Genomic DNA, 230,686 nt, shown 5'->3' with positions numbered 1-230,686 from the left:
AAGCTAAAAAAGGGAGTTAGTGGGAAAAGGAGTGTAACAAAGTCACTACCATCACGTTAAATAATGTTATTTGCTATCGTTTTCTATTATTCCTGTGATTTGTGGCAGCAGTTCGCGGAATAGGTCGGCCATGATCTTGAGATTCTTTTTGGTTTTTGAGCTATCGAAATCGATATCGAGTTCTGTTTTGACATTTTGAATATGCTTACCGGTGACTTTCTGAATGAAACGGGCCCATTTCACTTTGGGTGTATTGTCGAAGGTGATGCCCAGTTCATTGAACAGGTAATAGAAGAGGAGAGTCATTTGAGCAAGCGTAAACCCTTTTGAATTGTAGTTCTCTTCATGTTCGTTGAGAACCGTCATCATGTTTCGGGTCTCCTCATCATGTTTCTCATGAAGCACCCTCAATTCTTCATTTTGTTGTGTGATGATCCGGGTGAGTCGGTCATTTTGTTCTTTCAGTTCATCCAAGGAAGTGTTCAGGTGTTCAATCATGCGTACCATGGGAAGTTGCTTTTGTGGTGGGTTGGGATTTATTGTGTTTGTGGAGGGAGCGGGTGAACCATTGCATCCCGGTGGGGGTTCATCTGACGTCAAGAGCTGCTGCAGTTGAGAGAAGCAATCGCTCAAATCATAACAGAAGAAATCGGGGTTGCGCTGTTTCTCGGAGAGGTATTTCCCCTTAATCAGGTTTAGGATTTGCAGCTGCTGATCATAAGAGAGACCGGAGTAGGTGACCCAATTTGAGATGAGGTGAACATTGAAATAGCGTGTAGCTTTCATCCAGTCCATCTTCGAAAAGTTGAGGGATTGAATTCTGTCGAGATATTTCTTCTCAATTGTCAGCGTCTGCGGGTCGCGATGTTTGCTGATGAAGAATGCCAGCAACCTGAACTTCTTCACCTGCTCCGGTGTCAGATCGTAGGAGTAGTTATCGATCAGAAGGAGCAGGAAGTCGATTATGGTATCCTCCATCAGCTTGTCGCCAAAATAGATGTTGTTGGCTATATGATGTGCTTGCGAGGGATTTGCAGCAAATGTGCGAATGCGATCGAAGATCTCATAAGCCTTGTTGAAGATAAATAGCCACCCCTCATCATCAAACCTAAGATTCAAGAATCGTTCGTTGTAGAATTTAAAATTAGCCTCAACGATCAGGTAGTCGCTCAAATTGCTCTTGGGATAGTCCTCCTTGTAGAGTGAGATCTCCTCCTCGATCTCTCTCGAGGAGGTTAGAGTTTCGGGTTTGAGTTGGAGACTCTTGCTCTTGTAAACATCGTTGTAGGGATTATGGTCCCGTTCGATGATGTTGTAGGCATAGATAAATGTTTTGTCGTCGCAGATGGCGTTTTGAATCTCCTTCCGGACCCTGTAGGAGATCAGGTGATCTATTTCATCATCGTTTTCATGGAAATTGACCGATTCATGATTGCAGTTGTTGATTTTGAAGATCTCCCGACACCGGGCATCGGCAAAGAGATGATTGTCGCAATACTCTTCTGTTTTTCGTTTGTTTGTTCTCAGGGGATAAAGATCGTAGATTGATTTTTTGACAAGCATGTAGAATTCGAATTCAGCTTTGTTGAACTCTAGCTTTTCTTTCGCTCTCATGGAAGGAATGTTAAGAATTAAATACGCACAGCAATTGATCTTAATCCAAAGATCTCATGCTTCAAAAGGAATTTTTCAGATTATTGAAAAATATCACTCATCCGATAAACGCTGTAGCAATTACACCGCTTACCAGTTAACAAACTGTGCCGAATGATCTACTTGAGAACGATAGGGCACCAATATAACAAGACAAATGCCGATGTCCCAATTTCGGTATAGTGCACCACCGAAAAATATATCTTACGTTTTGACCGACATCGCTACAAAAATAAACATAAAAAACAATAAACAGCAAATGTGTTTGATTTTGTCAGGGATAAGGGAGTGAAGGTGTGACCGGTACCGGGGGAGTTGGTAACACTTTTTGGGGGTTTCCAGGGGGTTGGGAGGAATGGCCGGGTGGTATTTTAATGGGTTGGGTAGTTCGTTGAAGCTTGTTATGTGATTGGTTCTTTGGCTGTTTTGGTGATTTTGTGAAGGAAAGCAGTTTTAGCAGGGATTGGTAACATTGTTGGTACAGGTAGTTATACTCCTAAATGTTACCAATGGGGGAATGATGGATCGTTGAGAAAAAAATGGGGGAGTTGGGGAAGATAATATCGATTAATTAGGAATAAAAAGGGTTGGAATATTTATGCTTAACGGGAATTATCTTATCGATGGAATGAGATAATTATTGATGTTTTACGGAAAATGTTTACCCATTGTTTACCCAAAAGAAAAAAGCACCTACCGGTTGATGCGGTAAGTGCCTTATAATGAAGTGACCCCGGAGGGGCTCGAACCCTCGACCCATTGATTAAGAGTCAATTGCTCTACCAACTGAGCTACGGAGTCTGAAAAACGGCACAAAGTTACAGATAATTTTTTTTATATTGACAAAAATAAGGAGCAAAGTTCAATAACTTTACTCCTTATTTAGATCGGTTAACTAAATTATCAGAGGTTGGACAGTGCTGCACCTGCTTTAAATTTAGCTGCTTTCTTGGCCGGGATGTTGATGGCTTTTTTAGTGCGCGGGTTAATCCCTTTTCTAGCACTTCTTTGAGTCAAAGAGAAAGTTCCAAAGCCAACCAGGACAACCTTACCGCCCTTTTTCACTTCACTTGAAATTGTATCAAGGGTTGCATCCAATGCTTTTTTTGCATCAACTTTGCTGAGACCCGATTTTTCAGCAATCGCACTAACTAGTTCTGATTTATTCATAAGAAAACGTTAATAAAAAATTAAACAAACATTAATGTTAAGGTTTTCACCCATTTTAGCGCCAAATATAATGTATAATTTAAAAACAATCAAGAAAAAAGATAAAAAGTATTTGATTTTTTTAAAAAAAGGGAATAATATTGCAAAATTTCCACAGTGTACAAAAATATACGTATTTTTGCTTCTCATTTCCATTAGAGTATTATGAATAATTTTCGATCGGGATATGGCACTGTTTTGCCTCCGGTGACACTGAATATAATTATAATAAATGTTATTTTGTGGCTGGCTCAGGTTGTATTTCTAAGACAGGGTATCAGTCTGGCCGAGCTGTTCGGGCTCCATTATGTCTCATCCGAAGGTTTCCGGTTCTTTCAGCCGGTAACCTACATGTTCCTTCACGACAGCGGTTCGTTTATGCATGTTTTTTCCAATATGTTTGCCGTTTTCATGTTTGGCCGGACGTTGGAAATGGTGTGGGGTTCGAAACGGTTTCTCACTTATTACCTGGTAACCGGGATTGGAGCAGGTGTGGTGCAGCTTATAGTTGCCTTCCTCCGGATCCAGTCGATAAAGAGTGGTATGTCCGTTGAGGCGATTGAGGAGGTATATTCCCATGGGTATCAGCTGTTACAGCAGAACATGAACTATGTCGATGCGGTACAGGGTGGGCTCAACATTGCCTTGAACTCGGTTACGGTGGGGGCTTCGGGAGCAGTCTTTGGAATATTGCTGGCATTCGGGATGCTCTTTCCCAATGCCGAGCTTTTCATTATCCCTTTCCCTTTCCCCATCAAGGCAAAATGGTTTGTTCTCGGATATGGTGTCTTTGAACTTATTTTCGGTATCAGCAACTTCTCATGGGACAATGTTGCCCATTTTGCACACCTAGGCGGGATGTTGTTCGGGATATTCATGATATTGTACTGGAGGAGAAAAGAGGGGAATTATGGCTACTATCGTTGAACGGCTGAAGTATAGATATAAGAACGGAGATGTGCTGGTGAAGTTCCTTTTCATCAATATAACCGTTTTCTTTATTCTCAAGGTTATTGCCATCTTTTTTCTCCTTTTCAACCTCAACAGGGTCGATCTTATCTCCTTTTTAGGCGTACCTTCCGGTCTATCCCAACTGCTGAACCGGTTTTGGACCCCGTTTACCTATATGTTCGTCCATGAACAGTTGTGGCACCTGTTGTTCAACATGCTCTGGCTCTACTGGTTTGGACGTATCTTTCTGCAATACTTCACTGGCCGGACGTTGGGCAGCCTCTATGTTTTAGGCGGTTTGGGCGGTGCAATGCTCTATGTGGTTGCCTTCAACACGGTACCCTACTTTATCGTTATGGGAGACAGCTTGATGATTGGTGCCTCTGCAGCCGTTATGGCGGTGGTGATGGGGGCGGCTTTCTATCGCCCCAATGTTCGATTGAACCTGCTGTTTATCGGTCAGGTAAGAATTGTCTACATTGCCATTGCTGTTTTTCTGATCGATCTCTTCTCTTTGGGCAGTGGTGTAAATGAAGGCGGACATGTTGCCCATATCGGCGGGGCCATGGCCGGTTATATCTTTGCGCTGCAGTACCGGAAAGGGCGTGATATTACCGGATGGGTGAGCAGCCTGATCGACGGGCTGGTCAACCTGACAAAGCCGAGGAAGAGGGTGAAGATGAAGGTGGAGTACCGCAAACGGGAGACAGACCTGGATTATAACGAGCGCAGGAACAGTCAACAGGCGGAGATTGATGCCATTCTGGACAAGCTGAAGAAGTCGGGTTACAGCAACCTCACGCCGGAAGAGAAAAAGAAGTTGTTCGATGCCAGCAAAAAGTAGAAATAGGGTTTCAAGGTTTCGGAGGATGGTCCGGAATACCATATTCGCAACAAATATTGTCGCCATCCTCTTGCTGTTCAGCTCATTCCTCTCCTGGCGTGTCTCCCCGCTAAAGACCAACCTCTTTTCCTATATCGGCATTATGTTCGGTTTGATTTTCCTGGTCAACATTATCTATCTTTTCTGGTGGGTGACGTTCAAAAAGTGGAAACTGGCGTTTGTATCGCTACTCTCCTTGCTGTTGTGTTATAAACCGGTAACCACATTCTTTCCGATGAATATCTTCCCCGAGAAGGTCCCTGAAAATTGTCTGAAGGTGCTTACCTATAATGTGGAGGGTTTTGCCAACGAAAACCGGAAAGAGGCCCGGGAGCATCCAATCCTCGATTATATTGTCGAGACGGATGCCGATATCGTCTGCCTGCAGGAGTATCTGGTAAGTAAAACAGGTCAATCGATCAGGTCGCAACGCGATGTGAACCGTATCCTCAACAAGTATCCCTATCATGCTGTTACGGCATTGGAGGCCTCGGGGAGATACCACATCTACGGACTGGCCTGTTTCTCCAAGTATCCTATTGAAATGACTAAGGAGATCGTCTTCAACTCTTCATTTAATGGTGCTGCTCTCCATATCATAAATGTCAACGGGAAAAAGCTTGCCGTTGTCAATGTTCATCTCGAGTCGAACAACATCTCTGCGGCAGACAAGAAACTTTATGGTGATTTTATCCAGAATAGCGATGAGGTCAATCTGGAGGATGTCACGGCCAATATCCGCTCCCGGCTGGGAAGAGGTTACCGTATACGTGCCGGGCAGGTAGTCAAGGTGAAAGAGGCTCTTTCGGAACTGGATGTGGATGGGTCCATAATTTGTGGTGATTTCAACGATACTCCCATTTCGTATGTTTATGCACAGATGAGGCGAGGGATGAAGGACGCGTTTGCATCCACCGGATTTGGTCCCGGCATTACCTACCACGAGGATTTCTTCTGGTTCAGGATCGACAACATCATGCACAGTCCCAACCTGAAGTCATATAGGGCGAAGGTCGACAAGGTGCCCTATTCCGATCATTATCCGCTGACAACCTTTCTCAAGGTTGAATAATAGGCGTTTTCCCGATTGTTTTTTTTAATTTCGTATTTTTAAAACTATTATGTACAAGATAAGTAAACAGTTTGCATTTTCCGCCGCTCACTCGCTCAGCGGGTTGCCCGAGGATCATCCTTGTACCCGCTTGCACGGGCACAATTATGTGGTTACGGTACACCTCAGGGCCAATGAGTTGAACAGTACGGGATTTGTAAAAGACTACAACGAGTTGAGGGTGGTGAAGCAATATATTGACGAACACTTAGACCACCGGAACCTCAACGACATCATGCATCCGCTTAACTCTTCGGCCGAGAACCTGGCCCGGCTACTCTACGATATTTTCAAACCGATACTTCCCGAATTGTATGCCGTGGAAGTAAGCGAAACACCTAAAACATCGGCAATATATGAACCTGACGGTCAATGAAATATTTTACTCGTTGCAGGGTGAGGGAGGGAGAAGCGGTGAACCGTCCCTCTTTATCCGGTTATCGAAATGCAACTTGGCGTGCAGCTTTTGCGATACCGACTTTGCATTCGGGAAGAGGATGACACTCGACGAGATCCATGACGAGATCTCTCCCTATCCCTGCCGATGGATCATCTGGACAGGCGGAGAACCTACGCTCCAGCTTCGGGAGGAGATTGTGGCCTATTTCAAGGAGCGTGGATACAGGCAGGCCATTGAGACCAACGGAACACGTCGCGTTCCTGCAGGGATCGACTACATCACCTGTAGCCCCAAGCAGCAGTTTGAAAAGATCAGGGAGTTGATCCCGGAGGTGGATGAACTCCGTTTCCCAATGGCAAAAGGCGACCCCTTGCCAGATATTTCCATTCTTCCCAGGTCGAAACGTTACCTGCTGAGCCCAATTTTCGACGGCATGAACGTTGTTCAGGAAAATGTGGATTACTGTGTGGAGCTTATCAAGCAGCATCCGCAGTGGGGCCTGAGTTTGCAGATGCATAAACTGATCGGGATCAGGTAACTGTTGCGGCATGACACGTTTTGAAATTACGATTCTCGGGTGTGGATCGGCGATGCCGACTACCCTTCACAACCCCACCTCGCAACTGGTCAATCTGAATGAGAAGCTCTTTATGATCGATTGCGGAGAGGGGACTCAGCTTCAGTTGAGGAGGTATAAAGCCCGGTTAAACAAACTGCATAGCATCTTCATCTCCCATCTGCACGGTGATCATCTCTTCGGGCTTCCCGGGCTATTGGCTACACTGGCTTTGTTGGGACGAACAGGAGACCTCCATATCTATGCCCATAAGGAGGTAGAGCTGTTTCTCAATCCGTTCCTGAAGTATTTCGGGAATCAGTTCCCGTACAAGATCATCGTTATCCACTTGGATCCCCTTCACCATCAACTGATTTTCGAAAACAACGCAATCCGTGTTTTCTCGTTTCCATTGAAACACCGGATTCCCACTAACGGCTTTCGGTTCGAGGAGAAGGAGCGTCCGCGCCATATCAAGCGGGAGATGATCGATTTTTACAACATACCCTTAAGCAAGATCAACGAGATCAAGATGGGGGCCGACTTTGAGACTTCAGACGGAAAGCTTGTCGAAAACGAAATTCTCACCACTCCCCCGGCGCCGCCGCGGTCGTATGCCTACTGTTCCGATACGGCCTATTATCCGGAGATGGTTCCCTACATCAAGGGGGCTGACCTCCTCTACCACGAGGCTACTTACGCTGAAACCGAGCATGTGCGGGCAAAGGATACCTTCCACTCAACGACCCGGCAGGCGGCCGAGATAGCCAGGATGGCCAACGTGAAGCGGCTGCTTATCGGTCACTTTTCATCACGCTACAATGAACTGGATAAGTTGCTGAATGAAGCCTGCGCTGTTTTTCCCGATACCGAACTGGCTGACGAGGGGATGAAAATTGTGCTTTGAACAAGGCGAGTCAGCCATTTTTTTCCTACATTTGTATGATATTGAACACAAACCAGTTGGTGTGGTTGTCATTTATGTATGAGGAGGCTTTACCGGACAACGTTGTCTATATTCATATCTTTATGCGGGATAGGGCTTGACGGTATCTACGCACAGGACCAGAACAGGGTGAAGGTGGTGGAAGTGAGTGTGCCCGAACCGAAAATAAAGGTGGCTGAAAACCGGCTGATTATCGAAAATCTTCCGAAGGACGGAGTATTGGAGATCTTCAGCATTGTTGGCGTGAAGGTTCTTACCCGACAGGTGAAGGCCGGAAACAACGAGTACCCTCTCGATCTTCCCAAAGGATACTACATCATACGGATAGGGGATTTGGTTAAAAAGATATTATTGAAATAAAAAAAGCATACTTGAGTACAAAATGGTATAAAAACAGTTGCTTTTTTATACCTTTGTCCCTCCATTATCAATAATCACTAAACAGTTACTAAAATGAAAATTGCAATTGTTGGAACAAGCGGTGCTGTAGGTCAGGAATTGCTCCGCGTGCTTGATGCAAGAAATTTCCCTGTGGATGAGCTGTATCTTTTCGGTTCTTCCAGAAGTGCAGGCTCTACATATACTTTTCGCGGTAAGGAGATTACCGTAAAGGAACTTAAACATAACGACGATTTTAAAGGGATCGACATTGCGTTTGTCTCCGCAGGGGCAGGAACTTCGCTGGAGTTTGCCGAAACGATTACCCGGCATGGTGCCATCATGATTGACAATTCGAGTGCCTTCCGCATGGATAAGGATGTTCCGCTGGTGGTTCCGGAGGTTAATGCCGCGGATGCACTTACCCGTCCGAAAAATATCATTGCCAATCCCAACTGCACCACCATCCAGTTGGTTGTGGCGTTGAAAGCGATAGAAGGAGTCTCTCACATCAAGCGGGCACATGTTGCGACCTATCAGGCAGCTTCAGGAGCAGGAGCTTCGGCAATGGCCGAACTGGAGCAGCAACACAGGCAACTGGTGAACAACGAATCGCCAACGGTCTCGAAGTTTGCATATCAGTTGGCTTACAACCTGATACCGCAGGTAGATGTTTTTACTGAAAACGGGTATACCAAAGAAGAGATGAAGATGTATAACGAAACACGCAAGATAATGCATAGCGACATCGAGGTGAGTGCCACCTGTATCCGTGTTCCCGTATTGAGGGCTCATTCCGAGGCAATCTGGATCGAGACGGAACAGCCTGTATCGGTAGAGCAGGCCCGTGAAGCGTTTGCGAAAGCTGAAGGTGTTGTCCTGCTCGACGACCCGGATAGAAAAATCTATCCTATGCCCTTAAATGCTGCCGGACAGGATCCTGTTTACGTTGGAAGAATCAGAAAGGATATCACCAATCCCAATGGACTCACCTTCTGGACTGCCGCCGATCAGATCTGTAAGGGAGCTGCCCTGAATGCGGTTCAGATTGCGGAATACCTGATTAAGCAGTAGGGAGCTACTCCTCCTAGTGATCGTGGTCGTGCTGTAGCAGTACCCGGTGAGGAAGGGCCCCGTGGCCGATAATCTCAATGGGGCAAGAGTCATATGCCCCCATCAGCCACTCTTGAGAGATATTGCTTCCGCTGTGGTAATGCAGGGTCTGATTGACACAGGCAATGTTTTTCACCTGCGAGATAATGGTCCCTACATCGTGAGAGACCAGTACGATCGCGATCTCCCTGTTTATCTCGTCCAACAGTTTGTAAAAGTTGTTCTCGAACCGTTTGTCCACATACGAACTCGGTTCGTCGAGAATGATAAGTCTGGGGTTGTCGATAATGGCACGTCCCAGCAGTACGCGTTGCAACTGCCCCCCCGAAAGTTCTCCGATAGCCCTGTGCAACAGGTCCTCGACACCCATTTTCACGGCAATCGGCTCAACTCTCTGTTTATCTTCAGCCCTGTATCGTTTAATGAATTTACCCCGGAGTGTCAACCCGGAGAGAATCACCTCATGGACACTGATTGGGAACTTTTTATCGATTTGGTTGATCTGAGGCAGGTACCCGATATTGATATGGTTCACCCTTCTCCCATCCTCGAAAAACGAGATTCTGCCGGAGGAGGGAGCCTGTAATCCCATGATTGCCTTCAGCAGGGTAGTCTTTCCCCCTCCATTGGGTCCGATAATGCCCAGAAAATCGTTTTCAAATACGGTGAGTGAAACCTCTTTCAGTACATCGGGCTTATTCTCGTAACCGACATGCAGCTTTTCTATTTCAATGATAGGGTTCATCTCTCCTGTTTGGCTAAAAGTCGGGCAATACGGATCAACTCTTCGTCCCATGCATAAGCCAGCGGGTTGATGGTGTGCGATTGGGCTCCGATCTCACGTGCAATGACTTCGCTGTTTTTGATGTCAAACTCCTGCTGGACAAACACGGTCTTGATATTTTCGGCCCTTGCCAGATCCACCAGCTCCCTCATCTGGGCGGGAGAGGGATTCTTCCCCTCAAACTCGATGCTGTACTGTTCCAGGTCGTAGTCACGGGCAAAATAGGCCAGTGCGGGATGGTAAACGATGAAACTGCGGGAAGGAATCTCCTTCAAGAGCCCGGTCAATACCGAGTCGGTCTCGATGATCTTCTGTGACAGTTTTTCGAAATTGTCGCGGTAATAACCGGCATTCTCACCATCAATTTCCACTACCGCATTCAGCATGTTTTGCGAAAAAATGAGCGCATTCCTAGCAGAACTCCACACATGCGGATCTACAGCCTCTGCATGGTCGTGATCGTGTTCCGCATCCCCATGCGCATGGTCATGATCATGATGGTCATGTCCGCCGTAGATCAGCTCGATTCCGGTTGAGCAATCCACGATCTTCATATCGGGGTTGTTTTCGGCAAGCCTGTTTGCCCAGGCATTCTCATATCCCAGGAAACCGACTTTGAAATATGCCCGGCTCTCTCCCAGCTTTATCATGGCGGAAGGAGAGGGTTCGAAGGTTTCGGGGCTTGAACCCGGAGGAACAAGCGTGTTTACCTGAAATTTATCGCCTACGATCCGCTCCAGGAAATAGCGTTGCGGCTCGATGGTCACTGTCAGCACGTTTGCCTTCTTCTCCCGGCCGGGATGGCAGGCAAGAAGCAACAGTGCAAAAGCGAGCGTAAAGGAGTATCTGCTCATCCGGTTCTCTTTTTGGTTGATGTATCTGTTACAAAAATAAGATAAATAGTGCAACGGGAAAGGTATAAACAAAGATTTTCTAATTTTGTTTGCAGTTAATGAACAGCATGAACATCCAATTTGAAATAACTGAAGACGGTTCGCACACCTTTTTCGTCCCCGAACTGAACGAGCATTACCACTCTACGCATGGGGCCATACAGGAGTCGATGCACGTCTATATCGATGCCGGGCTCAGCTATTGTCTGAAAAGTGAAGTGAGGCTGCTGGAGATTGGTTTCGGGACCGGATTGAATGCGTTCCTCACGTTGTGTGAGGCGGAGGAGAGATGCCGGGTGGTAGATTACACGTCGATTGAACTCTATCCCGTTGCAGCGGACGATGCAGGAAAACTGAATTATGCCGGGCTGATCGATCCCTCGCGGCAGGCTCTTTTTAACAAGTTACACACGACGGAGTGGGAGATACGGAGCCAGGTTACACAAAATTTCTCGTTGCTGAAGATACGGCTCGATTTCAGCAATCCGTCGCTATTCTATCCGGAGAACAGCTTCGATCTTATCTTCTTTGATGCTTTTGCGCCCGACAAGCAGCCTGAAATGTGGACCCGGCAGGTTTTCGACAGGCTCTACGCCGTTTCGGCTGAAGGTGGCGTGCTGACAACCTACTGTGCCAAGGGAAGCGTGAGAAGAATGCTGGCAGATGCCGGTTTCGTTGTTGAGCGACTTCCGGGTCCACCCGGAAAGAGGGAGATGTTGAGGGCGGTCAGAAAATAGGCTTGCTAGTCGCATTTCACCTGCAAAATGTCCCGTATATCTGTGGTGTAACGCCTGGAGAGGTGCTGCTGATGCATCTTGAACATGCGTGCATCCTGAGAGGCCAGCCTGACTCCCCCCGACGGTGAGGCCTGGTTGATTTCGTCCAGCACCTTCATCAGCTCCTTGTGCCTGGGGTTGCTGTTCATCTCGGGAAAAAGTGCAGGTTGGCAGAGCTCTTCATCGATAAAGTTGTAGAGTGTTACCCCGGCTCTTTTGTAACGCATGCCCCTTGTGTAGATTCTTTTCAATCCAGATATGGCGAAATCGACAATCTCCAGTGTGGAGGATGTGGAAAAGGGGAACCTCACTTCGACGCTTTGCGAGAGCGGCTCTTCCGTATCCTTGAAATAGTTGGTTTGCAGAAACAGCACTAAGCGGCTGCAGAGCGATTGCTGTTTCCGTATCTTTGCTGCAGCCATTGCGGTAAATGTGACCACCCGCTCCCGTATCTCGTCCCACGTTTCGTACTCTGTTTCAAACGTGCGGGTAACCGAGAAACTCTTGCTCTTCTCCCCTCCAACAAACCCGATGCAGCTTGTTCCGTTCAGCTCCTTCTGCAGGTTTACGCCTGTGATCGTCATGTTTTTGCGTACCCACGACTCTGACATCCCTGCAAAATCGATGGCCTTGAATACTCCAGCCAGTTGGAGCTTGGCCGCGTTGCCTCTCCCGATACCCCATACATCCTCTATCGGCAACCACTTCAATGCTTTAATCCGCTTCTCTTCCGTATCCATCACATAGCACCCTCCCGTTTGCGAAGGATATCTCTTCGCGATACGGTTAGCTATCTTCGCAAGAGCTTTGGTGGGAGCTATACCCACGCTGATGGGAATTCCGGTCCATTTACCCACATGTTCCTTCATCTGCAATCCATACTCTTTCAGGGTGGCTATTCCCGACAGGTCAAGAAAACATTCATCCACGGAGTAGACCTCTTGCCGGGGAGAGTATCCCGACAGGATGCTCATTACCCTGCGGCTCATATCGCCGTACAGGGCAAAGTTGGCCGAGTAGACTGCCACGTTGTATCTTTTGAGCAGTTCTTCTACCTTGAAGGCCGGGATTCCCATTGCGATGCCAACTGCTTTCGCTTCATTGCTTCGTGCAATGACGCACCCGTCGTTATTGGAGAGAACAACCACAGGTCTGCCGTTGAGCGAAGGGTTAAAAACCCTCTCGCACGATGCGTAAAAATTGTTGCAGTCGATCAGTGCAATCATGGATGTCTGCAGATTGAGTAGGTAATGATGCCCCACACTACAAGCGTATTCTCCGACGTAATGACAATAGGCTTATAACTCGGATTGGAGGGTATAAGCGTACAGATCCCGTTTTCGAGGTGGATCCGTTTTACGGTAAACTCTCCTTCCAGGTAACAGAGAGCGATCCTGCCATGCGACCACTCCTCGGCCCGGTCCACAACCAGCAGGTCGCCATCGCTGAAATCTCCCAACATGGAGTTCCCCCTTACACGGGCATAAAAAGTGGCCTCAGGATGCCGGATAAGCAGCTTGTTCAGGTCGATCCGTTCGCTTACAAAATCGTCCACATTGGAGAATGGACCTGCTGCCACACTGCCTGCCATGGGGATCTTCACTTCTGAAAACTCAGGTTTGAAAATCTCAATTTGTGCCGATGTAAACAGTTTTCTCATCATGCAAATGTAATGTAAAATTGAAAAAAGAGAGTGTCTCAAGATAAATTTAACCTCCTGAGGAATGAATATTGGGATACCTTCTCAGAAGGTATCCCAATAAAAAGAGGGTGAAATCACATTGTGACCCACCCTCATCTCTGCGGAAAGAAAGGGATTCGAACCCTTGGTACCCGTAAGAGTACAACGGTTTTCGAGACCGCCCCGATCGACCACTCCGGCATCTTTCCTAATCAGGTTACAAAGGTACAATAATTTTGGATATTTGCACGCTTCAGACCCTGAAAGTTATTTCTTTAAAGCTGTCAACGCCTCTTTTGTCGACTTCAGAAGCGGCTCGATGGAGATGCCGGAGCCAACCGCATTCTTCATCCACAGTTGAGGAATGATCCGGCCCTGGGTGTACATCCGGTCCATCTCGTCGGCGAGATTCTTGCCGCGAACCTGTTGACCGATCTGAAAATCAATAAGGTGGCCCATGGGATAGTTGGGCAGATAGAGCGGATAATCGATCATGTGCGAATAGATCCCGAGCAACGTCTCATCTTTCCCTCCCAGCACGTCGGCATAATAGGTATTCCATACCTCTTTTGCGGCAGTTATTACCGCCTCCTTCAACTGGGCGGGAGTGGCATCGGGATGACTGTAGAGCCATTCCCATACGCGTATATCCACCAGGGAGACTCCCATGATCTCGTAACAGGCCCAGAAGTTGTCGAGAGCCAGGTAGTGTTCATCTTCAGGATTGGGATTTTTTAGTCCCAGCAACTCGAGATCCCTTTTCTGGAATAGGAAGGCAACAGCTTCGGTAAATGCGGTGTTAGGAACGCCGTTAAGCGTGTGGAAATCTACATCGTTCATGGTTATGGTCTGCTCTACCGTGTGACCGAACTCGTGTATGGCGATATTGTAACCCTTGTAATCCATGCCGTCCGACCCGATTCGGGTACGCAGGTGGGCGAAGTCGTTGCGCATCGTTGCACCCCAGGCATGTCCTGCACCGCGGGAGGGGTCTACTACGATGAGCGATGCGATTTCCTGGGCCTTTTCAGGCTTCCAGCCGAGCCTGATCAGGATATTGGGAAGATCCTCCTCCAACGCTTTCGGGTTGGAGTATTTCCTGGAGGTGATGGCTGTAAGCTCCTCTTCCGGAATCCCCCCACGTGCCTTGAACCCGTCGTACCAGATATCGAACGGTTCCAGTTTTCGCCCCAGGCGCGATTCGATGAAGGATGCCACCTCTTTCACTTCTGGCGAGGCGAGCAACCCCTTGAAAAGGGTCTCCACATCTTCCTGCCGGATCTCCATGGTGGCGTCGAAGGCGCGGGCGAGCTGGGTGGGGTAGTGCGGATAATAGCTGTCGAGCTGACGCATGGCGTGGAAATTGTTCAGGAAGACCCGGTACCGGGTATCAGGTTCGGGAGTGGCTGCTGTTTCGGCACCGTCTGCCGACAGCTGGTTTGTAACCGGATTCCAGATGAATCTATCGCTATTGATGACCTGTTGGGGAATAGTCTGGTCGATGATCCGCTTCATCACGGTGTAGATCATCCGTTGTTTCTCCACTCCTCTTGCAGTATCGGCATAGTTCGATTTCAGCTCGTCGCGCAAACCCCAGTGCGAGATCAGCTTCATGCCGTCGGGGAAGAGCTGCTCACCGTTCTCGTTACGCAGTTTTCCCATGAAAATATTGTAGTCGGAGATGTAGGCGTCAGCTTCGGTAATAGTTCCGGAGATTTTTTGCTGAACGGCAGCCGGCACCCGTGCCGTAAAGCGGTCGCCCATCCGGGCGTAGGCCCACTCTTTTCGCGACCATTTTTCACCCATCTCCGTCTTCTCCTGCAGTGAGTAGAAGGGAAAGTTCAGCGCCGTGATAAAAGCAATCTTGTTGGCATAGAGGTCATCGTTCAGGTGTGCAGTCACATCGTAGCCACCGAAAATCATATCTACAGGGGTGATCTCACCACGTTCCAGTTGGATGGGCTCTTTCAGCAGGAGATCGATCTTGTGGAAATATCCGTCCAACACTTCAAAGTTCCGTTCGAGCGTACTGAAGAGGATCTCCAGTTGCGCATCATCGGCAATAAAATGGTTCTTGCAAAATCCGGCAAAGGCATCTGCATTTCCATCCGACTCCCGCCAGAGGGAAGCTACTTGCCGTACACCTCGTTCGATGCGGAAATAAGAGGGTTCGCCCAACGAATCTTTCAGTGCTGAGACAACTTCGTTTTGCTGCGCTTCAGTAATAAAACCGGTATCTGACATCTCATTCTGTTTTTTTGATGGGTGGGTACTACAGGAAACAACAAAAGCCAAGAGTATCGTAACAGGCAATAGGGTTCTCATCTCTTTCTGGTTTATACATTAACATTATGCCGCAAAGGTAATTAAAAAGTGAGCCCGATACCGCCGGATGCGATTTTTTTTGTAGTTTTACAGCCGAACCCTGATGATAAATTAATTATGCAGGAGGTTAAACAGTGTGAGGCTGTGATTCAGATGATCGAGAGGTGAATTTCCAAAAACCATTTCAGTTTTTATTTGGATATTTTGAATAAACTTGCTGCTTGACTCTACAGACGACTATTTCTCTGTAAGAATAATGACATTTGGGGAAACTGACACAGATAGCGATTGAGATACTGGCGTAAATCAGAAGTGTACGTATTTTATAAAGAAGATACAGATATTATTAATTACAGCATTTCAGGTGAAACTAAAAAAAGCTATTGCGGTTGATACAAAAAAAGAGTATAAGGAGATCATGCTGGGCAGGAAAAAGTCAGGGAGTTATACTTTTGAAGCTCCATATGTTTCTGATTGGGCAATTGTTGTAGAATAAAAGATCTCTTTTCTAATCAAAGAATCAGTTTTTAAATTAATGCAAAATCAAAAGTTAATCATTGCCGTCCGATAAAAACTGATTTTAATTTTGCTTGACTTCCAACCGTCATATTATCAGACATGTTTTTTTAGTTTTCTATTATTCTCAAAAGTAAGCGCCCCCCTGAAAAGGGTGAGCATCCCTAAATTCTTGTCATCCCGTTGCCAGTCTCGTTCCGGATTTTCTAAAAATCTCATCAAATGCAAGTAATTGAACAGGTGTATCCTGCAAAATGATACCAGGTTCGAGAATGCCCAGCGCCGTTTCAACCGCTTTTGAACAACCGTGAGCAAGAGGTTCACGATCAAGGCGCAATATATCTGTGTTTTTATCGCGTTCTCGTTGTCCCCGAGGAAGTACTTCAAGGGGAAGTTACCTTTTAACTGCCTGAACAGCAATTCAATTTGCCATCTAATCTTGTAAAGGGCGGCTATCATGTCGGGACGAAGGTCGAACAGGTTGGTGAGGAACTCGAACTTGCGTTTCAACACCCTGTCGTAGAACACCACCTTGCGCAACATCAGCTTGCCCTGCCCATTGTCCTCCTTGACGGTCACCTCTATGATGGTGTCCTCCAGCACGCCGCTATGAATGCATTCTTCAACGTGAAGCTCTTGTTCCACCTTGTAAACGGCGTCGTCCTTGATGCGGGTGACGAAGCCGGCCCCCTTCTTACCGAACAGCTTGAAGGCCTTGTAGTCGTTGTATCCCTTGTCGAAGACGTAAATGGTGTTGTCGTCGGGGCTGAGTTTCTTCAACAGCGCGTGGTCGTGCGTGGCGGCGGACGTGAACCATACCATCTTGGGAACGGGCTCGTCCACATTGATGACGGTGTGCACCTTGATCCCCCCTTTGCGTTTACCGTTAGAGGGTGTTCTGCCGACGCACTTCAGGATGTCCTGAAACAAGCTGATGACCGTGCTGTCGAAGATCTCGACCTGCTTGTTCAACACGGCCTTGAACCGGGTGTCCGAGATCACGTGTTGATACTCGCGGAGCAAATCGTGATACACGCCCGAGAAGAAATCAACACTCCGGCGCTTGTTGGCGTCCGACAATGTGCTCCTGTAGGGTATGTGGCCGAGTTGGAAATGCCTGGTCTTGCCTGAAAGACCGAGCATTGCGCCCGCCACCTCTCGCAGGGAGGAGCATTTGGCGAAAACACAAAATAACATGCTTATGAGGTGATCCTTGGCCATGAAACGTTTCACGTAATGATCAGCCTTGTGGCGTTTGCTGTTTCGAGCGATGATTCCTGAATCTATCATAGATATGAGCTGTCCGAAAACCGATTGTCCGAAAAAATAAGTACTTTTGTTCATTGTAGTCTTGTTTTGTGCTAAATACAAAGCTACAATTATTAGTACGATGGGCAAACTCAGATTTGCCCTCGTACTTCTTCAGAAAAAAGTTTTATCGGACAACAGTGAAAGTTAATATGCTTTTTTTACAATTATCGTTGAAGTATCTCAAATTTTCGCATTTGTGAAAAGTGGTGTTTAAAAAGTGGGCTAAATATTAATGGTTTTTTTCGAATTGACTAAAAAAATTGACTATGAAAGTAAATAAAACAGTATTATTTTTAATAATTTCAATATTCTTTGTTGGAACTGTTGAAGGACAGAGTTTAATCCTTTTCAAAAGCAGAAGACCTATTCAGCCATGGAGTAAAAATCCGTCATTCTGGGAATATAAAGGAGAACCTTTAATACTTTTGGGTGGAAGTAACGACGATAACCTGTTTCAATGGCCGGAAGAGATATTGATTCCACATCTTGATTCAATGAAACTGGTCGGTGCCAATTATGTTCGTAATACCCTGAGTGACCGCAAGGATATGGGGTTTGAGCTATATCCATTTAAGCAGTTGGAATCAGGGCGATATGATTTGAATGAATGGAATGATGAATATTGGAAACGCTTTGAAACTTTTCTTAAAGAAACAGCAAAAAGAGATATTATAGTGCAAATTGAATTGTGGGATAGATTTGATTATAGTCAGAAAAACTGGCCTCCTCATCCATATAATCCTGATAATAATATCAATTACAGTAAAGAGGAGTCAGGTTTTAGTGATAACTATCCAGATCACGCAGGATCAAATAAACAGCCTTTTTTCTTCACATCACCTTTGCAGAGGGATAATGAAAGTGTATTTAATTTCCAAAAAAAGTTTATAGATAAGGTTTTGTCGTATACTCTTAAACACAGACATGTGCTGTATTGTATTGATAATGAGACTTCGGGAGACGAAAATTGGTCCTCTTTCTGGGCTGATTATATTCAGTCGGTGGCAGATAAAAAAAACAAGAAGATCTGTGTTACAGAGATGTGGGATAACTGGGACATGCGTACCGATATTCATAGACGAACATTTGATCATCCGGAGAAATATCAATTTTGTGAAGTTTCACAAAATACTCATCAGAAGGGTGAAGCAGTATGGACAAATTTCCAATGGGTTAGGAATTATATTAGGGAAAAGCCACGACCAATAAATATTGTAAAGACCTATGGTGCAGATACCGGGAGATATGGAAACTCGAAAGATGCTGTACATCGGTGGTGGATGCATTTAATTGGTGGAGCAGCATCTACACGCTTTCACCGTCCGAATTCGGGACTTGGTTTAAATGAACTTGCAGTAACTTCAATTAGTGCTGCGCGTAAAATTGAATCAGTAGTGAAGTTTTATGTAATGGAGGCCGACAATAGTCTTTTACTGGACAGGGCTGAGCATGAGGCTTACCTTGCTTGTAAACCAGGAGAAGCATATGTTATCTTTTTCCCAAATGGAGGAGATGTAAGGTTGAATGTGGATTTAGGGAACTCTGATTTTGAGATACGGTGGATGGATATAAGCACAGGGGAGTGGCAAACTGAGCCTCAGCTTTTCAATCTGGGTAATTCAACACGCATAACTACACCTGATAAGAAGGCCTGGGTGGCGGTATTAAAGCGTGCTTAACTGGAGGTTTTTTTAAGCTGTTGGAGAAAACATGTACACTCAACTTATTTTAAGGTGAGTTATTGTAATTAAAAACAGGAAGAAAAATTTTATTGACAGATAAAAAGTATGGTATCCGCTTCAGGATGTAATTTTTTTTGTAGTTTTACGCCCAACCCCTGAAACTAAATTAATTATGCAGGAGGTTAAACAGTGTGAGGCTACGATTCGGATAATCGGGAGGTGAATTTCCAAAAACCATTTCAGAGACAGATACAGACCTAAATCTTCCGACACATGCTCGAATATTACCTATACATTCATACTATCCCTAACGATGAAAGTGCTGATCGCAATATTTATTTTACTGGTGAGTGTCACATTTAAAAAGTGTGATAATAAGACATTTATATTGAATGAAACCAAAACCTATTTTCCTTTGCCTGATTCGCTGAGGGGGTGGAGAACCTTGACCGGTCCTGAGGAGATTAAAAAAGTTGCGGGTATAGACCCGTTTAAATTAAATAGCGCTTTCGACTTTGTACGTACTACTACTGATAACGGCGGGTTGTTGGTGGTCAAAAACGGATACCTGGTCTATGAGAAATATTTTGGTAAGGGACAACGCGAAGCCACACCCAATTTGGGTTCTTGTGGAAAATCATTTACCAGTATTGCTGTAGGAATATTAATGGATGAGCGACCTGATCTTTTTCCAAAAGGCCTGAATCAAAAAATTTTCACTCCCGATTATCTTCCATTCAATGCATTTCCCTTACCCGACAGCCGGATGGCTGATATACAGCTGGGGCAGCTCTTAAGCTTTACTGCAGGCATCAGAGGGAATAATCCGGTATTTGTAAACGGTATAGCCCGAGAAATTGATCCTGTCGGCCCCGATGGATGGTATGCCCTGGTAGATACTTATGCCCTGGGAATTGAAACGGGAAGAATGGGTAAAGTCCCATTCAGCACCCAATCTCTCTGGTGCAATCCCGGAGAGGGGTATTCCTATGCCACCGCATCCATTCATATTGCATCCATCATGCTTCGGCATATTACAGGCAACGAGCTGGAAGATTATATTGATACACACCTGGCAACACCATTGGGCTGGGGACGATGGGGTTTCGGATATAAATATGCCAGACAGGTTGCACACACTCCGGGAGGGGGCGGTATTGCTTTGAGAAGTACAGATATGTTACGCTTTTGTTATCTCTTGTTAAACGAAGGGAATTGGAAGGGAGAACAGATTGTGCCAAAAGAATATGTCCGAAAAGCGACCAAGGCTTCTCCCTATAACCCACACTTCACTTACAGCCTACAGTTCAACATTAATAGCAACGGTTCAATTCCTGAGTTGCCCAGGGATGCCTACTGGAAAACTGGATCTGGCGGCCACTGTTTCTATGTAGTTCCTTCGCTGGAGTTAATTGTCTGGAAGATGGGGGGCAGAGATGGTCAGTATGGCAGTAACGATACCGGTCTTTCCGAACCCGAAATGTTATTCGAGCCACTTCAATCTCTCCCCTCTGACGACAACAATAGGGGTGATGTCTACATTAAAACATTGGAACTGATTATTAAGAGCTGTATATGAACTGAATTTTATTCCTAATTTTGGCCATATGCGTAAGGAGATAGTATTTTACAAACGTGAGTTCGGGATAACATATTATCCCCAAATGGTTAATTGACTTGACTTTTCCACTTCAAATTTGATTGAAGGCTTTTTGGGAAAGAAACAATATGCCACCAATGCAGCAATTATGTTCATGATGAAATTATGTGTGGAACGATGCCTTGAATGTTCTATCTGGCAGATATTCTTCAGTTCATCATTGATGGACTCAATTACAGATCTTTTGCGTAAGAGAATCTTGTCGCGGAATGACATCAGGGAATTTTTCATATTTGAGCGTATACCGGTCACTAAATGAACTCCCTGGTCAAACAGCATCTCGAAGAGCTTTGTGCTGATGTAACCCTTGTCTGCATATAGTTTACCGAAAAGATCTTTGGTAAGAACATTGATTACGTCAGGGTTTCTATCGTCGACATTGCCTTTTGTGAGAGAGAAATTCAGCAATTCACCCTTTTCATTACAGACCAGATGAAGCTTGAATCCAAAAAACCAGCCCATCGTACTTTTCCCTCTTTGTGCCAAATCCCTGAATACTTTATTCGAGTGGATACGCTTGTTATGACATACTTTGATTGGAGTGCTATCCACATATGTAATGCCTGTGCATTCACCAAATCCAAAGAGTTTGAGCAACAGCATGAAAGGTACAATCACCCTGGGTTGCAACTCGACAAAACGGTTGTAGGAAACGGCATTTGGAAAATAGCTCTTCATGTGCTTGCAAATATAAAACAGGTAATAATTCTTGAAATTATGAAAGGTTCCACAGTGGAAGCAGACCATCACGGCAATAATCTCGCTCTGGGACATTTGCGTTTTCCTGTTTCTCCTTTTCGTTATGTCACCTGCTTGAAGTTGGTGATTCCGGATTTCATTCTCATATTCTGCACAAAAATCGTCGGCAATACAAAATATTTCAATAACTTTGTCTGTTGTGATCATAGGGTTGATGTTTGTTATTTGTTTGATTAACAGCTATAAATATACAAATAATCTCCCTATATCACAACTTTTTTTATGATTTTCTTATCCCGAACTCACGTTACAAGCTTATTTTTTATATCGTGATGCTTTACATGTGCTCTGGCTGTACCGTCATGAAAAACGGAAAACAGATGAGAGGAATCTTTATTCGGGGAGATAAGTGGTATTATGATGGGGTTGTGATCAACAGGGGAGCTGCTGCTGAAGGATTGTTAATGAATGTGCGAATGGTCAATGCGGTTTTTGAAGATCGCAGCCGGCAAGCATTGGAAATGGAGGAGAAGTTTGATCCGGAGACCAATGCCGATGCATTTATTTCCCTGATTCCTGAATATGTTGCTTATGGCGTAAATGCGTTTACCATCTCACTCCAAGGAGGGGACCCGGGTTACGAAGGAGCCATCAATTCCGCCTTTAACGCAGATGGTACACTGCGGAAAAATTATCTTGAGAGAGTTGAAAGAATAATAAGGGCCTGCGAGAGACAAGATGTTGTAGTCAATCTCTCCTGTTTTTATCAACGGCAATACTCTCATTTTTCAGCTCTCTCAGGCAAAGAGAGCATCAAAAATGCCATAAAGAATACGGTGAAATGGATTGCCGAAAAAAGGTTCTCCAATGTTATTCTCGAAATATCTAACGAATACCAACATGGTGGATACAAAAACTGGCCTGATGGTGATTGGCTGATGAGTGAAAAAGGACAGTTGGAATTGATCAGGCTTGCAAAACAGTACAACCCCGGACTGCTAGTCAGCACCAGCGGTTTGGGTAATGGAGAGCTCCACGGTTCATTGATAGAAGCGGCTGACTTTATACTGATCCATTTCAACATCACCCCCATCGACAACTATCCATCTAAAATTGGTAAATTGAAAAAATACGGCAAACCCGTTGTTTGCAACGAAGATGACAAAAAAGGCGCATCAGGTGCCAGGGCTTTGAAACAAGCTGTTATCAATGGGTGCGGATGGGGGTATATGAACTACACGACAAATCAATCTTTCCCTTTTGTCTTTAAAGGTAGTAGCGACGATATTAAGGTTTACAGGATGTTTAGCAAGGCAACTACCCCTGGCAACCAATTCACCGAATAAATGAGTGGATTAGTCTTTTTAATTCATGTATCCGGGAAGAAAATCCGGCAATTTTCCTTAAGTTTGTGACAAATATGCTAACAATAAACAGAATCGATATGAAAGAAATCGACAAGTATGTAAAAATCCACGAAAAGCGTTTCCTTGACGAGCTGTTTGAACTGATCCGAATTCCATCCATTTCATCACTGCCGGAGCACAAAGCGGACATGTACCGCGCCGCCGAAAAATGGAAAGAAATCCTGCTCGCTGCCGGTGCCGATAAGGCGGAGGTATATGAAACCGATGGAAATCCGGTGACATATGGCGAGAAGATAATCGACCCCAAGGCACCCACCGTAATGGTTTACGCTCATATGGACGTTATGCCGGTTGATCCGGTCGGCTTATGGAAAACCGACCCCTTTGAACCGGTGGTGAAAGAGGGGAAGATCTGGGCGCGTGGCGCCGATGACGATAAAGGCCAGGGATTTATGCACGCCAAAGCGTTTGAATACCTCGTGAAGTCGGGGAAACTGAATTGTAATGTGAAATTCCTGATTGAGGGAGAAGAAGAGGTTGGGTCGCCCAGTTTGCCCAAGTTTTGCAAAAAACACAAAAAAATGCTGCAGGCCGATGTTATTCTGGTCTCAGATACCTCAATGATAGCCCCGGATGTTCCTTCCATTACCACCGGGTTGCGCGGGTTGGCATACTGGCAGGTGGAAGTTACCGGCCCGGACAAAGATCTGCATTCGGGACTTTTTGGTGGTGCCGTGGCCAACCCGATCAACGTGCTGGCCAAAATGATTGCCCAGACCACCGACGATGATGGGCGGATACTGATTCCCGGCTTTTACGACGATGTGGTGGAGGTCTCCCGCAAGGAGCGGACGATGATGGCAAAGGCCCCCTTCTCATTGGATGAGTACAAGAGATCGCTCGGCGTGAAGGAGGTTGCAGGCGAGAAGGGATACAGCACCAATGAACGTACCGGCATACGGCCCACGTTTGATGTTTGCGGCATATGGGGAGGTTATACGGGCGAAGGTGCAAAGACGGTTCTCCCTTCAAAAGCATACGCCAAGATCAGTACCCGGCTGGTGCCCAACCAGGACCACAACAAAATAGCCCAACTGTTTGTGAAATTCTTTGAAAGCATTGCTCCGAAATCGGTAAAGGTGAAAGTGGAATACCTGCACGGAGGGCCGTCGTATGTCTGCCCGATTGATTTGCCGGCATACAAGGCCGCCGAAAAAGCCTACACGGAGGTATACGGAAAAACTCCGGTTCCCGTCCGTTCGGGAGGAAGTATTCCGATTATCGCCACTTTTGAAGAAATTCTCGGTGTTAAGTCGGTCCTGATGGGCTTTGGGTTAGGATCTGATGCCATTCATTCGCCCAATGAGAATTACCCGTTGGAACAGTTTTACAACGGCATTCGTACTATTCCGCTGTTTTACCGGTATTTTGCGGAAGAGATGGGGAGGTAGCAAATACATAAGCCAGATATTGTGTTTGTTCGGAAACCGGTGTTAAAGATAAAAATCCCGAAACAATTCTCCCGTTTTCAATGATGAGGGGAAAATCCGTCGACATTCTCTGTTGGAAAGTTAATGCTTCGCCTGTTTTTTTAAAAAAATCGACCGTGAATTTTCCGGTAGATCCGGTTTTTACAAAACGGTTGTAGAAAATGTGGGCGACAATCCCCATATTCATTCGAAGGTTAATCTCGACACAAGGTTGGACCCGATAACCCGTATCGGTTTTGCAAACCATCATGTCCACTCCCAAATAGCCGGAATAGGTTGGAAATTGGCGGGAAAGTTTTTCGGCAAGCGATTTCCGGAGTTGCCGCAGTAGCTCCGGGCCGGTGTATTCACTCAACCTCTCTTCCATATCGGTTTGTGGCATCAGGAAGTTGCCCCTGTAGGCTCCCGAAGAGGTGGATTGGAACAGGGAGTACCCGATAAATTCAGCTTTATTGTCGGCAAGGTTGAATTCCATGGCAAAATCCTCGATCTTGATCAGAACAGGCTCCGCAACAAGGCCTCCCTGTTCGTGGATTACCCGCCGGCACCAATCGGTTTGTTTGTCGGTTATTTTCCCTTTGACCCAGCTCAATCCCTTACCGCTACCTGAATTGGGCATTTTCAATACGTGATCTCCGTGTCGCGAATGTAAAAAATGCAACAGATCGTCAACAGCGGAGAAAAAATAGGATTCTCCGCAAAACCCGTTATTCTCTGCCTTGAGTTCGTTCAGGATATGTATGGCGTTCTGCCTGCCTGAGTCGCTGCGAAGCTGTGCCAACGCCTCCATGGTGGGGAGCTTCTCTTTGGATACTCCGGCATCCAGCAGTTTCTTTCTCAATGCCGGGTTCCATCCCCACGGGATAATCTCTTCTTCCGGGAAGAGGGGTATGTCGAAGAGTGAAACGAGTCTATTCCGGAGGATGAATTTTTCTTGCAGCCAGGAGAGGTAAGGCCCGTCTTGAACCGTTGAGGCAATCACCTTTGCCCCGGCAGGGGCATACCATACCGGCAACAGTGCCAGATCCGCGGCAATCTTCACTGCTGAAGCCGGAGGAGTGTAGTTGGCGCTGAAGTTGGCCAGTGCCAGGTCATTCTCGGGGTTGAAGAGATACATAGCCCCGTTACACGTACTCTTTGGGTTCTATCTCTCCATTGAGGATCAAGGCTCCGTTTTCAGCCAGGGCCTTCATCTCATCCTCGCCCGGATATACATATACCGGTGCAATCTTATGGATCCGCTCGATGATCAGGTTGCAGAACCACTTGCTGTTGGCCATTCCGCCGGTGAGCAGGATCGCATCCACATCCCCCTTCAGGACGGTAGAGAAGGCTCCGATCTCCTTGGCTATCTGATAGGCCATCGCCTCCATCACTTCGTAACACCTCTTGTCGCCTGCCTGGGCCGCCTTTTCCACTTCGTAGGCATCGTTCAATCCGGTATAGGCGTATAGTCCCCCTTTACCTACCACCATCGATTTCATCTCCTCGTAGGTGTATTTACCGCTAAAAGCCATCTTGAGCAGTTCGCCCACAGGCAATGTTCCTGACCGTTCGGGTGAGATGGGGCCGTCGCCGTCAAGCGCCTGGTTTACGTCGATGACCCGGCCCTTGTGGTGTACCCCCACCGATATTCCGCCGCCCAGGTGGGCCACGATAAGATCCATGTCCTCATATCTGCGCATCAGGGATTTGGCATGGGCACGTGCGATCGCTTTCTGATTGAGCGCATGGAAAAGGGATACTCTTTCGAAAAGGGGATGTCCGGAATACCGGGCAATGGGTTCCAGTTCGTCAACAACCACGGGATCGGCAATAAATGCCTCTGCCGACGGGAGTTGCCTGGCAATGTCGTCGGCAATGAGTGCCCCCAGGTTGCTGGCGTGTTCTCCTCTTTTTGCCTCGATAAGGTCTCTCTTCATGGTTTCGTTTACCCTGTAAACGCCCGACGCGATGGGTTTCACTATTCCTCCGCGTCCGACGACGATCCGGATAAGATCCAACCTGATTTCGGCGTTCTTTAATTCATTGTAGATGATATTCTTGCGAAATTCATACTGATCGCTTATTCTTTTAAACTGGCTTAATTCCTCGACTGAGTGGCGGATAGTCTTTAAAAAAACTACATCTCCGTTTTTATAAACGGCAATTTTTGTTGATGTTGAACCTGGATTGATTACCAGGATTCGTGGAGTAGTGTCCATAGTTTTAATGTTTAATCCATTGCTGCTGCCAGCGAGATCGACAGCATCTTGCTGATTTCGGAATCGGAGCGTGATGTGAGGACGATGGGAACCGCAGCCCCCATGATTACGGCAGCACAGACGGCTCCACCCAAGAAGTTCAATGCCTTGTAGAAAATATTTCCGGCTTCGATGTCGGGCACGAGAATAATGTCGCTATCTCCGGCAACCTCACTGACGATGCCTTTGTGTGCGGCAGCCTCTTTGTCGACGGCAATATCGATGGCGAAGGGCCCGTCCACGATGCATCCCTGCAATTGTTTTTTGATGTTCATCTCTTTTAGCAGAGCAGCATGAACGGTGGCTTCCATTTTAGGGTTAACAATTTCCACGGCTGCGACAACAGCTACTTTCGGTTCAGTTATCCCGAGTTTGTGACACGCCTCTACGGCATTGTTGAGAATGTGTACTTTGGTGTCGAAATCGGGAGCGATGTTCATGGCTGCATCCGTTACACATAAGAGTTTGTGGTAGTAGGGAGATTCAAAGAAGGCTACATGACTGAGCAGGGCTGCTTTGCGCAGACCATTCGCCTTGTCGAGTACCGCCCTAAGCAGATCGCCCGTAGGAATAAGCCCCTTCATCAGAATATCGGCATCACCTCTCTTGACGAGAGATAGCGCGATCTTTGCCGATTCGACGGCACCGTCGGGATTGTGGATGATCTCAACCCGACTCAGGTCAAGGGCAGCATGTTTCGCGGTTTTTTCAATTGCGGTTTTGTCGCCCACCAGCACAGGGCTGATAACTCCTTGTTGCATGGCTGCAACGAGTGACTTTAACACCATCTCGTCCTCTGCTGCCGCTACTGCAACTCTTCGTGTGGGCTTCTGTTTGGCTTTTTCAATAAGTTCAGTTAATCTGAGAATCATATAAAGTATGGTTAAGGAGTCTGCTTGCAAAATAACAAAAAAAAAAGTAGAAAAATTTCTGAATTGTGAATTTTGTTGGAATTATGTCAGCAAACCATGAGTGTTGAAATAGTAAGGAGATTAAGATTCACCGCAGTGAACATCTGCCTGCATACTCAATCTCTCCAATATCGGCACGATATCGAAGCCTGGTGGCTACCGTTGAGGGGTTGCTGTCGGATGGCCACTCCCAACATTGTGTAGACGAAAGATCGCTCGAGAGTACATCGAGCTGCCGGAGCCACATTAAAAACTGGCTGCTCGACAGTGAAAACGGTGAGTAGTTTTGGAGCATCATGTCCGGTGGCCCGGTCAATTGAAGGGAAGAGGCTTTGACCTCATTCCTGTCACATATACGTATTAATTACAATAAGGTTATTTTTATATATGTATTTTTTACTTTATATAAATTGCTGATAATAATGTTTTAAAACATATAAAAATTTTACATGTATTGTGATTAATCTGTATAATTTTGTATTCTTATTAAGAATATGTCATGAAAAATAGCACTCATGTTTACAACCCTCACGTTTCGGTGGACTGCGTTGTTTTTGGGTTTGACGGTGAAAAACTGAAAGTATTGCTTATCGAACGGACGATAGAAGAACAAAACTTTAGCGATAAAAAATTACCGGGAAGCATTATTTTCGAAGATGAAGACCTGGATGAGGCAGCTATACGTATCCTTAACGAACTGACGGGATTAAAAAACATTTACCTGAGCCAGTTTCATAGCTTTGGCAATCCCCAAAGGACAAAGAATATGAGGGACAAAAATTGGCTGGAGAAACTGACAAACATGAAAATCGGCAGAATCGTTACAGTAGGGTATGTGGCACTGATTAAAATAAGTAGAAAAATTATTTTTGAGTCGGAGAATACTGCAGCAAACTGGTACGACGTAAGTTCATTAAAATCTTTACGGCTAGCTTTCGATCACAATGAAATTGCGGATACTGCGTTAGAGCATATACGCCACAAAGTGAAGTCGGAGCCCTCCATGTTGTTCGAGTTGCTTCCCCGAAAATTTACCATGACTCAACTCCGCAACCTCTACGACGCCATCATGGGCACAACGTCTGATGTCCGTAACTTCAAGAAAAAAATAATGCAGATTGAAGGCCTGGAACAATTGGACGAAGTGCAGAAAGATGTACCTTACAGAGCTCCCAGGCTTTACAGGTTCGATAAAAAAGTACACAAAAAAAATACACGAAAACTATATAGTTAGCCGTTCATGTTAAACTCAAAATACAGTTTGCGATGAAAAAGACTTCTGTTTCCTACCTGTTTCTTTTGTGGATCGCAGGATTTCTCTTTTTTTCCTGCAAAGAGGTGCAGCCTTATTTAAACACAAAACTCTCTTTCGAAGAAAGAGCGGACGACCTGCTCTCACGGTTGACAATCGAAGAGAAGGCTGAGCTGATGCGCTTCGATTCGCCGGCTATCGACCGGCTGGGGATTCCGGCTTACAATTGGTGGAACGAGTGCCTGCACGGTGTTGGCCGTTCCGGTCTGGCTACGGTCTTTCCACAAGCCATCGGGATGGCTGCCATGTGGGACAGTCGGCAGATGTTTGATATTGCCACGGCCATATCGGATGAGGCACGTGCCAAGCACCACCATTATGTGGCGCAAGGAAAGAGGGGAATTTACCAGGGATTGACCTTCTGGACCCCCAACATCAATATCTTCCGCGATCCGCGCTGGGGAAGAGGGATGGAGACTTACGGGGAAGATCCCTTCCTGACAGCCGAACTTGCAATCCCTTTCATCAAGGGGCTGCAGGGGGACGATCCCAGGTACCTGAAACTGGTGGCGACCGTGAAGCATTTTGCCGTCCATAGCGGTCCGGAATCTAACCGCCACTCGTTCGATGTCTATCCTTCCGATTATGACCTGGCCGAAACCTATCTGCCCCATTTCAGGCGTAGCGTCCAGGAGGCCGGTGCCTATTCGGTCATGTGTGCCTACAACCGGTTGCGTGGGGAGCCTTGCTGCGGCGACAAGTACCTGGAGGATCTCCTGCGTAACAAGTGGGGCTTTGACGGCTATATCGTTTCCGATTGCGGAGCCATCAGCGACTTCTATCGGGAGAGTGCCCACCATGTGGTCAGCAACGCTGCTGAAGCATCGGCCAAGGCGGTCAAGGCCGGAACCGACCTGAATTGCGGTGACACCTATGCCAAAGGATTGCTCGATGCACTGAAACAGAACCTGATCACTGAAGCGGAACTGGATCTTTCGGTAAGGCGGTTGCTGCTTGCCCGCTTCAGGCTGGGGATGTTTGATCCGGAGGGCAAGGTGAGTTATGCGCAGATTCCCATCGATGTTGTGGACTGTGAACAGCACCGGTTGCTGGCGCTGGAGAGTGCCCGGAAATCGATGGTGTTGTTGAAGAACGACAACAATTTGCTCCCTTTCAGCAAGGAGGTGAAAAAGGTGGCCGTCATCGGACCCAACGCTGATGATCCCGAGATCCTGCTGGGTAACTACAACGGTTACCCGTCCGACGGAATTACCCCGTTGAGGGGGATAATCGAAAAGCTGCCCCATGCCGAGGTGGCTTATGCCCAGGGGGCTCCATTGGCCGAGCAGCTTCCCGCTCTTTCCCTGATTCCGTCAGACTGTTTTTATACCGACAAATCGCTTCATACAAAGGGATTGCATGCGGAATATTTCGACAACAACAGGTTTGAGGGGGGTGCAAAACATATGCGAGTCGATCCCAATATCGACTTTGTCTGGTGGGATACAGCGCCGTTCGAAGATCTGCCTCAAGCGAGGTTTGCCATCCGTTGGAGGGGTGTTCTCGTTCCTCCGGTTACTGGTGAATATGCCCTGGGGGGTGAAGCTTTCACCGGTTTCAAATTAATGGTCGACGGCCAGGTGGTTGCAGAGGGCAGGGATCGGCACCACGCCAGGAAACAGTATGGCTACATGCAGCTCGAAGCCGGGAAACCTTACGAGATAGAGGTGGAGTATATTCAGGATGAAACCGAATATGCCCATGTGAAGATTCTTTGGGATCTACCCAATCCGAGATTGAGACAGGAGGCCGTTGATCTGGCCAGGAGTTCAGACCTGGTGATCTTTTGCATGGGGCTTAGTCCCCGTCTGGAGGGTGAGGAGATGCGAGTAGAGGTGCCCGGTTTTGCCGGAGGAGACCGTGTCGATATCAAGATACCTGCCGTACAGACCGAATTGATGAAGGAGATACTTCAACTCAACAAGCCAACGGTGCTTGTCCTGCTCAATGGCAGTGCATTGTCGATAGAGTGGGAAGCGCAGAATATTCCGGCCATCATCGAGGCGTGGTATCCGGGGCAGGCGGGAGGACAGGCCATTGCCGATCTCATTTTTGGAGATTACAACCCGGCTGGCCGCCTTCCGGTCACCTTCTACAAGGACGTGAACCAGATCCCTCCCTTCGACAGTTACGACATGAGAGGCAAGACCTACCGCTACTTTGAGGGAGAGCCTCTTTACGAGTTTGGGTTTGGATTGAGCTACACCACCTTCAAATACCGGCTCAGGTCGATCCCCGAAAAGGTGAAGAGCGGGGATGAGATAGCTGTCACTGTGGATGTTACCAATACCGGAGAGATGGATGGTGATGAGGTTGTACAGCTCTATGTCTCATTGCCCGAAAGCAACCTGCAGAAACCGGTTCGTGCCTTGCAGGGATTCCGGCGGATACATCTGAAGAGCGGGGAGACCCGGAGCGTGGAATTCAGGTTGAAACCGCATCAGATTGCTGCGAGAAACCACGAGAACGTTCCGGTTGTGGAGGCAGGCAAACTGCAGGTATCGGTGGGGGGTAAACAGCCCGATGCCGCTTCGCTGGCCACCGGAAAAGTGGTGCAGGCCCTTGTGGAGATTGAGGGTGATAACTATTTTATCAATGAATAGAGGAGGAAGATCATGTATTTGTTAGGATACGATATTGGCAGTTCATCGGTAAAGGCATGTCTGGTGAATGCCGAAACGGGAGAGATAGTGGCATCCGATTTTTTCCCGAAGAGCGAGATGCCGATCCATGCGGCAAGACCCGGCTGGGCCGAGCAGGATCCGGCGATGTGGTGGGAAAATCTGAAACTGGCCAATCGGTCTGTCATCGAGAAGTCGGGCATAGATGTAGCGGATATCAAGGGGATCGGCATATCGTGGCAGATGCACGGGCTGGTTGCGGTAGACCGGGAGGGCAAGGTGCTTCGCCCTTCCATCATCTGGTGCGACAGCAGGGCTGTTGCCTACGGTGAGAAGGCATTCCGGGCGATCGGGCCCGAAAAGGCATTGGCTTCCCTGTTGAACTCGCCGGGCAATTTCACCGCTTCGAAACTGGCCTGGGTGAAAGAGAATGAGCCTGATCTCTACGGAAAGATCGACAAGATCATGCTTCCCGGAGACTATATTGCCATGAGGCTGACCGGTGAGGTAACCGCCACCGTCGAGGGATTGTCGGAAGGCATCTTCTGGGATTTTCAGAAGAATGGGATCTCTGAAGAGGTGATGAGCTGCTTCGGATTCAGTTACGATATCATCCCCCGGCTGGTTCCGATCTTCGGTTTTCAGGGAGCGGTTTCTGCCGGAGCTGCCAGGGAGCTGGGACTGAAGGAGGGGACACCGGTAGGATACCGGGCAGGGGATCAACCCAATAATGCGGTATCACTCAATGTTTTCCATCCTGGAGAGATTGCCTCCACCGCGGGAACATCGGGCGTTGTCTATGGTGTCTTGGGGGAGGTGAACTACGATCCGCTGTCGCGGGTAAATACCTTTGCTCATGTCAACCATACCCCAGAGGAGCCGAGATTGGGCGTTCTGCTGTGCATTAACGGTACCGGCATCCTAAACTCTTGGATAAAAAAGAACATGATCCAGCAGGGTTTGGGTTATGACGACATGAACGTGCTGGCCTCGAAATCGCCAGTTGGTTCGAGGGGCATTTCAGTGATTCCCTTTGGTAATGGTGCGGAACGGGTTCTGCAGAATAGGGATCCGGGATCTTCCTTTCACGGCATCAATTTCAATATCCATACCATCTCCGATATGGTCCGTGCATCGCAGGAGGGAATTGTATTCTCTTTCCGGTACGGTATGGAGATCATGGAAGAGATGGGGATGCAGCTCAACCTTATCCGGGCAGGGAATGCCAACATGTTCCTGAGCTCCGTGTTCAGGGAGACGCTGGCCAGTGTTACCGGTGCTACCATCGAACTGTTCGATACCGATGGGGCGGCCGGTGCTGCAAAGGCGGCCGGAATCGGGGTCGGGATCTATTCGTCCAACGAAGAGGCGTTTGCCTCGTTAAGGAGGATCATGACCATTGAACCTGACGTAGCGCATCGCGACGAGTATGAAGCTGCATATCAACGATGGAAAAGATACATTACAAAATAATAAACTGATAACAGAAACAATTATGGAAACAAGAAAAGAGTTTTTTCCCGGCATCGGACAGATCCGGTTTGAAGGCAAGGAGAGCAAGAACCCGCTGGCTTTCCGTTATTACGATGCGGAGAAGGTGGTCTATGGCCGCAAGATGAAAGATTGGTTCAAGTTTTCGATGGCATACTGGCACACCCTTTGTGCTGAATCGAGCGATCCCTTTGGGGAGGAGACGAAAGATTTCGAGTGGAATAACGGCGAGGGTGCATTGGAGAGAGCCAAGAAGAAACTGGACGCAGGCTTTGAGTTCATGCAGAAGATGGGAATCGAATATTTCTGTTTTCACGATGTTGACCTGATCGATGAGGGGAACTCCATTGAGGAGTATGAGGCCAATCTGAAGTCGATCGTTGCCTATGCAAAGGAAAGAATGGCCGAGACGGGCATAAAACTGCTTTGGGGAACGGCCAACGTCTTCAGCCATAAACGTTATATGAACGGAGCGGCCACCAATCCCAACTTCGACAGTGTAGCCTATGCTGCCACGCAGATCAAGAATGCCCTGGATGCCACTATCGAGCTGGGAGGCGAGAATTATGTCTTCTGGGGTGGACGCGAAGGGTACATGAGCCTCTTGAATACCGACATGAAACGTGAGAAGGAACATCTGGCCATGATGCTGACCAAGGCCCGTGATTATGCCCGCTCGAAAGGATTCAGGGGAACCTTCCTCATTGAGCCTAAACCGATGGAACCTACCAAGCATCAGTATGACACGGATGCCGAGACGGTGATCGGCTTCTTGCGCGCACATGGCCTCGACAAGGACTTCAAGCTGAATATCGAGGTGAATCATGCCACGCTGGCCGGCCACACCTTTGAACATGATCTGCAATGCGCTGTCGATGCAGGCATGCTGGGCTCGATCGACGCCAACCGGGGAGATTACCAGAACGGTTGGGATACCGACCAGTTCCCCATCGACGTTTATGAGTTGACACAAGCCATGCTGGTTATCCTGAAGGGGGGTGGACTACAGGGCGGAGGGACCAATTTTGATGCCAAAACTAGGCGCAACTCTACCGATCTGGAAGATATCTTCATTGCTCACATTGCCGGAATGGATGCTTTTGCCCGTGCCCTGGAGGCTGCCGCCGGGATCCTTGAAGAGTCGCCCTACCTGCAGATGCTGAAGGAGAGGTATGCCTCTTTCGACAGCGGCAAAGGCAAAGAGTTCGAGGAGGGCAGACTTTCGCTTGAGGATCTGCGCCAGTATGCCATCTCGCTGGGGAAAGAGCCGGCCCAGATCAGTGGCAAGCAGGAACTTTACGAATCGATTGTGAACATGTATATTTGACGAACCTCGACGAGATTGTCCGGAACCGGAGTCCATTTCCGGATACCTGTTCCGGTTTTTGCGTCATATAGCTTGAAAGCAGATGAAATACAACAAGACCTATATTTTTGGAATTACTCTGGTAGCTACGCTGGGCGGACTCCTCTTCGGTTACGACACGGCTGTAATATCAGGTGCGGAGAAATCGATCGAGGCTTACCTCATCAGACCGTTGGGTTTGAATTCACTGATCCATGGAGCCACCGTGTCGAGTGCCCTGATAGGCTGTGTCGCAGGGGGAATGCTTTCGGGACTCTTTTCGAACCGGTTCGGCAGGAAAAAGACCCTGCTCATTTCGGCCATTCTCTTTTTTCTCTCGGCATTGGGATCGGGTTTCCCCGAAACCCTTTTCTTCACCAAGGGCGAACCCTCCATCGGACTGCTGCTGGCATTCAACCTCTACCGCATCATAGGTGGAGTGGGGGTGGGGCTGGCCTCTGCCGTTTCACCCATGTACATCAGTGAGATATCTCCTGCCGGTATCCGGGGGAGACTGGTTTCCTTCAACCAGTTTGCCATCATCTTTGGGATGTTGGTGGTCTATTTCGTAAATTGGAGCATTGCCTACGGGCAGACCATCGAGTGGATCAACGATATCGGATGGCGCTACATGTTCGCTTCGGAAGCCATTCCTGCGGCCCTCTTCGGGATCCTCCTCTTTATGGTGCCCGAGACGCCGCGTTACCTGGTGTTGTCGAATCGCGACGAGAAAGCACGTACGGTGTTAACCCGCATCAATGCCGACAGGTTACGGGCCGAGAGTATCCTTTTTGAAATAAAGCAATCCATTGGTCGTGTAACGGAGCGTTCCAGCATATATTCCTATGGTAAAGTTGTCATTTTTATCGGGATACTTCTGTCTGTATTCCAGCAGTTCGTGGGAATCAACGTGGCGCTCTATTATGCTCCACGGATCTTCGAGAGCATGGGTGCCGCAAAGGATGCCTCCATGTTGCAGACCATCATCATGGGATTTGTGAATGTTATCTTTACGGTTGTTGCCATCCTGACGGTGGACAAATGGGGTAGAAAACCGCTGCTGATTACCGGATCGATTGGCATGGCCATTGGCATGTTTGCCATTTCCTGGTTGGCTTATAACGAGATCATCGGCATAAGCACGCTGGTATTTATCATCATCTACACCGCCTCATTCATGATGTCGTGGGGACCGATCTGCTGGGTACTGATATCTGAGATCTTCCCCAACAAGATCCGTGGCCAAGCGGTTGCGATAGCTGTTACTGCGCAATGGGCCGCCAACTACCTCATCTCCTCTACCTATCCGGCAATGATGGAGTACAGCGGGGCGTTGACCTATGGTTTCTACGGATTGATGGCTCTTCTTTCTGCCCTTTTTGTATGGAAGATGGTTCCCGAAACAAAAGGGAAATCGCTGGAAGAGATAGAGAGGTTGTGGAAGAAATGAAAAAGTTATGAGGCTGATGGTCATGAGAGCTATTTTACTGTCGGCTATTGCGCCGGTTTTTACATTGGCCGCTTGTTATCGAAATATGTATACTGCCGATCCCTCCGCCCGTGTCTGGGAAGACTACAGGTTGTAGGTGTATGCTTCGCATGATATCGATCCGCCAGGGGGAGCAGGGAGGAACTGCCGTAGCCGAAGTGCTTTTTGGCCGTTACAACCCGGGTGGAAGATTGGTGTTGACTTACTACAACTCGCTCGAGGAGTTACCTCCGTTTGGGGATTATGATTTGACCAAGGGGCGGACCTACCAGTATTTCACAGGAAAGCCCCTTTATCCGTTCGGATATGGATTAGGCTATACCACATTCCGCTACGGCAAGCCGGAGATCAAGGAGTTGGATAAAGAGCTGCTCCTCCGAAGATATTCGTCTCACCAAAGAGTTCGAGCTGTAACAGAGAGTAACCTTATTATCAAATTTCTAAATATTGAAGAGTATGAAACGACGTGACTTTTTATCCAATTCAGCCATCCTGGGCGCATCGCTCCCATTGGGAATCGGCACCCCCGCATTGATCACATCCTGCTCTAAGGGAGAGAATAGAGAATCTGGCAAGCAACATACCCCCGAAGAGCTGGGTATGTTCTCCTTTGTTGAGATCGCTCCAGATGGAGAACCATTGAGGGCTGCACTCATCGGTTGCGGAGACAGGGGTACCGGTGCTGCTACCCAGTTTCTGGAGGCTGGACCCAATCTCTCCATAGTTGCCCTGGCCGATCTCTTTCCCGACAGGATGGAGAGTTGCCGGAGGCTCCTCTCTGAAAAGTACAATAACAAAGTGGACGACCGCAACTGCTTTTTGGGATTCGATGCATACAAGAAGATCTTGGAGATGGAGGATGTTGATGTGGTGCTCTTGTGTACCCCGACCCATTTCCGTCCTGAACATTTCAAGGCGGCTGTGGAGGCCGGTAAGCATCTCTTTATGGAGAAACCGTGTGCGGTAGATCCAACAGGCATCCGTACGGTCATTGCTGCATCGAAAGTGGCTACAGGAAAGGGACTTACCGTAATTACCGGAAACCAGCGCAGGCACCGTCGCGACTATTGGGAGGCATATATTCAAATAAGAAATGGAATCATTGGTGAGGTTGTCTCCTGCACATCTCATTGGAATCAGGGTGCCTGGTGGAACAAGGTCAAGCGTCCCGAGTGGAGCGATATGGAGTATTGCATCCGCAACTGGTTTAATATTAAATGGCTGAGTGGAGATCATATCCTCGATCAAGGTATTCACAATATCGATGTCGTCACCTGGTTCATGGGTGAAAAGCCCTTGAGAGCAGTCGGTTTTGGTGGACGCGCACGCAGGTTGACCGGAGACATCTTCGACTTCTTCAGTGTCGATTATTATTACAACAACAACAAACGAATGCTGCATACCGCCAGGCAGATAGATGGATGTGACGGCAATGTGTCGGAACAGATCCTGGGCGCAAAAGGGATGGCCCAGCTGAACGACGGGGGATCGATCAAGATAGTCGACTGGAGTGGAAACCTCCTGTGGAAATACGATTATGAGAAGAAGCCGGTAAAAAACCCCTACAACCAGGAACATATCCACCTGGTGGAATCGATCCGTTTGAACAAGAAAATCAACCAGGCAGAAGATCTGGCCTATTCTACACTGGTTGCCATATTGGGAAGAGAGGCAGCCTATACGGGTAAAGAGATCAGTTGGGACGAGATCATCTCTTCAACCCTCCGCTATGGACCGGAGACCTATGAGATGGGGCCGCTGCCCGATTATCATGAAGGTGTGGTACCTGTGCCTGGCAAAGATCCCGGTGCGCCCATGTAACTATCTCTGTACGAAATGCCAGGCAAACAAGGTGTCGGTGAGATTCAATTGCGACAACAAACCTGCGTTTATCGACCGGTTGATCACCTCATTCGAATAAACCAGGCCATTCAATTCCGATATTGGCCGGTCAGCTGGCAGTGCTCTCCGTTAGCAGATACTGTTTGACAGTTGAAGAGGGCTGAGATTGTCTTCTTCTCTGATAGATGATGCTCTGAAGGAGGAGAGCGGCACAAAAAAAATCGCTTGCAGGATAAACCTGTAAGCGATTGGTACTCAGAGAGCGGCAAACGAGACTCGAACTCGCGACCCCCAGCTTGGGAAGCTTTTAAACAGTTATTTCTGTATTTTTTCTCTATTTTCAAATAATTCATAAATACCTGTTTAACAGCATATATAATAAATTATTAACTCTTTCCTATTTCTTCTATTTGTATATTTTTGCTACTTTTGTTTGTTATTTGTTTGTTATGATTGTTTGTTATATATCGAATACAATCTAAAAATATACTGATATGAAATTCTACTATTCCAATAACGGTATAACCGTTAAACTTGTTCGAGATATAAGGAATAAAAATCCCGAAAATGAATGCCCACTACGGTGGCGTGTAACATATAAAAGAGATAGCGACTACTACTCTACAGGAAAAGTATTAGATCGTGAGGACTGGGAATTATTTGAAGCTTCAGAGGAAGCTGATTTTAATTTTAAGACTAAAGCGGCACATCTAAGAGAGCATAAAGACGACATACAAAAATATTTTGATGATATTCTTAAACCCGCAGTTCTCCCGACATCGCCTTCGGCTCGTCGGGAGAACGGACGGAGGATTACATCCTGCATTCTACTCCTCGCCTAACGGCGACATCGTAGAACACAGGATTTGCGAGATTACAAGGGATAGTGGATATCCCCCCCCCCCCCGCAACCTCGCAAATCCTCCGTCCGTTAAAGAGACTGCAGACAATTTCTCTTTTGCAGCACTCGATCACAAATTAGGCAAGTCGGATATCTTAACCGTAAATGATGCGTTTACGGCCAAAATAAACACTTTAAACAACACCTTCAAGGTCGGGAATGCAACAATATACAGAACCACATTAAACGCTCTTATACGTTTTCAGTATTACAGAAAAATCAAAAGTAAAATAGCCAAACAACTATTTATTGAAGAATGTGTAAGTAAAAAGCATAAGACAAAAGGTAAGGATGTTTTAAACGTCATCGCTGATATTAAATTTGACGATATCACGGTGAAATTTTTATCTGACTGCGAAGACTTTTGGAGTGCGACCGGTATAGAATACGCTACTATCGGGATTTATATGAGAACACTTAGGGCAATAATAAACAATGGAGAAGACCCTTATTTAAGCGGAACTCGCTATCCATTTGGAGAGGGCAAGAATAAATATTCTATTCCGGAAGGTGGGAGAAAATCTATCGCTTTAGACATTGAGGACATTTGGAAAATAGAGGATTTTGAGACTGACAATCAAGGATTGATGGTTGCAAGGGATATTTTCATATTCATGTTCTATTGTAACGGACTAAATTTCGGTGATCTATGCAGGTTGCAATACAAAGACATCGACGGAGCATCCCAAGAGATTGTATTTCATCGTAAGAAAACCAGAGATACAAAAAAGAAAAAAAATCCAGAGCCTATTTGCGCTCCGCTACTACCTCCAATGGTAGAAATAATTAACCGACACGGCAATAAAGAACAGAATGGATATATCTTTCCATTTCTTAACGGCATCGAACGAGTAGATCAAAACGAAAGAAAGATAAAAGACGCTATTCAACTGGCATTAAACCCAATAAATAATTCATTAAAAGTAATAGCAGCACAATTAGGGATAGACCGGAATTTATCGACCGCCTATACCCGTAACAGCTACGTAACTCATCTTACAAGCGAAATGTATATTAGTGAGATTTTCGTTAAACAAATGGTTGGCCATAGTACTGGAAAGAATGTAACCGCCGGCTATAATAATCCATCCCCCAAAAAAAGGAGAGAGGTGAATTCTAAACTATTAAACCCAAACAAAAAATATAATACGATAAGTCTATTGTCTGTAACCGGATGATCGTTTCCCGAAATATGACAGACTGTGTCTGTTAATTTCAAAGATAAGGAAACCAATTCCTGTATAACACCGAACTGGTTGTAAAATGTGATATTTTAGGCACCTTCGCTAAATGAAAACATTATCCCAACTATTTGTTTAATGAAAATATGGTATGAGCGCGTTAGAATTTAGAAAGTGTAATTACATTTATTTTTAAGTCATTAATCGTCTAAAGTCCAATTAACTTTAGACTTATCCTTTTATAAAGATTATTATTAGGAATATATGTCGATATTCTTTGTCCATCAATAATAGCTCTATTATAACCGGCATACATATCATACCAGCCATAACCAAACCCGAGGGATAGCCTTAATCCATTATTATCTCTATTTAAATATTGAACTAAGCCCATTTCTAAAAATGTACCGGGTGAAAATCCAGTAAATTGGTATTTACCTACATTCTCGGATAGTATATCATTGTTCATCCGTTTCTCTAATGATATATACTCATATGGAATTGGTTCGAATGAAACCGACCAATTCGTGTAAACACCTGTAGATTGGAAAAGTGGTCGTGAATAAAAAGTAGAAAAAAACAGATTGAAACGTTTAATATTATCTTCATCAAAATAATAGCTGCTATTTCTTGAACTATCCGACCATCCAGCAATATCCAATGGAACGGAAAGGAACATAGTTCCAGCAGAAATTCCAAAATACTGATTGAATTGAAGGCTATAAGTCAACGAAAAATGATATGCTATGTTACTGGAATTAAAGTAAAAACCGCCATCCATACCTAAAGTTTTTTGGATTTGCGCATTCAAATAAACTGAATTAAGAAAAAACATAACCAAAACCAAAGTACAAAATATTATACGTTTCATGCCGATATTTGTATCATTATTTGTTCTTCTATTTTTGCAGAAAGAAACAATTAGTAAAATAATAGTCCCTCATACTAATTATAATTGTGAAAACATTAATTTATTAGCTAAGAGACTATTTAGTATTTTGTTTGCTATAGTTAAATTTTAATTGCTTCTTCCGTAGGGCAATACATAGGCAAATTTGAGATCGAAAGCCGGATAGAATAAACCATACGGTTCATCGAGGTTGTAGCCGTATCCTGCTCCTAACGAATAACTGAAAATCCAATGTCTTCCAATATTTCGCTGTCCTCCCCAATTCAGATTTGTTAGCAATGTATTGGTCAAATAATGTATCTCATCAGTTAATGGTTTTGATACATATTTCACTTTTAAACCGATAAAGTTTCCCGAATTGAATAATTTCGGTTCACTTTTATGGTTATAAATAAACTTGCCATTTACTCCTAAATGTACGCTCGGATTCAATAATGTCCAATGCCAATCCATCCTGAACGTAAGGGCTTCACCTTCACCGAAATCATAACTTGGCCCAAGACCAATGCTCGGTTCAATGGTTATTTTTTTCGCTATGGGTAACTCAACCGCCAGATCAAGTCCATTTATTCCCAATCCTATTCTGGATACTGTTTGCAACTCTTGTGAATACAAAGTGTTTGTAATAAAAAGGGAGCAAAATAAAAAGTATCTAAAAAGTAGTTTCTTCGTTTCCATTTATATATTCGTATTATTTTGATTATTTTACTTTTAATCCGGCGCAAGCAAATAAACACTCTTTAGTACTCCCTATTCTCTGTACCGATTAAGCGGGGTTTTTAACTAAAATATTGTTCTCGAATTTTTTCACATTATCGTTTTTTTACTTGTAAACCAGCCATTCTTGAAGCAAATGAGTAAGTCAAGCTTTTTGGAAAAAATACAACTCCTTTTGAGTGGAGATTTTTCCCAAAACCCGTCAGGGATTTAGCTTGATGTCTCATTTGGTGCATGTACATTTGTTTACAAGTAAAAAATTATGCACTTAACCGGAACACGCTTTCCGGCGTTCTTCTACCCACACCCTGGTGGGTTTTCTCCTTGTTGTAATGATTCACAAACCATCGGATCCCTTTCCAGAGTGTGGTGCCGTTCTCTGCCGGAAACGGGTAAACATAATCCTGTTTCAATGTCCTCCAGAACCGTTCAATATAGATGTTGTCCGTTGCCCTGCCACGGCCATCCATGCTGATGCTGATTCCAAGTTCATTGAGCCTGTTCACCCACGCCGGGCTGGTAAACTGACTTCCCTGATCCGAGTTGATAATCCCGGGCACACCGTGCTCATCTATTGCCCCGTCAAGGACTTCAATCACGTTCTCTCCATGAAGGCTGTTATGAAGTCCCCATCCAACAATAAAACGACTGTACACGTCTATGATTGCCGTTAGATACATGAAACCCCTGTCCATGGGTATGTACGTGATGTCAATCTCCCAGACCTGGTTCGGATGGTCTACATCAAGATTACGAAGCAGATAGGGATAGATATAGTCGGATAGGCCCAATTTGCTCAAATTTCGCTTTGGATATTGAGCTATTATCTGCGCCTTGCGCATGAGTCGTCTCACTCGCTTGGGATTGACCCGTAAACCCTGTGCCAACAAGTAGTCTTGCATTTGCAGAACTCCGTAAGTGGGATGATCCTGATGGTGTTTATCCATTTTCTTCATAATCTCAAGATTCGCATCACATTCTCCTTTTGCCACATAGTAAAGACCGGATTTGCTGATCCCCAGCAGATCACATTGGCTCTGGAGGCTTATACAATCATCTTTCGATACAAGGCTTCGACGTTCAATTATTCCAAGCCCAACTGTTTCGACTTTTTTTTTAACCAGTCCCGCTGCATCTCCAATTCACCTATCTTGGCGAAGAGTTCCCGTCGCTCCTTTTCAAAGTCAGCTTCACTCCTGGGACCTTGTTTCGAGAAGATTTCTTCTGAACGTTTCAGAAACTCATTTTTCCACGTGCTGATCACTGTGGGGTGAACACCATAACGGGCACTTAACTCGGATAACGTCTCGCGTTCCTTGATCGCTGCCAATGCAACCTCTGCCTTGAAGGCGGCTGAATGTTTTCTTCTTGACTTGTTCATATCACAAATATAAGCATTTAATCTTTGCTTAGTTCGTGGTACAAATTTCGGGGAGTATTATACTCACGCCGGATATAAAATTTAAATATAATATTTTACTATGATTCTATTACTTGTCTTTTGTCTTTTTAAGAATCATACCTTTTACTTCACCGCCGGAATCAGTTGTTGTATATGCGTAAACAAATGCAGATTCCACATTAGGAGCTTTATTCTTGACATTTTTTGCTAAAGTTTTAAGGGCACTTCCAACCAGTCCTAAATTTGAATTGTATTCAACTTCAAATACAACACCACTATCAAAAACTTTCACTTGGCTTGGCCCGGGTTTCCAAATTTTATCGGAACCAATAAAAACATGCATCTGCTTTTTCTTCAAATCTATAATATGTATTGAAATACCCGGAATCGGTACTTTTTGAAAAGGATTTGTATTCCATATACTCTTGTTAATCGCCGCTTCTCTTTGCTCAAGAGCTTGAGTAAGATAGGGGTCTCCTAATTTTTTCAGATAATCTAATCCTGCTTTTGTCATTAAGTCTATACCTGCATTTGCAATATCAAGTGAATTAACTTCAATCTCTTTTCCTAAAATAATAGGTATGGTAATAATATTACCATCCGAGACTTTCTTGTCAAATTTATACAATGTAGAGACTTTAGCTAAATTTCCCATGAATTTGCCGTAGGTCATTCTCTTAGTCTGATCATGTAAATCAGGCATGTCAGGTATATCTAACTTATCATATACAAAATGAATATGTTCCCATCCCATAACTGTTCCAGGCCCCCAACTTGCTTCTTTAGTCCAGTTATGAAGCAACGATCGTCTTCTTATTACAGCCGCTTTTAATCCTGTTTCACTATAGACCAAATAATTATAACTATATAAAGAAGCACTCAATCTTCTTTTATGTTGAATATCTATTTTGTGAGCACTGTTATTTCCGAATAAACCTGCAAGTCCTTTCCCAACCAATTCATTTCCATAAAATTTTTAACCCACATTGCAGCACGATTATAAATAGAAGTTAAACTTACCCTCTATTTACGTTAAATCCGCTTGTTTTACGTCTGTTTGCTGACCATAAATTTTTGTATCAGGCTGATATTCAATGTCGGTTTATTTTAAAACACGAATGTAGTCCCCCATTTGATGTTGAAAAAAACGTATCCCTTGATTACTTTTGCGTTGTATGTTTTTCAAGACAAGCATAAAGCAAAAGGATGGGGGCCATGAGTATACCCATTACCGGTTGTGTGAGAGCTACCGGGAAGGCCGCTTCATCCGTAATCGCACGCTGCTCTCTTTGGGTGACCTGGAATCAGTTCTTCCACCTGAAAAGATTCCCTTTCTCTGTCAACGCATCAACCAGGTTTACTTCGAGGGCAAAACATTCATCATCTCATCGCTTCGTGATGACAAGGTGGAAGCCCTGTGCACGAAATACGTGGGACTACTCCATGAAGCGCAAAAGATAGAAAAGGCAAAGAAGAAGGCGGCTGGTATCGAGCAAGTGTACATTGACAGGACAACGAACAGTGATATCCGGGAGGTTGGTGGCGAATGGCTTTGTCTTCAAGCTTGCCGCCAATTGCTCCTGCCGGAGTATTTAGAGACTTTCGGCTGGGAGAAACAAGATATCGCCCTTGCTTTAACCCAGATCATCGCCCGGGCTGTTTACCCCGCATCGGAGTATAAAACCAGCCGTTGGTTGAAGGAGAACTCGGCGCTTTGTGAACTGACCGGGGTTGATCCTTCGGCCATCACCAAAGATAAGCTTTACCAGATGGCTCACCGGCTTTATGGTGAGAAGGATGGCTTGGAACGTCATTTTTCTAACCGCACGAACGATCTTTTTTCCTTGGATGACAAGATTATCATCTATGATTTAACAAATACCTATTTTGAGGGAACCATGCGAGAGAGTCGGATAGCTAAGTTCGGGCGCAGCAAGGAAAAGCGTAACGATACCAGACTGGTGGTGCTGGCTGTGGTGGTCAACCCGGAAGGTTTCCTGAAGGAGTCACAAATCTTTGAAGGCAACATGACTGATCCTGAAAGCCTGCAATATATTCTTGACAAGATGAAATCCCATAGGGGGAGATCCGATAAAAAGCAGGTGGTGGTCATGGATGCCGGCATCGCCACGAATGATAACCTGAAGATATTGAAAGAGGAATCCTTCGACTACATCTGTGTCTCACGGGGTAAACTCAAAGAATACCGTGCAACAAGCCTTTCCCCTGTGGAAATACGGGATAAATCCAACCAGCTCATCGAGATCAGTCAGGTAGAAGTGGATGGCGAAAGTGACAGCTTCTACAAGGTGAAGAGCTATAGCAAGGGTCTCAAGGAAGCGTCCATGGAAAACCGTTTCACGCGGGCCTTTGAATGTGGACTGAGCCAGGCAGCCGAAGCCCTGAAAAAGAAAGGAGGCACCAAAAAGCTTGAAAAGGTGTGGGAACGCATCGGCCGGCTAAAGGAAAAATACCCTTCGGTACACCGCCTGTATCAGATCCATGTGGAGCCCGACGAAAGGGGGATTCATGCCACATCCATATCCTGGGAGAGAATCGAGGCAAAGAGCGAATCAAGACATGGGGAATACTTCTTGCGTACTTCCCTGTCGGTACATGGAGAGGAGATCACCTGGCTGATTTACAACACTATAAGAGAAGTAGAGTCGACGTTTCGTTGCCTGAAGACTGATCTGAACCTGCGTCCCGTGTTTCATAAAACGGATGAGGCGACAATGGCTCATCTTCACCTCGGGCTGTTGGCCTACCAGCTGGTAAGCACGATCCGTTTCAAACTGAAACAATTTGGGATTACCCATGAGTGGAGAGAGATTGTCCGGATCATGAACACGCAGAAAATGGTGACAACGCACATGGTAAATACCGATGAAGAGTGTGTGTCGATTAGAAAATGTTCACTCCCTGAATCCAAAGTAAGAATCATATATAAGGTGTTGGGATACGATGAAAAACCATTTATCAGGAAAAAATCTGTAGTCCCCCAATTGAACCTTGAAAAAAATATATACGCAGGGATACAGGGAATTAGCTCCGGTTAGCTGCAATGTGGGTTAAAAGGCAGCATGCTGAAATGATAGTGCTACTATTTCAATAGACATTTGTCTTAAAAAAGAATATCGACGTTTAATCCTACGGAGGAATTGTCTTGCAACCGGCTATATTCTCATGGATGCTCCAGGTATCTATTTGTTAACCGCTGATAATGATAAGAAACAGCTAACAACGTGAGTTCGGGATAAGAAAAGCATAAAAAAAGTTGTGATATAGGGAGATTATTTGTATATTTATAGCTGTTAATCAAACAAATAACAAACATCAGCCCTATGATCACAACAGACAAAGTTATTGAAATATTTTGTATTGCCGACGATTTTTGTGCAGAATATGAGAATGAAATCCGGAATCACCAACTTCAAGCAGGTGACACAACGAAAAGGAGAAACAGGAAAACGCAAATGTCCCAGAGCGAGATTATTGCCGTGATGGTCTGCTTCCACTGTGGAACCTTTCATAATTTCAAGAATTATTACCTGTTTTATATTTGCAAGCACATGAAGAGCTATTTTCCAAATGCCGTTTCCTACAACCGTTTTGTCGAGTTGCAACCCAGGGTGATTGTACCTTTCATGCTGTTGCTCAAACTCTTTGGATTTGGTGAATGCACAGGCATTACATATGTGGATAGCACTCCAATCAAAGTATGTCATAACAAGCGTATCCACTCGAATAAAGTATTCAGGGATCTGGCACAAAGAGGGAAAAGTACGATGGGCTGGTTTTTTGGATTCAAGCTTCATCTGGTCTGTAATGAAAAGGGTGAATTGCTGAATTTCTCTCTCACAAAAGGCAATGTCGACGATAGAAACCCTGACGTAATCAATGTTCTTACCAAAGATCTTTTCGGTAAACTATATGCAGACAAGGGTTACATCAGCACAAAGCTCTTCGAGATGCTGTTTGACCAGGGAGTTCATTTAGTGACCGGTATACGCTCAAATATGAAAAATTCCCTGATGTCATTCCGCGACAAGATTCTCTTACGCAAAAGATCTGTAATTGAGTCCATCAATGATGAACTGAAGAATATCTGCCAGATAGAACATTCAAGGCATCGTTCCACACATAATTTCATCATGAACATAATTGCTGCATTGGTGGCATATTGTTTCTTTCCCAAAAAGCCTTCAATCAAATTTGAAGTGGAAAAGTCAAGTCAATTAACCATTTGGGGATAATATGTTATCCCGAACTCACGTTAACAATATACGAGCTTCTCCCGCAAGTGGATAAGAGAATCCCATGTCCTACCCGGCCTTTGACGTAAGGAGCGATCTTACCACGTGAGGAGAACGTATATTTCACATTCATATGGCTCATGCTCATCCATGCGATACAATCGCAGGAGACTAAAAAATAACACCTACATTAAATCCAATGGAAGATATGTTTTTCCTTACAGAGTTCGACATATATTTATATGTTACAGGCTGAAAAAGATAAAACACGGATACAGTTAATGCCTCTCCAAAATGATTTGAATGTTTTAAAATGCCTAAATTGATAGTAGAGTTAATCCCCCCCTTTATATCAAACGGTATAGTAACATAATCGTTTTCAATTTCATCTACATAAGAAAGTTTTTTCTTATGGGAAAAGAATGCATAGCCAATGTCAACCTTAATGAAGGGGTTTACCCGATGATTTGACGAAATACTATATTTTCCATGTAGATAAGGCTTCCACGCATTATGCCAGCCTGTTTGAAAATAATGATTATCTATTAATTCATTTTTTAAATCCGTTCTATTATTATAGTCTACAAATCCAATTCCTACTCCTAATGTGAAATTTTCTGTTAATTTATATCCTGGAGAAAACTGGAAGTTATAACTAAAAACGTCATTTATCCCCTTTGCGGAACCTGCTTCAAAAAAAAATTCCATCTTTTCTAAGTTCTGGCCGTTCATGTATGTGCATGCGAAAACAAATAACACAAATAATGATGTCCTTAAAATCGAAAACATAATCCTTTTTTTTATATTTATAATCACTGTTGTCCGATAAAACTTTTTTCTGAAGAAGTACGAGGGCAAATCTGAGTTTGCCCATCGTACTAATAATTGTAGCTTTGTATTTAGCACAAAACAAGACTACAATGAACAAAAGTACTTATTTTTTCGGACAATCGGTTTTCGGACAGCTCATATCTATGATAGATTCAGGAATCATCGCTCGAAACAGCAAACGCCACAAGGCTGATCATTACGTGAAACGTTTCATGGCCAAGGATCACCTCATAAGCATGTTATTTTGTGTTTTCGCCAAATGCTCCTCCCTGCGAGAGGTGGCGGGCGCAATGCTCGGTCTTTCAGGCAAGACCAGGCATTTCCAACTCGGCCACATACCCTACAGGAGCACATTGTCGGACGCCAACAAGCGCCGGAGTGTTGATTTCTTCTCGGGCGTGTATCACGATTTGCTCCGCGAGTATCAACACGTGATCTCGGACACCCGGTTCAAGGCCGTGTTGAACAAGCAGGTCGAGATCTTCGACAGCACGGTCATCAGCTTGTTTCAGGACATCCTGAAGTGCGTCGGCAGAACACCCTCTAACGGTAAACGCAAAGGGGGGATCAAGGTGCACACCGTCATCAATGTGGACGAGCCCGTTTCCAAGATGGTATGGTTCACGTCCGCCGCCACGCACAACCACGCGCTGTTGAAGAAACTCAGCCCCGACGACAACACCATTTACGTCTTCGACAAGGGATACAACGACTACAAGGCCTTCAAGCTGTTCGGTAAGAAGGGGGCCGGCTTCGTCACCCGCATCAAGGACGACGCCGTTTACAAGGTGGAACAAGAGCTTCACGTTGAAGAATGCATTCATAGCGGCGTGCTGGAGGACACCATCATAGAGGTGACCGTCAAGGAGGACAATGGGCAGGGCAAGCTGATGTTGCGCAAGGTGGTGTTCTACGACAGGGTGTTGAAACGCAAGTTCGAGTTCCTCACCAACCTGTTCGACCTTCGTCCCGACATGATAGCCGCCCTTTACAAGATTAGATGGCAAATTGAATTGCTGTTCAGGCAGTTAAAAGGTAACTTCCCCTTGAAGTACTTCCTCGGGGACAACGAGAACGCGATAAAAACACAGATATATTGCGCCTTGATCGTGAACCTCTTGCTCACGGTTGTTCAAAAGCGGTTGAAACGGCGCTGGGCATTCTCGAACCTGGTATCATTTTGCAGGATACACCTGTTCAATTACTTGCATTTGATGAGATTTTTAGAAAATCCGGAACGAGACTGGCAACGGGATGACAAGAATTTAGGGATGCTCACCCTTTTCAGGGGGGCTTACTTTTGAGAATAATAGAAAACTAAAAAAACATGTCTGATAATATGACGGTTGGAAGTCAAGCAAAATTAAAATCAGTTTTTATCGGACGGCAATGATTTATAATAAAATAATGGTTACTGCTACAGGTATTAACCACAGGCCCCAATTAACCAAAAAACTTGCAAGGTCTTCCCCAAAACCCGTACCGTTATCTAGTGACATTAAATGATTTATATCTACAGTATAAATTCCTGTAAAAGAGTATTTAGGATAATCTTCTCCGCATGCGAATTCCAATTTAATTTTATCAACTTCTGATGGCTTTATAGTTTGATAATACCTGGATGCAGAAACATAATATTTATGGGGGGAATATTCAAGTTCTTTTAGACCTTGACTTGTTATGGGGGTTCGAACGCCATTTGTTGAATACCAATAACCCCTTGATGTCATTTTCCCATTATACCAATGAACAGCCCCTTTCTTCCTAAAACATAAATCAACTCTTCCTAGTTTAACTTTAGACCCGTCTTTTGAATTTTTATCACTAACCTCAATTCCTCTCAAAGTAATCCAAGCTTTTCTTTTTTTATTCATATTTTCTTTATCCAAGGTAAGATACTTTATATCTGTAAATGCGCGAGTATTGGGATTTTCCTCTACATCAACATTTACATTTTCGGGCATACCTAATCCTAATTCTTGAATTTTTTCATAAGAAAAAACATCACGCATATCTATCTCTTTTCCAGCTATTATAACTTTACCTTGCTGATTTAATAGCTTTGCAATAGCCTCGTCACTTACCGGCAGGAACGCTGCATAATCTTCTTCGTATTCAGGATAATACAGATTGGGGAATTTCACCTTAAATTCTTCATATCCTCCCTCACGTTGGTAATAATCGTCTGCTTCAGTCATAGCCTGATCAAATTCTCTAAATAAAGAAATAAATTCTTCCCCGGAAGCAGAACGGGTAAAAGAGGCAGTTCCAACTTCATTATTTCTCACTTTTTCGACAGCTTCTAAAAATGCTGCTTCATTATCAAACATAAGAATTCCATCCGATTGCCTAAAAACTGTATTAGTTTCATCGGTGATCGCTACTTGTTGTTCATCCAACTCATTATTACAAGAGGATAGTAGCATGCATGTTAATGCCAGCAATGTAAAAAGAATTGTTCTCATAATTGTAATTTTTTTGTCCCCATACCGTACATATTGTATTCAAGTACTCAGGGTATGAATAAATATTTGTCAATGAACTATCTTAACAACCTTCTTTCCATATTGCGCACTATAAAAATCTGTTGATTAATTCATTTTTTTGCTTTACTGATGCAAAATTATACCCTTGTTTTTCCATTTACTATACACAAAAGTGTGTTTTTGGCATACACTATCGAAATACACACTTTTGTGTGTTTTTTCCTGATCGATTATAAAAGAAAATTCTGTAAATTTGCCATAGAGTAACAGTCCTCATATTTTAGCAATCACATGAAACGAACATCTTTTTTAATACTATCAATCTGTATTTTTGGGATTACTGTTGGTCAAACATCAACCCATTTGTTTTCATTAACGGATTCGACAGTTGGCACATCTTATGTGACAGGATCTCCTGTTACCGCAACACGTTATGTTGTTTCGGGAAAATTATCCGGATGGCATTGGGATGGGATTTCGGATAATTTACTGCTCGAATTGAAAGATCCTGACAGTAAGGAGATTTCTTTCACAAATAGAGGTACCCTTAACATGGTCGACATGGAGGCTAAGAATGTGAAATGGGCACGGGCTATAAACTATAATTCGTCGGAAGTTAAATTGCAGGGAAACTACTACTTTCTTTCTGAAAAGAAAAAAAATTATTGTATCCATCCCGAAACGGGGGATGTATTGTGGGAGAACAGAAATGAGTTTTATTTTATCGATCCGTTTTTAAATATTGGGGTTGGTTATCCGCTCCAATCGTTGTCCAATAAACTTACGGCAGTTGATTTATCGAACGGCAAAGAGTTATGGAGAAAAAAGGTTAACCGGATATGCGGATGGAATGACGCATATATGTTGGACGATACTACATTGTTAATTTCAGTTGACGGCATCAGAGCAATAAATCTAACAAATGGCAAAGGGTGGACTTATAAGGCAAGCACCTCCAATAAAGAGATTGGAAAGATGATAGGTTTTAATGCGATCAATATAATTCTTGGTTTGATTTTTGATCTATATGTCTTACAAACGGAACCTAATACTTATTCCGATATGGTATCAAATATGCTTATTGATCCCTATGAAAATACAATCCTTGCCTCTAAAGATCGAATATCGAAGATTGACAAGTCAGGGAAAATACAATGGTCAACCTCTTTACCGGAGAAAAAAACATCAAAATCTTCTTTATTCCTGATTGATACCAACATTTTTATGATTAACCGGGGATATGCCCAATATAATAGAAATTTTTCCATGGTTGGCGCACCCTATTTTGCATCATTTGATTTACAAAGTGGGAAACAATTATTTCTTACATCCATTGCTGAAAAGAAAGAGTTTATTCGTAATTTTCAGGTAGTAAATGATAGATTATTCGTGGTTTTTGAGGATAAGATAGCTGCATATTCATTAAGTGATGGCTCAATGATAACTGAAAAAGCATTAGAATTACATGATGGGGAATTCTTGGATGTTTTTGTTGTTTCCGGGATTTATTGGAAAGGGAATGAGCCTTTTTTCAAAGAACTCATATCCGATTTTTCAAATCACAATTTTATGATGACTTCCAAAGGCAGGATTTTTGTTCTGACAGATAATCTTGAAACAATATTGGTGTATGGTAAACCTGACTTGTATCATAAGATAACAGATAATAGTCAATACACATTGGTTTCGAATAATAATACAGATTTTATCTTACTTGATAATTCGTATGTTCCGGTAGGTACTATAAAAACATCCGGCGATTTATTAATAAATAAGGATAAACTTTTTTTCTTTGATAAAGATTCTTTTTGGGAGATTAATCTAACCCAATTCAACCAGCCATCTAATCTTTGGCATTCTATTTTTAAGAATCGGTATAGGCGCTTAAGTCGCTGTTAATTTAGAAATAACTGCTACCTTTGTAGCATGGGATTTAGAGAAAAGTATACGGGGGTGAATTCAATAGAATTTAATAGGTATTTTCAGAGCGACGAAGATTGTTTTCGTTATTTGTCTGCAATAAAATGGTCATCTGAAAGTCCGTACAAATGCAAGAAATGCGGTCATCTGAAGTATGGAAAAGGCAAAAAGTCATATTCACGCCGTTGCGCCAATTGTAATTACGATGAAAGTCCAACGGCAGGAACGATGTTTGACAAGATAAAATTTCCATTACTAATAGCGTTTCACATATGCTTTAAGATCAGTACAAAAAAGAAAGGAATGTCTTCCATGGAATTGTCAGAAGAGTTTGGATTGCGGCAGAAAACAGTTTGGGAATTTAAGTGGAAAATCCAACAAGCAATGACGAGCAGCCGTAAAAACCAATTATGCGGCAAAGTTCAAGTGGATGAATTTCTGATTGGCGAATACGAGGAAGGGAAAGTGGGGCGTAGTGGCGAGAGCAAAAAGAAGTTAGTTATAGTTGCACTTGAAATTCTGGAAGATAAAGGTAGTGTTGGGCGTGCTTATGCACAAGTAATTGATCGTGCTTCAAGCAAAGAATTCAGACCGTTTTTTGAGACATATATTAGCAAAGAAGCGCACGTTATTACTGACGTTTGGAAAGGATATTTGCCATTGAAAAAGGACTATCCAAACTTAGAACAAATACCTTCAGACAAGGGAAAGGGAATGCAGCAACTGCATATTCACATAATGAACATCCAGGGATGGTTGCGAGGGATACACCACCATTGCTCAAAGCAGCGGCTGCAAGGTTATCTCGATGAGTACCATTTCAGGTATAACAGGAGGTCAATGATGGGGTCAATCTTCGATTTACTCCTTAGGAAGATGGTCTTCAGTGAACCTATAAGGTTAAATAGAAGTAATATAACTACAGCGGTCTAACCGCCTATACCGATTTAAGAATATATCCCAGTATATTCCAGCTACTAAATCATAAGAATATCGGTACAATATATAAAGAGAAAGAGGATAGAAATCCACTGAAGTGATTTTAACCTCTTTCCTATTCATGAATAAACTTCGACTATTTTTTCTCACATACTAATTAATGATATAACCTATTGAAAAATAGGGTTGCCAAAAGAAATTATCTACATAGTTAAGTTTAAGTCCGGGCAGTTTAAATCCATACATAATACCTGCACCAAAAGCTAAGTTTCTCTTTAGGTTGTGATAACGATAACCGGTAGCAAGTGTTCCATACGCATTGAAATTACTTTTTTCATTGAATTTATAAGTTGAATAAAAGGGTGTAACACCTGCACCTGCTTCAAATTGACTATTACCTTTCCCAAAAAGATAATTCAATTGTAGAGGAACTGATACAATTTCATTTTTTGGAAAACTCCCCCATGAGGTATATTTAAAAGGTACAAAAGTCCAGGGAGCATTAGCATATCCAACACCAATCCCCGCTTTAAAACCAAGTCCGGAGTAATTATCCAAAAAGCGCTGATCAAAAGAAACACCTGCAAGGTTGTAAACACCCAAAATTTCAACTTGAAGCGTAGAAGTATTATTTAGTTGTGATTTAGCAACAGTGCTGAAAAACAAACCAATACATAGAAATGCAAATCCAATTTTACTATTCATAATATAAGTTATTTACTTGCAAAACTAAATTCTATTTATTTCACTATGCGCATACCAGCCCATTTATTTTGTTCTTTTCCACAGATTATAGCCTCCCCCGAATGGAGTTTAGGATACTCCTGTTTGAGTGAGCCGGTCAATGTCTTTGCCCATCCAATTATTGAGCTTGGTAAATTTAATAAATCTGCACTGAAATGAATGTTATAATTTGATGTAAATACTTTATTTAGGGTTTGCTGAATAATTGGCATTTGTGTTGTATATCAGTAAATTAGTTGGTAAAAAATTTGCATAACTGCAAGAAATTGAGTATTTTTACTTCATAAACCTTGCATTTTATGATACGATACAAGAGCTCCAGGCAGCTTTCAATTTCAGAGTTCAAGATGCCCTTTGAGGCAAAACTGGATGAGAATAACCGGTGGGTTATTCTTTCAAAAATAGTTCCCTGGGAAGAGTTCGCCCGGCTTTATTACAAGAACTTCAAAAGCAACCGGGGTGCCCCCACCAAAGATGCCAGGCTTGTGCTGGGAGTAATCATCATCAAGCACATCATGAAGAGTGACGACCGTGGAGTAATAGAGATGATACAGGAGAACCCCTACATGCAGTATTTTCTTGGTCTCGAAGCTTTCACCTATGAACAGGTGATGACACCGTCACTGCTGGTCTCCATCAGAAAGCGAATCGACCTTGATGTCTTTGAATCATTGACGGACGACTTGATAAGAAAAGGGTTGAAGCTAAAAGCCGGGGCAAATCAAGAAGTGGTTGACAAGGATGCGAAGGATGAAGAAGATGATAATGATGACGATCCCGATCCGCATCCCGGGAACAAGGGGAAGCTCCAAATGGATGCAACGGTCTGTGATGCGGATATCAAGTATCCCACCGATCTGGATCTGCTGAACGAGAGCCGCCAGAAGGCAGAAGAGCTGATCGATGAGTTGTGTTTGAAACTGGGTATTAAAGATAAACCCCGTACATACAGAAGGGTTGCACGCAAGGATTTTTTGAATGTGTCGAAAATGAAGAGAAAACCAGCCAACGTGTTACGAAAAGCGATACGCAAGCAGATCAACTACCTGAAACGGGATGTGCGGACTATCAACGGGATACTGGACACCATAAAGGATAAACCGATTCCCTTCGACCGGCGGCAACTAAAGTATTTTTTTGTCATCCAGCATCTGCTGGAACAACAGGAGACGATGTATAAGAAGAAGAGCCATCAAGTAGAAGATCGCATAGTGAACATTCATCAGCCACATGTTCGCCCCATCGTCCGTGGTAAAGCCAAGGCCAAGACGGAGTTTGGCGCCAAGATCAACATCAGCCTGCTGGATGGCTATGCCAGGGTAGATCATTTCCACTGGGATGCGTTCAATGAGGGGCAGGATCTTCAGTCACAGGTTGAACGCTTCAGGAAGCTGACAGGGAAGTATCCGGAGCTGGTTCAGGTGGACAAGATATATCTTACCCGGGAGAACAGACGGTTCTTGAAAGAGAAAAGAATCCGCTACACCGGGGAACCACTGGGACGAAAGCCGGCAAAAGAGATCAAGAGCAGATACCAAAAACGTAAAGAGCGACGAGAGACGGCGGAACGCAACCAGGTTGAAGGGAAGTTTGGACAGGGCAAGCGTGGATATGGTTTAAATGATATCCGGGCCAGACTCTCCTCGACGTCAAGGAGTTGGATAGGGGCTATCATTTTTGTGATGAATCTGATCCGGCATATGAGGGATATTCCCTTACCTTATTTTGTCTCGTTACTACAGAAGTTAATGATAGTGAGAAATATAAACATTTATCCACTCGGGCCACAAATGAAATTGTGTGCCTGATTGGGAATTAATAAGCAGACCCTATTTATTTCTTTAGCATTATACGCAATAATAAAATCATCAGGCATAACATGATATATAGTTGAGGGGCCTGCCATAACAATATTTTTACATTTTACTTCTGTAACACTATTATGTTTGCTTCTTACATGACTAAACGCCATTTGAATAGCCTGTTGTGTATATTGGTTTACTTGCTGATCAGTTAAAAGATCTGTTGGAAGTAACACGTGAACCCACTCAACTCTTGCAGTCTTATGAGGAAAAGGTTCTGCTAATACGTTAGTAAGAACTGGTTGCTGTATAACAGGTCTCTGTATTCTTGCTAATTCAGGAATTTTCACTGTCAAAACAACGGGTCTCCATCCAACTCTTATCTCTTGAGCTGGTTCTTTACTCCAACCAATCCAGTTTTTTTTCTTAACCTGACCTGTAATTCCTGCTTCCGAATAGAATGCATAATGATAGGCATATAAGCGGCCTCTTACTTTACGTTTTTTACTAATATTTTTTATTTCAACCGAATACCATTTATCATTTCCAAAAAGTCCCTGTCTTAGTTTACCTAACCATGTATGACGGTCTGCCTTGTAAGACGGAAAACTCGCGTAATTAGGTTCATTATTTGAAGACCTTGTTTCAACTTCATTCGTTTCAAAATCCAAGGAATCTAAATCGATTTCTATAAGATCTTTCAACTCTTTGAATGTATCGAATCTGTAAATGTTATCCGCTAATTCGTACAAATCTTCGGAAACTTCTGTCCCGATAGAATCCATAGCATAAATATTTCTAAATTCTTCTTCTTTTTCTTTCGGGAAATAATATGTTCCGTTTCTGTTTATAAGATAAATAGTATCATTTACCATTATTTCTCCATTCGGATTCAATAGTTTCGCAAAATCCTTATTTGGGACAAGTTCATCATATCCATTTAGTTCGTAATAACTCATTTCTTCATCATCATTAGATGCACTGCGTAAAGAAACAGGAATTTCATCCAAAAGACTAATAAACGAATTTGACGTTGTACTTCTTGTTGATTCAACCCCACTTTCCAATGCAGCATAGAAAGCATCTCTACTACTGTATTGAAGCATTGGAAAATCTGGGTTGACAAGTTGTTGTTTAGACTGTTCAGGTTGTTGTTCTGGAACAATTAATTCATCTTGTTCACAGGCGGCGAAAATCATAAATATCGCCAATAATAAATGTCTGAAATTTGTTTTCATAAATTTAATTTTTTATTTTCCCATGCCTATTGTATTCAGGCACTTGCGGAGTGAATGAATATTTGTTAGTAAATTCTCTTAACCATCTTTTCTATATTGATTGCGCACTATAAAAAAGCTGTTTGTTAATTCATTTTTTTGCTTTGCTGATGCAAAATTATACCCTTGTTTTTCCATTTACTATACACAAAAGTGTGTTTTTGGCGTACACTATCGAAATGAGGCTGTCTCAAAATAGAGGCAGTCTCTCTTTTTTTGGTATGTCGGGCATGGTATTAAGCTAACAGGATGAAAGTTCCTGTATGTGCCGAGTTGATAGGAAACATTAGTGATTGGCAAAGGTGTTGCGGGCGACCGCAAATCTGAAAGAAGCCATTAGCAAATCTGCAGTTCTGACGAACAGAAACCAGATATAAGGCTCATTTGAGCGGGCAACCGAGCCATAGATTGGGAACGCCCAAAATTCAACCGTAACTCAACGTGAGTAAATCAGGCAGAACTCAGAGAAAGTTTAGTATCTTATCCCGAGAGGTCTTGCAGAGGCGCACCAACAGTGCACGAACAACAGCGATGTTGTTTTCACCTTTCAAGAAGTCAGCAGAAGACATAGTATTCGGTGTGTGTACACCATCGAAGAAGGTCTGAATCTTTTAATTTAAGGAGCAGTTAGTTCAAAATTTCTTTTATGGCGCAACCGCAAGCGATAACGTACCAATATAACCTGTTTAGTGAGCAGCGTCAGGATGTTATCCGCCCTTTTCCCACGAGTGAAACCGTATGTGGAGCTTCGGGAACAAAGGCGTTTCAAGTAAAAGAAGCAGGCGAACAGGAACGAGCCTTAACCCCCGATTTAATGAGCTTGGTGTTGTCTCACGACAATATCAAGGCAGCCTACAAACAGGTAAAACGCAACAAAGGCGTTGCGGGTATTGACCAAATGCCGACAGGAGATTTTGCTGAATGGTATTCTCAAAATGCAGAAACGTTGCAAAGCGAACTTTACAACGGCGCTTACCAACCGCAAGGGGTAAAACAGGTCGAAATCCCGAAACCCAACGGCGGCAAACGCAAATTGGGTATCCCGACGGTAACGGACAGGATAATCCAACAAGCGATTTCCCAGGTGCTCAATCCTATTTACGAACGAAAATTTTCCGACCACAGTTATGGTTTTCGCCCCAACCGCAAAGCACACCAAGCATTAAAGAAAGGCAGCGAATACGTATCAGAGGGTAGAGTAATCGTTGTAGATATGGATTTGAAAACGTTTTTCGATGTGGTCAACCACGACCGTTTAATGTATCTGCTATCAACCACCATCAGCGATAAAACGCTTTTGTGGCTGATACGCAAATACCTTCAAAGCGGTATACTGATAGACGGGGTTGTAAGCCAACGTACCGAAGGGATGCCGCAGGGCAGTCCTCTTTCACCCTTGCTGTCCAACATCGTTTTAGACGAACTGGACAAAGAGTTGGAAAAGCGGGGACACAAATTTGTTCGCTACGCGGACGATTGCAACATCTACGTACGCAGCCAACGGGCAGGCGAGAGATTGTTGGCATCGATAAGCGTATTTATCGAAACCAAGTTGAAATTACTAGTAAACAAAGAGAAAAGCCGGGTATGTCCGGTCAATCACACCAAATTCTTGGGCTATACCATTCAAAGGGATGGCAGTCTGAGCATAGCCAACGAAAGTGTAAAACGCTTTAAGGAAAAGGTACGGAAGTTAACCAAACGCAATAGGGGCGTGAATTTTGAACAAATTATTGTGGAACTCGAACCTGTGATGCGCGGTTGGCTTAACTACTTTCGGCATGCACGCTGTAAACGCCTGTTGGAGAATATAGATTCTTGGATACGGCGAAAACTTCGGTGCTATCGCTTAAAGCAATGCAAGCGTGTAATTACGCTTCAGCAATTTTTGAAAAGCCACGGTGTGGAGACTTGGCAAAGTTGGATATTGGCTCTTTCGGGGAAAGGGCTTTGGTGTAAATCGGGATGCCCGCAAGCGCATCAAGCCTTGTCCAACCGGTGGTTCAACGATGTAGGTCTTTACAATCTCTCATTAAATTATGCAAGGTTAAACCATTAAAAGAAACCGCCGTGTGCGAGAGCATGCACGGTGGTGTGAGAGGGCGGGGGAGTAATCCCCCTACCTACTCGATTACTATGTTAAAAAGAACGGCAAGTTCTCATTTCTATCAACGATGCCTTTAAATTAGGGTCTGCTTACTAATTCCCAATCAGGCACACAATTTCATTTGTGGCCCGAGTGGATAAATGTTTATATTTCTAACTTTCATCAGTTTCGATAGAAACGAGACAAAATATGACAGGGGAATATCCCTCATGTACCTGATCAGGTTCATCACAAAAATGATAGCCCCTATCCAACTGTTTGATGTCGTGGCCAATCTGGCACGGATATCATTTAAACCATATCCACGTTTGCCCTGACCAAACTTCCCTTCAACCTGATTGCGTTCCGCCGCCTCTCGTCGCTCTTTACGTTTTTGGTATCCGCTCTTGATCTCTTTTACCGGTTTTTGTCCCAGTGGTTCCCCGGTGTAGCGGATTCTTTTCTCTTTCAAAAACCGCCTGTTCTCCCGGGTGAGATAAATCTTATCCACCTGAACCAGCTCCGGGTATTTCCCTGTCAGTTCCCTAAAGCGTTCGACCTGTGCCTGAAGATCCTGCCCCTCGTTAAAGGCATCCCAGTCAAAATGATCCACCCTGGCATATCCATCCAGCAGGCTGATGTTGATCTTGGCGCCAAACTCCGTCTTGGCCTTGGCCTTGCCACGCACGATGGGACGTACATGCGGCTGATGAATGCTCACGATGCGATCTTCTACTTGATGGCTCTTCTTCTTGTACATGCTCTCCTGTTGTTCCAGCAGATGCTGGATAACAAAAAAATATTTCAGCTTCAACCCTTTTCTTATTAAATCGTCTGTCAATGATTCAAAGACATCCAGATCAATGCGTTTCCTGATGGAAACCAGCAGCGAGGGCGTCATTACCTGTTCATAAGTGAAAGCTTCGAGTCCAAGAAAATACTGCATATAGGGATTCTCCTGGATCATCTCTATCACACCGCGATCGTCCGTCTTCATGATGTGCTTGATGATGATCACTCCCAGCACAAGCCGGGCATCCTTGGTGGGGGCACCACGGTTGCTCTTGAAGTTCTTGTAGTAAAGCCGGGCGAACTCTTCCCAGGGAACTATTTTTGAAAGAACAACCCACCGGTTATTCTCATCCAGTTTTGCCTCAAAAGGCATCTTGAACTCGGATATTGAAAGCTGTCTGGAGCTCTTGTATCGTATCATAAAATGCAAGGTTTATGAAGTAAAAATACTCAATTTCTTGCAGTTATGCAAATTTTATATCGTTTAATATACTGATTTTCAGCATAGATATCTATTATTTAGCAGACCCTAAATTAGTACAAAAATAATGTTTAAATCTTACATTACCAACGATAATCTGCTACTTCCACCAAGTTTGGGGGAAATGATCCCGCAAAACGATCCGGTACGGGTAGTTCACCGTATCATCGAGCAGATAGATTTGAAGAGTTTGTACAGAAAGTACTCTCACCTTGGCAGTCACGCCTATCATCCTCGCTTGATGCTCAAGCTGATTGTCTACGCCTACCTTCGTAATGTTTATTCCTCCCGCCGCATAGAAGAGCTATCGCGCAATGACATCCGATTCTTGTGGCTGAGCGGGATGAATGTTCCAGATCATAACACCATCAACTGGTTTCGTTCGGGACGATTGAAAGGGATGTTGAAAGAGGTTTTTGCTACGATTGTGAAGTTCCTGGAGGCAGAAGGCTTCGTTAGCCTGGAAAGAGCCTATACCGATGGCACCAAGATTGAATCTGTTGCCAACCGCTACACTTTTGTCTGGGGCAAGTCAATCCAAACAAGGACGGGAAAGATTGCCGAAGAGATCAACGAGCTGTGGGCCTACGCCGAATCGGTGACCAAGCAGGAGTTGCTCCAGGAGGCCCCTTTGCTGCCCGAAGATATCAGCAGCGAGAAGGTGCGTGAGGTGGTGGAGAAGATCGATGAGACCCTGCGGGATGTGGATTGCGATAAGAAGATCAAGCAGAAGGTGAAACGGGTGAAGAAAGCCTGGCCGGAGCAACTGGAACGATACGAGCAGCAGGAGAAAATCCTGCAGGGTCGCAACAGTTACTCCAAGACAGACCCGGATGCCACTTTCATGCGGATGAAAGAGGACTACATGCGTAATAAGCAACTCAAGCCGGCATACAATGTCCAGATCTCCACCAACGACCAGTTCATCACCAATTACAGTCTTCACCAGACCACCTCCGATACCACCACTTACATCGAACATCTTGAGCAGTATAAATCCCTTTATGGCCTCTACCCGAAAGAATCCATTGCCGATGCCGGTTATGGCAGCGAGGAGAATTATCTTTACGCACAGGAAAAAGGGATCAACACCTTTATCAAGTACAACTACTTCCACAAGGAGCAATCCGGGAAATGGATGAATGATCCTTTCCGTTCTTCCAACTTTTATTACAATGAGAAACAGGATTGCTTTTATTGCCCCATGGGACAACCCATGCGCCTGATCTATATACAAAAGCAGAAAACCAAAACCGGTTTTACACAAGAAGTACATCATTACCAGGCGGTTCGTTGCCAGGGATGTCCTTTAAGGTCTCTTTGCCACAAATCCAGGAATGACCGGGTGATACAAGTCAATCACAGGCTAAGCAAGTTAAAAGCCAAAGAGAAAGAGAAGTTGCTCTCTGAAGAAGGGTTGATGCATCGAAGTCAAAGGCCTCAGGATGTGGAGGCCACCTTCGGTAACCTGAAAAATAATAAAAACTTCAAGCGGTTCCTTTGCAGAGGCAAGGACAGGACAGAAGTGGAGTTTGGATTGCTCTCGATTGCCCATAACCTGGCAAAAGTAGCATCATAAGGCCTTAATGGGCTGTTTTTTTTCCTTTTATATGCTTTTTACCCTCCAAATAGCAGAAAGTTTAGAAACTCACATTCGAAAAACAGAAGAAATCGATTCCTGGTGAAAAAATAAGACAGAAAAAAGGCTATCTCATTTTATATTATGAGACAGCCTCTTTTTCCTTTGGGCAAAAAACATCTGGTTTTACGGAATATTTTTCAATTCTGATCCAAAAAAGCCGTCGTAATGACACTTGGTTGTTCCTTACAATTGCATTTCAAGCAACTACACTGGCTTGATTGATACCGTAGGAAGATTGGTTCTCACGAAAAAAACCAACAAGGTCATCATATGTGGAATAAACGGGGATTGTTTCCGAACCGAGGTATTCGATCCCATTGCCAAGGCTATGCACCCGAATACCCATTAGTTTCATTGTTCGCAGCAGTTTGCTATCACATTCTGCAAACACAATCCCTTTCTTTCTGTTGCAAATCGGGTACATGGCATAGAGCAACAGCGATTTGAACAGTAACAATCCATGACGGCCGATATCGGTATTGACTGCCAATCGTCCTATATGCCAAATTGCAGAACAACTATCATCGGGTGAAATATCGTTTAGGCATTGAATGCCGAATAAAGACTGTATGGGCAGTGTTTCTCTCCCATCCCACAGCATCAGGCGGATGGCTCCTATAATGTTATTCTCACTATTTTTTGCTACAAATATCCGTGAATGGTTAAAATAACGCACTTCTTCCCGATATACTGCTTCGACTTCTGCATCGAAATGAATATTGGGCCGGCTATTGGAATGATGCTTGTAGTTTTCCCGCACCACAAATCCGGCAAGTTCATGCAAACTATCCTCCGACAATTGCCAGATGGTATATTTGTCGTAAAATGTAATGAATTTATCCATTATTTAGATTTATTTTTTTATATTTACGGACACAAAAGTACAGTTGTCGGGGCAAAAGGGAATGACACAAAAGTGTGTTTCTTAAGTTCCGGATGTAAGATCCGTCTGTTTTTATTAAAAGGAGTGTTGTATGGCTAAAAAAGAGGATTTTTTCATTCAGGAGAATGAAATTCTTTTTGTCCCTGATGAGGACTATGCACCCATGGAAAGGTATATTCAGTTTTTGGATGCGTTCTCACGAACTACTTATGTAAGTATTTACGTCATTGACTATTTCAGGAAAAACTTCCTGTATGTGTCTGAAAACCCTTTATTCCTTTGTGGTATGCCTGCCGGAAAGGTCAGGGATATGGGATACGATTTTTATCTTGAACGTGTGACGGATGCAGACCTGCCACTTCTACTGGAAATCAACCGGGCAGGTTTTTTGTTCTCGGAGTCTGTTCCGCCTGTGAACCGGCTGGAATATACGCTTGGTTACGATTTCCATATGAAACAACCGTCAGGCAAGGCTATGCTTGTCCACCATGAAATCACACCGCTACATTTGACAAGGGACGGCAGGATATGGTTGGCGTTATGCTCGGTATCCCTCTCCTCACAGACGAAAGCCGGTAATATCGAGATTTCCCGTCAGGGTTGTAATTCGCGCTGGAGGTATCATCCGGAAAATAAAAAATGGGTCAAATATGCGGGTGTAGAACTGGAGGATTATGAAAAAGAGGTGCTCCGGTTATCCGCACAAGGCTGCACGATGAACGAAATTTCTGAACAGATCCATAAGTCGGTCGATACCATCAAGGGGTATAAACGGTTACTGTTTGAGAAATTAAACGTGGGTAACATAACCGAAGCCCTTGGTTTTGCCATTCACCACAGGCTGATATAGTATAATTCAAAGTGGAGCTCGAAGCTTTACAATACCTTTACTTGTCTCCCCTGTTTAATTCCTGTCATCTATAATGGATGACAGATAAAATTTTGGATAGCGTTTTGTCTTTTGCCCCGTGGCAATGCAAAACAACAGGTTGGTGCACAATCCGGCGGCTATCCACGAAGCGATAGGAAGTTGCGGTGGCGGAAGTATACTTTTTTCATTTTTGTATTGGGTGATGATTTTTTCAATCCACGGCTTGGGTTGTACCCAGAGTTTAAAGTAATTCACAATGCGCTCTATAAGCTGTACTTCAAAGTTCTCCCATTTATCGGTAAAGTCTTTCAGTTGCGGGCCTGTAGGCTCCACCACAAATGCCAATCCGCCCCAACCGAGATTATAGGGGTGTATGACCGGGACATTATACTTCTGGCACCATTCATCAAAAACAAACGGGATATCCGACTGGAAATCCAATGCGTTTATGGCAACATCTTGTTCTTTAACCAGTTCTTCCACATTGCCGGCATCGATGAATGTATTTATTGCCGTAATGTCAGCATTTGGATTGATACTCAATAAATGCTCTTTCAAAGCTTCGGCTTTGGGTTTACCTATATCCTGCATCCGGTAATTCTGGCGGTTGAGGTTTGATTCTTCCACCACGTCGCCATCCACGATGGTAATGGTTTCAAATCCGAACCGCAATGCGCACTCGGCTATAATACTGCCGATACCTGCACCACCCAGCAGGATGCGGAAATGCTTGAGGAGTTGCTGTTCTTCCGGGCGGACATAAATTCGGTTCCTACTGTATCTTTCTTCCATATTGTCTTATTTTTGCAACAAAGGTCGTGAAGAAAAATAGTGTACACAACACACAAAAGTGTGTTTTTTGATCGCTGTGAAATTTATTTTTTGTGTTTGAAATTTTCCACATCCTGTCTCAACTGCTCTGCTTCCAGTTCTTTCAGCCTTGCCCTTTCCAACCTTCTGGTTTTTTCGATAACTGCTTTTTCGTGCTGTTTCACCAGTTTACGGATCATTCTCACGCTATCCCTCCGGTTCTCGAAAATACTGTCGAGATCGTTTACACCTGCAGGGGTGATTTCTCCCTGCATCTGGACGTAACGGTACTTTAAATCGTTGTCCTTGCAGGTAGTGATTTCTTTCTGCTGGTAGAATACGATGAAAAATAAAATTAGGCACATGATACATAACCCGATCATCCCGTAAAATACCTTACTGGAAGCGATACTGAAAATATGGTGGTATTCAGTCCTAACCGGTTTGCGGATTTCTCTGATGGCTTCATCCAGTTTACCGGATAACTCGTCGATGGCCGACAAGCCGAGTATTTCGGGTTGGGTGGGAGCGCTATTACTGTTCCCTGCCTTTACAATCTCCCTGATTTCCTCGAAAAGCGTGTATATCTCGTTTACGTCTTTATTCTTCATTTCTTTAATGTGTTATTGTGTTATTACCTTGATATTTTATTGCACCCTTGCATTTATGCATTGAAGTACTATTTAATGAGATCATGATGCCATGACTTATTGAGATATTGACTGCATTATGTAGACTACATCTGCCGGCCGTACCTGCGTTTCTTCTTTTTTTTCGGTTGCTGGTACAGGTATGCCTGATCGTCATCATGCCCGCTTGCAGGCCGGATGTCGAACAGTCCTCCCAATCCCGATACAATGGATTCTGTACTGTTGTGTACCGTTGCCGATATCGATTGTGCCTGATCCTGCCGCATGGACTGTCGGACGTTCTGTTTTAATTGGTAGTCGATTTTCGAGTAACTGAACATCCTGTCCACTTTCGAGCCGTTGAACGTGTACCCTCCCTTTCTGAATTTTACTCCCTCCACGGTGGTGGTATTGCCTTTGGTCTTGAATTCCGTCCTGATTCCTGATCTTTCAAGTTCTCTTATCAATTGTTTCCAGTCCCTGCACCTCGGGACGGAAGTTTTAAGGGCTTCGTATATCTCGTATCTGGTCTTGTCCGGCTCACGCAGGCGGTGTTGCTTCACATTCTCCTTGCCCGTGGAATAGTATAATCCGTACTTGTGCGTCAATTCCTTGCAGATCTTCTCGCTCCGGTAACGGTCGTTACTGTCGGATATGGTCTTGCCGTTATTGTCAACCCGATTAAAGACAAGATGGATGTGCGGGTGTTCCTTGTCGAAATGCCTGGCAATGATGTATTGTGTACCGGTGATCCCCATCCGCTGCATGTAATCATGGGCGATTCTTACCATCACCTTGTCGGATAGCTTTTCCTTGTCCTGTGCCGAAAAATCGAGCGAGACATGCCCGACCGGTTTCGATACCCTGCCGTTCATCCCTGCCTGCGTTACAAAGCCGTCGATGACGGTATTCAGGTTTTTCAGCCGTAAGCCGTCCGAATTGAGTATCCGTGTCTCTTTCTTTTCATCGATGACGTATTTTATTACGCCCTTGAATGAACTTCCCTTTGTGATCTTAGCCATCATTGCGTAAAGTTTCTATCAGGTCATCGATCTTGACTGCCAGACGGAGATATTCCCCCCTTGCATTGGCGTACCCCTCGGCATTCGCTCTCCTTGCGATCTGGTTCAGGTTGTTCCCCATCCCCGACAGCTTGCGGATATGGCCGTTCAGTTCGGGGGTTATCCGTGGACGGATCATGCTCCCAGATATGGACTGCCGGATAAATTCACTCCTGCTGATCCCTGCACTGTTTGCCTTTGTCCTTAGCGAGATATACTCCCTCGTGTCGAGTTTCACGCTGACGGTGTACTTGCGTTTTTCTCCCAGTTTCTTGGCGGGTCTTCCTCCCTTTTTTATCGTGTTCATACTTTCGTTCTCAATGTCATTTTTCATTATGATTTCATTCCAGACCGGCGGGATTTCTTCTCCCTATTCGGGGAGCAAGCGGGTTTTGGTACTACCAAAACATAAACTTGCTACTCCCAAAAACATAAGGTATCCCATTTTTTGCCGCATTAAATTCCTAATCCCCTTTTTGGTTTTTGGACTGGCTTCTTAGGAGATCGGCTGTGTTTCAAATGTGCCCCTGCGCACAAGTATTCATTCAAGTCCTTGTACCCCGAATAATGGTGCGAGGAATTCCGCACACGGCAACCCAGTTCCTTTTGCAGTTTCCTGAAAACGGTCATCCCTGCCTTGTCATTGTCAAAGAAACAATGTATCTGTTGGTAGTCCGCTAATAGCGGTAATGCTTTCTGCTGGTTTGCCGTCGAGTTGAGAATGATATGGTCGTGCCGGTTGGAATTTGGATATTCCGGATTGAGTTGTTTGTGTATGGTAAGCAGAGAGAGATAGTCCATAAACCCCTCGAAAACGAGACAGCTTTCCTTTCCGTCCTCCTGCCGGATATGGGTGATATCCTTGGGGGCGATGCATCCCTTGAATGAGGAATTGCGCAGTTCATAGCCTCCGGCATTGTTCGCAAAGCCGATGGCATAGTAGATGTTTCCTGCTGCGCTGTAGTGTATCTCCCTGCATTGTTCCCGTGCGATGTCCGCATTGATCTTCCGGATTTTCAGGTATTCCAGCAGTCGGGGATGTTCCAGCGGTTTATCTTCGATCAGGGTGATACCGCTGTTCTTTCCGCTGTTCCGGTGAAAGGAAAAGGATCGTTGCTCCTCCATGGGTATGAGCGGCTGTTCCCTCAGATGTTCGATGGCGTCATTGAAAGTGCATCCCTCCAGTTTCATCACCAGGTCGATGATGCTTCCTCCCTCGTCGCTTCCGAAGTCGTACCACAGATTTTTGGAATAATCGATTTTGAGGCTTGGCGTGCTGTCATCCCTGAACGGGCTCCTGTACATCCCGTAGCCGGAATATTTCCTTGCAGGGTAAAATCCCCGACTTTTCAGGTAATCCCTTATCTGTATGTTTTTTATATTGTCTCTATTCATTTTTCTGTTGTTTTGTTGCGGTTTATCCAATACTTGCTGTATTACAATACATTACACTGACAACACTTCCACAACAAGTATTATTTCCGTTGCCGCCCGTTCCCGACAATCCCGGTTTTGTTGTACGGTTGTTGTGCTTTTGTTGTTATTTTTATTTCATTGATTATTAACCAATTAACGATGAAAGAAAAACATCACAACAGGATTTTATCGATCACCTCTTTCCCTACCTCCAGATACCGTCCTTTCCTGTCCAGTGGACTTATCTCCCCGTTAGGGCCTATACTGTAAAATGTATAATCGCTGTTGTGATCCGAACGGAGCTTCCAGTTATCCTTTAGAATGTTCCGGATTTGAGGAAGGTTTGCTTTCAATCCTGCATTCCGTACCACGTCAAGTAAATCTTTCGGGCAGCAATGGATTCCGGTCAGGTTGAGCCGTTCCATGACCTCGGCACAATAGGAAGCCATTTCAATCTCGACCTTGCTCGAATTGTATTTCTTTATCTTGTTCAGCGCAGGGGTTTCAAGCAGCGAGGGTTTGAACCACATGCGGGATTCGTTTTGCGTGGATAGCTTCCGGTTCTTCAGAAAATGCAGGAAAAAGGGTATTTCCTTTGTCATCAATTCCTTTAGGGAAGTTATATCCTTTTCGACCGGTTTGATTTTACGAACCCAGAAACGGATTTCTTCCCTCGGGATGATAATCGGGTTCTTTTCATTATTGGAACAGAGTACGAACTTGGCAAAGAACTCGATCTCACGACGGTCTTTCCCCTTGGCTTCAATCTTGTAGTCTCCGGCTGTTGACAGGTTCTTGATCTTCTCGGTATCCTCCATCCTGTTCAACAGCAACTCATCGACCAGGATCAACAGCCGGTTTGCCCAGTCGGCATTGAACTGGCTTTTAAAATCCTCGTTCGTGTTGAATGTGGCATTCTTCCCGAATAATGCTTTCAGGAATTTCAGGAACGTTGTCTTGCCCGTTTCTCTTTCATTGGATACAAGCAGGAGAATGGGCAGCATTTGTGTCGGACGGACATACAATAGTTGGATATAGTCAAATCCCAACTCTATCTGTTCCTCGAAAATGTGTTCCAGAAATAGCCGAATATAAGGAAAATCATCCTCGCATGGTGTATGGCCAATAGGTTCGTATTGGTTGAGGAAAGTTCCATATACCTGCCGGTAGTCTATATGACTGGGTATGATGCAAAAGCCGTCGTATTTCCCGATTTCGGGGAGACTGTTTTTCCCGTAATCCTGCCGTAGTGCTTCATAGCTCCAGACAATCTTCTCCTCGATAAAATCGCCACTGATCAGTGGTCGCCTTACATTCTTGTACAGGGTTGTCCCGACACGGATATATTCTCTTTTATTTCCCATGACCTCATTTCATTTTCCTGCGTGCGCTACGGGCAACGGTTCGGGTGATTTCACTATAGTCATGTCGGTTTCGTGTCTGGCTTGCAGCCCATTTCAGTACCTCTTTCCGTGAAAAGACAAGTTTGCCGTTATACATCCGGTGCGGGATATCTCCTGCGGAAGTGAGCTTGTACATCTTCCCTCTGGATGTGGGATAACCGTTTTCTTTCAGGAAGGCGAGTATCTCCACAAGGTTGGCGGCATCCGTATCGTTCTTTTGTTCTGCCGGTGCCGGTAGCAACCCGTGTACCGCCTCCTTTACCAGCGCTTTCAATTCGTCGGGTGTTGTGATAATAATTTTCTCCATTACGTTTTCTTTTAAATTATAAATAGAAATCCATCGCACAAAGTAAAGTCGTATATTACTGAAAATCAAATCACAAAATCGGTTTACAAATGTCTTTATTCGAAGTAACTCGATGCCATTCATAGACAAATGTAAAGTAATAATAAGGATTAAACTTTACCTTTTAACAACTATATAAGTCAATCCGGAGACAGTCGAAGCCACTCGATGCCAAACGTAAAGTGGTAATTATTTTCGGTTAAATAAATATAAATAGAAAGGGGGAGTATCTGGAAATGAGAGGTGGCAACAGTTATAAGATACTGTATAACTATAATTTATCTACCAACTTTTTCAATCCCTGCAATATGGATCGGGTAGTAAAGATATGCGGATAATACTGAATGCTGCTGAACTTGTCACTTGCAGTTTCAGGGATTTCTGCCTTGATAATCTCCGCATCGATCCACTTATCAACGGTCGGACGGGAAATGCATAATATATCGCTCATTTCACGCTTGCTCAACTCGACCGGTTCGGTGATACCGTTTCGGGAAATATATCGTTCAAGTGATACAAGGGCTCTTTTAAGGTTTTCAGGCTGTGCGGTATATGACTGCTTACGTTGCTTCAGGGTTATAACTGCGTTTTCAATATCAAGACCATCAAGTTCAGGGTTGGATTTAAGTTCCAGCCTTACATCTTCAAATCCTCTCAGATCGGAAAGGGGAAAGGTATATTTGCGGGGACGTGCCATAATCCATGATTTTGAATAGCAAACATACTATTTATTATTCGATTTCAGTAGATAACGTTGTTTTTCTTTTCATTGTTTTTCTGGGCGCATGTTTGTTATTTGTTTGTTATAAGAAAAAAGCACCTACCGGAATAAACCGATAAGTGCTTGATGATGAACGAGCGGCAAACGAGACTCGAACTCGCGACCCCCAGCTTGGGAAGCTAGTGCTCTACCAACTGAGCTATTGCCGCAAAAGTTACTGCAAATGTAACATTTTTTTTTATTGATTTCTCCTTCGAAAAAGAGTTTTTTTTCAATTTTGTTCTGACAAAAGGAAAAATATTGTACCTTTGCAGTCGAAAAGATCGGGATGTAGCACAGTTGGCTAGCGCGCCACGTTCGGGACGTGGAGGTCGGGTGTTCGAGTCACCTCATCCCGACAAAAATAGGGTAGATCTCTTGTTGAGATTTACCCCATTTTTTATCTCCGGAAATGTTAAAGTTTCAGATAACTCTTAAGCGATTCCACATAATTTTCGAACGCCTTCACGCCAACCGGAGTTATCTTGCAGACAGTACGGGTCCGTTTCCCTGCAAACCCCCTCTCCACCTCTATATACCCTGCATCGTTCAGTTTGTCGATCTGCACGCTCAGGTTGCCGGAAGTCGCCCCTGTCTGCTCTTTCAGGTAGACAAAGTCGGCTTCATCCACCGAAAGCAGGATCGACATGATGGCCAGTCGAAGTTCGGAGTGTAGCAATGGATCGAGCTCCTTAAACATGACTTTTCCGACTTTTATAGTTCAAGATATGCCCCGGGATTACCTGAACCAGCAGGAATAGTGCTGCAAAGACCAGAATCGAATCGAGCGATGTGCGGAGTATCAGACAGAGGCTCGAAAGGATCATTCCTGCAAAGCCGGAAATGATCAGGGGTGTAAACCTGATGATGAGGCCGGTCATGGCTGTACCGGCACTGATGAGCAATACCACCAGGAAGAGTATCGGGAAGCTCTCGACAACGGTTGCCGCAATGGAGGGGATCAATGCCGATACCCCCACTACAATCCAGACATAGCCGATCACCCGGTCGATATAAGTTCTGGGCAGGGTTCTACTCCTCTTCATGGTGAGCATCATTGCCGGGAATCCGATGATGGGTATGGCAAACCAGAGAAAATTCCAATAGGGATTCCCGGTATGGACAAGCAGATACCACACCGCCAATGAGACGGCAATGGTCACATAACCCCAGATCAGGAAGGGTAGCCCACTTCCCTTTTCCATTTTCTTCTGTGTATTCCGAATCATCTGAGTAATCAGTTCCAGACTCTCTTTCTCATTTAACGGTTTTTCTTCCATATTGTTTCTTTTTTTAAGGGTGAATGAAATGGGTTGTTTATAAATAAAACACGATACAAAAATAAACCAGTTTATAATATAAACAATATTGAGAGACAAAAAAGTTTGACAATTAACTTTATTTAATATTTTTAGATTACTCGCGGGGAGACTCCTTGATGATAGGTATTTCTCTTTTCACACTCTGGCTGAGCGAAATCATAGTTTCTGTAGCCACAACACCCGGGATCTCCTGGATTTTATTGTTCAACAAATCCATCAGGTGTTCGTTGTCTTTTGCATAGAGTTTGACAAGAAGTGTATAGGGGCCTGTGGTAAAATGACACTCGGTAATTTCGGGAATCTTCTCAAATTCGGGAATCACGTTCTTATACATCGACCCCTTTTCTAGTTTCACGCCGATATAGGCACTTGCGGCATATCCTAAAATTTTGGGATTTACGTGATAACCCGATCCCGTGATAACATTATTCTCTACCATCCGTTGGACACGCTGATGAATGGCGGCGCGTGAAACTCCGCATTGATCTGCTACATCCCTGAAGGGAATGCGGGCATTCTGTGAGATAATTTCGAGTATTTGCCTGTCTAGTTTGTCTATTTTTTCCATGGGAACTCGTTTTAATTCATTACACAAAGATAGAGAAAAAGCGACAATTGAGTATCATTTTGAAAAGTTTTTTTTAAAAATTTGGTGTTTTTGTTGTTAAATGGGGGCTGTATACCGATTTAATGTTTACAAAAAGTAATTCAGATGAGGTTGTTTCCGTATAAAAAATCTGCAAATGCCAAATCGATCGAAGTGGTGATTTTGATGTTTTTCTCATCACCTTCCACGAGTTTTATCGGAATGCCACTCTCCTCGGCTACCGAAGCATCATCAGTGAATCTTTCGTGAAAAGTGGTCTGGTAGGCTGCTTTCAGCAGATCGGCAGGAAAAACCTGCGGGGTTTGTACAACCCGAATTCTGCTGCGGTCTATCGCTTTGCTTGTCTCCCCGTTGAGCAGCCGGAGGCTGTTTTTTTCCCCGACTACCGGAATGACACCGCACCGCAAGTCGGAAGCTTCACCGAAGCATCTCCCGATCACTTCCGGTGATACGAATGGACGGGCCGCATCGTGGATAGCTACGATCTCATCCTCCCCGATCTTCGCCAGTCCATTTTTCACGGAGTGAAAACGTGTCTCGCCACCGTTGACGAGGATATGTGGCAGTATGAAGCGGTGCAGCCGACAGAGCTCTTCCCAGAGAGTCCGGTAGGCAGCGGGTAGCACGACTACTGTCCGCATCCTGTAATCGAAGCGGTGAAAAGCCTCTATGGTGCGCATCAGCATCGGTTTACCACCAATGGATTGAAACTGCTTGGGCACCTCTCCTCCGGCCCTTGTTCCCTTGCCACCGGCAACGATAATTACGCTAAAATGTTGTTCTGGAATCATGGCTACTGAATCATCACTGGATCTGTTCGAGAATTTTCTGCAACTCCTCGTCGGTTTTCGTCAGTTTTTCCTTGCAGAATGCGATGAGCATGGATGCGCGTCTCACCTTTTCTGTCAGCGCGTCCACATCCAGCTCCCCAGATTCAATTGCTGATACTATTGCTTCAAGCTCCTGTTTGGCTTGAGAATATGTCAGGGTCGATTCTTTCATTTATCTCTTTTTTTAAAATATCTTTTCTAATGATAAACCAGGCTATGGCAGAATAGTTCGTAAACCGAAAGAGGAGGTTGCTCAGAACCGTGGGCAGCTGGTGTACGATTAAAAGTAACCCGGTAGCGATTCAGCAAGTTGATCAATTTGAACTCCTTTACGGAGAGTAGCTCATTGTCGAACCCCTTGTCCAGCTTCAGGAGACTGATAATTGGATCGGGCTTGAAGATCAGTTGCACAAAAATAGATGCAAAGAGGAGAAGCACAACCACGGAGAGGATCAGGCTAAGTAGGGGCATGGTGTTGAACAAGACCATGATACTAGGAAGGTAGTTGAAGATTACGGTGGCCAGAAAATAGAGGCCAAAACTCCTCAGTACAATTCTGAAAAGATCTTTTGTTGCCATGATAGATTTATTTTAGGGTTACGGCAGATTCAACCTTTCCATCTGCAAACAGGGTTTCAATAATATCTCCCTCCAACAGTTCCTCTTTCGACTTGATGATCCTTCCCTGCTTCAGCGTTAGGGTATATCCCCGCTTCAGAATATTTTCAGGTGAAGCCATATGGATATACTGGCTCTTCTCCGACATGAGATGTTTTTCGTGCTGTAGCAGCTTATCGGTCTGGTGTTTAAGAAGAGCCGTCAGCTGCCGTGTTGTGGAAAGCTCATCCCTGACAAATATCTGGGAGGCGTGTATTGTACGCCGGGAGAGCTCGGCCAGCCGGATCTCTGCTGTCTGGACAGCCATGCTGCTCTTTTCCACCAGGCGTTGCTGCAACTCCAACAGTGCCGTTGCGGTCTGTGCGGTGTGTGAGACCAGGAACTCGGCTACTGCCGTAGGTGTTTTTGCCCGTGTATGGGCAACCAGGTCTACCACGGTGATGTCACGTTCATGGCCGATTCCGGTAATCACCGGGAGCGGGAACTGGGCACAGTTGGTTGCCAGCAGGTAGGAGTCGAAGCAGCTGAGATCTGATGATGAGCCACCACCTCGGATAATTGCTACAACATCGAAGTGCGCTCTATGTGCGTATATGGTATCGAGTGCGGAAATTATCGATGATTCGCTCCGTTCGCCCTGCATGATGGCCGGAAATAACCGTGGATAAAAAACAAAACCGTAAGGGTTGTTGGTCAACTGATCGCAGAAATCTTCGTAACCGGCTGCCGTGGGAGAGGAGATTACCGCAATCCTGTTGACCAGTTCGGGCAGAGTCAGCTCCTTGTTCAGCGTCATCACCCCCTCCTCTTCCAGTTTTTTGAGAACAAGCTGCCGGTTTCGGGCCATCTCGCCGATGGTGAATGAGGGGTCGATGTCCACTACCGAGAGCGAATATCCGTAAAGCCCGTGAAAATCGACAGAAACCCGTACCAGTACTGTTAATCCCGATACAAACCGCTGACCGGTTTCAGCTTCGAAGTATGAGGAGAGCATCTTATACACATCGTTCCAGATCACTCCGCGGGCTCGCGCAATAATGTTCTGTCCCTGGAGATCCTTTTCAATAAACTCCAGATAGCAGTGTCCGTTCCGGTTCAGGCGCACATCACTGGTTTCGGCGCATACCCAATAGGTATCGGGCAGGTGGTCGTGAATGGCATCACGCACCTGGCCGTTTAGTTCCGACAGTGAAAGTGATGGCCTATTCATAACCTGAACCGGATCGTCTTTTGTGTAAATGGCGACATGAAAATAAAGTGCAGGTACTTATTCTTTTGCAGTACCTCCCGTTGAACGGGAAGAGTGAGCTGCCCCTCTTCAAACCGGTATTCTGCAATCAGATTCCCCGATTCGTCTACCAGATTGATCCTGTAGGCATCTGGTGAGAGTTCTGCTTCGGTAAGCAGGACTTCGAATCTCTCTTTCGCACTGCGTGTTATGGAGAACTCCCTTTCAACAACCCTCTTCTTGTGAGGCTCCAGGCTCCCCAGCACCTCCTTCAAGGCTTTCCCGAAATCGGGTATACCGTATCCATAAACGGAATCGGGACGGTTATACCGGTCGGCCGACCGTTTCACGATATCAATTACCTCTGCACGGGACAGGTTGGGATTGGCCGACCATAACGATGCAACGAGCCCTGCCATAAAGGGAGATGAGAGTGAAGTTCCGTTTGTAAACCCGATCAGTCCGTTTTGACCAATTGTTATGGTGGCTTTGCCCACGGAGACAATGTCGGGTTTTAACCGCTTGTCGGCGGTATACCCTTTTGAGCTGAATGGAGCGATAAGGCTGTCGATTCCCACTGCCCCCACGGAGAGTGCATGCTTTGCATCGGCGGGCGGCGATACCTTCTGCCACTCTTTACTCCCCTCATTTCCTGCGCTGGTGACCAGAATCATTCCCTTTTCATATGCCTTGTCGGCAGCAAGACTCATCAAGGAGGTCTTGCCATCCAGGTCGACATGCCGGTAATTCAGTGTTGAGTCGTCGAAATCGGTGTAACCGAGAGAAGTGTTGATCAGGTCAATCCCGATGCTGTCGGCATACTCGACTGCCCTGACCCAGTAATCCTCCTCAACCGGAAATTCACTCGTCACATCTTCGGAACGTAGCAGGTGGTAGGTTGCGTGGGGAGCCGAGCCAATCATCACTCCGGGCAGGTTGGTAGCCATGGTTGAAAAGACCTTTGTGCCGTGGTCGCTCGAAGCAAATATATCGCCTTCCGGTACAAAACTTCTGAACCCGGCGATATTGACCTCGTCGAACTGCGGGATGACATCAACATTGGTAAACCCGGCATCGATAATCGCAATCTCAATTCCTCTGCCGGTGAATCCGCTCAACGCCATCTGTCGGGCATTGTGGAGAGCGAACTGTTTTGTGGTGATTCCGAAGGGAGTTACCGGGTCAGCTTCATCGGGACACTCCATACATCCCAGCCTGGGACGGACAGAATAACGATGGTTCCGTTCAATGCCCCGCCATACATACCGTGCCGAGTCCACAAACGGCAACTGTAGAACGGCATCGATCCGTGAACTGTCGTTCAACTGGATCACGATCGTATTGAACCATTTGCTATGTGAGACAGGTTTTGCACCCACACTCTTCAGCTGATTGAAGTAATCCGAAGAGATTGGAAGATCCGATTGATCGATTGGCACCTGCTGGCGTCTCTTTCGTTCAATGGCTTTGGGTGTGAGGAACTTCTCCGGTTCGGATAGCGTGACTTCAGAATTCCCCTTATCCTTCAGGTAGACCCTGAAACGGTACTGCATCTGTGTAGTTTGGGCGGATAAGGCGATACTCAGCAGTAAGAATAGGGTAGTGGCGGGTAATCTCATACTGTTTCTATAGATGATAGAGCGACAAATATACACAAAAAATCCGTTGAACAAGCAACTGTTCAACGGATTTGACAGTGGTGGAGCGGAAGATCACTTATTGAACCCTTCGGTCATCTTCTGGACATCCTGAAGGGAGAAATTACCCAGGAACTGCATGATCACATTTTCACCATCATTTCCGGCAACAATCATGATCAGTTCGTGGATTTCTTCCGGTTTGCCCTTCATATAGAAATTGACGTTATCGTTATCGTCAGATTTCACCCGCATCAACAGTTCGTACTCATTTCCCTTTACACGTTCATTGGCCAGTGCCAACATCTGAGGAGCAATCTTCTGGTCTTCAGATGTGAGGATAAGGATCGAGGAGAGCTTGTTCAGGAACTCCCCCACATTCACACCTCCATAATCCACCTTTGAATTTTTGGGTATCAGCGACAACATCGTCTTAGAAATGTAGACCGATGTTACACCGTCCATGTCGGAGAACTTTTCGAACGGATTTTTCTGTGCAAAGGCGAATGTGAAGCACGCCAGCAATAGTATGGATAAGATCGATTTTTTCATATGTAAATTGTTCGATATATAAATATCTATTAATTAATGATTTAATTCATTTTAAAAATTATATTTCTTCGTTTTGACAAAACAAAAGACAGCACTCATCTTTTGGACAAATGCACCGGTTATCGGAAAGACAAACAGGTAAGAAGGGTTTAAAATTTCATATGCGTGCTCTTGGGCAACAACCTTGGGTGCTTACCTGTTGAGGTCAGTTTCATATTCGACTTAGACGCCTTGTCGCGCCGTACGCCAGTAAAAATCGACCTTTGGTACTTGTTTCCCGTTTATGTCAGGGTTGGAGACTTTCAACTTCCGGCAGGACTGACGGGATTATGCGGGACAAGCTCGACGCAATATCCCATCTTTTCCAACTCTGCCTTCAGATACCTTTTGCGCCTTGCTTCCACCCGGCTGTTTAAATAATCGGCTCCCAGTTCATTGTAAGGGACTTCGTCTTTCAAGACATGATACACCGACTTGAGGATGGAGTGGGCCACGGCCACTATGGCCCTTTTCTTGCCGCGGCGGGCCGCCAGGCGATGGTACCGGGCATGGTAGAACGTGTCTTTTGTCCGCGATGCCGCCCACGCTGATTGGCTCAGGATGGATTTGGCCTGCTTGTTCCCGTGGGTGGTGCGTCCGTTTTTTTTTTACCGGCACTCTCGTTGTTACCCGGTGAAACGCCCACCCAACTGCTTAGATGATTCTCATTGGGGAAGACATCCATATCCAGCCCGATCTCGGCGATAAGGTCCTCCACGCTCTTGCGGTTCAATCCCGGGATCTCCCGCAGGCGTTCCAGGGCATTCTCATAAGGGGCAAGGGCCTGTTTGATCTTTTCATCCAAATCCCGTATGAGAGACTCCAGGTGGTGGTTGTCCCCCCGGATAGTGCCCAGCAGGTAGATGTGGTGGTCGGTGATGTAACCGTTACAGGCTTCAAAAAGCTCCTCTTTGGTGGCTTCTATCTTTTTGTGGTATACCTCTTCAATATCGCCCATGGTCACTTCTTTCCCCTGACACAACTTGTCGATCAGTCTGGTTGCCGTTACTCCCGAGGTATCGCTTAACACGCTCGAAAGTTTCACATTGCAGTCTTCCAGGATGCGGATGATACGGTTCTTGTTCGAGGAGATATCCTGTACCAGTTTGGTCCGGTAACGCGTCAAATCCCGTAACTCCCGTTGTTCACGAGGGGGAATATAACTGGGTTTTAGCAAGCCGGCAAGCAATAACTTGCACAGCCACCTGCTGTCCTGCTTGTCCGTCTTATGCCCCGGGACGTTCTTCACGTGGCGGGCATTGACTATCCAGACCGTCAATCCCGAGGGCTCGAGGACATGATAGACAGGCTTCCAGTAGACTCCCGTACTCTCCATTACAACGTGGGTTACCCTGTTTTCCAATAACCAGTCTTTTAATTCTGTCAAAGAGCGCGTCACGGTCCCGAATTCACGGGTTTCCGTCCTAAGTCCTTCGCCACTTATGGTGGCCACTAACATCTTCTTGTGGACGTCTATCCCGCATCCCCGGGAGACGACCTGGTTGAATGACACTTGTGATTCCATAAATTATTCCGTTCAATGAGTACGGCAAATGTACGGAAATCTTCCATTTTCATTCCCTTGGATGTTTTAAATTCTCAACATGGATGTTTCATATGTTTATCTCGTTATTTAAGTGAATGATTGATTATCTCCTGTGCCTTCTCCAGGTGCATGTTGGCCTTTTCGACCGATTCGGTCCCCATCGAGAAATTCTCCGAAAAGAGTTGCAGGGCCGCAACCGTGGCCCGGTATGCCTCGTCGGGACTATTGTATGTATCGCTAAAGAGCGCTGTCTCCCTCTGCTGCTTCTGGAACTCATTGATTCCGAAAAGGAGAGCCAGTGATGCCGCAACGCCGGCCATCCAATATCTCGCGTGGAAGAACCTGATTTTCCTGATTGACGGTTCTGCCTCGCCGAACGAGTCGATAAGCATCTCTATCGTCCTGGCAGATTCCTCAGGAACTTCCACCGACTCGGAATTGAGTGCGCAAAAGAGTCTCTTGTCGGATAGAAGCTCGTCGGGGATATCGTCCTGGAGAAAAAAAGCGGTCAGTACCTTCTCCTCTTCCAGCGATGTATCTCCTTGGTAGAATTTTTCCAGTAATTTTCTGATATCATTGCTTTCCATTTCCGTCTCTGTTTAATTTCTCCTTTATTGTCCGCCGCGCTCTCGAAAGCAATTGGCGGATGTTGGTTTCCGTCTGCCTTGTCGTTGCGGCGATCTCGCTAACCGACATCTCGGCAAAGTGCCTGAGCCTGATCGCCTCCTGCTGAGATTTTGGCAATGAACAAAGGCACTTCATCAAATTCGACAACTCGTCGCGGGCATCAATTCTCTCTTCATCCCTGCTCTCAAACCCCGGTTCTATCTTTTCAGCAGCCGATCTTCTCAAACGGCGATTTTTCCTGAGCCAGTCGATGGAGAGGTTTTTGGTCATCGTCACCACAAAGGCTTCATCGTTGCAGATATTCATTATATTTTCACGCTGTTCCCAAAGCTTTATGTAGACCTCCTGTACAACATCATTGGCATCCTCTCCGTTTTCAAGGATATGGTGCGAAATCCGGTAGATCATCGGATGAAAGGGGAGAAAACGCTTTTTGAACTCTTCATTGCCCATTGTTGTCAACGTTGACCAATTGCTGTATATGTTCGGGCTTGAATTTTCCCTTGATGCGAACCAGTACCGGTTCATCACCCAAGGAGAGAATGACCAGCTCGCGAATCTCTTCCTTCTCTATCCTGGCGAGAATCCGGGTCTTCTCGTCCTGTTCGTTCGCCTTGAGCAGCACCTCGTATTTGTCGTCGCGCAGCTTTTCAGCCATGGTGTTGAACTGCTGCTTTACCTCGTTGGAGCAGCCATCCAGTTCCAGCACATGTATGCCCGAAATGGAAAAGCCATTGCCATACTTGGCCGACAGAGGTTTGAACAGCAGTGCCTTCAATCCGCCCAGGCTAACCTTTTCTACATTCCGGGCGTTAGCAAATTTTCGGTATAACTGTTCCAGCGAGATCGAAGATTGGCTGTAGAGTGCGAATGTGAATAATCCGCACAACAATGTGATCAATAAACGTCGGTTCATAATTTTGAATGTTAGGTGAATGCAATAGGGGAATTCTCCTCCCGTTACAGAGAAGACGACGCGGTATCGGATTTGTGACAAGAAACTACTCTTTTTTGAATTTTTCCCGGTTTTTCTCTCTCAGCCTTAAAACGAAATGGAGCAGAACCGCCAGGCCAAGGCATGCACCGACGACCGTCCAGAACTCGTTGAGGTTGCCAGACTGCTTGTAGTTGGGATATCCTATCACGGCCATGACGATGGCGTAAATAGCCAAGGCCAGAGGCAGAAAGATGGGTTTTTTACTCTTCCTCGGCATGGGACGGGTTCATTTTTTTTGCAAACTGTTTGATCTTTTTCCAGGAGGAGGGCGACAACTGCGCTCCCGATCCACCGCCTGGCCGGTAGATCATCATCCTTTCCAGGATGGAGAGCCGGAAGCTGTCGAATGTTCCGTCGAAGTAGGCACTGACAACAGCGCCGTTCAACAGTTCGGCCGGGAAAGCCTGTCTCAGTTGCTTTTCGGCCTTTTCCCCAGTGTCGGGGCAGGTGATGAAGAGCCCGATCCGCTTTTGAGTGAGCAGTTCGAGATTGGCGCTACAGAAATTGGAGACTGGCTCCAGCACTTTCCCAAGATGGATGGAGCTGCCAATAATGATGGTGTCATAGGTTGAGGCATCCGGAAAAGAGACCCTGTTTCCCAGGTCACATATATCCACCTTGCCATCGATCAGGTTAAAGATTTCCCGTGCGCACTTCTTAGTTTCACCGTGCCGGGAAGCATAAACAATAAGTGTGTTGTTTTCTGCCATTTGATGATTGTTTATTTAGAAGTGCGAACGGGATAATCACCTATTTCATCTGTTCCAGGATAGCCAGCAGGTAGTCGTAAGATTTCCCCACAGCTTCAATGTGAACCGCCTCATCGGGTGAATGTGCACCTGTGATGGTGGGACCGAACGAGACAATATCGAGTTTCTGCCCTGCATTGGCCTGAATAATTCCACATTCAAGCCCGGCATGGATTACGTTTACGTTTGGACGCTTTCCATATTTCTCCATGTAGATCTTGATCATGGTTGTCAACAGCTCCGAACTGGCATCGGGTTGCCAGCCTGGATACGAGCCGTCGAACTCCACTTTTGCACCAGCAAGCATAAATACGCTCTCCACCGATGAGCAGACCCATTCTTTCCTACTCTCAGACGAGCTGCGGACCAGCAGCTTTACATCGATCTGACCTTCGGTAGAGTGTACCAGGGCAAGGTTGAGCGAACTTTCAACTACTCCGGGGAATTCAGCCAGCATGCTGATCACCCCGTTGGGACATCCTTCCACGGCATTGATCAGATCATCCTGAACTTCAATGGGAAGCAATGATTTCGGCAGATCCGTCTTTTCGGCTTTGAAAGAGATGCCATTCTCAATTCCCGAAAACTCTTCCCTGAAAAGCGACTCATATTCGCTTACTAGGTCGACCAGATCATCCGAAAGCTGTTCAGGAATGGTAATTACGGCAAACGATTCTCGCGGAATGGCATTTCGGAGCGATCCTCCCTGGATGGAGGCGAGTCGGGCCTCATAGTTTCTTACAACATCCTTCAGAAACCGGTTCATCAGCTTGTTCGCATTTGCATGGCCCAGGTGTATCTGAGTCCCGGAGTGACCGCCTTTCAGCCCGGTCAGACTTATTTTGAAGGCCACATCGCCCTTATCAATCTCTTCATCGGGTTTAAACTGGAAGGTGACATTCACGTCGGTACCCCCGGCACACCCTACACAGAGGTCTCCCTCCTCTTCGGTGTCGAGGTTCAACATGACAGTACCGCTCAGAAACCCCTTCTGCAGTCCGAAGGCTCCATCCATTCCCACCTCTTCGTTCACGGTAAAGAGCGCCTCGATGGGCGGATGTTCCAGCAAGTTATCTTCCAGTACCGCCATCATCATGGCACAGCCAATGCCGTTGTCGGCTCCCAATGTGGTGGAACGGGCCTTCACCCATTCACCATCGATATAGGGCTGGATCGGATCTTTGGTGAAATCGTGCACAACATCGGCATTTTTCTGCGGAACCATATCCAGGTGCGACTGGATAATAACGGTCTTTCCGTTTTCGTACCCTTTTGATGCAGGTTTTCTTATCAGTACATTGCCGGCGTTGTCCTGCCTGGTTTCCAGGTTAAGAGACCTGCCGAAATCGATTATAAACTTTGTTACCTCCTCCATCTGTCCAGTTGGACGCGGAATCCTGGTGAGTTCGTAGAAGTGCTTCCAGACCGCCTGGGGAGCCAGGTTTAAAATTTCTGATGTTGCCATAGTTGCTATTTATTGTTTCTGATTTCCAAGGATTGGCATGACTAGATTTTCATTCTCTCTTTTTACATGAGGAAGGGCCAGAATACCCATCACTCCAAGCAGGATAATCCAGATCGATTGAACGGTGAAGATTGCTCCGGCAAATGCACTCGCCTCCTCATATCCGATTCCGAATATAACCAGCGAAGAGATCACCATGAAGTGCCATGTCCCGACTCCCCCCTGAACGGGTACCGCCACGCCGACATTGCTCATGGCATATACGATCCAGCCGATTATCGGGCTCAACTCTTTTGTGAAATCGAAAGCATAAAAACAGATGTAAAAATAGATATAAAAACTTAACCAGGCGAGTACTGTGTAGGCAATTATTTTCCCTTTCGACTTCATTTTAGCTATCAACACCATATCGTACTTCACAACCTGCAGGAACTTGTTGACCTTCTTTACCAGGATGTTGTTCTTGAAAAAGAAGAACATTACGAAGATTGCAACTGCGATCAGTACCAGGGAGAGGTATAACCAGCCGGATGTAAACAGCTTCGTCAAGTTCTCTGCAAAGCCCGGGTTCTGATGAAAATAGGAGATGAAGAAATCGATGGAGAGCGCCATGCTGGTGATAACCAGTACGATGCCGGCCAATATGTCGAGAATTTTGTCTACAAAAAATGTTTCGAACGTTTTGGAGAACGGAATCTGGTCATATTTTGTCACTATGCCACAACGCCACAGGTCGCCGGCGCGAGGCAGCAGAAAGTTGACGGCATAATTCCCAAATGTGGCGAAGAGAATGCTCTCTCTCTTTGGGTTGTATCCCAGCGAGTTGAGAAAAAGCTCCCAACGTAATGCCCGGAAATAGTTGCCGATAAGCCCGAACACGAGAGATGAAGCGATAATGCCGAAATGGGCAGACTTGGCAATTTCCCAAACTTCCCTCAGGTTGGTTTTACGGTAGAGCAGCCAGATTATGGCAACCCCAAGTGCAAGGGATAGTGATGTCTTAAGAATATCCTGTAAGCGCTTTGAATTCATCTTGTCTGATTGGGTCTTTCTTAAAAGGGCTCGGCAAGGTGTTTAAAGGAGAGCTAAAAAGCACTAATTTAACTTATTGTTCCACCCTTTTTTAACCTCGATAGCTCAATTTTTTAAATAATTACTTACCTTTGCGACCGTAAAGATAGCTAATAATCGCTAATTGACAATGATATCGGTAAAACCAAAAAAAAACCTCGGGCAGCATTTCCTGAAAGATTCGGCTATTGCCAGTCGGATTGCCGACACGCTCGACGCATTTTCCCCCCTTCCCATTCTTGAGGTGGGGCCGGGTACCGGTATGCTTACGCAATTCCTGCTCTCAAAGGAGAGGGCTCTCACGGTTGTGGAGATCGACCGGGAGTCGGTTGCCTACCTGAAAGAGCACTTCCCCTCCTTAGACGGAAATATTCTCCAGCAAAATTTCCTGACGCTGGATCTGTCTGCACATTGCGACGGACCGTTATGCGTCATTGGTAACTATCCATATAACATATCCACGCAGATTTTCTTTAAAGTCCTCGACAACAAGGAGTTGATTCCCTGTTGTGCGGGCATGATACAAAAGGAGGTGGCTGAACGCATGATCGCTACTCCCGGAAGTAAGGCTTACGGCATTCTTTCCGTTTTGCTGCAGGCCTGGTACGATATCGAGTACCTTTTCACGGTGAGCGAACAGGCGTTTATTCCTCCGCCCAAGGTAAAATCGGCAGTCGTGAGGCTTACCCGCAACAAGCGAAAGCGGCTCGACTGCAATGAAAAACTGTTCAAATCGGTAGTGAAGACAAGTTTCAACCAGCGAAGAAAGATGTTGAGAAACTCCATCCGGTCACTACTGCCCGAAGAGACCCCTTTGCCCGACGACCCGATGCTCTCGAAACGCCCCGAGCAGTTATCGATCGAAGAATTCGAACAGCTGACGAACCTGCTCGAACCCTTAGTCGGCAAAAAATTTTCGGAAGAAAACAAGAACTGATTATTCATCGATTAAAAACCGAAACATCATGGCGGAAATCAAACTCTTTTACCACAAAGACGGCGTGGTCAGACTCAGCCGCAGCCTTGATTTTCTAAAATCAAACCCCATCGAGAGCTTTCTCTGGATTGACCTCAATGACGTTGATGAAGAGGTGGAGAACGAACTCGAGGATTTCCTGAAGATCTACATTCAGGAAGAGGAGGAGATGATCGAGATCGAGATGTCGTCGCGTTACATCGAGACGCAGGATACCCTGGTGGTCAACTCAAACTTCCTTCTCTCTAACTTCGAAAGCGACCCCGTGTCGTTTATCCTCAAGAACAATATATTGGTAACGGTACGCAGCGAAGAACTTATCTCGTTTCATGAAACGGTGAAAAAGATATCGGCAAATCCCAAAGGATACAATACCGGTGCGGATGTCCTGGTGGCACTGCTGGAGACCCGGGTTGAATTTGATGCCGACATGATCGAGAACATGACCCACAAGATTACCCAGCTCAGTAACAGCCTGAGCCTGCAGGAAGCCGACAAGGAGCTGCTGGGCGAGATCAAGAACCTGCAGGAAAAGACCATGATGTTACGAGAAAATATCATCGACAAGCAACGAACGGTCTCCAGCATGTTGCGAAGCGATTTTATCCCGAAAGAACTGCAGCCGAAACTCTCGATGATTATCCGCGACATCAACTCGTTGGTGGAGCATATCAAGTTCAGTTTCGACCGTCTGGACTATCTGCAGGACACCTTCCTCGGTTACGTCAACATCGAACAGAACAACATCATCAAGATCTTTACCATCGTTTCGGTGATCTTTATGCCGCCTACGCTCATTGCCAGCATTTACGGAATGAACTTTACACGCATGCCGGAACTTGACATGAGGTGGGGGTATCCTGTATCCCTCGGATTGATGGTGTTGTCGTCGCTTGCGATCCTGTTGTACTTTAAAAAGAAAAAGTGGCTGTAACCAGCCACTTTTTTTATTCTGCTTGATTCAACTTTTGAAGTATCGTCTCCATCGCCTTCGCCAGGCCAGCCGGATTCTTGCCTCCGGCAGTCGCGAAGTGCGGTTGACCGCCTCCACCCCCCTCAATATGGCGGGCAGCTTCCCGAACAATGGATCCGGCATTAAGCCCCCGGGCCACCAGATCATCGCTCAACATCAATGTCAGGCCAGGTTTGTTGTTATCGACCGTAACAGCTGCAAAAGCCATCTTCTCAGGAAACTCCCCCCTCAATTGAAAGGCAATATCCTTGGTTATTTCGGCAGATACTGCCAACCCTTCAAGTTTGAAGAGCGTAATGCCGTTAACAATCTCCTTTTCCTGAATAATGGTGCTCTTCAGCTGTAGTGTCCGCTCTTTCGTAAATGCTTCAATTTTTTGACGCATCTCCTCGTTTTCACTTAACAGTTTGCGCAATCCCACCATGATCTCGGGGGCATTGCCCGGCAGGGCAGCTTTTACGTTACGGAGCAGATCTTCCATCGAATAGAGATAATCTTCGCATCCTTTGGCGGTAACAGCCTCGATACGCCTGACGCCTGCAGCTATTGCACTTTCACTCACAATACGGAACGTGCCGATCCGTCCTGTGGCAGAGATGTGCGTTCCACCGCAAAGTTCGATGGACGATCCAAAGCGGACCGTACGGACATGATCGCCGTATTTTTCGCCGAAGAGCGCCATGGCTCCCGCTGCTTTCGCCTCCTCTATCGGTACGTGACGATGCTCCTCGATGGAGAAGTTGTTGCGGATCTTTTCGGTCACTCTCTCCTCCACCGCCCGGATCTCCTCCGGTGTCATTTTCTGGAAGTGGGAGAAGTCGAACCGCAACAGTTCGGGCGAGACATACGATCCCTTTTGCTCCACGTGTGTTCCCAGTACCTCACGAAGCGCTTCATGCATCAGGTGGGTTGCGGTATGGTTACATTCGGTTGCCGTACGTTTGGCCGTATCGATTTTTGCAAGGAAGGAACCTTCAATCTGTTGTGGCAGTCTGGTTGCCAGATGAACCGGGAGGTTGTTTTCGCGCTTGGTGTCGAAGATATCGGTCTTTTCACCGTTTTCGTCGATAAGCCATCCGCTGTCGCCCACCTGGCCTCCCATTTCAGCGTAAAATGGCGACTTGGAAAGTACAACCTGATAAAACTCACGGTTTTTCTGTTTCACTTTCCGGTAGCGGATAACCTGTGTTTCGCACTCGGTTTCGTCATACCCCACAAATTGGGGTTCGCCGTCGCGAATCTTGACCCAGTCGCCCGTCTCAACGGCAGCGGCATTTCGGGCACGCTCCTTCTGTTTTTGCATTTCGGCGTCAAAGCCTTTGTGATCGACGGACATGCCATGTTCGCGAAGAATGAGCTCAGTCAGGTCGAGCGGAAAACCAAAGGTGTCATACAGCTGAAAGGCAATCTCTCCCTCCAACTCCCCCCTTCCCGAACGCTTGTGTTCCACAATCTCCTTGTCGAGCAGGCGGATTCCGGTTTCAAGTGTCCGCAGGAACGCATTCTCCTCCTCTTTGATCACCTTCTCGAGCAAGCTTTTCTCTGCTTCCAGTTCCGGATAGGCATCTCCCATAACCTCAATGAGCGTGGTTACTAGCTTGTACATGAACGCTGCGTGCATGTTTAGGAAGGTGTAGCCGTAGCGGACAGCGCGACGAAGGATGCGGCGGATTACATATCCGGCTTTGGCATTTGAAGGCAACTGTCCGTCGGTGATCGAGAAAGCGATGGTGCGGATATGGTCGGCAATCACACGCATGGCGATATCTTTCCGGCTATCCTCCCCGTATTTCACGCCGGTGATCTCCCCGATCCTGGTGATAAGCGGCTGGAAGATATCGGTGTCGTAGTTTGAGGTTTTTCCCTGTACCGCCATCGCCAGTCGCTCAAATCCCATGCCGGTGTCGATCACCTTGGCTGGAAGCGGTTCCAGTGAACCGTCAGCCTTGCGATTGTATTGCATGAATACCAGGTTCCAGATCTCGATGACCTGCGGATGGCCCTGGTTGACAAGCAGGAGACCATCCACCTTGGCGCGCTCTTCTGCCGGCCGTATATCGATATGGATTTCTGAGCAGGGTCCGCACGGTCCCGTATCGCCCATCTCCCAGAAGTTATCTTTCTTGTTTCCGTTGATGATCCGCTCCTGGGGCAAGTATTGCAGCCAGTAACCGGCAGCCTCGTTGTCCCGTTCCAGATTCTCGTCTGGATTCCCTTCGAAGACGGTGGCATAGAGCCGGTCGGGATCAAGTTTCAGCACCCCTACCAGATATTCCCATGCCCAGGCGATGGCCTCTTTCTTGAAGTAGTCTCCAAACGACCAGTTTCCCAACATTTCGAACATGGTGTGGTGATAGGTGTCATGTCCCACCTCTTCCAGGTCGTTGTGCTTGCCGCTCACACGCAAACATTTTTGCGAATCGGCTACCCGCGGGTGCTTCACCGGGGCATTTCCCAGGATGATATCCTTGAACTGGTTCATCCCGGCATTGGTAAACATTAGCGTCGGGTCGTCCTTGATCACCATCGGAGCCGAAGGGACGATCTGGTGCTCCTTGGATGCAAAAAAGTCTTTAAACGATTGGCGAATTTCTTTTGAAGTCATAAATATCTTACGGGTTACGGGCTTCTAACGTGAAACCGAAGTTTTATTTTTTTAAGGTGCAAAGATACAATATTCTTGTGTCAAAACATAGGTGAAAACCGCTCTCTTTTGATTCTAATTACTATCTTTGTCGAGGTTCAAAACTTTGATAAAGAAATGGGCAAGCGCAGGAAACCGATCCAGTTCAACGATAAACGGCTCTACTATTCCATCCAGGAGGTGGCGGATCACTTTGCCGTAAACGTTTCATTGTTGAGGTTCTGGGAGAAAGAGTTCGACAACATCCGCCCAAAGAAGACTGCAGGAGGAACACGCCAATATACCCGCGAAGACATCCAGCAGGTTGAGATTGTGTATCATCTGGTCAAGGAGAAGGGGCTGACGCTGGAGGGTGCCCGTCAATCGTTAAAGTCGAAAAAGGATGATGAGGTAAAGCGGGTGGAAACGCTGGAAAAACTGAAAGAGATCAGGAGAGAGCTGCTGTTGCTTGAGGAGGAGTTTGACCGGCTACATGAGCAGCAGAAATACAGTAATAGTGAAATCGAGTAAGTGTGAAGACGAAATATCTTATAGCAACACTGATCCTTGTCTCGCTGAGCATGACGGCCCAGCCCGTCAAGGTTGGAGCCGAAAGGACCGAAAGCTATCTTCCGCTTCTCCGGGGTAAACGGGTGGCCGTGATGAGCAACCAGACCGGAAGGGTGGGAGATGAACATCTGGTAGACCTGCTTGTGAGGAACGGTGTTGAACTTGTTGGGATCTTCTCCCCGGAGCATGGATTTCGTGGAACAGCCGATGCGGGGGAGCATGTGGCCAGCTCCGTGGACGAAAAGACAGGCATTCCCGTTTGGTCGTTATACGGTAGCGGAGGTGGAAAGCCGACTGCCGATCAGATGAGACGGTTCGACCTGCTCCTTTTCGACCTGCAGGATGTGGGACTCCGGTTTTATACCTACTACATCAGCATGGCCCACTTAATGGATGCCTGTGCCGAACATGGCAAGAAGATGATCGTACTCGACAGGCCCAATCCCAACGGATTCCATGTGGATGGCCCGATATTGGACATGAAGCATAAATCGGGTGTAGGGTGGCTGCCCATTCCAGTGGTTCATGGGATGACACTGGGCGAAATCGCCCTGATGATAAACGGTGAGAAGTGGTTGCCCCAGGGAAGGCGATGCGACCTGACAGTCATCCCGTGCGAAAATTATACTCATCAGACGGAGTACCGGCTGCCCATAGCTCCGTCTCCCAACCTGCCTGACATGCAATCTGTCTACCTTTATCCCTCCATCTGTCTCTTTGAGGGTACGGTGATGAGCCTTGGACGTGGGACCCCCTTCCCGTTTCAGGTATACGGCCATCCCGACTTCAAGGGTTCCACCTTCTCCTTTACGCCAAGAAGTGTGCCGGGAGCAAAGCACCCGCCGTTTCTCAACAGGAGGTGTTACGGAGTCGATCTCCGGAACCTCTCCCAGCAGGATATCCGCGAAAACGGATTTGATCTCTCCCATGTGATTGATGCTTACTGCAACCTCAACCTGGGCGATAAGTTTTTCACTCCCTTCTTCGAGAAACTGACAGGGGTGGATTATATCCGGCAAGATATCATTGCCGGGAAATCGGCACGGGAAATCAAGGCGAAATGGTCTTGCGATGTGTTGAAATTCAGGAAGCAACGACGCCCATACCTCTTATATGAGGAATAACTGATTAAATTTCGAATAGTTTTCATACTTTTGTAAAAAAGCGACAGATATGGTTGATAAACTCTCTGATCCGATTGGCAGATTGATGGGATTACGTTACAAGTCTCACCCCTGGCACGGAATCTCCATCGGCGAAAATGCCCCTGAAGAGGTTACTGCATTTATTGAAGTGGTTCCGACCGATACAGTAAAGTATGAAATTGACAAAATAAGCGGATATCTGCGGGTAGACCGCCCGCAGAAGTTCTCTAACGTAGTGCCTGCCCTGTACGGATTTATCCCGCAAACCTATTGCGGAAAGAGAGTGGGGGACTTTTGCAACGCAAAAACCGGAAGGAGCGACATCAAGGGCGACGGGGATCCGATAGATATCTGTGTGTTGACGGAGAAGGACCTCTCGCACGGCGACCTTCTGGTGGATGCCATTCCTATCGGAGGTTTCCGGATGATCGACGGCAACCAGGCCGACGACAAGATTATTGCCATCCTGAAGAACGATACCGTTTACGGCCATTACGACAACATCGATGATGTGCCGAAGATTGTGATCCAGCGCCTGGAGCACTATTTTCTCACCTACAAGGATATGCCCGGGGAGGACCGGAACACCGAGATCACCCATGTCTACGGACGCGACGAGGCCCTTGAAGTTATCCGCTATGCCGTTCAGGACTATAATGAGCGGTTCGAAAATATCGGACTGATTCTTTCCTGACGGGGATTTTCTGGCCGGTTCCTTGCATCCGGTCCAATCGGACAAGTCGCTGCCGACCTGGGTGACCTGTCCGGATACTCATGATATTCAGCTGTTTCTTGGGGGTAATCCACATTTTCCTCTCTTTTGGCAACAGGCTGCAGCCAAGTTGCAAAGTGGCAGGAATTGATCCTTGGAGCCAGAAGTAAGAGCTTTCGAACTTTTAAATTAATATCCTATGAAATCAGTTTCAATTTCAATTTTACTGACAACCATTCTGTTGGGGTGCTGTTGGGTTTCGTGCAGCGAAACGCGACAGGATTCCGGTGTTGCTGTTGCTGAAGGTGGTGTCTCCGCCTATCTGGGACAATGGACTTTCGGTTTTGGCCAGCGTTCTGTAGGCTGGATCAATGTAAGAGCGGAAGAGGGGTATCTCGATGCCGACCTGATGTGGGGCGGTGGTGGAATCTATTATGGAGTGCCTTATCTCTATATCGCCGGAGAGAAACTCTGTCTGGGAAGGGATCCCAGGAACGTGGTGCTGAAGAGGGATGCCGATGGCAATCCGACCTTGTCGAAAAGCTATCCGGTATGGATTGAACTCACCAGGAGCGGGGAGGCTATTTCGGGATATCAATTGAGCCCGAGGAACGACGGGAGTGGTCTCGATTCGGTCTATCTGGAAGGGATGAGATCGCCCGCTATGCCGCCTGCACCCGATCTCTCGGAGGTACGTTTCGGGGAGCCGATTGCATTGATAAGGAACAGTAACGACCTTACCGGGTGGAGATTGGTAGAGGATGACCTGAAGAGTGGCTGGACCATGAGTGATGGCATACTTACCAACAACCCGGTGCAACCGGAGGATGGGAATCATGTCAGATACGGAAATCTCCGGACGGAGGAGCTGTTTGAGGACTTTAACCTTAAACTGGAGGTAAACACCCCGCCGGGAAGCAACAGCGGGGTATATCTTCGCGGCATGTATGAGATCCAGGTGGCCGACTCCTACGACCGGCCCTTGGACTGGGGAGGCAGCATGGGAGCCATTTTTACAAGAGTTACGCCAACGGTAAAGGCCGAGAAGCCGTCGGGCGAATGGCAGGAACTCGATATTACACTCTGCAGACGTCATGTCACTGTCCGGCTTAACGGTGTAACCATTATCGACAATCAACCCGTGGAGGGACCAACGGGTGGTGCAATTCAATGGGATGTGACAGCTCCTGGACCGATCTATCTTCAGGGAGACCACACGGCCATCTCTTACCGGAATATTGTACTGACGCCCATTATCAATTAACCGTTTACAAATTTATTTACCCATGAAAACAGAAAACAGGAAAAAGATCGGCCGGAGAGCCTTTATTGAAACCTCGGCGCTGGCTGTGGGGGGGTTGACCATTGTCCCGGCCCATGTTATCGCCGGACTGGGACATATCGCTCCGAGTGATAAACTGAATGTTGCCGGCATCGGTATTGGCGGAATGGGTCGCGGCGATCTGGAGGATGTAGCCCAAACAGAGAATATTGTGGCACTTTGCGATGTCGACTGGAACAGCTCGGTGGAGGCAGTGTTCAATCTCTACCCGAAAGCCAAGCGATACAAGGACTATCGTATCATGCTTGACCGGCAGAAGGATATCGATGCAGTGATCGTTGCCACGCCCGACCATACCCATGCGATTATCAGCATGGAGGCTATCAGAAGGGGCAAGCATGTCTATACCGAGAAGCCGCTTACACACACGGTATATGAGGCAAGGATGCTGACGGAAGCCGCCCGGAGATACAAGGTGGCTACCCAGATGGGAAACCAGGGGCAGGCCGGGGATTGGCCGCGAAGGTTACAGGAGATGATTCACGACGGAGCAATAGGGACAATTGAAGAGGTTCATGTCTGGACCGACCGTCCCAACCGGGGATTGGCCGATACATACTGGCCACAGGGTGTCAACCGTCCTGCCGATACCCCACCGGTACCGGATACCCTCGATTGGGATCTCTTTACAGGTCCGGCACCTATGCGCCCCTACCACCCCTCTTATCACCCTTTCAGGTGGCGGGGCTGGCTCGATTACGGTACGGGTGCGCTAGGCGATATCGGTTGCCATTCGTTCGACTCGATATTCAGGATACTGAAACTGAAATACCCCACCACCATTCAGGCCACCTCTACACTGGTCAACGGTGACTCCTTCCCGCTGGCCTCTATCGTCACCTACGATTTCCCCGCACGGGAGGGGATGCCGCCGCTGCGGCTGACATGGTATGATGGCGGGCTTCGTCCGCCACGGTTGGCTGAAATAGCTCCGGGTATTCAAATGGGCGCAGGCGGTGTTCTCTATGTCGGCAGCAAGGGGCTGATCCTTGACGACCGTCTTCTGCCCCAATCGCTGGATGACTCCTACGAGAGACCGGAGCCCTATCTCAAATCCTCTCCCGGTCACCGGCAGGAGTGGATTCTTGCCTGCAAAGGTGGCGAACCGGCCGGCTCCAACTTCGACTGGGCGGGACCGTTGACCGAAACCGTACTGTTGGGGAATATCGCGTTGCGACCGGAATTGAGGGAGAAGATGAGCTACCAGAGCCTGCAATTCGATCCTGAAAAACTCTCGTTTCCGAACATGCCTGAAGCAGACCAGTTTATCCATTACGAATACAGGAGCGGGTGGTCACTCTGAGTTCTGCCCGATTTGATTGAATAAAATCTATTGAACCGATGAAAAAAAGCCTCGTTTTTCTCTTTTCCGTCTTTATTGTCACCTTTGCCTTCGCCCAACCGGCGGGGCAACCGCTGATGATGTTCGGTGATACCTCCCGGACCGGTACCCCTTTCTCCAAAGATCCGCACGTGGTGCGGCTCAACGACCGCTACCTGCTCTACTTCTCCATTCCTCCCGCCAAAGGAGATCCAAATTCAGGATGGAATATCGGTATTGCGGAGAGCCGCGACTTGATCCACTGGAGCAAAGTGGGTGAGATCACCCCGCATCCCGATGCCCCGTATGAGGCAAAGGGGCTTTGCGCTCCTGGCGCGCTGGTCAGGGATGGAAAGGTTCACCTCTTCTATCAGACTTACGGAAATGGCAGGAACGACGCTATCTGTCACGCTGTTTCGGTCGACGGCATCCACTTCGAGCGGAACCGCACCAACCCGATCTTCCGGCCGACGGGTAAATGGAATTGCGGACGGGCTATCGATGCGGAGGTCACTCTCTTCAAGGATCAATATTATCTCTACTTTGCCACGAGGGATCCCGACTATAAAAAGCAGATGCTGGGTGTAGCGGTGACTCCGAAAAACAGTAACTTCAACCGGGAGAGCTGGCGCCAGGTGTCGGATGCTCCGATACTGACCCCGGAACTGCCATGGGAGGGTGAGTGTATCGAGGGGGCTTCGGTCGCCGTCAGGGAGGGGAGGCTCTATATGTTCTATGCGGGGGCCTACAACAATTGGCCGCAGCAGATCGGTGTGGCCGTCAGCGACGATGGTGTGAACTGGGAAAGATTGTCCGACAAGCCATTCCTTCCGAACGGCAAACCGGGAGAGTGGAACGAGAGCGAATCGGGACATCCCCACCTTTTTACCGACGAGGATGGGAGGAGCTACCTCTTCTTCCAGGGTAACAACGACAAGGGGAGGAGCTGGTATATATCCCGGCAGGAGGTGATCTGGAACGAAGGATTACCCCAGCTGGCCTCCAATGGGCTCAAGCTCTGGTACCGGCAGCCTGCGGGCGACTGGAATGAAGCGCTGCCCGTTGGTAACGGACGATTGGGCGCGATGGTATTTGGCAATCCTGTCCGGGAACGGATACAGCTGAACGAAGAGAGCCTGTGGGCCGGTTCTCCGGTCAACAACAATAATCCTGAAGCATTGGGCGCTCTTCCGGAGATACAGCGTCTGATCCTGGAGAACAGGGTGGCGGAGGCGGTTAAACTTGCCGAGAAAAGCATGGTGGGGACCCCTCCCAGGATACGCTCCTATCAGACATTGGGAGATCTGCTGCTCGACTTTGGCGAACGGAAGGTAGAGGATTACAGGCGGGAACTGGACCTGCATACCGGTATTGCGAAGAGCACCTTCATCCATGACGGGACGCGTTTTACCCAGGAGGTGCTGGCCTCGGCTCCCGATAACCTGATTGCAGTACGGCTAACCGCCTCCGGAAAAGAGAAGATCAATCTCTCGTTGAGCCTCTCCAGAGAGAAGGATGCAACGATCCGGACAGAGGGAAGCCGTATCCTGCTCGCCGGTCAGATTATTGATGAGCAGGACTCCTTGCGGGGACCTTCAGGTGCACATATGAAATTTGCCGCCGAGCTGAGGGCGGTCAACCGGGGAGGCTCAGTTACCGGTAACGGAAAAGGACTTGTGGTAACCAATGCCGACGAGCTGATGCTGTTGCTGACTGCGGCTACCGATTACAGCTTGGAGAAGATCGATTTCGACCGGAGTGTGAATCCGGTACAGATATGTACGCAACTGCTCGACAAGGTTTCCGGAAAAAGTTTTGCGAAGATCAGGGAGGAGCATCTGAAAGAGTATGGTGAGCTGTTTCATCGCGTCTCACTCGACCTGGGAGGCGAGGATCGCTCCTGTTTGCCTACCGACGAGCGGCTCCGGCAAATAAGAGAGGGAATAGAGGATCCGCAATTGACGGCGCTTTACTTCCAGTATGGACGTTACCTGCTGATGAGTAGCTCCCGCCATCCGGGCAGACTTCCGGCCAACCTTCAGGGTATCTGGTGTCAGGATTTCGATGCGCCGTGGAATTCCGACTTCCATACCAATATTAACCTGCAGATGAACTACTGGCCTGCAGAGGTGTGCAACCTGAGCGAGACGGTTGAACCGCTCTCTGGCTTTATGCGGCAGGTGGCAGGGCCGGGTGCGGTGACAGCCGCCCAGATGTATAATGCCAGGGGTTGGACTCTCCACCACCTGACGGATGTCTTTGGCCGTACCGGGGTGATGGACGGTATCTGGGGGCTCTATCCGATGGGAGGTCCCTGGATGACCTTCCCGTTGTACGAACATTATGCCTTCACCTGCGATGAGCGTTACCTCAGGGAGGTGGCCTATCCCCTGATGAAGGGGTCGGCCCGATTCGTGCTCGACTTCCTGATCAGGGATAAGCAGGGGAGGTGGGCTATTGCTCCATCCAACTCGCCGGAGAACATGTACATCTTGCCGCAGACCGGTGAGGCTCACTACATGACCTATTCGGCCACCATGGATGTGCAGATCATCACCGAACTCTTCAACTACTGTATACGTGCATCCGAGCTGCTAAGAGAGGAGAAGCAGTTTGCCGATACGCTCAGAGGGGTGCTTGCCGAGCTTCCGCCTGTAAGAATATCGCCTACCAGGGGAACTATCCTTGAATGGATAGAAGAGTATGAGGAGGCCGAACCGGGACACCGCCACATATCACACCTGCTGGGACTCCATCCAGGAACCCAGATTACCGCGGCCACGCCGGAGCTGTTTGAAGCCGCGAAGAGGACCATTGAGACCCGGTTGCGGCACGGCGGCGGCCACACCGGCTGGAGCCGGGCCTGGATCATCAATTTCTATGCCCGTCTCCTGGATGGCGACAATGCGGATCACCATATCAGGGAGCTGCTTGCCAAATCCACGCTCCCCAACCTGTTCGATAACCATCCTCCCTTTCAGATCGACGGAAACTTTGGCGGGACGGCCGGTATAGCCGAGATGCTGCTGCAGTCGCATACGGGCGAGATCGTATTGCTCCCGGCACTGCCTGCTGCCTGGGAAAATGGGAGTGTAAAGGGATTAAGGGCCCGGGGCGGGTTTGAGGTGGATATCGTCTGGGAGTCTGGCAGGGTGAAACAGGCAACATTCCGCTCACTGGCGGGTAATCCGCTACAGGTATCGGCACACGGGAAACGGATCTCACTTGCGTTGAAGGCAGACGAGAGGGTCACGCTGAACGGGAATCTGCAGGTGATGGAGTGAATCAGCTGAACGACTGGTCGAAATCGTGCAGTTTTTCCAGGAAACGGCTTCTCTCCGGTTCGGTGATGAATGAGGCCATGAAAGAGTTGCGGGCCAGCGTGAAGATGTCGTTTTTCGACAGCCCGAGCGCTTCGGCCGTCTGCAGATAGTTCTCGTTGATGTATCCACCAAAATAGGCCGGATCGTCGGAGTTGAGGGTGACACGGATGCCGTTGTCGAGAAATATCTTGACAGGCAGCTCCTCCAGTTTTTTCACCACCTTCAGTTTGAGGTTGGAGAGCGGGCATACGGTAAGCGGAATCTCCCGGTCGCACAGCTCTTCCATCAGGATCGGGTCGTCTATCGATCTGACACCATGGTCGATCCGTTCCGCTTCGAGCAGGTCGATCGCTTCCCAGACATATTCGGCCGGACCCTCCTCACCGGCGTGGGCTACTGCAAAGAAGCCCTCTTCGCGTACCCGGTTGAAGACGTTGAAGAACTTGCCCGGGGGATGACCCTTTTCTGAGGAATCCAATCCCACGGCAATGATCTTCTCCCTGTATGGCAGGGCAGATTGGAGTGTTTCAGAAGCCGACGCCTCGCTCAGGTGGCGAAGGAAGCACATGATCAGCTTCGATGATATTCCCCACTTCTTCCTGGCATCCTCCATTGCCCGGGTAATGCCATTGATCACGGTTGAGAAGCTGATCCCCCGGGCGGTATGAGTCTGCGGGTCGAAAAAGATCTCCGTATGGATCACATTGTCGGCAAGCGCCCTCCGCAGGTAACTCGCCGTCAGATCGTAAAAATCCTCTTCATGAACCAGTACGCTGGCTGCCGCGTAGTAGATATCCAGAAAATCCTGCAGGTTGTTGAACCGGTATGCGTTGCGGACTTCCTCCACAGAACCGTACCTAAGGGCAATACTGTTTCTTGTCGCCATCTCGAACATCAGTTCCGGTTCAAATGTACCTTCGATATGTACATGCAGCTCTGCCTTGGGAATTGACTCGATGTACCTTTTTAGGTTTTCGTCCATACGCTTTCCGGTTTTTATATTTTTGCAAAAATACACGAACCGTTCGGTTCCTGAAATAATTTGCAGAAGAATTTACCGCAGGTTGGGCGATAATGGCTATTTTTGCGACAATATAGATAAAAGCAAAAATTAAAACCAGATATCGTATGCGATCCGGAACAATAACTATCCTTTCGTTACTTTTTTCTTTACACCTTTTTGGCCAGGGGGTGACCGCCCATGTCAATCCCTTCATTGGAACCACCAACTACGGGACCACCCATCCCGGAGCGGTGCTTCCCAACGGCATGATGTCGGTGACACCCTTCAATGTGATGGGATCGGAAAAAAACAGGTATGACAAGGACAAACAGTGGTGGTCGACGCCCTACTCCTACGAAAACAGCTATTTCACCGGATTTGCACATCTCAACCTGAGCGGGGTGGGGTGTCCCGATTTGGGATCCCTCTTGCTGATGCCTACATCTGGAGAGCTGAATGTGAATTACGATGAGTATGGCAGCGGGTACTCCGATGAGCAGGCTTCACCCGGCTACTACTCCAACCGACTGACCCGATATGGAATCTTGACCGAAGTGACGGCTACCGAACGGACGAGCATTGCCCGTTTCACCTTTCCAGAGGGTCAGGCCAATATCCTGCTGAACCTGGGTGAGGGGCTGACCAACGAGAGCGGGGCCTGGATGCGTCGCATCAGCGATACCGAGATCGAGGGGATGAAATTGTTGGGAACCTTCTGTTACAATCCTCAGGCGGTCTTTCCCGTTTACTTCGTGATGCGGATCAACAGACAACCGTCAGCTTCCGGATATTGGAAAAGACAGCGTGAAATGGGTGTAGAGGCAGCCTGGGACAGCACGGCCGGTAAACGGAAGCTCTATACCCGGTACGGACGCGATATTGCCGGCGATGATATCGGGGCCTACTTTTCTTACCAGGTAGTGGAAGGTGAGACCATTGAGGTACAGATTGGGGTCTCGTTCGTCAGTACGGCCAATGCCCGTGAAAACCTGGAAAGTGAACAGCAGGGATTCCGGTTCGATGAGGTGAGGGCTGCCGCCAGTGAACGTTGGGAGCGGGAACTTTCCCGTGTCCGCGTGACCGGTGGGACAGACGACCAGCGGGTGGTTTTTTACACCGCACTTTACCATGCGCTGATCCATCCCAACCTGCTGAACGACGTGAATGGAGAGTATCCGGCGATGGAGAGTGACAAGGTGCTGACCGCCAACGGGAATCGCTATACGGTCTTTTCACTCTGGGACACCTATCGGAATGTCCATCAGTTGCTCACCCTGCTCTATCCGGGGAAACAGCTGGAGATGGTCCGTTCGATGGTGGGAATGTATCGGGAGAGCGGATGGTTGCCCAAGTGGGAGTTGTATGGTCGCGAAACGCTTACGATGGAGGGCGATCCGGCCATTCCGGTGATAGTGGACAGCTGGATGAAAGGGTTGCGCGATTTCGATCTGGAGACCGCCTACGAGGCGATGTACAAATCGGCTACAACCGAAGGGAAGCACAACCTCCTCCGCCCCGACATTGATGACTACTTGAAGCTGGGCTATCTGCCGCTCCGGGAGAAGTATGACAACTCCGTTTCGCACGCGCTGGAGTATTACATTGCCGACAATGCCTTGTCGAAACTGGCTGCCGCATTGGGAAAAAAGGAGGATGCCGCACTTTTCCGCAACCGGTCGCTCAACTATACCCGTTACTATTCGCCCCAATATGGGGTCTTCAGGCCGATATTGCCCGACGGAACCTTCCTGTCGCCCTTCAACCCCAAGCAGGGTGAAAACTTCGAAGAGGTTCCGGGATTTCACGAAGGGAGTTCGTGGAACTATTCGTTTATGGTACCGCACGACGTGCCGGGTCTGATCAGGATGCATGGCGGAAAAAGGAGGTTTACGGAAAAGCTTCAGGCGGTGTTTGATGAAGGTCATTATGACCCGACCAACGAGCCCAATATCGGTTATCCATTCCTGTTCAGTTATGTGAAGGGGGAGGAGTGGCGCACTCAAAAACTCACGCAGGAGCTGCTGGAAAGCTATTTCAAGAATGCTCCCGACGGACTTCCCGGCAATGACGATACGGGAACCATGTCGACCTGGGCGGTTTTTGCCATGATGGGTTTCTATCCCGACAACCCCACGGAACCATTCTACACCTTTACCTCGCCGGTTTTCGACAAGATCACGCTGCAGCTGGATCCTCTCCATTATGGAGGCAGGCAGCTGGAGATAGAGGTGGTTCGTACCGGCAAGGATGCACGGTACATCGATAAGATTGTGATCGACGGGAAACGGTTCGGTGGTTATCGCATCTCGCACGAGCAACTCACCAAAGCCGGAAAGATTGTTTTTTACCTGAAGGAGAGGTGATTGAGCCGGATCAGGCTGATCAATTTCATCCAGCTGTCGGGAAACCTCTTCGCAAACCGGTTGACACGCCACTTGCGAAGCAGTGATTTGGCCCACTTTCGCCACCAGCAGGCAAAGTAGAATGTGACAGGCATCAGCAGCAGATAGAGTAGGGCCCACCATCCGTTAGAAAAGATGGCCACTGCAAGGGTCTGGATCACAACGAATGCAGGGACGATAAAGAGTCCGGAGACAACACGGAGGGTAGGGATGAACTGATCCTCCTTAAAGAGCGTGAGCAATTTTCTATAGCAGAGGATAGGCAATATTCCGTTCAGAAACCCGAAAAGGGTCAGTGGCAGTGAAAGGGTCAGCAGCAGCAATTGCACTACGATCGAGACCGTTGATGCCGGGTTTGCAACATTGTCACGTGGCGATAACTTATGCTTGCCGAGGATATCCATTGCCATGCGGAAATCTCCAATCTGTCTGTCGAAGGTGGACCTGTCGTCATGAAACATCCTGTCCAGCGAATGCACGACCTCCTTCGAGGCCAACAGGAAGTCCTCCCTTTTTCCGGCATGCTTCTCCCTGGCCAATCGGGGAGCATTCCATTGGATGGCGCAGAGATACTCCTCGTAGAATGCGTCGTTCCATATGTTTACAATAAGTTCTTTCATGCGGCTCTCCAGTTCGTTTCGCAAAGAGTTGGCCGCCAGATTGGGATTCTCTTCGTACTGCTGCCGGAAATCGGCCACCCTGATCGGCTTTCCGAAGACCACATAGACATCGGAAAGGAATCCTAAAATATCGGGATAGTATACCCCGACGGGTATTATCTCGCAATTCAGCGTGAAATTCTCGCTCGCTTCAATGGGCAGTACGATACGGGAGATCGCTTTCTTGACGGGCAACAACGATATTTTGGGATTGTGGCTCCCTTCGGGATAGAGTGCAATCGGAATCCTCCTTTTCAGCAACTCTCCGCTCAACCGGAACGATTCGTTGTTGTTTCCCAGGTTTTCAACCCCGTCCCTGATCCTGTATACCGGCATGATATGGAGCCAACGCATGATGGCGGCCACGAAAGAGTTCTTGAATACGTCGGCACGCGCCAGAAAAACCGGCTCCTTCTTGCAAACATTCAGCAACAGGAATGGATCGACCACAGCATTGCGGTGGTTTGACGCAAATATCAGCGGATGCTCCTCGTTGATGTTTTCAGTTCCCCTGTATACAATCTTCCGGTAATGGAGGTTAAGAACAATCCGCTCGAAAAAACGGAGGAGGTCATATCCTTTGCTGTATCCGTACTTCATGATGCGACACTATTCAGTTTGGACGATTTTTTCCGCCAGTAGAAGGCGAGCACCAGACCGGCGACAATGTGCCATATTCCCCACCAGGCAGCGATGAAGGCCATCCCTCCCAGTTCAAGTTCGGACGGAAATATACGCGGGTTAAAGATCAGTGCCAGTCCCAGCCCCGAGTTCTGTATTCCCGTTTCGATTGAGATGGTTCGGCAGTTTATCTCGTTTACCTTGAGCGTCTTGGGGAGCAAGTACCCGCCCAGGAAGGCAATTCCGTTATGTAGAAGTACAATCAGGAATACCAGGTGTATATATTTCAGGAAGAGGGAGAAATTACCAGCCAGTGCGCCAACCAGAAAAGCGATAAAAAAGAGGACCGATGCAATCTGCACAGACTTTTCTACCTTTTTTACAAAGTTGGGGAACTTCATACCTACCGTCATTCCTACAATCACCGGAATTCCCAGAATGATGAAAACGGTACGGAACATCTCAACGGGGTCGATGGTTATGGGTACCAGCAGTGGGGATTTGCTGGCATAAAGCCCTCCCCAGAAGGCAAAATTGAGCGGGGTCATAAAGAGACTAAGCACGGTAGTGCCTGCCGTAAGGCTTACCGACAATGCCACGTTCGATTTCGACAGTGCCGAAATCATGTTTGAAACATTTCCACCGGGACAGGCAGCAACCAGAAGCATGCCCATGGCAACGGGAACGCTCGGCCGGATAGCAAGTACCAATAGATAGGTCAGTGCTGGCAGCAGGAGGTATTGCGAAATAATTCCGACAATTGCCGGTTTGGGGCTCATGGCGAGATCCTTGAAATGTCTGGGTCTGATGCCCAACGCCACGCCGAACATGATGAAGGCAATGGCGATATTCATTATGTTTAATGAGTTTTGGTTAAAGTTGAGTTGCACCGTATTCAGCTGTTCCAGATTGCCGAAGAGTGAGAGTAGGGGCACTTGTTGCATAGGGTGTACTTTATGATTTCCAGCCGCAAAGGTAACTTTTTTAAAAAGAAACACAAAGACAAACTCCGATAAATGTTTATCTCTTTCCGGGCAGTTGTTGAACAAGGTTGCCGCTACCTTTATTGTTAATTGTTCAGGCCGGAAGATCAAAAAAATATATATTTGTGGCGTGATCGCGAATTAATATCAACCGATCTGCCTTCCAAATGAGAACAGTTAAATATCTCCTCCTCCTGATCACCCTCATAACGGTGGTCCCGATCGACACACTTTCTGCGATCGAACCGAATCAGAACGAGACTTTGGACAAGATTGCCGTGGCATCCGAAAAGACCTCGATAAACACGCAACCCACCACCTTGGAAAGAACCGATATGGATGAGGTGGCCAATCTTCTTCTGGCAGCTTTTGCTGCTCTGGGTACGGTTCTTACCTGGCGGGCGATCCGCAGGGAGACCAAACAGCAGCAGATCAAGCGGACCTTTCAATCGAAAATTCTTTCCGACCTGATACGGCACATGTACCGGAACAAGGTTTGTGTATGTGCCGTACAGCAGAAACTCAGGGATCAGGGGTTCGACCGCTATTATCCTTCCGAAGAACATCTGCTTAAATTGAAGCTGTTGCCCGAAGATCTCCGTTTCGACCGGTTTGACAATACACCAGCCTTTTATGATATCCTGCACGAGCTGGAGTTGAAGTTCAGGAATTTCAATATCGAGGTTGATGTTTCGATTGAGCACCTCAAGCTGCAAAATATTGGTGAAGAGACAAAAATCCGTGATCTGGAGGTGCTTGAGTTCAAATCGCAATTGCTGACCATCGATATCATCAACCTGATGCATACCTTGGGGCTTCCCGTGTTGGAAGAGAGCGTACACTCCGGGTTGGAACGTTCACCGTATGTTCCGGCCATAAAGGGGGCAAAGGAAGAGAGTGAGTTGTGGAGAAAGTTCCATCCGAAGATTGAGGCTCACTACCTTGAGTCGGTACGCAAGTTTCTGGTATCCAAGTCGGAACGTTATATGAAACTGCATCCGGTCGACCACCCCATGATCTCTTTATCAACTGGATCGGGAGATGAGAGGACCCGCTATTTCGATGATCTTCTGCAACTTTCCGATCACCTTAGGCGTGACATTGCAGGAGAGTATCAGAAAATCCATCTGATCCCTTTTCAATAATGATATTCCCCTTCCCACTGATGGTGCAATTGATTTAATTGCTACTTTTGGGGGAATAATGTGTCGCTAGGGAACAAACAATTGCTTATTCCGGAAAAAAATGAAAGAAGAAAAACTGGATATTCATCCAATTGCCATTCACCTGTCGCAGACATTTGTAGCCATCATCCCCCTGCTTTCGGCCATATTGGGATATGCAGACAGACTTGTACGGTTCAAGACGATCAACACCCCGTTGTTGTTGCGGAAGATCGTGCTGAGCATTATCATCATTGTGCTTGCAATCGTTCAGGCGGCACTCTTCACGCAGGGCAGCTATCGATGGTACCTCTTGCTTCTTTCACTTGGATCGCTGGCTGTTGCCGTTCAACTGGGAATGCTTGGAAAGCAGCTTATCAACGTGATCCTTCCGGGTTCGATGGTGTTCCGTGGAGGGAAAAAGCAGGCTACACCCGGACAGAGAGGAACAACTCCGAAGATGGGTCCCGAAGAGATAGCCCGGCAGATAGCGGAAAAACAGGCTGCAAAAGCGAGGGCAGAGAGTGAGAAGTCTACCGGAGATAAATAGATACAACAAGATCATTATAAAATAGATAGATGGAAGAGAAGAGAATTTCTACAAAAAAATTATCCAGGAGAGGTTTTCTGGGAGCAGCTGCTGTAGCTGCGGCAGCTGTTGTGACACCCTTTTCCACGACGTATGGAAATACCGGATCGTCGGCCCGAAGAGAGAGGGTCCCCAGTTCCAAATTCCGGGGAGTGCAGATTGGCGCAATCACATACAGTTTCCGCGATCTGCCGGGTGGAGTTGATGCTGTTTTGAAAGCATGTGTTGATGCCGGATTGAGTTCGGTAGAACTGATGGGTACCGGCGTGGAGGAGTATCTCGGTGCACCTCTGAACCCGTTGTCGAAACGTCCTGCCGGTGCATCACGCAAACTTTCTGATGAGGAGAAGAGGGTACAGGAGCAGTACAACCGCGACCTGAAAGAGTGGAGACGGGTAGTGGGAACTCCGGAAAAGTATGCCCAGCTCAGGAAGAAATTCAACGATGCCGGTGTCAATATCCATATCTATAAATGGGTGGCCGGCAACACCGAGGAGGAGCTCGATTACTCCTTCAAGGTGGCCAAGGCGCTTGGGGCGATAGGTATTTCCGCCGAGCTGGACGATAAAAATGCCCGCCTGATGGGACCGGTTGCCGCCCGGAACGGCATGTATGCCATTTTACACAATCACTATCAGTACGGAGAGCCCGGTTTCGATCTGGACCGGTTACTGGCCTATTCGCCGGCCAATATGCTGAACTTCGATATTGGCCACTATTTGGGGTCGACCGGTTTGAATCCTGCCGATTTCATCCGGAAATACCACAAGAGGATTGCGAGTATCCACGTCAAGGACAAGACAAGTGCCAACAATCCCATACAGAAGAATACGAACCAGGTGTTCGGACAGGGCGAGACCCCCATTGCCGAGGTATTGCGGTTGATCCAGAAAGAGAGGTGGCCCATTTACTGCGATATCGAGCTGGAATACCCGGTTGCGTCCTGGTCAACTTCGGTTAAGGAGGTGAGAACCTGCATGGAGTATTGCCGACAGATCCTGATCTGATTTTTCCCTGCGGACAACTGATTTGTTCGGTTTTTTATGTACGTTTGTACAAATAAATAATCGGGGAGAGAGTATGTCCATACCATTAGCAGAAAGGTTACGCCCGCGGAACCTGGATGAGTTTATCGGCCAGACCCACCTGGTCGGTAAAGGTGCTGTGTTACGCAAGATGATCGATTCGGGCCGGATCCCCTCCATCATCTTCTGGGGCCCTCCGGGAGTTGGCAAGACAACATTGGCCAACATCATCGCCAACACGTTGCAAGCTCCATTTTATAAACTGAGCGCCATCAACTCGGGGGTCAAGGATGTGAGGGATGTGATTGAAAAGGCTAAAAACAACCGCTTTTTCGAATCTGCTGCTCCCATCCTGTTTATCGATGAGATTCACCGTTTCAGCAAGTCCCAGCAGGATTCGTTGCTGCATGCCGTTGAGACCGGAACCATCACGCTTATCGGTGCCACGACGGAGAACCCGTCGTTTGAAGTGATCCGGCCGTTGCTCTCAAGATGTCAGGTTTATCTCCTGAAGGCGATGGAGGTAAAGGATTTGGAGGAATTGATGAAACGAGCGCTGACCGAGGACGATATCCTGAGCGGAAAAGAGATCGAGGTCAAGGAGACCGGCGCTCTATTCCGTTTTTCCGGTGGCGATGCCCGCAAGCTGCTGAATATCCTGGAGCTGGTTATTGCCGCGGGCGATACCGGCGGCAAGATTGTGATTACCGACAAGAGCGTGACTGAGCGGTTGCAGGAGAATCCTGCGGCGTATGACAAGGGCGGAGAGATGCATTACGACATCATCTCGGCATTTATCAAGTCGATCCGCGGAAGCGATCCCGATGCCGCCATCTACTGGCTGGCCAGGATGGTTGCCGGAGGTGAGGATCCCAAGTTTATTGCCCGCCGTCTGGTTATCTCGGCTGCTGAGGATATCGGACTGGCCAACCCCAACGCCCTGCTACTGGCCAATGCCTGTTTCGATGCCCTCCAGAAGATCGGATGGCCCGAAGGACGTATTGTCCTGGCCGAGACCACCATCTATCTGGCCACCTCCCCAAAGAGCAATTCGGCTTACCTCGCTATCGACAGCGCACTTTCGAAAGTGGAACAGACAGGGAACCTGCCCGTTCCGCTGCACCTGCGCAATGCACCCACCTCATTGATGAAGGAGCTCGAATACGGCAAGGAGTACAAGTACTCGCACGATTACGAGAACAATTTTGTCAGGCAGGAGTATCTGCCTCCGGAGCTGAAAAGCAGCAGATTCTGGCAGGCCCAGCCCAATCCCTCGGAGGCGAAGATGAAGGAGTGGATGAAAAAACTGTGGGGAGAGAAGGGGTAACGGTCAATACCAATCCATTCCCCTGTCGTAGGGCGAGTTGCGCTGTTCATACTTGAGATCCTGCAGCATGGAGGAGTTGGCACGGATGACGAAGTTGTACGACTTGTAAGGGCCGATCGGGATAAAGTTGGCCGACATGCTCCAGCAGTGGAGGTTGCGGGTCAGCGAGCAGTTGATGCTGGTGAACTTCTTGAAATCGAAATTATAGTCGGTATTGAAGGTGAGGTTCCAGTTTTTTGTCGGCTGTAGAGAGCCGCTGATCCCCAGACTGTGTGTCAGCTTTCCCGGATACTCCATCCGCTCAAAATCGAAATTCTGCATATCATATCCATACCTTACCGAGTAGTTGAACGACAGATTCCACTGAATCGGATTTTTCAGGTAGCCATCATCGTCAAATTCACCCATGGACTGGCTACCCGTGTCGAAAACACTCCTCCTTGCGGCTGTTTCGTTGGGATTTCGTCCGATGGTGCCATCATCGGGCAGGTTGAGGTTGGCCTCCTCTGCCTCCTTATCGCCACCCTTCTCCTCTTTTCCTCCGAACAGTTTTTTAAAGGTTTCCTGGTTTACGGAGTAGGAGAAGGAGGTGCCGGTGCTTTGCAGTTTGCCGAACCCTTTTCCGTTCAGGATACGCAGCTTGTCCACCGCAACCGGTCTCCCGTTCTTGTCCAGTTCATAGATATAGGGATCCCAGGTGGCATTCAGGCTGAGGGTGTAGGATTTTGAAAACTTCAACCGGATATTGGAGTTGATTATGCTCCATTTCATGGAGTCGGCCATCATGTTGTAGCTGAAGTTGATTCCCAGGTCGTCGATCAGGCTGATCTTTTTGAAGCCGGTGGTGTCACTTTCGCTTTTCACCTTCATCTCCACGTTGTTCTTGAAATCGAATCCGACGCTTCCGCTCTCGCCGGTCGGCGCAGTTCCGAACATCATGCGCGAGTAGGGGGAGTAGCTGTACTCCACGTCATCACCAAACTCATTGCGATAGGTATATCTCTCGTAGAAGCCGTAGCGGGGATCCCCGAAGTCGGGCCGGTAACTCAGGCTGACACTGGGCGAGAAGACGTGGCGGATAGCCTGTACCTTGTTGCCGAAAATCTTCCAGGGAACAAACATCCCGTAGATCTTGGTGTTGGCGCTGATTGAGGCGCCGTAATCGTATATCCGTTTGAACCCGTTTATGGTATCCACAACCACGTTCCTTTTCTGCACAGGATCCCAGGCCTCCTTGACTCCACCGGTATACCAACGCTCGGTGTAATTGAAAGATGGCGAGATCTGGATCACATCGAGCAACGAAAAGGTGGCACTTACTGGAATGTTGTGGCGCATGCCGTTCTGCCAATCCTTGATCAGATTCGATTTAAAGAAGCGGTTCTCCTTGATTGAGTTTACCGAATTCCGGAACTCGCCCGAATAGCTCATCGAGATCTTTTCGTACCATCTTTCGGAACCAACCATCTTTTTGCGCTTGAAGGGGTAGATCCGGTTCATGGTGAAGGAGATATTGGGAAGGGTGGCCGATATGGTTGAATCGCGCGATACCTGGTTGATGTTCATCGATGCCGAGAGGCTCCAGGGGGAGTCGGGGAAACGCTGCGTGATATTGATGCTCGAGCTCTTGGTGTTGTTGGAAGATTCACGGGAGTAGAGCCTCGAGAGGTCATTCATATTGGCACGGCTGGTAGAGAAGTTCACGCTGGCGGAAAAGGTGCGGTACATGTTCGCTTTCGGATCCTGCGAGTGTGTCCAGTTGATCCTGAAATCTTTAGATACCGAATAGGCACCGGGTATATTGAGGTCCTTCAACCCCTTGTCGCCAATGACAGTATTGAGGTAATTGCCGTTCACGCTGCCGGAGAATTTGTACCGTTTCCGGTAGTTGGAGCGTGCCGAAAGCCCCCAGGTCCCTTTGGTATATATCTCGCCCGTAAGCGCCAGATCCACATAGTCGTTGATGGCAAAATAATATCCTCCATTGTGGAGGTAGAAGCCCCGCTCCATCTCGTCGCCGTACGACGGCATGATAATGCCCGAGGAGTAGGTCTTGGTGAAGGGGAAGAAGGCGAAGGGGAGGACAATCGGGAAAAGAGGGACATCGGCAACCACCAGCCAGGCCGGTCCGGTAACCACATCCTTTTCGGGTCGCACCTTGGCCTTGGAGAGGTTCAGGTAGAAGTGGGGATGGTCGTGCAGGTCGCAGGTGGTATATTTGGCATTTACCATGTAGAAGGAGTTGTCGGCATTCTTCTTCGCCGTGTTGGCGACGATATGCCCCTCTCCCTGCTGGGTGATGACGTTGGATATAAATGCCTTGCCGGTGTCGAAATTGTAGCGCACCTTTTTCATCTCATATTCGGTACCTCCCTGTGTAAACACCGGATGACCGAACTCCTTGCCTAACGAATCGAGTCCAAAAGTGGAGGAGATGATGCTGCTGTCGAGATTCATCGTAATCTGTTCACCCTTGATGGCCAGATCGCCATATTTCACGTCGGCTTCACCGTAGAGGAAACCCATGTTTCCCCTGGTAAATACCATCGAATCCTTTGCCGTGTAATATACGGGAGCGGTCAGTTTCTCCTCTTTCGGCAGGGAATCTACAGCAACGGAATCGGCGGGTTGTTGATGCAACGAATCACCCCTCAGCGTTCTTGTTTGGGAAAAAGAAAGTTGAGAATGTAGCGTGGTTACAAGTACAATATACAGAATGGTTATGAATTGTTTCATCAACGAAAAGCCCAATCCCTATTGATTTCAAGCGCAAAACTAATCAATTTAGGTTTAATACCGTTAAAAATAATCCAAAATAAAACTTAAGACAGATTTATTAACGCCTTCCGGAATGAGCCGAAATCGCTTGGAAGCTGGATGGTCTCTCTGTTTTTCTTCATGAATGTGGCCAATCCTTCAGGGATTTCAATCTCTTCCCCGATGCACCTCTCCACGCTCTCCTTGAATTTGGCCGGGTGGGCGGTTGCAAGGAAGATGCCAGTCTCCCCGGCTCTCTTGCTCTCCTTCAATGCCAGATAGGCACAGGCTCCGTGAGGATCCAGAAGATATCCCGACTCCTTATGGACCCTTTTGATGACCGATTCAATCTCCCCGTCGGAAAAGCGGTATCCGGAGATATCCGATGAAATGGCTTCATGGGAATAGCTGTAGAGGTCAAGGATACGGTCGAAGTTACTGGGAGAGCCCACATCCATGGCATTGGCGATGGTCTGCACCGAAGGTCGCGGGAGATATCTCCCGCTCTGCAGATACTCCCAGAAAACATCGTTACGGTTGTTGGCGGCAATAAACCGTTTTATCGGCAAACCCATCCGCTTGGCAAAAAGTCCTGCGGTGAGGTTTCCCAGGTTTCCGCTGGGGACCGAGATGATCACCTCCCGGCTGATTCCCAGTCTGGCCAGTTGCGCAAAGGCGTGAAAATAGTAGAACGATTGCGGCAGGAAACGGGCAACGTTGATGGAGTTGGCCGATGTCAGGTTCAGCTGCCGGTTCAACTCCTCATCCATAAAGGCCGACTTGACCAATGCCTGACAATCGTCGAAGGTGCCGTCGATCTCAACTGCAACGATGTTCCGGCCAAGTGTGGTGAACTGCGCCTCCTGGATGTCGCTCACCTTTCCCGAAGGGTAGAGCACGAACACCCGGATCCCCTCCACTCCCAGAAAACCGTTGGCCACGGCACTCCCGGTGTCGCCCGACGTGGCCACCAGGACAGTTACCCCTTCCTGTCCCTGCTGCTGTACAAAATAGGATAACATGCGTGCCATAAATCTGGCTCCCACGTCTTTAAAGGCAAAGGTGGGTCCGTGAAACAGCTCCAGTGCATAAAGGCCCTCTTCCACCCTTACAAGCGGGATCTCAAAATTGAGGGCATCGGTAACAATCCTTGCCAGTTCGTCGTGGGGAATATCGTCACCGAAGAGAGCTCGTGCTACACTCCGGGCAATATCGGTCACACCCGAATGGACAATTTCACTGAAGAACCCCGCTGGTAACAGGGGGATCTCTTCCGGCATATAGAGCCCCCTGTCGGGAGCAAGTCCTTTTACTACTGCTTCCTGCAAGGTTGCGGCAGGCGCCGATTGGTTGGTACTGTAATAGTTCATCTCGGTCAGTGTTTGATCAGTTGCTTCATGAACTCATCCCCGTGGAGAAGGCCAAAAGCACCCCTTCTTGCTGCAAACTCGTCGTAGCTGGTTACCTCGTCTGGTTCAATCCCCTTGTAATATACCAGAAAGGGAACGGCGTCACGGGAATGGGCGCGGGTTGAACATGGAGTGGGGTGGTCAGGCAGAACAGCAATGGTGACAGGTTCGCTCCAGGTTGATATCTCTTTGAAAATCGGTTTTACGATGCGGGAATCGAGATACTCGATGGTTTTCACCTTCAACTCCGCATCCCCTTCGTGGCCCGCTTCATCGCTGGCTTCAATGTGCAGGAACACGAAATCGTGCTGTTTCAATGCATCCAGTGCGGCTTGCGCCTTCCCTTCGTAGTTGGTATCGTAGAGTCCTGTGGCCCCCTCCACCTGAATAACCTCCAGTCCCGCATAGACTCCGATCCCCCTGATGAGGTCGACCGCCGATATGACTGCTCCTCTCCGGATGGGGTATTTCTCGTCGAGCCGCTGCATGGCCGGGCGATAGCCGGGCGACCAGAGCCAGATGCTGTTTGCTGGATCCTTGCCCCGGGCAACCCTTTTCCGGTTCACGGGATGGTCGGGCAATATCTCCTGCGAAGCGAGAATCAGTCTGTTGAGCTCGTCGGCGGTCTGTTGAGCCGATTTCTCCATTGCCCTTATCAGCAGTAGACGAAAGGGCTTCTCGGGAACATCGTGGGGAGGGGTGCAGGCGATCCGTTTGTCGCCCCCCTTCATTTTCAGTAAATGACGATAGGAGACACCCGGAAAGAAGCTGAACCGTTCACTACCCAGCCTGTCGTTCAGGAAATCAATAAGTTCTGCGGCTTCGGGTGTGGTGATATGTCCAGCCGAATGGTTCTTCAGCAGCCCTCCCTCGATTGTCACCAGATTACACCGCATCGCCATTTCGTCAGGGAGGATGGGCACCCCCATGGAGGCCGCCTCCAGCACGCCCCTGCCCTCGTAGACGCGGGGAACATCGTAGCCCAGTACTGAGAGGTTGGCGATCTCGCTTCCCGGGGTCATGCCTTCGGGGATAGTGTCGAGCAGGCCGCTTCTACCCCGCAGTGCCAGTTCATCCATGCAGGGTGTGTCTGCCGCCTGCAGCGGAGTCTTGTTGCCCAGTCTGCCGATGGGTTCGTCTGCCATGCCGTCGCCCAGAATGATGATATACTTCATAGCGCTTCCATTATCTGATGTTTGCAATGGAGATGATGTCGGAAAAGACTCCGGCGGCAGTAACGCTTGCTCCTGCGCCATAGCCTTTGATGACCATAGGATATTCGTTGTAACGTTCGGTTGTGATCATGATGATGTTGTTGCTCCCTTCCAGATCGTAGAAGGGATGCCCCTTTTCAACCTCCTGTAATCCAACTTCACACCGGCCGTTGTCGTATGTGGCTACAAACCGGAGTTTCTTCCCCTCCTTGTCGAGCTTCTTTCTCCGGTTCTCGAAGCTTTCGTCCACTTCGTGAATGGTTGCCCAAAACTCCTCGAGGGTGCTTTTGAAATATTTTTCTGGAATGAAGAGCCGTTTGTTGACATCCTCCTGCTCTATCTGCGCTCCGGCTTCACGTGATAGGATCACCAGTTTTCGGGTCACATCGAGTCCGCTCAGGTCGATGCGCGGATCGGGTTCGGCAAACTGGGCCTCCACCGCCATTTTTATGGCTTTGCTGAACGGGACCTTTTCGCTGATCGTGTTGAAGATAAAGTTCAGAGTACCGGAGAGTACCGCCTGAAGTTTCACGATCTTGTCGCCCGAGTTGGTAAGGGAGTTCATGGTGTTGATAATGGGTAATCCCGCTCCCACATTGGTCTCAAAAAGAAATTTGGTTCCGGTTTTCCGGGCGGTCTCCTTCAAGAGGAGGTAGTTTTTATAGTCTGACGAGGCGGCAATCTTGTTCGCCGTTACCACCGACACATTGCGGGATATGAGGCTTGCATAGAGATCGGAAATGGCCTGGCTGGCAGTACAGTCCACAAAGACAGCATTGAAGATGTTCATTTTCAGTATCTCATCCCGTATCAGTTCGGGAGAACTTTTCATCCCGTTGGTCATCAGGTTGTCGTAGTAATCCTCGAGGGGAATACCGTCGCGCGAGAAGAGAGCCTTTCGACCGTTGGCAATCCCAACTATGTTGATTTTCAACTTGTTCTGTTCTTCAAGAATATGTCTTTGCTGTCTGATCTGCGCCAGCAGTTTGCTTCCAACCGTTCCGGTTCCGATGACAAAAAGATTGAGTTCCTGGTAAGGCGAGAGGAAGAAGGAGTCGTGGATGATGTTCAGTGCCTTTTTCAGGTTCCTCTTGGCAATCACACAGGAGATGTTGGTCTCCGAGGCCCCCTGGGCCAGTGCAACAACACTGATGCCGCCCCTTCCCAGTGTGCCGAAAAACTTGCCGGCAACACCCGGTACATGTTTCATGTTCTGCCCTACCACTGCAATGGTTGCCAGGTCGTACTCGACAATGATCTCGTTGATGCTTCCCATCTCGATCTCTTTTGCAAACTCCTTGCTGAGTACCCGTTGAGAAAGCGGGGCATCCTGTGTGCGGACCCCGATGGAGGTGCTGTTCTCAGAGGATGCCTGTGACACCAGGAATACGCTGATTCCGTTATCGGCAAGGGCGGTGAAAATTCTTTTATTTACACCGATTACCCCAACCATGCCAAGTCCCTGTATGGTGATCAGGGCAGTATCGTTGATCGAGGAGATGCCTTTGATGATTTTGCCGTTTGCAGTAGGTTTGGTGTCACGGATTAGCGTTCCTTCAGCCTCCGGTTTAAAGGTGTTCTTTACCCGGATAGGGATACTTTTGTGATAGACGGGGAAAATTGTGGGAGGATAGATCACCTTTGCCCCGAAGTTGGAAAGCTCTATCGCTTCCGTAAAGGAGAGCTCCTCGATAACGTAGGCCGATTTGATGATTTTGGGATCAGCCGTCATGAAGCCATCCACGTCGGTCCAGATCTCCAGCACCGATGCGTCGAGGGCCGCTGCGATAATGGCTGCCGTGTAGTCGGATCCTCCACGTCCCAGGTTGGTAATATCGCCATCCTCCTTGCTCGAAGAGATAAATCCGGGTACAATAGCCACCTTGGGCAGCGGTTCATTCCGGAATGCCTCCCTGATCAGTTCATTGGAGTAGGCGATATCGGGAATATGGTGGTTGAACTGTTTTGTGGTCTTGATAAGCCTGGTGGAATCATAGAGCCTGGATCCTTCGATTATCTTGTTCACGATCAGCGCCGAGAAACGTTCGCCGTAACTGACGATCTTGTCGGATGTCTTTTGCGACAGGTCACCGATGAGATAAACACCCCGCAAGATGTTGCGGAGATCTTCAAACATCGGTTCGATTTTTTGTTTCAGTTCCTGTTTATCACTTGCAGAGGGCACCATCTTTTCTATCATTTCATGATGCCTGAAAATGATCTCTTCCAGTACCGATTGATAACCGGGGTTGGTGTTGAGCGCAAAATCCGCGGCCAGCAGCAGACGGTCAGTAACGCCGCCCAAGGCAGATACCACAACAATAACGGGCTCTCTCTCTTTTTCTATGATATTTTTGACCAGAAGCATACTTTCGGGAGTCCCTGAGGATGTCCCACCGAATTTCATGACTTTCATCTGTACAAATGTTTTTTTCCGTTCATAACGGTACTAAATGTAACAAAAAATGTTGGATGGCAAGTGGCAGATCGGTTGATTTGCCGGTGGCAAACAGCGTTGCCGTGTAGATGTAAAGCTTTAGATAACCCCCCAGGGGGTCATAGTCATTGTGAAAGGAGTCGTGTATGTTGAATATGAAAAAATCATTCTAACCTTTAAATGTGTTGCAAAGATAAAGGAATAATTCAATAAAATGATTAAATTGATAAAAAAAAGCTCTTTTGCAATTGTATGCCGGAAGCCTCCATCGATAATTCCCGGCTCAAGATCCTCTTGTCGGCACATCATGGTTGACGGGGATACTTGCGAAAGCAGATTAACTTTATTTTTCTATCTAAGTGAAAAGGGATATATTTGCAACATGAAGTTGTAGCGATATAATAATCAACAAATAAGAGGAAAATGATGAAGAGAAGATCAGTTACGTTTCTATTGCTGGCAGGCCTGCTGCTGTTGTCTGTCGGCTCGTGCACCCAAAACCGTCAGAAGGGGGGAGACAGGGGGGTGGCACTGGTGGATGAGAATGTCTCGTTTGCGGCCGGGCAGTATTCGCTGATGTTGGCCAAGCTTGAAGACTCCGCCAGGATATTGAACCCCAAGTCGGTTATCGACGGGAAGATGAAATATATCCCCCCCCAGGAGTGGACCTCGGGCTTCTTTCCCGGTAGCCTCTGGTATCTTTATGAGCTGACTGGGGATGAGAAGTGGATGATGGAGGCGGTAAAGTATACCGAGTCTCTCGATACGATCCAGTACTTCACTGACAACCACGATGTGGGCTTCATGATCTACTGCAGCTACGGCAACGGGCTCCGCCTGGCGGGTACGGAGGCCTACAAGGGGGTGATCGTGAATGCTGCCCGTTCGCTGTGCACCCGTTTTGTCCCGGCGGCCGGCATCATCCAGTCGTGGAACGCGAGCAAGGCGAAGGGGTGGGAGTGTCCGGTGATTATCGACAACATGATGAACCTGGAGCTGCTGTTTGCCGCGACGAAACTCACGGGCGACTCCACCTTCTACCGGATAGCGGTGAGTCATGCCGACAACACCATCAGAAACCACTACCGTCCCGACTACAGTACGTGGCACGTGATCGACTACAGTAAGGCCGACGGCAGCGTCCGTCACCGCAACACGCACCAGGGGTACTCCGACGAGAGTTCGTGGTCCAGGGGACAGTCGTGGGGAGTCTACGGTTATGTGCTCTGCTACCGCGAGACGGGCGACCAGAAATATCTGGATCAGGCGGAGAAGGCACTGGAGTTCATTGCCGGGCATCCGAACTATCCGGAAGATGGAGTGCCCTACTGGGACTTCGACTCGCCGGATATTCCGGATACCTACCGCGACGCTTCCGCGGGCGCGATCCTGGCCTCGGCCCTTTATGAACTGTCGACCTACTCGGACAGGAAGGACTACAAGGGATGGGCCGACCGCATCATGACCACGCTGTCGGGTCCGACATACCGGGCCCCGTTGGGCGAAAACGGCGACTTCCTGCTGATGCACTCGGTGGGTAGCCTTCCCCACAACTCGGAGGTGGACGTGCCGTTGAACTACGCCGACTACTATTTCCTGGAGGCGCTAAAGCGTAAGAGGGACCTGGAAAAATAAATGTGGTGCGACATACTGCCACCTGGCCCCCTCTCCCGAGGAGGGCCGATGGATACGAGAGGGGGGCTGGTGGTTGTCCTATTTGACCACAACCACATCCTTGAACATGAAGCCATTGTCGCTGATCCGTATCGGTAAACCGCTGGCAGTGGAGACGTTTTTCAAGACAACCGTTTTCGTCGTTATGAAAGGATACTTCTCCACGTACCCCTCACTGCTCTTCTCCTTATTGAAATTTGCAAAGATGGCCGGCCCCCGGTATCCTTCAGGGTGGGCAGAATCGTCGATCTGCAGGTTCTCGATGGTGATCTTCGACGGCATATAACAGGTATACCCGAAATCGTGTTGTCCGGAGTTGTAGCCGCTGATCAGACTTACGTTACCCGACTTCAGCCCTCTTGGCACGAAACGGCAGTTGCGGATGAAAAACTCGCCCTCCCACGTACTTCCGTAATCGGAACGCAGATTGACCAGGTTTGTCCCGTAGATGGTGGAATTCTCAAGGGTAAAGGTGCCGCATCCGATGGCATTGATGCCCTGGTGCCCCAGTGTAGAATTGCGAATGGTGGCATTGGCAACACCCATGTGTGCATCAAACCTGGAGAAGGTGCAGTTGTCGTAAACGATGTTCTTGCAGTAGTTCGATCCCATGATGCCCCAATAGTCGGGGTCGTTGATGTCGTTGGTCTGGCTGCAGTTTTTGAACGTGATGTTCAGCGCCCTGGTGATGCTGATATCGTAGGTGCCCATGGAGACCGGAACCCCTGCCGAACCGATGGTGCGGTAAACCTTGTGGCCGGTCATGAGCGTATTCTTCACCGTAACATGGGTAGAGTTGCTGATGCTGATAAAGCCGCCATACGGCGCACCATGTTCACCTTCACCGGTGACCCTGTGCTCCAGCCCGTCGATAATCACGTTGGACCGTCTGACATGGATACCCCGTGAATAGTAGTTGTATTTCGATTCCTCCCTGTTTGCGATGGTGATGAACCTCCCTCCGGAGATAGTGAGTATGGTCTCATCGATGGGAAGCACAGTCATATCGGTGATCTGGTCGAAATCCCAGATGATGGGAGTATTCTTGTCCACCACACCGTTCTTATCGACAATAAATATGTCTGTCTGCGACGAGCCGTTGTTTTGATTGGGCCCGAAGCGGATATAACGCTTGACGTTGGAGTTGGTAACCGTGATAAGGGAGGGGCCGGGTAGGGCAATATCTACTCTCTCCTGGCTCTTTTTCAATGGAGAACTCATTGCAGGCTTGAAGGATTGTTTGACGGAGTTGACCGAGAAAATGTCGGCCGTCCGGTCCTCCACACTGGTGTCGTCAATGATGAATGTGGCGTTGCTGAAGTCGGTGTCGGTCTGTATGTCGACGGTCATTTTTCTCCCTCCTATATAGTAGGTGGCGTTTTTGTCAGCTTTAACCTTCAGGTTGTGCTTGTTGGCAAATTCATGTGTTGCGGCAATGGCCCCGATATCGTCGCTCTTTCCATCGCCCTTCGCGCCGAATTCGCTGTAGGAAACCCATCCGCGTTGCTTCAGGATATCCGGATTGATCTGGCAGAAGAGCTGCGGGAAACTACATCCGGCTGTAACGATCAGTGCAAGGAGATATTTCTTTTTCATACAGTTGAAGATTTTCAAGATAGGCCCTGGTTATCGGGAACAAAAGATCTCCTCCGGCAGGTATTCCATTCTCCCTGCCTTGAAGAGATCTACTCTGTTTTCGACTTATTGGATAGTAACTCTCAGTGGATGATCGATCTTCTCCTTCTCGGTCTTTACAAATTGTGTCCAGTCGTCAAAGCTGTCGAAACCGGCTTTGCTCCATCCACCTCCGGCAAAATAGGTATATGCCTCTCCGGGGCGGTACCTGTTGAGACCTGCAAAATGCCCCTCCATAACCGTGACCGATTCAAAGCCTGCCGGATGGATGGCTGCGGTATAGATGGTGCCGTTGGCCTCGTTTCCCGGTGTTTCATACGCGATGATGCCTCTATCCTGGAAGGTTATCGCTGTTTTCGTCGGATCCATGACAATAGCTGTTGCCAGGGTCAGCTCCTCGCCTTCGGTTTCGAAGATATTGGTGACCTTGTTGAAGAGACTGTAGGCGTCGAGCGAGATGATGCGCTGTTCCGTCACGCTCTTCCCTCCCGCCGGATATGGTTCGTAAGTAAGCTTGAAAGTGAGGCGTAACGGTCCGTTGTCGATCACTTCGGCCGTAACGAAATTGTCGCCCAGGCATAAGGTGTCGTGATCAACAGGAGCGGTCATGCCCAGTCCGAGCGATCTGCCCACCTTGTAGAAATCGAGACCTTCGCCATGATCCTCATGGTAGGAGGCGATACCGGCCAGATCATCCCTGTACCATTTGTCAATGATCAATGCCTCGGTCCGCTTTGCCCAGAAATCCATTCCGTTGCTGATCTCGCCGGTGGCCTTCAGTGCCGGTCCGTATAGGCGGAATGCAGTACGGTTATTTTCCCAGGCGAAGTCGTCTTTCCTCTCCGGAACCAGTCGCCCGTATACTAACGGTTCAAATCTCTCCGGTTCACCCTCCTTGAAAGTGAAGGTCTGCGTTTCACCTGCTTTCAAAGATACCGGAAAGATGACCGATTTCTGGTCGGTTCCGGCGGTAACAATCTGCCAGGGCAGTTGTTTTCCTTCGCTATTTACCAGGATCACTCCCTGCTCGGTTCTCCCCAGTTTTGCTTCAATTTCGCTCCATGACACTTCGGCCATCTGGTTTTCACGGTCGGTCGACCCCGGATTCTCCACAGTCAGCACCACCTTGTTCCCCGAGGAGGCACATCCCATTAGCAGGGCGGTGAGTAGCAATGTTGCTAAAAAGTTGGTTTTCATATTGATATTTGCTTGTTACGGTTGTTTGCCGATATAAGCCAGTATACCTCCGTCCACGTACAGGATATGTCCGTTCACGAAGTTTGAGGCTTCAGAAGCCAGGAATACTGCCGGACCAGCGAGATCTTCGGGTGTTCCCCAGCGGGCGGCCGGCGTCTTGGCAATGATGAATGAATCGAACGGATGTCGCGATCCATCGGACCCTCTTTCCCGCAGGGGAGCAGTTTGGGGTGTGGCAATGTAGCCCGGGCCGATTCCGTTGCACTGGATGTTATATTGACCGTATTCGGAGCAGATATTCTTGGTCAGCATTTTCAATCCGCCTTTTGCTGCGGCGTAGGCTGAGACGGTTTCACGACCAAGTTCACTCATCATGGAGCAGACATTGATGATCTTTCCGTGACCCTTTTTGATCATGTGAGGGATGACAGCTTTTGAAACAATGAAGGGTCCGTTCAGGTCGATATCGATAACCTGGCGGAACTCGGCGGCAGACATCTCGTGCATGGGGATACGTTTAATGATTCCGGCGTTGTTTACCAGGATATCAATAACACCGATCTCCCCGGTTACCTGTGCAATAAATCTATTTACCCCCTCTTCATCGGTCACGTCGCATACGTAGCCATGGGCTTCAATCCCCTTCTCCTTGTATGCTGCAAGCCCCTTGTCCACCAGCTCCCGGTTGATGTCATTGAAGACAATGGTAGCTCCTGCCTCGGCGAAAGCGGTAGCAATGGCAAATCCTATTCCGTAAGATGCTCCCGTTACGAGAGCGATTTTACCTTCCAATGAAAAATTAACCATCTGACAACTCTTTATTTAAGTTCGACAATCTTTGAAAAGTCCTGATCGCCGTAATCGAGGTTCTCACCTGCCATGCCCCAGATAAATGTGTAGTTGCTGGTGGCGGCGGCAGAATGGATAGACCATTCGGGAGAGAGCACGGCCTGATCGCCTCTCATCCAGATGTGACGGGTTTCGTCAACCTCTCCCATAAAATGACATACAGCCTGGTCGTCAGGAACTTCGAAATAGAAGTAGGCTTCCATTCTGCGAGAATGGACATGTGCCGGCATGGTATTCCAGACACTGCCCGGAGCAAGTTCTGTCATGCCCATCTGCAGCTGGCAGGTAGGGAGTACCTGGTTCACGATCATCTTGTTGATGTTGCGTCGGTTGGAGGTTTCCAGTGAACCCATCTCGGCCACAACCGCCTCTGCCTTGGTCACCTTCTTGTCTGGATAGTTGCGGTGAGCCGTGGCCGAATTGAAATAGAACTTGGCCGGATTGCCGGCATCGTCACTTTCGAAGTATACTTCACGGTCGCCCGAACCGAGGTAGAGCGCCTCCTTATAGTCGAGAGAGAACACTGTCTCACCCACCTTTACTTTTCCCTTGCCTCCCACGTTGAAGATTCCCAGCTCGCGGTTTCGAAGGAAGATGGGTTGTTTCAAAGGGTCTATCGCCTCGAGGTGAAGTGATTCCTTCACCGGCATCGCTCCCCCCACTATCATGCGGTCATACATAGAATAGACCATGTTCACTTCGTCTTCCGAGAAGACCCTTTCAATCAGGAAATCCCTGCGCAACCGTTGCGTATCGTACGATTTCGCATCTTCCGGATGTGCAGCATAGCGCAGTTCATAATTTGTTTTCATAATTTTATTGTTATTGTTGGTGAATAGTTAGCGTTAAAAACGTAGATCTACAAATTTAGCCATTTTTTGTATCAATTCAAAATATTGCTCCTCCCTCCCGGCTATCCTCTACTCCGGTTCAACTATCTGCCTTTCACTTGTCAGTTTCTCTCTTAACAGGGTGTAATCCAGCTCCTGAACCGCCTGGTTTTGGTCGATGGCCAGGCAGGCGGCAGCCGCAGCCGACTGTCCCAGAATCATGAACACCGGCTCCATCCGGATCGAACCAAAAGCGATATGGCTCGATGAGAGACAAACGGGAACCAGCAGGTTGACACACTCCTCCTTTTTGGGAATGATCGACCTGTAAGGAATCTTGTAGGGCTTCCGCGGATGAACGCCAATGTCACCCTCGTTCTGCACGTAACCTTCCGCAGTCACATACCGCTGCACGTTGTGGGAGTCCATGGTATAGGATCCCATCCCCACCGGATCGGGAACCTCTACTTTTCCAAGGAGTTCGTTTTCGGTGGTCACATGGCTGCCGATCATCCTTCTGGCTTCGCGTATATAAAGCTGGTGCGGCCAGTTGCCGTTATCGGTAAATTCGTCGGCTGCCAGCCCCCATCTGCTCATCTCGCGCCTCACCTTTTCGGGAACCCGCTCGTCGGTCGACACGAAATAGAGCAACCCTTTCTGGTAGTTCTCGTGCTCCCTGATGATCTCTTTCCGTCTCTCGTAGGATGCTTCGGGATAATCGTAGTTCATTCCGATAAAATCGGTGCTGAAGGGACCATGGTTGTTGGTGTCCGTTTTGCGGTTCGGAATCATGTCATACTTGTCGAACCACTCGTCCCATCCCGATTCGAACACCCTTGCCAGCAGCTCATAATTCTTCGGGTCGTAGTTCTCCGGCTTTTCAAACGGTACCCGGTTGTCGGGATGGTTGCTCATGCAGAGCCTGAAACAGTAGGCCTGAATCTTGTTATCCCCCGTACAATTGGGCCGGATCGGTTCGTCTGAAACGTAGGGGAGGAGTCCGCTGCCGGGATCGTCCGGAACCACGTAGGGGCTGATGTCGGTTTTGAAGTAGTGTCGGTGGTGATATACCCCGGCCTGCACGCCGTTCCACTCTTCGTTGTAGAGCGAGCAATCCTCCCTTCCTACGGTATAGCTTACACCGGCACTGGCCATCAGGTCACCCTCGTAGGTAGCGTCGATAAAGATCTTCCCCCTGAATGTTTTGCCGGAGAGTGTGGTTATGGAGAGGATCCTTCCCCCTTCGGTCTCTACGCCCGACTCGCGGTCCAGCCATTCGTCGCGATACACCGGAATATCGTATTCGCTGATAAACGCTTCAAAAACCTTTTCAGCCACATGCGGTTCGAAGATCCACATGGTCCGGTTCTCCCCGTCGATCGCCGGGGTTCCCTGTCCCCTGTTGCCATATTCCGACTGCTTTTCCCATTTCCAGGCACTGGAGTCATTGTAGTGGAGCCATATCCTGTGATAAAACTCCCTGGAGAGTCCGCCAATCACAGCTTTGTTGCCGGTATCGGTAAATCCCAATCCTCCCGATGAGAGTCCACCCAGATGTATGTCCGGAGAGACGATGATCGCCTTTTTACCCGATTTAACCGCCTCTACCGCAGCCGTAACCGCCGCGGAAGTGCCCCCGTATACAATAACATCTGCATGGTATCTCTCCGATCTTCCACAAGCCTGCATCAAAACCAGTGCGGCTGTGATCAGTATGTATCCCGATTTTTTCATGTGTCGCTGCTACTCAGTACAACAAAATTAATATATTTCTCCAATGGTACCGTTAATTTCGCTGAAAAACCAAACCCCCTTCATCCATGTGACCCGGTATAAAGAGTCTCCTTTTTCTTCCAACCTGTTTACTAAATCTGTCGCCTATGTATAGATTAAGATGCATGAATAGAGATGTTTATCTTTAATTATATATTCTTTTTATCTACTTGAAGGCCTAATTCCGTTTTGAATGGATGGTGTAGGCTGTTAAATTTGTCTCACATAAATTTAATTAAATTTTTAATTTGTGCCACTCCTGCTTACGGGCAGTCTACCAGTTGGACAAATAGAAAAAGAGATGTATATGCCATTTAAAACGACGAAAAGATCGATATTCTTGTCTGCTCTTATTCTTGTGGCTTTCAAGAGTATCGGTACTGCATTTTCCCAAACGGCGTGGTTTGCAGACGGGTATCATGGTGGAATCTATGGTCATTATCCACTCTGGCAGGCCCGGTTCATGGTAGATCACTTGACGAAGAATCCAGACTGGGCGATCAACCTGGAGATAGAACCTGAAACCTGGGACTCGATCAGCGTTGTCGATGCAAAAAATTTCCAGGATTTCCAGGAACTGGTCAAACGCGAAGGGGTATCTGGAAGGGTGGAGTTTGTTAATCCCACCTGGTCGCAACCCTACTGTTACAACATATCGGGCGAGAGCATCATCCGTCAGTTCCTCTACGGAATGGAGAAGACCCGCGAATACTTCCCGAACGTCCCTTTTCAAACCTATGCGGTGGAGGAGCCCTGTTTCACCAGCAGTCTCCCCGGGATATTGAAAAGCCTTGGATACAAGTATGCGGTGTTGAGAAATCCCAACACCTGCTGGGGCGGTTATACCTCTCCATTCGGAAAGGATCTGGTCAACTGGATCGGGCCCGATGGCACATCGATTGTGGCAGTCCCCAGATACGGGATAGAGCAGTTATCTGACGAATCTACCTGGCAGACAGAGTCCTGGACAAACTCCATCAATTTTATCGAGAACTGTTTCGCGGCAGGCATCCGTTATCCGGTAGGAATGTGTTTCCAGGATGCAGGGTGGGATGGTGGTCCCTGGCACAACGAGTACAAACCCTCGAAGTATACCACCTGGTCTGGCTATTTCGAGATGGTTGACGGGAAAGTGGAACCTGAGGATTGGCATTTCACTCAGGAGGATGTCAGACCGGGGCTGGTCTGGGGAGCCCAGGTAGTGCAAAAGATTGCCCAAAGGGTGCGTCATGGAGAGAATCTGTTGATAACTGCCGAGAAGATAGCCGCGATAGATCATCTGACAAGCGGGACACCCTGGCCGAAGAGCGACTTTGATGAAGCATGGCGTAACCTGATGCTGGCACAGCATCACGATTGCTGGATTGTGCCCTATAACGGAAAACCGGGAGATACCTGGGCAGACAAGGTAGAGAGATGGATCATGGTGGTAGACCGGATTGCTTCCGGGAAAATCGGTTCTTCCGGTTCTCTCTCTGACCATCAGGTTATCCGCGTTTTCAACACCCTTGGTGCGCCACGTGAAGAGCTGGTTTCGGTGAACCTGCCTCAGCGGTTTGAAAAACATGGAGTATCGGTACTGGATCAAAACGGTAAACCGGTTCCAGCTCAATTATCGGTGAACGACCGCGAGGAGAGGGTGCTCCATTTCAGGGTGACCGTCCCTGCAATGGGATATAGGACCTATCGCCTGGTCGGGACCGACGAAGCGCTATCCGCAAATGATCTCCGAAGCGGAGTAAATATGCCTCTGGTGATCACTACACCCTTTTATGAAGCGAAGATCGATCCGGCTCGTGGTGGAGCCCTTGCCAGTCTGATTGACAAGAAAAATGGAGGTCGTCAGTTGGTTGAGGATGGAGCCCTTCTGAATGATCTGAGGGGATTCTTTTTCGATGAAGGGAGATTCCATAACGGATCTGACCGGATGGCGACGGTAACAGTGGTGGACAGGGGGAGCCTTTTTACCCGTGTGAAAGTGGAGAATCGGTTGGCAGGTCATCTCTACCGCCAGTGGATCACCTTCTACGAGCACGATCCCAAGATAGATTTTTCCCTGGAGATCGAGTGGGAGGGACAACCCTCCATCGGTGCGTACGACCAGCGGAAAAGCTACAAGGCAACTTCGCGTGAGAAGGCCTTTTACAACGATGCATTCAAGCTGCATGTCAGGTTACCCTTCAAGGGTGATATTGGCAGAACGCTCTACAAGAATGCTCCATTCGACGTTACCCGGAGCAGCCATGAGAATACGCTCTTCTCCAGCTGGGATAGCCTCAAGCACAATGTGATTCTGAACTGGGTTGATATTACCGGTGAGGCCGGCGATTATGGCGTAGCACTATTCTCGGACCACACCACCAGCTACTTGCAGAGTGAAGAGTTGCCGTTGGGACTCACCGTCCAGTATGCAGGGATAGGACTCTGGGGAAGAGATTACAAGGTGGATGGCCCGACACGGCTGAACTACTCGATCCTCCCGCACCGGGGCAACTGGAATGACGGAATGGTGGAGTGGAACAGCAGCTGTTGGAACGAGCCGCTTGTGGCCCGTTTCATTGCAGACGATCAGGATCCGTCTGAACTCTCGCTGTTTGAGACGGGAGATCGTCATCTTCAGGTCGTTTCGGCAATCATCCAGGGTGACGATTTGCTGGTTCGCCTCTACAACGGCTCCTCGAAAGAGAATCCTGGAATGATAAGTTGGAAAGGCAAGGCAAGGCAGGTGGAACAGGTAGAGTTGGACGGCAGGCTTCTCAAAAAAGTTTCGACAGGAAGCGGCAAAAATGGTGAATTTGTGACGGCAACGCCTCTTCCGCCATTTGGACTTGGAACGATCCGGCTAACCGGTTTCTCACAATAGTCGACAGATGAATTAATTCAATTATTATATAATGAAAATCAAACAGTTGAAGCTAATAAGGCTTGTAGTCATTTTTACCTGCTTATCGGGTTTGATGCTGATATCCTGTACCGGATCCGGCAAACCGGCCGGCGATGAGTTCTCTCCTGCCGATCTGGTAAACCCTTTTATCGGGGCAAGTACCAGCACCTCGGCTGCGGGGGTTTATCACGGTCTGGGTAAAACCTTCCCGGGTGCAACCACCCCTTACGGGATGGTGCAGGTAAGCCCGAACACCATTACCGGAGGCGACAACAGTCCTGGATATAGTTTTGAACACGAGACTATTGAGGGATTTGCCTTCACCCAGATGAGCGGAGTGGGATGGTATGGCGATCTGGGAAATTTCCTGGTGATGCCCACAACAGGTCCGCTCAAAACCATCGCCGGAAAGGAGGATGGATCCATTTCCGGATACCGTTCCCGGTACGACAAGGGTACCGAGTTGGCCAAAGCCGGTTACTACTCGGTTAAGCTGACCGATTATGGAATCAGGGTGGAGAGCAGTGCAACACCCCGTTGCGGTATACTGAAGTTTACCTTTCCGGAGAATAAACAGTCGAGGATCCAGGTCGATCTCGCACGGAGAGTAGGCGGAACATCGGTGGAGCAATATGTGAAGGTGGTTGATTCCACCACCATCCAGGGCTGGATGCGTTGTACCCCGGAAGGAGGTGGATGGGGCGATGGAGAGGGGAAGGTGAACTACACCCTCTACTTTTATGCCCGCTCAAGTAAGCCGTTCGAACAGTACGGCTTCTGGAGTGCCGATATACCGGCAGAGTGGAAACGGAAACGTGAAGATGTGACTGCTATCCCCTACCTGGAGAGGGTGGCCAGCGCACCCCTCATCACCGACGTGGATGAGCTGCACGGTAAACACCTGGGCTTTTTTGGCGAGTTCGCAACCCTTGAGAAGGAGGAGGTGACAATGAAGGTTGGCCTCTCGTTCGTCGACCTGGAAGGGGCCGAGAAAAATTTCAACCGGGAGATCGCAGATCTCGATTTTGAGGGAGTAAAAGAGCAGGCCCACCGGATGTGGAATCAGGAATTGAGCAGGATCAAAATTTCAGGTGGAAGCGAGGATGAAAAGACCATATTTTACACAGCGCTTTACCACACCATGATTGATCCCCGGATCTTTACCGATGTGGATGGACGGTATGTCGGCGGTGACGGAACGGTCCATTCCACGGGTGAACGGTTCACCAAGCGAACCATCTTCAGCGGCTGGGATGTTTTCCGGAGCCAGTTTCCCCTTCAGACGATTATCAACCCCCAGTTGGTGAACGACCAGCTAAACTCGCTGATCACCCTGGCTGAAGAGAGCGGAAGAGAGTATTTTGAACGGTGGGAGATCATGAATGCCTACTCGGGGTGCATGATCGGCAACCCGGCCATCCCCGTGCTGGCCGATGCATATGTGAAGGGAATACGGTCATACGACGTGGAAAAAGCGTTCCGATATGCCGTCAACAGCTCCCGTCGTTTCGGTAACGATTCGCTGGGATATACTCCCTCCACCCTCGGCATCTCCTATACCCTGGAGTATGCTTATGCCGACTGGTGTATTGCCCGTCTGGCCGAGGCCTTGGGCAAGAAGGAGGAGGCCGGGGAATATATGAAGAAGTCGCAGGCCTACCGCTCGATCTTCGATCCCGAAATGGGTTGGTTCCGTCCCCGGAAAGAGGATGGAAGCTGGTATCCCTGGCCCGAGACGGGACGCACTACCGAATGGTACGGCAGTATCGAGTCGAACCCCTATCAGCAGGGATGGTTTGTTCCGCACGATGTGGAGGGGATGGTAGAACTGATGGGAGGCAGGGAAAGGGTGCTCGAAGACCTGACCCGCTTCTTTGAGCTGACCCCTGCTCATTTCCTGTGGAACGACTACTATAACCATGCGAACGAGCCGGTTCACTTCGTGCCGTTCCTCTTCAACCGGTTGAACCAGCCCTGGAGCACCCAGAAATGGACGAGGAGCATATGTGCAAGGGCATACCGCAACGAAGTGGAGGGAATCGTGGGCAATGAGGATGCCGGACAGATGTCGGCATGGTACGTCCTGGCCGCCTCGGGTATCCATCCTGCTTGTCCCGGAGATACCCGCATGGAGATCACCAGTCCCGTTTTCGAGAGGGTGGAATTTCGTCTCGATCCAGCCCATGCCACGGGTGACAAGTTTACCATTATCGCTCATGATAATGGCCCTGACCGCATATATATCCAGCGGGCGTTACTGAACGGGAAAGAATACAACAAGTGCTATATAGATTTCAATGAGATTGCCCGTGGAGGAGTCTTGGAGCTTTTCATGGGCGAGCAACCCAACGAGAAGTGGGGATTGGAATAACTATAGATCGAATCATGAACCAATCACAAGTTAAATTATCACTAAGATGAAAAGAAGACAGAATGTAAATGCACCGGGCAGAATGCCCATTCTAATGAAAATGATGATGGTGCTGCTCCTGTTCCTTGGTATGGGATTGAACGTGCATGCCACGCCAAGCCCAGATTCCCAACAGACGGGGAGGAACATCACGGGAGTCGTGGTCGATGAGGAGGGTGAACCGGTTATCGGTGCAACCGTGATGATAAAGGGTACCGACAGGGGTACCACCACCGGTATCGATGGCAGTTTCACCTTGAATATCGCAGGGGGAGACAAGCTCCTCGCGATCTCGTATGTGGGCATGATCACAGCAGAGCTCGAAATCGGAAACAAGAACCATTTCGAGGTAGTTTTACGTACCGATGCGGTGCTTATGGAAGACCTGGTAGTAATCGGTTATGGAACCCGTTCCAAAAGGGATGTCTCCATCGCCGTCAGCTCGGTGAAGAGTGAAGAGTTGAACGAACGCCCCTCAGCCTTTAACATCATGGAGAGTATTGCAGGTAAAGTGGCCGGTGTGACCAATATATCCATGTCTGGAAGGCCGGGAGGATCATCTTCCCTTCGTGTGCGAGGCATGGGTTCAATCAATGCGGGGAAGGATCCCATCTATGTACTTGATGGCGTGGTAGGGGTAGACCCCGGCATCATCAACTCGGCAAACATCGAGTCGATCGATATTCTCAAGGATGCTGCGGCTACCGCCATGTATGGAGCACAAGGCTCGAACGGTGTGGTATTGATCACTACGAAAAAAGGCAAAAAGGGCAAAGGCTCCATTACCTATGACGGTAATGTCGGTTTTGGCTTCATGACCCGCGAGCTGGACGTACTGAATGCAGACGAGTACATGGAGGTACAGCGGAGGAGTTACGCATACAGCGGGCAAGTGATGCCTCATCTGCTCACACCCGATGAGCGGCTCTTCTATTATGCGAAGGATGGATCGGGAAATTACCGCTACGATGATAACGGATTGCTTATCGCCTCGCCCAAGTATGATACCAACTGGCAAAAAGAGCTGACACGGACCGCGGTCACGAACGACCATATCCTCTCTTACAGCTCGGGTTCAGATAATACCAGCATATATGCTAGTCTCGGCTACCAGAACCATGAGGGTATAGTCAAAGGGTCGGAGTATGAGCGGATATCGGGTACGGTAAACGTCAATAGCCGGATCAAGGAGTGGCTCAGGATGCAGGTCGTAGGTACGGTAGGAAGTCAAAAGGGAAACAATAACGACATGGAGAACTCTTTCGGACAGGGTGTGGTTCGCAACATGATCGAGATGCCGCCCATCGTACCTGTCAGGTATGAAGATGGAACCTGGGGCCGGAAAGGTGATTACATGTTTTCGGAGGAGGGGGAGAACCCGCTACTGCTGTTGCGTGACAGAAGGGACGAATGGAAGCAGAACTTCTCGCTCTTCAGCCTGAACACCACCATCGATCTCTCCAGCAAACTGACCTTGACGCTGCAAGGAGACCTTCAGCAGACCTACCGGAAGCGGATGAGCTACGCAAAGGCAGGATTGCAGGATGTGAGCGAGAACAACGGCGGCTATGCAGATATCTACAACTATGACAATCAGAAGATGAGTAGCGAGAACTACTTCACCTACAACGACGAATACCTTTCCGGATTGCTTCGTTCCGAATTCGTATTGGGAGCCAGTTGGTACTATAACCGTTCCGAAAGTTCGTCGTCGGGTTCCGAGCAATTCTTTGACGACTCGTTCGGCTATCACAACCTCTCGGCCGGAACCACCTGGCACGAGCCTACCTCTGGAATGGACCAGAACACCATGAACTCCTACTATTTCAGGATGAACCACAACATCAAGGATAGATACCTTCTCGGGGCTACTTTCCGTGCCGACGGGGCATCCAACTTCGGTGCAAACAACAAGTACGGTTTCTTCCCTTCAGTATCGGCCGGTTGGCATCTCTCGGAAGAGGAGTTCTTCGAGCCGTTGCGTCAAACGGTAAGCCAGGCCAAGCTAAGGACAAGTTACGGTCTTGTTGGAAATGCCTCGATTCCCAGTTACCGTACCATTTCGCAGTACGGAAACGGCACCACCATCTTCAATAAGGAACTCTCTTCATTCGTGGTGTTGAGCAATCTGGGCAACAAGGACCTGAAATGGGAGTCGTCGAGCCAGTTCAATGTGGGACTCGACCTGGGCCTCCTGAATAACCGGTTTGAACTGATTCTCGACTTCTACAGCAAGTCGACCCGCGACCTGCTCTTCCAGAAACAGGTGCCCATCACTACCGGATACTCCACCACATGGACCAACCTGGGCGAGATTCGGAACAACGGGTTTGAAGCAACATTTACATCACGAAATATCAATACCGGCGATTTTTCCTGGACAACCGACCTGGTATATGCGACGAACAAGCTGATGACGATCGACATCAACGGGGAGACCATCGAGACCGGAAACAACACCATCGCACGCGAAGGGATCGAGTGGGCCTCCTACTATGTCTACAGGCGACTGGGCACATGGAGCCTCCAAGAGGTTGAAGAGGCTGCCAAGTATGGCAAGAAGCCGGGCGATATCAAGTACGAGGATGTGAACGGTGATTACAAGATCGACGAAGCCGACCGGCAACTGATGGGTAATGGTCGTCCCAAGGGGAATTTGACCATGGTGAACAAATTCTCCTACAAGGGGTTGTCGTTACTGGTCGACCTCAACTACGTATATGGATTCAAGATCATGAGCATCACCCGTGCCATGGGAGAGAACCGTGCCCTCTACAGCAACAGCATGAAGACGATGCTGAATGCGTGGACACCGGAGAACCAGAACACGATGATCGCTGCACTGCGTCTCCCCTCCGATCCCTATTTCGGAGAAAACGAGAAGGACTCCTTCATGCTGCACAAAGGTGATTTTCTCCGTCTCCGCAACGTCTCACTGACCTATACCTTGGGAAAAGAGATGCTGAGATGGCTCAAGGAGGTGAACGGTCTTACGGTTGGCGTGTCGGCCGAGAACCTGGCGCTCTTGACCGCTTACCCGGGTTACGATACCGAGCTGGGTGCCTTCAGCACCGATAACGGGCAGAGTATCGATTTCTACTCTTATCCACGGCCAACTACCATCACTGCAAACCTGAAGATAACATTCTAAAACGAAAAGCTCTATGAAAAAGATATTATCACCACTAAACTGGTTAATTGCCGCGGCACTTACCCTGGTAGCGTGCGACTCCTTCCTGAAAGAGGACCCCAAAACCTTTCTCAACCCCGAGTCGTACTACCAGAACGAAAAACAAGCGCTCGCCGCGGTGAACGGGGTTTATACCTTCCTCGACGATATTTTCGATTCCGATGTGGAACCGGGTTCACAAAACTACATCTTCCTGGAGTTTCTGCATGGTTACGGAGAGCGGGCACGCGGTTCCGGCACGCAGGACCTTGCACAGGCGAACAGCCTGATGGTTGCCGAAAACAACGGATATGTGCAACGGTTCTGGGAATCGGCCTACCGCGCCATTGAGAACTGTAACAGTATCATTGAAGGCATTGAAGGGATGGCAGAGGGAACCATCAGCGAAGCTAAGAAGAATCAGTTCCTGGGGGAGGTCTACTTCCTGAGAGGATACTTCTACTTCAACCTGGTGAGGCTTTATGGACCGGTTCCGCTTAAACTTACTCCAACACGCGACCTGAGCGATACCGAGATTGAACTCTCGAGCATGGAGGAGGTATACAACCAGATCGATGCCGATATGGTCAAGGCTGGAGAACTGATGGAAAATCTTCCGTGGACCAGCCTGGAAGGAAGGGTTACCAAAGGGACCGTAAAGGCGATGCATGCCAAAGTTCTCCTGACAATGGGGGGCTACCCGTTGCAAAAGGGGGCGGAATATTTTGCCAAGGCTTACAACAAGGCCAAGGAGGTCTATAACAGCGGCAGTTTCTACCTCTTCGACAATTACAACCAGCTAAGGAGTGTTGAGAATTCAGGTGAGATCATCTGGTCGCTTCAGCGTGAGGCAGACAACGCAGGCAATCCTCTCCACTTCGCTCTCTTGCCATACCCGGCACCGGCAAAACCAGTTTCTGCAAGTCCCGCTTATGGAGGAGCAGTAACGGTTACCCAGCTTTTCCTTGACTCCTATCCAGAAGGAGATCGCCGGGCTGAGGAGCAGACATTCTACTACTCGGCAAAGGAGGCACTCGACGGATCGGGTGTGGTTGAATTCGACAGATCGTTTATTTACAAGTACTGGGACCAGAATGCAGCAGTTGTCGGCAAGTCGGGTGCAAACTTCACCCTCTTGCGTTATGCCGACCTCCTTCTGGTTATGGCCGAAGCGAAGGCGAGGGCTGATGGCGGTACCACGAGCGATGGCGACGCTATCAATGCATACTATGCGGTGCGAAGCAGGGCACTGCCTGGAGAGTTGAAACCCTCCTCGATCACTGCCGATCAGGTGTTGAAGGAGCGCTTCTGGGAGCTTGCATTTGAGAATCAGACCTGGTTCGACATGGTGAGAAGCCGTAAGGCGTTGCATGTGATGACGGGTGAGATGGTAGAGCTGATCGGTTACCAGACACCTGGACATACCAACCCCTTTACCCAGGAGAGTCTGTTGCTGCCTTATCCGATCAGGGAAAAAAGGCTCAATCCGAACCTGACACGGTAATAACCTGTTATAAAATAAAGTAATTCAATAGCAAAGTGAAAAGATGCGACTATGTAATAGAGTAAAACTGACCGTCTCTATCCTCTTCCTCTTCCATATCTCCTGCTCTAAAGGCGATGAAGGTATCAGGAAGAATCCCTTCGAGGAGGATGGTTCTGCCGTCCAGATCTCAATGACGAGCAGATCAAATGCCGATACGCTCTTCGTGAGCTGGGAGGTGGGCGACATTGATTCGCGGTACGACCATTTCCGGTTGGAACTTTCAAAGCCAGGCAAGGCGATCACCTTATCCAAGGGAGAGACCTCGACATTTTTTACCCGGTTGCCATACAACGAACCGGTTCAGGTGATCCTCACCCTGATGGATGGAGAAAAGGAGGTGACCAGACGGAGCCTCCAGACCAAGATCGATGGCCTTGACCGGTCGATTGCCCGGATAATCATCCCCGACAGGGGAGGCGTGACGGCAGGTGACGGCATGTACTCCATACCATTGCCCGATGGCCGGGTTATCTTCCTGATGGGGGATTCCTATATCGGTCCTGTGACAAACGGTCAACGTTCCACTTCCGACCGCATGTACCGTAATACCTATTTCCTCTACGACCGTGAGACGATGAGGGTTACTCCGATTTACGGCTTTGGTGGCAACCCGCAGGCGTCGGCGGCCGTTCCTCCGGGTTACCCCGATGAACGGAAATGGTATTGGCCCGGACATGGTTTTGTAAACGGAGAGAAGCTTTATATCTTCCAAACCTTGATGTATCAGGGAGCCGAAGGGATGTGGGGATTCATGTACGAGAGGACAGACCTGCTGGAGTACTCTCTCCCGGATCTGGAATTGATCAGGGTAACAGCTGTCCCGTATGAGGGTTCTGCCGATGTCCACTTCGGAATGGCGGCACTTCACGATGGAGACTATAACTATATCTATGCACAGGTGGATGTGCGGAACGATTTTGATCCCATCTCTGAAGTGCTGGCTGCTCGCGTACCGGAGGGAAATCCCTACGGAAGCTGGGAATATTACACCGGTTCGGGTTGGAGCGGTAATCCCGCGGATGCGGTCAAGCTGGAGGGGTTAGCTTCGGTACCGGTCTCCTCGCAATTCAATGTTTTCAAATTGAGAGACAAGTACGTGCTGCTCACGCAGAAGAAGACCTTTAATTCGGGTGAGATTTACACATTCGTCTCCGATACCCCGGTTGGACCGTGGCGGAACAAGAAGTTGATATTCAAGACGTATGAGCAGGACACCCCCAATCTTTTGACCTATAATGCAATGGCGCATCCCTGGTTCGAAAAGGAGGGAATGATCCTGGTAAGTTACAACGTCAATACCGAGGTGTTCGCGCAGCAGTTCAGCGACGTGAGCAGCTACCGGCCCCGCTTCTTCTGGGTAGATATCGACACGATACTCCATTAATGAAAAAAAAAAAGAAACGAAAAAAAACAACAGTCATGAAGATAAACAAGAGCATCATATATTTCCTGCTAACGGTATCTATCGCCTTTACCGGGTGCGAAGATGAGAACCGTACCCTGATGTCGAACGACACTCCCGGCGATTACGATATCCAGTACGGATTGTTCCATGTGTATCAGTACGATGAGGTGAATATTAACGGAATCGACATCGCCTCTAAACTCGATTTCTTCGATTCCTTCCGTTTAACGTTGCACTACACCGATAACCGGATCAGTGGCGTCACCTTCGATAACGGGGAGGTGCCTTTTCTCCCCTTCGGATATGAGATTCCGGAGGGCAGACAGGAGGCCTACCTCAATACCGACGCGGTTCCCAATGAGCTGAGACTGAAAGGGTCGGAGACGGTGGTGGCATACTTCGAAAAAGGGGAGTTTATTATTCCTTTCCAGCTCGATTGCAGCGCCCTCTCTTACAAATACACCTTTAAAAGCATTAACCAGTAAAATGATTCACCTATGAAACTTATAAGAAAATATAAATATCTCTTCTCCCTCCTGGCCATCATTTTTATGGTGACCACCTGTATGACCATCGAGGAGATCATTCATCCCGATGACGCCAAGGTAGATAGTGACATCGAGATTGCCGTCAGGATCAAGATCGTGGCGGAAACCGACGGAAACAGCAAGCTTGCGTTCGGTATATTAATGCCCAAGGCATGGAACGTGAAGGAGAATGCTACACTGACGTTGACCACGCAGGCCGACTTTGCTGGCAACAGGGTGACCGATGAGCCGATGGTGCTGATGAGCAGTTCCGACAGGAACCCGAGTGACGGACTCCCCTGGGCTGGCTCGTTCCAAAGCCGCTTCGGAGTACTCGGAAATACCGGTCCGGTAGAGTGGGTGGTATTCAAGTCGGCCACCACCTTCCAGATCCACGATCAGATCCCGAGCCAGAAGGTGGTCGAGGGTGTTGTGAAGATCAAGGTGCGTACCGGTAGCCGTGCCGTGAAGTTCAATGCCGGTTACACCTTCTGTGGCGAGGCGTTCGGATTCAATGGCGAGAAATATCCCGGTGATGATGTGCTGGAGTCGAAACTGCTGCAGGTTACCGGCGGTACTGAACCGATGATGGATTTCACTGCCGATCCGCCCCTCTCGTTTGTTCCCGCCACGTTCGGATTCGGTGATATCTTTGCCATCCGGTACAATGAACCCAATTATGTGACCGAGGGAGGTCTCAAAGGGGGTAACGTCTATCTGCAGGCGAAGGTTACCTATATGGAAAATGGGGAAGTGAAGGAGAAAACGGTGGATGAAGTCTCGGCGCGAACCCAGATGGAATCGTTAGGCAATCTGGGTACAGTGACGGCCTTTCAGCGGTATATCTATCCGAGAGAGTTTTTCGGATTGCCCAAGGAGGTGGAGATCGTGGGAATCCGCGTTCGTTTCACCAACCAGGAGAAGAGTGTTCAAATTCTGGACAGTGAGACCGGAAGCGATTTCGTGATCGAAGAGAACTGCGAATAGGAAATCTGGAGAGAGATATCAACCCCGGCACCCTTACTTGTGGTCCCGGGGTTTTTTCTTTTATCGGGGAAGTCAGTTGATACTCCCGATCTTCAACACCATCTCCTCGAACTCTTCGCCTGTCAGCTTGGCTTTCCCTTTTACCTTGCTCCGGTAGTTATATACGGTTTGAACCGAGTAGTGAAGGAAGTCGGCTATCTGTTTCATGTCGGTTATTCCCAGTTTCATCAATGCAAAGATTCTGAGTTCGTTATTGAGTTCTCCATGCTCGAGGGAGTACTCCTCCCCCGGTCTGAGCAGGGAGTTGAACTCCTCTACAAACCTGGGAAAGAGGGCCAGGAACGCCTTGTCGAAATTGGCATGTAGTTCGGAGATATCCTTTTTCAGCTCTTCCGAGGAGAATTTGAAGAGATTGGCCAGTTGACCGGTCTTCATGTTCAGCTCCACGTTTTTCCTGAACCTGTGCAGCTGGTTAATGTAAATCGAGCACTGATTCATGAAATGTCCGATATAGTGCTCCTTCACCCGGTTCGCCTCATCCAGTTTCCGGTTTAGCCGTCGCAGCTCGTCATTCATTTCACGGAGCTCCTTCCGGGCTCTGGTAACTGCCCTCACCTGGAAGAAGAGGTAGGAGAGGGTGAGAATCAGCACCAGTGCAAAGAGGCTGGTAACGATTGAAAAACGCTTCAGATTATCTTGTTGCAAGTAGATCTTTTTCAGGTAATTATCTTCGATAATGGGTTGTACCCGGGCGATAACCGCGTTCTTGAACCTGGCATTGTAGAAGAGGGCATCGTCGAGTGCCACCCGGATATATTCATAGGCCCGGTCGATATCACCCTCCTCGTGTAACAGGAGCGCCAGCGACAGAAGTGCTTCGTTCTCCTTCACCGCCAGTTTGGTGTCGGTGATTGCCGCAATCGTGAGATACTCTTTTTCAGATTGTTTGTCGCCGGTCATGCGGTGCAGTTTTGCCAGATTCATGGCTGCCATGGCATAGGCGTGCCGATCGGGTTGCTGGTCCTCGAAAATCTTTTTCAGCAGCTCTTCGGCCTCATCAAACGCCCCCTGTTGCTGAAGGGCATGCGCAAATTCCTTCCTGTATTCCTCCGACTCTTCCTGCAGGAACTCCATCGCCATCTTCCGGTAGGCTTCTTTCTGCTCCTCGTATTGATGGCCATACCGTTCGTCGGCGGTATAGAAAATCAGGTTCTCGTAATAACGGATCCGGTTCCAGCAGTACCATATCTTGTAATTGTCGGGTAACCGGTCGTAATCGAGAGAATTGAATATTTCGGTGGCCTGAAGAAACAGCCCCGACAGGGAGTAGATGTAGGATAGGCGGAGCAGTTGCTCCACCACAAGTTCGTCGTTATTCAAACGTTTAGCCAACGCCAGGTTCTCATGGATGTAATGTTCGGCAGAGTCGCATATGAAACTGTTGTACTGCTCGATGATCTCCCGGTTGACATTGATGATCGCGATGGTATCCTTTAGCCACCTCTTTCTTTGCTTGAGCATCTCTATTGTCTCCTCACGTTGCGCCATGTAATTCGACCGTTTGTTGATAACCCTGTCCAGCGTGACAATCAGGGAGTCGGCATTGTGGGCCTTGGTGTCGATTGATGCAGACAAAAGGAGCAGGAGGGCGACGATAACTGTAGCCCTACGGGTAGGAGTTGTCAAGCCGTTTTTTAGAGTCATAGCACGCAAATATACACCATATAAAGCTATTTTTCACCTTTTCCGGCGGAAACTATTCATTTGGCGTCTCGCCTGAAGGGTCACTCTCTTTTTCATCTGCGATGGATTGCCGGAATAACAGTGAGCAGGCGATAAAGATATGGGAGAGGTAATAGGTGGGCAGGATAAGTGAATTGAACCGGTGGTAACCGGTAAACTCACGGAGGGCAATGATGGTATCGGAGAATAGCAGCGATGCTATACCGAGGATGAATGCGAGCCTGGAGCGTTGATCGCCTCCTATTCCCAGGGCTGCTCCCAATGAACAGACCGAGATGAGCAGATAGCCGAGCACGGCAATCATCACCCGCCTGTCTGTAAATGCCGGATAGAGTATCAGCAGGTAGAACGGGAGATAGATGGCAAGCAGGATAAGGGTAGCTCTCCATCTCATGCTTCCCTGGTGCAGGGCATACCACAGGTACCCTGCGTGGGCAAGGAAGAAGAAGAGGATTCCGTAAAGAAACCGGAGGCTCTCACCATGCCGGTGCGAGAGAAACCAGTCTCCCACGATGGAGAGGGAGAGGGCCATTATCAGGGCGAACATCCCTGTTACAGTCTGTTTCAGTCTCATCCGTTCCAGGATGATCAGCAGCAGGATCACTATCCCGCCGGCAGCCGTACCCGACCTGAAGAGGAACCCTCCATGTTGCAAGGCCAGCAGTGCCAACACCAGCTGGATAGGGACCAGCAGGAAGAGCTTTTGTCTCTTATCTGCATTCATAGGGACCATGGATCGATTTTATGGCGTAACTCTCGGCGCTATCATCGAGGATGAAAACGGTAAAATAGTCACCACCGGGCTGAACCCGGATCACGACATGGCCTTGTCGACTCTTCATCGATTCGGTGCCTCTTCCAAGCACTGTTTTAGTCGCCTCCATGAGATTGGTGGAGAAGATATCCCGCTCTCCAGGGTATACCGACTGATCCATCATCCGCTGAAGTACCCGGTGATCGGGGTGGCTGGCAGACCAGGGTTGCATCACGATGACCCTCGGACGTACCGCTTTCAGAAATGGTTCACCCATGGCATCGTGACTGGCGTGATGGTTGGCTTTACAAACCTCAACCGGACCGGTAACCCATCCTGCCGGCGTTTCAATGTCCCTCCAACTGCCCGTTGCGCCGGCGTTGACAATATCACCGCCATGGAAATAGTCGAACTTGCCGTAGGATATGCGGATGGCTGCGCTACATTGATTCTCACCCGGCAATTCATCATGGTCAATGAGGTCCATCGGTGGGAAAAGATTGTGGCGATTATCCCCGACGCCTGTCCAGACCCAACCGTTGGCAGCAATATTCCTGATCTCGAACCCGGGATATTGCTCCGCCCGATAAAGCAGCGTAAACTGCCTGTCGGAGCCCACTTCAAACTGTTCGGCCACGGCACCGTTGGTCACCTGCCATTTTACAAACCGGATGTAATTCTGCATGTTCTGGTCGCCAGTCAACTGATGAGGCCAATTGTAGTGGGGCCAGTTGCGATCGACAATCTTTCTGAACGGAATCCGGTCACCCACCTCGGTAATTCCGGAGAGGAGGTAATCTCCCTTTTTTGACCTTTCTCGTGCCAGTTTCACATCTCCCATATGGTCGGCATGAAAGTGGGTCAGCAAGAGATAATCGATTTTTTTTTCCGGGAGTGGACGCATCATCTGTTGAAGATAGCGGGCAATCCATTCACCGGCACTTCTACTTTCGTCGGGGCGTGGCTCCGTGGTTCGGGGCGATGGAGCGATCTCACCTGCATCGATCATCAGGGTGGTTCCGTCGGGCAGGATGGCAAAGAGGCTCTCCCCCCTGCCGCTGTTGATGTGGTGGATATCCAGATAACCCTCCGACCATGCAGAGAAGGTGTCGCCCACCTTCACCTGTGCAAAGAGTGCGGTCTGGCAGACTGCTAACAGCACAAACAGTATTGTTTTGAATATTTTCATCTCTGATGATTCTGGGTTCAAGAGTGATCAATTACTTTCGTATGGTCCGTAGACCCCTTTTATGGTGTAGCTCTCCGAAGTGTCATCCAGAACGTAGATCTGGTAACTATCCCCGCCCGGTCTTACCCTGACGACAACATGTCCGCCCGTGCTTTTCAGTTGAGAGATCAGTTTCTCTCCCAGGACAGTCCTGTTGACATCAAAGAGATGGGTCAGAAAGATATCCCGATCGCCGGGGTAAATCTCCTTGGAGAGCATGTTTCGGAGTGCCGTGGCATCGGGATGGCTCAGGGCAAAACCCTGTACGACAATGACCCGGGGTTGCACTGCCTGGAGAAAACCTTTTCCCATGGCATCTTTCGCATGATGATTTGCTTCGCATACATCCACTTTGCCCAAAGCCATGCCTACCGGGGTCTCGAGGTCTTTCCAGGTTCCTGGAGCGTAGCTGTGCAGGATATCGCCTCCGTTAAAGTAGTCGAATTTGCCATACGATATCCGGATAGCCGCGCTGCAAAGGTTCTCTTCGGGATACTCCCGTTCTGTCAGCTGGTCGACAGGGGGAAAATAGTTTCGGGTATTGGTCGCTCTGCCGGTCCATACCTCGCCGTTTGCAGCAATGTTCCTGATCTCAAATTCCGGGTATCGACCAGGTTGCTTAAGAAGCCTGAACTGCCCGTTGGATCCTGCCTTGAAAGCTTCAGCCGTTGCACCGTTTTCTACATGCCAGTTGACAAAGCGGATATAATTCTGCAGGTTCGCATTGTCGGACATGAGGCGGGGATAGTTGTAGTGTGGCCAGTTGCGGTCAACTATCTTCCCGAACGGAATGAGATCCCCCAATTCGGTAATGCCGGTGAGGATATATCCTCCCTTGTCCGATCTCCTGTCACTGAGTCCGATATTTCCCATATGATCGTCGTGAAAATGGGTCAGGAGTATATAGTCGACTCTCTTCTCCGACAGGGGGCGGATCATCCTTAGAATGTAACGTGATATCCATTCTCCCGCGCCTCTGCTGGCATCCGGCCTGAAATTGCGTTTGTCTGTCCCGGTTTCACCGGCATCAATCAGCATGGTGGTGCCATCGGGGAGGATGGCAAATACCGCCTCACCCCTTCCGGTATAGATGTGGTGAATATCCAGAAATCCCTCTTCCCAATCGGGGAAATGAGTTCCCGCCTCCACCTGTGCTACCGCCATATGGAGAAGCAAAAACCACAACAACCAGGCGGCAAAGAGTATCTTTTTTGTGCTCATCTCCCTATCATTCATTAATATCTTAAACTCACCTTCCAGCCCCTCTTTTCTGCAATGCTCCGGTCACACTCCTTTTCTCCCGGGTTGCCACCAATGAAGATCTTGCCTGCCGCCTCCCGCCAGAAGGTGGAAAAGAGCCTATTCAACTCTTTGGTGGTGAGTTGGTTGTCGGAGCAGACCGCATAGTTTAGCTTTTTGTTGTTACTGAAATCGAGCGTCGAAATCTGATTTTCGTAACAGTCCATCCGGGTCAGCTCTGCATTTGAATTCAGCTCCAGGCTCTTCAGCCTGTTCCGGGAGCAGTTCACTCTTATCAGGGCCCTGTTGCTGCTTAAATCGAGTTGCGCAAGCAGATTGTCATGGCAATAGAGCTCAGTCAGCTGGCTGTTATTGGAGAGTTTTAACTCCGACAGCAGATTCCTGTTACACCAGAGTACCTTCAGTGCACCATTGCCGGACAGATCCAGACAGGGGAGCTGGTTGCCGCTGCAGTCGAGATGGCTCAATTCCGGGGCGTGGCTTGTATCGAGGTAAGTGAGACCATTGTTGTTGCACTCCAGGGCGGAGATATAGCTCCCGTTTATTGTAATGACATGGATGGATGCATCGGGGTAGGCATGCCTGATAGTTAACTCCTGCTTTTCGCTCAGATTGATCACCTCCCTTGCCGAGCCGTCACCCCAGTCGACTGTCGCTTTTCCTTTACCGGAGAGTCGAATCGTTGCGCTGTTCACCCCTCGTGAAACCATATTGATTTTCCCCGGGTTGCCCAATCTTTCCCTGAAGTGATCGGGATAGGAGACAAAAAATAGTGGTTCCATGCTGTGAGCAGGATGCCATATGTCGCGGTCCCGACTGTTCTCATAGAGTTTCAGGATCCAGGAGTCGAATCTCCGTTCTCCTTCGTGCAGCACTATGACACGTGCACCGGCTCCCAGATCGCCATAAGCTTGTCGTCCGCTGTTTTGGCCAAATGCCAGGCAGATATCGTCCAGACATCCGATATAGTTGTTGTTGTGATGGTGACCTACAAATACCCCCATGACATCTTTGCAGCTCTGCATGGCGGCAAAGAGATTCGACCTGATCCGGGGGGGTGCGGGATTGAGCTCCCACTGGACTCCCACCGTGGTGCTCTTTCCGGCTACTTCATTGAATTCAGGGAAAGGGATATGGAAAAAGGCCAGTGCCGGAATGGGGGTTCCTCCGTTCTGACTTGCATAGGCGGCACTCTCTTTTTTGTACCATTCTACCTGGCTATCATCAATCCAGGTGAAGGTGCCCGTTTGATCTTCCAACGGATAGGCCGTTTCCGAAACATCCAGAACATAACAGAGAGCGGCTGTTTTTGATGAGGTTGAGGATTGAATGGGCAGGATATAGTTGCTTAAGCCGTTTACTCCCTTTGGTCCCCTTTCAGTCAGGCTGTATGGCAGTCCCACAATGATATCCATCGTCTGCTCCTTGTCAAGTTCATATTCAGCGTCATGGTTTCCAAACATGGCTGCCCAAGGGGTTTTGGCATCGATCATTACCTGTGCGACCTTCAACCAGGCTCTCTTCCGGTTGTCAGAACCGACCACATCACCGGTTAATATCACCAGATCGGGTTTTTCTCTCTCTATCACCTTTTTCATCATCACCAGCACACTGTCGGAGCGGTAGGAGTCATATTGGAGGTGGGTGTCGGTAAACTGGACAATTTTGAACGTTGCGTCCGGTTTGAATTTCAGCAGCGGCTTCTCCTCTCCGTTGGCGATAAGAGTTGAAAGCAGCATAAGATTGAAAACAAAGAGTATCTTTTTCATATGCAGGGTGATATAATTTATTATCAGCTAATTTTCATTTTTAGAAATCAGAAACTCCACAATTTCAGAAGCGGCTCTTTTCCGCAAGTTTCCGTGTGATTCCTCGACAATTTTATAGCTCCCCTTAGGGTGAAGCTGCAGGAGATCACTCAATTGATAATAGGGCAGACTCCCCGGTACCATTAACTGAAAAGTTACCGCAAAGAACCTCATTGAAATTTTTCATCTCTCCGGAAACAGTTTCTCCATTCTCTACCGAAACATCCTTGAATGAGATTCTGTTCAACGGGGATTCTGCTAACCCTTGCAGCTGCATGACGCGTTTGGCGTAACGGCAGCTGATATCTTCAACCATCACATTCTCGATACCTCCACTCAGTTCACTGCCGAAGGCTATTCCATGCAACGCCTGCGGTATTTGGCAGTTACGGACCAGAATATTGCGGGTAGCTTTTCCTACCCTCCACCCGTCCTGGTCTCTGCCCGACTTGAAGACGATGGCATCATCACCGGTAAAAAAGGTGCAGGCCTCTATAAGACCATTCATGCTGGAATCGATATCAATTCCGTCGTTGTTGCTGTTTGTACTCCTGAATGTTGCATCACGGACCACAAAATCGCTACAGTAGACAAGGTGTAGCATCCAGAAAGGTGAGTTGGTAAGGGTGACCCCTTCAACATGAATTTGACGGCAATTGATAAACTGTATGAAAGGTGGTCTCAGGTAATCGCCTTTCCCGAATTGCCGTTTCGCTACCGGCAGCAGGGCTGCTCCCTGTTCCCTTACCCTGTTTTGCGCCGGAGATTGCCTGCTTCTGAGCTCACCCCATCCTTCAGGTCCGTTTCCGTCGATAACGCCATTGCCGGTAATGGCCACATTCTCCTGCTCCCCGGCATATATCATGGGGGAGTAGTTATAGATCTCCACACCTTCCCAGCGGGTGAAGAGCGCAGGTAGATAGTCGTCCGGGTCGGAATTGAAAAGGAGCCTGGCATTTCCTGCGATATGGAGGTTTACATTGCTCTTCAGCGAGAGGGGCCCTTTGCAAAAGAATGTACCCCCTGCCACCGATACCACACCTCCACCTCTTTTTAAACAGGTTGAGACAGCATTCATGATGGCGGCTCTACTGTCGTCCCCCCTATCGGGAATGGCTCCGAAATCGGTTATCCAGAGCGTGTCGTCAGTCCTGCACGGGTTGTGATCCTCCCTGCCTCCTCTCTCCATCTGGATCAACGGCGTGACAGAAGCGGCCGCAGATACCTGAAACAGTGAGATCCACAAAACAATCAAGTTGCCCATATTCATCTTCTTGCATCGGTTGATCATTCTTCTGAAGTGTCGATCTATTCCCTTGAGGGAGGAGGATGGCATAGAGCTATTTCGATTTGTAAGAATAGCTGCCAACGACCGGCCGCTCAGCCGAGGAGTCGTCAAGTATGAATAGATCATAACGGTCTCCTCCAGGGTAGACACGGATAACGATATGTCCCTTTTTTGATTTGTAGTGCTTCACCAGATCGCCCAGATAGCTTTCATTGACTGGGTGGAGTGCGTTTGTGAAAAGGTCGCGTTCACCGGGGTAGAGGTATGGGCTCATGATCCGTCTCAACACCTCTTCTCCAGGGTGCCGTATGGTCCAGTTCTGGCCGATCCATACCCTTGGCTGCAAGGTGCGTACATAGAATTCATTCTGTGAATTCCGGTTTCCGTGATGGTTCAACGTGGCTACATCCACATTTCCGATAACAGGAGCTGCCAGCGACTCCATGCTTTCGTTATCGGGTGCTCCGGTATGACCGATACCCGGAATATCCCCGCCGGTGTAGAAGTCGAAGGCTCCATAACTGATGCGGATACCCGATGAGAGATCATTCTCGGGTGGCAGATCCCCCTCCTTGAATTTTCTGATGGCAATGGTGCTGTCGGAAACAGCTGCAATCTCACCGTTCGAGAAGAGGTTCTTCACCACGAAATCGGGATATGCTGCATGATCTTTGACGGGTTTTATCTGGGATAGCGACCCGACCCTGAATTTTTCATACGCCATACCGTTTGTTTTCTCCTGGAAACGGATAAACTTCCTGTATTCCTCCAGTTGGCCGATAAGGTAGCTATTGCCTTTTTCACCAAGAGGCCGGAAATCACTACCGCTGTCAATCAGTTTTCTGATTGGAATGATGGAGCCTACTTCGGTGATCCCCGATAACTTATATCCGCCTTTTATATCTGTTTTGGACTGTGGGGTAAAATTCCCGATATGGTCATCATGGTAGTGAGTAACCAACACATAATCCAATGTGCCATTCTTCTTCTCTGGATGAAACTGTTGAATATAATCTGCAATCCATTGACCTGGAGTTTTTGACCGGTCGGGAACAGGAGGGGTATACCTTTCCGACTCACTGTTCAGATCACCCGCATCGATAAGCAGAGTCGTGCCATCGGGCATCAGGACAAAGGTGGAATTGCCCCTGCCTGTACTGATAAAATGGATATCGAGATCTCCTTTCTCCCATGGCGGCAACTGGTTGTCCTGGGCGCTAAGGGGAGAGAAGAGGAGGGTGAGGATGAGAATCAACGAATATCTGGTTGTATGCATAGCTAGGGTATCTATAATGTTTCACGAACTCTACGCGGGATGTCTCCCCGTAAAACAGCTGAAATATCTCGTTGTTTGTCTATCCTGTTTTACTATTTGGATATGCACAAACACTCGAATGCCGCTTGATGAATGGAAAAGAAGTCACTTTGGTTCTGCTTGATTTGCAGGTTCCAAAGTGACTTTCAATCCTGTCAATATCTTATAGGAACTGAAAATTAGGGATGAGTCGGATCAATTATCATGATAGGACTGATTCTGATCTTGTTCAACTATCGGAACCTGCCAGTAATATTCCGAATATGGAGGCATTACCGGCGAAAACTTGCCCGGGTCCCTGTCGCCAATTCCAATCGGCAACTGCAAGCCGATGAGATAATATGTCCTGTCTCCATTTTCAGTTGCCATCTCTTTGATACGTTCATTGTGAATCATATCTGCCGTCAATGCATTCGGATCGATATTGGCCAGCCCGGCCCGGTTTCGAACCACATTCAGGTCGGCAGCTGCCCCAACCTTGTCATTTTTGTTGAACAGTATGATTGAACGGGTAAGATATACCTCTGCAAGCCGGATAAGCGGTCGGTTCGATCTGCGTTGATCGGGTGCCCTGAACCATTTGTGGCTCCATACCATCGGACCTACTGTTGGGGATCTGGGATCCTCATCATAACGGAAATATATTTGCTGGTATCTCTTGTCATTTCTGGCCTCTTCGGTTTCAGACAGATCTTCATTCATCCAGCCAACCTGTTTCAATGCCCAGTGAGATAAGGGCTGGCTTGCCCAGGCTGCCATGCTGGTACTTGAGAAGTGGCTTCTTGTGTAGATTGTTTCCATACGGCCGTAAGCACCGGAAATCTCATCACAGGCAGTTTGCCAGATTACCTCTCTACCCCAGCCATCTTTCCCGTTCTTGTTGAATGCCTGGATCGGCTCTTCCGTAAGATCATACATTGGGCTGTTCAAGATATAGTTACACTCGGCCAGGGCCTTGTCATGCTCTCCTTTGATAAAGTAGAGGCGCATCAGCATGGCTGAGGCGGCATACTTATTGGCGCGGGCCCTGACATTTACATCATATACCAGTGGAGCATGATCTTCAAACAGCAGGTTTTTGGCATTTGTCCAATCCTCTTCGATGGCGTCATATACCTCTTTCACGCTTCCCAGTACCGGTTTTTTCAGCTGTTCCGATGAGGTGGTGAACTCTCTTCGGAGGGTGAAAAAGCGACCATCATTATTGCCGTTGGGGTTATAAGGTGGAGCATACATTCTTGCCAGGTACCAGTAGGCCAGTCCCCTCATGAAGAGGAGCTCTCCCTTGAACTGATTCACCTTGTCCCTGTCGGCCTGAGTCATGCTGGGGAATGGATCTTCACCGGCCTCTTCCGCATCACTGAGCATCTGTAACGGTCCGTTGCAGGCGGTGACCATCTCATACAGCTTGATAAATGTATCTAACATTTCGTAAGCAGGGATCGCTTTGCTGAACTCCCGATTGTAGTAGGCTGCAGAGGCGCTTGCTCCCACAAATTGAGGGAGGAAGAGGGCAATATCGGATTCTGTGAAATTTTTGAGAGCGATCGTTCCAAAAGCGTGACTCCAGGGATCCCTGTTCAACAGGAAATAGGGCTCCCTTACTCCCAGTTCCAATTCGTTAACATTCACCCAGGGGAATTGATTTGGTCTCTTCAATTCGAAAAATGCATCCTGATTACAGGAGATTGTAGTGAAGAGAGTGAATATCAATAATAAATATTTTATAGTCGTCTTCATTGCTGTAGTGTTTATTTAAAAATTGATATTTAGCCCAAGACTATATGTACGAGCCTGTGGCATTGAGTTGTAGCTAACAAAACTGGCTGCTGAAGCCTGGTCGAGAGGCACCTCCGGATTGTACCCCGAGAAGCTGGTCAGGGTTAAGAGGTTGGAGACACTTAAGGAGAGACGCAACGACTGCATCTTGAGCTTGGCCGCAACCGCCACCGGCAAGGTATAACCCAGACTGACATTGTTCAGTTTCAGATAATCCCCTTTTTCGAGGAACATGGAGGAGATATACTTCTCTTCGCTGCCATAAGTTACCGGTTCAGTTGTGGGATTTCCTTCATCATCGTAGAAATGTTGCACGTTCATCACTACCCTCGGCCATTTGGCAACATCTCCAGGTTTTTGCCAGGCCTCGGTAAGCAACCTGCTGGAGAGGGCCCGAACACCTCTGTTAGGAGTAAGGGTGCTTTGTAACAGTCGGTTATAGATATAGTGACCTGTGGCAAATGAGAAATTCATATTCATGTCGAAGTTCTTGTATGCAAACTGGTGGTTAAACCCTCCCACAAATCTGGGAATCGAGGTTTTTCCTTTCAGGATCATCCTGTTTGCCTCCATATTGGTGGTTGTTCCGGGAATGATTCTACCCGTATGAGATGTTGTGCCGTCGTCATTCACCTTTACCTCATAAATCATCGGGATACCCTTTTCTGGGTCAACACCTGCCGACTCGGCCATATACCAGGTACCCAGCGAGAGCCCCTTTTTGAAAATGGTGATCACCCTGTCTTCATAAGGTTCAATTTGGGTCATGCCTACATTGTTGGCATCCGATTCAGGATCCAGGGCCAGGATTTTATTGCTGTTTGTGGAGAAATTGAGAGCGACATTCCATTTGAACGGTCCGTTCAGTACGGCAGCCTCCACATTGAATTCAATGCCCCGGTTCTCCATATCACCTATGTTTTGCCAGATGACGTTTCCACCAAATATTCCGGCAGAGTAAGGGAGAGCTACCGCCAGAAGCATGTCTGAAACATTCTGTTTATAGTAGGCAAGTGAACCGTTGATCCGGTTGTTCAGCAATCCGAAGTCGAACCCGAAATCGAGCGTGCTTGTCGTCTCCCATTTGATATCAGAGTTGCCGATACTGACAATCTGCGTACTGGGGATTCCCAGGTTTGTGCCGGTTCGAACCTCATACTTGTCGGAAGTGATTCCGCTCGGGATATTGGTATTGCCGGTCTGTCCATAACTCCCCCTCAGCTTAAGCAGATTGACCACCCTCGATTGGAAGAACTCCTCTTCAGAAATGATCCATCCTGCCGAACCGGAAAGGAATGTAGCCCATCTGTTCTCGGGGGTAAACTTCGAAATTCCGTCGCGACGGATGCTTGTACCAACGATATATCTGTCCATGTATTTATAGTTGGCCCTGCCAAAGTAACCCCGCAGGTAGCTTTCTCCGCCCAGGACGCTGTAACCTTTCACCGATTCAGGTCTTCCCACTTCACGGAAATTACCTATCAGCGATTGGCTTTCCAGGTGGGTGTTGTGAGAGTGGTAACGGGTATTCTCCACGCCGGTCACAATGTTCACCCAGTGGTCTTCGCCGAAGTTCTTGTCGTAATTCAGGAACGAGTTGTAGTTGAGAACTGTGAGCTGATTTTTCTCCTCTTGAGCAATGGGTCCATCAATCCGGATACCAGCTCCACGGTATGAAAGTCCCTTGTCAAATACCAGATTGGCACCGAATTCTCCAACCAATGAGAGTCCCTCCATGATTTTCAGTGTTGCGTTCAATCCCTGCAGGATATTTGTTGTCTGCAGATTACTCTCGCTATTCAGGGGTGAGATACCAGCCAGTGCGTTTGCTCCCGACAACGGATTCCAGAAACCGTTGATGCCGTTGTCGCTATTGTCATATACTTTCATCCATGGCAGTGAATAGGCATTCACCTGTGCCCAGCCTCCTGCGCCTCCCCTTCCGTGATCGGACTTGGAACGGTTATTGTTGGAGAATGAGATGTTTCCACGGTAATTGATGTTGAGTAGATCGAGCAGGTTGTAGCTCAGGTTGGCGTTTGCCGTAAAGATCTCCAGATCATTAAATTTGAGGATGCTGTTGTCTTTCCTGTAACGCAACGAGAGGTATGAGCTTCCCTTGTCGCTTCCCTGTGTGGCAGATAGGTTTGCCTCGGTAAAAATACCTGTCCGGCTGATCACATCTCCCCAGTCGGTATTGGTTGCCATAGCCTCCTCCCTCGTGATGGTAGCGCTCACCCCATCCAGTTGGTTTAGTGAAGCCTGTGGGTCGTATAAACCACTCATGCCACTATTGGCATAAGCCCGGTCCATAATTTCAATATACTGGGCACCGGTAGCCAGACCGATGTCTCTGTTTGCCCAGTTGCTTATTCCCGACTTGAGATCCACTGACAACTTCATGGCACCCTTCTTGCCCGATTTGGTGGTCACAAGGATAACACCGTTTGATCCCCTGGAGCCGTAGATAGATGTTGCGGCAGCATCCTTCAATATCTGGATCGATTCAATATCTGCAGGATTGATCATCGACATGACGTTCTGAGACGATTCGCCGTCAAACGATGCTCCCATGTTTCCGCTTACAATGGGGATGCCATCCACGATCCATAGCGGATCGGTTCCTGAAGAGATCGAGTTGATGCCACGCACTTTGATCTGTACCGGAGAACCGGGAATACCTGATTCGTTCGACACCATCAACCCGGGAGCAAGCCCTTGCAGTGCAGCATCAAAAGAGGCGGAACCGGTTGCCTTTATCAGATCTTCGCTGTTGATTGTGGAGATAGATCCGATAACATCTCTCTTCTTTTGTGTACCATAACCTACTACCACAATCTCTTCCAGCAGTTCCACATCGGCCTCCATGACGACATCGATTGTACTTCTGCCGGAAACAGCTACCTCCTGGGGTTTCATGCCCACATATGTGATCTGTAGCACGGCATCTTCTTGAATGTTAGACAAATAGAACTTTCCATCAAAGTCGGTTACGGTGCCTTGCGACGGATTGTTTTTTATGATGATCGTTGCTCCGATCACGGGTTCCCCGTTCGTGTCCGTAACGGTTCCCCGTACTGTTCTTCCCAGTTGTTGCAGTGTTTGTGCCAAACTGGTAATTGCCCCTTCGCTTTGCGAAGACCTTTTCGAAAGTACGATATAGTTTTTCTCAAAATCGTAACCGATATCCGTACCGTTGAACATTTGATCAAGATATTCCGATACTCTGTCCGACTTTTTTTTCAAGGTTACCGTGCGTGAAGTATTCACTTCACGGTTGCTGTATACTACCAGATAGTCGGTCTGTTTTTCAATTTCACTGATCAGCTGGCTAATGCTTACAGAGTTAGATTTCAGTTCAATGACTGCATCCTGGGCCTTTGTATTTGTCGCCATCAATTGGAAAGTAAAGGCAAACAATAGGAATAAGCAGATTTTCATGATGTTAAATAGGAATTTAAAATCACTTTTTTTTAACAGAAAGTGATCCTTTGAACTCTTTATTTTCATATCTTTGTGTGTTTAAAGTAAATAACTAAGGATTGATCTCTTTGTGTTTGCTTTATTTTGGGCGATAGGTGTTGGCGCACTCATCGCCTTTTTTTATTCGCTATTCGCTCTTAATCATAGGCATATCGTTTTTAATGGTTTATCTCTTTAACGTTATCGTATTGGTTTTTCTCTCTTTTTCGATGGTGAACTTTTGTATCTTCTGTATGATCCTGAGGATCTCGTCTATTCCGTCGCGTTGACGGAACTTGCCGGTGTATCGGACGTTAAATATTTCAGGATCCTTGACAATTATCTTGACATCGTAATAGAGCTGAAGTTTTTCGATGATATCTATCAGCCGCTCATTCTCAAACGAGTAGATCCCATCTTTCCAAAGGAAGTAGTCGGGACTGTTGATCTTCCTGACATACATCTTGCCCTCTCTCATGACAACCTGTTCGTTGGGTTTCAATGTAACCCTGGTCTGGGGTGACCTTTTGCTATATACCATCAGTGAGCCTTCAACCAGATCGGTCCTGATGTAGTCGGCCTCAGGGTAGCTATAGACGTTGAACTCGGTTCCAAGTACCCTCATCTCCATCTCTTGTGTTGAGACGATAAAAGGTTTTCTTGAATTTGAAGCCACATCGAAATATGCCTCTCCTGAGACGCTTACCCGGCGTGTTTTTCCGTGAAAACGGGCGGGAAAGGTCAATGAGGATTGTGCATTCAGCCACACCAATGTACCGTCCGGCAGTGTCAGTTGAGCACGCTGACCGGCTGGAACGACCAGTCTGTTCGGCTCCATTTCACCGTCTGAGCCTACAAGAAAATAGCGGGTGGCAAAAAAGGTGGAGGCAATAAGTACCAGCGCAACTGCAGCATATTGCATGGTTCGCCAGACAACCTGCTGCCGCTCTCTTCTCTTCAGTAGCTGCATAAAGAGCTGGAAACCTCTCCTTCCTTCCTGTTCATCATTTGGCAATTGAGGCAGCTGCATGAGTGCATGGACGTTCTGCATGCCTACAAACTCCTTTTGTAAAAGTTCGTCGTTTCCCACTTCGTTGAGCAATTTGGAAATATCAGATTGTTCCAGTTCACCCGAGAAATATTTAGGGAGTTTTTCCTCCATTCTTTTTCTGCTTTATTAATTAACGATCGAACGTGAAAAAACCACCAAGAAAAAACAAAAAAAATTAAGCAAGCAAAAAAATAAGTAAAGGGATGTGATCTTTTAGTATCTCTTTTAGTTTTTTGTAGGCTATTGCCATTTGGTTTTCCACGGTATTAATAGAGATATTCAGTTCCTGTGCGATGGTTTTTTGCTTTTTCCCCTCAATTTTATTTAAAACAAAAATTTCCCGGCATTTCTCAGGCAGGCTTTCGATAGCGTTTTGAATGACCGTTTCAATATCGGGTTCAGAAAACAGCTGCTCATCGAATGCTTCCAGGGATTGAAACTTAATCTGCAGGGCTTTTGTATAGTCGTCCTGTAATTTCTGCGCAGTGTTACGCACGGTTGTCTTGTGCCGGAGAAAGTCGATACACCTGTTCTTCACGGAAGTAAACAGGTAGGCAAAGAGATTGGAGTGCGAGAGCAACTCAATGTTCTGTTCCCACAAATCGAGAAATAGATCCTGCACGATATTTTCGGCATCCTCTTCGCGGATCACATACTCCTGTGCAAACCGTTTCATCCTCGAGTAGTAGGATAGATAGATCTTTTCAAACTCGCTTTTATGTCTCGAAATCGCATCCATTCACATCTGCCGAAATGTAAGATGAAACCCAGGTATCTACGAGGAAGAAGCGGCCAGGGAGGGAGAATTATTCCGCAAAGTTCGTGACCTTGATCACCCAGGCATGTTCACAAGGCAGCTCGTCGACAGTTAGCTGGGGAAGTGTAATCGTCAACTTCCCCTGTTGGAGGGTCGACTTCAAATCCCCTTTATAACCCAGCAGTTCTGCTTTTCCAGCGCTTTTCAGTCCGGTGAGAATGATGGGATCCTTTTGCCACTTTTTCAATATGATATATAGATTTCCATCTTTCCGGGTAAAGTGCAGATTCCCCTCCTTGGGCTTGTTGGGACTTCTCCACGGCTGTGAGGAGTAGATGGCATCTCCGTTTACTTTCAGCCACTTTCCGATATCGAGCAGTCTTTCCTGCATAACTACCGGAATCATGCCGGTAGCATCCGGACCGATATTCAATAGAAAGTTTCCACCATTGGTCACCTTGTCGATAAGGATATCGATCAGCCGTTTGGAGGAGAGGTAGTGTTTTGTTGTTTCAAAACGGTTATATCCATATGAGGTGCCGATACCCCGGCTCTCCTCCCATGGGTGGTCTGCCTTGTCGCCGATTCCCTTTTGACTGTGTACCAGATCATACTCGGTGGTATAGTAGCCTCCATGTCTGCTCCGGGTCTCCTTGCCCCACCTGTCGTTCACCACAACGCTGTTTTTAACGGGAGATTCGTTGTAGAGCCAGGCCAGAAACTCTTCACTTTTCAGGGTTTTGCTGTCGTAGTCCCACTCTCCGTCCGAAAAGATGATCTCGGGTTGATAATTGTTTACCAGCTCCTTCATCTGTGGAATCATGTGTGTATCTACCCACTCTTCGATGGTGGATTTGGAGTACAACGGGTGAGCCCATTCCAGCAATGAATAGTAGAGCCCGAAACGGAGACCGGAGTTCCGGACCGAGGTGGAGAGCTCTCCGATCAGGTCGCTATGCGGTCCCGTCACCATGCTGTTCCAACGTGGGGAATGCGTGCTGGGCCACAAGCAGAACCCGTCGTGATGCTTTGAGGTGAGCACCACATATTTGGCTCCGGCCTCGCGGAAAAGTTCAGCCCACTCGTCGGGGTTGAAATATTCCGCCTTGAACATGGGTGCAAAGTCGGCATAGCTAAACTCTTCACCATAATGTTTGGTGTGAAAATCCTTGAAGAACTTGTTGCCTGACAACAGCCGGTTATAATAGTGCTCGGCATATTTCTCGTACACTCCATCCACCTCGTTCACCGGTGCGTAGGCGGGTACAGAATAGACTCCCCAATGGATAAAGATTCCGAACTTGGCATCTTTCCACCATTGAGGTATTTCCCTTTTGTCGAGCGAGTTCCAGTCGGGTTGATACTGTGCAGAGAGTGTTGTGAATGCGAGTAATGCAAGCAGCAGAGTGATTCCTTTTTTCATAGATTTTCTGATAAAGTCGTTTATTGTTGATTTTTTCATTCCAACGTTAACATCCCATCAGACACTTCTGATGGTGGAGAAGGTAGTGTTGAAAGGAGACTCCGTGGAATGGAGTCTCCAACCTTTCGATTCCAAAAATACAAATAAAAGATCTAATATCAGAAAATCTATGAAAAAAGGTAGAGGATTATGCCAGAAAACTGGCTGCACGGGAAAAGACATCGGTGAAAAAGCGGTTGACCGACGAGATATCGCTGGAATTTGCAGGAAAAGGGTTTTCATGGGAGTAGGGAAAGGGGAAATCCAGCAGTTCGATCCGCTCCTTCGCCTTCTTTTCTCCAAGTGCTTCCTCTACCCCCTGGTATGGAATTACCCTGTCCCGGGCAAGCACAATACCCTTGATTCTCTCACCCGATTGTTCAAAGAAAGCCTCGCGTTGTGCCCGGAACCTGTCGGGCGAAATCATCCGGTAAAATGCGTTGAATGCCTCGTCTCGAGACCATTTGTCGTCCGATTCCGAGCCAAAGACATGAATGTAGTAGTCGTACAGTTTTTCAAAGGCAGCCCTGTCCATGATGCTTCGGGAGATGCCATGCATCGACCGGAATATGCTTCCTCCGCAGAACATGAAGAGCCGTGTATGGGAGAACAGCTTTCCGGGGTTTGCCATAAGCGCCACCTGTGCAAGAAATGCTCCGATGGAGTAAGCAAAGATATCGATCTGGGTATCTTCCCTGAATAGGGGATGTCTGCCGCTCTTGATTGTCTCAAAGAGAGAGATCAGGTCGCTATAGGTTTGCCTTCCTGACATGTAGAAGCGCTCCGGATTCTGGCTGATCCGGTCGCTCAATGCTACGTTGGCAAAACTGATGGAGCGGTCGTCATTGTATTTTCTTCGTCTGAAGTTCAGCAGGGATGCGAGAGCCCTCGGGGTTGACCACGAAGCTGGCGACCGGTTCATATGGAATGCGATAGGAAAAAGGATGACCGGCTTTCCCGTATTGATGCACAGATATTCTGCCCAGGTAAGGTATTTGTTCCAGTTACGTTCGTTCAATCCGTGCAGCAACAGGATTGCCTCGTCGTGCTTCCGGTTGTCTGAGGCCAGGAATACCGGATATTCAAAGGAGTAGTTCTCTTCAATGGCTTTGTCGTTTGGCAGCAATGTCTCCGGTCGCAAGGCACTTCCGAAAGGAAAGAAACGGATGGCCGTTTTGGTGTCGGCCATGGAGCAATCGGTCCCCTGCCTGTAGAGGTTGATCAGTTCGGCGAATCGTTGGCAGTAGTTCATCTTTTTTTTGGTAAAGAAATCTCCTTTTGCGGGCATCTGCAAATCAATGGGAGATTGTAGGCCACGATGTGGCAGGAGTCGCTATATGGGGTAAAAACGGAGATAGAGGGGTGAAATTTTCAGCCAGATTCCCCCAATTCATTTGGTCATTCTTCAATAAAAAACTATTTTTGCATCAGGTCGTGAACCTGCAGTTTTATCATGAACGGAAAGATACCCGCATACTTGTATGAAAAAAGCAACACGGTGAAAATGATTGTATTCACTGCGGTTTTTGCCCTGCTATTCATCAATATCTTTCAGCCTTTCGGTTCAAGATCATGGTATCCGGCCATCTCCGATTTAAAGTACTTCACTTTTTCCAGCCTGATTATCCTTACCGGGATGCTGGTGGTGGTGGTCAGCCGCGTGATTCTTGCCCTCTATTCGAGGAAAAACGATCTTCTTTACTGGCAATACGCTCTCTGGATCTTGTGCGAGGTGCTGGCCATGGCGGTCTTCTATTCGCTTTTTTCCAAGTTTGTACCCAAAGAGGGTGCCGACAGGGACTTCATGGAGATCTTTCATCAGAGTGCTGTAAATACAGCGTTGGTGCTGCTGCTGCCCTATGCCATTTCGTGGCTCTACTTCTCATGGAAGGAGAAGAGCATGTTGCTGGCTACCATGGGGCAGGAGAAAAATGGTGAACTACATGCAAGGAGTGTGGTTGTGTTTCCCGACGAGAAGGGTGACCTGAAAATCTCCATCGCCCTGGAGAATCTGCTTTACATTGAATCTGCCGATAATTACACCACCATCTACTACCTGAATAAATCGAGGCAATCACGTTTTCTGCTTCGCAACTCCTTGAAATGGATGGAGGAGAACCTGACAAAAGATACACCCCTTGTGCGTTGTCACCGCTCCTATATTGTCAACATGGAGAAGGTAAAGATCCTCAAAAAGGAGAAGGGCGGGATTGTGCTGGAGCTGGATGCTGAGGATACGCCCGATCTTCCCGTATCGAAAACCTATTACGACTCTTTTATGCACAAGTTTTCCCAATATACGGTCTGACCGTGGCAAGGCGCAACCTGCAGTTGTCTGATGTCGTTTTGACAGCATTGGCATAACTCTTTAGAAGAGAAAAGTGCAAAAAAGCGCACTAAAATCGTTACTTATTACTACTTTTGCAAAAGCAGCAGGCCGGTTTGTCGCTCCGGTTCCGGCGCTTGTCGCGATTCGGGGAGGAAAGTCCGGGCAACATAGAGCACCATACTTCCTAACGGGAAGCTATCCGCGAGGGTAGAGTAGCGTAACAGAAAATAACCGCCCCGTTTTCTCGTGAGATTACGGAGTAAGGGTGAAAAGGTGAGGTAAGAGCTCACCGGGTATCGTGGCAACACGGTATGCCGTACGCCTTATGGGTTGCAAGACCATGTATATCGGATATGTAGGGTTGCTCGCCCGATGCCGAGGGGTAGGTCGCTAAAGAGCAGTGGTGACACTGTCTCGCAGATAAATGACAAACATCCCGCCTGTCGGGATACAGAACCCGGCTTATAGGCCCGCTGCTTTTTTATTTTGACGGTATGTTGAGAAGGGAAAAAAGAGTTTCGAAGCCTGAAGAGGAGGAAAAATCGGGACTGTTCGAAAGGATCAGGTTTCAGGTAAAGGAGTGGATTCACTTCCTCTCCTACGAAATCTGGCGGTTGAACCCCGAGAATTTCTCCAACAAGAAGAACGTTCTGCACAACGTCCTCAAGGTTACCATGCTTACCGTAAGAGGTGTGCAGGAGCAGAACCTTGGCGCCAGCTCCCGTTCGTTGACCTACCGTACAATCCTGTCGCTCGTTCCGATGCTGGCGGTTCTGTTTGCCATTGCACGCGGATTCGGATTCGAAAAGATTCTCGAAAGTCAGATTTTCGATTTTTTCAGCAGCGGGGAGAGTGAATCGGTAATTGCCCCGCCCGGACCGAAAACGACCACCGATACTGTTGCGATACTGACCGATTCTGTTGAAGGTGCTGCGCAGGCAATTATTGCGGAGAGCGTGCGAAGAGCCGACGCTCTGGATGTAAACGGCTCGATTTCAGGAACCACCTCTTTCACTATCGAGACAATTATCGGGCTTGTAAATAACTCGCTGGAGCATGCCCAGGGTGGCGTTTTTGCCGGTATCGGTGTTATCTTGCTGCTCTATACCGTCATTCTCCTCTTTTCGGATATCGAGAACAGTTTTAACCGTATCTGGGGAGTAAAAAAGGGACGCTCCATTCAGCGAAGAGCGGTTGACTATTTTGCACTGATCCTGCTGTTGCCGATTTTTGCAGTGCTCAATTATAGTCTTACTGCTATCATTCAGGCATCTACCGGTCCGTTTGGTGAGTTCAGCCATATCCTCGATCCGGTAGTGAGCCAGGTGTTGAATATCCTACCCTTCCTGGTAATGATCATTACCTTGACACTGCTCTACCGCTATATGCCCAATACCAAGGTGAAATGGGGCAGTGCGTTGATCGGCGGAATTGTGGGGGGTATCGCTATCCAGATTTTTCAGATGATCTACCTGAACGGACAGCTCTGGATTGCAAACTACAATGCCATATACGGAGCCTTCGCAGCCATTCCGCTATTGCTGCTCTGGGTACAGATGTCCTGGTTTATCGTGTTGATTGGTGCCGAGCTCTCCTTTTCGGCGCAAAATGTACGCAAATTCTCGTTCGACCGGGAGACGAAAAATATCAGTCGCCGTTTCAGGGATTTCTTCACCATCATGATCGCATCGGTGATTGTGCGTCGCTTTGCCCAGGGAAAATCTCCGCTTACGGCCGATCAGATCTCGATGAGATGCAAGGTTCCCATCAAATTGACCAATGACATTATTGACGAGCTTCACAAGCTTCAGGTGATTCTGCCTACACCCACGCCGGAGGATGAACGTGTCATGGCCTATCAGCCGGCTATCGATATCAATCTGCTTACCGTTAATAACCTGATAGCGAGGATAGACAAGGAGGGTTCGGAAGACTTTCTGATTGATCTGGAGGGGGATTTTGCCCGCCATTGGAATGCCTTGATGGATACACGCATGTCGGTTTACGAATCTTCCACCGATGTGTTGTTGAAGGATCTGTAGGACCAAGTCATGGCTTCAACAGCTGATAGGCGGCCGACTCGAACTTGTTGAGCGATCGGCTGATGGTTTTGGCATCCTCACCGCAAAGATGGTCGAGCAGCCTCCAGAATCTTTCGCCGTGATTCATCTCAACCGTATGGGCCAGTTCGTGCAGAACCACGTAGTCGATCTGCTTTTCAGGTAGCAGCATCGTATAAAAGGAGTAATTGATGCTCTTAAGACGGGAACAGCTCCCCCAGCGTGTTACACTTTTGTTGATCCTGATTCCGTTTACCTGCAGGTTGTGTTTTTCAGAGAAGCGGACCGTTTTCTCCGTCAAGATCCTTTTGGCCTCGTGTCGCAAAGCATGTCGGATCATCTCTTTGACCGTAAATTGAGACACCGGGTGTTCCAGTTCGAACCCGGCTGGGATGAGGAGAGTCAGCTCTCTCCCCTTCAACTGCATCTTTGCCTTTTCTACAAGATGTGTCCTGGATATTCTTGCCGTAAAAGGGTAGGTCTCCAGCAGGGTCTCTTCGGTGATCAGCTGCTCTTTGGGCGAGGAGATCTCCATCAAACGGCGACGCATCTCATTCAGAACAGATGGAAGCCCTGCAGGGGAAAACCCCGGCGGGACGGTCAGCTGGATATGATCCCCTCTTTTCCGGGCAATGATCTGCTTTGCCCGGATGTTGGATTTTACGATGATCTTTCCCAGTTCTTGGTCGTTGTATTGATACATTGGGCAAAGATAATACAATTATTTTTCCCAATTGTTTTACCCCTCAAATCATCTAAATGAAAAACATTGCCTATCTTTGTGCACGTTAATTCCCGATGTAATGAGCATTGTAAGTTCTTTAGAGAGTATCGGCGAATATGTCGAGCTCATGCGAAGAGTGATGGCTCCGCCCGACCGAGCACGAGAATTTTTCAAGGAGTTTTCGAAGGAGGTGTATAAACTGGGGGTCAACTCCATCTGGCTGGTAATGATCATCTCCTTTTTTATCGGTGCGGTTATTGTAATGCAGATTGCCATTAACGTGGCTTCGCCGTTGCTGCCCCGCTTTACGGTGGGAGTGGTCTCCCGCGAGATTATTCTGCTGGAGTTCTCTTCCACCATCATGTGTCTGATCCTCTCCGGGAAAGTGGGATCCAATATCGCTTCCGAGATAGGCACGATGCGTGTAACGGAACAGATAGATGCGCTGGATATTATGGGGGTAAATTCGGCCAATTACCTGATTATGCCCAAGGTCTCGGCGTTTGTCTTCTTCATGCCTGTACTGGTGGCATTGAGCATGTTTCTTGGCCTTTTCGGCGGGTACATCATCTGCCTTTTTACCGGAACTCCCCCTGTCTCAACGTACATATACGGAATTCAATTTTTCTTTCGGGAGAGTTTTGTCTGGACCTCCATCGTGAAATCGATGATTTACGGCTTTATCATCGCTTCGGTTTCCGCCTATTTCGGTTATCGAGTTAAAGGCGGATCACTTGAGGTGGGCAAAGCGAGTACCGACTCGGTTGTGATCAACAATATCCTGATACTGGCTGCCGATTTGGTTTTCACGCAATTGGTCATGGGTTGAAAAAGATAAGTCTTGATATATGATTCAGGTAAGAAATTTAATCAAAGAATTCGAAGGACGTCTCGTTCTCGACGATATTACGACTTCCTTTAAAAAAGGAGCCGTGAATATGATCATCGGAAAGAGCGGTTCGGGCAAAACGGTTTTTTTGAAATGTCTTATCGGCTTGATACAGCCCAGTTCTGGTGAGATCAGGTATGAAGGCCGGAATATTACCGAGATGCGTGCGAGGGAGGTGAAACGGCTGCGCCGCGACATGGGGATGCTCTTTCAGGGATCTGCCCTGTTCGATTCCAAGACGGTGCTGGAGAATGTGATGTTCCCGCTGGACATGTTTTCGCGAAAGAATCAACGAGAAAGAAAAAAACGTGCCGAATTCTGTCTGGAAAGGGTAAACCTCTCACATGCGGCAGATCTTTATCCGTCGGAGATATCGGGCGGTATGATGAAGCGGGCTGCCATTGCAAGAGCCATTGCATTGAACCCGAGGTATCTCTTCTGCGATGAACCCAACTCAGGGCTCGATCCGAAAACCTCGCAGCTTATCGATGAACTGATTTCGGACATTACGGCAGATTTCGGCATTACCTCCATCGTGGTTTCTCACGACATGAACTCGGTGATGAATATCGGAGACAACATCATCTTTCTGAACGAGGGCATACTGGAGTGGCAGGGATCACGCGACAGGATCATGGATGCCAAAAATGAGAAGCTGAACGAGTTTGTCTTTGCTTCAGAGTTGTTTAAAAAGATAAAGGTGGCCGACTACATCATCTCGGAAAGCAATGCTTCGGAACAACAAGATGGGTAGGTTAAAAACAATTGATAGAAAAAATTGTTATTCAGAAGAGACCACAAGTAAGAAAAACGGCGGTGCAATTTGTATTGTCTCCGCTTTTTAATGATTTATATATGGCTAATTTATTGAAGATAACAAATCTACATGCAGTAGTAGAAAATAAAGAGATCCTGAAGGGTATCAATCTGGAGGTAAATAAGGGCGAGATTCACGCCATCATGGGTCCCAACGGATCGGGAAAAAGTACACTGGCCTCCGTTCTTGCAGGTAATCCGAAATTCGAGGTGACTCGAGGCAGTGTTACATTCAACGGCAAGGAGCTGCTCGATATGGATCCTGCCGACCGGGCCAAGGAGGGAATCTTCCTCAGTTTCCAGTATCCGATCGAGATTCCTGGGGTAAGCATGGTCAATTTCATGCGAGCAGCGTTGAATGAGCAGCGCAAGTACAGGGGCGAGGAGCAGATCTCAGCCTCTAACTTCCTGAAACTGATGCGCGACAAGCGCGAACTGCTCGGTATCGACAGTCAGCTTGTAAGCCGTTCGGTTAATGAAGGGTTTTCGGGTGGGGAGAAGAAGCGTAACGAAATTTTCCAGATGGCGATGCTTGATCCTACCCTGGCTATCCTCGATGAGACCGATTCAGGGCTGGATATCGACGCTTTGCGGATCGTGGCTTCCGGAGTAAATGCGTTGCACCGTCCCGAGAAGGCTACGCTTGTAATTACCCACTATCAAAGGCTTCTCGACTATATTCAACCCGATGTGGTTCACGTGCTCTACAACGGAAAGATTATCAAAACCGGAGGGCCGGATCTGGCGCTTGAGCTCGAGGAGAGAGGATATGACTGGCTTGTGAATCCCTAACCTGCAAAATGATGATTGAACAACAATATATCGATTTATTCAACGATTACCGGAGTGAGATCGATGCAAATTCAGTGGCGGGATTAAACCGTCACCGTGATGCCGCTTTTGAGGCGTTCTGCAGGCTGGGATTTCCCACGTCGAAACTTGAAGATTACAAACATTCTGATCTCTCTCGCGCATTTGACGGTGATTTAGGGCTGAACCTGCGGAACATACCCATACCGGTCGATCCGTATGAAGCTTTCAAGTGCGATGTGCCCAACCTCAACACCAACGTCTATTTTCTGATAAACGACCGGTTCTATGCCAACGGTCATCAGCAGGCTCCACTTCCTGACGGTGTTTTTGTAGGCAGTCTGCAACGGTTCTCCGAAACCCATCCCGACATCTTCAACAAACATTATGCTAAAATTGGGGACTGCTCCGCGAATGGGGTGGTGGCCTACAACACGATGTTTGCACAGGATGGCTTTGTAATCTACGTTCCCGAGAATGTCACTGTCGACAAGCCTCTTCAGTTGATCAACATCCTCAGGGGCGGGGTCGATCTGAACGTGAACCGTCGCATCCTTGTCATAGCTGAGAAGAATGCCCACGTAAAACTGCTTGTCTGTGACCATACGGTTGATGAGGTGGAGTTTGTGGTGACGCAGGTTGCGGAAATTGTTGCCGGTAGGGATGCCCAGGTCGATTTTTATGAACTGGAAGAGAACTCGGTGAAGGTGAAGTTGTTGAACAACGTTTTTGCCGAACAGGCGGAAAATTCCAATGTGACGGTCTCAACGATCACGCTGCACAACGGCTTTACGCGGAACAATTACCGGTTCCGTCTGCTGGGAGAACATGCCGAGGCCCATATCGGGGGACTGGCAATTTGCGACAAGGAGCAGCATATCGACAACTACGCATTTTTGGAACATGCCGTTCCCAACTGCCACAGTAACGAGCTCTTCAAGTATGCGCTGCAGGAGAGATCGACAGGTGTCTTCTGCGGAAGAATCCTGGTGGACAAGGGGGCGCAGAAAACGCTGGCTTACCAGAACAACAAGAACCTGATCACCTCGGAAGAGGCCAGGATCTTCTCGAAGCCACAGCTCGAGATTTACGCCGACGATGTGAAGTGCTCGCACGGGTTGACAACCGGACAGATCGACCAGGATGCCCTTTTCTATCTACAGGCCCGTGGAATTCCCGAGGAGGAGGCCCGTATGCTCCTGATGGTAGCTTTTACTCAGGATGTAGTGGACCTCGTCCGTATCGAGATGCTTCAAGATAGGCTCATTCAGCTGATCAACAAGCGTTTCAGGGGTGAACTTATGCGTTGTGGCAATTGTGAGGTGTGCAAATGATCAATCTAGCTGACATACGGGCAGACTTTCCCATCCTTTCGCGTCTGGTGCACGGGAAGCCGCTTGTTTATCTCGACAACGGGGCTACTACCCAGAAGCCTGAATGTGTGATCGACAAGATCCGGGAGATCTATTGTTCCGTGAATGCCAACGTGCACCGCGGTGTACATTTTTTGAGCCAGGCCGCCACCGACGAGCACGAAGCATCGAGAAGAACGGTGCAGGAGTTTATCGGTGCCGCTTCTTCAAACGAGATTGTCTTTACACGCGGTACCACGGAAGCCATTAACCTGATTGCCTCATCTTACTGTAGGGAGTTTTGCAAACCTGGCGATGAGGTGATTATCTCTGCGATGGAACATCACTCCAATATTGTTCCCTGGCAATTGCAGGCGACGATCTCGGGGATTAAGCTACGGGTGCTGCCCATCTCGGATGAGGGCGAGCTCCTTCTGGAGGAGCTGGAGAAGATGATCTCCTCCCGCACGAAACTGATCGCGATCACGCACGTCTCAAATGTCCTCGGGACAGTCACGCCGATTGGCAAAATCATTGAAATCGCGCACCGTTACGATGTTCCGGTGCTGGTTGACGCTGCGCAATCGGTACAACATATGGCGGTTGATGTGCAACAGATCGATTGCGATTTTTTAGTCTTCTCGTCACACAAAATTTATGGTCCTACCGGCATCGGTGTGCTCTACGGTAAAGAGAAGTGGCTCGAAAAGCTTCCTCCCTATCAGGGTGGGGGGGAGATGATTGCATCAGTCTCATTCGAAAAGACCACCTTTGCCGCCTTGCCTTTCAAGTTCGAGGCAGGTACACCCGACTATGTGGGCTCTGCGGCGCTTGCCACGGCACTCGATTATCTCTCCCGGATCGGTCTGGAAAAGATTGCCCGGTACGAGCATGACCTGCTGACATATGCTACTGAGCAGTTGTCCACTATCGATAACCTCAAGATCTACGGTACTGCATCCGATAAATGCAGTGTAATCTCCTTTCTTGTGGAAGGTATTCATCATTACGACATGGGGGTGCTGCTCGATACGATGGGAATCGCTGTCAGAACCGGGCACCACTGTGCCGAACCGTTGATGCGACGCCTCGGCGTCGAGGGAACGGTCCGTGCATCCTTTGCCATCTATAACACCAGGGAGGAGATCGATCTCCTGGTGAACGGCATCCGCCGGATAGTGAAGATGTTTTGATGTTGCAACACCCTTCCAACCCTTCTATTCAGGAGATCTGGAGAGAACAATCCCCACTTCATTAACTGTTTTTCTTTTGGCAGTCAGCAGACTGATGTAGCATGAGATTATCCTGACCGCTGCACTTTGCCATGCAGCGGTTTTCAACATAGAAGGGTCTGCTGAACAATTGATATCCATACTGAAAATCAGTAAATTAATCGTTAAAATATTTGTATAACTGCAAGAAATTGAGTATTTTTATTTTATAAACCCTGCATCTTATGATGCGATAAAAGAGCTCCAGGCAGCTTTCAATTTCAGAGTTCAAGATGCCCTTTGAGGCAAAACTGGATGAGGATAACCGGTGGGTTATTCTTTCAAAAATAGTTCCATGGGAAGAGTTTGCCCGGCTCTATTACAAGAACTTCAAAAGCAACCGGGGTGCCACCACCAAAGATGCCAGGCTTGTGCTGGGAGTGATCATCATCAAACACATCATGAAGACGGACGACCGGGGAGTGATCGAGATTCCAGGAGAATCTCTACATGCAGTATTTTCTTGGTCTCGAAGCTTTCACCTATGAATATGAACAGGTGATGACACCGTCACTGCTGGTATCCATCAGAAAGCGAATCGATCTGGACGTCTTTGAATCATTGACAGATGATTTGATAAGGAAAGGGTTGAAGCTGAAATCCGGAGTACAAGATAAAGAGGTTGATGGGGATTCGAAGGATAATGATGACGACCCCGATCCGCATCCGGGTAACAAGGGTAAGCTTCAAATGGACGCAACGGTCTGTGATGCGGACATCAAGTATTCCACAGACCTGGATTTGTTGAACGAAGGCCGTCAAAAGGCAGAAGACCTGATTGATAAACTGTGTTTGAAACCGGGAGTTCAGGATAAACCCCGCACATACAGGAGAGCAGCGCGCAAGGAGTTCCTGAGTGTGTCGAAAATGAAGAGAAAACCAGCCTACGTGTTACGAAAAGCGATACGCAAGCAGATCAACTACCTGAAACGGGATGTACGGATTATTAACAAGATGCTGGACACCATAAAGGATGAACCGATTCCTTTCGAGAGGCGGCAACTGAAATATTTTTTTGTCATCCAGCATCTGCTGGAACAACAGGAGACAATGTACAAGAAGAAGAGCCATCAGGTAGAAGATCGCATCGTGAGCATTCATCAGCCGCATGTTCGCCCTATTGTCCGTGGCAAGGCCAAGGCCAAGACGGAGTTTGGAGCAAAGATCAACATCAGTCTGTTGGATGGCTATGCCAGGGTAGATCATTTCCACTGGGATGCGTTCAATGAGGGGCAGGATCTTCAGTCACAGGTTGAACGCTTCAGGAAGCTGACAGGGAAGTATCCGGAGCTGGTTCAGGTGGACAAGATATATCTTACCCGGGAGAACAGACGGTTCTTGAAAGAGAAAAGAATCCGCTACACCGGGGAACCACTGGGACGAAAGCCGGCAAAAGAGATCAAGAGCAAATACCAAAAACGTAAAGAGCGACGAGAGGCTGCAGAACGCAACCAGGTTGAAGGGAAGTTTGGTCAAGGCAAGCGTGGATATGGTTTAAATGATATCCGGGCCAGACTCTCCTCGACGTCAAGGAGTTGGATAGGGGCTATCATTTTTGTGATGAATCTGATCCGGCATATGAGGGATATTCCCTTACCTTATTTTGTCTCGTTACTACAGAAGTTAATGATAGTGAGAAATATAAACATTTATCCACTCGGGCCACAAATGAAATTGTGTGCCTGATTGGGAATTAATAAGCAGACCCTAAATACTTGATGCCATACTGGGTCTGTTGATGATGTTAATATGATATTTATGTGTTGAATTTATAAATAAAAAGTAAGATAAAATTATTTATATAGATCAAAATGATTATATTTGCGGCGTGATTATTTCATTATGTCTAATTAAACTATTTCAAGGTTATGAAAATGAAAACGGTTGTTGCAGTCACGCTGCTTTGTTCTCTCTGGAGTTCCCTGTCGGCACAGGAGGAGAAATCGAAATGGAAGGCGGGGATCGATCTGGTCAGTTCCTACGTGTGGAGAGGGCTCTACTTGTCGAATGCGGCGGTGCAGCCCTCGCTTGTTTTTGAATCGGGCGGGTTTTCGGCCGGAGCGTGGGGATCGGCCTCTTTCGACGGCGTGATGGAGGCAGACCTCTTTGTCGGGTATACTTTCGGTTTTGGGTTATCGCTGGGAGTTACCGATTACTACTTTCCCTCCCTGGAAGGCGGGAACGATTATTTCGATATCAGCAAGGAGTCAGGGTCTCATATCTTTGAGCTGAACGGCAGTTATGAAATCTCCCGGCTTCGTTTTTCCGCCAACTGGGTCCTGAACGAGTCGCGGGGTGCAGGTTCGGCAGGGGGCGACAAATACTTCGAAGTGGCCTATGCAATTGGCAACATCACCCTCTTTGCCGGAGGGGGCGACGGATTGCAGTCGCTCAGCAGAGATCTTAAACTTACCAATATAGGCATCAGTGCCACCAAGGAGCTGCAGATTACCCCTTCATTCCAGTTGCCGGTCACCTGCAGCGCCATCTTCAACCCCGACAGGGAGAGATTATATCTGGTGGCAGCACTCGCCTTTTAGTCCATTTACATCTGCTCGGGAACGTCGATGCCGAATAGTGACATTCCCTTCTTGATGGTTGTCGCAACATTTCTCGAAAGTTTCAGCCGGAACGTACGCAGCGCCTCATCCTTTTCGCGAAGGATCGGGAAATCGTGATAGAACTGGTTGAACTCCTTGGCCAGGTCATATACGTAATTTCCGATCAACGACACGTTGAATTCACTGCCTGCCTGTTTTACTACATCTGCAAATTCGGCCAGCATTTGCACCAGGCCCTCCTCTTTTTCGGAGAGCACAAGAGCTGTCTGTAGCGGTCCGTCGACCGCGATGCCCTGCTCTTCTGCCTTTCGTAGAACCGACTTGATCCGTGCGTGGGTGTATTGAATAAAGGGGCCGGTATTTCCGTTGAAATCGATCGACTCTTTTGGATTGAAGGTCATGTTCTTTTTCGGGTCGACCTTCAGGATGAAATACTTCAGTGCCCCCATCCCGATCATGGTGACGACGCGTTCCGCCTCTTCGGGAGAGACATCGTCGAGCTTGCCCAGCTCCTGCGATGTCTCGCGGGCGGTCTGGATCATCTCGGCCATCAGGTCGTCGGCATCCACCACGGTACCTTCGCGCGATTTCATCTTACCCTCGGGCAGTTCCACCATGCCATAAGAGAAATGTACCAGCCCCTTTCCAAACTCGAAACCAAGCCTGTCGAGCAGGATGGAGAGCACCTGGAAATGGTAGTTCTGTTCGTTCCCCACCACGTAGATCATCTTGTCGATGGGGTAATCGTCGAACCGGAGCTTGGCTGTACCGATGTCCTGTGTCATGTATACCGAAGTCCCGTCGGAGCGAAGGAGAATCTTTTCATCGAGCCCCTCCTGTGTCAGGTCGGCCCATACCGACCCATCTTCCCGCTGGTAGAAGATACCCTCTTTCAGTCCCCGCAACACCTCCTCTTTACCTGCCAGGTAGGTTTGCGATTCGTAGTAGATCTTGTCGAAGGTAACGCCCAGTTTTTTGTACGTTTCGTCGAAACCTGTATAGACCCAGCTGTTCATCATCTCCCACAGCTCAACCGTAGAAGCATCGCCGGCTTCCCACAGACGCAGCATCTCACGGGCCTCTTTCATCAGGACCGACTCTGCTTCAGCCTCCTCTTTGGTCAGCCCCCTGGCCTGCAGTTCGGCCAGTTCGGCCTTGTACTCCTTATCGAAAAGGACATAGTAGTCGCCAATAAGGTGGTCACCCTTTTTCCCCGACGATTCGGGAGTCTCTCCATTCCCCCACTTCTGCCATGCCAGCATCGACTTGCAGATATGGATACCCCGGTCGTTGACGATATTGGTTTTTACCACCCGCTTGCCGTTGGCTTTCAATATCTCGCAGAGTGAATGTCCCAGCAGGTTGTTCCGGATATGTCCCAGGTGCAGCGGTTTGTTGGTGTTTGGAGAAGAGTACTCCACCATAAAGAGAGGGGCATCGTCGGCAACAGGCGTGAATCCGTAACCTGGGTCGTTGTCGATCTCCCCGAGCAGGTTCAGCCATACCGTTGAAGCGACCGTCAGATTGAGGAATCCCTTTATCACGTTGAAGCCGGAGAGAAGCGGTGATTTCTCCAACAGATAGCTCCCGATCTCCTGTGCCGTCTGTTCGGGATTCTTTCTCGAAATCTTTAACAGGGGGAACGTGACGAGGGTGTAGTGCCCCTTGAACTCTTTCTTCGTTTTCTGAAGCGTGATCTGCGATGCATCCACATCGGCGTTGTAGAGCTCTTTAATTGCGCCGATGACGGCAGCCTGAAGGATATTCTCGATGTTCATAACGTGAATTTGCAATTTAAAGTTACAAAGATACAAACAATCTACGATTTACGATTTACCTTTACCGATTTTGAGGGCAGGGAGGATGCTATTCCGATGCCTGGTCTACCAGATAGACCAGCGACCTGTAGGCTATCCCGCTGTTTATCGACAGCCCTATCTCGCAGGTCCGGCTGTTGGAGTAGCCTTCGGTGGCATCTCCAATATCATGTTTAAGGGGTTTCAGAGCCGAGTTGTTGAGTTCGGGGTAGAAAAATCCTCGATCTCCTGCCCATCCGCAACAGGAGACGTTTTGGGGAGTAACCACCTTTTCGGCACATCGTAGGGCAACGGTGTACAGTTTTTCTTCAAGACCCATCTTCGCAGAGCTGCAGGTGGTGTGAATGGCTACTGTCACCGGCCGTTTACGCAAGTTGAGTCTCGCCAGCAGGAAATCGTGAATAAACTCCACCTGGTCGTACAATCTCAGCCGGCTGTCGACTGTTTCACGCATATGAAGCAGACAGGGGCTCATGTCGCATACTATCGGCAACTCCCCGTTGCGGCTTGCTTGCAATAACGCTTCGTTCAACTCTCTCGCCTTCCGGTGTGCCTGATCGCGAAACCCTTTGCTGCTGAACGCCATTCCGCAACAGAGCTTCTCCCGCCCATCGGGTATGATAACGGTATAGCCCGCTTTCCGCAAAACCGAGATCATTTTCGACGGCACATCTTCACTCCCTGTAAACCCGAAAGCAGGACCTCCCATGGAACGCGTGACGCATGAGGGGAAATAGACCACTTCGGGTGTATCGCCATGCCCGGCAGGGAAAATCGAGCGGCAGATCTTCCGGCTACCTGTGGGCGTATATCTGGTCCACAAGGGAAGGAGTCCGTCGCCGATCCGGTAGATGCCGCGGGCAACCGACTCCATCCAGCCATAGCCGGTTATGCGTGCGATGGCGTGGGGCAGCTTCATCAGGTTGCGGATCGTGGCGGTAACCAGATCCATGTGGTTGGCAATCGCCTCTGCCATGCGCTTGGCAACCTTGCCATTCTCTTTCCAGCGAAGCTCCTTCACCAGCTTGCCGGTATTGATCCCTACCGGGCAGGCAATGGCACAAAGTCCGTCAGTAGCGCAGGTTTCGTTAAAACTGTAGTTCATCTTTTCAGCCCATTGTTTGCGTCTCTTCACATCCCCCATTCCGGTCAGCCTCCGGTAGGCCACGATCCGTTGCCGAGGTGTGAGGGTCAGCTCCCTTGAAGGGCAGATCACTTCGCAAAAACCGCACTCGATGCATTTGTCAATCAACGGATGGGCATCGGGTATATTTTTCAGGTTCTTGACGAAGAGCTCCTTGTCGTCATTGATAATCACACCGGGATTCAGTATCTGCTGCGGATCGAATGCCGATTTGATCCGTTTCATCACACCATATATCTCAGCTCCCCATTCCAGTTCAACGAACGGCGCCATGTTCCGGCCTGTTCCGTGCTCGGCTTTCAGGCTACCGTTATGTTTTACCGCCACCAGTTGGGATAGGTCATGCATAAAGCGGCTATACCTGTCAACCCCTTCCGGTGAGTTGATATCCGGAAAAAGGGTGAAATGAACATTCCCATCCAGAAGATGTCCCCACATTACCGCATCTGCATATCCCGAGTGGATCAGCAATTCACGTACCTCGGCAAGCGCATCTCCCAGGATTGCCCCGTCGAAGGCGATATCCTCGATGACACAGGCCGTCTGTGGCGGGCGAGAAGCCGCAGCCGAGGTGAACAACCCGTTGCGAACACTCCAGTAAAGATTGTACAGTTGTCGGTCGGTGGTAAACCGGATGGCGGAAAGTGTGTGGATATGGTTCATGGCCGACTCGATTTCGCCTATCTGTGCCAATAGCGTTTCCTCGTCGTCAGCAGAGGTGTCGATCAAAAGTGCAGCTGCCTCCTCGGGCAGCGATTTCAGCTCGGCAGGCACCCCGGTCTGATTCTCCACCGCACGGAGGGCGTTACGATCCATCAGCTCTGCAGCGCTTACCGGAGAGCCCCGGAGCGGCAGGATGGCCTGGCAGACATCGCGAAGATTCCTGAAGTAAACCAGGGCCGTGGCTTTCAACCGGTGATCGGGAACCGTCTCGAAGGTGGCCTGCGAGATAAAGCCAAGTGTTCCTTCCGAACCGATCATCAGATGCTGCAGTATCTCGATCGGATCGGAAAAGTCGATCAGGGCATTGACACCATATCCACAGGTGTTCTTCAGCCTGAATTTTTCGGCGATCCGGTTGCGAATCGCTTCGTTTCCAGTAACCTCCCTGTGTAGCTCTACCAGGCTGGCAATCAGCTCGGGATGCGACTCTGCAAAGGCTTGTCGGCTGGCCGGGTCGGCGGTGTCGAGCAGCGTGCCGTCGGCAAAGATAATCCGCATCGACCTTACCGTGTTGTAACTGTTGTGCTGGATGCCGTAGCTCGATCCGCTGGCGTTGTTTGCCAGGATACCGCCAATCTTCGCCGCATTGATCGATGCCGGTTTCGGCCCGATCTTCCGGTGGTAACGCTGCAACATCCGGTTGGCCGCTGTTCCGGTAAGGCTTACACCGAATGTGGCGGTTTTCCCGTTGTCGGTGATGGCCGAAAAAGCAAATCCCTCACCGCTCTCCATCAGGATGGAATCGGTGATGGTCTGTCCACTCAAGCTGGTACCTGCCGCCTTGAAGGTGACTGGGATATTCTCCCTGCTGCAGAACTGCATCAGCCGGATAACCTCCGCTTCGCTGTTGACTTTGACTACAGCCCTGGGAATCAGTCGATACAATCCGGCATCGCACCCTTTGACCAGCCGGGATAGTTCGTCGGTAAAGAGCTGCTCTTTGGGAAGGAGCTTCTCAAGCTCTCTTCGCAGTTGAGAATCATTCATGATGGTTATATCTTCAGCAAAGATAGCGGAAAAATAAAAAAGCCGTCACAGGGGCGGCTTCAACACTGTCTCATCTCAGGGGGGCTCATGCCCCGGACGTCATATCAGCGAGACAAACAGCTCCTTACCCTCTTCCACCAGCGAAATTTTCCCCTCTCTGGCCAGCCAGCCGAGGGCAGCGTAGAGCTCCTTGTCTGTCAGCTTTGAAGACCGTTTCAGCTCTTTTACACTTTGTGTTCCGGCTCCGTCCAGCAATGTCCAAACCTTACCGGCATTGGTTCCAATTCTCTCTATCATCGTTTACCTGTTAAAAATTGTTCAGATTTTACATATCTCCTCCGGTGTTACCCTTTTCGGAATCTCATCTTCCTAAAAGAGTCCGGAGGATCTCATCTACCTGTTCCAGCAGAGAGTGGCGCCCATCGTTAAGGATGACGAAATCGGCCAGCTCCGCCTTTCTCTCGTCGCTCAGCTGACAGTTGGCGCGTGCCGTTATCTGATCAGGGGAGAGATTGTCCCTCTTCACAACACGCTCAATTCGCGTTTCCAGCGGTGCCACAACGGTTACGGTCCTGTCGAGCATCGACTGGAATCCGGCTTCAAACAAGAGTGCCGCGTCTATAGCTACAAGCGGATGCCCATTCCGCTCTGCTGCCCATTCCCCGAACGCCCTTGCCAGTTCTGGATGTATGATGGCGTTTGCCATGCGCAGGTTCTCTTCATTGTTAAAGATCAGTTCGGCCAGCATCTTGCGGTCGAGCCGGTCGTTTCGGTAGAGATCGGGACCAAAGCAGCCGATGAGCTTTTCCCTGATTACCGGAGAGGAATCGTTCAGATTTTTTGCCTCCCGGTCGGCATCAAAAACCGGGATGCCGTATAGCCGCAGCAGGTTGCAGACAACCGATTTCCCGCTCCCAATACCTCCGGTAACTCCCAATCGTATCGTTTTCATCTGCTTTCAAAGAGAAACTCCACCGATGAGGGTGACAGCTTGACGTTACGGACGGTCGAAGGGACTTTTGAGAGTTTCAGATCGACCCGGCCGTTTCCATTTTTGTAAAACTCCAGGTAATCGAGTTCAACTTCGAAATCCTCGGGAGCAATTTTCCTGTATTCGTCCAGTGTTACCGAGAAGGAGACCTCCACCTGCGATGGAAAGAACTTCACGTCGATATTGGAGGGTACATTCCTGGCTGTGACCGGAACCTCGAAAGTCCTTTCGGTATACTCCATTACGGGGATATAGATATCAACTTCGCCGGGGACAAACTTAACGCCGTTTACCGGCATGAGCTTCACCCTCAATTGCGATGTGGCCTTCAGGTTGTTGATCAGGGTATATTCGGTTACTGCCGACTGGATTTCCGACAACTGGTTCTGGGAACCGTATGCTGTCACTGTTGCGGGCAAAAAGGTAACACTGTCGGCCACCAGGTTGCTGCGACTGGTTGTAATGACTCCGTCGAAAACCACCTTCAGCTCCTTCTTTTGAAGTTTGGAGGTTGCCAGCGAGATATTTACCGGATAGTAGGCCTTGAGGTTCGTGCTTTGCGACAACTTCTCCCTGATAAGCTGCATCAGTTCGCTCCCCTGCAGGTTCTTGATCCGCTCCTCCTTGTATCTGGCGATGTCGATCTCGATCGAATCTTTCAGGGTAAAGGTATAGCGGAAAATTTCCGACCCCTTGTCGGCAACCCGTATCTCGATATCGTCGGGCAGCGCAACATCAAACACCTCATCATCTGGAATATGGGTGTATTTCAGTGGAATCTTGTAGGTGGCCTCGATGTCACGCTGGAAAAAGAGCATCAACCAAAAAATAAAGGAGAGGATGAGAAACAGGACAAAAAGGAATATGTTTTTCCAGTTTAATCTGGAAAAGAAGTCCCGTATCTTCTCGATCCACCTATCCTTGATTGATGCAAGGTCCATAATTGATCAGGCGATTCAGGTTTTACGGTGTAGTCACGTCGGATGAGGAGGCGAAAACCGATGTCTTTTCAAATTTCAGTTTAACCCCATCGGCAACCTCTACCAGAAACCAGCTGTCGCCCACCTCTTTGATGCGTCCGTGGATGCCTCCGGCAGTTACAACCTTGTCGCCCACCTTCATCGCTTCACGGGCCCGTTGCACCTCTTTCTGTTTTTTCTGTTGCGGACGGATCATGAAGAAGTAAAATACGGCAATGATGGCCACCATCATCAGCAGGGAGGTGCCCATTCCCGATCCTGTGCCGGCTGCTGCCTGTAATAGAATATTCATAAGAATCAAGTTTTGAGTGTTTAAAATTACTGCTTAAAAATAATATTATTTTTTCGAAGGTCGGCTACGATTGCGTCCAAAATTCCGTTGATAAATGTACCGCTCTTCGGTGTACTGTACGATTTGGCAATCTCGATATATTCGTTGAGCGATACGCTGGAGGGAATCGTCTCGAAGGTGTGGATCTCGGCCAAGGCAATCTGCATGATGATCATGTCCATAAATGCGATACGGTCGAAATCCCACTTTTCGCTGTGATGCTCGATCAGCTGCCTGTATTTCTGTTCGTTGAGGATGGTGTCGTGCAGCAGTTTCAATGCAAATTGCCGGTCCTCCTCATCTTTGAACATCGGCAGCAGGCGCTGGTTCTCCCCGTTCTCTTCCGAAAATTGCCGGATCGATTTCATCACGAAGGTTTGCACGATCTCGATATCATCGTTCCAGAAGATGCTTTCATCCTCAAGGATTTCATCCAGTTTTTCGTTGTTGTGGATAAACTGCTTGAAGATTGAACGCCAGAACTCCCGATCCTGGTTGTAATCGGCCGTTGCTTCGCCGGCATATCTTGCATATGTTTCGGAGGCGAGTATCTCCTCGAGCAGGTTTTTTACGAACGTTTCGTGTTCACTCCACGACATGGGACGCTCATTCAGGTATTGGTTGAACTGTTTATTTCTTGATAACTGCCGGATAAACCTGTTTTCAAGCAACCGTACATTGGGATTCAGATCCTCATCGGAAGGAAGGTACTTGTTGCGTTTGGCCTCGATACGCGCTTCATACGCGTTGGTCAGCTCAACCATCAACAAGAGGAGATAATAGTAGAGATCGTAGGATTTTTGTAATCCAAACAGGAGTTCTTTCTCTGCTGTACGTAAATCTTTATTCCTATTCTGATACCAGGCGTAAACAATTTGTACTATCCGGGTACGAATTAAAATTCGATTAATCATTTTTTAAATGAGCATTTTATGGGCACAAAATTAGCTATTTTTTTGGATATGCAAATGAATTGGTTTTGAAAACTCTGTCGGTTTGGTTAAATAAGCTTATATACAGTCAGATACAAACTGAGACCGAGAGATACTGTTTTTTCTGAAATCATCTTTCCATCATTCTCCAAATTTCATTATCTTTGTCGTTTATAGTGTATGGTGTAAATGGCCATCATTCGATAATATGTGAAAAATATTAGAGTATGTCAGTAGTAATCAAACAAGTAAAAGACAGTGACTCGCTGAAGAAGTTTGTCAAGTTCGGCATCGATCTTTACGAAGGAAATGAGTGTTTCGTACCTCCGCTGATCTATGATGAGCGGGCAACGCTTAACATGAGTAAGAACCCGTCGTTTGAGCATTGCGATGCATCCTATTTTCTGGCCTATCGGGGTGAGGAGATCGTTGGACGGATCGGCGTGATCATCAACCACAAATCAAACGAGAAATGGAAGCAGAAAAATGCACGCTTCGGGTTTGTAGATTTCGTTGACGACGCAGAAGTGGTTGATGCGCTCTTTGGCGCGGCCGAAAGTTGGGCCCGTTCAAGAGGAATGGAGAAGATTCACGGACCGCTCGGATTTACTGACATGGATCATGAAGGAATGCTCATCGAGGGTTTTGACCGGATGGGCACGATGGCTACGATCTATAACTACCCCTATTACCCCCAACATATGGAGCGGATGGGATATGTCAAGGAGCAGGATTGGGTAGAGTTCCTGATCCAGATTCCCAAGGAGGTTCCCGAGCGGATCGAACGGATATCGGAGGTGGTAAAGCAGCGCTTTGGCCTCGTGGAGAAACGGTTCGAGCGGAAAAGCGAAGTATATCCCTATGCACGTGAGATCTTCCATCTGATCAACAAGGCCTATAAGGACCTGTTCGGTTACGTGGAGCTCACCGAGAAGCAGATCGACTACTATGTGGAGATGTATATCCCGATGTTGCGGTTAGAATTCCTGTCGGTCGTACTGCGGCAGCACGACAACAAGATGGTGGGAGTGGGGATCGGACTGCCCAGCATGTCGGAGGCTCTCCGCAAGGCAAAGGGCAAATTTCTCCCTACCGGATGGATTCACCTCTACAAGGCATTGAAAGGTATCGGCAAGAACAGCAAGGTGCTCGACCTGTTGCTGGTTGCCATCGATCCCGAGTACCAGGGGAAAGGAGTAAACGCACTTTTGATCAAGAGGTTTATCTCCTCGGCAATTGAGCTGGGGATGGAAGTGGCCGAGAGCAACGTTGAACTGGAGACAAACAGCAAGGTGCAGTCGCTGTGGGATGGCTTCGATGTGGAGCAGCACAAGCGGAGAAGATGTTTTATCAAGGAGTTGTAACCAGGAGAAAGAGAGGAGAGAGATAAGAGGTGACTGAACTGGAAAGAGAACAAGCATTACAGAATTATAGCGAAGAGAATATTGTAACCCTGGAGTGGCGCGAGCATATCCGTCGCCGTCCGGGAATGTATATTGGAAAGTTGGGGGACGGCTCTTCCTCCGACGACGGTATCTATGTCCTGCTTAAAGAGGTGATGGACAACTCCATCGACGAGTTCCGGATGGGATTCGGAAGAAACATCGATATCACCATTGATGCCGGGAATGTGAGCGTGCGTGATTATGGACGCGGCGTCCCGTTGGGAAAGGTGCTGGATGTCTCATCCCGCATGAATACCGGTGCCAAGTATGACTCCAAGGCATTCAAGAAATCGGTTGGGTTGAACGGGGTGGGTATCAAGGCTGTGAACGCCTTGTCTTCCCGGTTCCTGATTCAGAGTTTCCGTGAGGGAGAGACCAAGTGTGTCGAATATGCACGGGGTGTGGTGGTAAATGATGCTCCACAACAGCCCGCTTCGCAAAGCAACGGTACCCTTATCGAGTTTACGCCCGACAAGGAGATCTTCGGTGATTACCTCTATCGGGAGGAGCATATCGAACCGTTGCTCAAAAATTACGTTTTCCTGAACACGGGACTGACCATCACCTTCAACGGCAAGAAGTACTACTCGAAGAACGGACTCGAGGACCTGCTTAACGACAACCTGACAACCGAGATCCTTTATCCCATTATCCACCTTCACGGTGAAGACATTGAAGTGGCGATCACCCACTCGAATCAGTATGGCGAGGAGTACTACTCTTTCGTCAACGGACAGCATACCACACAGGGTGGGACACACCTCTCGGCATTCCGCGAGGCGACAGCCCGGGTAATTAAGGAGTATTTTACCAAGAACTTCGAATATTCCGATATCCGGAACGGGATGGTGGCTGCCATCAGCGTAAAGATTGAGGAGCCGGTCTTCGAGTCGCAGACAAAAACGAAGCTCGGTTCAAAGGATATGACCCCCGACGGGGTTTCGATCAACAAATATGTAGGTGATTTCCTGAAGAGAGAGTTGGACAACTACCTGCACAAGCACCTGGAGACAGCCGATATTCTCCAGAAGAAGATCCTCGATTCGGAGAAGGAACGGAAAGCTATTGCCGGTGTCACAAAGCTGGCGCGCGAACGGGCAAAGAAGGCGAACCTGCACAACCGGAAACTGCGTGATTGCCGCATCCACTACAACGATCCGAAGGGTGATAACCTGGAGGATACCTGCATCTTCATTACCGAGGGTGACTCGGCCAGCGGTTCCATCACCAAAAGCAGGGATCCCAACTTGCAAGCGGTGTTCAGTCTTCGTGGAAAGCCGTTGAACTCGTTCGGGCTAACCAAGAAGATCGTTTACGAGAACGAGGAGTTCAACCTGCTCCAGGCGGCCCTCAATATTGAGGAGGGGATGGACGGGTTGCGTTACAACAAGGTGATTATCGCTACCGATGCCGATACCGACGGAATGCATATCCGCCTGCTGTTGCTCACTTTCTTTTTGCAGTTCTTTCCCGATCTGGTGAAAAAGGGGCATGTCTATATCCTTCAGACCCCACTCTTCCGTGTGAGAAACAAGAAGAAAACCCTCTACTGCTATACTGAGGAGGAGCGTCTTGCCGCAATCGGAGAGTTGGGATCGAATCCTGAAATCACCCGCTTCAAGGGTCTCGGCGAGATCTCTCCCGACGAGTTCAGGAATTTTATCGGAAAGGATATGAGACTCGATCGGGTCTCCATGCGCAAGGAGGATCTTATCAAGGATCTGCTTGAGTTCTACATGGGCAAGAATACACCCGACCGGCAGATGTTTATCATTGAGAACCTGGTTGTTGATGAAGATGCATAATTTACCCGAAATGGATCATGTAACCCCCTCACACCCTGCCTCCTCTTCTTGGAGGGTGGCCCTGTTCCCCGGCACCTTCGATCCCTTCACGATCGGACACGAATCGCTGGTACGGCGTGGTCTGGAACTGGTAGATGAAATTGTGATCTCCATCGGGGTGAACGAGGCAAAAAAGGCCTTGTTTGCATTGGAGAAGCGGGTGGAGATGATCTCCAGCCTGTATCGGAATGAGCCACGGGTGAAGGTGAGAAGCTATAGCTCCCTGACTGTCGATTTTGCAAGGGAGATGGGGGCAAGGTTCATATTGAGGGGAATCCGCACCGTCAGTGATTTTGAATATGAAAAGAGTATCGCCGACATGAACCGGGCGATTTCGGGGATCGAGACATTTGTACTGTTTACTGAACCTGAACTTACCCATATCAGCTCCTCGCATGTACGCGAATTGTTGCGTTACGGACACGATGTGAGCGCATTCGTGCCGAAGGGAATGATCCTTGGGTAGTCTATGGACCAATAACACCGAATAATAATGTCAAGAACAACGCTATCACTTATTGTTTCACTGTTGCTGATCTCCCAGTTCTCATCCGGGCAGTCACGTCTCTCTCCCGATGGCGTAAAGCTGGAGAGGACATTGCAGATGATAGACAGGCTATATGTCGATGACGTGGAGACATCCCGTTTGACGGAAGTTGCTATCCGCGCCATGTTGCTTGAACTCGACCCGCACTCCTCATACCTCGACAAGGAGGAGGTGAAAGCGATGAACGAACCGCTACAAGGCAATTTCGAAGGTATCGGGATCTCATTCAATATGCTTACCGACACCCTTTACGTGATGGAGGTAATCTCCGGAGGTCCGTCGCAAAAGGTGGGTCTCATGCCGGGCGATAAGATTATCTATGTAAACGATTCACTTATCGCCGGTATTAAAATGAACAACCAGGATGTGATTAAAAAGCTTCGCGGGCCCAAAGGCACAACCGTCGATGTGAAGGTGTTGCGTCGTGGGACACCGCAACTGCTAGAGTTCAGGATTGTTCGCGACAAGATTCCCATCTACAGTATCGATGCCAGTTACATGGTTGACAAGCAGACCGGATATATCCGGCTCAGCCGGTTCGGGATCAATTCGTCGGAAGAGTTTCTTGAAGCCAGGAAGGCATTGAAGGCACAGGGAATGAAGAACCTTATTCTCGATCTGACCGGCAACGGAGGAGGTATCCTTCAGACGGCATCGGATATTGCGGATCAATTTCTGGGTGCCGGAAAACTGGTGGTCTATACCGAGGGCAGGAACCAGCCCCGGCAAGAGCTGCGGACAACATCGGCGGGCAGCTTTGAAGATGGGAGGCTGGTTATCTTGGTGGACGAAGGATCTGCCTCGGCAAGCGAAATTGTAGCCGGAGCTGTGCAGGATTGGGACCGGGGCATCGTGGTTGGGCGCAGGACCTTCGGAAAAGGGCTTGTACAGCGTCAACTGCCTCTTCCCGACGGGACAATGATCCGGTTGACCGTGGCCCGTTACTATACGCCGACAGGTAGAAGCATTCAGAAACCATACCGGGAGGGACATATCGACGAATATCACCGTGATTTCTACAACCGGTTGCAGAACGGCGAGATGATGCATGCCGACAGTATCCGCTTCCCCGATTCACTGAAGTTCAGGACACTGGTCAACGGGCGGACCGTATATGGCGGTGGCGGCATCATGCCCGACTTTTTCGTGCCGATCGACACCAATGCGGTGACTGATCTGCACCGGAACCTGATTGGCCGGGGGATCGTCAACAAGCTGGCCATTGCAGAGGTGGACATGAACCGTCAGGTGATGTTGAAGTCATATCCCGACGTAAGGAGGTTCAAGTCGGATTATGCGATACCCGAATCGATGATTGACCGGATGAAGGAGATGGCCCATGCTGAGAAGCTGGAGTGGAACGACGAACAGTTCCGGAGTTCGGAGAAGCTGATCAAGCTTCAGATCAAGGCGCTGATGGCACGCGACCTGTTCGACTCCTCCGCATACTTTGTGATCATCAACGATGAAAACGACATCTTCAGGGAGGGTCTGAGAATCATTGGAAACTCTTCCCTCTACAGCAAATTGTTAAAAGGAACATCTTCGGTTGCAAGCAAGTGACTCTGACTCTTTTCGTATTACTAACGTTTATTTATAAAATCAGAAGAAATGAAATCAAGATTCCTCTTATTATCTGTAACCATGCTTACGGCAATGGTTTTTACATCTTGTAAACCCTCGGCCAGACACAATGTGCTGACGGAGGCCGAAAAAGCCGAAGGGTGGCAACTTCTTTTCGACGGAGAGACCCTGAATGGCTGGCGCGATTACAATGGCGACTCGTTAACTGCTCCCTGGTTTGTTGAAAATGGTACGATACAGGCAAAGGGTGAGGGTGCCGATGAACACGGCTACATCGTGACGGAGAGACTGTTCGAGAATTTTGAACTGGTATGGGACTGGAAAATTGCCGAAGGTGGAAACAGCGGCGTGCTCTATCACGTGGTTGAACATCCCAAATTTGCCGTTCCCTACATTACTGGTCCGGAATACCAGCTGATCGACAACTTCGGCTTTCCCGAACCGCTGGAAGAGTGGCAGAAAACGGCGGCAGATTACGCCATGCATGTTCCCGATACCTCGAAGCTTATCATCAAGCCGGCTGGTGAGTGGAACACCTCGAAGATCGTTTTCGACAACGGTCACGTTGAACATTGGTTGAACGGTGAGAAGGTAGTGGAGTTTGAGGCGTGGACCGACGATTGGTTTGCGCGCAAGAACAGCGGCAAGTGGGAAAATGCTCCAGAGTATGGCCTGGCCCGGAAGGGAGTTATCTGCTTGCAGGATCACGGATCGGCTGCCTGGTTCCGCAATATCAAGATCAGGGAGCTTCCCCGCAAAACCAGGGAGGTGAATCTCTTCAACGGAGTCGATCTTACCGGATGGGAAGCATACGGAACTGAAAAATGGTATGTACAGGACGGATTGTTGGTATGTGAAAGTGGTCCCGACAAGCAATACGGTTACCTGGCAACTCGTGAATATTACGATAATTTTGACCTCACGGTCGAGTTCAAGCAGGAGGCCGACGGCAACTCGGGGGTTTTCATCCGTTCGTTTGTCGAGCCGGGTGCTATCGTGAACGGCTGGCAGGTTGAAGTGGCCCCCAAGGGGCACGACACCGGCGGTATTTATGAATCATATGGAAGAGGCTGGCTGGCACAGATTCCGGACGAAAAGGAGGAGATACTGAAGGTGGGCGACTGGAATACCTTGCGTATTGTGGTTAACGGCGATAACGTAAAGACCTATCTCAACGGTGAGCCGATGGTGGATCTGACCGACGAGAAGATCGGCAAGGCGCAGGGTCGTATTGCGTTGCAAATCCACGATGGTGGCGGAATCAAGGTGCTCTGGAGAAACCTGAAACTACAGATACTCTGATTGGGGCCCGACTGTTGAGAAGCCATAAGGAGAGAGGGTGTGGTCACATCTTGTGTGATACACCCTCTCTCTTTACCCTTGTTGAGCCGGACGATTACTGGAAATTCCCGAAGATGGTATCCGATGTCAGCATCAGATCAACATACTGTGCCCTCTTGTAGACCAGGGCATTTTCGTTCTTGTCCAGCTTGCAGTTGGCCAGCTTGCCCCTGAATTCACCCAGACTGTTGTACCCCTTCTGTTGCATCCACTCCGCAACACTCTTCTTGATCTCGGCAATCCTTTCCATGCCATGCTTGTAAACCGAACTGACAACCTGTACCGTGGTCGCTCCCGACAGGATCAGCTTCACCACATCTTCGCCGGTGAAGATTCCCCGGCTGCTGCAAATATCGGCGTTGATGTTGCCGTACAACATGCCGGTATACCTTAATGTCTTTTTGTAATCCCCCTTCTGGGAAAGATTGAAGGTTTTCTTGTGCTTCTCCCCCCGGATGTCGATGTCGGGTTGAAAGAATGCATTGAAGAGTACCAGGGCATCAGCCTTTGTATCGTCAAGCCGTTTGGCAAAATGGAGGATGTTTGTGTAGTCCGAACTCAGTTTCACGCCGACTGGAATGGAGACGGCATGCTTGATCTCGTTAACTATCGCTATCTGTTCACTCTCAACACTTTCGCCACTGCGGTCAAAATCTACCGGTGTCTGGTAGAGGTTTATCTCGATCCCGTCTACACCTGTCTCTTCAATCATTTTTGCATAGGAGATCCACGATTCCCTGTTTATTGCATTGAGACTGGCAAAGAGCGGAACGGACAAACTCTCTTTCGCTTTGCGAAGCCTCGTCAGATGATAGTCGATATCGGAGAAATCGATATCGGGGTAAGTCTTGGTTATTTCGGCATGAATATGTTCATATTGGCTTAGCCGCTCATCAAGTTGCAGGTTTTCCAGTTGTACCTGCTCTTCAAACAACGTTTTGTAGACTACTGCCCCAACGCCTTTCTCCTCTGCCCTCTTCAGCTGATCGAGGTTTGAAGAGATATTGCTGGCGCCCAATATTACTGGATTGTCCAGCCTAATTCCCATAAAGGTAGTTTCAAGATTTTTCATAGGTTCGTTACGTTTGTTTTGTTTTGATTTACTGGTTTCTATCAGCTGATAGTTGTCCGCATCTTCTTCTATAACATTTTTTATTCCGAATAGTTTTTCGGTTGTACCATTACTCCAAAATATGTATCTTGTAAAAAAGAGGTACGGATAGTTGTAGTTATGTGCATTATGGCTATATTTGCCATAAGGTCCGGTTGCTTCGGATGATAATAAAAAATGGAGACGATGAGACTTGTTACAGGATTGCTTTTTTTTATCTGTTGTACTACCCTTCCAGGGCAGAAAAGCAGTATCATCGCAAAAGATGCGAAAATTGAAAAGGTGGGGGGCGGCTATGCCTTTACCGAAGGTCCTGCCGTTTCGGCTGAAGGTCACGTCTATTTTACCGATCAGCCAAACGACCGGATATATGTATGGGAGGAGGGCAAAGGGGTCTCCCTGTGGGTCGAGGGGACCGAGAGGGCCAATGGTACCTATTTCGATGCCGACGGTCATCTCCTTGCCTGTGCCGATCTGCACAACCGGATCGTAAGGTTCGGTAGCGACAGGAAAGCGGAAGTTCTCCATGAGCAGTATGAGGGAAAACGGTTGAACGGTCCCAACGATCTATGGATCACACCCCAAGGGGGTATCTATTTCACCGACCCCTACTATCACCGAAACTATTGGGAGGAGGGGCATGCCGAAGAGCAGGATGTCCGCGGGGTATACTACCTCTCTCCGGAAGGGAGATTGATCCGAGTGATCGATGATTACAAACAGCCCAATGGAATAGTGGGAACACCCGACGGTAAAACGCTATATGTCGCCGATATCAACGACCGGAAAATCTGGAGATACGATATTCAGCCCGACGGAACACTGGCCAACAAACATCTTTTTGCGCCTAACGGTTCGGACGGAATGACCATCGACAATCAGGGGAACGTTTACCTGACGATGGGCAAGATATGGGTCTACTCCCCTCAAGGTGAACTGATCGAGGAGATTGAAGTTCCCGAAAACCCGTCGAACGTCTGCTTCGGCGGTAAAAGGAGAGACGTTCTCTTTATCACCGCCCGTACTTCGGTATACTCACTGAAAATGAGGGTGAGAGGGGAGTAGTCGGGACAATAGCTGATGAGGGATGCTTGTGAAAGTCGGGTAATTTAAAAAATGTAATATATATGCGTACTGTAGTTGTAGGTTTCGGGTTCATGGGAATGACCCACACATTGAATCTATTGAAGGATTCACGTTTCCAGTTGAAAGCCATTGTTGACAAGACTCCCGAGAATATTGCCGCAAAGCTTGGCGAACAGTCCGGAAATTTTTCCACGGGCACGCTCGCGTCGAACGATCTTTCGGGTGTCAACATCTACTCGGATTTCGCGGAGTGCCTAAAAGCTGAGAGGCCCGATCTCTGCATTATTGCGGTTCATACCGCCTTGCATCATGAAATGGCTGAAATGGCGCTTCAGGCAGGAGCAAACGTATTTCTCGAAAAGCCTTTCTGCATCCATATTGATGAGGGGGAGAGGCTGATACGGCTTGCCCGTTCCAGGGGCAAGCTCCTGATGATCGGACATGTGGTCCGTTTCATGCCAGCCTACAATACCTTGAAAAGATGGATAGATTTACAGGAGTATGGTCGTCTGGAGTTTCTCTCGCTCTCCCGCTTCTCGGGAGTGCCCACCTGGGGACAGTGGAAGGAGCGGCAAAGGGAGTTCGGTTCGTCTGGTGGCGCCCTGTTTGATCTGGTTATTCACGATATCGATTTTGCCCAGTGGGTTTGCGGTATTCCCGACCGGATTGATGCCCGCTGCCTTCCGGGCAAGTTAAGCAACTACGACCATGTGAGTGCATTGTGGCGGTATGAGAGGTCGGATCTCATTGTCCGGATCGAGGGTGGAAACACCTTTCATGCCGCCTATCCCTTTCATGCCGGATTCAGCGCCCGTTTCGAAAAGGCTTCGGTTTTCTTTTCGTCGCAAGAGCCGCACCACATAAAAGTGGCTACCGATACCGGGACCACGCTGGTTCCTGCCGGTGATGCGAATGACGGTTTCCGGGATGAGCTGCGCTATTTCGGCGATTGCATCCAGCATGGTGTTGAACCGGTTGCCTGTACCCCCGAATCGGCGCTCGATGCAGTTCGGATTTGTCACAAGCATACCATTTAAACGGTCGAAACCTTAATCTTGCCACCTCCCGCATATGTCGACACTCTTTCTCACCTTTATTGTCCTCTCTGCCGTAGCGATACTGCTGATCCTGGTGTTGAAGCTCAAGTTGAATGCCTTTATCGCCTTGTTGCTCACCTCCATCTATGTGGGTCTCCTTACCGGGATGCCGCTCGGCAGCATCACCCGGTCAATTCAGGAGGGCATGGCGGGTACGCTCGGCTTCGTGGCTACCGTCGTAGGATTGGGGGCCATCTTCGGACAGATGCTGGAGAGTTCCGGCGGTGCGGAGTCGCTGGCACACTATCTGGTAAAGAGGTTCGGAAAGGAGCGGGCACCCTGGGCGATGGTTACGACCGGCTTTATCGTGGCCATTCCCATCTTTCTGGATGTGGCTTTCATCATTCTGGTTCCCATCGTTTACGCACTGTCGCGTGATACCAAACTCTCGTTACTCTATTATGCCATTCCGCTTCTGGCCGGTTTAGCGGTGACGCATAGCTTTATCCCGCCGACACCCGGTCCCGTTGCTGTAGCGGATATCATCAATGCGCCGCTGGGCTGGGTAATTTTAATGGGCTTTATACTGGGTATACCTACAGCTGTGATTGCAGGACCGCTCTTCGGAAAATACATTTCGAAGAGAATCTATCTGAAGTCGCCCGATACCTCTGCTGATGCTCTCCCGGAGTTCGATCCGGAGAATAGCCCCTCGTTCCGCTCTATTGCCCTCATCATCTCGGTCCCGTTGCTGCTGATCCTGCTGAATACGGTATCCGGTGTGGCTGTTGCCAAGGGGGTTGTATCCAAATCGTTATTTACGGATATGGTGGAGTTTATCGGCCACCCCTTTTCGGCATTGATCATTGCCACGCTGGTTGCCACCTATCTCCTCTGTATCCGTAGGGGTATGGGCCGGGATAAGGTGCTTGAGCTGAGTTCAAGGGCGCTTGGACCTGCCGGGATCATCATCCTGATAACCGGTGCCGGCGGAGTGTTGAAACAGGTGCTGATCGATAGCGGTATCGGGGGAATGATGGCCGAATCGATGGCAAACTCCGCATTGCCTCCCATCCTGCTGGCATGGATGCTCGCAGCGTTGGTGCGGGTCACGCAGGGATCGGCCACCGTGGCGATGATTACCGCCGCCAGCATTATTGCCCCGATCATCGGGGAGTTTGGATTGAACGACCCGCAGAGGGCACTGGTTGTGATCTCCATTGCATCGGGAGCAACATTGCTTTCCCATGTCAACGACAGCGGCTTCTGGTTGGTGGGGAAATACCTTGGAATGAATGAAAGGCAGACACTGCAGAGCTGGACCGTGATGGAGACCATCATAGCGTTTTGTGGGCTGGGATTTACCTTGCTGGCCAGTCTGTTTTTCTGATTTCGTTTTTTGGCACTCTTTTTGCCACAATCTTTCTGTATGAAAGCGAGTTGTTTATGAAAAAGCAGCTATCTTTGCATATCTAACTCATTAAAACAGCGAATGAAAGAAGAGAGAAACTTATTACAGAGCATCATTGACGGAATACAGGAGAAGAAAGGGAAGAACATCACCCAGATCCACTTGAAAGGGATTCCGGGTGCAATTTGCGACTACTTTGTCATCTGTGAAGGAAATACACCTACTCAGGTTGCCGCTTTGGCAGAATCGGTGGAGGAGGTGGTGAAGAAGCAAACCCGCGAGAGTCCGTTGAGGGTTCAGGGGCAACAGCGGGCCGAATGGATCGGCATCGATTACGGTACTGTTATCGTACATATATTCGTTCCCGAGTTGAGACAATACTACAATCTCGACAATTTGTGGGAGGACGCTTCATTGAAGCAGGTTCCGACGGCCGATTAAAACTTATTTCCGTCTGAAGTGTTACATATATTCACTAAAAGCTACATAGGAGAAGTTAATGGAAAACAGCAATCCAAATCATCAAGATAACAACAAAGCAAGAAAACCGGGACGTCCTGGCGGGTTGGGAAATACAAACCCCAATCAGCCGTTCAATGTTTATTGGATATATGCCATTTTGTCGATGGTACTTATCGGGATGTTCTTTTTTGGGCAGAATAAAAATATAAAGAGGGTCGACTGGTCCGATTTCCAGGAATATGTGAACGACAACCGGATCGAGAGTGTTGTGGTTTACAGCAACAAAGATATTGCCGAAGCCAAAGTCCGCCCCGAGTCGGCGAGTTATGTCTTTGGCGAAAATGCCGGCCGGTTTGGGGCCAATCCGTTTATACAGGTAAATATCCCCTCCACTCAGGGTACTTCGGAATTTCTCGATACGGTGAAGAGAGAGAAGGGATACGATATCAAGGTCCGTTTCGATACCACCTCTGAAATTTGGAGCATGCTGCTCACCTTTGCTCCTTTCCTGCTGATCATCGTTTTCTGGATATGGATGATGCGGCGCATGCAGGGTGGACCGGGCGGTGCCGGCAGCGGCATCTTCAGTGTGGGTAAATCGAAGGCTCAGCTTTTCGACAAGGATGCCGGCCCACGTGTCACCTTCAAGGATGTGGCCGGTCTCTCCGAGGCTAAAGAGGAGGTGCAGGAGATCGTGGAGTTTCTCAAGCATCCGGGCAATTATACCAGCCTGGGAGGAAAGATTCCGAAAGGTGCGTTGCTGGTAGGCCCTCCGGGAACAGGCAAGACCCTCCTGGCAAAAGCGGTTGCCGGCGAAGCCAATGTACCGTTTTTCTCCATATCGGGGTCCGATTTCGTGGAGATGTTTGTCGGAGTAGGGGCGTCGCGTGTGCGCGACCTCTTTCGCCAGGCCAAGGAGAAGTCGCCCTGTATCGTCTTTATCGACGAGATCGATGCCGTTGGACGTGCACGCGGAAAGAACGTCAATTTCGGTTCCAACGATGAGCGGGAAAATACGTTGAACCAGCTGCTCACCGAGATGGACGGTTTTGGCTCAAACAGCGGCGTGATCATCCTGGCGGCTACCAACCGTGTGGATATTCTGGACAAGGCGTTGTTGCGTGCAGGGCGGTTCGACAGGCAGATCTATGTGGAGCTGCCCGATCTGAACGACCGGAAGGATATTTTCAAGGTTCACCTGCGTCCTATCAAGATTGATGAATCGGTGGATGTGGATTTTCTGGCGAGACAGACCCCCGGCTTCTCGGGTGCCGACATTGCCAATGTTTGTAATGAGGCGGCCCTTATTGCTGCCCGCAACAAGAAGAAATTTGTTGAACGGGACGATTTCATCAGTGCTGTCGACCGGATCATCGGTGGCCTCGAGAAGAAGAACAAGATCATCACGCAGGAGGAGAAGAAGGCGATTGCGATCCATGAAGCGGGACACGCTACACTGAGCTGGTTCCTGGAGCATGCGAATCCGCTGGTGAAAGTGACCATCGTGCCACGCGGAAAGGCATTGGGTGCTGCCTGGTATCTCCCGGAAGAGCGGCAGATTACCACCAAGGACCAGATGCTCGACGAGATGTGTGCCCTGCTTGGCGGAAGGGCCGCCGAAGAGCTCTTTATCGGCAAGATATCTTCCGGGGCGATGAACGACCTTGAACGGGTAACCAAGCAGGCTTATGGCATGATCACCTACCTGGGAATGAGCGATAAGTTGCCCAATTTGAGCTATTACGATTCATCGGGTCAGGAGTATACTTTCCAGAAACCCTTCAGCGAAAGCACTGCCGAACTGATCGATGCCGAAGTCAAGAGGATGATTGCCGAACAATATGATCGGGCCAAAGAGCTGCTCTCCAGACATGCGGAGGGACACGGTCAGCTGGCCCGGATCCTGCTTGAAAAGGAGATCATCTATGCAGAGAATCTGGAGCAGATCTTTGGAAAACGGCCCTGGGCCTCCCGTTCGCAGGAGATACTTCAAAGCAACGAGGAGAAGCCGCATAGTGAAAAGGAGGTGACCGACACCCTTCCACTCCCGCCGGTTCCCTCCGAGTAGCTGCTTATAGAGAGCCTATTGCCGCATATAATTACGTGATATACAGCCCGTTTTTTGTAAAACTGGGCTGTTTTTTTATGCCTGTTATTAAGTTTCATTCTAAATAGTGTGAACATTTTTGTTGCTGTTTCGTTTATATGATATAAACATTCAACTGTTCAACAATGAAAACAACGAAACATGCCCTGTTGGCTCTGGTTTTGGCAGCAACTGCTTTGAGTTGCAGCAATTCAAAAGCCACAAATAACGATAATAATAATTCTAAAAATAGAGAGACTATGAAATTTGAAAAAGTAGCATTACCTTATGCAACCGATGCCTTAGAGCCGGTAATCAGCAAAACAACCGTTGAGCTCCATTATGGCAAGCACCATCAGGCTTATGTCGACAACCTCAACAAGCTGGTTGTTGGAACCGAGTTTGAAAATGCAGACCTGGAAACCGTCGTGAAGAAGAGCAGCGGAGCCATCTTCAACAATGCCGGACAGATCCTCAATCACAACCTCTACTTCACCTCCTTCAAGCCCAATGGCGGTGGAGAACCCAAGGGGAAGCTGGCAGAGGCCATCAACGCCCAGTTTGGTTCGTTCGACAAGTTCAAGGAGGAGTTCAATGCTGCCGGTGTCTCCGTTTTCGGTTCGGGATGGGTCTGGTTGGCCAAGGATGCCAACGGCAAACTCTCGATCGAGAAGGAGTCGAATGCAGGAAACCCGTTGACCAAAGGTCTGACGCCGATCCTGGGATTTGATGTATGGGAACACTCTTACTATCTCGACTACCAGAACCGCCGTGCGGATCACCTGAAGGAGCTCTGGAAGATCATCGACTGGGATGTGGTGAGCAACCGCTATTGATTCTGCCGGTAATTGATAAATTGTACAGCCGTCATCTCCGCAAGGAGATGGCGGTTTTTGTTTGCTATGCATGTTCATTATCTATAGGGTTAAAGTCCCGAGCGGGCTTATTTTGGCGAGAACCGTTAGTTGATGGCAAGGGTGTTACCGCGAGGTATAACCTGAAAGAAGCCTAAAACAAAAGTTGGTACTAACGAACAGAAACTGCATACTAAGGCTTACCCGGGGGGTAATGTGGCAATAAACACAGACGCCCTAAAGCCGTCCGTAACCCGGGGTAGTAAATGCAGTAGTATTAACAGGAAGATAATGCACTTAACGTAGGAGGTCTCTAACCCGAAAGGGGCAGAGAAGTCAGCAGAGGCCATAGTACCGCTATAAATATTGAGTAACGTCAATACAGGGAAGGGCTGAATTTTCAATTAAGGAGCAGTTATTTTGTAAATTGTAACGACCATTATGAACCCAGGTAAACACGGGAACTTACAGATGAGTCTTTTTGACGAATGGGAGCGTGGCCAAAAGGTGAAGGGGACTGACGTATTCAGTTCAGGAAGCGGTTTGGTACGGGACGAGTGGTTGTCAGGTTGCAAAGAGGAACGAGCCTTAACCCAAGATTTAATGAGTGATATAACGGACTTAAAGAATCTTGATGCCGCATTGCGGCAAGTAATCAGTAACAGGGGAAGTGCGGGCATTGACGGGATGACCGTTGACGAACTTAGAGATTGGCTTAACAGCCACCACCGAGAACTTCAACGCCAGTTAATGACAGGCACATACCAAGTTACGGCAGTTAAAGAGGTATTAATCCCGAAGCCTGATGGCGGGAAACGCCAACTGGGTATTCCCACGGTCAAAGATCGCTTGGTACAACAAGCGATAAGCCAAGTACTGTCGAAACGTTATGACCCTATATTCTCCGAATACAGCTACGGTTTTCGTCCACGGCGTAACGCTCATCAAGCATTACGTAAAGCGGGCGAATACGTGGCCGAAGGAAAGGATTGGGTTATCGACATAGACTTGGCAAAATTCTTTGACGAGGTGAATCACGACCGATTGCTTTGGCAGTTAAGTACTCGCGTTGGTGACAAGCGCGTACTTAAGTTGATAGGTAAATTTCTTCGAGCAGGAATGCTAATCGGGGGGATGGCCAATCAACGGGTGAAAGGGACACCGCAAGGCAGCCCACTATCACCCCTGTTGTCGAATATCGTCTTAGACGAACTGGACAAGGAGTTAGAGCGGAGAGGACACTGCTTTGTACGCTACGCCGATGATATTATCATAATGGTCGGAAGCGAACCAGCCGCGGAGCGATCGATGCAAAGCCTCTCCAAGTTTATCGAAAATCGGATGCGATTAAGAATAAACAAGGAAAAGAGCCATATCGTCCGTCCTCATCAACTCAATTATCTCGGTCATACTATCTTAAAAGGCGGGAGTTTAGGATTAAGCCGAAAGAGCGAACAACGCTTCAAGGCGAAACTAAAATCGCTTACCAAACGCAACAGGGGCATTAGCTTCGATCAGTTAATAAGCGAGCTAAATCCCGTTCTACGAGGCTGGCTAAACTACTTCAAGCACGCAAAGATGAAAAGTCGTCTTCGCAACCTTGAAGCTTGGCTTCGTCGTAGATTAAGATGCTATCGTTTAAAACAATGCAAACGGGCGTTGGGCATAGCCAGGTTCTTGACCAAGTTGGGCGTTCCTTGGAACCGGAGCTGGACAACGGCGGGAAGTTCTAAGGGATGGTTTAGACTGTCAATGACCCACGCTGCACACGAGGGAATGAACCTTGAATGGTTCAAGAAAACGGGACTTTACAGTTTAACGGCCAATTACGGTTAAACATTGAAGAAACCGCCTAATACGAGAGACGTACGTTGGGTGGTGTGAGAGGATAGCAGAGTTAGGAGTAATTACCTATCTTTGCATCCTACTCGATTATCTCCGTTTCATAAAAAAATACGGAACAGCTTTGCAGTTGTTCCGTGATCAATACCTTTCAATGAATGGAGCGATCAAAGATTCTTCTCGATCTTTTCAGTGAAGAGATTTTTGGCGCCCGCACCCACTAACTTGTCTACCACCTCGCCATTCTTGATGAAAAGGACTGTGGGAATATTGCGGATACCATATTTTGAAGTGGCCTCGTCGTTGTTGTCTACATCAATCTTTCCTACCACCACCCGATCTTTATACTCTTCACTCAGTTGGTCGATGATGGGGCCAACCATCTTGCAGGGGCCGCACCATTCAGCCCAAAAGTCGATAACCACTAATTTGTCTGTTGCCAACACCTCATCCAGTGTTGCATCGGTAATCTGTAATGCCATAGTTATGTTAAGTTAGTTAATTTTGAATTCGATTTTCAAATTGTTCTTTAAGTTGTCGATCAGGTGCTTGTCCACCCTGATCCTGGACGGTCGCGAAAAAAGTTGCACATTCATGCCTGGCGATTCGCCGATGATGTGGAAGTATAACAACGAATGGCCCGAATTGTTTTTCATCAGGGCCGATAATTCCGAAACCATCCTGTCGTCCAGTTCACTGATCGGCAACTGGAGCGTTATCTTCGAGACCAGCTTCTCCTTTACTTCGGATAAGAGATTGATGCTGGTCACCTTCACTTCGAGCTCCTCCTGCTTGAACCGCTTGGGTTGAATTCTGGCAGTTAGATAGATAGAGAGACCAAGACGGGCAAACTTTCCGAAGTTTACACTCTCTTCCCCGAAAAAGGCCAGTTCGCAACTGCCGGTATAATCCTCAATGACCATGATCGTGTAGGGGCTTCCACGCTTCGTCTGCCCCTCCCTCACACTGGTGACCAGGCCGCCGAAGGTGACCTCCTTCCCGTTGAGCGGGTTCAACTCCTGCAGTGCCGCACAACTGGTGGTACATACGTAATTCAGGATAAATTCGTAATCGTCCAGCGGGTGTGCCGAGAGGTAGATACCGATCAGTTCCCGCTCCTTGTTCAACCGCACGAGATCGGAAACCTTCTCCACCTTAGGCAATTCAGGACGGCTGATCATAAACGAGGAGTCGTCGCCGAAGAGGGAGTTCATCGATTGATATTTGTCCTGCTGGAATTTGTTGCCGTAACGGATAAGTGTCTCCAGGAACTCCTCTCCCTTGCCGTTTGCCGCCATGAAGTGCTCCCGCTTCACGCCGGGAAGCGAGTCGAAAGCTCCAGCCAGTGCCAGCGCCTCGATCGTCTTCTTGTTGCACGATGAGAGGTTTACCCGTTCCACGAAATCGAAGACATCCCTGAACGGACCGTTTTTCGTCCTCTCTTCAAGAATAGTTTCCACGGCGCCCTGTCCAACACTCTTGATGGCTGCCAGGCCGAAGCGGATATGGCCCTCCCTGTTTACCGAGAATTTCAGTTCCGATTCGTTGATATCGGGCGTAAGGACATTGATTCCCATCGCCTTGCATTCGTCCATGAACTTGGTGATTTCGGTGATGTTGTTCAGGTTGTTGGAGAGCACCGAGGCCATGTATTCCGAGGGGTAGTTGGCCTTCAGCCAGCCGGTCTGGTAGGCCACCCAGGAGTAGCAGGTGGAGTGCGACTTGTTGAAGGCATACTGGGCGAACTTCTCCCAGTCGGCCCAGATCTTCTGCAGGTCCTTCTCGTTGTAGCCGTTCGATTTGCCGCCGGCTATGAATTTCTCCTTCAGGGCGGCCATCTTGTCCGCCAGCTTTTTCCCCATCGCCTTGCGCAACTCGTCCGACTGACCCCGGGTAAAGTTGGCCAGCAGTCGCGACAGAAGCATCACCTGCTCCTGATAGACCGTGATTCCGTAGGTCTCGTCGAGATACTTCTCCATGATGGGGATGTCGTAGGTGATCTTCTCCTTACCCTGCTTGCGGGCGATGAAGGAGGGGATATAATCCATCGGTCCGGGCCGGTAGAGCGCGTTCATCGCAATCAGGTCCTCGAACTTGGTAGGACGCAGCTCCTTCAGGTACTTCTGCATCCCGGTCGATTCAAACTGGAACGTTCCGGTGGTCTGTCCGTTGCTGTAGAGTTCGTAGGTCTTCGGATCATCCAGGGGGATGGTGTTGATGTCGATCTTGATGCCCCGCGTCTTCTCGATGTTGGTGAGCGCATCCTTGATGATGGTCAGCGTCTTGAGTCCAAGGAAGTCCATCTTGATCAGTCCGGTCTCCTCGATGACCGATCCTTCGTACTGTGTCACCAGCAGTTTCTCTTTCGACTCCTTGTCGTCTGCCGTACTGATCGGGACGATGTCGGAGATGTCGGTCTGACCGATAATGACGCCGCAGGCATGTACGCCGGTGCTTCTAACATTCCCCTCGAGCATCTCGGCATACCTGAGTGTGTCGCGTACCAGCGGATCGGGGCTGTTGGCCGCCTCCTTCAGTTCTGGAATATGTTCGATTGCCACCTTGAGGTTGATCTTCTTGACGTTGGGAATCCGGTCGGGAACCAGCTTGGCCAGCCGGTCCGCTTCTGCCAGAGGCAGTTTATGGACGCGGGCCACGTCGCGAATCGACGATTTGGTTGCCATCGTACCGTAGGTGATGATTCGTGCCACCTTTTCGTAGCCATATTTGTCGGATACCCACTGGAGCACCTTGTCGCGTCCCTCGTCGTCGAAGTCGATATCGATATCGGGCATCGAGATGCGGTCGGGGTTAAGGAAACGCTCAAACAGCAGATCGTACTTCAACGGGTCGATATCGGTAATTCCCAGGCAGTATGCCACGGCCGATCCTGCTGCCGATCCACGACCCGGCCCCACCGCCACGCCCATCTGGCGTGCCGCGTTGATAAAGTCCTGTACAATGAGAAAGTAGCCAGGGAAACCCATATTGGTGATGGTGTCGATCTCGAACTGCAGTCGCGACATCACCTCCTCGTTCAGCTCCTCCCCATATTTCTTGCGGGCACCGATCTGGGTGAGGTGCCAGAGGTAATCCGATTCGAGCTGGATACGGATCACCTTGTCGTAGCCGCCCAGCCGGTTGAAGTTGGCCTCGCCGAACTTTTCAATCAGTGCCGCTTCCGAATATCTGGCCTTGTACTCCTCTTCGGTGCCGAACGACTTGTCGATCGGGTAGAAAGGCATCAGGGGCGGACTGTCGATCGAATAGAGCTCCACCTTCTCCACGATCTCCATCGTGTTGGCCAGGGTCTCCGGCAGGTCGGCGAAGATCCGGTTCATCTCGGCAGTGGTCTTGATCCACTCCTGTTTGGTGTAGCGCATCCGGTCGGGATCATCCAGGTCCTTGCCCATGCTTAGGCAGATGAGCCGGTCGTGTGCATCGGCATCCTCCTCATTCACGAAGTGAGCGTCGTTGGTGGCGATCACCTTCACCCCATATTTTTTTCCCAGTTTAAGGATCTCTTCGTTTACCCGCTCTTGTTTCGGATAGGTGGTGCGGTCGGCATCCGGACGGTCGGTTTTGTGGCGTTGGATCTCAAGGTAGAAATCGTCGCCGAAAACACGCTTGAACCACTGTATCGCCTCTTCTGCTCCCTCCAGGTTTCCGTCATCGATCTTTCGCGGGATCTCACCCCCCAGGCAAGCGGTAGAGATGATCAGTCCCTCGTGGTACTGCTCCAACAGCTCCTTGTCGATACGTGGACGATAGTAGAAACCTTCGGTCCAGCTCTTGGAAACCATCTTGATAAGGTTTTTGTAGCCGGTCAGGTTCTTGGCCAGCACAACGAGGTGCCAGCCGCTGCTGTCGATCTTTTCGCTCTGCAGAAACCGGCTACGCCGTGCGCAATAACATTCGCAGCCGATGATCGGTTTGAAGTCGAGTCTGGCCCTCTTGGCGGCAAGTTCCTCCTGCAGCTTCCTGTTGCCGGGATCGCTCTCCAGCTCTTTGGTCAGACGCTTTATCTCGTTCTGAATTTTAGATTTGGCACTTTTGACGTAGTTCACGAACTCCTTGATGCCGTACATTGCCCCGTGATCGGTCAGCGCAATACCGGCCATCCCGTCGTTCATGGCCTTGTCGACGATCCGGTTGATGCTGGCCTGACCGTCGAGCAGGGAGTATTGGGAGTGTACGTGTAAATGTACAAATGGTTGCATATGGAGACGATTGATAAAAAAACCAGATTTTGTGAATCACAAATTTAGCCAAAAAAAGTGCCGCTTCGGGAAGAAGCGGCAAGAATTTTTTCGTTTTTTATTTTGCCACCCGTTCGAGCCATTTTAGCATGAACAGCATGGTAAACATCGATATGAGACAGGCGGTGACGAATACCAGCCATGTGGCCCACAACGGCAGGCTTTCGTAGAAGATGGTTCCGAAGATCAGTAGCTGGTTACCCAGTGCGGTAGCTCCGAGCCATGCCCCCTGCATGATTCCCTGATACTGGGGAGGAGCCACTTTTGATACAAACGACAACCCGAGCGGGCTGATGAAGAGTTCGGCGACGGTCAGGATGAAATAGGTGCCGATAAGCAGGAAGGGGGTCACCCGCTGAGCATCTGTCAATCCTCCCATTGCCCTTGCGGTATCGGCGTCGGGCAATCCCTGTGAACCGATCGACATAAGCAGGAAGGCCGTAGCTGCGATACCCATTCCGATTGCAATCTTTTTCGGGGTGGATGGCTCTTTTCCTCTTGCCCTCAACCAGCCGAACAGCCCAATCACCACCGGAGTGAGGAAGACCACGAAGAAGGGATTGAAGAACTGGAAGATCTCGGCTCCCTTGATGGTGGTGAAGCCCAGGTCGATGCTGATAGCACTCAAATCGGTATATTCGTTGGCGAAGAAGGTGAGGGTTACCCCGTTCTGGTGAAATGAGAACCAGAAGAAGATCACTACTGCAAATACCGAGAAGAGGGCGTAGAGACGTTGACGCACCTCTTTGGGATCCATCTGTACTGCAGTCGGCTGCCCGGTGTTGGCGGCTTTTTCCTTGGCGGCCTTCAACGCCGGATCGGGAAACTTGCTCTTGTTGGTGATAAAGATTGTGAGTGAGATAAGCATGGCGAAGATGGCCACGCCGAAAGCATAGTGGAAGCCGGTGTTGAAGACGTTCAGGTATTCGTTGGCAAATGCGGTCAGATCGGCCGGCGCAGTTTTGCTCACCGTTGCAGCCAGCTCGGTGAAACGTTGTGTCGCTTCCGGTGTTATGGTTCCCCGGAGAAACTGGTGGCTGAGGGCTGGAAGATCGGAATTGTACTCAAATCCGTTGAATTGAACCCACCAGTTGCGGATTCCTACGGCGATCAGAGGAGCAAACAGGGCGCCGATATTGATGAACATGTAAAAAATCTGAAATCCGGTATCCCGTTTATCTGAATATTTGGGATCATCATACATCTGTCCTACTACTGCCTGCAGGTTACCTTTGAAGAGTCCGTTGCCAAAAGCTATGACAAACAGTCCGAAGCAGGTTATGGTTAAGTAGAGCGTGAAGTTGGGGACGGGTGTAGGAGTAGGGATGGCGATCAGCAGATAGCCTACCGTCATCAGGATGAGACCCCAAAGTATGGTCCCCTTGTATTTTTTCGTTTTGTCGGCAATTAAACCGCCAGCCAGTGCAAGCAGGTAGATCAGTGCATAAAAAACAGAATAGATGAGAGTAGCCTCTGTCTTGTCAAGTCCGAACTTAGATAAAAGGAATAACGATAAGATCGCCATCATGATATAAAAACCAAAACGCTCGCCCATGTTCGAAAGGGCTGCGCCGATAAGTCCTTTAGGATGATTCTTGAACATAAATTGAGTTTTTAATTGTTTAGGATTTTTAATCTGCAAATATACACAAATAAATGAATCCGCTTTCCGGTAGAGAAGATAAACCGGGAAATCTTGCATTCCGGAGATTGCTCCTTGCAGGAAAAGTGCGAAAAAAAATCATCTGTTTGTTGGATTGTCTAATTTTTGTTGTATTTTTGCAACCGATATTCGGAAAAAACGAATAAAATGAAACAGAACAATTTTGCATACTCCTTCTATTTTTACTTTTACTTTAGTAAGAAGTAGACAGGATTTTGTGTGCAAAATGAAGCGATATAAAAATAACTTGTTTGAATAGAAAATCCTGTCGATAACACCGACGGGATTTTTGTTTGCTATGCATGTTCATTATCTATAGGGTTAAAGTCCCGAGCGGGCTTATTTTGGCGAGAACCGTTAGTTGATGGCAAGGGTGTTACCGCGAGGTATAACCTGAAAGAAGCCTAAAACAAAAGTTGGTACTAACGAACAGAAACTGCATACTAAGGCTTACCCGGGGGGTAATGTGGCAATAAACACAGACGCCCTAAAGCCGTCCGTAACCCGGGGTAGTAAATGCAGTAGTATTAACAGGAAGATAATGCACTTAACGTAGGAGGTCTCTAACCCGAAAGGGGCAGAGAAGTCAGCAGAGGCCATAGTACCGCTATAAATATTGAGTAACGTCAATACAGGGAAGGGCTGAATTTTCAATTAAGGAGCAGTTATTTTGTAAATTGTAACGACCATTATGAACCCAGGTAAACACGGGAACTTACAGATGAGTCTTTTTGACGAATGGGAGCGTGGCCAAAAGGTGAAGGGGACTGACGTATTCAGTTCAGGAAGCGGTTTGGTACGGGACGAGTGGTTGTCAGGTTGCAAAGAGGAACGAGCCTTAACCCAAGATTTAATGAGTGATATAACGGACTTAAAGAATCTTGATGCCGCATTGCGGCAAGTAATCAGTAACAGGGGAAGTGCGGGCATTGACGGGATGACCGTTGACGAACTTAGAGATTGGCTTAACAGCCACCACCGAGAACTTCAACGCCAGTTAATGACAGGCACATACCAAGTTACGGCAGTTAAAGAGGTATTAATCCCGAAGCCTGATGGCGGGAAACGCCAACTGGGTATTCCCACGGTCAAAGATCGCTTGGTACAACAAGCGATAAGCCAAGTACTGTCGAAACGTTATGACCCTATATTCTCCGAATACAGCTACGGTTTTCGTCCACGGCGTAACGCTCATCAAGCATTACGTAAAGCGGGCGAATACGTGGCCGAAGGAAAGGATTGGGTTATCGACATAGACTTGGCAAAATTCTTTGACGAGGTGAATCACGACCGATTGCTTTGGCAGTTAAGTACTCGCGTTGGTGACAAGCGCGTACTTAAGTTGATAGGTAAATTTCTTCGAGCAGGAATGCTAATCGGGGGGATGGCCAATCAACGGGTGAAAGGGACACCGCAAGGCAGCCCACTATCACCCCTGTTGTCGAATATCGTCTTAGACGAACTGGACAAGGAGTTAGAGCGGAGAGGACACTGCTTTGTACGCTACGCCGATGATATTATCATAATGGTCGGAAGCGAACCAGCCGCGGAGCGATCGATGCAAAGCCTCTCCAAGTTTATCGAAAATCGGATGCGATTAAGAATAAACAAGGAAAAGAGCCATATCGTCCGTCCTCATCAACTCAATTATCTCGGTCATACTATCTTAAAAGGCGGGAGTTTAGGATTAAGCCGAAAGAGCGAACAACGCTTCAAGGCGAAACTAAAATCGCTTACCAAACGCAACAGGGGCATTAGCTTCGATCAGTTAATAAGCGAGCTAAATCCCGTTCTACGAGGCTGGCTAAACTACTTCAAGCACGCAAAGATGAAAAGTCGTCTTCGCAACCTTGAAGCTTGGCTTCGTCGTAGATTAAGATGCTATCGTTTAAAACAATGCAAACGGGCGTTGGGCATAGCCAGGTTCTTGACCAAGTTGGGCGTTCCTTGGAACCGGAGCTGGACAACGGCGGGAAGTTCTAAGGGATGGTTTAGACTGTCAATGACCCACGCTGCACACGAGGGAATGAACCTTGAATGGTTCAAGAAAACGGGACTTTACAGTTTAACGGCCAATTACGGTTAAACATTGAAGAAACCGCCTAATACGAGAGACGTACGTTGGGTGGTGTGAGAGGATAGCAGAGTTAGGAGTAATTACCTATCTTTGCATCCTACTCGATTTTTCAGCTGACATTAAGCTCAAAAAGAGAGATGAAGAGAGTTGCCATACAGGGCGGATTGGGCGCTTATCACGACATTGCAGCCCGCACTTATTTTGGCGAGGAGATAGAGATTGTGCCTTGCCTTACCTTCAAGGAGATATTTTTAAGAGCCAGGGAGGAGAGGGAGCTTATCGGCATCATGGCAATCGAGAATACGATTGCCGGTGGATTGTTGCTCAACCACGACCTGCTTAAGCTCAACGACATGAAGATTGTGGGCGAGCACAAGCTGCGGATTTCCCACACCTTGTCGGCTTTGCCGGGACAGACAGTGCAGGATATCCGGGAGATCATCTCCCATCCGATGGCATTGATGCAGTGTGCCGACTTTATCGAAAGTCTGCCCGACGTGAAAATTGTAGAACATGAAGATACCGCTCTGGCGGCAAAGGATATCATGGAGGGAAAACTCTCCGGGGTGGCGGCCATCTGCAGCAAGCTGGCTGCTGAAGTCTACGGCCTGGAGGTGCTTCGGGCCGGGATCGAGACCAACAAACGGAACTTCACCCGCTTTCTGGTCTTGGCTCACGAAGAGATGGTGCCGGAGATACGCAAGTCCGACATGATCGACAAGGCGTCGCTTGTTTTCGTCCTGCCGCATAGTGAGGGGAGTCTCTCCAGGGTCTTGTCGGTCCTTTCATTCTATGACATAAACCTCACACGTATCCAGTCGCTGCCGATTATCGGTCGGGAGTGGGAGTATCAGTTCTATATCGACCTCACCTTCGCCAGTTATGAACGGTACCAACAGTCCATCAAGGCCATCCTGCCGCTGGTGGGCAACCTGAAGATACTGGGTGAGTATGTCGAGGACAAGCATATTATTGCCGATTAATCAGTCGAATAACAAACCGGATCAAATGGATAAGAGAGCTATTATCGAGCCAGCGGCTCACATAAAAAATATTTCAGAATACTACTTTTCGGTCAAACTGGCCGAAGTGGCCAGGATGAATGCCGAGGGGAAGGATGTGATCAGCCTGGGCGTAGGAGCCCCGGACCGGATGCCGTCGCCGGAGACAATCGATACGCTGTGTGAGGCGGCCCGCCGTCCCGACGTGCACGCTTATCAGCCCTATACCGGAATCCCGGAGCTGAGAAAGGCCTATGCCGGGTGGTATGGAGAGCACTACGGCGTGAAACTCTCGTCCGACGAGGTGTTGCCGCTGATCGGATCGAAGGAGGGTATCCTGCATATCTCGATGACCTTTCTCAATTATGGCGACGCCGTACTGGTTCCCAACCCCGGATATCCTACCTACCGGTCGGTATCCGAACTGCTTCGTGCCCATGTTATTGAATACGATCTGCTCGAGGAGAACGATTGGCTGCCCGATTTCGACGCACTGGAGCGGCTCGATCTGAGTAGGGTAAAACTGATGTGGGTGAACTATCCCAACATGCCTACCGGGAAGAACGGGTCGGAAGAGTTGTTCAGGCAATTGGTGGAATTTGGCAAAAAGCATGGCATCGTTATCTGTCACGACAATCCCTACAGCTTTATCCTGAACGACCGGCCACTGAGCATCCTGTCGGTTGAGGGGGCCAGAGATATCTGCATCGAGCTGAACTCGTTGAGCAAGTCGCACAACATGTCGGGCTGGCGTATGGGACTGCTCGCTTCCAACCCTCAATTCGTGCAGTGGGTGCTGAAAGCGAAGAGCAATATCGACAGCGGTCAGTTCAAACCGATGCAGCTGGCCACCGTGGCCGCCCTGCAAAACAGCCGCGAGTGGCACGACGGGATGAACCGCATCTATGCAGAACGTCGGTTGTGGGCTGAAAAGATCATGGAGCTGATGGGGTGCAGGTACGACAGGCATCAGGTTGGGCTCTTTGTCTGGGGAAAATTGCCGGAATCGGTCTCCTCAAGTAAAGCGTTCATTGATGAGATCCTTTATGGCGCCCATGTCTTTATCACGCCCGGTGTGATTTTTGGAAGCAATGGCGAGGGCTACGTCCGCATCTCGCTGGGTAGTTCGGCCGAAAAGATGGAGCAGGCATACGAACGGATAAAAAAGATGTATCATTGTTAAACAGTTATCAAACCCTTTATCATATGGAATTTGAATCAATTTTGTTACCCGGTGTAGAAGATAAGCGTCCGGTCATCATTGCCGGTCCCTGCAGTGCAGAGACGGAGGAGCAGGTTTTGAAAACGGCTGTAGAGCTTGCCGGAAAAGGGGTGAAGATCTACCGGGCAGGAGTATGGAAACCAAGAACGAAACCTGGCGGTTTTGAGGGTGCCGGCACACCGGCGTTGAAATGGCTCCAGCAGGTCAGGAGGGAGACCGGCATGTATGTTTCTACCGAAGTGGCTACCGAGAAACATGTGTATGAATCGCTGAAGTACAACATGGATATGTTGTGGATTGGTGCCCGAACTACGGCAAATCCCTTTGCTGTTCAGGAAATTGCCGATACGTTAAAGGGTGTGGATATCCCCGTCTTGATAAAGAATCCGGTCAATCCCGATCTGGAGTTGTGGATCGGCGCCATCGAGCGGCTATACAACGCCGGACTCACGAAGATCGGCGTCATCCATCGCGGTTTCAGTACCAACGACAAGAGTGTCTACCGAAACATGCCCCACTGGCATATTCCCATCGAGCTGAAACGACGTTTCCCCGATCTTCCCATCATCTGCGACCCGAGCCATATCGGCGGAAAACGCTCCATGATCAAGAAGATTTCGCAGCAGGCGATGGACCTGAACTACTATGGATTGATCATTGAGTCGCACTGCAATCCAGATGAGGCATGGAGCGACAGTGCACAGCAGATTACCCCTGGTACCTTGGCCGATATCTTGAACGAGCTGGTTATCCGCGACAAGGTACAGTCGACTGAAGATCTCTCCGTATTGCGCGGACAGATTGATGAGCTGGACAATGAGATCCTGCAGCTCCTGTCGAAGCGGATGCGTGTCTCCCGCGAGATAGGACTCTACAAGCTTGAGCACGATATGCCGGTGCTGCAGACCGGACGCTATGACCACATCCGGAAAGACAGGGTTGAGCAAGCTGAAAGAATGGAGATGGGGGGCGAATTTGTCTTGAAGATACTGGAGGCGATCCACACCGAATCGGTCCGCCAGCAATTTGAAGTAATGGAAAAAGCGAAAAAATGAGAATACTTATCCTGGGAGCCGGCAAGATGGGATCCTTCTTTGCCGATGTGCTCAGTTTCGATCACGAACTGGCGGTACTCGATACCGATCCCCGAAAACTGAGATTTATCTACAACACGTTACGGATGACGAAGCCGGAGGAGGTGGCCGATTTTGCCCCCGAACTGGTGATCAATGCCGCTACACTGAGGTATACCATCGAGGCGTTTAACAATGTACTGCCCTATCTGCCTCAGACCTGTATCCTGAGCGATATCGCATCGGTGAAGACCGGATTGGAGGAGTTCTACCGGGAGCGTACCCGTCCCTACGTCTCTACCCACCCGATGTTCGGTCCCACCTTTGCCAGCCTGAGCGATCTCAGTACGCAGAGTGCCATCATCATATCGGAGTCGTCTCACCTGGGAAAGGTCTTCTTCCGCGATCTCTACCGCCGACTCAAGTTAAACGTCTTCGAGTACTCTTTCCGGGAGCACGACGAGACCATCGCCTATTCGCTCTCCATTCCGTTTGCCTCCACACTGGTATTCGCATCGGTCATGAAGCATCAGGATGCGCCGGGCACCACCTTCAAGAAGCATATGAACATTGCGCAGGGACTGCTCTCGGAAGACGATTTCCTGCTGACCGAGATCCTCTTCAACCCCTATACTCCCGGTCAATTGGTGAAGATCAGGGAGAAGCTGAAGGAGTTGCTGGCCATTGTTGAAAAGAGGGATAGCGAAAAGATGAAAGATTTCTTGAGTGAAGTCAGAAAAAATATCGAGTAGCTACTTCAATGTCTCGATAATCAGGAGGAACTTGTCGCCTCCTCTTCGGCAACTGTTCAGGATGATCAACTCTTTGTAGCGATCAGTTGAACGGTTCATCTCACTCCACGTATATTTTCACAATCTTCGCATCCGACCTGGGGCGGCTGTTGGCATCTACCGGCAAGGCGGCAATCTTGTCGATGACGTCCAATCCTTCAATCACCTCACCAAACACGGTATACTCGCCGTCGAGGTGGTGTGCCCCGCCGATGGTGGAGTAGGCCTCCTTCATCTCCGCAGGGAGTGTCAGTTTGCCGGGCGCAGCTTCGTACAACGAATCCACCACATGGAGAACCGAATCTAGCAGGGCATTAAAGGCGCTGGCATCAACGCTCTTCAATCTTGCCAATTCATCTTTGTGCGGCAGGTAATGGTCGCGAATGATCCTGTTCTTGATCGGTACATTCACTGCCATCTCCATGGAGTCGAGCCGGCCTGGAGAGTAGATCTTCCCGTGTACGACATAGAACTGGGAGGCGTCCGATCTCTTCTGCGGATTCTCGTCATCCCCCCTGCGTGGGGCGGCGATTGCCCCTTTTTTGTGGAAGTGGTGCGGCCTGAACTCGGGCAGGATATCCATATCGGTCCGTCCGCCACCGATCTGTGCACCTGCCGGTGCATTCCTCGAGTCCTGTGCGCCGCCCTGAATCATGAACTCCTTGACGACCCGATGAAACAGCGTGCCGTTGAAATAGCCCTGCTTCACCAGTTTCAGGAAATGGGCGCTGTGGTTGGGGGTGTCGTCATACAAAATCGCCTTCATCGTCCCGAAATTGGTCTCGATGACAATGACCGGATATTGAGTCTGACCATTCACGAATAGTGAAAATGTCAGCATTAGAGTGAAAATAAGAGACTTTTTCATATCGCAATATTTTGTCTTGCTGATCAACAATTTCAGTTGGGTGCTTTCTTGTAGAGATAGAATGCGATGCCGATAAAAACGACGTTGGGTATCCATGCCGCAACAAAAGGACTCATGTTGCCCTTCACGGCAAATGACGAACTGATGGTCATGAAGAGGATATATGCCATGCTCAGCGCCAACCCGATACCGATGTTCAGCCCCATGCCCCCCTTCACCTTCCGTGCCGAGAGTGAGGCCCCGATGATGGTCAGGATAAATGCTGAAAAGATGGAGGCATAACGTGAATGGTACTCGATCTGGAAAGCCTGGATGTTGCCCAGTCCCCTCTCCTTCTGGCTCCTGACGTGACGGAGAAGTTGCGGAGTGGTCATCATCTGCTGGTCGGTCTTGGCCACGATGAAATCGTTGGGCACAATCTGGATGATGGTGTCGAGTGAGGTTCCGCGGGTAATCTTCTCCTCCATTCCCTCAAAATCCCTTATCTGGTAGTTGTTGATGGTCCAGTGATAGAGTGAGTCGTACTGGATGGATTGCGCAGTAAGGCGGGATACCAGCTTCAGGCTGTCGAACCGGTCGATCGAGAAGTTGTAGCCTTTTTTCGACTCCATGTCGAAATTGCCGAAATAGACTATCGTCCCTTCAGCTACCTTGAACTGGATATCGCGGTCGCCCGTTTTCTTTTTGCGCGGGTCAACATACTTCTGTTCGAATGAGATACGGGTCTCGTTGGCCGGTGGGATAATATAGCTGCCCATCACAAACGAAAAGATGGCGATCACCGCAGCCGATATCATGTAGGGCTTGAGAAGACGTTTAAAGCTTACCCCGTTGGAGAGCAGGGCTATGATCTCCGAATTGGAGGCCATCTTCGAGGTGAAGAAGATTACCGCCAGAAAGATGAAGAGCGGGCTGAAAAGATTGGCGTAGTAGGGTATGAAATTGAGGTAATAGTCAAAGATGATCTCTTTCAGCGGAGCACTGTTGCTCATGAACTTGTCGATCTTCTCGTTGATGTCGAACACCACCGAGATCGATATGATGAGCGTGATCATGAAGATGTAGGTCCCCAGGAACTTCCCGATGATATACTTGTCTATCCGTAGCAGGTTGAGTCTATTCTTCATACTCTTGTCTATTCTGTCGCGATCCTACAGACGCTGCATGGTTCTTTCCACCATGATCCGTTTCCATGAGGAGAAGTCCCCCTCGATGATATGTTTCCGGGCCTCCCGCATCAGCCAGGTGTAAAATGCAAGATTATGCACCGATGCTATCTGCAGCCCCAGTATCTCGTTCGTGTTGATCAGATGCCGCAGGTAAGCTTTACTGTAAAGGGTATCCACGAATGAGGCACCCTCCTCTTCGATGGGCGAGAAATCCTCTTTCCACCGCTCGTTCCGCATGTTCAGGATGCCGTTCTTGGTAAAGATCTGCCCATTCCGGCCGTTGCGGGTAGGCATGATGCAGTCGAACATGTCCACGCCCCGTTCCACCGCTTCCAGGAGATTGGCCGGAGTGCCTACCCCCATCAGGTAGCGTGGCTTATCCTTGGGCAGTATCTCGTTCACCAGCTCAACCATCTCGTACATCTTCTCCGTCGGCTCACCAACCGCCAGTCCACCGATGGCATTGCCATCAGCCTCCAGCGAGGCTACGTTTTCAGCCGCACGGCGACGCAGGTCGGGAAAGACGCATCCCTGGACAATCGGGAAGAGGGTCTGCCTGTAGCCGTAGGGGCATTCGGTCTCCTTGAACCGGTCGATACACCGCTTCAGCCACCGCTCCGTAAGGTCGAGCGATTTTTTGGCATAGGCGTAGTCGGCATCACCAGGTGTACACTCGTCGAAGGCCATGATGATGTCAGCCCCGATGGTGCGCTGGATATCCATCACCTTTTCCGGCGTGAAGAAATGTTTCGAACCGTCGATATGTGAACGGAACTCGGCCCCCTCCTCGGTCAATTTCCGGTTTCCGGCGAGTGAAAAAACCTGGAACCCGCCACTGTCGGTCAGTATGGGTCGGTTCCAGCTGTTAAACCGGTGCAGTCCGCCGGCACCCTCCAGCACCTTCAGTCCCGGCCGCAGGTAAAGATGATAGGTGTTCCCCAGGATGATCTGGGCCTTGATATCCTCCTTCAATTCGGTCATCTGTACCGCCTTCACGCTCCCGATGGTGCCTACCGGCATGAAGACGGGCGTCTCGATATGGCCGTGATCGGTAGTAATTACTCCCGCCCTGGCGTTCGAGCGGGGATCGGTATGTTGCAGTTCAAATTTCAAAGCGGGACGTTTTCTTTCGTTCAGTCAAATTAGCCACAAAGATAATCAATTCTGTTCTCACCACCCTAATGGTGATGGATTAAAAATAGTTAGCGGAATTTCCATCCCCACTCTTGACTTCAGGGCAAAAAAATGCTATCTTTGTAAGCACCGGATCACAATCAACCCATTTTTTCGCTCGTTTTTTGCATCCGTGCAGGGGTTCCCTGCCGGTGATATCTGTTCGCTTCTCCGTGAATGAGGAGCGGGGATGATCAATTTCAGGTTATCTGTTTGTTACATTAACTTCTAATAATTCTAAGAGAGATGAAGATTGCATATATTGGAACATACCCTCCGCGACAGTGCGGGATTGCGACATTCACAGAAAATCTGTGTAAATCGATAGCCCTCAATTTGGGGCAGGAGAGAAAGAACCAGGCCAGCGTGATAGCTATCAACGACTCCAGCTCACTGCAGGAGTATGACTATCCGCCGGAGGTCAAGTATATTATCCGGCAGAATTACCGTGAAGATTATATCAATGCTGCTGAGCAGATCAACCTGAGCAATTTCCAGGCTTGCATCCTCAACCACGAATTCGGCATTTTCGGTGGTGAGTCGGGATTGTACATCCTCTCACTTACCGACCGCTTGAAGGTGCCGCTCGTTGTCGTGTTCCATACCGTTCTGAAGGAGCCCTCCTTTCTGCAAAAGAATATCATCCGGAAGATAAATGCGGCTGCAGCCAAGATTGTGGTGATGAGTCATAAGGCGGTGGAGTTGCTTACCACGGTTTACGGGATAGCTGCCGGGAAGATCGAAGTGATTGAGCATGGCGTGCCGGATTATCTGGGTGTTTCGCACGAAGCGATCAAGAAGGAGTATAACCTGGGCGACCGGCAGGTGTTGCTGACATTTGGCTTCCTGGGACGGAACAAAGGGATCGAGACGGTGATCAATGCGTTGCCTGCAGTGGTGGAGAGGCATCCGTCGCTTCTCTACATCGTGCTGGGCGCCACACATCCCAATATCCTCAAGTATTCGGGCGAAGAGTACCGGAAGTACCTGAACAAGCTGGTGAGAGACCGTAAATTGCAGGAGAATGTTGTTTTTCTCAAATCGTTCGTTACGGAAGATATCCTTTTTGAATACCTGCGGGCATGCGATATCTATATTACCCCTTACAACAACAAGGAGCAGATCACCAGCGGTACATTGGCCTATGCCGTGGGAGCCGGGGCGGCCGTAATTTCCACTCCGTACTGGCACGCCGAGGAGCTGCTGGCCGAGGGTCGGGGCCGACTGTTCGACTTCAAGAATTCTGAACAGCTGGCCGACATCCTGAATGAGCTGCTCGATTACCCTGAAAGGATGAAGGCATTGAGGGAAAAGGCCTACAGTTACGGGAAACAGATGCGCTGGTCGATGATCGGGAAGCAGTATCTCGCTCTTTTGGGAAGGATAGTGGAAGCTCCCCCTATCCAGAAAAGGATCCAGCGACCGATTGTCAAAATGGAGCTGCTGCCCGATTTTTCATTCGACCATATCAAGCGGCTGACAGACGATACCGGTATCGTGCAGCATGCCCGGTACGGCATACCCAACCTGAAAGAGGGGTATTGTCTCGACGACAATGCCCGGGCCCTGCTGATGTCGCTGATGGCCTACAGTCAAAACCGGGATCCGTTTGCCCTCGATTGCATGCGGATCTATCTCAGCTACATCCAGTACATGCAGACCGAAGAGGGAACCTTTCGCAATTTTCTCAGTTTCAGGCGGGATTTCCTCGACAGGGAGGGAAGTGAAGACTCCTTCGGCAGGACCATCTGGGCGCTCGGATATCTCCTGTATGCTTCCCCGAACATGGCTTACAGGGAGTTTGGCAAAGAGCTGTTTGACAACTCCAGACAACACTTCCAGAGGCTGGAGCATCTGCGCGGGGTGGCCAATACGGTTATCGGGATCAGTTATTACCTGCGGTGCTACCCCGGGGATGAAGCGCTGCTTCAGGTCATGAAGGAGCTGGCATCGAGGCTGACCGATGCCTATTTCAGGAACCGTGCCGACCAGTGGGAGTGGTTCGAGTCCGCCCTTACCTACGATAATGCGGTATTGCCGTTAAGCCTGTTTCATGCGGCTGAGGTTTCCGACGATCCGCTCTTTCAGGATGTGGCTTTCAAAACGACCGCATTTCTGGAGGAGGTGACCCTCGGCAAGGGGTATCTCTCTCCCATCGGAAGTTACGGCTGGTACCCGAAAGATGGAACCCGGGCGATGTTCGATCAGCAGGCGATCGAGGTGATGGGCAACGTCCAGCTCTATTTTCAGGCATATAACGTTACGAAGGAGCAGGAGTACCTTCGGAAGATGTTCCAGTCGTTCCTCTGGTTCCTGGGTGAAAACGATCTGCGGGTCCCCCTCTACGACTACGAAACGGGTGGATGCTGCGACGGCCTCAAGCAGGATGGCGTGAACCGTAACCAGGGAGCCGAGAGTACGCTGGCCTACCTCATTTCCTACCTCACCGTCTTGAAGGCATTGGAGTATGAGTCGTAGCGGGCGGGCCGGTATCAGCCGTTCAGGATCTTCTCGAGCAGCTTCCGAAGGCTGACCGACATGAATCCGGAACCGGTATCTGACAGTCCGTAGGGGACGATAAGCTGGCCGTTGTGGACGATGGATCCGCAGGAATAGACCACGTTGGGGACATAGCCTTCCCGCTCTTCATCGTTGGGCACCAACAGCGGATCCCTGAGTCTTCCGATCTCCCTGGTGGGGTCGTTCAGGTCGAGCAGCGTCGCCCCCAGGGCATACTGTCGCATAGGTCCGACACCGTGCGTAATCACCAGCCACCCTTCGGGAGTCTCGATCGGGGAACCACAGTTACCGATCTGGATGAACTCCCAGGGGTATTTCGGCGCCTGGATCCTGACCGGTGCCGGCCATACGTTGATGTTGTCTGAGAATGCAATGTAACTGTTGATTCCGTCAACTCTCGACAACATGGCATACTTGCCGCCGACTTTCCTGGGAAAGAGTGCCAGGTTCTTATTTTGCGTTCCGTCGCCATGGAGCGGCTTGATCTCGAATGTGTAAAAATCCTTTGTCACAATAAGTTTCTGCAGGGCGACATAGCCATCATACGCACTGTAGGTGGCGTAGTAGGTAACCTCGCCGTTATCATCGGTGAACCTTACAAATCGGGCATCTTCAATTCCCTTCCGTTCGGTATAGGAAGTAGGGAAGATCACCCGTTCAGAAATATGTGTGTCGCGCGAGAAATGGATCGTATAGTGGGAGTCGGCCAACCATATCATCTGTTTGATGGAGCGCTTTACCTCCTCTTCGAGGGAGTTGTTCTCGGCCAGGTATCCGTTGACCGATTTCAGCAGTTCACCGTAGATGAACCTGTCGGCCAGTGAATCCATTACCGGCTTTACGACCAGCTCATCGACCCCCATCTCGCGAAGCTTCTTCTGGAAACTCTCCTTTTCATAGATATATCTTTTGGTAACCTCGGCACTGTCGACATGATAGCCTGCCGTCTCAAACTCCAGCTCCCCCAGGTGATTGATCACCCCCGTATGGAATACAATGCTCGATATATGTCCTTCACCGGTAGCCCGAAAACTGACGATAACCCGTTTTGAGCCTTCGCTGAGTCCTGTCTGATCGGGCGATTCAACAATGGAGGGATTGAAGAATGCAGCTGAACTGATGGAGTACTCCATGGAGAAATAGGATCCGATCAGCAGCTTCTTCACCATGCTCACCTGCTCCGGTTCGGTGAAGGTGGGGGCGACCAGCTCCAGTGCTTTGCGGTAATGTTTGAGGAACTTGTGTGTCAGGTTACGGTGTCGCTTGGAGAACTCCCTCAACGTATAGGTCAACGTTTTGTCCGCCTCGCTCTCCTCCATCTCCAGCACCTTCGTTATCAAGGCACGGGTCCGCTCCTCTCCCAGATCGAGAAATCGGATGATCACCTGTTTGTAGTTGGAATAAAACTTGTTGGGTAAACGATTGACAATGATTCTCATAGTGTGAAATATTTAAAACAGACTACAGGAGTCCGGTAGAATGGAACTCCGGAGGCAAACATACATCAACGGGGAGAAAAAATCAAGTCCTGATTAGTAAAAAACGATGTGCGGCTGCAAACTCTCGGCCTTGGCTATTGTATCTGGAGATTATTGTACTATTTTTGTAGGTGACATTTTATCAATCACAGCAACAAAAATCGAGACGTAATGATACAACGAAAACCCGACTGGCTTAAGGTTGAGCTTCCACAAGGGAAGCAATACCTCGATATAAAGGAAGTTATTGCAAGAAACAGATTGCACACCATCTGCGTGAGTGGCAAGTGTCCGAACCTGGCGGAATGCTGGGGGAACGGTACGGCCACCTTTATGATCCTGGGCGAAATCTGTACCCGATCATGCGGGTTCTGTGCTACAAAAACCGGGAAACCGCTGCCGGTCGACTGGGATGAACTGGACCGGCTGGCCGAGACGATATCCAGAATGAACCTGAAACATTGCGTGATAACCAGTGTCGACAGGGACGACTTGAGGGATTATGGTGCGGGATTCTGGGCGGAGACCATCAGATATATCAAGAAAAAAAATCCCGGAATTACCCTGGAAACCCTGATTCCCGATTTCCTTGGGAAAGCGGAGTTGATTCACCAGGTGATTGAGGCGGGGCCCGAGATCATCTCGCATAACATGGAGACGGTGCGCAGGCTTACGCCGTTGGTGCGGAGCCGTGCTAAATACGATATCAGCCTGAAGACCATAGAGGTGGTTGCAAAAAGCAACAAATGCAAACCCAAATCGGGCATCATGGTCGGTTTGGGCGAAACGCCCGATGAGGTAATTCAGACCATGGACGATCTCAGGTCGGTCGGATGCAGGGTATTGACGATTGGTCAGTACCTGCAGCCCACACGCAACCATCTTCCCGTGAGTGAGTTTGTGTCGCTCGATCAGTTCAGGGAGTATAAGCGGATCGGGCTTGAGAAAGGTTTTGAAATTGTAGAGAGTGGTCCGCTGGTCCGCTCTTCCTACCGTGCCGAAAGACATGTGTAATCGAGTAGAGATGGATAGTAGAAAAGTCACTTTTCAGGATCTTGGCCGTATCCGGTACAAGGAGGCCTGGGATCTGCAGGAACGGCTGTTCCAGTCGGTATTGGAAGCCAAGGTTCATCGCTCCCCCTCCAAACCACAATATCTCCTTTTCTGCGAGCATGAGCCGGTATATACCCTGGGTAAGAGCGGTAAACGGCAGAATCTGCTAATTGCAGAACATCTCTGCAGGAGCAGGAATATCGACTTCTATCCCATCGACCGGGGGGGCGACATCACCTATCACGGTCCGGGACAGCTGGTGGCCTACCCCATTATCGACATGGAGGAGTTCCGCATCGGTGTCAAGGCTTATGTCCACAAACTGGAGGATGTGGTAATTGCAACCCTCCGCTCCTTTGGAATCGAAGGTGAAAAGGATGAGAAGGCGATGGGCGTATGGATTGATGCTGCCCATCCCGCGAAAGCCCGGAAGATATGTGCCATCGGGGTGCGTACCAGCAGATTTGTCACCATGCATGGGCTGGCGCTCAACGTCAATACCGACCTCGACTACTTCAACTACATCAACCCCTGTGGGTTCACCGACAGGGGGGTGACCTCCATGAGGAGAGAGCTGGGCAGGGAGGTGAATTTCCGGGAAGTTGAGGAGAGGATGAAGGTCTCGTTCGTTGAACAGTTTGGGATGGAACTGGTTGAGGAGCAGGTTGCCTGTACCTGTCGAAAAAAAATGGCATGATGTCCGCAAACATCATGCCGAATAGTATCCAGGACGATTAGTGCAGAGCGATCACTCCTCACCAGTCACCTTTACGGTAAAGCTGCCTTGCACCTTGTTCTTGTCGGTGACAGTGATGGTTGTCTGGCCCTCCTTTACCCCGGCAACTTTCACATCACTGGCCGTAACCGTTGCGGTGGCGATGGTCGTGTCGGCCGATGCCACCGTATATGGAGTGGTGCCGCCGCTTACCTTGACGGTTGCCTCTTCTGAGATTTTCACTTCAACTGAAGAAGGTGTCATTGTCAGTTTCGGAGTGGGTTCATCCTTCTTGTCGCATGCCACAAACAGGAGTGAGAGAAAAAAGATGCCAGTCAAATAATTCAGTTTTTTCATACTTAAACATTTAAATTATACATTGGGTTGATAATTGTACATGAACGGCTGAAACCACAGGCTGCCTTGATTCGAATTGATTTCGGCCGTTCAGTAGATAGATGCTGAAATTTGAATAACGCTGCATGAAGAGGGGATTTTAACCTTGATTAACGTTGAAAAGCCTCTCCAGAAAAGGATTTTTAAAATAATTCCCCGTCATCTACGCCCCTAGGCCGTAGCCAGATAGCTGGCAGGAGTGGTATATGCCGACTGAATAGCAGGAGAGCACTCCATGTCGTGATCTAACCCTTAAACATTTTTAACGGCTAAATAGGTGGTAACGCTTTAACATTTCCTATTTTTGTGTTTCGAAAGCCGGGGACCCTCAGGCCGTCGGCAATTCGGGATTTTCAGGTATTCCTTGCAGCACCGCAAACTAAAACAGATTACAATATGAGTCAAGTAATTGATATCAAGGAGCTAAACGAGAGAATTGAGCAGAAGAGCGCCTTCACACAAACCCTGCTTACCGGAATGGACAAGGTGATCGTGGGTCAACGTCACCTGGTGGAGTCACTTCTGATCGGACTGTTGTCGGATGGACATATCCTGCTTGAAGGTGTGCCAGGGTTGGCAAAAACGTTGGCAATCAAGTCGCTGGCCCAACTCATCGAGGCAAAATACAACCGCGTGCAGTTTACGCCAGACCTGCTTCCGGCCGACGTTATCGGCACCATGATCTACAGCCCGCGAAATGAGGAGTTTCAGGTGAAGCATGGTCCGGTCTTCGCCAACTTTGTATTGGCGGACGAGATAAACCGTGCGCCAGCCAAGGTTCAGAGTGCGTTGCTCGAGGCCATGCAGGAACGGCAGGTCACGATCGGTGAGAAGAGCTACAAATTGCCCAATCCTTTTCTGGTTATGGCTACACAAAACCCGATCGAGCAGGAGGGAACCTATCCGCTGCCCGAAGCGCAGGTCGACCGTTTCATGCTGAAGGTGGTGATCGGTTATCCTACCCGCGAGGAGGAGAAGCGGATCATCCGTCAGAACATCTTTGAACCGGTAGCCATCGATCGTCCGGTAGTCTCTACCGATGAGATACTGGAGGCCCGAAAGGTTGTTCGCGATGTCTATATCGACGAAAAGATCGAACGTTATATCGTTGATATCGTATTTGCCACCCGTTTCCCAGACCAGTTCGGCCTGAAGGGGATGAACGAGATGATTGGGTTTGGCGCCTCCCCGCGTGCCTCCATCAACCTGGCACTGGCGGCACGCACCTACGCCTTTATCAAGCGCCGCGGCTACGTGATTCCCGAAGATATCCGTGCCGTTTGTCACGACGTGCTGCGTCACCGTATCGGGCTTACCTACGAAGCCGAAGCCAACAACTTGACATCCGAAGAGATCATCAGTGAAATCCTGAACAGGGTAGAGGTACCCTGATCGTGATCCGGAGCGTTGCAGACGGATTGGATGGCCACGCAACTGTCTCGAAAAATGGGAATAGATGGAAACCAGTGAATTACTAAAAAGGGTACGTCATATTGAGATAAAAGCACGTGGATTGTCGCGGAACATCTTCGCGGGACAATACCACTCTGCTTTTAAGGGACGCGGTATGGCGTTTTCGGAGGTGCGCGAATATCAGTATGGCGACGATATGCGCGATATCGACTGGAACGTGACTGCCCGCTACAACCGGCCCTATGTGAAGATCTTCGAGGAAGAACGGGAACTGACGGTGATGCTGCTCATTGATGTGTCGGAAAGCCTTGGCTTCGGTTCGTCCGGGAAGATAAAACGCGACACGGTAGCCGAGATTGCTGCAACGCTGGCCTTCTCGGCCATTCAAAATAACGACAAGATTGGTGTCATCTTCTTTTCCGACAAGGTGGAGAAATTTATTCCTCCCAAAAAGGGAAGAAAGCACATCCTCTTTATTATCCGCGAAATATTGGGATTTGAGCCCGAAAGTTGCGGAACCGACATCAACTTGGCGCTGCGGTACATGACCAATGCCATCAAGAAACGGTGCACCACATTCCTGATCTCCGACTTTATCGATACGGGAAATTACAAGTTCGCACTTCGTATTGCCAACCGAAAACATGACATTGTTGCAATTCAGGTGTACGATAAGCTCAGCACGGAACTTCCCCCATTGGGACTGATGAAGGTGATGGATCCGGAGACCGGTGGAGAGATGTGGATTGACACTTCCTCAAAGAGCGTAAGGAGCGATTATGCGATGTGGTGGCAGCGCCGTCAGTCGGAGATGATGCTTGCATTCAAGCAGAGCGGTGTGGACAACGTCTCGGTCTCGACCGAGGAGGATTTTGTAAAGGCGCTGCTGCTGCTGTTCCAGCGTAGGAGATAGGAATTGATGAATTAAGAAGAGATTGAGAAGTGGGAAGAGAAGTTCTACATATAGTGTTGTTGTTTTTGCTGTCCGGTGCGGCTCACCACTGCTTTGCACAGCGTGCATCGGTACAGGCGAGTGTTCAGCCGGCCGAGATCCAGATCGGTGAACAGGCGCTCATCAACCTGAAGGTGATTGCCCCCAAAGGCAAAACCATCCAGTTTCCCGTTTATCAGAAGGAGATTGTACCCGGTCTGGAGGTGTTGACCATGCTTCCGCCCGATACCGTCATCGAAAACGAAGTGGCCACGATGAACTTCAAGTATCTGGTCACATCGTTCGATTCCACGCTCTATTATATCCCCTCCATGCCCATTTTCGACGGTACCGACACCATCTATTCCAACTCGTTTGGATTGAAAGTCACTTCACCGGTACTGAAGGATTCGACGGTTGCCTACCTGGAGAAGCTCAACTCGGGAGAGACCGACTCGATCGATTTCCGTCAGCTTCAGCTCAACGATATCAAGCCGCTGCAGAAGCCGCCGTTTGTCTGGACCGATTATCTCTGGATCTTGTGGATCGTTTTGGGTGTCATCCTGCTTCTCTTGCTGATTGGCCTGGTTATCCTCCTTCTGCTCCGGAAAAAGAAAAAAGGCTATTTCTTTACCCCGCCTCAGGTGCTACCTCCGCATCTCCGTGCCATTCAGGAACTGGATAGACTGAAGGCTGCCAAGATATGGCAACAGGGCCGGGAGAAAGAGTTCTATACCAAGGTTACCGACATCCTCCGGGTCTATATGGCTGAACGTTACAGGATCAATGCGATGGAGATGACCTCGGGCGAGATTCTGGCGGAGATAAGAAAACGGACAGATGAAGATTCGGTTTACGATAACCTGGTACAGATCCTCTCGGTGGCCGACAAGGTGAAGTTCGCAAAATACAGACCCTATATGGATGAGAACGACCTGACGCTGATGAATGCCTATTTCTTTGTCAATCAGACGCGCGAACCTGATCCGCTTCCCGATAGGGAGGAACAGGGAAAACTGATGGAAGAGAGTAAAACCGAACAAGGTCAACATTGAAGATATGCAATTTGCCAGCCCTACATACCTCTATCTGTTGCTGATATTGGCCCCGCTGATCGCGTGGTACATCATACGTTTGTCGAAGACACAGGCATCGTTCAGATTGGCCTCTACCAACGCATTCAACAGCAAAAACAGGGGAGCCAGAACCTACCTGCGCCACCTTCCGTTTGTGCTGAGAATGGTGTCGATTGCTCTGATCATAGTTGTTATTGCCCGTCCTCAGGCGGTCGATAGCTGGGAAGAGTCAGAGACGCAGGGGATCGATATCGTGCTGGCCCTTGACGTGTCTGGTTCGATGCTGGCACAGGATTTGCAGCCCAACAGATTGGAGGCGGCCAAGAAGGTCGCTGCCGAATTTATTACTAACCGGAAGAACGATAACATCGGATTGGTGATCTTCGCCGGAGAGAGCTTTACGCAATGTCCCATGACCACCGATCACAAGGTGCTGTTGAATCTGCTCGACGGTATCGATTTCGGACTGATCGAAGATGGTACGGCTATCGGACTGGGACTTGCAAACGCGGTCAACCGTTTGAAAGATAGCGAATCCAAGTCGAAAGTAGTGATCCTGTTGACCGACGGCTCGAATAACCGGGGACAGATTGCACCGCTCACGGCAGCCGACCTGGCGCACTCTTACGGTATTCGCGTCTATACCATCGGTGCCGGTACCAAGGGGGTGGCTCCTACACCGGTGCAGACTCCTTTCGGGATGCGCTTGCAGAACATGCCGGTGGATATCGATGAGAAGACATTGACCGAAATTGCCTCACTTACCGGAGGAAAATATTTCCGGGCAGTGGACAACGAAAGTTTGAGAGATATTTACGATGAGATTGACAAGCTCGAAAAATACCTGATCAGCGTACAGAATGTCACCAGGAAGCAGGAGCTGTTCCTGCCCTTTGCATTGCTTGCACTGGCTCTGATTCTGGCGGAGCTGATCCTGAGAAGAACCTGGTTGAGGAGCATACCGTAGAGGGTAATTGTTGTCAACAGCCAAAAGCAAGAAGAGATGTTTAGATTCGAAAACCCGGAATACCTATACCTGTTTATCGCCATGCCATTTCTGGTGGCGTTATACATCTACCTGAACATCAGGAAGCGGAACGATGTGAAGAGGCTTGGTGTGCTCTCTACAGTAAAACGGATGATGCCTGAATTGTCGCTCAAGCGTTCCTACCTGAAGTTCTGGCTGATTTTTGCAGCACTGTGTGCCGGAATCTTCATGATTGCAAGGCCACAGTTCGGGACCAAGGTAGAAACGGTAGAAAAGGAGGGGATCGAGCTGGTGATAGCCATTGATGTCTCCAACTCCATGCTGGCGCGTGATGTCACTCCCGACAGGTTGTCGCGGGCCAAGCAGATCCTGTCGAGAATCATCGATGTGCGCAAAAACGACAAGGTGGCACTGATCGTCTTTGCAGGTGAGGCGTATGTGCAGATGCCGCTGACCTCCGATACGCAGTCGGCCAAGCTGTTTCTCAACACCATCGACCCGAGCCTTGTTCCTGTTCAGGGAACGGCAATTGCCGAGGCAATACGGTTAGGGATGAACTCCTTTTCGGGCGACCAGGATGTGGATAAGGCGATGATCATCATTACCGACGGCGAAGATCATGAAGGGAATGCCAATGAGGCTGCCCGGCAGGCTTCAGAAGCTGGAATCATGGTGAATGTCCTCGGGATCGGCTCCGTGGAGGGAACCCCCGTGCCGGAGTCGGAATACAGTAATAACTTCCGGACAGACAGCGAGGGGAGGGTCGTGGTCTCGAGACTGAACGAGCAGATGGCCCAGGAGATTGCGCAGAATGGAAAGGGTCTCTATGTGCAGGCCGATAATTCAAATACGGCCATCCGGGCATTGGAGAGTGAACTGAACGAACTGGAGACCAAAAAGAGTGCCACTCTCACTTATTCGGAATATGACGAAAAATTTCCGCTTTTTGCCTGGATCCTGCTGATTATTCTGATTGTGGAATTCTTGATATACGACAAGAAAAACCCGTTGTTTAAAAATATTCGCCTATTCAGATGAGGAACGTAATGAGATATATCATTTTCGCGTTGATGGTTGCCTTGACACTGCCGCTCCAGGCCCAGAAGGGGGTTCGGGAAAATGTGCGGAAAGGGAACAAGGCGTACCGGCAGCAGAAGTTTTCGGAGGCGTTTACCTTCTATAGCGATGCACTGGGAGAGAATCCTTCGTCACCGGAGGCCAACTACAACGCGGGCAACACGTTATACAGACAGAAGGAGTGGGACAAGTCGGCAGAGAGTTACCAGCAGTACCTCTCGATCGAGAAAGAGAATCCGAAGAGAATCTCGGCTGCATGGCACAATATCGGAAATGCACTGTTGCAGAAGAAAGAGCTGGAGAAATCGATGGAAGCCTACAAAATGGCGTTGCGAATCAATCCCGAAGATGACGAAACGCGCTACAACCTGGCCGTCGTACAGAAGATGATACAGGATCAGGAACAGGAACAGGAAGAGCAGCAGCAACAGCAACAGCAGGAAGAGCAGCAGCAACCCGATCAGCAGAATAATCCCGACCAGCCCAAGAAGCCTGAAGAGTCGCCGGAGCCGGAACAGATGTCACGCGACAATGCCCGCCAGTTGTTGCAGGCCATTGAGCAGGATGAACGGGAGACACAGGAGAAGGTCAACAAGATAAAGGCGGAAGAACGGAAGAACAAGGCCGATGAGAACAGACGGCGAAACAGAGATTGGTAGGATAGAGATATTTTAAGATTTGTATAGTCAATGAGGTATTTGAAGAGATATAGCGGATTTTTTCTTTTTCTGGCACTGTTTCTGGCCGGAACAACCATGCTCCGGGCGCAGGTAACATTTCGCGCATCTGCTCCCAATGCAGTGGTGAAGGGTGAGCAGTTCAGGTTGAGCTACACGCTCAACAAGGAGGGTAAAGATCTCCGTCTGCCCGATCTGAAAGGGTTTGAAGTCCTTTTCGGACCATCCACTTCGCGTAGCTATAGCCAGACCATTGTCAACGGAAAATCCACTTCGGAGAGTTCAGTGACCTATACCTATATCCTGGTGGGGCAGGAAGAGGGCACCTTTACCATTGAGCCTGCCTCCATTACAGTGGATGGAAGCAATTACAGATCCAACAGCCTTACGGTAAAGGTGCTTCCTCCGGATAAGGTCACTGAAGGCAATCAGGAAAATGATCCGGGCAGTCCAGGTTCCGCCTCCAGGGCAGAGGGCGGTACGGTGAGTGCAAATGATGCTTTTATCCGGGCGATCGTTTCGAAGGAGAACGTATACGAGCAGGAGGGATTTACCGTTACCTTCCGGTTGTACACCACCCTCAACATTACCAACCTCGGGAAGATCGAATTTCCCGAATTTGAAGGATTCATGGTGGAGGAGGTGCCAATAGCCTCCAATCAGCAACTTCAGCTTGAGCGATACAACGGTCGCAACTACTATACGGCCGATTTGAAGAAGACCCTCCTCTTCCCTCAGCGTTCTGGCAAGATCACCATCCCGTCGGGACGGTTGGAGATGGTGTTCTCGGTCCCTTCCGGAAAGAGGGTTTCCACCTTCTTCGGTACACAGGAGGTGATGGCCGACGTGAAGAAGGCACTGGTGACAAATCCGTTAACTATAAATGTGAAACCGTTGCCCGAGGGGAAACCGTTGAATTTCTCCAACGCGGTTGGAACCTTTACCTTTACCCCTTCCATCAGCACAGAGCAAACCAGGGCAAACGAGCCGGTTACCGTTACACTCGAGATATCGGGAACAGGAAATATGAAGCTGATACGGAACCCCGAAGTGAAGTTCCCCACCAATTTCGAGGGTTATGACCCCACCGTCACCAACAATTTCCAGGTCACCACCAATGGGCTGACCGGCTCAAGGAAGATCGACTATCTGGCTATTCCCCGCTATGAAGGCAATTATGAAATTCCGCCCGTCGAGTTCTCCTATTTCGATCCGAACAGCCACTCCTATAAAACCCTGAAATCGCCCGCTTACAGTTTGCAGATAGCAAAAGGTGACCCGTCGAAAGTATCGGCAAGCAGCTATGTGAATCAGCAGAATGTGCGTGTGGAGCAGGATATCCGTTTCCTGAAGACCGGAGAGCCTCAATACCATTACAGGGACAGCTACTTCGTCGGGACAACCGGTTACTGGTTGTGGTACCTGCTTCCCCTTCTTGGCCTGATTCTCTTCTACCTCTTCAACCGGAAGATGGCCAGAGAGAATGCCGATGTGGCCAGGATGAGGACGAGGAAAGCCAACAAGATGGCGATCCGGAGATTGAAATTGGCTGAGAAGTTTCTGAAGGAGCACAACAAGGAGAAATTCTACGACGAAGTGTTGCGGGCACTCTGGGGCTATTTCAGCGACAAGCTCTCTATCCCGGTTGCCAGTTTGACCAAGGATAACATCGAGAAGGAACTCTCCGATTACGGTGTGGAACAGACGTTGATAGACCGCTTCATGCAGATTCTCGACACCTGTGAGTTCGCACGTTATGCACCGGCAGAGAGCGATACTGCCATGGATAGACTGTATGACGAGACTGTTGACGCCATTGGGAAAATGGAAAGCAAACTAAAACGAAAGTGATATGCAAACGATCAGACATGGATTGACCCTGATTTTACTTCTTTGCGCCACGCTCTCGGTTGCGCAAAGCACTGTGGAATCGGCGTCCGAAGCATACCGGAGTGAAGATTACAAGAGAAGTATCCAGCTCTATGAACAGGTGGTGGCCCAACTGCTGTCGGAAGGCAGGGAATCGGCCGAGATCTATTACAACTTGGGTAATGCCTATTTCAGAAACGGAGAGACAGCAAAGGCGATTCTGAACTATGAACGGGCTCTGCTCCTCGATCCGGGAGACAGCGATATCCGGCACAATCTCAGGTTTGCCCGTACACGTATCGAGGACAAGATCGATACCGCCGAGACCTTTTTTCTGACAAGCTGGATCAACAATCTTGAAAACCTGCTCAATTCCAACCGGTGGGCAACCCTTGCCATTATCCTCTTTATCGCCTTTCTTTCCTGCATCGCCACCTTCCTCTTTGTCAGAAGAATCTGGATCAGGAAAACAGCCTTCTATGCCGGACTGGTCATCTTTCTCTTCGTGATTTTGGCCAATGTTTTCGCCTTCAACCAGAAGAACAGCCGCACCCGGCGCAATACCGGAATCGTGATGTCGGCCTCGGCATCCATCATGGCCTCTCCAGATGCCAACAGTCAGGAGTTGTTCAGGCTGCATGAAGGAACGAAGGTCAAGCTCAACAAGACCTACGGGAACTGGATCGAGATTGAAATTGCCAATGGAAGTGTTGGCTGGACATCGAAAGAGAACGTGGAGGTGATATGAAAGAGGCGGTCGAGAATTTCTTGCCAATAGAGCGGGAGCTCTTTTTTGCGTTAAACGGCAGCGACTCCGTTTTCCTCGACAATCTTTTCTGGACCTATACCGGCAGGTATGTCTGGATGTTGATGTTGCTCTGTTTTGTTGTGATCTATTTCTGGAAGACGCCTCGACCACGCCGGGAGGCTATTCTCGCAACGGTTTTTCTGGTGGTGCTCTTTGCCCTGTGCGATCAGGTATCGTCGGGGCTGTTCAAGCCCCTCTTCGAGCGGTATCGTCCCACACACCATCCCGATTTCAAGGATATGGTGGATATTGTGAATAATTACCGGGGCGGACGGTTCGGATTCATTTCAGGCCATGCCACCAATAGTTTCGGTTTGGCGCTCTTTATATCACTACTGTTCAAGAACCGCTGGGTAACCATCCCGCTATTTGTGTGGGCAGTTCTGAACAGTTATTCAAGGATCTACCTGGGAGTCCATTTCATATCTGATATCGTTGCCGGAGCCATTGTCGGTTCACTGCTCGCATTGTTGCTTTATGAACTCTATGTCCAGGTAAGAATCCGCTACCTTCACGTCGCCCAAACGCAGGCCCGTTTGTCGTTCTATCCGGCAAAAGATGGCATGCTCCTCGGGATCATATGTTCTGCCTATATACTCTTCATTCTAATTTTCAGTCCTCTCCTGGCAACTTTACCGCACTGATTTTTGTTAAAAGGTAAGTAGGGAACTTTTTACCATTTTTTGCCGAAAAAAATTGGCGTTATCTGAAATATTGTGTAAGTTTAGGGCATAATTCACTAACGAGATTTATCAATCAATAAAATTTAGAAGCCATGGCAAGAACTCTCACATTTAACGAATTAAGAGCATTGAAAGACAAGCTCCCTGACGGTAGTATCCACCGGATAGCTGAAGAATTGGGATTGAAGCCCGAGACGGTAAGAAATTATTTCGGTGGATACAACTACAAGGAAGGCAAAAGTATAGGCGTTCATATAGAGCCGGGTCCCGACGGGGGCATCGTTGTGCTGGATGATTCCACGATATTTGATAAAGCATTGTCCATATTGGGCTTGGAAGATTATCCCGTTTATCAATCAGAACCTATTGAGGGAGAGGATAATATCTGATTTATTTCCAACAGGCAGAGCCCAATATTTGACGGATTACAGGCAAATATTGGGCTTTTTCTTTTGATAGCAATAACCAATTTAAAGAGACAAACATGGGAAAAGAAGATAAAAAACCAGGCGGTCCAGAACAGAAGCTGGTGACCGTTGCGATCCACTCCTATGAAAAGGCGGTGATTCTTAAATCGATTCTCGAGTCGGAAGGCATTCCTGCCGTAATTCACGGAGTGAGCATCATTCAACCCACTGTTCCGGGGAACGTCCGTGTCAGGATAAACGAGAGCGATCTGCCCAAAGCACTCACCATCATTGAGCAGGTAGATTTTACCTCAAACGTTGAATCGATGGATGATCTCGAGCATGTAAAAGTGAATAACGAGGTGTTGATCCCGGTCGACTTCTCTAGCTACACGATGAAGGCCTGCGAGTTCGGCTTTAATCTTGCCTTTGATATCGGCTGTGAAGTGAAGTTGATCCACGCTTTCTTTACCCCCTACTATCCGATGGCCATACCTTTCGGCGATTCGTTCTCCGTGCAGACCTCGGATAGGGATCTCTACAAGGATATCCGCAACAGGATGGAGTCGGAGATGGAGAGGCTGGTCAAGAACATCCGTGAGAGAATTGCCAATAAGGAGTTGCCCGATGTCCGGTTCACATCCGCGCTGATGGAGGGATTACCAGAAGAGGAGATCATCTCCTATTCAAAGAAGCAGCGTCCGAGAGCCATTGTCATGGGAACACGGGGTAGCAACGCCAAGGATCTCGACCTGATCGGAAGCGTCACCGCCGAAGTGATCGACGGCTGCAGGACACCGATCTTTGCCATTCCTGAAAATTCGAAAGATCAGGATATCTCTCAAATGAAGAACATTCTTTTCCTCACCAACTTCCGGGAGCGTGAGTTCAAGGCGTTCGACATCATGATGGGATTTATCAGGCCCTATCCCGTCAAGGTCTATCTGGCCCATATGAGCAGGAAAGGGGATATGTGGGTCGAGATCAAGCTCTCGGGAACCCAGCGATATCTTGAGGAGCAATATCCCGATCTCGATATCGACTACAAGCTGATCGACCGTGACAGGCAGCTTGAGATCATCCTCGAAGAGTTTGTGGAGGAGCACAAGATAGACATGATTGCCATGTCGAGTTCCAGGAGAGGACTCTTTACCCGCATCTTTAATCCGGGAATTGCCCGCCGGATGCTTTTCCATTCCGACACACCACTGCTGGTGATCAAGGGATTGTAGAAAGAGCATAACATAAGAGAGGCCGTCCTGCAGAAGTTACTCTTCCTGTCGGGACGGCCTCTCTTGTTGAGGTACCTGGCGGAGTCGAACCGCCGTGGACGGTTTTGCAGACCGCTACCTAACCACTCGGTCAAGGTACCGTTGTGCCTGAAGTGGATACAAAGATAGATATTTTATTTTAGCGAGCAAATATCTTTCCTACAAATTTATCTATGAAAATAGCATTCGGAATGCGTCACTCACCTTTTTTACCGGTTCGATTTCAATTTTCACTTTCGATTTAAAGCCTTTCAGGTTGTTGGCGGGTACAACGATGCGTGAGAAGCCCAACTTCTCAGCTTCGGTAATCCGCTGTTCGATCCGGTTTACCGGACGGATCTCGCCCGATAATCCCACCTCGCCGGTGAGACAGGTCTCTCTCTCAACAGCCATATCCAGGCTCGACGAGAGGATGGAGCTGATCACCGCCAGATCCATTCCCGGATCGTTTACGCGCAATCCCCCGGCAATGTTGAGGAAGACATCCTTTTGAGCCAGTTTAAAGCCGGCACGCTTCTCCAGTACGGCCAGCAACATGTTCATCCGCCGGATATCGAAGCCGGTGGCCGACCGTTGCGGATTGCCGCCGTACGCCGCCGTGCTCACCAGGGCCTGTGTCTCGATAAGAAAGGGGCGTACCCCCTCGATCACCGCCGAGATGACCGCTCCGCTCAACCCTTCGTGGTTCTGGGTAAGCAGCAGCTCCGAAGGGTTGCTGACCTCACGGAGTCCGGAAGGGGTCATTTCGTAGATTCCCAGCTCGGATGTGCTGCCGAACCGGTTTTTGATGCTCCTCAATATGCGGTACATGTAGTGCTGGTCGCCCTCGAACTGCAGAACCGTGTCTACAATGTGCTCCAGTACCTTGGGTCCGGCAATGCTGCCCTCCTTGGTGATATGGCCGATTAGGATCACCGGGGTGCCCGACTGCTTGGCAAATTTCAGCACCGAGGCGGCACACTCCCTGACCTGGGAGATGCTGCCGGGCGATGACTCCAGCAGTTCGCTGTAGACTGTCTGGATGGAGTCGATGATAACAAGTTGCGGTGAGGTGTTCCGGATATGCTTGAATATCTCGTCGAGATTGGTCTCGCACACGATCAGGCAGTTTTCATTCGTGATCCCGAGGCGGTCGGCCCTCAGCTTCAACTGTCGCGCGCTCTCTTCGCCCGAAACGTATAGGGTTCTGATGTCACCCAGTTTCAACATTGTTTGAAGCACCAGCGTCGATTTGCCGATTCCCGGTTCCCCCCCTATCAATACCAGTGAGGCGGGAACCAACCCGCCACCAAGTACCCGGTTGAACTCCTCATCGTGCATGTCGATCCGGGGCTCCTGTTCGGCCCTTATCTCGCCGAGCGTCTGAGGGTGGCTCTTGACGCTTTCAAATGATCGGGTATCGCCCATTTTCGAGGCACTCTCTTTTCTCACCACCTCTTCCACCATCGATCCCCACTCCCCGCAGGCAGGGCACCTGCCCATCCATTTGGGCGACTCGTTCCCGCAGTTGGAACAGAAGTATGTCGTTTTCAGTTTAGCCATGCTATATTCTCAATATGTCGATAAGATGAAGTTTTGATACAAAGATAGCTATATTTTCACCCTTTTGAACATTTTTGTATTTTTGTACCAAAAATAACTCCCTGATGGACCGATCCATAATTATTTCGCTAATTTCCAACACGTTAAATCTCCGTCCCGTAAATGTAGAAAATACCATCACCCTTTTGGACAGAGGTGCAACCATCCCCTTTATCAGCCGCTACCGGAAAGAGGTAACCGGAGCCCTGAACGAGGTGCAGATAGCCGAGGTCAAATCGCTGAACGACAAGTATGTAGAGCTGGAGAAGCGAAAAAGGACCATTCTCGCCTCCATTGAGGAGCAGGAGAAGCTGACGCCGGAGCTGAAAGAGCGGATCGGCAACTGCTGGGATCCCGTAGCGCTTGAGGATATCTACCTCCCTTACAAACCCAAGCGACAGACACGTGCTGAACTGGCCCGGAAGAGGGGGCTTGAGCCGCTGGCCAAGTGGTTGATGCTGCAGCAGGCCGGTTCTGTCGAGGCGAAAGCCCGTCAGTTCATCGGAGAGGAGGTTGCCGATACCGGAGCCGCATTGAAGGGAGCTTGCGACATTATCGCAGAATGGGTAAATGAAGATGAAAAAGCGCGTCAGCTCATTCGAAACATCTTTGCGCGCGAGGCGGTCATTTCTGCCAAAGTAATAAAAGGGAAGGAGCAGGAGGGCGAAAAGTATCGCGACTATTTCGACTTCTCCACCCCGCTTTCCCGATGCCCTTCACACCGTTTACTTGCCATCCGGCGAGGAGAAGCGGAAGGGTTCCTGCGTGTATCCATTTCGCCCGACGATGAGAGATGCCTCGATAAGCTGGTTCCCCGTTTTGCCAGGATCAACTGCGAGGCGGCAGACTATGTCGAAAAGGCGGTGGAGGACGCCTACAAACGTCTGCTCAAACCCTCCATTGAAACGGAGTTTGCCAACCTCTCCAAAGAGAAGGCAGATGTGGCGGCCATTGCCGTCTTCGCCGAAAACCTGCGGCAACTGCTGCTCTCTCCCCCTTTGGGACAGAAACGGATACTGGCTGTCGATCCGGGATATCGGACGGGTTGCAAGCTTGTTTGCCTGGATGAGCAGGGTAACTTGCTGCACAATGAGACCATCTATCCCCATCCGCCGCAGAATGAGTTTTCGAAATCGGCCGCCAAGGTTACCAAGCTTGTCTCCACCTACCGCATCGATGCGATTGCCATCGGTAACGGTACGGCAAGCCGTGAAACGGAGCGCTTTATTGCCAACCTGAGGTATGATAGGGAGGTAAAGGTATTTGTGGTCAGTGAAAACGGGGCTTCGGTATATTCGGCATCGAAGGTGGCCCGCGAGGAGTTTCCCGATTATGACGTTACTGTCCGTGGGGCGGTATCCATAGGCCGGAGGCTGATTGATCCGCTGGCCGAACTGGTGAAGATCGATCCGAAATCGATCGGGGTGGGGCAGTATCAGCACGATGTGGATCAGACCAAGCTGAAACAGTCGCTCGACCAGACTGTGGAGAGTTGTGTCAATCTGGTCGGAGTCAACCTGAACACGGCAAGCAAGCATCTGTTGATGTATGTATCGGGACTGGGTGAATCGCTCGCGCAACATATCGTCAACTACCGTACCGAGAACGGTCCCTTTCGCTCACGGACAACCCTGAAGAGGGTGCCCCGTCTGGGCGAGAAGGCTTTTGAGCAGTGTGCCGGCTTCCTCCGGATTCCCGATGCTGACAATCCGCTCGATAACTCCGCCGTCCATCCCGAAAGCTATCCGGTTGTGGAGAAGATGGCCAGTGACCTTGGATGTTCGGTAAAGGAGCTGATCGGCAATAGAGAGCTGATCGCAACCATCGATATCAACCGTTATCGGAGTGGAAATGTCGGCACGGAGACGTTAACCGATATCCTTCAGGAGCTTGAGAAACCCGGTCGAGACCCCCGCTCGAACGTGAAACTGCTGGAGTTCGATCCTTCCCTGCGAACCATCGCCGATGTGAAGGAGGGGATGGTGGTGAACGGAATCGTGACCAACATTACCAACTTTGGCTGTTTTGTTGATTTCGGCATCAAGGAGAACGGGCTGGTCCATATTTCGGAGCTGGCCGACCGCTTCGTTACCAACCCTACCGATGTGGTTTCACTCCATCAGCATGTCAGGGTAAAGGTGCTGTCGGTCGACCTGGATCGGAAACGGATTCATCTGAGTATGAAAAATATAACCTGACCCAATCTTTAAGATTAAAACCAAACCGATTGACTATGAAAGAGATTGACCAACAGGGATCGAGAGCAGGCGATCACCCCTTATTCGACGGGATCCGTGAGTTTGTAGCCAACGAGTTCGTGCCGCGTCAGCAGTTCTTCGAGGAGCTGGGACAGGAGCAGCATCCGCATACGCTCTTTATCGGTTGTTCCGATTCGAGGGTGGTGCCCAACCTGGTAACCCGTACTTTCCCGGGCGAACTGTTTGTGGTAAGGAATATCGCCAATCTTGTTCCCTACTACAAGAAAGACTCGGATACCTTTTTAGCCACATCGGCCGTCATCGAGTATGCGGTAAAGCAGATGAATGTCAGCAATATCGTGGTCTGCGGCCACTCCAACTGCGGGGGATGTGCCGCCCTCTACCAGGAGCGTAGTGAACTCAAGGATCTTCCCCATACCAGGAAGTGGCTGGAACTTGCATTGCCGGTAAAAGAGGCTGTAGAGGAGATGATGGCGAAACAGAGGATTACCCTCGAAGAGAGGAGTGAATATACCGAGAAGATGAATGTGGTTGAGCAGGTAAACCATCTGATGAGGTATCCCTATGTTCGGCAACGGATTAAGGAGGGGCGGCTAAGTGTCATGGGCTGGTACTACCGGATCGAAAAGGGTGAGATCCATTATTACGACCTGAAGCAAAAACGGTTTATCCGGATCGAGTGATTAAAACTCCAGTTTCAGCTGACGTTCCGTTAACTGGAAGCTCTTCCGGTGATGAGGCGTGATGCCGTACTGCCTGATCGCCTTGCGGTGTGCAGCGGTGGGATATCCTTTGTTGTGATCCCAACCATACTGTGGAAACTCCCGGTGCAGCCTCTCCATATACTCGTCACGGTGGCTCTTGGCCAGTACCGAGGCTGCAGCAATCGACATGTACTTGCCGTCGCCCTTCACCACACAGGTGTGGGGGATCTCCCTGAATGGGCGGAAGCGGTTTCCGTCGATCAGGATATGGTCGGGGAGAATCTTCAGCCCGGCCAGGGCTTTGTGCATCGCCGCGACCGACGCCCAGAGGATATTCATCTCATCGATCTCTTCCGGGGTGCAGCTCGCCACGGCATAGCTCAGGGCGTGTCGTTCGATCAGGGGGCGGAGCTCCCGGCGCATCTTTCCGGTCAACTGCTTGGAGTCGTTCAATGCGTCACACCGGAAGTGGGGCGGAAGTATGACGGCAGCGGCAAATACCGGTCCTGCCAGACATCCGCGTCCTACCTCGTCGCAACCGGCTTCGATACGGTCGGGAAACATCCAGGGTTGTAGTGGGGCATGCTCTCTCATTTTGCCTCCAGTTCAATCACCAGCCGATTGTCGGCCGGGGGAAAGTCGAGTTGAAAATCGGTTTCGCCGGCTGTCCCGTCCAACAGCCCGGCCAGGTTCTGGATGGCTTGAACCAATGCTTCGTCGGGTCTTTCATCGCCACGCAGATGGAGCAGATGCATTTCCACCAGTAATTCGGTCAACGCCGATTCCGTTTCGGCCGGCAGGGGGATGCCGATGGCCCTGATCCGGTTACGGGCAACCTTGCGGGTCAGTTCGGCCGCTCTCTGGCGAGATTGGGTCTCCAGATCGGGGTTTGACGGGATGGATGTGACAAACCGGGTATCGATCGAGAGTTTCCCCTCCTCCAGCTGTATGATCCTGTAGGCAAAAGGAAAACCAGCAAGGCTGGCCGTCTCCACATCATAGATGGGATTGCCGCCGGGGGAGATAAGGCGGGTGATATCGTTCGAATGGAAATGTCCGGTGAAGACCACCCTCAGCCCCTCGTCCGCCAGTGTGGCGGCCCTCTGTTGCCACCCGTCGACCAGGTAATCGGAGAAAAAGAGCGCCTGGTAAGGCATATGTTCCACCAGGCCGTGGTGCATCATGCCCAGCACGGTGACTCCCTTCTCCCTTGCTTTCCGGAGGAGATCGACAGCCCATTGCAGGGTTTGCGGCAGGATTCGTCCGCCGCTTACCGATGAGCGGGTATACTCTCCATAACGGCTGGTATCGAGACAGAGCAGCCATGTGGTCTCGTCAATTGTCATTGCGTAACTCAGCGAGGAGCTGTCCCTGCTGAATGCATCACCATAGCCGAACGGGGCGTATAATTTGACGAAATCGCTCTCCGATATCCCTTCGGCGGGCACCGGTTTGGCTCCGGTATAGGATTTCGCATCGGGAATATTGATATCGTGATTTCCAGGTACTACCGCCACCTTTATTCCGCTTTGCCTGACCGACTGCAGTCTCTCCGTCAGATCGCTGTGGCTTTCCTTCTCCCCATGGTTGGTCAGATCCCCGCAGATCAGCAGCAGATCTATCTTCTCCAGTTGAAGTCCGTTCAAAACATGCTCCAGTACTTCGTGCATTTCGCCGATCTTTCTCCCAGTGGCAGATTCGTAGGCAGAAAGTGCGTCACTTTCGGAAGCAAGCCGCGGGGAGAGAAAATGGAGGTCGCTGATCACACCAATCTTTATCGGACCGGAGGCCGATACGGTTAGTGAGACGCACAATAGAAGAAAAAGGTGGAGCCCTCTCATTTTGATTGCTGTATTATGGAGGCACCGCGCAATGGCGAGCGTCTGGAGATATCCTTGCGGTTGGCCAAGATTTGGTTCAGGATTGCAGGAGACGCTCTATCTCCTGGATATCGGAGCGGAACCCCTTATCCACTTCCGTCAGATTCTTGATGGTGTTACAGGCGTGGAGTACAGTGGCATGGTTCCGGTTCCCCACCTGGATCCCGATCTGGGAGAGCGATAATTCGGTATATTTCTTGATGAAATACATGGTTACCTGTCGTGCCTGTACAATCTCCCTTTTCCGGGAAGCGGACTGAATCAGATCCTTTTTGATGTTGTAGAAATCGCTGACTGTCTCCTGGATCTTCTGTACGGTGATCTTCTTCTTCTCAAAACGGATGTTCTGCTCCATGACACGGCGTGCCAGCGTGATGTCAATTTCACGGTTGTTGATGATGGAGTGTGCCATCAGCGAAACGATGACACCTTCAAGATCACGAACATTTTCCGTTACGTTTTCGGCGATAAAGTCGATCACCTGATCGGAGATGGTCAATCCGTCGGTCAGGATTTTATGTTTCAGTATCTTTTTACGAAGCTCCTTGTCGGGCCGTTCCAGTTTAGTGGAAAGTCCCCAGCGGAAGCGGGTCAGCAATCGCTCCTCCATCCCCTGCATCTCAGTGGGAGAACAGTCCGATGTCATCACCAGTTGCTTGTTGTTGTGGTGAAGATGGTTGAATATATGGAAGAAGGTGTTCTGCGTTTTCTCCAGTCCCGAGAGCTCCTGGATATCATCGATGATAAGTACGTCGATACTCTGGTAGAAGTTGATAAAGTCGTTTATGGTGTTGAAACGTCTTGCATCCGTATACTGCACCTTGAACAGGTGTGCCGTAATATAGAGTACCTTCTTGTCGGGGTAGAGTTCCAGAACTTTTGAACCGATTGCGTGGCAGAGGTGCGTTTTTCCCACACCCGATTTCCCATACACGAAAAGGGGGTTAAAGGCGGTCTTCGCCGGGTTTAACCCTACCGCTTCGGCTGCCGTGCGTGCCAGGCGGTTGCTTTCTCCCTCGAAGAAGTTGTTGAAGGTGTATTTGGGATTTATCTGCGAGTCGAATTCAGACGGTGCCACCCTGTCGAATGGCGTAGGCACCTTTGCCGATACCGGATTCTGATTCTTCTTGTCGGAAACGGTAAGTTTGGGCTCACCGCGCATCTCCACAGTTGTGTTGCTTTCAGCCTCTATCAGGATGCGGTAGTTGAGAATGGTTCCTTCTCCGATTTTACGGTAGAGTGTCTGTTGGATAAGATCGATATATTTATCCTCGAGATACTCGTAAAAAAACTGACTGGGAACCTGAATCGTGAGAACATTGCCTTCATATTTCAGCGGGACAATTGGCTTAAACCACGTATTGAATGCAGCTTCGGGAATGATATCACGAATCACATCAAGACAATTTCTCCATAAAATTTTGCAGTCAGTGTTCAT

Annotated in this window: 192 protein-coding genes, 5 tRNA genes, 1 other RNA gene and 1 pseudogene; 98 read left to right on the top strand and 101 right to left on the bottom strand. The window is 48.7% G+C overall.

Features of this window, described 5'->3' with window-relative positions; all coding sequences use genetic code 11:
- Positions 1-66: 66 nt before the first annotated feature.
- From ING2E5A_RS00980 to ING2E5A_RS00970, 3 genes are all read right to left on the bottom strand, one after another.
- Entirely contained in the window at positions 67-1,614 is a 1,548-nt protein-coding gene (locus ING2E5A_RS00980) for a hypothetical protein (protein WP_071135798.1), read from the bottom strand.
- Positions 1,615-2,381: 767 nt separating this feature from the next.
- A tRNA-Lys gene (locus ING2E5A_RS00975) sits at positions 2,382-2,454 on the bottom strand.
- A gap of 102 nt (positions 2,455-2,556) precedes the next feature.
- Positions 2,557-2,823 carry an HU family DNA-binding protein gene (locus ING2E5A_RS00970; protein WP_071135797.1) on the bottom strand — a complete coding sequence of 89 codons (267 nt, stop codon included), beginning with the start codon at positions 2,821-2,823 and terminating at the stop codon, positions 2,557-2,559.
- Positions 2,824-3,024: 201 nt separating this feature from the next.
- Between ING2E5A_RS00970 and ING2E5A_RS00965 the strand changes: the two genes are divergently transcribed.
- The 8 genes from ING2E5A_RS00965 (at position 3,025) to ING2E5A_RS00930 (ending at position 9,161) form a co-directional block, all read left to right on the top strand.
- Positions 3,025-3,789: a rhomboid family intramembrane serine protease gene (locus tag ING2E5A_RS00965; protein WP_173652386.1), complete on the top strand. Its 765-nt coding sequence runs from the start codon at positions 3,025-3,027 to the stop codon at positions 3,787-3,789.
- Positions 3,773-4,657 (top strand): rhomboid family intramembrane serine protease, encoded by an 885-nt coding sequence (locus ING2E5A_RS00960; RefSeq protein WP_071135795.1) that lies wholly within the window; start codon positions 3,773-3,775, stop codon positions 4,655-4,657. The genes ING2E5A_RS00965 and ING2E5A_RS00960 overlap by 17 nt, the downstream gene beginning before the upstream one ends.
- Positions 4,641-5,768 carry an endonuclease/exonuclease/phosphatase family protein gene (locus tag ING2E5A_RS00955; protein WP_083373111.1) on the top strand — a complete coding sequence of 376 codons (1,128 nt, stop codon included), beginning with the start codon at positions 4,641-4,643 and terminating at the stop codon, positions 5,766-5,768. Before ING2E5A_RS00960 ends, ING2E5A_RS00955 begins: the two co-directional genes overlap by 17 nt.
- A 49-nt stretch (positions 5,769-5,817) precedes the next feature.
- Entirely contained in the window at positions 5,818-6,183 is a 366-nt protein-coding gene (locus ING2E5A_RS00950; protein WP_071135793.1) for a 6-pyruvoyl trahydropterin synthase family protein, read from the top strand.
- A complete protein-coding gene (locus ING2E5A_RS00945) occupies positions 6,164-6,745 on the top strand; it encodes a 7-carboxy-7-deazaguanine synthase QueE (protein ID WP_071135792.1) in 582 nt (193 codons plus the stop codon). The genes ING2E5A_RS00950 and ING2E5A_RS00945 overlap by 20 nt, the downstream gene beginning before the upstream one ends.
- A gap of 10 nt (positions 6,746-6,755) precedes the next feature.
- Entirely contained in the window at positions 6,756-7,670 is a 915-nt protein-coding gene (locus ING2E5A_RS00940; RefSeq protein WP_071135791.1) for a ribonuclease Z, read from the top strand.
- Between the two features lie 78 nt (positions 7,671-7,748).
- The gene (locus ING2E5A_RS00935) at positions 7,749-8,069 is read left to right on the top strand and encodes a T9SS type A sorting domain-containing protein (protein ID WP_071135790.1); all 321 of its coding nucleotides are present in this window, start codon (positions 7,749-7,751) and stop codon (positions 8,067-8,069) included.
- Between the two features lie 93 nt (positions 8,070-8,162).
- Positions 8,163-9,161 (top strand): aspartate-semialdehyde dehydrogenase, encoded by a 999-nt coding sequence (locus ING2E5A_RS00930; RefSeq protein WP_071135789.1) that lies wholly within the window; start codon positions 8,163-8,165, stop codon positions 9,159-9,161.
- A gap of 13 nt (positions 9,162-9,174) precedes the next feature.
- Here ING2E5A_RS00930 and ING2E5A_RS00925 read toward each other — a convergent pair whose 3' ends face one another.
- On the bottom strand, positions 9,175-9,945 hold the full coding sequence (locus ING2E5A_RS00925) for a metal ABC transporter ATP-binding protein (protein WP_071135788.1): 771 nt from the start codon (positions 9,943-9,945) through the stop codon (positions 9,175-9,177).
- Positions 9,942-10,838, bottom strand: coding sequence for a metal ABC transporter solute-binding protein, Zn/Mn family (locus ING2E5A_RS00920; protein ID WP_071135787.1), 897 nt, complete (start codon positions 10,836-10,838; stop codon positions 9,942-9,944). The genes ING2E5A_RS00925 and ING2E5A_RS00920 overlap by 4 nt, the downstream gene beginning before the upstream one ends.
- A gap of 107 nt (positions 10,839-10,945) precedes the next feature.
- On the opposite strand from ING2E5A_RS00920, the gene mnmD reads away from it, so the two are divergent.
- A complete protein-coding gene (gene mnmD / locus ING2E5A_RS00915) occupies positions 10,946-11,614 on the top strand; it encodes a tRNA (5-methylaminomethyl-2-thiouridine)(34)-methyltransferase MnmD (protein WP_071138114.1) in 669 nt (222 codons plus the stop codon).
- A gap of 5 nt (positions 11,615-11,619) precedes the next feature.
- On the opposite strand, the gene ING2E5A_RS00910 is transcribed toward mnmD, so the two are convergent.
- From ING2E5A_RS00910 to ING2E5A_RS00895, 4 genes are all read right to left on the bottom strand, one after another.
- Positions 11,620-12,915, bottom strand: coding sequence for a Y-family DNA polymerase (locus tag ING2E5A_RS00910; protein ID WP_231960405.1), 1,296 nt, complete (start codon positions 12,913-12,915; stop codon positions 11,620-11,622).
- Positions 12,876-13,316, bottom strand: coding sequence for a LexA family protein (locus ING2E5A_RS00905; protein WP_071135785.1), 441 nt, complete (start codon positions 13,314-13,316; stop codon positions 12,876-12,878). The genes ING2E5A_RS00910 and ING2E5A_RS00905 overlap by 40 nt, the downstream gene beginning before the upstream one ends.
- A gap of 140 nt (positions 13,317-13,456) precedes the next feature.
- A tRNA-Ser gene (locus ING2E5A_RS00900) sits at positions 13,457-13,543 on the bottom strand.
- A 58-nt stretch (positions 13,544-13,601) separates the two neighbouring features.
- On the bottom strand, positions 13,602-15,578 hold the full coding sequence (locus tag ING2E5A_RS00895; RefSeq protein ID WP_179946773.1) for a hypothetical protein: 1,977 nt from the start codon (positions 15,576-15,578) through the stop codon (positions 13,602-13,604).
- A gap of 445 nt (positions 15,579-16,023) precedes the next feature.
- Between ING2E5A_RS00895 and ING2E5A_RS15810 the strand changes: the two genes are divergently transcribed.
- Positions 16,024-16,155, top strand: a complete 132-nt coding sequence (locus ING2E5A_RS15810) for a hypothetical protein (protein WP_262502190.1) — start codon at positions 16,024-16,026, stop codon at positions 16,153-16,155.
- 116 nt (positions 16,156-16,271) lie between these two features.
- Here the strand turns inward: ING2E5A_RS15810 and ING2E5A_RS00890 are convergent, their stop codons facing one another.
- On the bottom strand, positions 16,272-17,519 hold the full coding sequence (locus tag ING2E5A_RS00890) for an IS4 family transposase (RefSeq protein ID WP_071135783.1): 1,248 nt from the start codon (positions 17,517-17,519) through the stop codon (positions 16,272-16,274).
- Between the two features lie 233 nt (positions 17,520-17,752).
- Between ING2E5A_RS00890 and ING2E5A_RS00885 the strand changes: the two genes are divergently transcribed.
- Together ING2E5A_RS00885 and ING2E5A_RS00880 are read left to right on the top strand one after the other, a co-directional pair.
- On the top strand, positions 17,753-19,165 hold the full coding sequence (locus ING2E5A_RS00885) for a DUF6298 domain-containing protein (protein WP_071135782.1): 1,413 nt from the start codon (positions 17,753-17,755) through the stop codon (positions 19,163-19,165).
- Between the two features lie 391 nt (positions 19,166-19,556).
- A complete protein-coding gene (locus tag ING2E5A_RS00880) occupies positions 19,557-20,747 on the top strand; it encodes a serine hydrolase domain-containing protein (RefSeq protein WP_231960404.1) in 1,191 nt (396 codons plus the stop codon).
- A gap of 75 nt (positions 20,748-20,822) precedes the next feature.
- Here the strand turns inward: ING2E5A_RS00880 and ING2E5A_RS00875 are convergent, their stop codons facing one another.
- Positions 20,823-21,734, bottom strand: coding sequence for an IS982 family transposase (locus ING2E5A_RS00875; protein WP_005842164.1), 912 nt, complete (start codon positions 21,732-21,734; stop codon positions 20,823-20,825).
- A gap of 173 nt (positions 21,735-21,907) precedes the next feature.
- On the opposite strand from ING2E5A_RS00875, the gene ING2E5A_RS00870 reads away from it, so the two are divergent.
- Positions 21,908-22,873: a cellulase family glycosylhydrolase gene (locus ING2E5A_RS00870; RefSeq protein WP_161941915.1), complete on the top strand. Its 966-nt coding sequence runs from the start codon at positions 21,908-21,910 to the stop codon at positions 22,871-22,873.
- A gap of 98 nt (positions 22,874-22,971) precedes the next feature.
- Positions 22,972-24,345 (top strand): dipeptidase, encoded by a 1,374-nt coding sequence (locus tag ING2E5A_RS00865; protein ID WP_071135779.1) that lies wholly within the window; start codon positions 22,972-22,974, stop codon positions 24,343-24,345.
- Here the strand turns inward: ING2E5A_RS00865 and ING2E5A_RS00860 are convergent.
- The 4 genes from ING2E5A_RS00860 to ING2E5A_RS15155 form a co-directional block, all read right to left on the bottom strand.
- Positions 24,299-25,501, bottom strand: coding sequence for a hypothetical protein (locus ING2E5A_RS00860; protein ID WP_071135778.1), 1,203 nt, complete (start codon positions 25,499-25,501; stop codon positions 24,299-24,301). The genes ING2E5A_RS00865 and ING2E5A_RS00860 overlap by 47 nt on opposite strands.
- A 7-nt stretch (positions 25,502-25,508) precedes the next feature.
- Positions 25,509-26,588: a butyrate kinase gene (buk, locus tag ING2E5A_RS00855; RefSeq protein WP_071135777.1), complete on the bottom strand. Its 1,080-nt coding sequence runs from the start codon at positions 26,586-26,588 to the stop codon at positions 25,509-25,511.
- 11 nt (positions 26,589-26,599) lie between these two features.
- The gene (locus ING2E5A_RS00850; RefSeq protein WP_071135776.1) at positions 26,600-27,499 is read right to left on the bottom strand and encodes a bifunctional enoyl-CoA hydratase/phosphate acetyltransferase; all 900 of its coding nucleotides are present in this window, start codon (positions 27,497-27,499) and stop codon (positions 26,600-26,602) included.
- 127 nt (positions 27,500-27,626) lie between these two features.
- The gene (locus ING2E5A_RS15155; RefSeq protein WP_143102485.1) at positions 27,627-27,836 is read right to left on the bottom strand and encodes a hypothetical protein; all 210 of its coding nucleotides are present in this window, start codon (positions 27,834-27,836) and stop codon (positions 27,627-27,629) included.
- Between the two features lie 201 nt (positions 27,837-28,037).
- On the opposite strand from ING2E5A_RS15155, the gene ING2E5A_RS00845 reads away from it, so the two are divergent.
- The 9 genes and pseudogenes from ING2E5A_RS00845 to ING2E5A_RS00810 all read left to right on the top strand — a co-directional run bounded on the left by ING2E5A_RS00845 (position 28,038) and on the right by ING2E5A_RS00810 (position 39,717).
- The gene (locus ING2E5A_RS00845) at positions 28,038-28,772 is read left to right on the top strand and encodes an NUDIX hydrolase (protein WP_071135775.1); all 735 of its coding nucleotides are present in this window, start codon (positions 28,038-28,040) and stop codon (positions 28,770-28,772) included.
- Positions 28,773-28,804: 32 nt separating this feature from the next.
- Complete coding sequence (locus tag ING2E5A_RS00840) at positions 28,805-31,453, top strand: glycoside hydrolase family 3 C-terminal domain-containing protein (RefSeq protein ID WP_071135774.1); 2,649 nt, start codon at positions 28,805-28,807, stop codon at positions 31,451-31,453.
- Between the two features lie 12 nt (positions 31,454-31,465).
- A complete protein-coding gene (locus ING2E5A_RS00835; protein WP_071135773.1) occupies positions 31,466-32,944 on the top strand; it encodes a xylulokinase in 1,479 nt (492 codons plus the stop codon).
- A 22-nt stretch (positions 32,945-32,966) separates the two neighbouring features.
- Positions 32,967-34,289: a xylose isomerase gene (gene xylA, locus ING2E5A_RS00830; protein WP_071138113.1), complete on the top strand. Its 1,323-nt coding sequence runs from the start codon at positions 32,967-32,969 to the stop codon at positions 34,287-34,289.
- A gap of 82 nt (positions 34,290-34,371) precedes the next feature.
- Positions 34,372-35,757, top strand: coding sequence for a D-xylose transporter XylE (gene xylE / locus ING2E5A_RS00825; protein ID WP_071135772.1), 1,386 nt, complete (start codon positions 34,372-34,374; stop codon positions 35,755-35,757).
- A gap of 167 nt (positions 35,758-35,924) precedes the next feature.
- Positions 35,925-36,152 (top strand): annotated as a pseudogene (locus ING2E5A_RS15150) (glycoside hydrolase family 3 C-terminal domain-containing protein); the annotation flags it as partial.
- A 100-nt stretch (positions 36,153-36,252) separates the two neighbouring features.
- Complete coding sequence (locus tag ING2E5A_RS00815) at positions 36,253-37,617, top strand: Gfo/Idh/MocA family protein (RefSeq protein ID WP_083373109.1); 1,365 nt, start codon at positions 36,253-36,255, stop codon at positions 37,615-37,617.
- A gap of 515 nt (positions 37,618-38,132) precedes the next feature.
- The gene (locus ING2E5A_RS15435) at positions 38,133-38,480 is read left to right on the top strand and encodes a hypothetical protein (protein ID WP_161941914.1); all 348 of its coding nucleotides are present in this window, start codon (positions 38,133-38,135) and stop codon (positions 38,478-38,480) included.
- Positions 38,386-39,717, top strand: coding sequence for a phage integrase SAM-like domain-containing protein (locus ING2E5A_RS00810; RefSeq protein ID WP_071135769.1), 1,332 nt, complete (start codon positions 38,386-38,388; stop codon positions 39,715-39,717). Before ING2E5A_RS15435 ends, ING2E5A_RS00810 begins: the two co-directional genes overlap by 95 nt.
- Positions 39,718-39,928: 211 nt before the next feature.
- On the opposite strand, the gene ING2E5A_RS00805 is transcribed toward ING2E5A_RS00810, so the two are convergent.
- From ING2E5A_RS00805 to ING2E5A_RS00785, 5 genes are all read right to left on the bottom strand, one after another.
- On the bottom strand, positions 39,929-40,531 hold the full coding sequence (locus ING2E5A_RS00805; RefSeq protein WP_154669994.1) for a hypothetical protein: 603 nt from the start codon (positions 40,529-40,531) through the stop codon (positions 39,929-39,931).
- Positions 40,532-40,738: 207 nt separating this feature from the next.
- Positions 40,739-41,308, bottom strand: a complete 570-nt coding sequence (locus tag ING2E5A_RS00800) for a hypothetical protein (protein ID WP_045088827.1) — start codon at positions 41,306-41,308, stop codon at positions 40,739-40,741.
- Positions 41,309-41,607: 299 nt separating this feature from the next.
- Positions 41,608-42,432: an IS3 family transposase gene (locus tag ING2E5A_RS00795; protein ID WP_286922765.1), complete on the bottom strand. Its 825-nt coding sequence runs from the start codon at positions 42,430-42,432 to the stop codon at positions 41,608-41,610.
- Complete coding sequence (locus ING2E5A_RS00790) at positions 42,432-42,728, bottom strand: transposase (RefSeq protein WP_071135765.1); 297 nt, start codon at positions 42,726-42,728, stop codon at positions 42,432-42,434. The genes ING2E5A_RS00795 and ING2E5A_RS00790 overlap by 1 nt, the downstream gene beginning before the upstream one ends.
- A 109-nt stretch (positions 42,729-42,837) precedes the next feature.
- Positions 42,838-43,707, bottom strand: coding sequence for a hypothetical protein (locus ING2E5A_RS00785; protein ID WP_071135764.1), 870 nt, complete (start codon positions 43,705-43,707; stop codon positions 42,838-42,840).
- A gap of 217 nt (positions 43,708-43,924) precedes the next feature.
- Here ING2E5A_RS00785 and ING2E5A_RS15640 point away from each other — a divergent pair, with 217 nt between their 5' ends.
- The gene (locus tag ING2E5A_RS15640; protein WP_071135763.1) at positions 43,925-45,808 is read left to right on the top strand and encodes an IS1634 family transposase; all 1,884 of its coding nucleotides are present in this window, start codon (positions 43,925-43,927) and stop codon (positions 45,806-45,808) included.
- 285 nt (positions 45,809-46,093) lie between these two features.
- Positions 46,094-47,005 carry an IS982 family transposase gene (locus ING2E5A_RS00775; RefSeq protein WP_071135762.1) on the top strand — a complete coding sequence of 304 codons (912 nt, stop codon included), beginning with the start codon at positions 46,094-46,096 and terminating at the stop codon, positions 47,003-47,005.
- 171 nt (positions 47,006-47,176) lie between these two features.
- Here ING2E5A_RS00775 and ING2E5A_RS00770 read toward each other — a convergent pair whose 3' ends face one another.
- Positions 47,177-47,794, bottom strand: a complete 618-nt coding sequence (locus ING2E5A_RS00770) for a hypothetical protein (protein WP_154669993.1) — start codon at positions 47,792-47,794, stop codon at positions 47,177-47,179.
- A gap of 131 nt (positions 47,795-47,925) precedes the next feature.
- Here ING2E5A_RS00770 and ING2E5A_RS00765 point away from each other — a divergent pair, with 131 nt between their 5' ends.
- Positions 47,926-49,140 carry an IS4 family transposase gene (locus ING2E5A_RS00765; RefSeq protein WP_071135761.1) on the top strand — a complete coding sequence of 405 codons (1,215 nt, stop codon included), beginning with the start codon at positions 47,926-47,928 and terminating at the stop codon, positions 49,138-49,140.
- Between the two features lie 90 nt (positions 49,141-49,230).
- On the opposite strand, the gene ING2E5A_RS00760 is transcribed toward ING2E5A_RS00765, so the two are convergent.
- Positions 49,231-50,301 carry a hypothetical protein gene (locus ING2E5A_RS00760; protein WP_045088824.1) on the bottom strand — a complete coding sequence of 357 codons (1,071 nt, stop codon included), beginning with the start codon at positions 50,299-50,301 and terminating at the stop codon, positions 49,231-49,233.
- 312 nt (positions 50,302-50,613) lie between these two features.
- Between ING2E5A_RS00760 and ING2E5A_RS00755 the strand changes: the two genes are divergently transcribed.
- Positions 50,614-52,221, top strand: a complete 1,608-nt coding sequence (locus ING2E5A_RS00755) for a PQQ-binding-like beta-propeller repeat protein (protein WP_154669992.1) — start codon at positions 50,614-50,616, stop codon at positions 52,219-52,221.
- Between the two features lie 27 nt (positions 52,222-52,248).
- Positions 52,249-53,175, top strand: a complete 927-nt coding sequence (locus tag ING2E5A_RS00750) for an IS1595-like element ISPemu1 family transposase (protein ID WP_071135758.1) — start codon at positions 52,249-52,251, stop codon at positions 53,173-53,175.
- Positions 53,176-53,334: 159 nt separating this feature from the next.
- Here ING2E5A_RS00750 and ING2E5A_RS00745 read toward each other — a convergent pair whose 3' ends face one another.
- Positions 53,335-53,886, bottom strand: coding sequence for a hypothetical protein (locus ING2E5A_RS00745; protein ID WP_071135757.1), 552 nt, complete (start codon positions 53,884-53,886; stop codon positions 53,335-53,337).
- A 338-nt stretch (positions 53,887-54,224) separates the two neighbouring features.
- On the opposite strand from ING2E5A_RS00745, the gene ING2E5A_RS00735 reads away from it, so the two are divergent.
- On the top strand, positions 54,225-55,733 hold the full coding sequence (locus ING2E5A_RS00735; protein WP_071135755.1) for an IS5 family transposase: 1,509 nt from the start codon (positions 54,225-54,227) through the stop codon (positions 55,731-55,733).
- Here the strand turns inward: ING2E5A_RS00735 and ING2E5A_RS00730 are convergent.
- A complete protein-coding gene (locus tag ING2E5A_RS00730; RefSeq protein WP_154669991.1) occupies positions 55,697-56,965 on the bottom strand; it encodes a hypothetical protein in 1,269 nt (422 codons plus the stop codon). The genes ING2E5A_RS00735 and ING2E5A_RS00730 overlap by 37 nt on opposite strands.
- A gap of 685 nt (positions 56,966-57,650) precedes the next feature.
- Here ING2E5A_RS00730 and ltrA (ING2E5A_RS00725) point away from each other — a divergent pair.
- Complete coding sequence (gene ltrA / locus ING2E5A_RS00725; protein WP_197678509.1) at positions 57,651-59,063, top strand: group II intron reverse transcriptase/maturase; 1,413 nt, start codon at positions 57,651-57,653, stop codon at positions 59,061-59,063.
- 151 nt (positions 59,064-59,214) lie between these two features.
- On the opposite strand, the gene ING2E5A_RS00720 is transcribed toward ltrA (ING2E5A_RS00725), so the two are convergent.
- Positions 59,215-60,303 carry a transposase gene (locus tag ING2E5A_RS00720; RefSeq protein WP_071135753.1) on the bottom strand — a complete coding sequence of 363 codons (1,089 nt, stop codon included), beginning with the start codon at positions 60,301-60,303 and terminating at the stop codon, positions 59,215-59,217.
- A 127-nt stretch (positions 60,304-60,430) separates the two neighbouring features.
- Between ING2E5A_RS00720 and ING2E5A_RS00715 the strand changes: the two genes are divergently transcribed.
- A complete protein-coding gene (locus ING2E5A_RS00715; protein WP_071135752.1) occupies positions 60,431-61,942 on the top strand; it encodes an IS1182 family transposase in 1,512 nt (503 codons plus the stop codon).
- Between the two features lie 259 nt (positions 61,943-62,201).
- On the opposite strand, the gene ING2E5A_RS00710 is transcribed toward ING2E5A_RS00715, so the two are convergent.
- Complete coding sequence (locus tag ING2E5A_RS00710) at positions 62,202-62,849, bottom strand: hypothetical protein (protein ID WP_071135751.1); 648 nt, start codon at positions 62,847-62,849, stop codon at positions 62,202-62,204.
- 130 nt (positions 62,850-62,979) lie between these two features.
- Here ING2E5A_RS00710 and ING2E5A_RS00705 point away from each other — a divergent pair, with 130 nt between their 5' ends.
- Positions 62,980-63,738, top strand: a complete 759-nt coding sequence (locus ING2E5A_RS00705) for a response regulator transcription factor (RefSeq protein ID WP_071135750.1) — start codon at positions 62,980-62,982, stop codon at positions 63,736-63,738.
- Between the two features lie 54 nt (positions 63,739-63,792).
- Here ING2E5A_RS00705 and ING2E5A_RS00700 read toward each other — a convergent pair whose 3' ends face one another.
- The 9 genes from ING2E5A_RS00700 to ING2E5A_RS00660 all read right to left on the bottom strand — a co-directional run bounded on the left by ING2E5A_RS00700 (position 63,793) and on the right by ING2E5A_RS00660 (position 70,354).
- Positions 63,793-64,551 carry a HesA/MoeB/ThiF family protein gene (locus ING2E5A_RS00700; RefSeq protein ID WP_045088821.1) on the bottom strand — a complete coding sequence of 253 codons (759 nt, stop codon included), beginning with the start codon at positions 64,549-64,551 and terminating at the stop codon, positions 63,793-63,795.
- An 83-nt stretch (positions 64,552-64,634) separates the two neighbouring features.
- Positions 64,635-65,180 (bottom strand): hypothetical protein, encoded by a 546-nt coding sequence (locus ING2E5A_RS00695; RefSeq protein ID WP_052673052.1) that lies wholly within the window; start codon positions 65,178-65,180, stop codon positions 64,635-64,637.
- Positions 65,181-65,305: 125 nt separating this feature from the next.
- The gene (locus tag ING2E5A_RS00690) at positions 65,306-66,223 is read right to left on the bottom strand and encodes a relaxase/mobilization nuclease domain-containing protein (protein WP_045088820.1); all 918 of its coding nucleotides are present in this window, start codon (positions 66,221-66,223) and stop codon (positions 65,306-65,308) included.
- A complete protein-coding gene (locus ING2E5A_RS00685; protein WP_231960403.1) occupies positions 66,213-66,593 on the bottom strand; it encodes a MobC family plasmid mobilization relaxosome protein in 381 nt (126 codons plus the stop codon). The genes ING2E5A_RS00690 and ING2E5A_RS00685 overlap by 11 nt, the downstream gene beginning before the upstream one ends.
- A gap of 122 nt (positions 66,594-66,715) precedes the next feature.
- Positions 66,716-67,654: a toprim domain-containing protein gene (locus ING2E5A_RS00680; RefSeq protein ID WP_071138111.1), complete on the bottom strand. Its 939-nt coding sequence runs from the start codon at positions 67,652-67,654 to the stop codon at positions 66,716-66,718.
- Positions 67,655-67,848: 194 nt separating this feature from the next.
- A complete protein-coding gene (locus ING2E5A_RS00675) occupies positions 67,849-69,039 on the bottom strand; it encodes a primase-helicase family protein (protein ID WP_071135749.1) in 1,191 nt (396 codons plus the stop codon).
- Positions 69,040-69,043: 4 nt separating this feature from the next.
- On the bottom strand, positions 69,044-69,385 hold the full coding sequence (locus ING2E5A_RS00670) for a helix-turn-helix domain-containing protein (protein ID WP_071135748.1): 342 nt from the start codon (positions 69,383-69,385) through the stop codon (positions 69,044-69,046).
- Between the two features lie 310 nt (positions 69,386-69,695).
- Positions 69,696-70,121 (bottom strand): hypothetical protein, encoded by a 426-nt coding sequence (locus tag ING2E5A_RS00665; protein WP_045088815.1) that lies wholly within the window; start codon positions 70,119-70,121, stop codon positions 69,696-69,698.
- 160 nt (positions 70,122-70,281) lie between these two features.
- A tRNA-Gly gene (locus ING2E5A_RS00660) sits at positions 70,282-70,354 on the bottom strand.
- Positions 70,355-70,469: 115 nt separating this feature from the next.
- On the opposite strand from ING2E5A_RS00660, the gene ING2E5A_RS00655 reads away from it, so the two are divergent.
- Positions 70,470-70,543, top strand: a tRNA-Pro gene (locus tag ING2E5A_RS00655).
- Between the two features lie 56 nt (positions 70,544-70,599).
- On the opposite strand, the gene ING2E5A_RS00650 is transcribed toward ING2E5A_RS00655, so the two are convergent.
- The 18 genes from ING2E5A_RS00650 to ING2E5A_RS00565 form a co-directional block, all read right to left on the bottom strand.
- Positions 70,600-70,884: a winged helix-turn-helix domain-containing protein gene (locus tag ING2E5A_RS00650; RefSeq protein ID WP_071135747.1), complete on the bottom strand. Its 285-nt coding sequence runs from the start codon at positions 70,882-70,884 to the stop codon at positions 70,600-70,602.
- A complete protein-coding gene (locus ING2E5A_RS00645) occupies positions 70,877-71,464 on the bottom strand; it encodes a hypothetical protein (RefSeq protein ID WP_071138110.1) in 588 nt (195 codons plus the stop codon). Before ING2E5A_RS00645 ends, ING2E5A_RS00650 begins: the two co-directional genes overlap by 8 nt.
- Before the next feature lie 136 nt (positions 71,465-71,600).
- A complete protein-coding gene (locus tag ING2E5A_RS00640; protein ID WP_071135746.1) occupies positions 71,601-72,074 on the bottom strand; it encodes an Lrp/AsnC family transcriptional regulator in 474 nt (157 codons plus the stop codon).
- Positions 72,075-72,214: 140 nt separating this feature from the next.
- A complete protein-coding gene (locus ING2E5A_RS00635; protein WP_071135745.1) occupies positions 72,215-72,904 on the bottom strand; it encodes a 2-C-methyl-D-erythritol 4-phosphate cytidylyltransferase in 690 nt (229 codons plus the stop codon).
- A gap of 13 nt (positions 72,905-72,917) precedes the next feature.
- Positions 72,918-73,115 (bottom strand): exodeoxyribonuclease VII small subunit, encoded by a 198-nt coding sequence (gene xseB, locus ING2E5A_RS00630; protein WP_071135744.1) that lies wholly within the window; start codon positions 73,113-73,115, stop codon positions 72,918-72,920.
- A gap of 26 nt (positions 73,116-73,141) precedes the next feature.
- Positions 73,142-73,522, bottom strand: a complete 381-nt coding sequence (locus ING2E5A_RS00625) for a hypothetical protein (RefSeq protein ID WP_071135743.1) — start codon at positions 73,520-73,522, stop codon at positions 73,142-73,144.
- 7 nt (positions 73,523-73,529) lie between these two features.
- A complete protein-coding gene (xseA, locus tag ING2E5A_RS00620; protein ID WP_071135742.1) occupies positions 73,530-74,771 on the bottom strand; it encodes an exodeoxyribonuclease VII large subunit in 1,242 nt (413 codons plus the stop codon).
- Positions 74,768-76,408: a S8 family peptidase gene (locus ING2E5A_RS00615; RefSeq protein WP_083373106.1), complete on the bottom strand. Its 1,641-nt coding sequence runs from the start codon at positions 76,406-76,408 to the stop codon at positions 74,768-74,770. The genes xseA and ING2E5A_RS00615 overlap by 4 nt, the downstream gene beginning before the upstream one ends.
- 93 nt (positions 76,409-76,501) lie before the next feature.
- Positions 76,502-76,978, bottom strand: a complete 477-nt coding sequence (locus ING2E5A_RS00610; protein WP_071135740.1) for a DUF4252 domain-containing protein — start codon at positions 76,976-76,978, stop codon at positions 76,502-76,504.
- A gap of 302 nt (positions 76,979-77,280) precedes the next feature.
- Complete coding sequence (locus tag ING2E5A_RS15145; RefSeq protein WP_092034235.1) at positions 77,281-77,478, bottom strand: hypothetical protein; 198 nt, start codon at positions 77,476-77,478, stop codon at positions 77,281-77,283.
- Between the two features lie 95 nt (positions 77,479-77,573).
- The gene (locus ING2E5A_RS00600) at positions 77,574-78,542 is read right to left on the bottom strand and encodes an IS110 family RNA-guided transposase (protein ID WP_071135738.1); all 969 of its coding nucleotides are present in this window, start codon (positions 78,540-78,542) and stop codon (positions 77,574-77,576) included.
- Between the two features lie 104 nt (positions 78,543-78,646).
- Positions 78,647-79,150, bottom strand: coding sequence for a hypothetical protein (locus ING2E5A_RS00595; RefSeq protein ID WP_071135737.1), 504 nt, complete (start codon positions 79,148-79,150; stop codon positions 78,647-78,649).
- Positions 79,137-79,643, bottom strand: coding sequence for an RNA polymerase sigma factor (locus ING2E5A_RS00590; protein WP_071135736.1), 507 nt, complete (start codon positions 79,641-79,643; stop codon positions 79,137-79,139). The genes ING2E5A_RS00595 and ING2E5A_RS00590 overlap by 14 nt, the downstream gene beginning before the upstream one ends.
- Positions 79,633-80,106 (bottom strand): DUF4252 domain-containing protein, encoded by a 474-nt coding sequence (locus ING2E5A_RS00585; RefSeq protein ID WP_071135735.1) that lies wholly within the window; start codon positions 80,104-80,106, stop codon positions 79,633-79,635. The genes ING2E5A_RS00590 and ING2E5A_RS00585 overlap by 11 nt, the downstream gene beginning before the upstream one ends.
- An 85-nt stretch (positions 80,107-80,191) precedes the next feature.
- Positions 80,192-80,404, bottom strand: a complete 213-nt coding sequence (locus tag ING2E5A_RS00580) for a hypothetical protein (protein ID WP_071135734.1) — start codon at positions 80,402-80,404, stop codon at positions 80,192-80,194.
- Positions 80,388-80,897, bottom strand: a complete 510-nt coding sequence (locus tag ING2E5A_RS00575) for a flavodoxin domain-containing protein (protein WP_071135733.1) — start codon at positions 80,895-80,897, stop codon at positions 80,388-80,390. The genes ING2E5A_RS00580 and ING2E5A_RS00575 overlap by 17 nt, the downstream gene beginning before the upstream one ends.
- A gap of 40 nt (positions 80,898-80,937) precedes the next feature.
- The gene (locus ING2E5A_RS00570) at positions 80,938-82,401 is read right to left on the bottom strand and encodes an aminoacyl-histidine dipeptidase (RefSeq protein WP_071135732.1); all 1,464 of its coding nucleotides are present in this window, start codon (positions 82,399-82,401) and stop codon (positions 80,938-80,940) included.
- A gap of 9 nt (positions 82,402-82,410) precedes the next feature.
- On the bottom strand, positions 82,411-83,433 hold the full coding sequence (locus ING2E5A_RS00565; RefSeq protein WP_071135731.1) for a lysylphosphatidylglycerol synthase transmembrane domain-containing protein: 1,023 nt from the start codon (positions 83,431-83,433) through the stop codon (positions 82,411-82,413).
- A 169-nt stretch (positions 83,434-83,602) separates the two neighbouring features.
- On the opposite strand from ING2E5A_RS00565, the gene rsmA reads away from it, so the two are divergent.
- A complete protein-coding gene (rsmA, locus tag ING2E5A_RS00560) occupies positions 83,603-84,409 on the top strand; it encodes a 16S rRNA (adenine(1518)-N(6)/adenine(1519)-N(6))-dimethyltransferase RsmA (protein ID WP_071135730.1) in 807 nt (268 codons plus the stop codon).
- A gap of 28 nt (positions 84,410-84,437) precedes the next feature.
- Complete coding sequence (gene corA, locus ING2E5A_RS00555; protein ID WP_071135729.1) at positions 84,438-85,382, top strand: magnesium/cobalt transporter CorA; 945 nt, start codon at positions 84,438-84,440, stop codon at positions 85,380-85,382.
- Positions 85,383-85,395: 13 nt separating this feature from the next.
- On the opposite strand, the gene alaS is transcribed toward corA, so the two are convergent.
- Positions 85,396-88,026: an alanine--tRNA ligase gene (gene alaS, locus ING2E5A_RS00550; RefSeq protein WP_071135728.1), complete on the bottom strand. Its 2,631-nt coding sequence runs from the start codon at positions 88,024-88,026 to the stop codon at positions 85,396-85,398.
- Positions 88,027-88,182: 156 nt separating this feature from the next.
- Here alaS and ING2E5A_RS00545 point away from each other — a divergent pair, with 156 nt between their 5' ends.
- The 6 genes from ING2E5A_RS00545 (at position 88,183) to ING2E5A_RS00520 (ending at position 96,418) form a co-directional block, all read left to right on the top strand.
- The gene (locus ING2E5A_RS00545; protein WP_071135727.1) at positions 88,183-88,575 is read left to right on the top strand and encodes a MerR family transcriptional regulator; all 393 of its coding nucleotides are present in this window, start codon (positions 88,183-88,185) and stop codon (positions 88,573-88,575) included.
- A 2-nt stretch (positions 88,576-88,577) separates the two neighbouring features.
- Entirely contained in the window at positions 88,578-89,738 is a 1,161-nt protein-coding gene (locus ING2E5A_RS00540) for an exo-beta-N-acetylmuramidase NamZ family protein (protein ID WP_071135726.1), read from the top strand.
- Between the two features lie 49 nt (positions 89,739-89,787).
- Positions 89,788-90,453, top strand: a complete 666-nt coding sequence (locus ING2E5A_RS00535) for an inorganic pyrophosphatase (RefSeq protein WP_071135725.1) — start codon at positions 89,788-89,790, stop codon at positions 90,451-90,453.
- 217 nt (positions 90,454-90,670) lie between these two features.
- Complete coding sequence (locus tag ING2E5A_RS00530) at positions 90,671-91,735, top strand: 3-keto-disaccharide hydrolase (protein WP_083373103.1); 1,065 nt, start codon at positions 90,671-90,673, stop codon at positions 91,733-91,735.
- Between the two features lie 22 nt (positions 91,736-91,757).
- Entirely contained in the window at positions 91,758-93,116 is a 1,359-nt protein-coding gene (locus tag ING2E5A_RS00525) for a Gfo/Idh/MocA family protein (RefSeq protein WP_071135723.1), read from the top strand.
- A gap of 38 nt (positions 93,117-93,154) precedes the next feature.
- Positions 93,155-96,418, top strand: a complete 3,264-nt coding sequence (locus ING2E5A_RS00520) for a glycosyl hydrolase family 95 catalytic domain-containing protein (protein WP_083373102.1) — start codon at positions 93,155-93,157, stop codon at positions 96,416-96,418.
- A 1-nt stretch (position 96,419) separates the two neighbouring features.
- On the opposite strand, the gene ING2E5A_RS00515 is transcribed toward ING2E5A_RS00520, so the two are convergent.
- Positions 96,420-97,439 carry an adenosine deaminase gene (locus ING2E5A_RS00515; protein ID WP_071135722.1) on the bottom strand — a complete coding sequence of 340 codons (1,020 nt, stop codon included), beginning with the start codon at positions 97,437-97,439 and terminating at the stop codon, positions 96,420-96,422.
- Positions 97,440-97,585: 146 nt separating this feature from the next.
- On the opposite strand from ING2E5A_RS00515, the gene ING2E5A_RS00510 reads away from it, so the two are divergent.
- A complete protein-coding gene (locus tag ING2E5A_RS00510) occupies positions 97,586-99,823 on the top strand; it encodes a GH92 family glycosyl hydrolase (RefSeq protein ID WP_083373101.1) in 2,238 nt (745 codons plus the stop codon).
- Here ING2E5A_RS00510 and ING2E5A_RS00505 read toward each other — a convergent pair.
- Both ING2E5A_RS00505 and ING2E5A_RS00500 read right to left on the bottom strand, forming a co-directional pair.
- Positions 99,805-101,121: a 1-acyl-sn-glycerol-3-phosphate acyltransferase gene (locus tag ING2E5A_RS00505; protein WP_071135721.1), complete on the bottom strand. Its 1,317-nt coding sequence runs from the start codon at positions 101,119-101,121 to the stop codon at positions 99,805-99,807. The two genes, ING2E5A_RS00510 and ING2E5A_RS00505, sit on opposite strands and share 19 nt — an antisense overlap.
- A complete protein-coding gene (locus ING2E5A_RS00500; protein ID WP_071135720.1) occupies positions 101,118-102,086 on the bottom strand; it encodes a bile acid:sodium symporter family protein in 969 nt (322 codons plus the stop codon). Before ING2E5A_RS00500 ends, ING2E5A_RS00505 begins: the two co-directional genes overlap by 4 nt.
- A 206-nt stretch (positions 102,087-102,292) precedes the next feature.
- Here ING2E5A_RS00500 and ING2E5A_RS00495 point away from each other — a divergent pair, with 206 nt between their 5' ends.
- From ING2E5A_RS00495 to ING2E5A_RS00480, 4 genes are all read left to right on the top strand, one after another.
- Positions 102,293-103,270: a hypothetical protein gene (locus tag ING2E5A_RS00495; protein ID WP_071135719.1), complete on the top strand. Its 978-nt coding sequence runs from the start codon at positions 102,293-102,295 to the stop codon at positions 103,268-103,270.
- Between the two features lie 100 nt (positions 103,271-103,370).
- Positions 103,371-103,838: a hypothetical protein gene (locus ING2E5A_RS00490; RefSeq protein WP_071135718.1), complete on the top strand. Its 468-nt coding sequence runs from the start codon at positions 103,371-103,373 to the stop codon at positions 103,836-103,838.
- Between the two features lie 29 nt (positions 103,839-103,867).
- The gene (locus ING2E5A_RS00485) at positions 103,868-104,884 is read left to right on the top strand and encodes a sugar phosphate isomerase/epimerase family protein (RefSeq protein WP_071135717.1); all 1,017 of its coding nucleotides are present in this window, start codon (positions 103,868-103,870) and stop codon (positions 104,882-104,884) included.
- Positions 104,885-104,957: 73 nt separating this feature from the next.
- On the top strand, positions 104,958-106,229 hold the full coding sequence (locus ING2E5A_RS00480) for a replication-associated recombination protein A (protein WP_071135716.1): 1,272 nt from the start codon (positions 104,958-104,960) through the stop codon (positions 106,227-106,229).
- Between the two features lie 3 nt (positions 106,230-106,232).
- Here ING2E5A_RS00480 and ING2E5A_RS00475 read toward each other — a convergent pair whose 3' ends face one another.
- The 4 genes from ING2E5A_RS00475 to thrA form a co-directional block, all read right to left on the bottom strand.
- Positions 106,233-108,965, bottom strand: coding sequence for a putative LPS assembly protein LptD (locus ING2E5A_RS00475; RefSeq protein WP_071135715.1), 2,733 nt, complete (start codon positions 108,963-108,965; stop codon positions 106,233-106,235).
- An 86-nt stretch (positions 108,966-109,051) separates the two neighbouring features.
- Positions 109,052-110,356 (bottom strand): threonine synthase, encoded by a 1,305-nt coding sequence (thrC, locus tag ING2E5A_RS00470; protein ID WP_071135714.1) that lies wholly within the window; start codon positions 110,354-110,356, stop codon positions 109,052-109,054.
- Between the two features lie 5 nt (positions 110,357-110,361).
- Positions 110,362-111,570 carry a cofactor-independent phosphoglycerate mutase gene (locus ING2E5A_RS00465; protein WP_071135713.1) on the bottom strand — a complete coding sequence of 403 codons (1,209 nt, stop codon included), beginning with the start codon at positions 111,568-111,570 and terminating at the stop codon, positions 110,362-110,364.
- Positions 111,571-111,580: 10 nt separating this feature from the next.
- Complete coding sequence (gene thrA, locus ING2E5A_RS00460) at positions 111,581-114,025, bottom strand: bifunctional aspartate kinase/homoserine dehydrogenase I (protein WP_071135712.1); 2,445 nt, start codon at positions 114,023-114,025, stop codon at positions 111,581-111,583.
- 447 nt (positions 114,026-114,472) lie between these two features.
- On the opposite strand from thrA, the gene ING2E5A_RS00455 reads away from it, so the two are divergent.
- Complete coding sequence (locus ING2E5A_RS00455) at positions 114,473-115,681, top strand: glycoside hydrolase family 88 protein (RefSeq protein ID WP_071138107.1); 1,209 nt, start codon at positions 114,473-114,475, stop codon at positions 115,679-115,681.
- Positions 115,682-115,759: 78 nt separating this feature from the next.
- Here ING2E5A_RS00455 and ING2E5A_RS00450 read toward each other — a convergent pair whose 3' ends face one another.
- The 5 genes from ING2E5A_RS00450 to ING2E5A_RS00430 form a co-directional block, all read right to left on the bottom strand.
- Complete coding sequence (locus ING2E5A_RS00450; protein ID WP_083373391.1) at positions 115,760-117,316, bottom strand: hypothetical protein; 1,557 nt, start codon at positions 117,314-117,316, stop codon at positions 115,760-115,762.
- A 105-nt stretch (positions 117,317-117,421) separates the two neighbouring features.
- On the bottom strand, positions 117,422-118,552 hold the full coding sequence (locus ING2E5A_RS00445; protein WP_231960401.1) for a DUF4861 family protein: 1,131 nt from the start codon (positions 118,550-118,552) through the stop codon (positions 117,422-117,424).
- A 15-nt stretch (positions 118,553-118,567) separates the two neighbouring features.
- Positions 118,568-119,359, bottom strand: a complete 792-nt coding sequence (locus ING2E5A_RS00440; RefSeq protein WP_071135710.1) for a gluconate 5-dehydrogenase — start codon at positions 119,357-119,359, stop codon at positions 118,568-118,570.
- Positions 119,360-119,370: 11 nt separating this feature from the next.
- Positions 119,371-120,213: a 5-dehydro-4-deoxy-D-glucuronate isomerase gene (kduI, locus tag ING2E5A_RS00435; protein ID WP_071135709.1), complete on the bottom strand. Its 843-nt coding sequence runs from the start codon at positions 120,211-120,213 to the stop codon at positions 119,371-119,373.
- A gap of 108 nt (positions 120,214-120,321) precedes the next feature.
- Positions 120,322-121,965 carry an FAD-dependent oxidoreductase gene (locus tag ING2E5A_RS00430; RefSeq protein WP_071135708.1) on the bottom strand — a complete coding sequence of 548 codons (1,644 nt, stop codon included), beginning with the start codon at positions 121,963-121,965 and terminating at the stop codon, positions 120,322-120,324.
- A gap of 346 nt (positions 121,966-122,311) precedes the next feature.
- On the opposite strand from ING2E5A_RS00430, the gene ING2E5A_RS00425 reads away from it, so the two are divergent.
- Genes ING2E5A_RS00425 through ING2E5A_RS00395 form a run of 7 tightly spaced genes read left to right on the top strand, consistent with a single transcriptional unit; the run spans position 122,312 to position 134,932 of the window.
- Positions 122,312-124,867 carry a glycoside hydrolase family 38 N-terminal domain-containing protein gene (locus ING2E5A_RS00425; RefSeq protein ID WP_071138105.1) on the top strand — a complete coding sequence of 852 codons (2,556 nt, stop codon included), beginning with the start codon at positions 122,312-122,314 and terminating at the stop codon, positions 124,865-124,867.
- A 31-nt stretch (positions 124,868-124,898) separates the two neighbouring features.
- Positions 124,899-127,259 (top strand): GH92 family glycosyl hydrolase, encoded by a 2,361-nt coding sequence (locus tag ING2E5A_RS00420; RefSeq protein ID WP_083373098.1) that lies wholly within the window; start codon positions 124,899-124,901, stop codon positions 127,257-127,259.
- 46 nt (positions 127,260-127,305) lie between these two features.
- Complete coding sequence (locus tag ING2E5A_RS00415; RefSeq protein WP_071135706.1) at positions 127,306-130,449, top strand: SusC/RagA family TonB-linked outer membrane protein; 3,144 nt, start codon at positions 127,306-127,308, stop codon at positions 130,447-130,449.
- Positions 130,450-130,462: 13 nt separating this feature from the next.
- A complete protein-coding gene (locus ING2E5A_RS00410) occupies positions 130,463-131,971 on the top strand; it encodes a RagB/SusD family nutrient uptake outer membrane protein (protein WP_071135705.1) in 1,509 nt (502 codons plus the stop codon).
- Positions 131,972-132,014: 43 nt separating this feature from the next.
- Positions 132,015-133,397 carry a DUF5005 domain-containing protein gene (locus tag ING2E5A_RS00405; RefSeq protein ID WP_071135704.1) on the top strand — a complete coding sequence of 461 codons (1,383 nt, stop codon included), beginning with the start codon at positions 132,015-132,017 and terminating at the stop codon, positions 133,395-133,397.
- 35 nt (positions 133,398-133,432) lie between these two features.
- Positions 133,433-133,903 (top strand): hypothetical protein, encoded by a 471-nt coding sequence (locus ING2E5A_RS00400; protein ID WP_071138104.1) that lies wholly within the window; start codon positions 133,433-133,435, stop codon positions 133,901-133,903.
- Positions 133,904-133,915: 12 nt separating this feature from the next.
- Positions 133,916-134,932, top strand: a complete 1,017-nt coding sequence (locus tag ING2E5A_RS00395; RefSeq protein ID WP_071135703.1) for a DUF4961 domain-containing protein — start codon at positions 133,916-133,918, stop codon at positions 134,930-134,932.
- A gap of 72 nt (positions 134,933-135,004) precedes the next feature.
- Here the strand turns inward: ING2E5A_RS00395 and ING2E5A_RS00390 are convergent, their stop codons facing one another.
- The 13 genes from ING2E5A_RS00390 to ING2E5A_RS00330 form a co-directional block, all read right to left on the bottom strand.
- On the bottom strand, positions 135,005-136,636 hold the full coding sequence (locus ING2E5A_RS00390) for a DUF6377 domain-containing protein (protein WP_071135702.1): 1,632 nt from the start codon (positions 136,634-136,636) through the stop codon (positions 135,005-135,007).
- Positions 136,637-136,688: 52 nt separating this feature from the next.
- The gene (locus ING2E5A_RS00385) at positions 136,689-137,399 is read right to left on the bottom strand and encodes a lysoplasmalogenase (protein ID WP_071135701.1); all 711 of its coding nucleotides are present in this window, start codon (positions 137,397-137,399) and stop codon (positions 136,689-136,691) included.
- Entirely contained in the window at positions 137,386-138,618 is a 1,233-nt protein-coding gene (locus ING2E5A_RS00380; RefSeq protein ID WP_071135700.1) for a ComEC/Rec2 family competence protein, read from the bottom strand. The genes ING2E5A_RS00385 and ING2E5A_RS00380 overlap by 14 nt, the downstream gene beginning before the upstream one ends.
- 27 nt (positions 138,619-138,645) lie before the next feature.
- On the bottom strand, positions 138,646-139,878 hold the full coding sequence (locus tag ING2E5A_RS00375; protein ID WP_071138103.1) for a ComEC/Rec2 family competence protein: 1,233 nt from the start codon (positions 139,876-139,878) through the stop codon (positions 138,646-138,648).
- A gap of 14 nt (positions 139,879-139,892) precedes the next feature.
- Positions 139,893-141,686, bottom strand: a complete 1,794-nt coding sequence (locus tag ING2E5A_RS00370) for a metallophosphoesterase (protein ID WP_071135699.1) — start codon at positions 141,684-141,686, stop codon at positions 139,893-139,895.
- A 145-nt stretch (positions 141,687-141,831) separates the two neighbouring features.
- Entirely contained in the window at positions 141,832-143,061 is a 1,230-nt protein-coding gene (locus tag ING2E5A_RS00365) for a glycoside hydrolase family 28 protein (protein ID WP_161941913.1), read from the bottom strand.
- Positions 143,062-143,065: 4 nt separating this feature from the next.
- Positions 143,066-144,289 carry a ComEC/Rec2 family competence protein gene (locus ING2E5A_RS00360; RefSeq protein ID WP_071135697.1) on the bottom strand — a complete coding sequence of 408 codons (1,224 nt, stop codon included), beginning with the start codon at positions 144,287-144,289 and terminating at the stop codon, positions 143,066-143,068.
- A gap of 234 nt (positions 144,290-144,523) precedes the next feature.
- The gene (locus ING2E5A_RS00355) at positions 144,524-146,068 is read right to left on the bottom strand and encodes a RagB/SusD family nutrient uptake outer membrane protein (protein WP_083373095.1); all 1,545 of its coding nucleotides are present in this window, start codon (positions 146,066-146,068) and stop codon (positions 144,524-144,526) included.
- Between the two features lie 15 nt (positions 146,069-146,083).
- Entirely contained in the window at positions 146,084-149,503 is a 3,420-nt protein-coding gene (locus ING2E5A_RS00350) for a TonB-dependent receptor (RefSeq protein ID WP_161941912.1), read from the bottom strand.
- Between the two features lie 253 nt (positions 149,504-149,756).
- Entirely contained in the window at positions 149,757-150,731 is a 975-nt protein-coding gene (locus ING2E5A_RS00345; protein WP_071135694.1) for a FecR family protein, read from the bottom strand.
- Positions 150,732-150,795: 64 nt separating this feature from the next.
- Positions 150,796-151,359 (bottom strand): RNA polymerase sigma-70 factor, encoded by a 564-nt coding sequence (locus ING2E5A_RS00340; RefSeq protein ID WP_071135693.1) that lies wholly within the window; start codon positions 151,357-151,359, stop codon positions 150,796-150,798.
- 67 nt (positions 151,360-151,426) lie between these two features.
- Positions 151,427-152,800 carry an alpha-L-fucosidase gene (locus ING2E5A_RS00335; RefSeq protein ID WP_071135692.1) on the bottom strand — a complete coding sequence of 458 codons (1,374 nt, stop codon included), beginning with the start codon at positions 152,798-152,800 and terminating at the stop codon, positions 151,427-151,429.
- A gap of 187 nt (positions 152,801-152,987) precedes the next feature.
- A complete protein-coding gene (locus ING2E5A_RS00330) occupies positions 152,988-154,091 on the bottom strand; it encodes a DUF6051 family protein (RefSeq protein ID WP_071138102.1) in 1,104 nt (367 codons plus the stop codon).
- Between the two features lie 252 nt (positions 154,092-154,343).
- Here ING2E5A_RS00330 and ING2E5A_RS00325 point away from each other — a divergent pair, with 252 nt between their 5' ends.
- The 3 genes from ING2E5A_RS00325 to ING2E5A_RS00315 all read left to right on the top strand — a co-directional run bounded on the left by ING2E5A_RS00325 (position 154,344) and on the right by ING2E5A_RS00315 (position 157,210).
- Positions 154,344-155,147, top strand: coding sequence for a LytTR family DNA-binding domain-containing protein (locus ING2E5A_RS00325; protein ID WP_231960400.1), 804 nt, complete (start codon positions 154,344-154,346; stop codon positions 155,145-155,147).
- 121 nt (positions 155,148-155,268) lie between these two features.
- Positions 155,269-155,649: RNase P RNA component class A (gene rnpB / locus ING2E5A_RS00320), an RNA gene on the top strand.
- A gap of 13 nt (positions 155,650-155,662) precedes the next feature.
- Complete coding sequence (locus tag ING2E5A_RS00315) at positions 155,663-157,210, top strand: YihY/virulence factor BrkB family protein (RefSeq protein ID WP_071135690.1); 1,548 nt, start codon at positions 155,663-155,665, stop codon at positions 157,208-157,210.
- A 7-nt stretch (positions 157,211-157,217) separates the two neighbouring features.
- Here the strand turns inward: ING2E5A_RS00315 and ING2E5A_RS00310 are convergent, their stop codons facing one another.
- Positions 157,218-157,931: a M48 family metallopeptidase gene (locus ING2E5A_RS00310; RefSeq protein WP_071135689.1), complete on the bottom strand. Its 714-nt coding sequence runs from the start codon at positions 157,929-157,931 to the stop codon at positions 157,218-157,220.
- A 106-nt stretch (positions 157,932-158,037) separates the two neighbouring features.
- On the opposite strand from ING2E5A_RS00310, the gene ING2E5A_RS00305 reads away from it, so the two are divergent.
- The 8 genes from ING2E5A_RS00305 (at position 158,038) to ING2E5A_RS00275 (ending at position 165,630) form a co-directional block, all read left to right on the top strand.
- On the top strand, positions 158,038-158,781 hold the full coding sequence (locus ING2E5A_RS00305; RefSeq protein ID WP_071138101.1) for an MlaE family ABC transporter permease: 744 nt from the start codon (positions 158,038-158,040) through the stop codon (positions 158,779-158,781).
- 19 nt (positions 158,782-158,800) lie between these two features.
- A complete protein-coding gene (locus ING2E5A_RS00300; protein WP_071135688.1) occupies positions 158,801-159,595 on the top strand; it encodes an ABC transporter ATP-binding protein in 795 nt (264 codons plus the stop codon).
- A gap of 101 nt (positions 159,596-159,696) precedes the next feature.
- Positions 159,697-160,449, top strand: coding sequence for a Fe-S cluster assembly ATPase SufC (gene sufC / locus ING2E5A_RS00295; RefSeq protein ID WP_071135687.1), 753 nt, complete (start codon positions 159,697-159,699; stop codon positions 160,447-160,449).
- 8 nt (positions 160,450-160,457) lie between these two features.
- Positions 160,458-161,801 carry a Fe-S cluster assembly protein SufD gene (gene sufD / locus ING2E5A_RS00290; RefSeq protein WP_173652376.1) on the top strand — a complete coding sequence of 448 codons (1,344 nt, stop codon included), beginning with the start codon at positions 160,458-160,460 and terminating at the stop codon, positions 161,799-161,801.
- Positions 161,798-163,012: a cysteine desulfurase gene (locus ING2E5A_RS00285; RefSeq protein WP_071135686.1), complete on the top strand. Its 1,215-nt coding sequence runs from the start codon at positions 161,798-161,800 to the stop codon at positions 163,010-163,012. The genes sufD and ING2E5A_RS00285 overlap by 4 nt, the downstream gene beginning before the upstream one ends.
- 311 nt (positions 163,013-163,323) lie before the next feature.
- Positions 163,324-163,578, top strand: a complete 255-nt coding sequence (locus ING2E5A_RS14920; RefSeq protein ID WP_083373093.1) for a hypothetical protein — start codon at positions 163,324-163,326, stop codon at positions 163,576-163,578.
- Entirely contained in the window at positions 163,541-164,776 is a 1,236-nt protein-coding gene (locus ING2E5A_RS00280; protein ID WP_083373092.1) for a transposase, read from the top strand. The genes ING2E5A_RS14920 and ING2E5A_RS00280 overlap by 38 nt, the downstream gene beginning before the upstream one ends.
- A gap of 182 nt (positions 164,777-164,958) precedes the next feature.
- On the top strand, positions 164,959-165,630 hold the full coding sequence (locus ING2E5A_RS00275) for a TorF family putative porin (protein WP_071135685.1): 672 nt from the start codon (positions 164,959-164,961) through the stop codon (positions 165,628-165,630).
- A gap of 5 nt (positions 165,631-165,635) precedes the next feature.
- Here the strand turns inward: ING2E5A_RS00275 and argS are convergent, their stop codons facing one another.
- From argS to nusB, 7 genes are all read right to left on the bottom strand, one after another.
- On the bottom strand, positions 165,636-167,429 hold the full coding sequence (argS, locus tag ING2E5A_RS00270) for an arginine--tRNA ligase (RefSeq protein WP_071135684.1): 1,794 nt from the start codon (positions 167,427-167,429) through the stop codon (positions 165,636-165,638).
- A gap of 88 nt (positions 167,430-167,517) precedes the next feature.
- Positions 167,518-170,322 carry an FAD-binding and (Fe-S)-binding domain-containing protein gene (locus ING2E5A_RS00265; protein WP_071135683.1) on the bottom strand — a complete coding sequence of 935 codons (2,805 nt, stop codon included), beginning with the start codon at positions 170,320-170,322 and terminating at the stop codon, positions 167,518-167,520.
- A 99-nt stretch (positions 170,323-170,421) separates the two neighbouring features.
- Positions 170,422-170,619 carry a winged helix-turn-helix domain-containing protein gene (locus ING2E5A_RS00260; protein ID WP_071135682.1) on the bottom strand — a complete coding sequence of 66 codons (198 nt, stop codon included), beginning with the start codon at positions 170,617-170,619 and terminating at the stop codon, positions 170,422-170,424.
- Between the two features lie 64 nt (positions 170,620-170,683).
- Positions 170,684-171,274, bottom strand: coding sequence for a dephospho-CoA kinase (gene coaE, locus ING2E5A_RS00255; protein WP_071135681.1), 591 nt, complete (start codon positions 171,272-171,274; stop codon positions 170,684-170,686).
- A complete protein-coding gene (locus tag ING2E5A_RS00250) occupies positions 171,271-172,254 on the bottom strand; it encodes a CdaR family protein (protein WP_071135680.1) in 984 nt (327 codons plus the stop codon). Before ING2E5A_RS00250 ends, coaE begins: the two co-directional genes overlap by 4 nt.
- A gap of 22 nt (positions 172,255-172,276) precedes the next feature.
- Complete coding sequence (yajC, locus tag ING2E5A_RS00245) at positions 172,277-172,585, bottom strand: preprotein translocase subunit YajC (protein WP_394332591.1); 309 nt, start codon at positions 172,583-172,585, stop codon at positions 172,277-172,279.
- A 26-nt stretch (positions 172,586-172,611) separates the two neighbouring features.
- Entirely contained in the window at positions 172,612-173,538 is a 927-nt protein-coding gene (nusB, locus tag ING2E5A_RS00240; RefSeq protein ID WP_071135678.1) for a transcription antitermination factor NusB, read from the bottom strand.
- A 245-nt stretch (positions 173,539-173,783) separates the two neighbouring features.
- On the opposite strand from nusB, the gene ING2E5A_RS00235 reads away from it, so the two are divergent.
- The 5 genes from ING2E5A_RS00235 (at position 173,784) to ING2E5A_RS00215 (ending at position 180,278) form a co-directional block, all read left to right on the top strand.
- Complete coding sequence (locus ING2E5A_RS00235; protein WP_071135677.1) at positions 173,784-174,920, top strand: hypothetical protein; 1,137 nt, start codon at positions 173,784-173,786, stop codon at positions 174,918-174,920.
- 29 nt (positions 174,921-174,949) lie between these two features.
- Complete coding sequence (locus tag ING2E5A_RS00230) at positions 174,950-176,806, top strand: DNA topoisomerase IV subunit B (protein WP_154669990.1); 1,857 nt, start codon at positions 174,950-174,952, stop codon at positions 176,804-176,806.
- The gene (gene coaD, locus ING2E5A_RS00225; RefSeq protein WP_231960481.1) at positions 176,799-177,311 is read left to right on the top strand and encodes a pantetheine-phosphate adenylyltransferase; all 513 of its coding nucleotides are present in this window, start codon (positions 176,799-176,801) and stop codon (positions 177,309-177,311) included. The genes ING2E5A_RS00230 and coaD overlap by 8 nt, the downstream gene beginning before the upstream one ends.
- 27 nt (positions 177,312-177,338) lie before the next feature.
- Positions 177,339-178,955, top strand: a complete 1,617-nt coding sequence (locus ING2E5A_RS00220; protein ID WP_071135676.1) for a S41 family peptidase — start codon at positions 177,339-177,341, stop codon at positions 178,953-178,955.
- An 81-nt stretch (positions 178,956-179,036) separates the two neighbouring features.
- Positions 179,037-180,278 carry a 3-keto-disaccharide hydrolase gene (locus tag ING2E5A_RS00215; RefSeq protein ID WP_394332610.1) on the top strand — a complete coding sequence of 414 codons (1,242 nt, stop codon included), beginning with the start codon at positions 179,037-179,039 and terminating at the stop codon, positions 180,276-180,278.
- Positions 180,279-180,372: 94 nt separating this feature from the next.
- Here ING2E5A_RS00215 and ING2E5A_RS00210 read toward each other — a convergent pair whose 3' ends face one another.
- Positions 180,373-181,389: a dihydroorotate dehydrogenase-like protein gene (locus tag ING2E5A_RS00210; protein ID WP_071135674.1), complete on the bottom strand. Its 1,017-nt coding sequence runs from the start codon at positions 181,387-181,389 to the stop codon at positions 180,373-180,375.
- Between the two features lie 225 nt (positions 181,390-181,614).
- Here ING2E5A_RS00210 and ING2E5A_RS00205 point away from each other — a divergent pair, with 225 nt between their 5' ends.
- The 7 genes from ING2E5A_RS00205 (at position 181,615) to ltrA (ING2E5A_RS00175) (ending at position 190,200) form a co-directional block, all read left to right on the top strand.
- Positions 181,615-182,493, top strand: coding sequence for an SMP-30/gluconolactonase/LRE family protein (locus ING2E5A_RS00205; protein WP_071138097.1), 879 nt, complete (start codon positions 181,615-181,617; stop codon positions 182,491-182,493).
- 62 nt (positions 182,494-182,555) lie between these two features.
- Complete coding sequence (locus ING2E5A_RS00200) at positions 182,556-183,551, top strand: Gfo/Idh/MocA family protein (RefSeq protein WP_083373091.1); 996 nt, start codon at positions 182,556-182,558, stop codon at positions 183,549-183,551.
- A 34-nt stretch (positions 183,552-183,585) separates the two neighbouring features.
- The gene (locus ING2E5A_RS00195; RefSeq protein WP_071135672.1) at positions 183,586-184,941 is read left to right on the top strand and encodes a GntT/GntP/DsdX family permease; all 1,356 of its coding nucleotides are present in this window, start codon (positions 183,586-183,588) and stop codon (positions 184,939-184,941) included.
- Positions 184,942-185,043: 102 nt separating this feature from the next.
- Positions 185,044-185,403: a ribosome silencing factor gene (gene rsfS, locus ING2E5A_RS00190; RefSeq protein ID WP_071135671.1), complete on the top strand. Its 360-nt coding sequence runs from the start codon at positions 185,044-185,046 to the stop codon at positions 185,401-185,403.
- 58 nt (positions 185,404-185,461) lie between these two features.
- A complete protein-coding gene (gene ftsH, locus ING2E5A_RS00185; protein ID WP_071135670.1) occupies positions 185,462-187,492 on the top strand; it encodes an ATP-dependent zinc metalloprotease FtsH in 2,031 nt (676 codons plus the stop codon).
- A gap of 278 nt (positions 187,493-187,770) precedes the next feature.
- Complete coding sequence (locus tag ING2E5A_RS00180) at positions 187,771-188,346, top strand: superoxide dismutase (RefSeq protein ID WP_083373390.1); 576 nt, start codon at positions 187,771-187,773, stop codon at positions 188,344-188,346.
- 459 nt (positions 188,347-188,805) lie between these two features.
- A complete protein-coding gene (ltrA, locus tag ING2E5A_RS00175; protein WP_154669989.1) occupies positions 188,806-190,200 on the top strand; it encodes a group II intron reverse transcriptase/maturase in 1,395 nt (464 codons plus the stop codon).
- A gap of 173 nt (positions 190,201-190,373) precedes the next feature.
- Here the strand turns inward: ltrA (ING2E5A_RS00175) and trxA are convergent, their stop codons facing one another.
- The 3 genes from trxA to ING2E5A_RS00160 all read right to left on the bottom strand — a co-directional run bounded on the left by trxA (position 190,374) and on the right by ING2E5A_RS00160 (position 196,068).
- Complete coding sequence (gene trxA, locus ING2E5A_RS00170) at positions 190,374-190,688, bottom strand: thioredoxin (protein WP_071135669.1); 315 nt, start codon at positions 190,686-190,688, stop codon at positions 190,374-190,376.
- A gap of 12 nt (positions 190,689-190,700) precedes the next feature.
- Positions 190,701-194,426 (bottom strand): DNA polymerase III subunit alpha, encoded by a 3,726-nt coding sequence (gene dnaE / locus ING2E5A_RS00165; protein WP_071135668.1) that lies wholly within the window; start codon positions 194,424-194,426, stop codon positions 190,701-190,703.
- 97 nt (positions 194,427-194,523) lie between these two features.
- Complete coding sequence (locus ING2E5A_RS00160; protein WP_071138095.1) at positions 194,524-196,068, bottom strand: peptide MFS transporter; 1,545 nt, start codon at positions 196,066-196,068, stop codon at positions 194,524-194,526.
- 751 nt (positions 196,069-196,819) lie between these two features.
- Here ING2E5A_RS00160 and ltrA (ING2E5A_RS00155) point away from each other — a divergent pair.
- The 5 genes from ltrA (ING2E5A_RS00155) (at position 196,820) to ING2E5A_RS00135 (ending at position 202,253) form a co-directional block, all read left to right on the top strand.
- Positions 196,820-198,214: a group II intron reverse transcriptase/maturase gene (ltrA, locus tag ING2E5A_RS00155; RefSeq protein WP_154669989.1), complete on the top strand. Its 1,395-nt coding sequence runs from the start codon at positions 196,820-196,822 to the stop codon at positions 198,212-198,214.
- 128 nt (positions 198,215-198,342) lie between these two features.
- Positions 198,343-199,188, top strand: a complete 846-nt coding sequence (locus ING2E5A_RS00150) for a prephenate dehydratase (RefSeq protein ID WP_071135667.1) — start codon at positions 198,343-198,345, stop codon at positions 199,186-199,188.
- A gap of 25 nt (positions 199,189-199,213) precedes the next feature.
- Positions 199,214-200,389: a pyridoxal phosphate-dependent aminotransferase gene (locus ING2E5A_RS00145; protein WP_071135666.1), complete on the top strand. Its 1,176-nt coding sequence runs from the start codon at positions 199,214-199,216 to the stop codon at positions 200,387-200,389.
- Between the two features lie 23 nt (positions 200,390-200,412).
- Complete coding sequence (locus ING2E5A_RS00140) at positions 200,413-201,483, top strand: bifunctional 3-deoxy-7-phosphoheptulonate synthase/chorismate mutase type II (protein ID WP_071135665.1); 1,071 nt, start codon at positions 200,413-200,415, stop codon at positions 201,481-201,483.
- Positions 201,480-202,253, top strand: a complete 774-nt coding sequence (locus tag ING2E5A_RS00135) for a prephenate dehydrogenase/arogenate dehydrogenase family protein (RefSeq protein ID WP_071135664.1) — start codon at positions 201,480-201,482, stop codon at positions 202,251-202,253. The genes ING2E5A_RS00140 and ING2E5A_RS00135 overlap by 4 nt, the downstream gene beginning before the upstream one ends.
- Positions 202,254-202,353: 100 nt before the next feature.
- Here ING2E5A_RS00135 and ING2E5A_RS00130 read toward each other — a convergent pair whose 3' ends face one another.
- From ING2E5A_RS00130 to tgt, 3 genes are read right to left on the bottom strand one after another with little or no spacing between them, the layout of a single operon-like run.
- Positions 202,354-203,160 carry a peptidylprolyl isomerase gene (locus ING2E5A_RS00130; protein ID WP_071135663.1) on the bottom strand — a complete coding sequence of 269 codons (807 nt, stop codon included), beginning with the start codon at positions 203,158-203,160 and terminating at the stop codon, positions 202,354-202,356.
- Between the two features lie 32 nt (positions 203,161-203,192).
- Positions 203,193-204,287: an LptF/LptG family permease gene (locus ING2E5A_RS00125; RefSeq protein ID WP_071135662.1), complete on the bottom strand. Its 1,095-nt coding sequence runs from the start codon at positions 204,285-204,287 to the stop codon at positions 203,193-203,195.
- Between the two features lie 24 nt (positions 204,288-204,311).
- Positions 204,312-205,442 (bottom strand): tRNA guanosine(34) transglycosylase Tgt, encoded by a 1,131-nt coding sequence (gene tgt / locus ING2E5A_RS00120; RefSeq protein WP_071135661.1) that lies wholly within the window; start codon positions 205,440-205,442, stop codon positions 204,312-204,314.
- 306 nt (positions 205,443-205,748) lie between these two features.
- Here tgt and ING2E5A_RS00115 point away from each other — a divergent pair, with 306 nt between their 5' ends.
- The gene (locus ING2E5A_RS00115; protein WP_071135660.1) at positions 205,749-207,980 is read left to right on the top strand and encodes a glycosyltransferase family 4 protein; all 2,232 of its coding nucleotides are present in this window, start codon (positions 205,749-205,751) and stop codon (positions 207,978-207,980) included.
- Positions 207,981-207,994: 14 nt separating this feature from the next.
- On the opposite strand, the gene ING2E5A_RS00110 is transcribed toward ING2E5A_RS00115, so the two are convergent.
- A complete protein-coding gene (locus ING2E5A_RS00110) occupies positions 207,995-209,461 on the bottom strand; it encodes a glycoside hydrolase family 130 protein (RefSeq protein ID WP_071135659.1) in 1,467 nt (488 codons plus the stop codon).
- A 180-nt stretch (positions 209,462-209,641) separates the two neighbouring features.
- Between ING2E5A_RS00110 and lipA the strand changes: the two genes are divergently transcribed.
- Both lipA and lipB read left to right on the top strand, forming a co-directional pair.
- Positions 209,642-210,514, top strand: a complete 873-nt coding sequence (gene lipA, locus ING2E5A_RS00105) for a lipoyl synthase (protein WP_276744622.1) — start codon at positions 209,642-209,644, stop codon at positions 210,512-210,514.
- 10 nt (positions 210,515-210,524) lie between these two features.
- A complete protein-coding gene (lipB, locus tag ING2E5A_RS00100) occupies positions 210,525-211,250 on the top strand; it encodes a lipoyl(octanoyl) transferase LipB (protein WP_071138093.1) in 726 nt (241 codons plus the stop codon).
- Between the two features lie 51 nt (positions 211,251-211,301).
- Here lipB and ING2E5A_RS00095 read toward each other — a convergent pair whose 3' ends face one another.
- Positions 211,302-211,625, bottom strand: a complete 324-nt coding sequence (locus ING2E5A_RS00095; protein ID WP_071135657.1) for a pilus assembly protein N-terminal domain-containing protein — start codon at positions 211,623-211,625, stop codon at positions 211,302-211,304.
- 435 nt (positions 211,626-212,060) lie between these two features.
- Between ING2E5A_RS00095 and ING2E5A_RS00090 the strand changes: the two genes are divergently transcribed.
- The 11 genes from ING2E5A_RS00090 (at position 212,061) to ING2E5A_RS00040 (ending at position 222,825) form a co-directional block, all read left to right on the top strand.
- Positions 212,061-213,056 carry an AAA family ATPase gene (locus ING2E5A_RS00090; RefSeq protein WP_071135656.1) on the top strand — a complete coding sequence of 332 codons (996 nt, stop codon included), beginning with the start codon at positions 212,061-212,063 and terminating at the stop codon, positions 213,054-213,056.
- Positions 213,057-213,120: 64 nt separating this feature from the next.
- The gene (locus ING2E5A_RS00085; protein WP_071135655.1) at positions 213,121-213,990 is read left to right on the top strand and encodes a DUF58 domain-containing protein; all 870 of its coding nucleotides are present in this window, start codon (positions 213,121-213,123) and stop codon (positions 213,988-213,990) included.
- A gap of 29 nt (positions 213,991-214,019) precedes the next feature.
- Positions 214,020-215,063 carry a hypothetical protein gene (locus ING2E5A_RS00080; RefSeq protein WP_071135654.1) on the top strand — a complete coding sequence of 348 codons (1,044 nt, stop codon included), beginning with the start codon at positions 214,020-214,022 and terminating at the stop codon, positions 215,061-215,063.
- A gap of 4 nt (positions 215,064-215,067) precedes the next feature.
- On the top strand, positions 215,068-216,051 hold the full coding sequence (locus ING2E5A_RS00075) for a vWA domain-containing protein (protein WP_071135653.1): 984 nt from the start codon (positions 215,068-215,070) through the stop codon (positions 216,049-216,051).
- Positions 216,052-216,087: 36 nt separating this feature from the next.
- Positions 216,088-217,110 carry a vWA domain-containing protein gene (locus ING2E5A_RS00070; RefSeq protein ID WP_071135652.1) on the top strand — a complete coding sequence of 341 codons (1,023 nt, stop codon included), beginning with the start codon at positions 216,088-216,090 and terminating at the stop codon, positions 217,108-217,110.
- Between the two features lie 8 nt (positions 217,111-217,118).
- Positions 217,119-217,808 (top strand): tetratricopeptide repeat protein, encoded by a 690-nt coding sequence (locus ING2E5A_RS00065; RefSeq protein WP_071138092.1) that lies wholly within the window; start codon positions 217,119-217,121, stop codon positions 217,806-217,808.
- Between the two features lie 30 nt (positions 217,809-217,838).
- Positions 217,839-219,677 (top strand): BatD family protein, encoded by a 1,839-nt coding sequence (locus tag ING2E5A_RS00060; RefSeq protein WP_071135651.1) that lies wholly within the window; start codon positions 217,839-217,841, stop codon positions 219,675-219,677.
- A gap of 1 nt (position 219,678) precedes the next feature.
- Complete coding sequence (locus ING2E5A_RS00055) at positions 219,679-220,443, top strand: tetratricopeptide repeat protein (RefSeq protein WP_071135650.1); 765 nt, start codon at positions 219,679-219,681, stop codon at positions 220,441-220,443.
- Positions 220,440-221,147 carry a phosphatase PAP2 family protein gene (locus ING2E5A_RS00050; protein ID WP_071135649.1) on the top strand — a complete coding sequence of 236 codons (708 nt, stop codon included), beginning with the start codon at positions 220,440-220,442 and terminating at the stop codon, positions 221,145-221,147. The genes ING2E5A_RS00055 and ING2E5A_RS00050 overlap by 4 nt, the downstream gene beginning before the upstream one ends.
- A gap of 131 nt (positions 221,148-221,278) precedes the next feature.
- The gene (locus ING2E5A_RS00045) at positions 221,279-221,575 is read left to right on the top strand and encodes a DNA-binding protein (RefSeq protein WP_071135648.1); all 297 of its coding nucleotides are present in this window, start codon (positions 221,279-221,281) and stop codon (positions 221,573-221,575) included.
- Positions 221,576-221,670: 95 nt separating this feature from the next.
- Positions 221,671-222,825: a universal stress protein gene (locus ING2E5A_RS00040; protein WP_071135647.1), complete on the top strand. Its 1,155-nt coding sequence runs from the start codon at positions 221,671-221,673 to the stop codon at positions 222,823-222,825.
- A gap of 69 nt (positions 222,826-222,894) precedes the next feature.
- On the opposite strand, the gene ING2E5A_RS00035 is transcribed toward ING2E5A_RS00040, so the two are convergent.
- Positions 222,895-222,965 (bottom strand) — tRNA-Cys (locus tag ING2E5A_RS00035).
- A gap of 70 nt (positions 222,966-223,035) precedes the next feature.
- Positions 223,036-224,406, bottom strand: coding sequence for a DNA repair protein RadA (gene radA / locus ING2E5A_RS00030; protein ID WP_071135646.1), 1,371 nt, complete (start codon positions 224,404-224,406; stop codon positions 223,036-223,038).
- A gap of 104 nt (positions 224,407-224,510) precedes the next feature.
- Between radA and ING2E5A_RS00025 the strand changes: the two genes are divergently transcribed.
- Complete coding sequence (locus ING2E5A_RS00025; RefSeq protein ID WP_071135645.1) at positions 224,511-226,643, top strand: Tex family protein; 2,133 nt, start codon at positions 224,511-224,513, stop codon at positions 226,641-226,643.
- 35 nt (positions 226,644-226,678) lie between these two features.
- Positions 226,679-227,347 carry a carbonic anhydrase gene (locus tag ING2E5A_RS00020; protein WP_071135644.1) on the top strand — a complete coding sequence of 223 codons (669 nt, stop codon included), beginning with the start codon at positions 226,679-226,681 and terminating at the stop codon, positions 227,345-227,347.
- On the opposite strand, the gene ING2E5A_RS00015 is transcribed toward ING2E5A_RS00020, so the two are convergent.
- From ING2E5A_RS00015 to dnaA, 3 genes are all read right to left on the bottom strand, one after another.
- Entirely contained in the window at positions 227,348-227,962 is a 615-nt protein-coding gene (locus tag ING2E5A_RS00015) for a ribonuclease HII (RefSeq protein ID WP_071135643.1), read from the bottom strand.
- Complete coding sequence (locus ING2E5A_RS00010; protein ID WP_071135642.1) at positions 227,959-229,209, bottom strand: metallophosphoesterase family protein; 1,251 nt, start codon at positions 229,207-229,209, stop codon at positions 227,959-227,961. Before ING2E5A_RS00010 ends, ING2E5A_RS00015 begins: the two co-directional genes overlap by 4 nt.
- 76 nt (positions 229,210-229,285) lie before the next feature.
- A complete protein-coding gene (dnaA, locus tag ING2E5A_RS00005) occupies positions 229,286-230,686 on the bottom strand; it encodes a chromosomal replication initiator protein DnaA (protein WP_071135641.1) in 1,401 nt (466 codons plus the stop codon).

This window comes from Petrimonas mucosa (assembly GCF_900095795.1).
Taxonomy (GTDB): domain Bacteria; phylum Bacteroidota; class Bacteroidia; order Bacteroidales; family Dysgonomonadaceae; genus Petrimonas; species Petrimonas mucosa.
The sequence above is the reverse complement of the archived record's forward strand: the minus strand, read 5'-3'. Positions and strand labels throughout refer to the sequence as shown.

Coding starts and splice junctions, on each gene's coding strand:
- ING2E5A_RS00700 (WP_045088821.1), bottom strand. CDS start 64,551: ATGGAAGAAAGATACAGTAGGAACCGAATTTATGTCCGCCCGGAAGAA.
- ING2E5A_RS00490 (WP_071135718.1), top strand. CDS start 103,371: ATGAAAGAAGAAAAACTGGATATTCATCCAATTGCCATTCACCTGTCG.
- ING2E5A_RS00465 (WP_071135713.1), bottom strand. CDS start 111,570: ATGAAGTATATCATCATTCTGGGCGACGGCATGGCAGACGAACCCATC.
- ING2E5A_RS00390 (WP_071135702.1), bottom strand. CDS start 136,636: ATGACTCTAAAAAACGGCTTGACAACTCCTACCCGTAGGGCTACAGTT.
- ING2E5A_RS00695 (WP_052673052.1), bottom strand. CDS start 65,180: ATGAAGAATAAAGACGTAAACGAGATATACACGCTTTTCGAGGAAATC.
- ING2E5A_RS00130 (WP_071135663.1), bottom strand. CDS start 203,160: ATGAAAAAGTCTCTTATTTTCACTCTAATGCTGACATTTTCACTATTC.
- dnaA (WP_071135641.1), bottom strand. CDS start 230,686: ATGAACACTGACTGCAAAATTTTATGGAGAAATTGTCTTGATGTGATT.
- ING2E5A_RS00530 (WP_083373103.1), top strand. CDS start 90,671: ATGAAATCAGTTTCAATTTCAATTTTACTGACAACCATTCTGTTGGGG.
- ING2E5A_RS00310 (WP_071135689.1), bottom strand. CDS start 157,931: ATGTATCAATACAACGACCAAGAACTGGGAAAGATCATCGTAAAATCC.
- ING2E5A_RS00920 (WP_071135787.1), bottom strand. CDS start 10,838: ATGAGCAGATACTCCTTTACGCTCGCTTTTGCACTGTTGCTTCTTGCC.
- ING2E5A_RS00115 (WP_071135660.1), top strand. CDS start 205,749: ATGAAGATTGCATATATTGGAACATACCCTCCGCGACAGTGCGGGATT.
- ING2E5A_RS00045 (WP_071135648.1), top strand. CDS start 221,279: ATGGCAAGAACTCTCACATTTAACGAATTAAGAGCATTGAAAGACAAG.
- ING2E5A_RS00345 (WP_071135694.1), bottom strand. CDS start 150,731: ATGGAGGAAAAACTCCCTAAATATTTCTCGGGTGAACTGGAACAATCT.
- ING2E5A_RS00445 (WP_231960401.1), bottom strand. CDS start 118,552: ATGAAAACCAACTTTTTAGCAACATTGCTACTCACCGCCCTGCTAATG.
- ING2E5A_RS00125 (WP_071135662.1), bottom strand. CDS start 204,287: ATGAAGAATAGACTCAACCTGCTACGGATAGACAAGTATATCATCGGG.
- ING2E5A_RS00775 (WP_071135762.1), top strand. CDS start 46,094: ATGATCACAACAGACAAAGTTATTGAAATATTTTGTATTGCCGACGAT.
- ING2E5A_RS00500 (WP_071135720.1), bottom strand. CDS start 102,086: ATGCAACAAGTGCCCCTACTCTCACTCTTCGGCAATCTGGAACAGCTG.
- ING2E5A_RS00960 (WP_071135795.1), top strand. CDS start 3,773: ATGGCTACTATCGTTGAACGGCTGAAGTATAGATATAAGAACGGAGAT.
- ING2E5A_RS00055 (WP_071135650.1), top strand. CDS start 219,679: ATGCAAACGATCAGACATGGATTGACCCTGATTTTACTTCTTTGCGCC.
- ING2E5A_RS00380 (WP_071135700.1), bottom strand. CDS start 138,618: ATGAAAATATTCAAAACAATACTGTTTGTGCTGTTAGCAGTCTGCCAG.
- ING2E5A_RS00640 (WP_071135746.1), bottom strand. CDS start 72,074: ATGGAAAAAATAGACAAACTAGACAGGCAAATACTCGAAATTATCTCA.
- ING2E5A_RS00685 (WP_231960403.1), bottom strand. CDS start 66,593: ATGAAAAATGACATTGAGAACGAAAGTATGAACACGATAAAAAAGGGA.
- ING2E5A_RS00645 (WP_071138110.1), bottom strand. CDS start 71,464: ATGGAAGAAAAACCGTTAAATGAGAAAGAGAGTCTGGAACTGATTACT.
- ING2E5A_RS00650 (WP_071135747.1), bottom strand. CDS start 70,884: ATGTTTAAGGAGCTCGATCCATTGCTACACTCCGAACTTCGACTGGCC.
- ING2E5A_RS00765 (WP_071135761.1), top strand. CDS start 47,926: ATGAACAAAAGTACTTATTTTTTCGGACAATCGGTTTTCGGACAGCTC.
- argS (WP_071135684.1), bottom strand. CDS start 167,429: ATGAACATCGAGAATATCCTTCAGGCTGCCGTCATCGGCGCAATTAAA.
- ING2E5A_RS00520 (WP_083373102.1), top strand. CDS start 93,155: ATGAAAAAAAGCCTCGTTTTTCTCTTTTCCGTCTTTATTGTCACCTTT.
- ING2E5A_RS00450 (WP_083373391.1), bottom strand. CDS start 117,316: ATGAAAAAGAAATATCTCCTTGCACTGATCGTTACAGCCGGATGTAGT.
- ING2E5A_RS00145 (WP_071135666.1), top strand. CDS start 199,214: ATGGATAAGAGAGCTATTATCGAGCCAGCGGCTCACATAAAAAATATT.
- thrC (WP_071135714.1), bottom strand. CDS start 110,356: ATGAACTATTACAGTACCAACCAATCGGCGCCTGCCGCAACCTTGCAG.
- ING2E5A_RS00350 (WP_161941912.1), bottom strand. CDS start 149,503: ATGGCGACAAATACAAAGGCCCAGGATGCAGTCATTGAACTGAAATCT.
- ING2E5A_RS00935 (WP_071135790.1), top strand. CDS start 7,749: ATGAGGAGGCTTTACCGGACAACGTTGTCTATATTCATATCTTTATGC.
- ING2E5A_RS00615 (WP_083373106.1), bottom strand. CDS start 76,408: ATGAGATTACCCGCCACTACCCTATTCTTACTGCTGAGTATCGCCTTA.
- ING2E5A_RS00755 (WP_154669992.1), top strand. CDS start 50,614: ATGAAACGAACATCTTTTTTAATACTATCAATCTGTATTTTTGGGATT.
- ING2E5A_RS00395 (WP_071135703.1), top strand. CDS start 133,916: ATGAAACTTATAAGAAAATATAAATATCTCTTCTCCCTCCTGGCCATC.
- ING2E5A_RS00570 (WP_071135732.1), bottom strand. CDS start 82,401: ATGGCAACATCAGAAATTTTAAACCTGGCTCCCCAGGCGGTCTGGAAG.
- sufC (WP_071135687.1), top strand. CDS start 159,697: ATGGCTAATTTATTGAAGATAACAAATCTACATGCAGTAGTAGAAAAT.
- rsfS (WP_071135671.1), top strand. CDS start 185,044: ATGAAAGAAGAGAGAAACTTATTACAGAGCATCATTGACGGAATACAG.
- alaS (WP_071135728.1), bottom strand. CDS start 88,026: ATGACTTCAAAAGAAATTCGCCAATCGTTTAAAGACTTTTTTGCATCC.
- ING2E5A_RS00690 (WP_045088820.1), bottom strand. CDS start 66,223: ATGATGGCTAAGATCACAAAGGGAAGTTCATTCAAGGGCGTAATAAAA.
- ING2E5A_RS00210 (WP_071135674.1), bottom strand. CDS start 181,389: ATGAAAAATCTTGAAACTACCTTTATGGGAATTAGGCTGGACAATCCA.
- ING2E5A_RS00905 (WP_071135785.1), bottom strand. CDS start 13,316: ATGATGAGAAAACTGTTTACATCGGCACAAATTGAGATTTTCAAACCT.
- ING2E5A_RS00150 (WP_071135667.1), top strand. CDS start 198,343: ATGAAGAGAGTTGCCATACAGGGCGGATTGGGCGCTTATCACGACATT.
- ING2E5A_RS00235 (WP_071135677.1), top strand. CDS start 173,784: ATGTCAGTAGTAATCAAACAAGTAAAAGACAGTGACTCGCTGAAGAAG.
- ING2E5A_RS15640 (WP_071135763.1), top strand. CDS start 43,925: ATGTTTTTCAAGACAAGCATAAAGCAAAAGGATGGGGGCCATGAGTAT.
- ING2E5A_RS00485 (WP_071135717.1), top strand. CDS start 103,868: ATGGAAGAGAAGAGAATTTCTACAAAAAAATTATCCAGGAGAGGTTTT.
- ING2E5A_RS00590 (WP_071135736.1), bottom strand. CDS start 79,643: ATGGGCAATGAAGAGTTCAAAAAGCGTTTTCTCCCCTTTCATCCGATG.
- ING2E5A_RS00330 (WP_071138102.1), bottom strand. CDS start 154,091: ATGAACTACTGCCAACGATTCGCCGAACTGATCAACCTCTACAGGCAG.
- ING2E5A_RS00340 (WP_071135693.1), bottom strand. CDS start 151,359: ATGGATGCGATTTCGAGACATAAAAGCGAGTTTGAAAAGATCTATCTA.
- ING2E5A_RS00565 (WP_071135731.1), bottom strand. CDS start 83,433: ATGAATTCAAAGCGCTTACAGGATATTCTTAAGACATCACTATCCCTT.
- ING2E5A_RS00020 (WP_071135644.1), top strand. CDS start 226,679: ATGAAAGAGATTGACCAACAGGGATCGAGAGCAGGCGATCACCCCTTA.
- ING2E5A_RS00090 (WP_071135656.1), top strand. CDS start 212,061: ATGAGTCAAGTAATTGATATCAAGGAGCTAAACGAGAGAATTGAGCAG.
- ING2E5A_RS00200 (WP_083373091.1), top strand. CDS start 182,556: ATGCGTACTGTAGTTGTAGGTTTCGGGTTCATGGGAATGACCCACACA.
- ING2E5A_RS00940 (WP_071135791.1), top strand. CDS start 6,756: ATGACACGTTTTGAAATTACGATTCTCGGGTGTGGATCGGCGATGCCG.
- mnmD (WP_071138114.1), top strand. CDS start 10,946: ATGAACATCCAATTTGAAATAACTGAAGACGGTTCGCACACCTTTTTC.
- corA (WP_071135729.1), top strand. CDS start 84,438: ATGGCGGAAATCAAACTCTTTTACCACAAAGACGGCGTGGTCAGACTC.
- ING2E5A_RS00420 (WP_083373098.1), top strand. CDS start 124,899: ATGAAAATCAAACAGTTGAAGCTAATAAGGCTTGTAGTCATTTTTACC.
- ING2E5A_RS00635 (WP_071135745.1), bottom strand. CDS start 72,904: ATGATTCCAGAACAACATTTTAGCGTAATTATCGTTGCCGGTGGCAAG.
- ING2E5A_RS00415 (WP_071135706.1), top strand. CDS start 127,306: ATGAAAAGAAGACAGAATGTAAATGCACCGGGCAGAATGCCCATTCTA.
- ING2E5A_RS00610 (WP_071135740.1), bottom strand. CDS start 76,978: ATGAAAAAATCGATCTTATCCATACTATTGCTGGCGTGCTTCACATTC.
- ING2E5A_RS00760 (WP_045088824.1), bottom strand. CDS start 50,301: ATGAGAACAATTCTTTTTACATTGCTGGCATTAACATGCATGCTACTA.
- ING2E5A_RS00950 (WP_071135793.1), top strand. CDS start 5,818: ATGTACAAGATAAGTAAACAGTTTGCATTTTCCGCCGCTCACTCGCTC.
- ING2E5A_RS00260 (WP_071135682.1), bottom strand. CDS start 170,619: ATGATAGAGAGAATTGGAACCAATGCCGGTAAGGTTTGGACATTGCTG.
- ING2E5A_RS00410 (WP_071135705.1), top strand. CDS start 130,463: ATGAAAAAGATATTATCACCACTAAACTGGTTAATTGCCGCGGCACTT.
- ING2E5A_RS00955 (WP_083373111.1), top strand. CDS start 4,641: ATGCCAGCAAAAAGTAGAAATAGGGTTTCAAGGTTTCGGAGGATGGTC.
- ING2E5A_RS00665 (WP_045088815.1), bottom strand. CDS start 70,121: ATGGCACGTCCCCGCAAATATACCTTTCCCCTTTCCGATCTGAGAGGA.
- ING2E5A_RS00195 (WP_071135672.1), top strand. CDS start 183,586: ATGTCGACACTCTTTCTCACCTTTATTGTCCTCTCTGCCGTAGCGATA.
- xylE (WP_071135772.1), top strand. CDS start 34,372: ATGAAATACAACAAGACCTATATTTTTGGAATTACTCTGGTAGCTACG.
- ING2E5A_RS00060 (WP_071135651.1), top strand. CDS start 217,839: ATGAGGTATTTGAAGAGATATAGCGGATTTTTTCTTTTTCTGGCACTG.
- ING2E5A_RS00265 (WP_071135683.1), bottom strand. CDS start 170,322: ATGAATGATTCTCAACTGCGAAGAGAGCTTGAGAAGCTCCTTCCCAAA.
- ING2E5A_RS00945 (WP_071135792.1), top strand. CDS start 6,164: ATGAACCTGACGGTCAATGAAATATTTTACTCGTTGCAGGGTGAGGGA.
- ING2E5A_RS00575 (WP_071135733.1), bottom strand. CDS start 80,897: ATGGCAGAAAACAACACACTTATTGTTTATGCTTCCCGGCACGGTGAA.
- ING2E5A_RS00050 (WP_071135649.1), top strand. CDS start 220,440: ATGAAAGAGGCGGTCGAGAATTTCTTGCCAATAGAGCGGGAGCTCTTT.
- ING2E5A_RS00135 (WP_071135664.1), top strand. CDS start 201,480: ATGAGAATACTTATCCTGGGAGCCGGCAAGATGGGATCCTTCTTTGCC.
- ING2E5A_RS00455 (WP_071138107.1), top strand. CDS start 114,473: ATGAAGAGAAGATCAGTTACGTTTCTATTGCTGGCAGGCCTGCTGCTG.
- ING2E5A_RS00440 (WP_071135710.1), bottom strand. CDS start 119,359: ATGGTTAATTTTTCATTGGAAGGTAAAATCGCTCTCGTAACGGGAGCA.
- ING2E5A_RS00670 (WP_071135748.1), bottom strand. CDS start 69,385: ATGGAGAAAATTATTATCACAACACCCGACGAATTGAAAGCGCTGGTA.
- ING2E5A_RS00075 (WP_071135653.1), top strand. CDS start 215,068: ATGCAATTTGCCAGCCCTACATACCTCTATCTGTTGCTGATATTGGCC.
- ING2E5A_RS00750 (WP_071135758.1), top strand. CDS start 52,249: ATGGGATTTAGAGAAAAGTATACGGGGGTGAATTCAATAGAATTTAAT.
- ING2E5A_RS14920 (WP_083373093.1), top strand. CDS start 163,324: ATGCCCTTTGAGGCAAAACTGGATGAGGATAACCGGTGGGTTATTCTT.
- nusB (WP_071135678.1), bottom strand. CDS start 173,538: ATGATTAATCGAATTTTAATTCGTACCCGGATAGTACAAATTGTTTAC.
- ING2E5A_RS00980 (WP_071135798.1), bottom strand. CDS start 1,614: ATGAGAGCGAAAGAAAAGCTAGAGTTCAACAAAGCTGAATTCGAATTC.
- ING2E5A_RS00800 (WP_045088827.1), bottom strand. CDS start 41,308: ATGGAAACGAAGAAACTACTTTTTAGATACTTTTTATTTTGCTCCCTT.
- ING2E5A_RS15155 (WP_143102485.1), bottom strand. CDS start 27,836: ATGATGCTCCAAAACTACTCACCGTTTTCACTGTCGAGCAGCCAGTTT.
- ING2E5A_RS15435 (WP_161941914.1), top strand. CDS start 38,133: ATGAAATTCTACTATTCCAATAACGGTATAACCGTTAAACTTGTTCGA.
- ING2E5A_RS00285 (WP_071135686.1), top strand. CDS start 161,798: ATGATCAATCTAGCTGACATACGGGCAGACTTTCCCATCCTTTCGCGT.
- ltrA (WP_197678509.1), top strand. CDS start 57,651: ATGGCGCAACCGCAAGCGATAACGTACCAATATAACCTGTTTAGTGAG.
- ING2E5A_RS00065 (WP_071138092.1), top strand. CDS start 217,119: ATGAGATATATCATTTTCGCGTTGATGGTTGCCTTGACACTGCCGCTC.
- ING2E5A_RS00845 (WP_071135775.1), top strand. CDS start 28,038: ATGAAAAATAGCACTCATGTTTACAACCCTCACGTTTCGGTGGACTGC.
- ING2E5A_RS00595 (WP_071135737.1), bottom strand. CDS start 79,150: ATGGAAAGCAATGATATCAGAAAATTACTGGAAAAATTCTACCAAGGA.
- ING2E5A_RS00515 (WP_071135722.1), bottom strand. CDS start 97,439: ATGGACGAAAACCTAAAAAGGTACATCGAGTCAATTCCCAAGGCAGAG.
- coaE (WP_071135681.1), bottom strand. CDS start 171,274: ATGAAAACGATACGATTGGGAGTTACCGGAGGTATTGGGAGCGGGAAA.
- xseA (WP_071135742.1), bottom strand. CDS start 74,771: ATGAATAGGCCATCACTTTCACTGTCGGAACTAAACGGCCAGGTGCGT.
- ING2E5A_RS00315 (WP_071135690.1), top strand. CDS start 155,663: ATGTTGAGAAGGGAAAAAAGAGTTTCGAAGCCTGAAGAGGAGGAAAAA.
- xylA (WP_071138113.1), top strand. CDS start 32,967: ATGGAAACAAGAAAAGAGTTTTTTCCCGGCATCGGACAGATCCGGTTT.
- ING2E5A_RS00730 (WP_154669991.1), bottom strand. CDS start 56,965: ATGAAAACAAATTTCAGACATTTATTATTGGCGATATTTATGATTTTC.
- ING2E5A_RS00250 (WP_071135680.1), bottom strand. CDS start 172,254: ATGGACCTTGCATCAATCAAGGATAGGTGGATCGAGAAGATACGGGAC.
- ING2E5A_RS00860 (WP_071135778.1), bottom strand. CDS start 25,501: ATGTATCTCTTCAACCCCGAGAATGACCTGGCACTGGCCAACTTCAGC.
- ING2E5A_RS00085 (WP_071135655.1), top strand. CDS start 213,121: ATGGAAACCAGTGAATTACTAAAAAGGGTACGTCATATTGAGATAAAA.
- ING2E5A_RS00580 (WP_071135734.1), bottom strand. CDS start 80,404: ATGCCGAGGAAGAGTAAAAAACCCATCTTTCTGCCTCTGGCCTTGGCT.
- ING2E5A_RS00735 (WP_071135755.1), top strand. CDS start 54,225: ATGATACGATACAAGAGCTCCAGGCAGCTTTCAATTTCAGAGTTCAAG.
- ING2E5A_RS00375 (WP_071138103.1), bottom strand. CDS start 139,878: ATGAGCACAAAAAAGATACTCTTTGCCGCCTGGTTGTTGTGGTTTTTG.
- ING2E5A_RS00335 (WP_071135692.1), bottom strand. CDS start 152,800: ATGAAAAAAGGAATCACTCTGCTGCTTGCATTACTCGCATTCACAACA.
- yajC (WP_394332591.1), bottom strand. CDS start 172,585: ATGAATATTCTATTACAGGCAGCAGCCGGCACAGGATCGGGAATGGGC.
- ING2E5A_RS00710 (WP_071135751.1), bottom strand. CDS start 62,849: ATGGATAAATTCATTACATTTTACGACAAATATACCATCTGGCAATTG.
- ING2E5A_RS00405 (WP_071135704.1), top strand. CDS start 132,015: ATGCGACTATGTAATAGAGTAAAACTGACCGTCTCTATCCTCTTCCTC.
- ING2E5A_RS00430 (WP_071135708.1), bottom strand. CDS start 121,965: ATGAAAAAATCGGGATACATACTGATCACAGCCGCACTGGTTTTGATG.
- ltrA (WP_154669989.1), top strand. CDS start 196,820: ATGAACCCAGGTAAACACGGGAACTTACAGATGAGTCTTTTTGACGAA.
- ING2E5A_RS00425 (WP_071138105.1), top strand. CDS start 122,312: ATGCCATTTAAAACGACGAAAAGATCGATATTCTTGTCTGCTCTTATT.
- ING2E5A_RS00505 (WP_071135721.1), bottom strand. CDS start 101,121: ATGAAGTACGGATACAGCAAAGGATATGACCTCCTCCGTTTTTTCGAG.
- ING2E5A_RS00110 (WP_071135659.1), bottom strand. CDS start 209,461: ATGAGAATCATTGTCAATCGTTTACCCAACAAGTTTTATTCCAACTAC.
- ING2E5A_RS00070 (WP_071135652.1), top strand. CDS start 216,088: ATGTTTAGATTCGAAAACCCGGAATACCTATACCTGTTTATCGCCATG.
- rsmA (WP_071135730.1), top strand. CDS start 83,603: ATGATATCGGTAAAACCAAAAAAAAACCTCGGGCAGCATTTCCTGAAA.
- ING2E5A_RS00535 (WP_071135725.1), top strand. CDS start 89,788: ATGGTTGATAAACTCTCTGATCCGATTGGCAGATTGATGGGATTACGT.
- ltrA (WP_154669989.1), top strand. CDS start 188,806: ATGAACCCAGGTAAACACGGGAACTTACAGATGAGTCTTTTTGACGAA.
- ING2E5A_RS00495 (WP_071135719.1), top strand. CDS start 102,293: ATGAGAACAGTTAAATATCTCCTCCTCCTGATCACCCTCATAACGGTG.
- ING2E5A_RS00205 (WP_071138097.1), top strand. CDS start 181,615: ATGAGACTTGTTACAGGATTGCTTTTTTTTATCTGTTGTACTACCCTT.
- ING2E5A_RS00850 (WP_071135776.1), bottom strand. CDS start 27,499: ATGATTCTCAGATTAACTGAACTTATTGAAAAAGCCAAACAGAAGCCC.
- ING2E5A_RS00865 (WP_071135779.1), top strand. CDS start 22,972: ATGAAAGAAATCGACAAGTATGTAAAAATCCACGAAAAGCGTTTCCTT.
- ING2E5A_RS00365 (WP_161941913.1), bottom strand. CDS start 143,061: ATGCCATCCTCCTCCCTCAAGGGAATAGATCGACACTTCAGAAGAATG.
- ING2E5A_RS00040 (WP_071135647.1), top strand. CDS start 221,671: ATGGGAAAAGAAGATAAAAAACCAGGCGGTCCAGAACAGAAGCTGGTG.
- ING2E5A_RS00510 (WP_083373101.1), top strand. CDS start 97,586: ATGCGATCCGGAACAATAACTATCCTTTCGTTACTTTTTTCTTTACAC.
- kduI (WP_071135709.1), bottom strand. CDS start 120,213: ATGAAAACAAATTATGAACTGCGCTATGCTGCACATCCGGAAGATGCG.
- ING2E5A_RS00160 (WP_071138095.1), bottom strand. CDS start 196,068: ATGTTCAAGAATCATCCTAAAGGACTTATCGGCGCAGCCCTTTCGAAC.
- ING2E5A_RS00890 (WP_071135783.1), bottom strand. CDS start 17,519: ATGAACAAAAGTACTTATTTTTTCGGACAATCGGTTTTCGGACAGCTC.
- ING2E5A_RS00300 (WP_071135688.1), top strand. CDS start 158,801: ATGATTCAGGTAAGAAATTTAATCAAAGAATTCGAAGGACGTCTCGTT.
- ING2E5A_RS00140 (WP_071135665.1), top strand. CDS start 200,413: ATGGAATTTGAATCAATTTTGTTACCCGGTGTAGAAGATAAGCGTCCG.
- ING2E5A_RS00600 (WP_071135738.1), bottom strand. CDS start 78,542: ATGGAATCACAAGTGTCATTCAACCAGGTCGTCTCCCGGGGATGCGGG.
- ING2E5A_RS00790 (WP_071135765.1), bottom strand. CDS start 42,728: ATGAACAAGTCAAGAAGAAAACATTCAGCCGCCTTCAAGGCAGAGGTT.
- ING2E5A_RS00400 (WP_071138104.1), top strand. CDS start 133,433: ATGAAGATAAACAAGAGCATCATATATTTCCTGCTAACGGTATCTATC.
- trxA (WP_071135669.1), bottom strand. CDS start 190,688: ATGGCATTACAGATTACCGATGCAACACTGGATGAGGTGTTGGCAACA.
- ING2E5A_RS00180 (WP_083373390.1), top strand. CDS start 187,771: ATGAAATTTGAAAAAGTAGCATTACCTTATGCAACCGATGCCTTAGAG.
- ING2E5A_RS00625 (WP_071135743.1), bottom strand. CDS start 73,522: ATGGCAACAAAAGATCTTTTCAGAATTGTACTGAGGAGTTTTGGCCTC.
- lipB (WP_071138093.1), top strand. CDS start 210,525: ATGGATAGTAGAAAAGTCACTTTTCAGGATCTTGGCCGTATCCGGTAC.
- ING2E5A_RS00870 (WP_161941915.1), top strand. CDS start 21,908: ATGAGAGGAATCTTTATTCGGGGAGATAAGTGGTATTATGATGGGGTT.
- ING2E5A_RS00715 (WP_071135752.1), top strand. CDS start 60,431: ATGTTTAAATCTTACATTACCAACGATAATCTGCTACTTCCACCAAGT.
- dnaE (WP_071135668.1), bottom strand. CDS start 194,426: ATGCAACCATTTGTACATTTACACGTACACTCCCAATACTCCCTGCTC.
- ING2E5A_RS00970 (WP_071135797.1), bottom strand. CDS start 2,823: ATGAATAAATCAGAACTAGTTAGTGCGATTGCTGAAAAATCGGGTCTC.
- ING2E5A_RS00875 (WP_005842164.1), bottom strand. CDS start 21,734: ATGATCACAACAGACAAAGTTATTGAAATATTTTGTATTGCCGACGAT.
- ING2E5A_RS00525 (WP_071135723.1), top strand. CDS start 91,758: ATGAAAACAGAAAACAGGAAAAAGATCGGCCGGAGAGCCTTTATTGAA.
- ING2E5A_RS00930 (WP_071135789.1), top strand. CDS start 8,163: ATGAAAATTGCAATTGTTGGAACAAGCGGTGCTGTAGGTCAGGAATTG.
- ING2E5A_RS00840 (WP_071135774.1), top strand. CDS start 28,805: ATGAAAAAGACTTCTGTTTCCTACCTGTTTCTTTTGTGGATCGCAGGA.
- ING2E5A_RS00280 (WP_083373092.1), top strand. CDS start 163,541: ATGCAGTATTTTCTTGGTCTCGAAGCTTTCACCTATGAATATGAACAG.
- ING2E5A_RS00220 (WP_071135676.1), top strand. CDS start 177,339: ATGTCAAGAACAACGCTATCACTTATTGTTTCACTGTTGCTGATCTCC.
- ING2E5A_RS00885 (WP_071135782.1), top strand. CDS start 17,753: ATGAAAGTAAATAAAACAGTATTATTTTTAATAATTTCAATATTCTTT.
- ING2E5A_RS00680 (WP_071138111.1), bottom strand. CDS start 67,654: ATGAATAGAGACAATATAAAAAACATACAGATAAGGGATTACCTGAAA.
- ftsH (WP_071135670.1), top strand. CDS start 185,462: ATGGAAAACAGCAATCCAAATCATCAAGATAACAACAAAGCAAGAAAA.
- ING2E5A_RS00720 (WP_071135753.1), bottom strand. CDS start 60,303: ATGATACGATACAAGAGCTCCAGACAGCTTTCAATATCCGAGTTCAAG.
- ING2E5A_RS00025 (WP_071135645.1), top strand. CDS start 224,511: ATGGACCGATCCATAATTATTTCGCTAATTTCCAACACGTTAAATCTC.
- ING2E5A_RS00325 (WP_231960400.1), top strand. CDS start 154,344: ATGATTGTATTCACTGCGGTTTTTGCCCTGCTATTCATCAATATCTTT.
- ING2E5A_RS00810 (WP_071135769.1), top strand. CDS start 38,386: ATGATATTCTTAAACCCGCAGTTCTCCCGACATCGCCTTCGGCTCGTC.
- ING2E5A_RS00895 (WP_179946773.1), bottom strand. CDS start 15,578: ATGTCAGATACCGGTTTTATTACTGAAGCGCAGCAAAACGAAGTTGTC.
- ING2E5A_RS00095 (WP_071135657.1), bottom strand. CDS start 211,625: ATGAAAAAACTGAATTATTTGACTGGCATCTTTTTTCTCTCACTCCTG.
- ING2E5A_RS00385 (WP_071135701.1), bottom strand. CDS start 137,399: ATGAATGCAGATAAGAGACAAAAGCTCTTCCTGCTGGTCCCTATCCAG.
- ING2E5A_RS00585 (WP_071135735.1), bottom strand. CDS start 80,106: ATGAACCGACGTTTATTGATCACATTGTTGTGCGGATTATTCACATTC.
- ING2E5A_RS00480 (WP_071135716.1), top strand. CDS start 104,958: ATGTCCATACCATTAGCAGAAAGGTTACGCCCGCGGAACCTGGATGAG.
- thrA (WP_071135712.1), bottom strand. CDS start 114,025: ATGAAAGTCATGAAATTCGGTGGGACATCCTCAGGGACTCCCGAAAGT.
- ING2E5A_RS00215 (WP_394332610.1), top strand. CDS start 179,037: ATGCTTACGGCAATGGTTTTTACATCTTGTAAACCCTCGGCCAGACAC.
- ING2E5A_RS00475 (WP_071135715.1), bottom strand. CDS start 108,965: ATGAAACAATTCATAACCATTCTGTATATTGTACTTGTAACCACGCTA.
- ING2E5A_RS00015 (WP_071135643.1), bottom strand. CDS start 227,962: ATGAGAGAGCATGCCCCACTACAACCCTGGATGTTTCCCGACCGTATC.
- ING2E5A_RS00275 (WP_071135685.1), top strand. CDS start 164,959: ATGAAAATGAAAACGGTTGTTGCAGTCACGCTGCTTTGTTCTCTCTGG.
- ING2E5A_RS00675 (WP_071135749.1), bottom strand. CDS start 69,039: ATGGGAAATAAAAGAGAATATATCCGTGTCGGGACAACCCTGTACAAG.
- xseB (WP_071135744.1), bottom strand. CDS start 73,115: ATGAAAGAATCGACCCTGACATATTCTCAAGCCAAACAGGAGCTTGAA.
- ING2E5A_RS00370 (WP_071135699.1), bottom strand. CDS start 141,686: ATGAAAAAGATACTCTTTGTTTTCAATCTTATGCTGCTTTCAACTCTT.
- ING2E5A_RS00010 (WP_071135642.1), bottom strand. CDS start 229,209: ATGAGAGGGCTCCACCTTTTTCTTCTATTGTGCGTCTCACTAACCGTA.
- sufD (WP_173652376.1), top strand. CDS start 160,458: ATGATGATTGAACAACAATATATCGATTTATTCAACGATTACCGGAGT.
- ING2E5A_RS00545 (WP_071135727.1), top strand. CDS start 88,183: ATGGGCAAGCGCAGGAAACCGATCCAGTTCAACGATAAACGGCTCTAC.
- ING2E5A_RS00360 (WP_071135697.1), bottom strand. CDS start 144,289: ATGCATACAACCAGATATTCGTTGATTCTCATCCTCACCCTCCTCTTC.
- ING2E5A_RS00705 (WP_071135750.1), top strand. CDS start 62,980: ATGGCTAAAAAAGAGGATTTTTTCATTCAGGAGAATGAAATTCTTTTT.
- ING2E5A_RS00835 (WP_071135773.1), top strand. CDS start 31,466: ATGTATTTGTTAGGATACGATATTGGCAGTTCATCGGTAAAGGCATGT.
- ING2E5A_RS00745 (WP_071135757.1), bottom strand. CDS start 53,886: ATGAATAGTAAAATTGGATTTGCATTTCTATGTATTGGTTTGTTTTTC.
- ING2E5A_RS00815 (WP_083373109.1), top strand. CDS start 36,253: ATGAAACGACGTGACTTTTTATCCAATTCAGCCATCCTGGGCGCATCG.
- buk (WP_071135777.1), bottom strand. CDS start 26,588: ATGGACACTACTCCACGAATCCTGGTAATCAATCCAGGTTCAACATCA.
- coaD (WP_231960481.1), top strand. CDS start 176,799: ATGCATAATTTACCCGAAATGGATCATGTAACCCCCTCACACCCTGCC.
- ING2E5A_RS00770 (WP_154669993.1), bottom strand. CDS start 47,794: ATGTTTTCGATTTTAAGGACATCATTATTTGTGTTATTTGTTTTCGCA.
- ING2E5A_RS00355 (WP_083373095.1), bottom strand. CDS start 146,068: ATGAAGACGACTATAAAATATTTATTATTGATATTCACTCTCTTCACT.
- ING2E5A_RS00925 (WP_071135788.1), bottom strand. CDS start 9,945: ATGAACCCTATCATTGAAATAGAAAAGCTGCATGTCGGTTACGAGAAT.
- radA (WP_071135646.1), bottom strand. CDS start 224,406: ATGGCTAAACTGAAAACGACATACTTCTGTTCCAACTGCGGGAACGAG.